Annotated in this window: 199 protein-coding genes and 3 tRNA genes (2 of these 202 cut by a window edge); 75 read left to right on the top strand and 127 right to left on the bottom strand. The window is 38.1% G+C overall.

What is annotated here, in order from left to right:
• Positions 1–785: the beginning of a gliding motility-associated C-terminal domain-containing protein gene (locus SJY23_RS06725; RefSeq protein ID WP_396597936.1), read on the bottom strand. The gene continues 12,931 nt to the left of window position 1, outside the view; the window shows 785 of its 13,716 coding nt (coding positions 1–785); the start codon lies at positions 783–785; its stop codon lies beyond the left edge, outside the window.
• 510 nt (positions 786–1,295) lie between these two features.
• Here SJY23_RS06725 and SJY23_RS06720 point away from each other — a divergent pair.
• Both SJY23_RS06720 and SJY23_RS06715 read left to right on the top strand, forming a co-directional pair.
• A tRNA-Gly gene (locus SJY23_RS06720) sits at positions 1,296–1,367 on the top strand.
• 76 nt (positions 1,368–1,443) lie between these two features.
• A tRNA-Leu gene (locus SJY23_RS06715) sits at positions 1,444–1,527 on the top strand.
• Between the two features lie 59 nt (positions 1,528–1,586).
• On the opposite strand, the gene mutS is transcribed toward SJY23_RS06715, so the two are convergent.
• A complete protein-coding gene (gene mutS, locus SJY23_RS06710; protein WP_396598109.1) occupies positions 1,587–4,178 on the bottom strand; it encodes a DNA mismatch repair protein MutS in 2,592 nt (863 codons plus the stop codon).
• Between the two features lie 560 nt (positions 4,179–4,738).
• Between mutS and SJY23_RS06705 the strand changes: the two genes are divergently transcribed.
• The gene (locus tag SJY23_RS06705; protein ID WP_396597935.1) at positions 4,739–7,717 is read left to right on the top strand and encodes a SusC/RagA family TonB-linked outer membrane protein; all 2,979 of its coding nucleotides are present in this window, start codon (positions 4,739–4,741) and stop codon (positions 7,715–7,717) included.
• A 9-nt stretch (positions 7,718–7,726) separates the two neighbouring features.
• Positions 7,727–9,049 carry a RagB/SusD family nutrient uptake outer membrane protein gene (locus SJY23_RS06700; RefSeq protein ID WP_396597934.1) on the top strand — a complete coding sequence of 441 codons (1,323 nt, stop codon included), beginning with the start codon at positions 7,727–7,729 and terminating at the stop codon, positions 9,047–9,049.
• Positions 9,050–9,188: 139 nt separating this feature from the next.
• Here the strand turns inward: SJY23_RS06700 and SJY23_RS06695 are convergent, their stop codons facing one another.
• From SJY23_RS06695 to SJY23_RS06680, 4 genes are read right to left on the bottom strand one after another with little or no spacing between them, the layout of a single operon-like run.
• Entirely contained in the window at positions 9,189–12,734 is a 3,546-nt protein-coding gene (locus SJY23_RS06695) for an efflux RND transporter permease subunit (protein ID WP_396597933.1), read from the bottom strand.
• 3 nt (positions 12,735–12,737) lie between these two features.
• The gene (locus SJY23_RS06690; RefSeq protein WP_396597932.1) at positions 12,738–13,904 is read right to left on the bottom strand and encodes an efflux RND transporter periplasmic adaptor subunit; all 1,167 of its coding nucleotides are present in this window, start codon (positions 13,902–13,904) and stop codon (positions 12,738–12,740) included.
• A gap of 47 nt (positions 13,905–13,951) precedes the next feature.
• Entirely contained in the window at positions 13,952–15,292 is a 1,341-nt protein-coding gene (locus tag SJY23_RS06685) for a TolC family protein (protein WP_396597931.1), read from the bottom strand.
• Positions 15,292–15,897, bottom strand: a complete 606-nt coding sequence (locus SJY23_RS06680; protein ID WP_396597930.1) for a TetR/AcrR family transcriptional regulator — start codon at positions 15,895–15,897, stop codon at positions 15,292–15,294. The genes SJY23_RS06685 and SJY23_RS06680 overlap by 1 nt, the downstream gene beginning before the upstream one ends.
• Before the next feature lie 161 nt (positions 15,898–16,058).
• Between SJY23_RS06680 and SJY23_RS06675 the strand changes: the two genes are divergently transcribed.
• Together SJY23_RS06675 and SJY23_RS06670 are read left to right on the top strand one after the other, a co-directional pair.
• Positions 16,059–17,033 carry a polyprenyl synthetase family protein gene (locus SJY23_RS06675; protein WP_035325748.1) on the top strand — a complete coding sequence of 325 codons (975 nt, stop codon included), beginning with the start codon at positions 16,059–16,061 and terminating at the stop codon, positions 17,031–17,033.
• 103 nt (positions 17,034–17,136) lie between these two features.
• Positions 17,137–18,555 (top strand): CotH kinase family protein, encoded by a 1,419-nt coding sequence (locus SJY23_RS06670; RefSeq protein WP_396597929.1) that lies wholly within the window; start codon positions 17,137–17,139, stop codon positions 18,553–18,555.
• Between the two features lie 15 nt (positions 18,556–18,570).
• On the opposite strand, the gene folK is transcribed toward SJY23_RS06670, so the two are convergent.
• On the bottom strand, positions 18,571–19,689 hold the full coding sequence (gene folK, locus SJY23_RS06665; RefSeq protein WP_396597928.1) for a 2-amino-4-hydroxy-6-hydroxymethyldihydropteridine diphosphokinase: 1,119 nt from the start codon (positions 19,687–19,689) through the stop codon (positions 18,571–18,573).
• Positions 19,690–19,785: 96 nt separating this feature from the next.
• Here folK and SJY23_RS06660 point away from each other — a divergent pair, with 96 nt between their 5' ends.
• Both SJY23_RS06660 and SJY23_RS06655 read left to right on the top strand, forming a co-directional pair.
• The gene (locus SJY23_RS06660) at positions 19,786–20,499 is read left to right on the top strand and encodes a queuosine precursor transporter (protein ID WP_396597927.1); all 714 of its coding nucleotides are present in this window, start codon (positions 19,786–19,788) and stop codon (positions 20,497–20,499) included.
• A 54-nt stretch (positions 20,500–20,553) separates the two neighbouring features.
• Positions 20,554–23,235, top strand: a complete 2,682-nt coding sequence (locus SJY23_RS06655; protein ID WP_396597926.1) for an AsmA-like C-terminal region-containing protein — start codon at positions 20,554–20,556, stop codon at positions 23,233–23,235.
• 62 nt (positions 23,236–23,297) lie between these two features.
• On the opposite strand, the gene SJY23_RS06650 is transcribed toward SJY23_RS06655, so the two are convergent.
• The 3 genes from SJY23_RS06650 to der form a co-directional block, all read right to left on the bottom strand.
• Positions 23,298–24,215 carry a patatin family protein gene (locus SJY23_RS06650; protein WP_035334700.1) on the bottom strand — a complete coding sequence of 306 codons (918 nt, stop codon included), beginning with the start codon at positions 24,213–24,215 and terminating at the stop codon, positions 23,298–23,300.
• 82 nt (positions 24,216–24,297) lie between these two features.
• Positions 24,298–27,078 carry an outer membrane beta-barrel protein gene (locus SJY23_RS06645; RefSeq protein ID WP_396597925.1) on the bottom strand — a complete coding sequence of 927 codons (2,781 nt, stop codon included), beginning with the start codon at positions 27,076–27,078 and terminating at the stop codon, positions 24,298–24,300.
• A 431-nt stretch (positions 27,079–27,509) separates the two neighbouring features.
• On the bottom strand, positions 27,510–28,817 hold the full coding sequence (gene der, locus SJY23_RS06640; RefSeq protein ID WP_035334702.1) for a ribosome biogenesis GTPase Der: 1,308 nt from the start codon (positions 28,815–28,817) through the stop codon (positions 27,510–27,512).
• Positions 28,818–28,981: 164 nt separating this feature from the next.
• Here der and SJY23_RS06635 point away from each other — a divergent pair, with 164 nt between their 5' ends.
• Positions 28,982–29,614 carry a LysE family translocator gene (locus SJY23_RS06635; protein ID WP_396597924.1) on the top strand — a complete coding sequence of 211 codons (633 nt, stop codon included), beginning with the start codon at positions 28,982–28,984 and terminating at the stop codon, positions 29,612–29,614.
• Positions 29,615–29,663: 49 nt separating this feature from the next.
• The gene (locus SJY23_RS06630; RefSeq protein ID WP_396597923.1) at positions 29,664–30,278 is read left to right on the top strand and encodes a LysE family translocator; all 615 of its coding nucleotides are present in this window, start codon (positions 29,664–29,666) and stop codon (positions 30,276–30,278) included.
• On the opposite strand, the gene SJY23_RS06625 is transcribed toward SJY23_RS06630, so the two are convergent.
• Positions 30,275–31,072 (bottom strand): DUF2797 domain-containing protein, encoded by a 798-nt coding sequence (locus SJY23_RS06625; RefSeq protein ID WP_035334707.1) that lies wholly within the window; start codon positions 31,070–31,072, stop codon positions 30,275–30,277. The genes SJY23_RS06630 and SJY23_RS06625 overlap by 4 nt on opposite strands.
• Positions 31,073–31,173: 101 nt before the next feature.
• Between SJY23_RS06625 and SJY23_RS06620 the strand changes: the two genes are divergently transcribed.
• Positions 31,174–32,685: a GH3 auxin-responsive promoter family protein gene (locus tag SJY23_RS06620; RefSeq protein ID WP_396597922.1), complete on the top strand. Its 1,512-nt coding sequence runs from the start codon at positions 31,174–31,176 to the stop codon at positions 32,683–32,685.
• A 198-nt stretch (positions 32,686–32,883) separates the two neighbouring features.
• Here the strand turns inward: SJY23_RS06620 and clpX are convergent, their stop codons facing one another.
• The 8 genes from clpX to SJY23_RS06580 all read right to left on the bottom strand — a co-directional run bounded on the left by clpX (position 32,884) and on the right by SJY23_RS06580 (position 41,258).
• On the bottom strand, positions 32,884–34,116 hold the full coding sequence (gene clpX / locus SJY23_RS06615) for an ATP-dependent Clp protease ATP-binding subunit ClpX (protein WP_396597921.1): 1,233 nt from the start codon (positions 34,114–34,116) through the stop codon (positions 32,884–32,886).
• A gap of 51 nt (positions 34,117–34,167) precedes the next feature.
• Positions 34,168–34,842, bottom strand: a complete 675-nt coding sequence (gene clpP, locus SJY23_RS06610; RefSeq protein ID WP_013750316.1) for an ATP-dependent Clp endopeptidase proteolytic subunit ClpP — start codon at positions 34,840–34,842, stop codon at positions 34,168–34,170.
• Between the two features lie 87 nt (positions 34,843–34,929).
• Positions 34,930–36,252, bottom strand: a complete 1,323-nt coding sequence (gene tig / locus SJY23_RS06605) for a trigger factor (RefSeq protein WP_396597920.1) — start codon at positions 36,250–36,252, stop codon at positions 34,930–34,932.
• A 71-nt stretch (positions 36,253–36,323) separates the two neighbouring features.
• Positions 36,324–36,674: a phage holin family protein gene (locus tag SJY23_RS06600; RefSeq protein WP_396597919.1), complete on the bottom strand. Its 351-nt coding sequence runs from the start codon at positions 36,672–36,674 to the stop codon at positions 36,324–36,326.
• Between the two features lie 104 nt (positions 36,675–36,778).
• Positions 36,779–38,365: a G-D-S-L family lipolytic protein gene (locus SJY23_RS06595; RefSeq protein WP_396597918.1), complete on the bottom strand. Its 1,587-nt coding sequence runs from the start codon at positions 38,363–38,365 to the stop codon at positions 36,779–36,781.
• Between the two features lie 11 nt (positions 38,366–38,376).
• Positions 38,377–39,648 carry an OmpP1/FadL family transporter gene (locus SJY23_RS06590; protein ID WP_396597917.1) on the bottom strand — a complete coding sequence of 424 codons (1,272 nt, stop codon included), beginning with the start codon at positions 39,646–39,648 and terminating at the stop codon, positions 38,377–38,379.
• A gap of 128 nt (positions 39,649–39,776) precedes the next feature.
• The gene (locus SJY23_RS06585) at positions 39,777–40,541 is read right to left on the bottom strand and encodes an alpha/beta fold hydrolase (protein ID WP_396597916.1); all 765 of its coding nucleotides are present in this window, start codon (positions 40,539–40,541) and stop codon (positions 39,777–39,779) included.
• 3 nt (positions 40,542–40,544) lie between these two features.
• On the bottom strand, positions 40,545–41,258 hold the full coding sequence (locus SJY23_RS06580) for a pyridoxine 5'-phosphate synthase (protein ID WP_396597915.1): 714 nt from the start codon (positions 41,256–41,258) through the stop codon (positions 40,545–40,547).
• A 78-nt stretch (positions 41,259–41,336) separates the two neighbouring features.
• Between SJY23_RS06580 and SJY23_RS06575 the strand changes: the two genes are divergently transcribed.
• The 8 genes from SJY23_RS06575 (at position 41,337) to murI (ending at position 49,554) form a co-directional block, all read left to right on the top strand.
• Positions 41,337–41,993: a CBS domain-containing protein gene (locus tag SJY23_RS06575; RefSeq protein WP_035334717.1), complete on the top strand. Its 657-nt coding sequence runs from the start codon at positions 41,337–41,339 to the stop codon at positions 41,991–41,993.
• Positions 41,994–41,999: 6 nt separating this feature from the next.
• Positions 42,000–42,884 (top strand): NAD kinase, encoded by an 885-nt coding sequence (locus SJY23_RS06570; protein ID WP_396597914.1) that lies wholly within the window; start codon positions 42,000–42,002, stop codon positions 42,882–42,884.
• A gap of 155 nt (positions 42,885–43,039) precedes the next feature.
• On the top strand, positions 43,040–43,714 hold the full coding sequence (locus tag SJY23_RS06565; protein WP_396597913.1) for a DUF6089 family protein: 675 nt from the start codon (positions 43,040–43,042) through the stop codon (positions 43,712–43,714).
• A 7-nt stretch (positions 43,715–43,721) separates the two neighbouring features.
• Positions 43,722–44,462 (top strand): isoprenyl transferase, encoded by a 741-nt coding sequence (locus SJY23_RS06560; protein ID WP_035334721.1) that lies wholly within the window; start codon positions 43,722–43,724, stop codon positions 44,460–44,462.
• A complete protein-coding gene (locus SJY23_RS06555; RefSeq protein WP_396597912.1) occupies positions 44,395–47,067 on the top strand; it encodes an outer membrane protein assembly factor in 2,673 nt (890 codons plus the stop codon). Before SJY23_RS06560 ends, SJY23_RS06555 begins: the two co-directional genes overlap by 68 nt.
• A 37-nt stretch (positions 47,068–47,104) precedes the next feature.
• Positions 47,105–48,115 (top strand): OmpH family outer membrane protein, encoded by a 1,011-nt coding sequence (locus SJY23_RS06550; protein ID WP_396597911.1) that lies wholly within the window; start codon positions 47,105–47,107, stop codon positions 48,113–48,115.
• A 39-nt stretch (positions 48,116–48,154) separates the two neighbouring features.
• The gene (locus SJY23_RS06545) at positions 48,155–48,667 is read left to right on the top strand and encodes an OmpH family outer membrane protein (protein WP_035334726.1); all 513 of its coding nucleotides are present in this window, start codon (positions 48,155–48,157) and stop codon (positions 48,665–48,667) included.
• 80 nt (positions 48,668–48,747) lie between these two features.
• A complete protein-coding gene (murI, locus tag SJY23_RS06540; RefSeq protein ID WP_396597910.1) occupies positions 48,748–49,554 on the top strand; it encodes a glutamate racemase in 807 nt (268 codons plus the stop codon).
• A gap of 9 nt (positions 49,555–49,563) precedes the next feature.
• On the opposite strand, the gene SJY23_RS06535 is transcribed toward murI, so the two are convergent.
• Positions 49,564–50,298 carry a LytR/AlgR family response regulator transcription factor gene (locus tag SJY23_RS06535; protein ID WP_396597909.1) on the bottom strand — a complete coding sequence of 245 codons (735 nt, stop codon included), beginning with the start codon at positions 50,296–50,298 and terminating at the stop codon, positions 49,564–49,566.
• 3 nt (positions 50,299–50,301) lie between these two features.
• On the bottom strand, positions 50,302–52,500 hold the full coding sequence (locus SJY23_RS06530) for a histidine kinase (RefSeq protein ID WP_396597908.1): 2,199 nt from the start codon (positions 52,498–52,500) through the stop codon (positions 50,302–50,304).
• 208 nt (positions 52,501–52,708) lie between these two features.
• On the opposite strand from SJY23_RS06530, the gene SJY23_RS06525 reads away from it, so the two are divergent.
• Together SJY23_RS06525 and SJY23_RS06520 are read left to right on the top strand one after the other, a co-directional pair.
• The gene (locus SJY23_RS06525) at positions 52,709–53,878 is read left to right on the top strand and encodes a VWA domain-containing protein (protein ID WP_396597907.1); all 1,170 of its coding nucleotides are present in this window, start codon (positions 52,709–52,711) and stop codon (positions 53,876–53,878) included.
• Between the two features lie 134 nt (positions 53,879–54,012).
• Positions 54,013–54,894 (top strand): flagellar motor protein MotB, encoded by an 882-nt coding sequence (locus tag SJY23_RS06520; protein ID WP_396597906.1) that lies wholly within the window; start codon positions 54,013–54,015, stop codon positions 54,892–54,894.
• A 93-nt stretch (positions 54,895–54,987) separates the two neighbouring features.
• Here the strand turns inward: SJY23_RS06520 and SJY23_RS06515 are convergent, their stop codons facing one another.
• Positions 54,988–55,989: a type IX secretion system membrane protein PorP/SprF gene (locus SJY23_RS06515; RefSeq protein WP_396597905.1), complete on the bottom strand. Its 1,002-nt coding sequence runs from the start codon at positions 55,987–55,989 to the stop codon at positions 54,988–54,990.
• A 305-nt stretch (positions 55,990–56,294) separates the two neighbouring features.
• Here SJY23_RS06515 and SJY23_RS06510 point away from each other — a divergent pair, with 305 nt between their 5' ends.
• Positions 56,295–57,197 carry a NifU family protein gene (locus tag SJY23_RS06510; protein WP_035334734.1) on the top strand — a complete coding sequence of 301 codons (903 nt, stop codon included), beginning with the start codon at positions 56,295–56,297 and terminating at the stop codon, positions 57,195–57,197.
• A gap of 77 nt (positions 57,198–57,274) precedes the next feature.
• Here the strand turns inward: SJY23_RS06510 and SJY23_RS06505 are convergent, their stop codons facing one another.
• From SJY23_RS06505 to SJY23_RS06490, 4 genes are all read right to left on the bottom strand, one after another.
• Complete coding sequence (locus tag SJY23_RS06505) at positions 57,275–58,453, bottom strand: acyl-CoA dehydrogenase family protein (protein ID WP_396597904.1); 1,179 nt, start codon at positions 58,451–58,453, stop codon at positions 57,275–57,277.
• Positions 58,454–58,511: 58 nt separating this feature from the next.
• The gene (locus tag SJY23_RS06500; protein ID WP_396597903.1) at positions 58,512–59,330 is read right to left on the bottom strand and encodes a tRNA1(Val) (adenine(37)-N6)-methyltransferase; all 819 of its coding nucleotides are present in this window, start codon (positions 59,328–59,330) and stop codon (positions 58,512–58,514) included.
• Positions 59,330–59,854: a ribosome maturation factor RimM gene (rimM, locus tag SJY23_RS06495; RefSeq protein WP_396597902.1), complete on the bottom strand. Its 525-nt coding sequence runs from the start codon at positions 59,852–59,854 to the stop codon at positions 59,330–59,332. The genes SJY23_RS06500 and rimM overlap by 1 nt, the downstream gene beginning before the upstream one ends.
• Before the next feature lie 179 nt (positions 59,855–60,033).
• Complete coding sequence (locus tag SJY23_RS06490; protein WP_396597901.1) at positions 60,034–60,549, bottom strand: 30S ribosomal protein S16; 516 nt, start codon at positions 60,547–60,549, stop codon at positions 60,034–60,036.
• A gap of 131 nt (positions 60,550–60,680) precedes the next feature.
• Between SJY23_RS06490 and SJY23_RS06485 the strand changes: the two genes are divergently transcribed.
• The 3 genes from SJY23_RS06485 to dnaE all read left to right on the top strand — a co-directional run bounded on the left by SJY23_RS06485 (position 60,681) and on the right by dnaE (position 66,856).
• The gene (locus tag SJY23_RS06485; protein ID WP_396597900.1) at positions 60,681–61,493 is read left to right on the top strand and encodes a DUF6252 family protein; all 813 of its coding nucleotides are present in this window, start codon (positions 60,681–60,683) and stop codon (positions 61,491–61,493) included.
• Between the two features lie 379 nt (positions 61,494–61,872).
• Positions 61,873–62,319 carry a PA2169 family four-helix-bundle protein gene (locus tag SJY23_RS06480; protein WP_035334740.1) on the top strand — a complete coding sequence of 149 codons (447 nt, stop codon included), beginning with the start codon at positions 61,873–61,875 and terminating at the stop codon, positions 62,317–62,319.
• A 145-nt stretch (positions 62,320–62,464) separates the two neighbouring features.
• Entirely contained in the window at positions 62,465–66,856 is a 4,392-nt protein-coding gene (dnaE, locus tag SJY23_RS06475; protein WP_396597899.1) for a DNA polymerase III subunit alpha, read from the top strand.
• On the opposite strand, the gene SJY23_RS06470 is transcribed toward dnaE, so the two are convergent.
• Positions 66,857–67,255: a hypothetical protein gene (locus SJY23_RS06470; protein ID WP_396597898.1), complete on the bottom strand. Its 399-nt coding sequence runs from the start codon at positions 67,253–67,255 to the stop codon at positions 66,857–66,859. It abuts the gene before it with no gap.
• A gap of 243 nt (positions 67,256–67,498) precedes the next feature.
• Here SJY23_RS06470 and SJY23_RS06465 point away from each other — a divergent pair, with 243 nt between their 5' ends.
• From SJY23_RS06465 to SJY23_RS06455, 3 genes are read left to right on the top strand one after another with little or no spacing between them, the layout of a single operon-like run.
• Positions 67,499–67,669, top strand: a complete 171-nt coding sequence (locus SJY23_RS06465) for a hypothetical protein (RefSeq protein ID WP_396597897.1) — start codon at positions 67,499–67,501, stop codon at positions 67,667–67,669.
• A 45-nt stretch (positions 67,670–67,714) separates the two neighbouring features.
• Positions 67,715–69,625 (top strand): tetratricopeptide repeat protein, encoded by a 1,911-nt coding sequence (locus SJY23_RS06460; protein WP_396597896.1) that lies wholly within the window; start codon positions 67,715–67,717, stop codon positions 69,623–69,625.
• 11 nt (positions 69,626–69,636) lie between these two features.
• On the top strand, positions 69,637–70,302 hold the full coding sequence (locus SJY23_RS06455; protein WP_035334744.1) for a response regulator transcription factor: 666 nt from the start codon (positions 69,637–69,639) through the stop codon (positions 70,300–70,302).
• A 274-nt stretch (positions 70,303–70,576) separates the two neighbouring features.
• Here SJY23_RS06455 and odhB read toward each other — a convergent pair whose 3' ends face one another.
• Positions 70,577–71,827 carry a 2-oxoglutarate dehydrogenase complex dihydrolipoyllysine-residue succinyltransferase gene (odhB, locus tag SJY23_RS06450; protein ID WP_396597895.1) on the bottom strand — a complete coding sequence of 417 codons (1,251 nt, stop codon included), beginning with the start codon at positions 71,825–71,827 and terminating at the stop codon, positions 70,577–70,579.
• A gap of 69 nt (positions 71,828–71,896) precedes the next feature.
• Positions 71,897–74,644 carry a 2-oxoglutarate dehydrogenase E1 component gene (locus tag SJY23_RS06445; RefSeq protein ID WP_396598108.1) on the bottom strand — a complete coding sequence of 916 codons (2,748 nt, stop codon included), beginning with the start codon at positions 74,642–74,644 and terminating at the stop codon, positions 71,897–71,899.
• Between the two features lie 111 nt (positions 74,645–74,755).
• On the opposite strand from SJY23_RS06445, the gene SJY23_RS06440 reads away from it, so the two are divergent.
• The gene (locus SJY23_RS06440) at positions 74,756–75,295 is read left to right on the top strand and encodes an alpha-ketoglutarate decarboxylase (RefSeq protein WP_396597894.1); all 540 of its coding nucleotides are present in this window, start codon (positions 74,756–74,758) and stop codon (positions 75,293–75,295) included.
• 59 nt (positions 75,296–75,354) lie between these two features.
• Entirely contained in the window at positions 75,355–76,206 is an 852-nt protein-coding gene (locus SJY23_RS06435; protein WP_396597893.1) for a hypothetical protein, read from the top strand.
• Between the two features lie 6 nt (positions 76,207–76,212).
• Here the strand turns inward: SJY23_RS06435 and SJY23_RS06430 are convergent, their stop codons facing one another.
• The 7 genes from SJY23_RS06430 to hflX all read right to left on the bottom strand — a co-directional run bounded on the left by SJY23_RS06430 (position 76,213) and on the right by hflX (position 82,800).
• On the bottom strand, positions 76,213–76,503 hold the full coding sequence (locus tag SJY23_RS06430) for a YciI-like protein (RefSeq protein WP_396597892.1): 291 nt from the start codon (positions 76,501–76,503) through the stop codon (positions 76,213–76,215).
• Complete coding sequence (gene scpA / locus SJY23_RS06425) at positions 76,504–78,630, bottom strand: methylmalonyl-CoA mutase (RefSeq protein ID WP_396597891.1); 2,127 nt, start codon at positions 78,628–78,630, stop codon at positions 76,504–76,506.
• Positions 78,623–79,207 carry a hypothetical protein gene (locus tag SJY23_RS06420; RefSeq protein ID WP_396597890.1) on the bottom strand — a complete coding sequence of 195 codons (585 nt, stop codon included), beginning with the start codon at positions 79,205–79,207 and terminating at the stop codon, positions 78,623–78,625. Before SJY23_RS06420 ends, scpA begins: the two co-directional genes overlap by 8 nt.
• Positions 79,208–79,211: 4 nt before the next feature.
• On the bottom strand, positions 79,212–80,570 hold the full coding sequence (locus SJY23_RS06415; RefSeq protein WP_396597889.1) for a methylmalonyl-CoA mutase subunit beta: 1,359 nt from the start codon (positions 80,568–80,570) through the stop codon (positions 79,212–79,214).
• Positions 80,560–80,850 (bottom strand): septum formation initiator family protein, encoded by a 291-nt coding sequence (locus SJY23_RS06410; protein ID WP_396597888.1) that lies wholly within the window; start codon positions 80,848–80,850, stop codon positions 80,560–80,562. Before SJY23_RS06410 ends, SJY23_RS06415 begins: the two co-directional genes overlap by 11 nt.
• A gap of 63 nt (positions 80,851–80,913) precedes the next feature.
• Positions 80,914–81,522, bottom strand: a complete 609-nt coding sequence (gene udk / locus SJY23_RS06405; RefSeq protein WP_013750357.1) for a uridine kinase — start codon at positions 81,520–81,522, stop codon at positions 80,914–80,916.
• Between the two features lie 48 nt (positions 81,523–81,570).
• Entirely contained in the window at positions 81,571–82,800 is a 1,230-nt protein-coding gene (gene hflX, locus SJY23_RS06400) for a GTPase HflX (protein ID WP_035337941.1), read from the bottom strand.
• A 69-nt stretch (positions 82,801–82,869) separates the two neighbouring features.
• On the opposite strand from hflX, the gene SJY23_RS06395 reads away from it, so the two are divergent.
• Entirely contained in the window at positions 82,870–83,853 is a 984-nt protein-coding gene (locus tag SJY23_RS06395) for an endonuclease (RefSeq protein ID WP_396597887.1), read from the top strand.
• 8 nt (positions 83,854–83,861) lie between these two features.
• Here SJY23_RS06395 and SJY23_RS06390 read toward each other — a convergent pair whose 3' ends face one another.
• Together SJY23_RS06390 and SJY23_RS06385 are read right to left on the bottom strand one after the other, a co-directional pair.
• Positions 83,862–85,361, bottom strand: coding sequence for a DUF5689 domain-containing protein (locus tag SJY23_RS06390; protein WP_396597886.1), 1,500 nt, complete (start codon positions 85,359–85,361; stop codon positions 83,862–83,864).
• 14 nt (positions 85,362–85,375) lie between these two features.
• The gene (locus SJY23_RS06385; RefSeq protein ID WP_396597885.1) at positions 85,376–88,150 is read right to left on the bottom strand and encodes a carboxypeptidase regulatory-like domain-containing protein; all 2,775 of its coding nucleotides are present in this window, start codon (positions 88,148–88,150) and stop codon (positions 85,376–85,378) included.
• 146 nt (positions 88,151–88,296) lie between these two features.
• On the opposite strand from SJY23_RS06385, the gene SJY23_RS06380 reads away from it, so the two are divergent.
• The gene (locus SJY23_RS06380; RefSeq protein WP_396597884.1) at positions 88,297–89,349 is read left to right on the top strand and encodes an endonuclease/exonuclease/phosphatase family protein; all 1,053 of its coding nucleotides are present in this window, start codon (positions 88,297–88,299) and stop codon (positions 89,347–89,349) included.
• Between the two features lie 114 nt (positions 89,350–89,463).
• Here SJY23_RS06380 and SJY23_RS06375 read toward each other — a convergent pair whose 3' ends face one another.
• The 15 genes from SJY23_RS06375 to SJY23_RS06305 all read right to left on the bottom strand — a co-directional run bounded on the left by SJY23_RS06375 (position 89,464) and on the right by SJY23_RS06305 (position 108,147).
• Complete coding sequence (locus SJY23_RS06375; protein WP_035334758.1) at positions 89,464–89,898, bottom strand: hypothetical protein; 435 nt, start codon at positions 89,896–89,898, stop codon at positions 89,464–89,466.
• Positions 89,899–90,010: 112 nt separating this feature from the next.
• Positions 90,011–93,253 carry a carboxypeptidase regulatory-like domain-containing protein gene (locus SJY23_RS06370; RefSeq protein ID WP_396597883.1) on the bottom strand — a complete coding sequence of 1,081 codons (3,243 nt, stop codon included), beginning with the start codon at positions 93,251–93,253 and terminating at the stop codon, positions 90,011–90,013.
• Positions 93,254–93,423: 170 nt separating this feature from the next.
• Positions 93,424–95,037 carry a glucose-6-phosphate isomerase gene (pgi, locus tag SJY23_RS06365; protein WP_396597882.1) on the bottom strand — a complete coding sequence of 538 codons (1,614 nt, stop codon included), beginning with the start codon at positions 95,035–95,037 and terminating at the stop codon, positions 93,424–93,426.
• 11 nt (positions 95,038–95,048) lie between these two features.
• Positions 95,049–96,362 carry a peptidoglycan DD-metalloendopeptidase family protein gene (locus SJY23_RS06360; RefSeq protein WP_396597881.1) on the bottom strand — a complete coding sequence of 438 codons (1,314 nt, stop codon included), beginning with the start codon at positions 96,360–96,362 and terminating at the stop codon, positions 95,049–95,051.
• A complete protein-coding gene (locus SJY23_RS06355; RefSeq protein WP_396597880.1) occupies positions 96,362–97,300 on the bottom strand; it encodes a tryptophan 2,3-dioxygenase family protein in 939 nt (312 codons plus the stop codon). The genes SJY23_RS06360 and SJY23_RS06355 overlap by 1 nt, the downstream gene beginning before the upstream one ends.
• 103 nt (positions 97,301–97,403) lie before the next feature.
• Positions 97,404–98,222: a DUF3108 domain-containing protein gene (locus SJY23_RS06350; RefSeq protein WP_396597879.1), complete on the bottom strand. Its 819-nt coding sequence runs from the start codon at positions 98,220–98,222 to the stop codon at positions 97,404–97,406.
• A 160-nt stretch (positions 98,223–98,382) separates the two neighbouring features.
• Positions 98,383–99,543, bottom strand: coding sequence for a 4-hydroxyphenylpyruvate dioxygenase (hppD, locus tag SJY23_RS06345; protein ID WP_035334766.1), 1,161 nt, complete (start codon positions 99,541–99,543; stop codon positions 98,383–98,385).
• Between the two features lie 119 nt (positions 99,544–99,662).
• Positions 99,663–100,136: a CCC motif membrane protein gene (locus tag SJY23_RS06340; protein WP_035334767.1), complete on the bottom strand. Its 474-nt coding sequence runs from the start codon at positions 100,134–100,136 to the stop codon at positions 99,663–99,665.
• 8 nt (positions 100,137–100,144) lie between these two features.
• A complete protein-coding gene (locus SJY23_RS06335) occupies positions 100,145–101,305 on the bottom strand; it encodes a homogentisate 1,2-dioxygenase (RefSeq protein WP_396597878.1) in 1,161 nt (386 codons plus the stop codon).
• Between the two features lie 163 nt (positions 101,306–101,468).
• Positions 101,469–102,716 carry an NAD(P)/FAD-dependent oxidoreductase gene (locus SJY23_RS06330; RefSeq protein WP_396597877.1) on the bottom strand — a complete coding sequence of 416 codons (1,248 nt, stop codon included), beginning with the start codon at positions 102,714–102,716 and terminating at the stop codon, positions 101,469–101,471.
• Between the two features lie 21 nt (positions 102,717–102,737).
• Positions 102,738–103,742, bottom strand: coding sequence for a 4-hydroxyproline epimerase (locus SJY23_RS06325; protein WP_396597876.1), 1,005 nt, complete (start codon positions 103,740–103,742; stop codon positions 102,738–102,740).
• A gap of 12 nt (positions 103,743–103,754) precedes the next feature.
• Complete coding sequence (locus tag SJY23_RS06320) at positions 103,755–105,467, bottom strand: DUF885 family protein (protein WP_035334773.1); 1,713 nt, start codon at positions 105,465–105,467, stop codon at positions 103,755–103,757.
• Positions 105,468–105,473: 6 nt separating this feature from the next.
• On the bottom strand, positions 105,474–106,970 hold the full coding sequence (locus SJY23_RS06315; protein ID WP_396597875.1) for an aldehyde dehydrogenase (NADP(+)): 1,497 nt from the start codon (positions 106,968–106,970) through the stop codon (positions 105,474–105,476).
• Complete coding sequence (locus SJY23_RS06310; RefSeq protein ID WP_396597874.1) at positions 106,967–107,233, bottom strand: DUF1272 domain-containing protein; 267 nt, start codon at positions 107,231–107,233, stop codon at positions 106,967–106,969. Before SJY23_RS06310 ends, SJY23_RS06315 begins: the two co-directional genes overlap by 4 nt.
• Positions 107,233–108,147, bottom strand: coding sequence for a dihydrodipicolinate synthase family protein (locus tag SJY23_RS06305; protein WP_396597873.1), 915 nt, complete (start codon positions 108,145–108,147; stop codon positions 107,233–107,235). Before SJY23_RS06305 ends, SJY23_RS06310 begins: the two co-directional genes overlap by 1 nt.
• A 133-nt stretch (positions 108,148–108,280) precedes the next feature.
• On the opposite strand from SJY23_RS06305, the gene SJY23_RS06300 reads away from it, so the two are divergent.
• The 4 genes from SJY23_RS06300 to SJY23_RS06285 all read left to right on the top strand — a co-directional run bounded on the left by SJY23_RS06300 (position 108,281) and on the right by SJY23_RS06285 (position 111,601).
• Positions 108,281–109,114 carry an AraC family transcriptional regulator gene (locus SJY23_RS06300; protein WP_396597872.1) on the top strand — a complete coding sequence of 278 codons (834 nt, stop codon included), beginning with the start codon at positions 108,281–108,283 and terminating at the stop codon, positions 109,112–109,114.
• A gap of 98 nt (positions 109,115–109,212) precedes the next feature.
• Positions 109,213–109,761: a response regulator gene (locus SJY23_RS06295; protein WP_013750379.1), complete on the top strand. Its 549-nt coding sequence runs from the start codon at positions 109,213–109,215 to the stop codon at positions 109,759–109,761.
• Positions 109,762–109,764: 3 nt separating this feature from the next.
• Positions 109,765–111,177, top strand: a complete 1,413-nt coding sequence (locus tag SJY23_RS06290; RefSeq protein ID WP_396597871.1) for an ATP-binding protein — start codon at positions 109,765–109,767, stop codon at positions 111,175–111,177.
• 4 nt (positions 111,178–111,181) lie between these two features.
• On the top strand, positions 111,182–111,601 hold the full coding sequence (locus SJY23_RS06285; RefSeq protein ID WP_396597870.1) for a response regulator: 420 nt from the start codon (positions 111,182–111,184) through the stop codon (positions 111,599–111,601).
• On the opposite strand, the gene SJY23_RS06280 is transcribed toward SJY23_RS06285, so the two are convergent.
• From SJY23_RS06280 to trxA, 9 genes are all read right to left on the bottom strand, one after another.
• Positions 111,598–112,599, bottom strand: coding sequence for a metal-dependent hydrolase (locus SJY23_RS06280; protein WP_396597869.1), 1,002 nt, complete (start codon positions 112,597–112,599; stop codon positions 111,598–111,600). The two genes, SJY23_RS06285 and SJY23_RS06280, sit on opposite strands and share 4 nt — an antisense overlap.
• Positions 112,600–112,618: 19 nt before the next feature.
• Entirely contained in the window at positions 112,619–114,391 is a 1,773-nt protein-coding gene (locus SJY23_RS06275; RefSeq protein ID WP_396597868.1) for a DNA mismatch repair protein MutS, read from the bottom strand.
• Positions 114,392–114,393: 2 nt separating this feature from the next.
• Positions 114,394–114,750, bottom strand: a complete 357-nt coding sequence (locus SJY23_RS06270; protein ID WP_396597867.1) for an MmcQ/YjbR family DNA-binding protein — start codon at positions 114,748–114,750, stop codon at positions 114,394–114,396.
• Complete coding sequence (locus SJY23_RS06265) at positions 114,747–115,235, bottom strand: AAA family ATPase (RefSeq protein ID WP_396597866.1); 489 nt, start codon at positions 115,233–115,235, stop codon at positions 114,747–114,749. The genes SJY23_RS06270 and SJY23_RS06265 overlap by 4 nt, the downstream gene beginning before the upstream one ends.
• Complete coding sequence (locus SJY23_RS06260) at positions 115,235–115,852, bottom strand: DUF4230 domain-containing protein (RefSeq protein WP_035334785.1); 618 nt, start codon at positions 115,850–115,852, stop codon at positions 115,235–115,237. Before SJY23_RS06260 ends, SJY23_RS06265 begins: the two co-directional genes overlap by 1 nt.
• 107 nt (positions 115,853–115,959) lie before the next feature.
• Positions 115,960–117,471 carry a carboxypeptidase-like regulatory domain-containing protein gene (locus SJY23_RS06255; protein WP_396597865.1) on the bottom strand — a complete coding sequence of 504 codons (1,512 nt, stop codon included), beginning with the start codon at positions 117,469–117,471 and terminating at the stop codon, positions 115,960–115,962.
• 126 nt (positions 117,472–117,597) lie between these two features.
• Complete coding sequence (locus SJY23_RS06250) at positions 117,598–117,762, bottom strand: hypothetical protein (RefSeq protein ID WP_013750388.1); 165 nt, start codon at positions 117,760–117,762, stop codon at positions 117,598–117,600.
• Between the two features lie 19 nt (positions 117,763–117,781).
• The gene (locus tag SJY23_RS06245; protein ID WP_396597864.1) at positions 117,782–118,384 is read right to left on the bottom strand and encodes a thiamine phosphate synthase; all 603 of its coding nucleotides are present in this window, start codon (positions 118,382–118,384) and stop codon (positions 117,782–117,784) included.
• Positions 118,385–118,681 carry a thioredoxin gene (gene trxA / locus SJY23_RS06240; protein WP_035334788.1) on the bottom strand — a complete coding sequence of 99 codons (297 nt, stop codon included), beginning with the start codon at positions 118,679–118,681 and terminating at the stop codon, positions 118,385–118,387.
• A 252-nt stretch (positions 118,682–118,933) separates the two neighbouring features.
• Between trxA and SJY23_RS06235 the strand changes: the two genes are divergently transcribed.
• Positions 118,934–119,077, top strand: a complete 144-nt coding sequence (locus SJY23_RS06235) for a hypothetical protein (protein WP_013750391.1) — start codon at positions 118,934–118,936, stop codon at positions 119,075–119,077.
• A 52-nt stretch (positions 119,078–119,129) separates the two neighbouring features.
• Here the strand turns inward: SJY23_RS06235 and acs are convergent, their stop codons facing one another.
• The gene (acs, locus tag SJY23_RS06230; RefSeq protein WP_396597863.1) at positions 119,130–121,040 is read right to left on the bottom strand and encodes an acetate--CoA ligase; all 1,911 of its coding nucleotides are present in this window, start codon (positions 121,038–121,040) and stop codon (positions 119,130–119,132) included.
• Between the two features lie 377 nt (positions 121,041–121,417).
• Between acs and SJY23_RS06225 the strand changes: the two genes are divergently transcribed.
• The 7 genes from SJY23_RS06225 (at position 121,418) to SJY23_RS06195 (ending at position 131,798) form a co-directional block, all read left to right on the top strand.
• Positions 121,418–123,649 carry an ATP-binding protein gene (locus SJY23_RS06225; protein ID WP_396597862.1) on the top strand — a complete coding sequence of 744 codons (2,232 nt, stop codon included), beginning with the start codon at positions 121,418–121,420 and terminating at the stop codon, positions 123,647–123,649.
• 556 nt (positions 123,650–124,205) lie between these two features.
• Complete coding sequence (locus tag SJY23_RS06220) at positions 124,206–124,544, top strand: single-stranded DNA-binding protein (protein WP_108877702.1); 339 nt, start codon at positions 124,206–124,208, stop codon at positions 124,542–124,544.
• 109 nt (positions 124,545–124,653) lie between these two features.
• Complete coding sequence (locus tag SJY23_RS06215) at positions 124,654–125,148, top strand: acetyl-CoA carboxylase biotin carboxyl carrier protein subunit (protein WP_396597861.1); 495 nt, start codon at positions 124,654–124,656, stop codon at positions 125,146–125,148.
• Positions 125,149–126,600, top strand: a complete 1,452-nt coding sequence (gene accC / locus SJY23_RS06210; RefSeq protein WP_396597860.1) for an acetyl-CoA carboxylase biotin carboxylase subunit — start codon at positions 125,149–125,151, stop codon at positions 126,598–126,600.
• A 3-nt stretch (positions 126,601–126,603) separates the two neighbouring features.
• On the top strand, positions 126,604–128,145 hold the full coding sequence (locus tag SJY23_RS06205) for an acyl-CoA carboxylase subunit beta (RefSeq protein ID WP_396597859.1): 1,542 nt from the start codon (positions 126,604–126,606) through the stop codon (positions 128,143–128,145).
• Between the two features lie 92 nt (positions 128,146–128,237).
• On the top strand, positions 128,238–130,328 hold the full coding sequence (gene recQ, locus SJY23_RS06200; protein ID WP_396597858.1) for a DNA helicase RecQ: 2,091 nt from the start codon (positions 128,238–128,240) through the stop codon (positions 130,326–130,328).
• A gap of 27 nt (positions 130,329–130,355) precedes the next feature.
• Complete coding sequence (locus SJY23_RS06195; RefSeq protein WP_396597857.1) at positions 130,356–131,798, top strand: SLC13 family permease; 1,443 nt, start codon at positions 130,356–130,358, stop codon at positions 131,796–131,798.
• A gap of 29 nt (positions 131,799–131,827) precedes the next feature.
• Here the strand turns inward: SJY23_RS06195 and SJY23_RS06190 are convergent, their stop codons facing one another.
• The 9 genes from SJY23_RS06190 to SJY23_RS06150 all read right to left on the bottom strand — a co-directional run bounded on the left by SJY23_RS06190 (position 131,828) and on the right by SJY23_RS06150 (position 141,957).
• On the bottom strand, positions 131,828–132,340 hold the full coding sequence (locus tag SJY23_RS06190; RefSeq protein WP_396597856.1) for a GTP cyclohydrolase: 513 nt from the start codon (positions 132,338–132,340) through the stop codon (positions 131,828–131,830).
• 21 nt (positions 132,341–132,361) lie between these two features.
• Complete coding sequence (locus tag SJY23_RS06185; RefSeq protein ID WP_396597855.1) at positions 132,362–132,943, bottom strand: methyltransferase; 582 nt, start codon at positions 132,941–132,943, stop codon at positions 132,362–132,364.
• Between the two features lie 124 nt (positions 132,944–133,067).
• On the bottom strand, positions 133,068–134,867 hold the full coding sequence (locus tag SJY23_RS06180; RefSeq protein WP_396597854.1) for a YfiR/HmsC family protein: 1,800 nt from the start codon (positions 134,865–134,867) through the stop codon (positions 133,068–133,070).
• Between the two features lie 16 nt (positions 134,868–134,883).
• Entirely contained in the window at positions 134,884–137,586 is a 2,703-nt protein-coding gene (locus SJY23_RS06175; protein ID WP_396597853.1) for a TonB-dependent receptor domain-containing protein, read from the bottom strand.
• A gap of 14 nt (positions 137,587–137,600) precedes the next feature.
• Positions 137,601–137,993, bottom strand: coding sequence for a response regulator transcription factor (locus tag SJY23_RS06170; protein ID WP_396597852.1), 393 nt, complete (start codon positions 137,991–137,993; stop codon positions 137,601–137,603).
• The gene (locus SJY23_RS06165) at positions 137,990–138,421 is read right to left on the bottom strand and encodes a response regulator (RefSeq protein ID WP_051583796.1); all 432 of its coding nucleotides are present in this window, start codon (positions 138,419–138,421) and stop codon (positions 137,990–137,992) included. The genes SJY23_RS06170 and SJY23_RS06165 overlap by 4 nt, the downstream gene beginning before the upstream one ends.
• A 193-nt stretch (positions 138,422–138,614) precedes the next feature.
• Positions 138,615–139,451 carry a cupin-like domain-containing protein gene (locus SJY23_RS06160; RefSeq protein ID WP_396597851.1) on the bottom strand — a complete coding sequence of 279 codons (837 nt, stop codon included), beginning with the start codon at positions 139,449–139,451 and terminating at the stop codon, positions 138,615–138,617.
• Between the two features lie 122 nt (positions 139,452–139,573).
• Positions 139,574–140,668 (bottom strand): biotin synthase BioB, encoded by a 1,095-nt coding sequence (gene bioB / locus SJY23_RS06155; RefSeq protein ID WP_396597850.1) that lies wholly within the window; start codon positions 140,666–140,668, stop codon positions 139,574–139,576.
• A 134-nt stretch (positions 140,669–140,802) separates the two neighbouring features.
• A complete protein-coding gene (locus tag SJY23_RS06150; RefSeq protein ID WP_396597849.1) occupies positions 140,803–141,957 on the bottom strand; it encodes a beta-ketoacyl synthase N-terminal-like domain-containing protein in 1,155 nt (384 codons plus the stop codon).
• 133 nt (positions 141,958–142,090) lie between these two features.
• On the opposite strand from SJY23_RS06150, the gene SJY23_RS06145 reads away from it, so the two are divergent.
• Positions 142,091–142,534 (top strand): cytochrome c oxidase assembly factor Coa1 family protein, encoded by a 444-nt coding sequence (locus SJY23_RS06145; protein ID WP_035334805.1) that lies wholly within the window; start codon positions 142,091–142,093, stop codon positions 142,532–142,534.
• On the opposite strand, the gene bioA is transcribed toward SJY23_RS06145, so the two are convergent.
• The 3 genes from bioA to SJY23_RS06130 form a co-directional block, all read right to left on the bottom strand.
• Positions 142,531–143,796: an adenosylmethionine--8-amino-7-oxononanoate transaminase gene (gene bioA / locus SJY23_RS06140; RefSeq protein ID WP_396597848.1), complete on the bottom strand. Its 1,266-nt coding sequence runs from the start codon at positions 143,794–143,796 to the stop codon at positions 142,531–142,533. The genes SJY23_RS06145 and bioA overlap by 4 nt on opposite strands.
• Positions 143,797–143,864: 68 nt before the next feature.
• Complete coding sequence (gene bioD, locus SJY23_RS06135) at positions 143,865–144,497, bottom strand: dethiobiotin synthase (RefSeq protein WP_396597847.1); 633 nt, start codon at positions 144,495–144,497, stop codon at positions 143,865–143,867.
• 54 nt (positions 144,498–144,551) lie between these two features.
• Entirely contained in the window at positions 144,552–145,736 is a 1,185-nt protein-coding gene (locus SJY23_RS06130; RefSeq protein ID WP_396597846.1) for an aminotransferase class I/II-fold pyridoxal phosphate-dependent enzyme, read from the bottom strand.
• An 85-nt stretch (positions 145,737–145,821) separates the two neighbouring features.
• Here SJY23_RS06130 and SJY23_RS06125 point away from each other — a divergent pair, with 85 nt between their 5' ends.
• The 4 genes from SJY23_RS06125 (at position 145,822) to SJY23_RS06110 (ending at position 148,973) form a co-directional block, all read left to right on the top strand.
• The gene (locus SJY23_RS06125) at positions 145,822–147,594 is read left to right on the top strand and encodes a M61 family metallopeptidase (RefSeq protein ID WP_396597845.1); all 1,773 of its coding nucleotides are present in this window, start codon (positions 145,822–145,824) and stop codon (positions 147,592–147,594) included.
• 153 nt (positions 147,595–147,747) lie between these two features.
• On the top strand, positions 147,748–148,221 hold the full coding sequence (locus tag SJY23_RS06120) for a DUF2975 domain-containing protein (protein ID WP_396597844.1): 474 nt from the start codon (positions 147,748–147,750) through the stop codon (positions 148,219–148,221).
• A 20-nt stretch (positions 148,222–148,241) separates the two neighbouring features.
• On the top strand, positions 148,242–148,766 hold the full coding sequence (locus tag SJY23_RS06115) for a DUF2975 domain-containing protein (RefSeq protein ID WP_396597843.1): 525 nt from the start codon (positions 148,242–148,244) through the stop codon (positions 148,764–148,766).
• A 3-nt stretch (positions 148,767–148,769) separates the two neighbouring features.
• Positions 148,770–148,973, top strand: coding sequence for a helix-turn-helix transcriptional regulator (locus SJY23_RS06110; protein ID WP_299151061.1), 204 nt, complete (start codon positions 148,770–148,772; stop codon positions 148,971–148,973).
• 86 nt (positions 148,974–149,059) lie between these two features.
• Here SJY23_RS06110 and SJY23_RS06105 read toward each other — a convergent pair whose 3' ends face one another.
• From SJY23_RS06105 to SJY23_RS06085, 5 genes are all read right to left on the bottom strand, one after another.
• A complete protein-coding gene (locus SJY23_RS06105) occupies positions 149,060–149,338 on the bottom strand; it encodes a F0F1 ATP synthase subunit epsilon (RefSeq protein WP_035325900.1) in 279 nt (92 codons plus the stop codon).
• A 48-nt stretch (positions 149,339–149,386) separates the two neighbouring features.
• Complete coding sequence (gene atpD, locus SJY23_RS06100; RefSeq protein ID WP_035334816.1) at positions 149,387–150,895, bottom strand: F0F1 ATP synthase subunit beta; 1,509 nt, start codon at positions 150,893–150,895, stop codon at positions 149,387–149,389.
• A gap of 295 nt (positions 150,896–151,190) precedes the next feature.
• On the bottom strand, positions 151,191–153,038 hold the full coding sequence (gene glmS / locus SJY23_RS06095; protein WP_035334817.1) for a glutamine--fructose-6-phosphate transaminase (isomerizing): 1,848 nt from the start codon (positions 153,036–153,038) through the stop codon (positions 151,191–151,193).
• Positions 153,039–153,053: 15 nt separating this feature from the next.
• Positions 153,054–154,811: a DUF4270 domain-containing protein gene (locus tag SJY23_RS06090; RefSeq protein ID WP_396597842.1), complete on the bottom strand. Its 1,758-nt coding sequence runs from the start codon at positions 154,809–154,811 to the stop codon at positions 153,054–153,056.
• A gap of 7 nt (positions 154,812–154,818) precedes the next feature.
• The gene (locus tag SJY23_RS06085; RefSeq protein WP_035334819.1) at positions 154,819–155,631 is read right to left on the bottom strand and encodes a glycogen/starch synthase; all 813 of its coding nucleotides are present in this window, start codon (positions 155,629–155,631) and stop codon (positions 154,819–154,821) included.
• Positions 155,632–155,741: 110 nt separating this feature from the next.
• On the opposite strand from SJY23_RS06085, the gene panC reads away from it, so the two are divergent.
• The 6 genes from panC to SJY23_RS06055 all read left to right on the top strand — a co-directional run bounded on the left by panC (position 155,742) and on the right by SJY23_RS06055 (position 161,873).
• Entirely contained in the window at positions 155,742–156,590 is an 849-nt protein-coding gene (gene panC, locus SJY23_RS06080) for a pantoate--beta-alanine ligase (protein ID WP_396597841.1), read from the top strand.
• A 21-nt stretch (positions 156,591–156,611) separates the two neighbouring features.
• Positions 156,612–156,962, top strand: a complete 351-nt coding sequence (panD, locus tag SJY23_RS06075) for an aspartate 1-decarboxylase (protein WP_396597840.1) — start codon at positions 156,612–156,614, stop codon at positions 156,960–156,962.
• 2 nt (positions 156,963–156,964) lie between these two features.
• Entirely contained in the window at positions 156,965–157,921 is a 957-nt protein-coding gene (locus SJY23_RS06070) for a lysylphosphatidylglycerol synthase transmembrane domain-containing protein (protein ID WP_396597839.1), read from the top strand.
• Between the two features lie 47 nt (positions 157,922–157,968).
• Positions 157,969–159,114: an alpha/beta hydrolase gene (locus SJY23_RS06065; protein WP_396597838.1), complete on the top strand. Its 1,146-nt coding sequence runs from the start codon at positions 157,969–157,971 to the stop codon at positions 159,112–159,114.
• Between the two features lie 121 nt (positions 159,115–159,235).
• Entirely contained in the window at positions 159,236–160,606 is a 1,371-nt protein-coding gene (gene radA, locus SJY23_RS06060) for a DNA repair protein RadA (protein ID WP_035334822.1), read from the top strand.
• 121 nt (positions 160,607–160,727) lie between these two features.
• A complete protein-coding gene (locus tag SJY23_RS06055; protein WP_396597837.1) occupies positions 160,728–161,873 on the top strand; it encodes a peptidoglycan DD-metalloendopeptidase family protein in 1,146 nt (381 codons plus the stop codon).
• A 92-nt stretch (positions 161,874–161,965) separates the two neighbouring features.
• Here SJY23_RS06055 and SJY23_RS06050 read toward each other — a convergent pair whose 3' ends face one another.
• From SJY23_RS06050 to SJY23_RS06040, 3 genes are read right to left on the bottom strand one after another with little or no spacing between them, the layout of a single operon-like run.
• Entirely contained in the window at positions 161,966–163,000 is a 1,035-nt protein-coding gene (locus tag SJY23_RS06050) for an aldo/keto reductase (RefSeq protein WP_396597836.1), read from the bottom strand.
• Between the two features lie 60 nt (positions 163,001–163,060).
• The gene (locus SJY23_RS06045; protein WP_396597835.1) at positions 163,061–164,044 is read right to left on the bottom strand and encodes an OmpA family protein; all 984 of its coding nucleotides are present in this window, start codon (positions 164,042–164,044) and stop codon (positions 163,061–163,063) included.
• 14 nt (positions 164,045–164,058) lie between these two features.
• Positions 164,059–164,823 carry an exodeoxyribonuclease III gene (locus tag SJY23_RS06040; RefSeq protein WP_035334829.1) on the bottom strand — a complete coding sequence of 255 codons (765 nt, stop codon included), beginning with the start codon at positions 164,821–164,823 and terminating at the stop codon, positions 164,059–164,061.
• Between the two features lie 118 nt (positions 164,824–164,941).
• Here SJY23_RS06040 and SJY23_RS06035 point away from each other — a divergent pair, with 118 nt between their 5' ends.
• Positions 164,942–168,367 (top strand): hypothetical protein, encoded by a 3,426-nt coding sequence (locus SJY23_RS06035; RefSeq protein ID WP_396597834.1) that lies wholly within the window; start codon positions 164,942–164,944, stop codon positions 168,365–168,367.
• A 38-nt stretch (positions 168,368–168,405) separates the two neighbouring features.
• Positions 168,406–168,747: a hypothetical protein gene (locus SJY23_RS06030; protein ID WP_396597833.1), complete on the top strand. Its 342-nt coding sequence runs from the start codon at positions 168,406–168,408 to the stop codon at positions 168,745–168,747.
• A 112-nt stretch (positions 168,748–168,859) separates the two neighbouring features.
• On the opposite strand, the gene SJY23_RS06025 is transcribed toward SJY23_RS06030, so the two are convergent.
• The 3 genes from SJY23_RS06025 to SJY23_RS06015 all read right to left on the bottom strand — a co-directional run bounded on the left by SJY23_RS06025 (position 168,860) and on the right by SJY23_RS06015 (position 174,246).
• A complete protein-coding gene (locus SJY23_RS06025; protein WP_396597832.1) occupies positions 168,860–171,526 on the bottom strand; it encodes a GEVED domain-containing protein in 2,667 nt (888 codons plus the stop codon).
• A 118-nt stretch (positions 171,527–171,644) separates the two neighbouring features.
• Positions 171,645–173,180 (bottom strand): glycine--tRNA ligase, encoded by a 1,536-nt coding sequence (locus SJY23_RS06020; RefSeq protein WP_396597831.1) that lies wholly within the window; start codon positions 173,178–173,180, stop codon positions 171,645–171,647.
• Between the two features lie 166 nt (positions 173,181–173,346).
• On the bottom strand, positions 173,347–174,246 hold the full coding sequence (locus SJY23_RS06015; protein WP_396597830.1) for a hypothetical protein: 900 nt from the start codon (positions 174,244–174,246) through the stop codon (positions 173,347–173,349).
• Between the two features lie 37 nt (positions 174,247–174,283).
• Here SJY23_RS06015 and SJY23_RS06010 point away from each other — a divergent pair, with 37 nt between their 5' ends.
• Positions 174,284–174,964: a ComF family protein gene (locus tag SJY23_RS06010; RefSeq protein ID WP_396597829.1), complete on the top strand. Its 681-nt coding sequence runs from the start codon at positions 174,284–174,286 to the stop codon at positions 174,962–174,964.
• A 110-nt stretch (positions 174,965–175,074) separates the two neighbouring features.
• A complete protein-coding gene (locus SJY23_RS06005) occupies positions 175,075–176,670 on the top strand; it encodes an Ig-like domain-containing protein (protein WP_396597828.1) in 1,596 nt (531 codons plus the stop codon).
• On the opposite strand, the gene SJY23_RS06000 is transcribed toward SJY23_RS06005, so the two are convergent.
• On the bottom strand, positions 176,657–177,436 hold the full coding sequence (locus SJY23_RS06000; protein WP_396597827.1) for an amidohydrolase: 780 nt from the start codon (positions 177,434–177,436) through the stop codon (positions 176,657–176,659). The two genes, SJY23_RS06005 and SJY23_RS06000, sit on opposite strands and share 14 nt — an antisense overlap.
• A gap of 67 nt (positions 177,437–177,503) precedes the next feature.
• Here SJY23_RS06000 and SJY23_RS05995 point away from each other — a divergent pair, with 67 nt between their 5' ends.
• Genes SJY23_RS05995 through SJY23_RS05985 form a run of 3 tightly spaced genes read left to right on the top strand, consistent with a single transcriptional unit; the run spans position 177,504 to position 180,776 of the window.
• Positions 177,504–179,414, top strand: coding sequence for a DUF294 nucleotidyltransferase-like domain-containing protein (locus tag SJY23_RS05995; RefSeq protein WP_396597826.1), 1,911 nt, complete (start codon positions 177,504–177,506; stop codon positions 179,412–179,414).
• A complete protein-coding gene (locus SJY23_RS05990; protein ID WP_396597825.1) occupies positions 179,415–180,113 on the top strand; it encodes a PolC-type DNA polymerase III in 699 nt (232 codons plus the stop codon).
• Entirely contained in the window at positions 180,114–180,776 is a 663-nt protein-coding gene (locus tag SJY23_RS05985) for an HAD family hydrolase (RefSeq protein WP_396597824.1), read from the top strand.
• 77 nt (positions 180,777–180,853) lie between these two features.
• On the opposite strand, the gene SJY23_RS05980 is transcribed toward SJY23_RS05985, so the two are convergent.
• Entirely contained in the window at positions 180,854–181,324 is a 471-nt protein-coding gene (locus tag SJY23_RS05980; protein WP_035334845.1) for an ankyrin repeat domain-containing protein, read from the bottom strand.
• A 236-nt stretch (positions 181,325–181,560) separates the two neighbouring features.
• Here SJY23_RS05980 and SJY23_RS05975 point away from each other — a divergent pair, with 236 nt between their 5' ends.
• Entirely contained in the window at positions 181,561–182,073 is a 513-nt protein-coding gene (locus SJY23_RS05975; protein WP_035334846.1) for a DUF1440 domain-containing protein, read from the top strand.
• Here the strand turns inward: SJY23_RS05975 and SJY23_RS05970 are convergent.
• From SJY23_RS05970 to SJY23_RS05960, 3 genes are all read right to left on the bottom strand, one after another.
• Complete coding sequence (locus SJY23_RS05970) at positions 182,070–183,212, bottom strand: methionine aminotransferase (protein WP_396597823.1); 1,143 nt, start codon at positions 183,210–183,212, stop codon at positions 182,070–182,072. The genes SJY23_RS05975 and SJY23_RS05970 overlap by 4 nt on opposite strands.
• Before the next feature lie 91 nt (positions 183,213–183,303).
• Positions 183,304–183,870, bottom strand: a complete 567-nt coding sequence (locus tag SJY23_RS05965; RefSeq protein WP_396597822.1) for a DUF3109 family protein — start codon at positions 183,868–183,870, stop codon at positions 183,304–183,306.
• Between the two features lie 107 nt (positions 183,871–183,977).
• Complete coding sequence (locus SJY23_RS05960) at positions 183,978–185,774, bottom strand: AMP-dependent synthetase/ligase (RefSeq protein ID WP_396597821.1); 1,797 nt, start codon at positions 185,772–185,774, stop codon at positions 183,978–183,980.
• A 209-nt stretch (positions 185,775–185,983) separates the two neighbouring features.
• Between SJY23_RS05960 and SJY23_RS05955 the strand changes: the two genes are divergently transcribed.
• Positions 185,984–187,483 (top strand): M20/M25/M40 family metallo-hydrolase, encoded by a 1,500-nt coding sequence (locus SJY23_RS05955; protein WP_396597820.1) that lies wholly within the window; start codon positions 185,984–185,986, stop codon positions 187,481–187,483.
• Between the two features lie 143 nt (positions 187,484–187,626).
• Here the strand turns inward: SJY23_RS05955 and katG are convergent, their stop codons facing one another.
• On the bottom strand, positions 187,627–189,843 hold the full coding sequence (katG, locus tag SJY23_RS05950) for a catalase/peroxidase HPI (RefSeq protein WP_396597819.1): 2,217 nt from the start codon (positions 189,841–189,843) through the stop codon (positions 187,627–187,629).
• A 266-nt stretch (positions 189,844–190,109) separates the two neighbouring features.
• On the opposite strand from katG, the gene SJY23_RS05945 reads away from it, so the two are divergent.
• Positions 190,110–190,694 (top strand): MarC family protein, encoded by a 585-nt coding sequence (locus SJY23_RS05945; RefSeq protein WP_035334853.1) that lies wholly within the window; start codon positions 190,110–190,112, stop codon positions 190,692–190,694.
• A gap of 4 nt (positions 190,695–190,698) precedes the next feature.
• Positions 190,699–190,893, top strand: a complete 195-nt coding sequence (locus tag SJY23_RS05940) for a hypothetical protein (protein WP_035334857.1) — start codon at positions 190,699–190,701, stop codon at positions 190,891–190,893.
• 6 nt (positions 190,894–190,899) lie between these two features.
• Here the strand turns inward: SJY23_RS05940 and SJY23_RS05935 are convergent, their stop codons facing one another.
• The 4 genes from SJY23_RS05935 to SJY23_RS05920 form a co-directional block, all read right to left on the bottom strand.
• Positions 190,900–191,187 carry a hypothetical protein gene (locus tag SJY23_RS05935; RefSeq protein WP_225969331.1) on the bottom strand — a complete coding sequence of 96 codons (288 nt, stop codon included), beginning with the start codon at positions 191,185–191,187 and terminating at the stop codon, positions 190,900–190,902.
• A 9-nt stretch (positions 191,188–191,196) separates the two neighbouring features.
• Positions 191,197–192,786 (bottom strand): S41 family peptidase, encoded by a 1,590-nt coding sequence (locus SJY23_RS05930; protein WP_396597818.1) that lies wholly within the window; start codon positions 192,784–192,786, stop codon positions 191,197–191,199.
• The gene (locus SJY23_RS05925; protein ID WP_035334863.1) at positions 192,787–193,215 is read right to left on the bottom strand and encodes a dCMP deaminase family protein; all 429 of its coding nucleotides are present in this window, start codon (positions 193,213–193,215) and stop codon (positions 192,787–192,789) included.
• Between the two features lie 99 nt (positions 193,216–193,314).
• Positions 193,315–193,908 (bottom strand): HupE/UreJ family protein, encoded by a 594-nt coding sequence (locus SJY23_RS05920; RefSeq protein WP_396597817.1) that lies wholly within the window; start codon positions 193,906–193,908, stop codon positions 193,315–193,317.
• Positions 193,909–193,995: 87 nt separating this feature from the next.
• Here SJY23_RS05920 and SJY23_RS05915 point away from each other — a divergent pair, with 87 nt between their 5' ends.
• Positions 193,996–194,424 (top strand): TerB family tellurite resistance protein, encoded by a 429-nt coding sequence (locus tag SJY23_RS05915; protein WP_396597816.1) that lies wholly within the window; start codon positions 193,996–193,998, stop codon positions 194,422–194,424.
• A gap of 84 nt (positions 194,425–194,508) precedes the next feature.
• Here SJY23_RS05915 and SJY23_RS05910 read toward each other — a convergent pair whose 3' ends face one another.
• The 5 genes from SJY23_RS05910 to fbp form a co-directional block, all read right to left on the bottom strand.
• Positions 194,509–196,086, bottom strand: a complete 1,578-nt coding sequence (locus tag SJY23_RS05910; protein ID WP_396597815.1) for an ATP-binding protein — start codon at positions 196,084–196,086, stop codon at positions 194,509–194,511.
• Positions 196,079–196,573 carry a Rab family GTPase gene (locus SJY23_RS05905; RefSeq protein ID WP_396597814.1) on the bottom strand — a complete coding sequence of 165 codons (495 nt, stop codon included), beginning with the start codon at positions 196,571–196,573 and terminating at the stop codon, positions 196,079–196,081. The genes SJY23_RS05910 and SJY23_RS05905 overlap by 8 nt, the downstream gene beginning before the upstream one ends.
• The gene (locus tag SJY23_RS05900) at positions 196,560–197,360 is read right to left on the bottom strand and encodes a hypothetical protein (protein ID WP_035334872.1); all 801 of its coding nucleotides are present in this window, start codon (positions 197,358–197,360) and stop codon (positions 196,560–196,562) included. The genes SJY23_RS05905 and SJY23_RS05900 overlap by 14 nt, the downstream gene beginning before the upstream one ends.
• Before the next feature lie 20 nt (positions 197,361–197,380).
• Positions 197,381–197,731, bottom strand: coding sequence for a fructose 1,6-bisphosphatase (locus tag SJY23_RS05895; RefSeq protein WP_396597813.1), 351 nt, complete (start codon positions 197,729–197,731; stop codon positions 197,381–197,383).
• An 84-nt stretch (positions 197,732–197,815) separates the two neighbouring features.
• Entirely contained in the window at positions 197,816–198,820 is a 1,005-nt protein-coding gene (gene fbp, locus SJY23_RS05890; RefSeq protein ID WP_035334876.1) for a class 1 fructose-bisphosphatase, read from the bottom strand.
• A gap of 124 nt (positions 198,821–198,944) precedes the next feature.
• Here fbp and SJY23_RS05885 point away from each other — a divergent pair, with 124 nt between their 5' ends.
• From SJY23_RS05885 to SJY23_RS05875, 3 genes are all read left to right on the top strand, one after another.
• Entirely contained in the window at positions 198,945–199,430 is a 486-nt protein-coding gene (locus SJY23_RS05885) for a GNAT family N-acetyltransferase (RefSeq protein WP_396597812.1), read from the top strand.
• A 132-nt stretch (positions 199,431–199,562) separates the two neighbouring features.
• Positions 199,563–200,813, top strand: a complete 1,251-nt coding sequence (locus SJY23_RS05880) for an aspartate kinase (RefSeq protein WP_396597811.1) — start codon at positions 199,563–199,565, stop codon at positions 200,811–200,813.
• Positions 200,814–200,898: 85 nt separating this feature from the next.
• Positions 200,899–202,713 (top strand): GNAT family N-acyltransferase, encoded by a 1,815-nt coding sequence (locus SJY23_RS05875; RefSeq protein ID WP_396597810.1) that lies wholly within the window; start codon positions 200,899–200,901, stop codon positions 202,711–202,713.
• A gap of 35 nt (positions 202,714–202,748) precedes the next feature.
• Here the strand turns inward: SJY23_RS05875 and SJY23_RS05870 are convergent, their stop codons facing one another.
• The 23 genes from SJY23_RS05870 to SJY23_RS05760 form a co-directional block, all read right to left on the bottom strand.
• Positions 202,749–203,462 carry a flavodoxin family protein gene (locus tag SJY23_RS05870; protein ID WP_035334885.1) on the bottom strand — a complete coding sequence of 238 codons (714 nt, stop codon included), beginning with the start codon at positions 203,460–203,462 and terminating at the stop codon, positions 202,749–202,751.
• 117 nt (positions 203,463–203,579) lie between these two features.
• A complete protein-coding gene (locus tag SJY23_RS05865; protein WP_035334888.1) occupies positions 203,580–203,984 on the bottom strand; it encodes a response regulator in 405 nt (134 codons plus the stop codon).
• Entirely contained in the window at positions 203,981–205,474 is a 1,494-nt protein-coding gene (locus tag SJY23_RS05860; RefSeq protein ID WP_396597809.1) for a PAS domain S-box protein, read from the bottom strand. Before SJY23_RS05860 ends, SJY23_RS05865 begins: the two co-directional genes overlap by 4 nt.
• A 185-nt stretch (positions 205,475–205,659) precedes the next feature.
• On the bottom strand, positions 205,660–207,081 hold the full coding sequence (locus tag SJY23_RS05855) for a pyridoxal phosphate-dependent decarboxylase family protein (RefSeq protein WP_396597808.1): 1,422 nt from the start codon (positions 207,079–207,081) through the stop codon (positions 205,660–205,662).
• Positions 207,081–207,410, bottom strand: coding sequence for a helix-turn-helix transcriptional regulator (locus tag SJY23_RS05850; RefSeq protein WP_013750470.1), 330 nt, complete (start codon positions 207,408–207,410; stop codon positions 207,081–207,083). Before SJY23_RS05850 ends, SJY23_RS05855 begins: the two co-directional genes overlap by 1 nt.
• Positions 207,411–207,515: 105 nt before the next feature.
• Complete coding sequence (locus tag SJY23_RS05845) at positions 207,516–207,950, bottom strand: NINE protein (protein ID WP_396597807.1); 435 nt, start codon at positions 207,948–207,950, stop codon at positions 207,516–207,518.
• A 59-nt stretch (positions 207,951–208,009) separates the two neighbouring features.
• A complete protein-coding gene (locus tag SJY23_RS05840; RefSeq protein ID WP_396597806.1) occupies positions 208,010–208,402 on the bottom strand; it encodes a VOC family protein in 393 nt (130 codons plus the stop codon).
• Between the two features lie 21 nt (positions 208,403–208,423).
• A complete protein-coding gene (locus tag SJY23_RS05835; RefSeq protein ID WP_035334897.1) occupies positions 208,424–208,936 on the bottom strand; it encodes a DUF4199 domain-containing protein in 513 nt (170 codons plus the stop codon).
• A 24-nt stretch (positions 208,937–208,960) separates the two neighbouring features.
• On the bottom strand, positions 208,961–209,908 hold the full coding sequence (locus SJY23_RS05830; RefSeq protein WP_396597805.1) for a 2-hydroxyacid dehydrogenase: 948 nt from the start codon (positions 209,906–209,908) through the stop codon (positions 208,961–208,963).
• Entirely contained in the window at positions 209,908–210,078 is a 171-nt protein-coding gene (locus SJY23_RS05825) for a hypothetical protein (RefSeq protein WP_396597804.1), read from the bottom strand. Before SJY23_RS05825 ends, SJY23_RS05830 begins: the two co-directional genes overlap by 1 nt.
• A 9-nt stretch (positions 210,079–210,087) precedes the next feature.
• The gene (locus tag SJY23_RS05820) at positions 210,088–210,474 is read right to left on the bottom strand and encodes a cupin domain-containing protein (protein WP_396597803.1); all 387 of its coding nucleotides are present in this window, start codon (positions 210,472–210,474) and stop codon (positions 210,088–210,090) included.
• A 45-nt stretch (positions 210,475–210,519) separates the two neighbouring features.
• Complete coding sequence (locus SJY23_RS05815) at positions 210,520–210,948, bottom strand: acyl-CoA thioesterase (RefSeq protein WP_396597802.1); 429 nt, start codon at positions 210,946–210,948, stop codon at positions 210,520–210,522.
• Positions 210,945–212,294: a magnesium transporter gene (gene mgtE, locus SJY23_RS05810; protein ID WP_396597801.1), complete on the bottom strand. Its 1,350-nt coding sequence runs from the start codon at positions 212,292–212,294 to the stop codon at positions 210,945–210,947. The genes SJY23_RS05815 and mgtE overlap by 4 nt, the downstream gene beginning before the upstream one ends.
• Positions 212,295–212,365: 71 nt before the next feature.
• Positions 212,366–213,232 carry a 16S rRNA (adenine(1518)-N(6)/adenine(1519)-N(6))-dimethyltransferase RsmA gene (rsmA, locus tag SJY23_RS05805; protein ID WP_396597800.1) on the bottom strand — a complete coding sequence of 289 codons (867 nt, stop codon included), beginning with the start codon at positions 213,230–213,232 and terminating at the stop codon, positions 212,366–212,368.
• Positions 213,233–213,281: 49 nt separating this feature from the next.
• The gene (locus SJY23_RS05800; protein ID WP_396597799.1) at positions 213,282–213,590 is read right to left on the bottom strand and encodes a DUF4286 family protein; all 309 of its coding nucleotides are present in this window, start codon (positions 213,588–213,590) and stop codon (positions 213,282–213,284) included.
• Positions 213,590–214,243: a hypothetical protein gene (locus tag SJY23_RS05795; RefSeq protein ID WP_298349335.1), complete on the bottom strand. Its 654-nt coding sequence runs from the start codon at positions 214,241–214,243 to the stop codon at positions 213,590–213,592. Before SJY23_RS05795 ends, SJY23_RS05800 begins: the two co-directional genes overlap by 1 nt.
• Before the next feature lies 1 nt (position 214,244).
• A complete protein-coding gene (locus SJY23_RS05790; protein WP_396597798.1) occupies positions 214,245–216,038 on the bottom strand; it encodes a tetratricopeptide repeat protein in 1,794 nt (597 codons plus the stop codon).
• Positions 216,039–216,108: 70 nt separating this feature from the next.
• On the bottom strand, positions 216,109–217,380 hold the full coding sequence (gene serS / locus SJY23_RS05785; RefSeq protein WP_396597797.1) for a serine--tRNA ligase: 1,272 nt from the start codon (positions 217,378–217,380) through the stop codon (positions 216,109–216,111).
• Positions 217,381–217,501: 121 nt separating this feature from the next.
• On the bottom strand, positions 217,502–218,947 hold the full coding sequence (locus SJY23_RS05780) for an HTTM domain-containing protein (RefSeq protein WP_396597796.1): 1,446 nt from the start codon (positions 218,945–218,947) through the stop codon (positions 217,502–217,504).
• Positions 218,948–218,956: 9 nt separating this feature from the next.
• The gene (locus SJY23_RS05775) at positions 218,957–219,886 is read right to left on the bottom strand and encodes a bifunctional riboflavin kinase/FAD synthetase (protein ID WP_396597795.1); all 930 of its coding nucleotides are present in this window, start codon (positions 219,884–219,886) and stop codon (positions 218,957–218,959) included.
• A gap of 2 nt (positions 219,887–219,888) precedes the next feature.
• Positions 219,889–220,518 carry an aminoacyl-tRNA hydrolase gene (pth, locus tag SJY23_RS05770; protein ID WP_396598107.1) on the bottom strand — a complete coding sequence of 210 codons (630 nt, stop codon included), beginning with the start codon at positions 220,516–220,518 and terminating at the stop codon, positions 219,889–219,891.
• Positions 220,519–220,656: 138 nt separating this feature from the next.
• Positions 220,657–221,292 (bottom strand): 50S ribosomal protein L25/general stress protein Ctc, encoded by a 636-nt coding sequence (locus tag SJY23_RS05765; RefSeq protein ID WP_035334918.1) that lies wholly within the window; start codon positions 221,290–221,292, stop codon positions 220,657–220,659.
• Positions 221,293–221,318: 26 nt separating this feature from the next.
• Positions 221,319–222,260, bottom strand: a complete 942-nt coding sequence (locus SJY23_RS05760) for a ribose-phosphate pyrophosphokinase (RefSeq protein WP_035334919.1) — start codon at positions 222,258–222,260, stop codon at positions 221,319–221,321.
• 147 nt (positions 222,261–222,407) lie between these two features.
• On the opposite strand from SJY23_RS05760, the gene SJY23_RS05755 reads away from it, so the two are divergent.
• Positions 222,408–222,488: transfer RNA gene (locus SJY23_RS05755), tRNA-Leu, on the top strand.
• A gap of 34 nt (positions 222,489–222,522) precedes the next feature.
• Here the strand turns inward: SJY23_RS05755 and SJY23_RS05750 are convergent.
• Positions 222,523–222,909 (bottom strand): DUF2721 domain-containing protein, encoded by a 387-nt coding sequence (locus SJY23_RS05750; RefSeq protein ID WP_396597794.1) that lies wholly within the window; start codon positions 222,907–222,909, stop codon positions 222,523–222,525.
• A 206-nt stretch (positions 222,910–223,115) separates the two neighbouring features.
• Between SJY23_RS05750 and SJY23_RS05745 the strand changes: the two genes are divergently transcribed.
• The 4 genes from SJY23_RS05745 (at position 223,116) to SJY23_RS05730 (ending at position 228,654) form a co-directional block, all read left to right on the top strand.
• Positions 223,116–223,427, top strand: coding sequence for a hypothetical protein (locus tag SJY23_RS05745; protein WP_396597793.1), 312 nt, complete (start codon positions 223,116–223,118; stop codon positions 223,425–223,427).
• A gap of 125 nt (positions 223,428–223,552) precedes the next feature.
• Positions 223,553–224,581, top strand: coding sequence for a ligase-associated DNA damage response exonuclease (locus SJY23_RS05740; RefSeq protein WP_396598106.1), 1,029 nt, complete (start codon positions 223,553–223,555; stop codon positions 224,579–224,581).
• A complete protein-coding gene (locus SJY23_RS05735; protein ID WP_396597792.1) occupies positions 224,578–226,173 on the top strand; it encodes an ATP-dependent DNA ligase in 1,596 nt (531 codons plus the stop codon). The genes SJY23_RS05740 and SJY23_RS05735 overlap by 4 nt, the downstream gene beginning before the upstream one ends.
• Before the next feature lie 9 nt (positions 226,174–226,182).
• The gene (locus SJY23_RS05730) at positions 226,183–228,654 is read left to right on the top strand and encodes a ligase-associated DNA damage response DEXH box helicase (RefSeq protein WP_396597791.1); all 2,472 of its coding nucleotides are present in this window, start codon (positions 226,183–226,185) and stop codon (positions 228,652–228,654) included.
• Positions 228,655–228,674: 20 nt separating this feature from the next.
• Here SJY23_RS05730 and SJY23_RS05725 read toward each other — a convergent pair whose 3' ends face one another.
• Complete coding sequence (locus SJY23_RS05725) at positions 228,675–229,577, bottom strand: histone deacetylase (RefSeq protein WP_396597790.1); 903 nt, start codon at positions 229,575–229,577, stop codon at positions 228,675–228,677.
• A gap of 488 nt (positions 229,578–230,065) precedes the next feature.
• Positions 230,066–230,686, bottom strand: the 3' portion of a protein-coding gene (locus SJY23_RS05720; RefSeq protein WP_396597789.1) for a Tex family protein. Its footprint extends 1,503 nt past the window's final position; 621 of the gene's 2,124 nt are visible here — the last part of the coding sequence; the start codon falls outside the window, past its right edge — the gene reads right to left on this strand; the stop codon is at positions 230,066–230,068.

The raw sequence follows: 230,686 nt of genomic DNA, 5'->3' as shown, positions 1-230,686 counted from the left end.
ACGTCACCCAAAGGAACTCCTTGATCACTAAAAACAGGAAAAAGACCGGTAATTCCTGAATTAATAGACAACTCAGGCCCCAATCGATAGACAATCACACCATCTACATAAACCTCCCAAGTATCAGTAAAAATCCCATCTCCATGATCATTAAAGTCAATCAAATCGAAGCCAAATGCATAAACTGGCGTTGTAAAGTTTATAACAGTCGAAAACACTAAATTTTGATCTGCCTCTAAATTCGCAGTACCTGGATTGACACCCAATGTTCGCGTATCACTACCTGACGCCCAAGCCCCATTATTAGTAGGAAAAACACTATAAGGATTTGCCACAGGATTAGCAGCATCGTTAAACCCACTAACAGTTCCGTTTGAAAATGTGGTACTCGTTAAATTAAGCTCACTCTGTATGCTCGCCCCAGTGCCGGTAACGGCTACATCCCAACCGGTTTCAGAAAAACCTAAGCCGTTGGTATTTCCACCAATAGTAAAAACCTGCTTGCCACCTAAAGTAGTATAGACAATTGCATCAGACTGCACTGCACCACCAGTAGGAACGACAAACGGACACTCTAAATCATCCAAGATTCCATCATTATCATCATCTTCATCCACAGTATTAGACACCAGGTCACCATCACAATCTGTAGCAGTACCCACACATTGACCATACAAGGAAGATGTAAAACAACCAAATACCGCAATTAGGACAAGTATCTTCTTTGAGATAATTGACAATTGCAAATTTTCAATCTGTCCGGAAGGAATAGTAATTTTTCCCATATATATAAATTATAACTTAATTCAACTTTTAATACAACCTGAGGCCTTAACAAACATCAGATATCATTTTCTTTCCTGCGTTATCTCAATGTGAAATTAAAGTCAAAAATAACACACTTACGTTTGCACAAACAAAATTAGAATTTTATACCAATAAAGTGTTAAAAATAAACACTTAATCGATTAAATTTAACCATTAGTAGATATTCTACATGTATTTTTCGATGAAATGCACGTTTGTGTCGACGAATGACGCAAAAAGCACATAAACACAACCGTCTTTATATCAGTCTTTTACGAAATGTAACGAATTAAAAACATCAAACTTACCGACCATTCTTACAACAGACACTCAATCAGACTATTATTTTTCTAAAAAACAAAGGTTAGATGTCACAGAGAATGACCTAAAAAAGATCAAAAAAAGATTAAAAAAACCTTTGCAAAAAGAAGAAAAAGATTAAATTTGCATCCGCTACGAGAAATAGCGTCGTTCTTACAGAATGCAATGCGAAAGTAGCTCAGGGGTAGAGCATCACCTTGCCAAGGTGGGGGTCGCGAGTTCAAATCTCGTCTTTCGCTCTAGTTTTAAATTATAACGCTTTCGCGAAAGCATATTATAAAAATAAATACCAATTTTTTTCACATTTGTGAAAATGCTCGAGTGGTGGAATTGGTAGACACGTTGGACTTAAAATCCAATGTCCATTAGGACGTACGGGTTCAAGTCCCGTCTCGAGTACAAAAGGCTTCCACTAGGAAGCCTTTTTTATTTTATAGCTATAGCGTTTAATTAACCTCCTAAGAAGTAGCGCCACCTTTCTTTTTAACAAGCATTCTCTTTATCTCATTGAGCTTCATAAGCGCCTCTACTGGTGTAAGTGTGTCAATATCTATATGCAAAATCTCCTCTTTAATATCTTCTAGCAATGGATCATCTAGATTAAAAAAGCTAAGCTGCATTTCTTCATCTCCAGCTTCTTTAAGCTTACCTGTAAGCTCTTCACTTCCATGAGATTTTTCTAGCTTCTCCATCATTTTAGTAGCCCTACGCACTACTTGCTGGGGCATTCCCGCCATTTTTGCTACATGAATACCAAAACTGTGGGCACTACCACCCGGAACTAGTTTCCTTAAAAACAATACATTGTTCTTAAGCTCTTTTACAGAGACATTGTAGTTCTTGATGCGTTCAAATGTCTCACACATCTCATTAAGTTCATGATAATGCGTTGCAAAAAGCGTTTTAGGCCTCCCCGGATGCTCATGTAAAAATTCACTTATGGCCCAGGCAATCGATATCCCATCATAGGTACTGGTACCACGTCCTATCTCATCTAGCAAGACTAAACTGCGATCACTTAAATTATTAAGTATACTCGCCGTCTCATTCATCTCTACCATAAAGGTACTTTCACCCATAGAGATATTATCACTCGCTCCTACTCTTGTAAAGATTTTATCTACAAGACCTATATGAGCCGCCTGAGCTGGCACAAAACTTCCCATTTGTGCTAGCAAGACTATCAATGCCGTTTGTCTCAAGATAGCACTCTTACCAGACATGTTAGGCCCAGTGATCATAATCATTTGCTGGTCATCACTATCTAAAAAGACATCATTAGTCACATAAGCCTCACCCAGCGGTAGCTGCTTTTCTATCACAGGGTGTCGCCCCTCTTTTATATCTATTACCTGCAACTCGTCTAGTGTAGGTCTTACATAATTATTTTCTCTGGCTAACTGTGTAAATCCTAACAAACAATCTAGCTGTGCAATTTGAGAAGCATTAGCCTGCACTTGAGGAATAAAACTACTCATCCAGCCTACTAGTGCAACAAAAAGTTGTTGCTCTATCGCTTGGATACGCTCTTCGGCTCCTAGAATTTTACCTTCGTACTCTTTAAGTTCCTCTGTTATGTATCGCTCTGCATTAACAAGCGTTTGCTTTCTTATCCACTCCTCTGGCACCTTGTCACGATGGGTATTGCGCACCTCTATATAGTATCCAAAAACGTTATTAGAAGCTATCTTAAGCGATGTGATTCCCGTACGCTTAGTCTCGCGCTCTAGCATCTGCTCTAGATAATCTTTACCTCCTTGTGATAACGCTCTTAACTCATCTAGTTCGTTATGAAAGCCCGCAGCGATTGCCCCACCCTTTACAATAGATACTGGAGCGTCTTCAGTCAATGTTTCTTTTATTTTATCACGCAGCACTGCACAATCTTGAAGCTGCTCTCCTATTATTTTGAGAGATTCATTATCCGTACTAAGCGCTAGTGATTTAATAGGAACAATAGCTTCGAGAGAATTTTTAAGCTGTATAACCTCTCGCGGACCTATCTTACCAGTAGCAACCTTACTTATGAGACGCTCTAAATCTCCTATTTTTTTAATATTAGACTGTATTTTATCAAATATTTCTCCATTTTCTGAGAGAAAAGTAACTACCTCATGACGACGTACAATCTCATCGAGGCGCTTGAGAGGCAATGCTAGCCATCGTTTAAGTAAACGACCTCCCATAGCCGAAGTGGTCTTGTCTATTATATCTATTAACGTAACAGATTTTACTCCAGAAGCTGAGTTATACAACTCTAGATTTCTTATGGTAAAACGATCCATCCACACGTAATCATCTGCAGCAATACGGCTTATTCTCGTTATATGCTGTAGCTTGTGATGCTGTGTTTCTCCTAAATAATGAAGCGCTGCACCAGCCGCAACCACTCCTTCTGAAAGATGCTCTACCCCAAACCCTTTTAAAGAATTTACATCAAAGTGTTTATGAAGAGATTCTGTAGCATAGTCTATATGAAATACCCAATCTTCCTGGTAAAAAGTATGATAATCTGGGCCATATGCTTCTAAAAATAATTTCTTCTGCTTTTTACAGACTAACAGCTCGCTAGGAGCAAAATTTTGCAATAATTTATCTACATAAGCTATATCTCCTTGTGCAGTAAGATACTCACCAGTAGATACGTCTAAAAAAGCGACACCTACCTTTTCTTTATTAAAAAAAACAGCCCCAAGGAAATTATTTGTCTTTGCCGAAAGAATATCATCATTCATAGCAACTCCTGGTGTCACAAGCTCTGTCACCCCTCGCTTTACTATTTTCTTAGTCTGCTTTGGATCTTCTAGTTGATCACAAATAGCTACTCTACAACCTGCTTTTACAAGCTTAGGCAAGTAAGTATTTAAAGAATGATGTGGGAAGCCCGCAAGCTCCGTTCGATCACCACCATTATTTCGACTCGTTAATGTTATGTTGAGAATGGCAGCTGCTTTTACAGCATCTTCTCCAAAGGTTTCATAAAAATCTCCTACTCTAAAAAGCAACAAAGCATCTGGGTATTTAGTTTTAATACCATTGTATTGCTGCATTAAGGGGGTCACTTTTTTCTTAGCCAAATCATTTATTTTAAGAAAATAAAAGTACGGTATTCTATTGGGTTGGCTTTCTCAAAAATGATTAGACTTTCCTAGTTTTTCCACATTTTATACACACGCTTTCGCGAAAGCGCAAAATAAAGCGTTTTAAGGGCATTTCTCAGCACACCCAAGACAAGTGATGCCAACTATAAAATTCTTTTTAAAATAAGCCGAAATGAATCGAAATTCAATAGATTTTAACTATGGATATTTAAATACCGATAAAAAATACTGAGAGTAGCTGTTTTTATTGTTAAATCATATAATTCAGCTCATTATTCTTTTTGAAAATTAAATGATACACCCTCAACAAACTTATTATCAAATAATTAATCAAATATGATTTGAAAAGTTCTCAAAAGAAAGCTGATTTATTTGAAGAATTAAGATGACTATTGGCAAATTCACTTATTTCGTGTAATTTTTAGAAAATTATTAGCATATATATAACTATTAGTTAAATAAGTTAAATATTATTCATAATTTGAATTATAAACTAAATCAAATATCAAATGAAACAAAAGTACCCATTACTCAAAATGGTCTATTTCTTGTTATTTTTAATTCCTTGTGCCCTAATGGGACAGTCTGTTGTTACGGGAGTTATAAAAGATGCTGGAAATAACCCAATTCCCTTTGTCAATGTTATTGAAAAAGGAACTTCAAACGGAACTACATCAGATTTTGATGGTAATTACTCGATAACACTAAACGGTAATTCTGGAACCTTAGAATTTTCATACCTAGGGTATGCAACACAAGAACAAATAATTTCAAGTTCACAGACACTAAATGTGACTCTTGAAGAATCATCAGAGTCGCTAGATGAAATAGTAATTTCTGGTCTAGCCTCTTCTGTAAAAAGATCAAACGCTGCAAATGCAGTAGCATCCGTATCAGCAGAGCAAATTACCGGCACGACACCACCTCCTACCTTAGATGGAGCTTTGTATGGTAAATTTGCTGGAGCACTCGTAAGCCAAAATTCTGGAGCACCAGGAGGGGGACTTTCTATTAAACTTCGTGGTGCGACTTCCATCCAAGGTAACACCCAACCGTTATATATTATAGATGGTGTTTATGTTGACAACTCATCTATTTCTGCAGGTCTTAATGCAGTTTCTGCAGCATCGGGAGGAGGAAGTGCTTCAGAACAAGATAACCCAACAAACAGAATAGCAGATATAAATCCAGATGATATTGAAAATATTGAAATACTGAAAGGAGCATCTGCTGCTGCAATATATGGTTCTAGAGCTGCTGCCGGGGTTGTTATTATCACAACTAAGAAAGGTAAAGCTGGAGAAACTCAGTTTAAATTTGGTCAATCATTTGGGTGGACCCAAGTAACAAGACTATTAGGGTTACGTAATTATAACGAACAACGCGTAGAGGACAGTTTTGGTGCAGAGGCAGTACCACTTTTTGTAGCTGCTAGGGATGAAGGAAGATTAGTAGATTATGAAGAAGAGATATACGGCGAAAAAGGTCTTATAAGCAAAACTAATTTTAGCATGAGCGGTGGAGATGAAAAAACACGCTTCTACGCTGGTGTGACTCATAGTAATGAAAATGGTATTGTAAAAAACACGGGCTACGAAAAGACTTCACTTCGTCTTAACTTAGATCATAGAGCTACAGACTTCTTAAAGGTATCCCTTAATACAAACTACATCAACTCAAAATCTGATCGTGGCTTCTTTAATAATGACAACTCAGGCACCACTATTGGTGTGACATTAACGGGTACAACTCCTTGGCTACAGTTATTTCCAGATGAAAATGGTGTATACCCAGATAATCCTTCAGGAGCATCAAACCCTTTACAAACTAGAGACAGAGTAACTAACAGAGAGATCGTAGATCGCTTTATTATTGGTGCTTCTGCAAATCTAGATATCTTCAAAAAGGAAAAATCAAGTCTTGAATTAATTCTACGTGGAGGTTTAGATACATATGGCCAAAAATCCAGAGCTATTTTCCCTAAAGATTTACAATTTCAAAAATTAGATATTCAAGGCAAAAATGGAGTTTCTGTTCAAGGTGACACTCAAAACAGAAACTACAATCTAGCAGCTTTCTTAGTACATAATTACAGAACAGATAATGATTTATCTTTTAGGACTCAAGCCGGCGTAACAAGAGAGTATTTTGACAGAAATACGCAACTTATAACAGCTAGTGGACTTGTAGCTTCAGAAACTAATGTTGATCAAGCGGCTAACACTGGAACTAACCAGTTTAGATTACTCCAAGAAGATGCAGGATTTTTTGTACAAGAAGAAATAAACTTTCAAGATAAGCTTATAGGAGCAATAGGATTAAGAGGAGACAAGTCTTCAAATAATGGAGATGCAAACGAGCTTAACTATTACCCAAAAGCATCACTTGCAGCAAACTTTAATGAGTTTGATTTCTGGAAAGAAGATAGCTTTGTAGATAAGTTTAAGCTTCGTGTAGCTTATGGAGAGGCAGGTAACTTTGCTCCTTATGGTGCATTGTTTACATCATACACATCATTCTCTACAGATGGTATATTAGGAATAAGTCTAGTAGGTGTGCGTGGAGATAGTGATTTAAACCCTGAGCGTCAAAAAGAATTAGAATTTGGTACAGACCTTAGTATTCTTGATGGTAAAGTAGATTTTTCTGCAACATACTATATTAAAACTGTTGACGATTTAATTCTTAGGTCAGCACTACCTCCATCTTCTGGGTTTACGAGCGAATTTGCAAATGCAGGTGAATTACAAAACAAAGGACTTGAATTATCATTAAATAGCAATATCATTGAGTCGGAGGATTTTGTGTGGAATGCTAGTGTAAACTGGTTTAAAAATACTTCTAAAATCACTCGTTTAGATGTTGATCCTTTTAACGTAGGTGCCTTTGGAGCGACACTTGGTACATTTAGAATTGAAGAAGGTTCTAGCGCTACACAGATAGTAGGAATTGGCCCTAATCCAGGTGCAAATAGATTCCAAAGGTTTGGAGATTCAGAGCCAGATTTTCAAATGGCGCTTAATAATAGCATTCAATACAAAGATTTCCAATTATCATTTTTATGGCAATGGAAAAAAGGTGGGGATAACATTAACTTAACCACACTTCTATCTGATCTTAATGGTACAAGTGCAGATTATGACGACTCTGGTTTAGATCCAACTGGTACGCTTGCAAATGGACCATACAGAATAAGTCAACTAGGATCATCTGCAGAGGTATTTGTAGAGGATGCATCTTACCTGAGATTACGTGAGGTAGGTTTATACTACACGCTTCCTTCTGCTACTCTAGAAAACTTTTTAGGTGGTAATATAGACAACATTAAAGTTGGCTTTTCTGGTACTAACCTAATTAACATATTTGACTATAACAGTTATGATCCAGAAGTATCAAACTTTGGTGGTGGCGGTATCTTTACTGGTGTAGAGGTTACACCTTTCCCATCTTCTAAGCGATTCTTATTTAACCTAGCTGTAAACTTTTAATATAAAAAGATGAAAAAATATTTTATAAAAAGCCTACTCGCATTAAGTATTTGCGCCGGGTTTTATTCTTGTGAAGTTCAAGAATATTCAGATTTAAATAACCCTGAGGTTGATGCTTTTGCAGAAAACCTAACAAGGGGGGACCTAATAGATCTCGTAGGAGGGGTTTTATACAGCTCAAGAGTTGGGCTTGGCACCTATTATGACGACTGTGGAGTTATAGGAAGAGAATACTATAGATTCTCAAGTTCTGACCCGCGTTTTACTAGTGATTTACTAGGTGGCGAGAACTCTGTGCTAGACAATAACACGTTTTATATTACAACACCTTGGTCAGCCCGCTATAGAACTGTAAAAAATGCAAATTTAATATTAGGTTTTCTCGATTCACAAGGTCTCTCTTCCATATTTACAGACGAAGAACTTAGGGCTACAAGAGGGTTTCTCAATACAATGATTGCACATGAGCTACTGCTCAACCTTAATCTTACAGATGAAGGAGGTATACGTATAGATGTAGCAGATGAGACTAATCTTGGACCTATTGTTTCAAAAAGTGAAGCGTTAAGCTTTATAAAATCAACACTAGATGCTGCTGCCTTAGACCTGAGTGCTGGTGGTGATACCTTTCCATTTGTACTTTCTTCTGGCTTTAGAAATTTTGGTACTCCGGCAAGCTTTAGCCAAGTAAGTAATGCACTTGCGGCACGTGTAGCTGCATATCAAGGCGATTTTGCTGGCGTACTATCATCTCTTGAAGATTCATTTTTAACACTAGATAATAATGAATTAGATTTAGGTGTTTATCACAACTTCACTCAAGACCAGACAGATATTCTTAACCCTATGTTTTTTGCTCTCAACTCATCTACTGCTGGCGCGCGTATCGCACAACCATCATTTATTACAGATGCTGAGACAGATGATCAACGTCTTGACAAAGTAGTGCTTAGAGAATCAGCTCTTACTCTAGATGGTCTTACTGGAGAGTATGATGTATTTAGATATACAAGTAACGTAGACCCTATTCCAATCATACGTAAAGAAGAACTACTCTTATTATACGCAGAGGCAAACATTACCATCAACCCTATGGAAGCAGTAACAGCTTTAGATATCATACGTGAAAGCGCTGGACTGGATCCTTATGCTGGAGCTATGGATGCTGTTTCTCTTACAGATGAAATGCTTACACAACGTAGGTACTCACTCTATGCAGAAGGACACAGATGGATTGATGTACGTCGTTATAATCGTCTTGACGAGCTTCCTATAGACAGAGCAAATGATGATGTATTCTCTCAATTTCCAATACCGCTTACAGAACTTTAATATAAAGTTATTGAGCAATTCTAAAACACCCTACGTATAGGGTGTTTTTTTATGCTTTCGCGAAAGCGTAATTACCCACAAAAAAAAGCGCATTCAGCTTATTGCCGAATGCGCTTTTCTACACTAACTAACTAATCAGTTATGCTGCTTCTGGCAGCTCTTTTTCTTCTTCTACGGTTTCTTTACCTCCTCGTATTTTGAACTTAATACGATATACTATGTAATATAGCAATGGTACGATAATAAGAGTAAGGAAGGTAGCTATGATTAATCCGTAGATTACTGTCCACGCAAGTGGCCCCCAGAAAATCACGTTATCACCTCCTACATAAATCCCTGCATCAAACTCTTGGAACAATCCAAAGAAGTCTATGTTAATACCTATTGCAAGCGGTATTAGACCAAGAACGGTTGTGATGGCAGTAAGCAATACTGGGCGTAAACGCGCTCTACCTCCTTCTATAATCAATTCTTGCATTGTCTTTTTATCAAGTAATTGTTTGTCTTCAAGACCTAGCGCCACCTCTTTTCTATCTACTAGCAACTGCGTGTAGTCCAGAAGTACCACCCCATTATTTACTACAATACCGGCAAGTGATATAATACCCATCATAGTCATTATGATAACGAAAGGCGCTCCACTTATAATAATACCTCCAAAAACTCCTATAAAGCTCAAGAAGATTGCAATCATAATAATGACTGGTTTTGATATAGAGCTAAACTGGAAAATAAGTAAGAAGAAAATCAACGCAAGACCTCCAAAAAAGGCACTTACTAAGAAGTTCATTTCTTTAGCTTGTTCTTCAATTTGCCCTGTGTAGTTTACCTTGATATCCTTAGGCACACCATCAAAGTTTTTCATCTCTTCTTGAATGGCTGCAACTACCACACCCGCATCTGTAAATCCAGCAGCAAGGTTAGAATATACCGTTACCACACGTTTTGAATCTCTGTGCTTAATCGCACTAAAAGATGATGTGTTTTTTGTAGTAGTAACAGCACTCACCGGCACTTCCTTTACTTGCCCAGTTGCTGGGTCTCTAAAAGTGATATTCTGATTAAATAAAGCAGATTTGTCATAACGTTGCTCTTCATTAAAGCGCACGTAGATGTCGTAATCTTCTCCGTCTTTCTTATATACTCCAGCCTTATCACCAAAGATAGAACGACGCAGCTGCATACCCACTTGACCTGTTGCTACACCTAGCTCTCCAGCCTTCTGGCGATCTACAATGACCTCTGTACCTGGTTTACCTCTATTTACATTAATCTTAAGCTCATCTACACCTGGCACGTTACGGCTGTTGATATAGTTACGCATTTGCTCTGCTGCGATAATGAGTTCTTGGTAATCTTTACCTTCTAGCTCGATGTTAATAGGGTATCCTTGTGGTGGTCCTGCAGCATCTTTTTCTACTGTAATTACCACTCCTGGGTATACGCCTCTCACGGCATCTTGCACTTTAAAGCGCAGCTCTTCACTATCTGCCTCGTTACGGTACTTATACTCACGCATTGTTGCCGTAATTTTTGCTTTATGCGGCATCTCGGCAGCACTACCGCCATCTGTTTGAGGATTACCTGCACCTTCACCTACTTGTGATACAGAAGTTTCTACAAGAGCGTTGTAATCTTCACCCTCTAGATATGCTTCGTCATTAAATACTTTAAAGACGCGCTGCTCTATTTCTTTAGTAATGGCATTTGTTTTCTCGATGGCTGTTCCTTCTGGATACTCGACATACACCGTAATCTGGTTAGGCTTATTATCTGGGAAGAACTCTATAGCGGTACGACCTGCTCCTATAGAACCTCCAAATGCCATAAAAGTTAAAATTAACAATAGAAAAATACCTCCTACAAATGCAATAGGTCTGTAGCCTCTAATAGACCACCCTAAGAAGTTTTTGTACACCCTCTCAAGCCACGTAAGGAAACGCTGCTGAAAAACATCGGCAGCACCTTTAAGCAGGTATTTGTAAATCCACATAAAGATAATAGTCGCTAGCACTAGACTTCCTAGACCGCGTATGCTTCCACCTAAAAATAATATCATTAACCCAATAGGCAACATAATGAGTGATGTGCGTATGAGAAATTTTCGCGAAAGCGCCTTCTCCTCTGTATTCATAAACTGTGATACGAGCATCGAGTTTATAAATATTGCGACAAATAATGACGAACCTAGTACCACAGATAATGTGATAGGGAAGTAAATCATAAACTGTCCCATAATACCTGGCCATAATCCTAACGGCACAAAGGCTGCTACGGTTGTAAGTGTAGAAATGATAATAGGGAAAGCAATCTCTCCGATACCTTTTTTGGCCGCTTCTATGCGTCCCATACCTTCTTCATCCATAAGGCGGTATACGTTTTCTACCACCACAATCCCGTTATCTACAAGCATACCTAGTCCCATAATGAGGGCAAAAAGTATCATTGTATTCATCGTATAACCCATTAAATTAAGGATCATAAAACTCATAAACATAGACATAGGGATCGCAAAACCTACAAAGAGTGCGTTTTTAAACCCTAAGAAAAACATAAGTACACCTACCACAAGTATAATCCCGAAGATGATATTGTTTACTAGGTCATTTACTTGGTTTTCTGTTTTGGCACTCTGGTCATTTGCCGTACGTACGACTACATCTGGAGGAAAGACCTCTGCCGTGGCGTTTTCGATAATCTCGTTGATTTGCTCAACAGCTTCAATCATATTTTCGCCAGAACGTTTCTTTACATCTAGCATTACCACTGTCTCGCTTATCTCCTCATCATCTACGGTGTCTCCATCATAAAGCGTAAGGTCACGCGCATAAGTAGTTTTATCTTCTTCTGTAAATGATACCGTTGCGATATCCTTTAGGTATATCGCTCCATTTTCTGATTTAATTACAAAGTCTTCAAGCTCTTCTGGGCTTTGAATCTCTCCTATAACGCGTATGTTACGACGCTGCCCACTGCTTATAAGGTTACCTGCAGAGAGGGTCATATTCTCATTGCCTATAGAAGCAAGTATGTCATTAAAACTTACTTGAGCAGCAATCATCTTATACACATCTACCGCTACTTCTACCTCGCGTTCTTGAGCACCGCGTATGGTAGCCTCCTTGATTTCTTTAAGGCTCTCAATCTCGTCTTGCAGGTACTCTGCATACTCCTTGAGCTTTATAGTAGGGTAGTTACCAGATACGTTTACATTAAGAATAGGTGTCTCTTCTGAGATACTTAGGTCAAAAACATTAGGCTCGACCTTTGCGTTGTTAAACGTAGGCCAGTCCTCATTTGCCGTTTCTGAGTCTACCTCATCCTTAACACGTTGCTTTGCAACTTGCACATCTACGCCTTCTTTAAACTCTACTGTGATGATTGCATAATCTTCTTGTGAGGTAGATAATACTTCTACCACGTCAGAAAGATTCTGCAGTTTATCTTCTAGAGGGTCTACTATGAGACGTTCTATATCTTCGGCAGTGTTACCTGGGTAAGGTGCAGAGATATAAATTTTAGTCTCATTAATTTCCGGAAAGTTCTCACGAGCCATCCCGAGGTAGGCTCCCATCCCTAAGGCAAGAAACAGCGCCATAAGAACGTAAATAATCGTAGGATTATCTATCGCCCAACTTGAAATCGCAAACTCCTTGTTTACATTTTTCTTTTTCTTATCTGTCATCGCTTAGTATGTTAAGATTTTTACTGGCTGGTTATCTTTTACAGATCTCGCACCTTCTACAATGATTTTATCTCCCACTTCTAGACCAGATAGTACTTCTATGTTAGGTCCTTGTGATTTACCTGTGGTGATGATTTTTTGCTGTGCTACCATTTCGTCCGCTTTCGCGAAAGCGGTATACACAAATTGCTCACCAACTGCATTTTCATTAATCACATTGAGAGGGATTAAAATTGCACTTTCTGCCGTGTAATCGTTGATAGAAAGTCTCGCTGTAAGATTAGGTTTTACCTTTCCATCTTTATTAGGAACATCTACTTCTATTGCAAAACTTCTGTTTGATGGCTTGATATAATTACCCGTCTGGCGTACGGTAGTCTCTACAGACTCTCCTAGTACTGGAAACTCTACTTTTACCTTTTTACCAGCAGTTACTGTAGGAAGGTAGCTTTCTGGAATCTCTGCCGCTACATACATATTATCAAGATTTACGATTCTGAATAATGCCATACCTGGAGCAACCACTGTACCTTGGTCTGTAATCACCTCATCTATTACTCCAGAAAATGGAGCTGTAACCGTTGTTTTACCCAGCTGACTTCTAATCTGGCTCACCATATTTTGTGATGACTCATATTGTGTTTTTGCCTGTAGGTATTGTATTTCTGACCCTATTTTTTGATCCCAAAGACGTTGCTGGCGCTCAAAAGTAGTTTTTGCAAGTGCTAGTTGAGATTCCATTTGTGCTACTTGACTGCTTAGACCACCGTCATCTATACGAGCCAGCGTTTGCCCTTTACGCACGCGCTGTCCTTCTTTTACAACTACACGAGATAAGGTACCTTGGTACTCTGGGTAGATAAGTACATTTTGCTTAGTCTCTACATTACCTTGCACCTCAATAAAGTGATTAAACAAGGTGTCTTTTACCGTCATTGTGGTAATAAGAACCTCTTTTTTCTCTCTAGGATTCTTTTCTTCTAGCACCTTTTCTATTTGTGCTAGTTGATCATTAGTAGCCGTGATCTCTTCCTTAAGTGCTTTTTGTTTTGCCTGTAACTCCTCTACAGATCCAGACTCTAGAAGGGCTTCTACAGATTTTCCGTTACTGTCTCCACCGCAAGAAGCTAGCGCGATACTTAAGATGGCAAGTGTGATATATTTTTTCATCATTGTAATATTACTGATTGGTACTATTTGGATTCTCTTTTTAAAAACTAGTTGTTTGTATAGTTAGGCACATTAAGAATAGTCTCAAGCTCTGCTTTTGTGGTTACAATTTGTAGCATTGCCTGTATTAATTCCTGCTGCACTTGGTAAAGCTGTGTTTGTGCTTGTCTTAAATCAAAACTCGTACTAAGCCCTTCTCTAAACTTTACTTGGTTTTTATTTTCAATGCGCTCTGCAAGTTTGATATTCTTCAGCGCAGTGTTGTAGTTATCTATCGCAAGCTCGTGATCACTTTTTGCAGATGCATAAGCAAGTTTTATCTGTTGCTCTGTCTCCTCTCTTTGTGTTGCTGCTTGATCTAGCGCAATCTCTGCCTGCGCTGTTCTTGCATTACGCATACCAGAACTAAAAATAGGGATGTTAAGCTGGAACCCAGTAATAGACTGTGCAAACCACTTCTCATCACTATCAAAAAAGTTAAACTCGTTACGCCCTGCAAAGGTTCCTACGTTTATAAATGCTCCTAGTGTAGGTAAGGCCTTGCTCTTTTCTAGCTTAAGCTCTAGTGCTCTTTGCTCATTAAGATTATTTACAATCTTATAGTCTACATTTTGCTCAATGTTTACCGTATCATTAAGTAATCCTAGTGCTGGCACAGCAAGTGACTCTAGGCTATCTTTAAGAATCGTCTCCTCATCTACCCCTACACCTATTGCGAGGTTAAACATTTGCTTTGCAATCACCACCATACGCTTTGCATTTGCACGCTGATTTTGAAGCGACAAATAAGTGATTTGTAACTGCTCTACATCTTCCTCTTCTGCAAAACCATTTTCAAAAATGAGTTTTGTTTCCTTAAGGTTATCTTCAAGGTTTGCAATGTTTCTATCTAAAATTGCTACACTTTCTTGTGCAAGTAGCACACCGCCATATGCGTTTATGACTCCTTTGCGCACTTCGAGTTGTGTTTTTTCATTTGCATTTTTAGAATAGTCTAGAAACGTCTTTGCAGCTTGTAGACCTACAAGGTATGAACCATCAAAAATGAGCTGACTCAATGTAGCGGTGGCAGTAGCATTTTGCTGTGTTCCAAAAACTACAGGTATAAAAGTACCAGGCTCTCCTCCAGTAAACTCGGCTGGTATAAGCTGTGTAGGCTGCTTGATTTGATAATTATAATCTAGACTAGCACTTACTTGTGGCAACCCACTCGCTGTGGTCTCCCACTTTTGCTTTATTGCCTTTGCGATATCACGACGGCTATTTATTGCTGTGTAGTTGCTATCTAGAGCAAAAGTCACAGCCTCTTCTACAGTAAAGCTTCTAGTCTGTGCGGTCACACCTACACTAGCAAGAAGCATTACAGCTATATATAATCTCTGTATCATTAGTTATGGTTAGATTTAATAAGTTTATTTAAAATTTTTCTACCCTTAGGGGTTACAATACCGCGTATGTGATACTCTAGATACATATCGTGTAAGTCTCCTACAGGAAAAGCAGATCTAGGGAAAATTGTCTCATCTTTAATACCTGTCATACCGGTGAAGTAAATGTTTACCACAAACGGCACACTTATTTCACTAATAAAAAGTCCTTGCTCTATACCTCTAAGTACATTTCTAGTCACACAGCTCTGCATATAGTCGTACTGACTCTTTCTAAGGGTCTGGTGTATCTTAGGGTAATATTTTTGAAGTTGATACATAGAAGAAGTACGCTCTCCGTTTATATGCTCAAGTACATATTTCTTTATGTCGTATAACTCTTCAATAGGATTTAATTCTTGATCAAGTATCCCATCTATACCTCCACAGACAGAATTAAACATATCAAGTGCGCAGGCAGAGACAATAGCCTCCTTATTAGCATAATAACTGTACACCGTCTTTTTAGACATTCCCATCTCACGGGCAATATCATCCATAGTAATGCTCTTAAATCCTTGATTTAAAAACAGTTCGGTGGCGGTTTTTAATAATTGTTCTTTCATAGTCAAGGCGCGAAGATACGCAGGAAACTTTTTAAGTTTTTAAAGTTTCCGTTAACTTTAGTTAAAATTTAACAACTGTAAGTTTTTACTGTGCGCTTTCGCGAAAGCGTAATAGGGCATAATCTCCTTTTATCACTTATTTTTACAAAAAATTGCCATTTATGCACAGCATACCAGAATACACATCTATATTTTTAGAATATCTCAACAAGCACGCGCTAGAGAAGGAACCTAAAAATCTTTATGAGCCTATTAATTACATCTTACAACTAGGTGGTAAAAGATTGCGTCCAGTACTTACACTTATGGCGTGTGAGCTTTTTGAAAAAGACTATAAAGATGCACTAGATGCAGCGCTGGCAGTAGAGATTTTTCATAACTTCTCTCTAGTGCACGATGATATTATGGATGATGCACCTTTGAGACGCGGGGAAGAAACGGTGCACGAGAAGTGGGATATTAATACGGGTATTCTTTCTGGTGATGCAATGCTTATACGTGCCTACCAGCTTTTTGAAAATTATGAGGGAGCCACCTTTAAGGAGCTGGCAAAACTGTTTTCAAAAACAGCAATAGAGGTTTGTGAGGGACAACAGTATGATGTAGATTTTGAGACGCGTGACGATGTAACCATCCCAGAATATATGAAGATGATTGAGTATAAAACCGCTGTTCTCGTAGGTGCTGCACTTAAAATGGGTGCTATTGTAGCTGGCGCATCAAAGAGTTGTCAAGAAGGTATTTATAACTACGGCCGTGATCTTGGACTGGCTTTTCAACTACAAGATGATTATTTAGACGCCTTTGGCGATCCAGAGAGTTTTGGAAAGCAAGTAGGTGGCGATATTATAGAAAACAAAAAAACATTTTTATATCTCACTGCCCTAGCAAATTCAAACAAGGATGATGCACAACAACTAGAGCACTTTTTCTCTATCTCACCGGCAGATCCTACAGATAAAATAGAGACGGTAAAGCAACAATTTCTAGACTCAGGAGCCGCAAAAGCAACCGAAGAAGAAATAGCTAAGTATACTCAAAAGGCGTTTACCGCACTTGATAATGTAGACATATCAGAAGATAAAAAGGAAACGCTCAGGCTTTTTGGGCAAGGGCTTATGAAGCGCACATACTAGCGAGCACACACCTTTTACAAGCAGTCCCTACGTAAACTTTTAACTAAGAGTTTATTATGGCACTCCGTTTGCTTAAATTTACGAGAACTAATTAATGTTACTCGTGAAGTACTTTCTATTTATTTTATTAGCCGTGATGAGCCTCTCTAGCTGCGCTCAAAACACCTGGCATAGTGAGCAACTTGCTATAGATGACTCGTTACAGATTGCCGTCATACAAATACCAGAAAATAGAAAGCTATCACAAACAGAGGTTTTCTCACTAGGTAATAATTCATACACGCTTACCCTACATAGCACAGACTCTATTTACAGCACAACTCATACCCTCAAGCTTAATAACAACACCTATAAAGCTTACATAACATCCCTACCGCTTATTACTATAAACGCCTCGCAAGAAATTGTAAATGAGCCTAAACGTATGAGTCGCATTGGGTATGCAGATGAGGAAATCACATTTACAAGTTATGCCGGTATTGAGCTACGAGGTAGCAGTTCGCTTGTTTTTAAGAAGAAAACCTATGACCTCAACTTTTACAAAGACAGTCTAGGTTTTGAAAACCAAGACTACAAGCTGGCTGGAATGCGCTCTGATGATGACTGGATTCTGGATGGACTTTATAACGAGCCCTTACGTATGCGCTCTTTTATCTCACTTAATCTCTGGAATAATATCTACACACCACATTATCTAGATGAAGAACCTAAGGCAAAGGCTGGTGCGACCGCGGCTTATAGTGAGGTATTTATAAATGGTCGCTACAAAGGTCTTTTCTTACTGCAGGAGCAGGTAGATCGCAAGTTAGTTAAGATAAAGAAAAACAAAGGCGATACCGTGCGTGGTGAGATCTTTCAAGGGGCACGCTACCTAGGTGCCAGTTCCTTTGACTCTATACCTCCTGCAAAGAATTTTTTAGCCAGCTGGGGTGGTTATGATATAAAATACCCATCGCCTAGTAACGCGCCTTGGGACAATGTATATCCTTTTACAGACTTTGTGGTTAATAGTGATGATGACGCTTTCGCGAAAGCGATCTCAAAACAATTTGTACTTGATAATGCTATAGATTACTTCTTATATATAAATGCCCTACGAGCACCAGATAATCTAGGAAAAAATCTCTACCTAATACGTTATGATGCCGGAGCGCCCTACTTTTATGCTCCTTGGGATCTGGACGGAACACTAGGAACCATCTACAGCGGAAAGCGTATTAATACCACAAACGACTTTTTAAGCAACGGACTATTAAGAAGGCTTATCGCCACAGATGCAGATGATTTTATTGCACGTTTTCAAGCGCGATGGCTCACCTTACGACAAGGGGTTTTAAGCGAAGAGCAGTTGCTCAAAAAACAAATGGACACTTATAACTCACTAAAAGAACAGAAGGTTTACGAGAGAGAAGCGCTCGTATGGGACACTTTCATTTATGAGGAAGAAGGTATTACGTATATGCAAGAATGGACAAAAAAGCGCCTTGCCTTTTTGGACAAATACATTAGTGATTTAAAATAACAAGCGACTGTAAAACTAAGCAGTAAAAGAGTTAATCACCTTCAAAAAGTCTTCGCGGTTTTTTACAAAATCAAGATCTGAGATGTCTATAATCTTTACATTAAGATTATGCTGTCCCTTTATAAAATCTAAATACCCTTGATTGATTTTTTCTAGATACTCTGGAGCAATACTTTTCTCATAACTACGGCCACGCTTCTTTATATTTTTAAGCAAACGCTCCGTGTTTTGATATAAATACACATACAAGTCTGGTTGTGGCATATCTTTATACATCATCTCGTGGAGACGCTTGTACAGCACATACTCTTCTTCTTGTAACGTAACTTGTGCAAAGATGAGCGATTTATATCGATCATAATCTGCACACATAAAGTCTTTAAACAAATCAAACTGGCCAATATCATCAAGCAATTGCTGATAGCGATCTGCCAGAAAAGACATTTCTAGAGGGAAGGCAAACCTATCTGGGTCTTTGTAAAATTTAGGTAAGAATGCATTGTCTTTGAATCGCTCTAAAATGAGTTTTGCATTAAACTCCTCAGAAATCATTGTAGCGAGACTTGTTTTACCAGCGCCTATATTGCCTTCTATCGCTATATAATTGTAACCACCTAGATCTATACTGTCTTGTGGCTTCTTGAGCCACTTTGCTTGCTTTGTTAATGAGCTATCATCTTCACAGGCTTCTAGCAACGCTGCAAAAGACTTATTAAAAACAGGAGCTACATCTTCTGCACTTATATCTACGAGCGGCTGCAATACAAAACGACGCTTGAGCATATGCTCGTGCGGTATGGTTAATCGCTCTGTTTGTTTAACAACATCGTCATATAGTAATATGTCTATATCGATATATCGTGATTGATATCCTTCTCCCTCTGTTTTATCTCTGCCTAGTAACTTTTCTATAGCTTGCGTTGCATCTAAGAGCTTACTTGCAGATAGTGATGTTTCCATCTTTACAGCACAGTTATGAAAATCTGCTCCCTCAAAACCCCAAGCTGGGCTTTGATACACTGGTGAGATTTTGCGCACACGACCTACACGCTCAAAAAGCAATTGAATTGCATTATTGAGTGCCTCGTACGTATTACCTTGATTACTGCCTAATGATAAGTATATAGTATGCAATGAGATAGCTGTTCTAAGTTGGGCTTAAGATTTCACAACAAATTAAGGAAATCAAAATCACAATGCCCTAATTTTGAAATTGAAGTTATTAAGAAAATGAATCAAATCTCTAGTCACTTAAATTCAAAGGACTTACAACTAGCCTATCGCATCTATTTTACACTAGGTGCTCTTTTTATATGTGCCCTGGTGGTATCTAACCTTATATTTCAAAAATTCTTTAGCTGGGACTTTTTTGGCATTTATACTTTTGAGATTTCTGTAGGGATACTTCCCTACCCTATCACCTTTCTTATTACAGATATTGTAAGCGAGATTTACGGAAGAAAAAAAGCAAACCAGATGGTCACTGCTGGCATTTTTGCCTCTCTATTTTCGTTACTCATCGTTTATGTGGCAAAAGTAGTTCCTGCTACTAGCTGGTCGCCTGTAAGTGATAGTCTCTTTACCACCGTATTTGGCGCTACGGCGCTGGCAGTTTTTGCAAGTATGATGGCATACTTACTTGCGCAATATGTAGATATACACATTTATCATTTTTGGAAACGAGTAACCAAGGGCAAACACCTCTGGCTCAGAAATAACTTCTCCACCTTTTTATCACAATTTATAGATACGGCAAGTGTGCTTTTGCTCTTGTGCGCTTTTGGGTTAATAGAATGGAATTTATTCGGCGGACTATTATTAGGTGGATTCTTATTTAAAATTCTCGTAGCGGCATTCGACACACCGTTCCTTTATCTAGGTGTATGGTTATTTAAGAAGCGTTTTAACCTTGAAGAAGGAGAAGAAATTAAGCTCCCTTTATAAACAAGTATATTCACACTAAGGCAGATTGTAAAAGACAACATTAGAAAACAACAAATGAAAAAGATATTTAAAATTATAGGCATTGTAGTTCTTGTACTTGTTATCGTGCTGGCTGCTTCTCCATTTTTGTTTAGAGGAAAACTAGAAGACCTCCTCAAGGAAACCATAAACAATAACCTCAACGCTCAAGTAGAATGGTCTTCTCTGGATTTAAGCCTCTTTAGGAGCTTTCCTGATGCTACGGTTATAGTAAATGACTTTACGGTAATAAACAACGCACCATTTGCTGGTGACACACTTGCGAGTGGTAAAGAAATACGCATTGAGATGGGCGTTACCCAACTCTTTAAGAATACTGCAGATGAGCCTATTGCTATAGATGCACTATCACTTCTAGAAGCAAACGTACACGTACAAGTAGACTCCTTAGGCAATGCAAATTATGATATTGTAAAAGAGACACCGACTACAGAGACTACTACTGAGGAGAGCTCAGAACCTTTTGTTTTTAACTTACAAGAGTACAGCCTCGTAGACTCAAAAATAATTTATGACGATCGCTCTACACAAACCCACTTAGAACTTACAGAGGTAAACCATACGGGTTCTGGAGATTTTTCGGCTATTGAGAGTGAACTTGATACGAAGACCCACGCTGTAGTATCTTTTGATTATGGTGGTACGCATTACTTAGATGGGCACGACCTAGACCTCGAGGCTGTAATCCAAATGGAGCTAGAAAAACAGAAATATACTTTTAAGGAAAACCTAGCCAAAATAAACGAACTCCCACTAGAGTTTAATGGTTTTATAGAGCTTCTAGAAGATGGCAATCTTATGGACTTATCGTTCAAAACGCCTTCATCAGATTTTAAGAACTTTCTAGCTCTAATCCCTAAGGAATATAGAGCAAATCTCGATGGGGTGGAAACGAGTGGCGATTTTCGCGTAAGCGGAATTATAACAGGGAAAACAACGGAGACTAACATCCCAAATCTTGATATTGAGATTGTGTCTAATAATGCTTCTTTTAAGTATCCTGATCTCCCTAAAAGGATGAACAACATCAATATAGATGTAAAGATTAAAAATGATACTGGCATTACAGAACTTACTTATATCGAGATAAACGACTTACGCTTTAAGATTGACCAAGACACCTTTACGGCAAAGGGAACACTTAAAAACTTGATGGGTAATATGCTTGTTAATCTTGACCTAGATGGTGCGCTAGACTTAGGAAACATTGACAAGGTGTATCCTCTTAACCTAGACCAGCCGCTGCAAGGTAGACTGGTTGCAGATGTGGTGACGAGTTTTGATATGAACGCTGTCGAGAAGCAACAGTATCAAAATATAAAAAGCTCTGGAAATGCTACACTTAGTGACTTTACTTATAGCACTCCAGAATTGCCTAATCCCATTGCTATACAAAATGCAGATGTGAGTTTTAAAACCGGCAATATTGCACTTAACTCATTTGCCGCAACAAGTGGAACTTCAGATATAAATGCAACGGGATCTATAGAAAACCTCATCCCTTTTGTGATGTCTAAGGAAGATTTAAAAGGACGTTTTGATGTGACCTCAAAGGTGTTTAATCTGGATGATTTTGCAACCAGCACTGCTACTACAACTGGTAACTCACCAGCTAGTACAGGCGAGAGTGATACCGCAGTACAAATTCCAGATTTTCTAGATGCCTCTGTAAACTTTAATGCCGCAAAGGTAATTTATGATGGGCTAGAACTTAGTAATACAAAAGGTAGCGTGACCATTGCAAATGAGCAGGCATCATTAAGCAATCTTAACTCTGGCATCTTTGGCGGTGCGGCAGGGCTCTCTGGATCTGTCACCACACGTGATGGCGCTCCTACTTTTAATATGACTGTAGACTTGAGCAGTATAGACATAGACCGCTCATTTAAGGAGCTAGAGATGCTGCAAGGACTTGCTCCTATTGCAAAGGCACTACAAGGCGCGCTCAATACCAAAATACAATTGCAGGGACAGCTGGATGACAACTTCAGCCCTATCCTTAGTACCATTTCTGGAGATGCCTTTGCAGAGATTTTGACCGCAGATGTAGATGCAGATAAAATGCCACTTCTTAATCTCCTATCGCAAAAACTTGATTTTATAAACCTTGACGACCTTAAACTAGACAAGCTCAAAACAAGCCTTACATTTAATGATGGTCAGGTGGCTGTAAAACCATTTGATTTCAATGTAAAAGGAATTAATGTACAGGTAAGCGGTGGACATAGCTTTACAAATGAGATGAACTACACCCTCAACCTTGATCTCCCTGCAAAATATCTAGGCGGTGACGTGAGCGGCTTACTCTCAAAACTTACAGATGCCGAAAAAGAGAACATCCATATAGACGTTCCTGTTTCCCTTTCGGGAAATTTTACTGCGCCCAAGGTAGATCTTAATCTAAAAGCAGCGACCACAGCGCTTACTAACCAGATTATAGAGATCCAGAAGCAACGCGCAAAAGACAAAGTAGAAGATAAACTTACTGATGTATTAGGAGGTCTTTTAGGAGGAAACAAAACAACACCAAACACTACTGCGACAGATAGCACAACTACTGACACACAGACTCCTCAAAACACCACCACAACCCCAAAAGCCGAAGACGCCATTAAAGATGTTGCCACGGGAATATTAGGTGGTCTCTTTGGAAAAAAGAAAACAACAAAAGAAACAGTGAAGGATACGGTTAATTAATGAAGTAGTAACTCAAGTTATGATGTGGTGTATATATATTCCGCTTTCGCGAAAGCGGGATACTACCCCTCATCATCTACCTTAATCTCGTTGAGCTCTTCGTTTTTATACTTGGCATAGTCAAAACCACTCTTCCACCAGATTTTCATTTTTTCTTTATTGAAAATGAGCGAATTTGTAGTGAGTACCGTAGGCGTATAATAGAAGTTTATTATCGCCTCTTTTTGATTGGCTGCATATTTACCTATGGTGATATTTTGCTTTTCTATACGGTCCATCATAAATCCGTGTAGATTGCTCAACAGGGAGAACACATTAGTAGAAGGGAGATTGTTATAATAAGTCACTTCTGTTTCTAATATGATTACATCTATCTCTGTTGCGCCACGTTCTACAGCTTCTTTAATAGGCACAAGCGCGCCAAAACCTCCATCTGCATACTCGCATCCATTTTTTGACGCTAGGCTCATAAAAGGGATATAATTACACGACATCCACACCCAGTCACAAAAATCTTCGTAGGTCTCTTCCTTACTGGATTTATATTCCGTTTTATGAAGTGAGAGATTAGAAACTGTGACTAGTACTTCTTTACCACTAGCCTGTAGCTGTTCATAATTTTCACGCGTAAAGGTTTTTTCTATAAGCTTGCGTAGCTTCTTACTTTCCCCAAAGGTTTTAGAGCCTTTCAAAAAATTGCGCAGTACGCTCCAGTGATCAATAGCAATAGTTTGCTCACCCCATTTGTCTTTTTTAATTACAAAAGGACAAACATTAAAAATGGCATTTTGATTTACAGAGGTGTATACCTCTTTTATCTTTTCGATATTTTGAAGAGCAAGATGAGGCACTAATAGACTTCCTGTAGAGGTGCCTACAAGCATATCATAATCCTTTCCCATTTCTTGCATAAGGTACTGAGCAACACCGCCGCCAAAAGCGCCTTTACTTCCTCCTCCTGAAATGACTAATGCTCGCATTGTGGGTTCTCTTTGAGCTTAGAAAAATAAGGTTTTTAATTAAGAAATGAGGGTTTTGTTGAGGTACGCTTTCGCGAAAGCGTTAAAAGAAAAACATCCCACCATCATTTGTTTCCCCTTTTTTACCTAGCGTATTGAACTTCCAACTAAGGCTAAGCATAAAGTATTGCTCTAAAACTGTGCTCTGTACATCTTGTACAAAGTTTGCATTTGCCGTACGCCTTGCATTTGTGTTTTGATCTAGCACATCATATACTTTTAAGGTTGCTGTGGCGCGATCTTTTGCAAATGAATAAGCAAGTGTCGAGTTCCAAAAAACTGCACTTCGCTGGAAATCTGATGCAATATTAGGGTTGTAATTATAATTAATATCGTTGCGCCACTCCCAGTTTTTGGGAACAAACAAAGCCGTTCCCAATGAAATATTATGAGAAACAAAGTCCTGATCTTCAAAAGCATCTAGACCAAACTGAGTTTTTGAAATAGAGATATTATAACTAGGTCTTACTTCAAACAGGTTTTTCCAAGTGTATGTAAAATTTACACGCGGTGTTAGAGATCTCGTTTTACTAGCGTATTGCACTTCATTATTAAAGTTTACATTACGCCCAAAGTTTGTGTAAATGCCTCCGCCATATTTTATACTATGTAAGGAGTCTATTTTTACTTTTTTATTATAACCTCCTCCTGCTCCTATGCTATAATTGCCATTTACATTTACATAGGTTGTACGACTTACTAGGTTGTCATCTATGGTAGTTTTACGTACAATAGCATCGTTTGTAAACCTTCCATTTCCATTAATATACCATCCACCTCCTTTTTGAAAGTCATAATTATTGAATCCTCCATAAAAGTTATAATCATTAGATGGTGCTAGGTTAGGATTACCCTCTACAATATTAAGTGGGTCTGAAACATCTACAAATGGATTAAGTTGCGTTACTTCTGGAGGTCTGTTACTCTTACCTAGACTTGCATACATAGACGCTTTTGGGCTAAACCTATAGTTAATATACGTGTCAAGTTCTAATGCTTCAAAATTTTGCTTGATATCTAATTCTGGGCGCAAGTTGTCATTATTTTCTAGGGTGCGAAATACGTATCCTACACTTACGTTAATATTGAGTTTCTCTCCATCTAAATTAAGCCCCAGTTTAGGCGTTGTGCGTGAATTTCGACCTTCAAAATCTGTACTTAGTTCTTGATTGAGGATACTATACTGCTGCGTTACTTCATCAAAGTCAAAGGTACTTCTCTTGCGTTTTCTACTATCGCTACGGTGACCAAAATCTACATCAAGAAATAACTTTTTGGCTACTAGAGGAACTCTATACGTAAGATTAAGGTTGTAACCATCAAGTTTAGTTTCTCCATCTGTAAACTGATTACGATTAATTTCTGATGGGTTATCGCCAAATATCTCTGTGTTTGACACTATAAAATCTTCGCTCTCTTGTCTATTGATTTCGTTTTGAACACGAGCTCTTACATAGGCTCCTTTATCACCCCATTTCTTAGTAACACTGAAGGTGTTTTCAAAATTCTTTCCTTGATCTGTTACGAAGTTATTAGTTGCCGATTCATTAATTCTCTCACCTTCTTCATTAAGTGATTCCTCTGTACGGTTGAAGCTTGTCTCACTGTTTGCAAAAGAAAATTTGGGCTTGATATTAATGAGTAGCATAGAATCCTTCTTTATATTTATAGTAGTATTAATACTATGATTATCTGAATTTGAATCATTGCGAGAATCGCTGTTTGTAAAAAACCTTCTGTCTGGAAGAATATTCTCTCGCTCTACACGAGTCTCATCAAAAGAGTTTGCTGCCGAGTAAAAATAATCCATATTTGCATCAAAGCCTTTTGCATACTCATCTGTATAATTTGCTCCCACACTACGGCTATTTACAATTCCTTGTCCGCCACCAAAGCTTCTGCCGTCAATACCGAAACTTCCGTTGCCGTTGAAGTAGACGCTTCTTCCTCCTCCAAACATTTTTCTTATCTCTCCAAAACTAAATCCAGCCGAATTAATATTATTTCCTCCTGCAAGTACACTGATGCGTCGCTCATTATCAAAGGCGTTTACAATACCCGCATATTCAAAACGATTATCTGTCCCACCACCAGCAGCAACTCTCCCGAAGACTCCCTTATTCTTCTCTTCTGAGATGGTAAGATTAATGGTCTTACTTTCTTGATCACCATCTTCACCAGCAAAGGCCTCATCATCTGTCTTAGTATCTACTACTTGTATTTTTTCTACTATTTCTTTAGTAAGGTTGCGCGTGGCAATTGTTGGGTCATCGCCAAAGAATGGCTTACCATTTACTAAGATTTTATTTACTTCTTTACCATTTACTAAGATCTTACCACTCTCGTCTACCTCAACACCTGGAAGTTCCTTGAGTAAGTCTTCTATATTTGCATCTTTCTTAGTCTTAAAAGAAGAAACATTAAATTCTAGCGTATCTTTTTTTACAGTTACTGGAGCTCTACTTTTTACAACGACTTCGCCCAAAGTATTTGTTGAAGGTGCTACCTCTATATCACCAAGCGTAATATCTCCAGCACTTAAATCTACATTCTTCGTGAAGTTCTCATAGCCCAGAAAGGAGATATTTACACGTGCATTTGTCTCTTGTGCGCGACCTTCTAGTTGAAATAATCCTTCTTGGTTTGTAATCGTATAGGTTATGAGTGTACTGTCTTTTACGGTCTCTAAGAATACCGTAGCTGCTTCCAGCGTTTGTTTTGAATCCTTGTCTTTAAGAGTTCCTGTAATTGAAAAATTTTGCGCCTGCAGAGCAATAGAGAAGAATAGACCTGTCGCGAGGAGTACTAGTTGATTGATTCGCATTATATACGGTTGATTGATTGATGTTTACCAAATAAACAATGATTCCTTCCAAATGATATACTGATAGTTAAATTTTAATAAATATTTAACAGGTCATTTTCTACTCAACCTGAACTCATAACAGATTATTAACTCATACTAGAATACGAGAAGTGTATGTTTGTACAACTAACCATTAAACCAAATATCATGAATAAAATCATTAAAGGACTTATTGCCGCTTATGGTGCAAAAAAACTAGGTGGTGGCTGCATAAGCACCATTATTATCTTCTTTATTATTTTTTGGCTTCTAGGGTTATTGGGATAATTTTCAAAAAAGCATTTTAATGGCTACAAATAGCCGTTTGCAGATTATAATAAACTAAAAAAGCTATCAGATGTCTGATAGCTTTTTTAGTTTGTTTCGTTTTCACGAAAGTGTACTTCTAATTATTTTTTTCTAAAATAGATAGAAATAGGCACTCCTGAGAAATCATAAGCTGCACGAAGTTTATTTTCTAAAAATCTCCTGTAGCCTTCTTTGAGATACTGTGGTAAATTACAGAACAACGCAAATTGTGGTTGCGGTGTAGGAAGTTGCATACAGTACTTAATCTTCACGTATTTACCTTTAATGGCTGGCGGTGGAAATGCCTCTACTAATGGCAAGAAGAACTCATTAAGTTCGCTTGTTTTAATACGCTTCGTTTTACTTTCATATACTTTTACAGCAGTTTCAATTGCTTTAAAAATACGTTGCTTTTCAAGCACAGAGATAAATACAATAGGTACATCTGTAAATGGCTCTATTTGCTGTCTTATGTGCTTTTCAAATTCTTTCATTGTATTAGTCTTCTTTTCTACAAGGTCCCACTTGTTTACTAAGATTACTATTCCTTTTCTGTTGCGTTCTGCAAGCCAGAATATGTTTTGCACCTGACCATCAAATCCTCTTGTTGCATCAACTACGAGCAAAATAACATCTGCGTGCTCGATAGCTCTTACGGATCTCATAACCGAGTAAAACTCAAGATCTTCTTTTACCTTAGCCTTACGACGTATACCAGCTGTATCTACAAGGTTAAACTCAAACCCAAAGCGATTGTACTTTGTGTCCATCGCATCACGAGTAGTCCCTGCGATATCTGTTACGATATAACGTTCCTCACCTATTAATGCATTTATAAAAGAAGATTTTCCTGCGTTAGGACGACCTACCACAGCAAAGCGTGGCAATTCATCTTTATCTTCCTCTTCTACTTGTTCTGGAAGAGCCTCTACAACAGCATCAAGTAAATCTCCTGTTCCGCTTCCATTTGTTGCAGCTATAGTGTAATAATCACCTAATCCAAGGTTATAAAACTCTACAGCATCTGCCGCACGTTTATTATTATCTACTTTATTTACAGCAAGGAAAATAGGTTTTTTTGATCTACGTAGTAGTGTTGCAACCTCTTCATCCATCCCAGTTATACCGTGCTCTACATCTACCATAAAGATGATAGCATCTGCCTCATCTATGGCAAGCTCTACTTGCTTGTCTATCTCTGCTTCAAAAACGTCATCACTTCCTACTACATATCCTCCTGTGTCGATAACGGTAAATTCGCGACCGTTCCAGTCTGTTTTTCCGTAATGACGATCACGCGTCACTCCACTTACGGCATCTACAATCGCCTCACGACGTTGCACTAGACGGTTAAAAAAGGTAGACTTCCCTACATTAGGGCGTCCTACGATAGCTACTATGGTACTCATTGTAAATTTTTTAGGTGTGCAAAGATAGCGTTAATCTACAGTCTTATGCATTTAAATGATTGTTCTCTTTATACCAACATTTTGGGATGTAAATTTCGTAAATCCTAAGGATATGATAAACTCTTGTCTATCCATATGATTATAACGTAGCTTTACCAACTACTATGATCATTATCGCATATATACTTACCCTTTCTATAGGACTTATAGGAGCCATAATCGCCACGCTACCACCTAGCGCGACGAATCTTGCTGTAGTAAAATACACTAGTGACAAAGGCCTCACTAAAGGACTTCACCTAGCTTATGGAGCTGCACTTGGAGAGGTCTTTATTGCAGGACTTGCCCTTGCTTTTGGGGTGCTTGCAAAACGGTTATTTGAAAAACATGAGTGGATACAGATCACTTTTATTGTTCTCATGATAGCTGCAGGGATCTATTTTCTCTCAAAAAAGACTAAAAAAAACGATAGTGAATCATCAAGCAGACCTAAGCGTTTCATTAATGGCCTCTTACTAGGAGGACTTAATATTCCAATGTTCATTTACTGGACTGCGATATTCTCTATAAGTTCTAGGTACGTTATTTTAGACAAGAACTCTCCGTGGCTTCTTATTATATTTTTCTTAATTGGAGTTTTTGCAGGTAAATTTGGACTTCTTTACCTCTATGGAAGAGCTAGCGAGTATATGACTTCAAACTTTGCAAAATTTAAAGGAAAGCTCAATAAAATTATAGGCTTTGTACTTATAGTTGCTGGTGTAATCCAAGCCATAAAACTTGTAATTGCTGAATAATTTATCAACGATTTAGTAAGCTTTTATAAAAGCACTCCACTAAGTCATTATGATTTTTACAGCATTACTTATAGGCATTATTACTACCATTCTCGGGGCACTTCCTCCGGGAGCATCAAATCTTGCTGTAATCAAAACCTCCCTAAATGAATCACAACACGAATCTTTAAAGATAAGTTATGGTGCTGGACTGGGAGAGGTACTACTTGCATTTATAGCATTTTCTTCTGGTATGGTTGTACATGATTTTTTTGAAATGAATCTCTGGGTACAATACTTAGTCGCTACGATTCTCGCTATGGCAGGGCTCTACTTTATTCTTAAAAAAAAGGATTACCCGAAACGTAAAAGACAAAAATCATCTAAATACCTTTTAGGATTCACACTAAGCATTATTAATCCGCCAGTACTTGTGTATTGGATTTTGGTTTTTTCTTTACTCGGAAAATGGTTGTCCAGTACCGCATCTGACTCTACGTTATGGCTGGCACTATTTCTTAGTGGTGTCTTTATAGGAAAGGTTGCAACACTCTATGGCTACAGTAGATTTGGTTCTCATATTCAAAAAAAGAAATCATCTTCAGAAAGTAATATTAATCGCTATATAGGCGTAACACTTATTATTTTGGCCTGCATGCAAGTTATCAAGCTGACTTTCATTTAAGAAAGTACTTCTAGGCGTACTACATACCCTTCCCAGCTACGCACGTTAAATACGGTATCATCTTCAAAAAGAAGATACTGTCCTTTAATCCCTTTTAAAACACCTTCATAAGCCGGAGTTTTGTCTAGATTAAGCGTTTTTAATTTTTCTGGATATTTATCTACTGGAAAATGAATATGAGTCTCCTCATTACTAGGAATGAAATACTGCTGTGCCTCTTCTGGTATATATTTTTTAAGTTCATCGCGATATTCCGCGAGGTTTACATCTTCAATGTCATTTTTGAGCATCTTGCGCCAGTTCGTTTTATCTGAAACATGTTCTTTAAGCGCTAGTTCTGTTATACCAGCTAGGTATCTATTAGGCACTTCAACAATCTCTACTGCTTCATGGGCACCTTGATCTATCCACCTTGTAGGCACCTGTGTCTTACGTGTCACTCCTACCTTTACATTACTTGAGTTTGCTAGATATACAATATGAGGTTGTAATTGCACCTTTTTCTCGTATTCTAGATCTCTCTCTTCTTCACCTAGATGCGCTTTAGAAAGCTCAGGTTTCATAATCCAATCGGCAGCTTGTGGTACTTTGTAAAAATCATCATAACAATATCCTTGACGGAAAATCTTTTTATTTTCGCCACACGCGAGACATTCGTACCTTACAAATTCTAGATGCAACCTTTTTCCTAAGAGTTGATTCATCTGTATGAAGTCACCATCCATTACTAAATAGTAATTTATAGGATCTGTGTGCTCCGTTTGCATTTTTCTAAGGACACCTTGGTATTGCATTTAAGAAAACTTTGATTACAAAATGTGGGGAAATAAGGTTAAATTAGCTTTCGCGAAAGCAATAACCTATTCCGTTATATACGTGTAAATATACCAACTTTATGGCTATCCCTTTAGTGCATTCTATTGCTTCTTGGTTCTTAAAAAAACGCATTCACCAGATGGAACTTTTTATAAAGTACCCCTCTGAAGTTCAAGAAGAATTGCGCATTAAGCTTATAGACAAAGCAAGAGATACCGAGATAGGTAGAGCTTATGACTTTAAATCTATCAAGTCATATCGTGAGTTTGCAGATCGCATTCCAGTCACGTCTTATGAGGAAAATCAAGAATACATAGAGCGTAGCCGTAAAGGAGAGTCAAATATTATGTGGCCTACACCTATAAAATGGTTTGCACAAAGTAGTGGTACTACAAATGCTCGTAGCAAGTACATCCCAGTAAGTCCAGAATCACTGGAAAACTGCCACTATGCCGCAAGTAAGGATTTACTCTGTATGTACCTTAATAATAATGAGGGGTCACAACTCTTTTCTGGCAAAGGTCTTAGACTGGGCGGCAGCAAGCAATTGTATCACGACAATGGAACCGTTTATGGTGATCTATCGGCTATATTAATTGACAATATGCCTTTTTGGGCAGAGCTTAGCAGTACACCTACTAATGGTGTTTCACTTCTAAGTGATTGGGAAACCAAGATGCAAGCCATTGTAGACGAGACTATCCAGCAAGATGTAACCAGCCTCTCTGGAGTACCTTCTTGGATGCTTGTTTTATTAAATAATGTTCTTGAAACTACTGGCGCTTCAAATTTACTTGAGGTGTGGCCTAACCTTGAAGTTTACTTCCATGGCGGCGTGAGTTTTGATCCTTATATGGAGCAATATCAAAAGCTGATCCCGTCTAATTCTTTTAAGTACTACGAGATTTACAATGCCTCAGAAGGCTTTTTTGCAATACAAGGTCAGAACGACTCTAAGGAGTTATTGCTCATGCTTGACTATGGTATTTTTTATGAATTTATACCCATGACGACCTATGGAACTTCTGGGCAAAACGTAATACCACTTACAGAGGTAGAAGTAGGAGTAAATTATGCGATTGTTATCACTACAAACGCTGGTTTATGGAGATATAAAATAGGTGACACCGTAAGATTTACAAGCACCAGCCCGTATAGAATTAAAGTTACGGGGAGAACAAAACATCACATCAACGTTTTTGGAGAAGAGCTTATCATTGAGAATGCAGAAGAAGCCCTTAAAAAAGCGACCAGAGAAACAGGCTCCGAAATAAAAGACTATACCGCCGCGCCTATATTCATGGAAGGAAAAGAAAAAGGTGCACATGAGTGGATTATAGAGTTTAAAAACCCACCTAAGGATATTGCACTTTTTAATCACAAACTGGATCTTGCGCTTCAAGAAGTAAACAGTGATTATCAAGCAAAGCGTTTCAATAACACTACGTTAAACGCGCCCACGGTACATAGCGCGAGAGAAAATCTATTTTATGACTGGCTCAGAGAGAATAATAAACTTGGCGGCCAGCACAAAGTCCCTAGATTATCAAATAAAAGAGATTTTGTAGAAGCACTGCTTGAGCTTGCATAGCATTGCAATCGGCATTTTTAAGTACGCTTTTATGTTGGAAAATACGACCGCTAAGCAAAATTAGTAGTTTTTTTACGCTTTCGCGAAAGCGTACTCACCACAATACATTCTACTTTTAAAACCTAAAACGCTCACTCAAAACCATAAAAAAAGGCACTCATAAGAGTACCTTATTAATCTATTTATGTAACCTCATTACTATGAAGCTGCTTTGAGCTTTTTAAGAGTAGATTTATTTAATTTACTCTCTGCATAAGTTTTAGTTACATTAAGCGATTTCTCGTCAGAACTAGGAAGATCAAACATAGCATCCGTAAGAATAGCTTCACATAAACTACGCAGTCCTCTTGCTCCAAGTTTATACTCGATAGCTTTACCTACCATATAATCCAAAGCTTCATCTGTAATGGTAAGCTCTATATCATCCATACTAAAAAGCTTCTTATATTGCTTTATAATAGCATTTTTAGGCTCTGTAAGGATAGCTCTCAACGTTCCTTCATCTAGCGGATTCATGTGCGTTAAAACTGGCAGACGACCTATAATTTCTGGAATAAGACCAAAATCCTTAAGGTCTTTAGGAATAATATATTTAAGCATATTATCCTTTTCTACTACATCTTCACTCTTACTCGCCACAAATCCCATGGCCTGCATGTTAAGACGCTTAGAAATATGGCGTTCTATACCGTCAAAAGCTCCTCCTGCAATAAATAAGATATTCTCTGTATTTACCTCAATAAACTTTTGATCTGGGTGCTTACGTCCTCCCTTAGGCGGCACATTTACAACCGTACCTTCTAATAGCTTTAATAACGCTTGTTGCACACCTTCTCCACTCACATCACGCGTAATAGATGGATTGTCACTCTTACGAGCAATCTTATCTATCTCATCTATAAAAACGATTCCTCTCTGTGCTTTTTCAAGATTATAGTCGGCTGCTTGTAGAAGACGTGTCAAAATACTTTCAACATCCTCACCTACATAACCTGCTTCTGTAAGTACTGTAGCATCTACAATTGCAAGAGGCACATTAAGCATACGAGCGATTGTCTTTGCGATAAGTGTTTTACCAGTTCCTGTTTGTCCCACCATCACGATGTTACTCTTCTGGATCTCTATATCGTCATCTGTAGCAGGCTGCAATAATCGTTTGTAGTGGTTATACACCGCTACAGACATTACTCTTTTTGTAAACTCTTGACCTATAACATACCCATCAAGAAACTCTTTAATTTCTTGTGGCTTTCTTAACTTAAGCTCTCCTTCAAGATCATTTGTAGCAACGTCCTTAGACTCTTCTATTACAATACCATGTGCTTGCTCAATACATCTATCACAGATGTGTGCATCAAGCCCAGCAATTAGTAAGCTAGTCTCTGGCTTTTTTCTACCACAAAATGAACATTCTAAATCTTCCTTTGCCATTTTATTTACTGTTGTGAGATATTATAAGCTTTTGCGAAAGCGTATATCTCATTAATCTCTCTTCAAAATTTCGTCAATCATACCGTACTCAAGCGCTTTATCTGCTTTCATCCAGTAATCACGATCACTATCGTTATATACTTTATCATAGTCTTGACCAGAATGCTTTGCGATAATATCGTAAAGTTCTTTTTTGAGTGTCAAGATTTCTTTTGCTGTAATCTCGATATCTGATGCTTGACCTTGTGCTCCACCCATAGGCTGGTGAATCATCACACGGCTATGTGGCAAACCACTACGTTTACCTTTTGCTCCTGCACAAAGCAATACTGCTCCCATAGAGGCAGCCATACCAGTACAGATAGTAGCTACGTCTGGCTTGATAAACTGCATCGTATCATAAATACCTAATCCCGCATATACACTTCCTCCAGGAGAGTTAATGTAGATCTGAATATCCTTATTTGCATCTGTACTTTCTAAAAATAGTAGCTGTGCTTGTACAATATTTGCAACTTGGTCATTAATCCCTGTTCCTAAGAAAATGATGCGATCCATCATTAAACGAGAGAATACATCAAAGATAGCTATGTTCATCTGGCGCTCTTCAATGATATTAGGAGTAAGGCCTTGTGGCAACATGCTCGTAATAATTTTATCGTAATAATTAGAGTTTACACCCTGATCTTTGATTGCAAAATCTTTAAATTCTTTTCCGTAATCCATATTTTTATAGCAATATATATTTTAAAAAAAAGCGTTTTACCTATACAAGTAAAACGCTTTAAAGATACTTATTATCTAGGAAGTATTCTAATTGTAAACTTCCTTAACAAATTCGTCAAAGGTTACTTCCTTCTCCTTAAGTTTTACATTTTCTTTAAAGAATGCAAGCATTTTTACATTCATAAGCTGCTCAGATAAACGCTTTACCTCTTCTTGATTACCAAGTATACGTGCTGCGATATCTTCTAGCTCTTTATCTTCTGGGTTCATCTGACCGTATTGCATCATCTGCGACTTGATCATATCTTTTGCGTAGTCTTTTAATTCTTCAAAAGTCACTTGAAGTTTATTATCTGTAACTACTTTCCCTTCTATAAGCTGCCATCTTAAGCCTTTCTCAGAGCGAGTAAACTCTTCTTTTGCCTCCTCATCTGTCATAGGCTTCTCACCACTAGATTGTATCCATCTAGCAAGAAAGTCTGAAGGAAGATCAAACTTAGTTTCATCTATAATACGCTCAGTAACGTCATTCATAAGTTGTTGATCGCTCTGTTGTACAAACTGGCGCTCTCCATCTTCTTTAATCTTCTCTTTAAGCTCTGTTGTGCTTTTTACAACATCCTTACCAAATAATTTATCAAATAGCTCTTGGTCAAGATCTGCTTGCTCACGCTTGTTTGTTTCGGTTAGTGTAAAGGTAAGTTCTGCGTTCATTTCTTTTGCTTGATCTTCAGAGATCTTTAACGCAGCTTGGTATGTTCCAGGCTCAGAAAACAAACTTTTTGTTTTTAATGTGATTACATCACCAGGCTTTGCACCTACTAATGCATCTACATTTTTCTTTCCTTTTACTTGCTCTATTTCAAAAGTCGCTTGGTTGTCTATACCTGCTTCTTCGTTTACAAAAGTACCAGTGATTTCACTATCCTTTGCTACTTCTGTTTGAGAAACCAGTGTACCGTATTGCTTTCTTATAGTAGTGACCTGGCTATCTACCATCTTGTCATCTACTTTGATTTTATAACTTGTGATAGCTTTCTTTGGTGTAAGGTTTACATCAAACTTAGGAGCCATCCCTAATTCAAATTCAAAATTATAATCATCTGTATCCCAATCAAACCCTTCTTGGTTTTTAGGTAGTGGATTACCTAAAACATCTAGCTTTTCTTCTTGTAAAAACTTACCTAAAGCCTCTTGAAGTAATTTATTAACCTCATCAACTCTTACAGCTGTTCCATACTGCTTTTTAATCATTCCCATAGGGACGTGACCTTTTCTAAAACCAGGAATATTTGCCGTTTTACGGTAGTTTTTAAGGATAGACTCTACTTTATCGTTATAATCTTCTTTAACGATTTCTACCTTTACTACTGCGTTCAGGTCGTCTATTTGCTCTTTTGTAATATTCATTATGATGTAATTTTGAGGGCGCAAAAATACAATATTTTTACGAGTACAACAATCTTTTAAGATGTGCTTAACTAGCTCTTGCTGTCGTCTTTAATAAGTGAAAACAATATACTTTGAAAAATACTAAGCAGGATACTAAACAGTAATGCTATCCAAATACCGCTCACCGAAAAGCCACTTATAAAATAATCTGCTATTAATATTATAAAAGCATTGATGATAAATAGGAATAAACCAAAGGTCAAAATCGTTACTGGCAATGTAAGTATGACAAGTACAGGTCTCACGATAAATTTAAGTAGCGCGAGTATGATAGCGACAATAATCGCTGTCACAAAACCGCTTACGGCCACGCCTGGAAGGAGCTTTGAAAGCACTACTACCGCAACAGCTGTTAGTAAAATTTTGATGATAGATTTCATAAAGTTGAATTTTAAGGGTTACGCTTTCGCGAAAGCGTAAATTTACACATAAAAAAAGCGCCCTTTAAAAAGGGCGCTTTTTACATATTACAAGTAAACGTATTCTAGTTTACATCATTACTAATAGTTACCGTAGCATAGTCTCCTATATCTACAACTGGAATCGTTGATCCATATGTGTTATTAATGGCATTAATAACAGCGTTTGCAGTAAAAGCATAACCTCTAGGTGATGGATGTACTCCATCTAGTGAGAATGCTCCTCCCGTCACAAATTGCGAAGAAAGAATACCACCGCTAAAAGCGACACCTCCGTTTGCTACATTTTGTAGGGCAGTTCTAGCATCTACATAAGCAAGTCCATTTGCGTCTGCTAGCGCCTGGATTGTTGCGTTGTATTCTGTTTGTGCTGCCGTTACGAGTGCTTGCTCTTGCGTAGTAAGAACAAACTGATCTTGTAATGGTCTAGACACACCGTTTATTGCTAATAATCCAGCTTGTTCTACAGGAAGACCTTGAGAAACTAAGAATCCTACGTAAGCCTCATCTACAGTTCCTAAAACTCCAGCAGTTGTAAGCGGAATTAAATCTTCATTTGTAGTTTGACGTAGTTGCGATAACAAAGCAGCTGTAATAGGATCTAAGTTAAAAGGCGCTCCTTGAACAATAGCTGAAATATCAGTCAAATCTTCGTCTTGAATAGTGATAAAGTTTGCTCCTGCACTAAAGTTAATTTGACGAGCAGCAGCTTCTTCTGCTGTAATCACTCCAAAAGAGGCAAGTCCTGGCAATACTTGTGTATTATAAGCTGCAAAACTTGCATTAAGTGTTGCTGCTGTTTCCTCATCTAGTGGTATTGCCTGAGAAGGAACTGTTGTAAAGAAAGGAATAGAAGTTACATCTGGAATGTTTACTAATGCTCCTTTTGCTCCTGTACTTGTAAGTGCCGCTACTTCTTGAGCATAAACACCTGCAAATAATGTAGGATCTGTAATATCATTAGGTCCGTAAGTAGTCGCATCTGGGTTTCCAGTTTGATCAACTCCAGCACCTCCAGATGTTGCAAAACCTAAAATATCATTATTACCTATCCATAATGAAAAGAATGTAGGGTTTGCCGCAAGTGCCTCTGCCATAACTGTCGTATTTGCTGTACTAGCAAAACGAGCAAAATAAGGATTTGCTTGACTTGTAGCTACACCAGCAACGTTACCGTAACCTGGAGCTACAAGATGAAAACTTTTTGCCCCTGGTACACCCACATTATTAAATGGTCCAGCAACAATATTTGAAACTTCTGTAGTAGGAGTTCCTGCAAGACGTGCAGGTCCTGGGTTACCATCTGCGTCTGTAGCGAGTACAAAACGGTTTTCTGTAATTTGCATACCTCCTAAAGTAAGTCCTCCAAGGTTATCACTTACTAGTGGTTGAGAAAAACTACCTCCTCCTGCAAGCGCAAATTGCTGCGCCATAATGTTAGGGTATGAGTTTTCTTGACCTGTGATATACAATGCTCCGTCTGCAAAACCTGCAGTAAGAGAGTTTCCTACAGAAACGTAGCTTGAGAAATCTGCACTACCACTAGTGTAAAAATCATCATTCTCTGCGATATCATTATCAAATTCTGGTTCACAAGCAACTAGTCCTAGTGCTAGTGCCGGAAGTGCTATATAATTGAAATATTTTTTCATCAATGCTATTTTTATAATTTATAACTAAGACCTAAACCTGGTGCAAATGCACTTGATTTGTAAGTTCCTCCAAAAGGAACGCGCTCTCCACCTTCTACATAAGAATCGTAAGAAGCATCAATTTCCTTAAATGTTAGGTAAAGGAAAGAAGCATCAATCGCTAACTTATCTGTTACGTTATAAGTAAATCCACCTGTAAATCCGTAAGAATCGTTACGTGGAGTTTCTGGAGCAAAGAAACCTTCTTGTACTGGAGACTCATCAAAGTAAGCACCTGCACGTAGTACAAATTTTGAACTTACATCAAACTGAGCACCTAGACGGTAACTTGAAGCATTTTTATAGTTACGAGGATTAATAGACTCTAATGCAAGAGAACCATCTGTATTAAGGAACATAATGTCTAATGCTTCGTAAGCATCCCACTCTGCATAATTCCAGTCAAAGTTAAGCGTCCACTTATCTGATGGCTTATAAGAAACTCCTACCGTCCACTCTGCAGGTAATGGTAGTGTTGCTGTAAAGTCATAAGTTCCATTTGCAATAGGTGCTAATGGAGAGTTAGGCACATTTGAGAATACTGCTTCACCATCTCCTTGCTCTACATCGATATCAATCTTAGACCTGTAGTTAACTCCAAAAGACCACTGATCATTAGGAGTAATCATAGCTCCTACAGAAAAACCAAAAGCAGTTAGTCCTTGTGAGTCAAGCTCTACATTAGAACGATTACCATCAATATCAGTAAGGTTACGAGATAGGTTACGATTAAAGTTAACCCCTCCAATAGCTAGGATAGGCCCCCCTCCAATACTTAAATCTTCAAGTAATTTTACAGAAACCATAGGTTGTACAAAAATAGCCGACAGATCGATACTATTAACAAGATGTGATCCAGACCAATCTGTTGGGTACTCTACAGTACTTCCGTAAGGAGTGTACACTGCTAGACCTACTGCTAGTTTTTCACTTACGTTATAGCTTGCATATAAATACAAAGGCGTTCCTGTAGGACTATCAGTTTGTGAAGTCTGCCCGAACTCAGCGTTTTGAAACTTCACATCAGAGAATACTCCAAAACCTCCTACGGCTATATTTAATTTTCCTTCTAGATGCACTAGACCTCCTGGGTTAAAAAATGCAATCTCTGCATTATTAACCATTGCCACACCAGTGTGACCCATCGCTAGACCGCGTTGTCCTTGTAAACTTACTCGGTATCCACCGGCATAGGTAACAGCACAAACGAGTAGTAGCACAACGACACTTAATACTTTTTTCATAATTTAATTTAGGTTAAGGGAAATGTGTTATTCTTAAAAATCTACCCTCAAAAATACAGTATTTACAAGGGATTTATAGATTTATTATCAATTTACTATGCATACATAGTAAATTTGCTGAAACAATGTTATAAAAAATTTATCACTTCTTTATAAAAATCTTTAGGATTTTCTGCATGAAGCCAATGTCCAGCATTTGAAATAGTGCTTAATTTTGCTTTCGCGAAAGCGTTATAAAGACCTTTTTCATCCTCATCAAGAATATAATTTGACCTGTCTCCTCTTAAAAAAAGTACATCCCCTCCATAGCTAGCTCCTTCCGGAAGTGCCTTCCCTATCTGTTCTATGTTTTCTATAAGTGCTTTGAGATTCATTCTAAAACCTAACACACCTTTTTCTTTCCAATAAAGATTTTTAAGCAAGAACATTCTCGTTCCTACATCTGTAATGTATGTGGAAAGAAAATCATCTGCTCCTGAACGACTCGTCATTGCTTGAGTATCGTTTGATAAGGCAGTTAAACCTTCAAGAATGACCTGGTGATGTTGTGGATACTCTTTTACACCTATATCTGCGATGATCAGCTTTCTAATCATATTTGGATAGGTAGTTGCATAAAGCATAGCGACCTTACCCCCCATGGAATGACCAAGTAAGTTGAAATTTTCCAGACTATTTTCTACACAGTAAAATTTGAGATCTTCTACCATTAACTCGTAGCTAAAAGCATCACTATGAAAACTACGCCCATGATTACGCTGATCTATAAGATGCACTTGAAAACCGTCTCCTGCAAATTGCTTTGCCAGCGTTTTCCAATTATCACCCATTCCTAGAAAACCGTGTAATATGATGAGCGGCTCACCTTCTCCTATGATATTAGAATGTAACATAAATTACTGCAGTTTTTTGAGGTAAGACGCCACCACCGTTTCAAAACCTAGATATAAAGACTCCGACATTAACGCATGACCTATAGATACCTCTAACAAATCTGGAATGCTATTATGAAAATATTCAATATTATCTAGTGATAAATCATGACCAGCATTAATTCCTAATCCTACATCACTCGCATGAAAAGCAGCGGCTATAAATGGTTTTATCGCTTCTTCCTTATTAAGCACATAACCATCTGCATACGACTCTGTATAAAGCTCGATGCGGTCTGCGCCAGTTTCTTTTGCTCCTTCTACCATTTCTAGCACTGGATCTACAAAAATTGAGGTGCGTATTCCCGCATTTTTAAACTCTTGAATTACTTCTTGCAAGAAACTTTTGTGTTTTATAGTATCCCAACCAGCATTACTTGTAATAGCATCTACAGCATCTGGAACAAGTGTAACTTGGGTAGGCTTAGTCTCGAGAACTAAGTCTATGAACTTCTGGATAGGATTTCCTTCTATGTTATACTCTGTAGTAACTACATCTACAAGATCTCTCGCATCTTGATACCTTATATGACGCTCATCTGGACGGGGGTAAATGGTTATTCCTTGAGCACCCATTTTCTCTAGGTCGCCCGCAACTTTTAATAAATCTGGAACATTACCTCCTCTTGCATTACGCAACGTGGCCACCTTATTTATGTTTACACTTAATTTTGTCATAGCAATATGGTATTATTTGATATCACAAAAATACGAAGAGACCACTGCTAGGCGGTTATTTTTTCATTATTTTGCAGTATGACGTTAACAGATTTCATTATAAATGACATTTCTCCAGTTTCTGAAAAGCAGAACATAGGAGAAGTACAGTCTATTTTTAGTCAAACTACTTATTCCCATGTCCCTATAGAACGAGACGGTGTTTACGTAGGTTCCTTACCAGAAAATGATACTCATTGCCTAGACGCAGATACTCCTATAAGTGAATACAGTCATGGATATGAGCAATTTTTTGTGCGTTATGACACTAACTGGCTAGATGTACTCGAGACTTTTGCACGACACGGCTGTAACATGATGCCTGTGCTTGATGAAAAAAACACCTATCTAGGATACTACGAGCTAGAAGATGTAATGAGTTTCTTTAATAATACTCCTTTTATAAGCGAGCCAGGAAGTGTGGTAATTATAGAAAAAGGGATTCAAGATTACTCCTTTAGTGAAGTAAGTCAGATTGTAGAATCAAATGATGGTAAAATCTGGGGTATATTTATTTCTAGAATAGAAAATGACGTTGCCGAAATCTCAATAAAGATAGGTAGATCAAATTTTAATGACATTCTCGCAGCCTTTAGAAGATATAGCTATAACGTAGTATCTAGTCATCACGAAGACACCTTTCTTTCAGATTTAAGAGAGCGCTCTCAGTACTTAGAGAAGTACCTTAATATCTAATAAATTATGAAAATTGGTATTTACGGTCAGTTTTATCACAAAGAAGCAGGGCAATACATCCAACAGCTTCTTGATATTCTTGACAAAAAACAGATAGAAGTAATTATAGAAAAGAATTTCCTTAAGCTCATACATGAGAATGACACTATTGAAAAGGACTATAATCACTTCTCGACCTTTAAAGAATTAGATAACAGTTACGACCTTTTTGTAAGTATAGGAGGTGATGGAACCATACTAAAGACAGTTACCTACGTTAGAGATCTCAACATACCCATAGTAGGTATAAATACTGGGCGACTAGGTTTTCTTGCTACCATCAAGAAAAATGACATTGAAGCGTCAATAGACAAAATCTTAACTGGAAAATATAGTATTTCCAAAAGGAGCTTGTTACAAATTACAACTAGTAAGCTCTCAGAAGAAATAGGAGAGCTTAACTTTGCTCTTAACGAGATCGCTGTGAGCAGAAAAAACACTACCTCCATGATTTCTGTAAAGACCAAGCTCGATGGTGAAGACTTAACAAATTATTGGGCAGATGGTTTAATTGTAGCTACTCCCACCGGCTCTACTGGATACTCACTCAGTTGTGGAGGCCCAGTTATCACGCCGCACACCTCAAGTTTAATACTCACTCCCATAGCTCCTCATAATTTAAATGCCCGACCATTAGTAATTCCTGATGAGACCATTATCGAGCTGAGCGTTTCAGGAAGAGAAGAGCAACATTTGATTTCGCTGGATTCCCGCATAGCTACCCTGGATAATGAGACCATTATCACTTTACAAAAGGCACCATTTCAAATAAGCCTCATACGTTTAGAGGGCGATAGTTTTTTAAAAACACTACGTCGAAAGTTACTTTGGGGGGAAGACAAAAGAAACTAGACAATATTTATGCGTTTATTGTGTTTTCTGTAAGGGTTATTATTATTAATGACAGTACGCTTTCGCGAAAGCGTAAACTTACCCACAGCATCTTAGCAATCCCTAATTGCTAGTACCAACACAGAATTGTTATATTTGCAAACTTTTAACGTTATATGAAGTACCTGACGATTTTATTGATCGCCATTTTTTGGAATATTGAAACACAAGCTCAGACTTATGAAATAGGAGGGTTTATTGGTGGATCTAATGTTGTAAGCGATATTGGCTCTACCAGCTACTTTTCTCCAAATAAGCCTGTTTTTGGTGCTATTTTGAAGTGGAATAGAAGTTCAAGACATTCCTTTAGATTTACAGCCCTATTTACAGAGCTAGAAGGAAATGACGAAGATAGTCATGAGGCAAGAAGACAAAGCAGAGGATTATCCTTTACTAATAGTCTTCAAGAGATTTCATTGGGTCTAGAGTATACGTTTTGGGAATTTGACATGTTTAAAGATCGCAATGCCAATGCACCATATTTATATACTGGTCTCACGGCTTTTAGTCATGAAAACATATCAAATATAGACGGAGTAACGGCAAGTGGAAATGCGATTGATGTAGCAATACCTATCGTACTTGGCTATAAAGTAGCTGTAAATAGTACAATGGTTATAGCCTTAGAAGGTGGTGCACGTTACACATTTACAGATAATATAGATGGCAGTGATCCTGCAGGAGAAGATGCTTTAAGTATAGGAAATAAAAATAATAATGATTGGTATGTATTTACGGGATTGACCGTGAGTTTTACCTTTGGCCGCAGACCTTGTTACTGCGGATTTTAAGAATATAATGGACGTACTAGCCCAGATTAATAAAGAAAAGTTACCCCAGCACATCGCCATTATTATGGATGGTAATGGACGATGGGCAAAAAGACAAGGCCTTCTTAGAGCTGTTGGTCACAAAAAGGGATCTAAGGCCGTAAGAGAGGCCGTGGAAGCCGCTGCCGAACTTGGTGTGCCTTATCTAACCTTATATGCTTTTTCTACAGAAAATTGGAATCGCCCTAAAGCAGAGGTAGACACACTCATGAACCTCCTTGTGTCTTCATTAAAAAAAGAAATTTCAACCTTACAAGACAATGATGTTTCCTTAAACACTATTGGAAATACGAGCTCTTTGCCCAAAAAAGCACAAAAAGAACTCAATGAGGTTATAGAAAAAACAAAGAACAACAAAAGGCTTAAACTCACTCTTGCATTGAGTTACGGAAGTAGAGAAGAACTAATAAAAACTGTAAAAGAAATAAGCGATAAAGTTAAAAATAACCTAATTTCGCCAGCTGAAATAGATGAATCTTGTATAAATGAGCATCTTTACACCCATGACATGCCGGATGTAGATTTGTTAATACGCACAAGTGGAGAGCAACGAATTAGTAATTTTTTGTTGTGGCAGATAGCCTATGCTGAGTTTTATTTTACAGAAATACTGTGGCCAGATTTTAGAAAGGAACATTTACATGACGCTATTTACAATTATCAGAAAAGAGAACGAAGATTTGGAAAGACAAGTGAACAAATTAAATAGTGCATCTACTTTTTCAAAAGTGACAAGCCAATGGATGATTTTTTTAGCCCTTTTGAGCTTCACTTTTGCTCAAGCGCAAAGACAATTACCGCTAGACCCAGAAGTTAAATATGAAATTGCAGATATCACAGTAAGTGGAGTTTCTACTTATAATGAGAATACCGTCATTGCATTTACAGGACTACGAGTAGGAGAAGAGATTTTTCTACCTGGACAGAAAATAACGGACGTCATTAAAAAGTTATGGTCACTCGAGCTTTTCTCAGACATTAACCTATATGTTACTGGTATAAACGGTAATAAAGTTGACTTACAACTTGACATAAAGGAAGTTCCAGAACTTAATGAAGTTAAATTCAAAGGAATCAAACAGAAAAAAGGAGCCAGCTTTATCAAAGACAATGGTCTTAACAAAGGTGCAAAGGTTACAGAAAACCTAGAGACAACAGCAAAGAATTACATAGAGAATACCTACAAGAAGAAAGGATTTCTTAACTCTAAGGTATTTATTAATACTGTTCCTACTGCAGATAGTATAGGTGCAAACAAGGTCAACATGACCGTAAATATTGATAAAGGTGAACGAGTAAAAATTGCCGACATCAATTTTACAGGACGTGAAAAACTTAAAAGAGCTACCCTTCTAGGTTCTATGAAAAACACAAAGGAGAAAAAAATCTGGCGTGTATGGAAGCGATCAAAATTTATTAAAGCAGACTATGAGGAAGATAAAATTGCACTTATAGATAAGTACAAAGAAAAAGGATACCGTGATGCACGTGTAATCTCTGATACTATTATTAAAAATAATGACAAGAGCATTACTTTAGAGATTAATGTAGAAGAGGGAAATAGATACTATATTGGTGATATCGATTTTATAGGAAACTCTGTATACACAGATGAGCAGTTAAGTCGCCAACTAGGGCTTGTTAAAGGTGACGTATATAATGGTGTCTTACTGAAAAAACGTATTCAAGATGATACAGACCCAGACTCAGACAACATTGCAAACCTTTACCAAAATACTGGTTACTTATTCTCAAATATAAATGCCGTAGAGACAAGTGTTCAAAACGACACTATTGATTTTGAGGTACGTATCTCTGAAGGAAAACTTGCTTATTTTAATAAAGTAACTGTAAAGGGTAACGACAAGACTAAGGATAAGGTTATTTATAGAGAACTACGCACTAAACCTGGACAACGATACAGTAAAGATGCAGTGGTTAGAACGATTAGGGAGCTTGGTCAATTAGGATTTTTTGATGCACAGCAACTTACGCCTAACTTTGATAATTTTGATGCTGTAGGAGGTACTGTAGACTTAGAATACAATGTTGTAGAACAAGGTGCCAGCCAGATAGAGCTTCAAGGAGGCTTTGGTGGTGGAGGTTTTGTAGGAACGCTAGGTCTTTCTTTCAATAACTTCTCTATCCAGAACATTTTTAATAAGGATGCATACCAACCTCTTCCTATGGGAGATGGTCAGAAATTCTCCTTAAGAGCGCAAGCTAGTCAGTTTTTCCAAACGTATAGTGCTTCACTTACAGACCCATGGTTTGGAGGAAAACAACCGGTACAATTTTCAACTTCTTTTTCACATACGATACAATATCTATTTACAGGTATAAATAGCGGGAATGCTAGTGATCGTGTAGACAGAGACAGAAAGTTTTTAATTACAGGTGGTTCTATTGGACTATCAAAACGTCTTTCATGGCCTGATGGAAACTTTAGCCTATCACACGCTTTAAGTTTCCAGCACTTTGACTTACAAAACTATAATACGGGTCTATTTACCTTTGGTAATGGATCATCAGAAAACTTAGCTTATACTGTTGGTTTAAGTAGAAGAGAAGTATTTGGCGGACTCATATTCCCTACCGGTGGATCAGACATAAGTGTAACGGCTAAACTTACACTTCCTTACTCTGCTTGGAATGGGACAGATTACAAACAGCTTGCTGCAGATCGTGAAATAGCTGTAGAGAATCAAGATAGTGATGAGATAGGCCGCATTGATCAAGAGCGTTTTAACTGGCTAGAATACTACAAGGTTAAATTTGATGGTAAATGGTATACGCCGATAGTTGGCAAATTTGTCCTACAAACGGGAATTGAATTTGGATGGCTTGGAGCTTATAATCAAGATAGAGGCGTACCTCCATTTGAGCGTTTCTTCTTAGGAGGAGATGGTCTAGGTGGTTTCTCACTAGATGGTAGAGAGATTGTACGACTTAGAGGTTATCCTAACCAAGCCGTAACTCCTATTGATCGAGGAGCAGCGCTTTCTAGCACAAATCAAGCAAATGATGGTGCAACTATTTACAACAAATTCAGTTTAGAACTACGCTACCCAATTTCGTTTAATCCTCAAGCGACTATTTATGCATTAACTTTTGCAGAGGCTGGATCATCTTATGACAATTTTAGAGACTATAACCCGTTTCAATTGAGTAGATCTGCTGGAGCAGGAATTCGTATATTTATGCCAGCCTTTGGTTTATTAGGATTGGATTTTGGATATGGATTCGACCCAATTCCTGGTACTGTAGGAGCAAATGGATGGGAAACACACTTCATTATTGGTCAGCAGTTCTAATTTTTGGCACGATTATTTCTAATGCAATTCTGAAATTATGAAGACACCAGTTTTTCTCTTACTAATCGCAACAATGTTGTTATCTACTTCTTCACTAGAGGCTCAAAGAGCTAGTGGTGTACGTATAGGATACATTGATATGGATTACATACTTGAAAATGTTCCTGAATATCAAGAAGCATCTGCACAGCTTGATGATAAGGTTAGTAGATGGAAAGGTGAGATTGAAACAAAACTGGAAGAAGTTGCTGCTATGAAAAAGCAACTAGATAATGAAAGAGCATTACTTACAAAAGAGCTTATAGAAGAACGTGATGAAGAAATCACTTTTGAAAGAGATTTAATATTAGAATACCAGCAAAAACGTTTTGGACCAGGTGGAGATTTAGCTATCCAGAGAAGACAACTTGTTGAGCCAGTACAAGACCAAGTATTCAATGCAGTACAAGAGATTTCTGCAGCAAAGAAGTTTGACCTTGTTTTTGATAAATCATCAGACTTAATGATGCTTTATACGGCAGACAGACTTAATATAAGTGACCAAGTATTAAGAAGCATCACTAGAGCTGCCAAACGTAATCAAATCAACAGCAAGAAAGACGAGAGAGATTTTGATATCGATGAGGCAAAGACGGTAGAGCAAGATAAAGCTAGTCAAGAAAGACAACGAGCAATAGACGCCAAGACTGCCGAACGTGAGGCTGCACTTGAAGCTCGCAATAAAGATAGAGAGACTCAAAAGGCAGAACGTCAAGCCGCTTTTCAAGAAAGAAGAAGATTATTACTTGAAGAACGCCAGCGCAAGAAAGATTCTATACAAGCCGCACGTGCAGCAAAAACCACAACATCTAGCGGAAGAGGCACACCATCATTAGGAACAGATCCTGCAAATGCAAAAGCCGCTAAAGAAGCTGCCATTGCAGAGAGAAAAAGAAAAAAAGATTCTATTATTGCTGTAAGAAAAGCAAGGAGAGATTCAATTTTAGAAGCAAGGAAAAAGAAAACTACGCCTCCAGCTCAAAATGGCAATAACGGAGACGGTAGATAACCCTTATTAATTATTACACTTAACTCAAATTAGATTAAAATGAAACAGTTTACAAAAGTATTAGCAGCAATTGCACTTATCGTAGGAATGAGTAGCGCTATGCAAGCACAAAGCAAAGTTGCACACATTAACTCACAGTCTCTTGTAGAAGCTATGCCAGCATATAAGAATGGGATGTCTGAGCTAGAAAAGCTACAGAAATCTTATGATACAGAAATATCTGCAATGGGTACAGAGCTTCAAAAAACATACGAGCGTTATACTCGTGAGGCAGAAACTCAAACTGAAGAAGAGAATGGAAGACGTATGCAAGAAGTTCAAGAAACAAGATCAAACATAGCGAAGTACCAACAAACTGCATTACAGACACTTCAGAAAAAAGAGCAAGAACTTCTTAAGCCTGTATACGAAAAAGCAAGAGTAACGATTCAAAAAGTAGCAAGAGAAAAAGGATTTGATTACGTACTTGATTCTACAACTGGAGCTGCAGGAGTTATCATGGCAGATGGTTATGACTTAATGCAAGACGTGAAAACTTCTTTAGGAATATAATTTTAAGATATTCTTTCGCTCAAGCGAAAACAAATATTAAAAACTGCCCTTTTTAAAGGGCAGTTTTTTATTTTAGATACATGCAAGATAAAGGTAACATTGGGCTTTTTGATAGTGGTATAGGAGGCACTTCCATTTGGAAAGAAGTAGTCACACACCTACCGTATGAAAACACCATATACCTTGCTGATAGTAAGCATGCACCTTACGGCGCAAAGTCAAAAGAGGAAATAATTGCGCTATCAGTAAAAAACACAGAAAAGCTTATACAACTAGGCGCAAAAATTATTGTTGTTGCTTGTAATACCGCGACTACAAATGCGATTGATTACCTCAGGAAAAATTATGACATCCCATTTATAGGCATTGAACCAGCTATCAAGCCTGCGGCACTCAATTCTAAAAATAAAACCATTGGTATTCTAGCGACCAAAGGAACGCTAAACAGCACCCTGTTTCAAGATACTTCAGAGAAGTGGACACAAGGGACTAAAGTTATAGAAGTCATAGGAGAAGGTCTCGTACCGCTTATAGAAAAGGGGAATCTTGAGAGTTCCGTTTTAAGAAAACTCCTTGAGTCATATGTTGCTCCTATGATTGCCCAAGAGATTGATTACCTCGTTTTAGGATGTAGTCACTATCCATACCTCATCCCACTTCTAACTGAGTTATTACCTCAAGAGGTAACTATCATAGATTCTGGACTAGCCGTTGCTCGCCAGACCAAATCTGTTCTTACTGAAATAAACGCCTGCAATACCGCTACCATTGGAAATCATCAATTATTTACAAATGGGGATCCCAGTATTTTAAAAAAAGTATTAGTACGCTTTCGCGAAAGCGTAACCCCTCCACTTGATATCACTATTAAGAAACTTGATTTTTAGCGCACCTAATTATTGAAAATAGGTGAGTAAGTTTGCTTTTTGACTAGCAGAAACCATTACCTCTTTCCCACTACTCAACACGACGCTTCCTCCTTTACCCTTTTTATAAGCGGTGATTTCGTTTACATTGACTAAATATGATTTGTGAACACGTGCAAATCCAAAATCTGTAAGCGCATCTTGAAAAAATTTAAGCGTTTTACTTACCAGTTTCTTCTCGTCATTTTTCAGGAAAATCTCTGTGTAGTTATCATCTGCCTTGCAATACAAGATATCTTGTGCAGATAGCACTTCAAAACCATCTTGTACTGGAATAGTGATTTTACCTTGCTTGTCAATTGTATGTGCAGTGAGAACTTTATTATCTAAAGCATTCTCTTTTGACTTGATCTCACTCACGTAATCTACCGCTTTAATTAGTTCATCTATAGAAACCGGCTTTAGTAGATAGTAAGATGCGTGTGTGTTGAGCGCATCCATGGCATACTGATTATATGCTGTCACAAAAACCGTCTCAAAACTACGGTCGCCTACTTGCTCTAGTAAATCAAAAGCGTTGCCCTTAGGCATTTCTACATCTAGAAAAACCAAGTCAAGCTCATGGTTTCTTATGAGTACCAACGCTTCATCAACATTTGCTGCCTCACCTACGATGTCAACTTTAGGACAGTACTTAGTGAGATAGTTGCGCAAGATCTCTCTACTAGTCTCTTCGTCTTCTACTATAATGGTTTTGAGCTTCATGAATTATACTTTTTTAAGAGTGAGCGTCACTTTTGTCCCTTCTCCTGAATCAAATACATCAGAGACGGTAACAGCGATACGATCACCGTACATCTCATTGAGAATGGCAATTCGCTTTTTGATATTCCCCATTCCCTTAGATTTTTGTTTCTTTTGATTCTCCGTCTTCAATGCTTTACTACGTGTACGTCCTACTCCATCATCTGAGACCGTTATAATTGCCGTATCCTCATCCTTTTGATCAAAACTAATGCGCAGCATACCTTTCTCTTCTTTATAACGCATTCCATGCCACACAGCGTTTTCTACATAAGGCTGCAATAACATAGGTGGAATCATAAAGGAGCTTACATCTAGCGCTTCATCTACCTCAATCTCATAATCAAAACGATCTTTAAATCTAAAATGCTCTAGCATCGTATATCTCTTGATAAGGTCTATCTCGCTTGATAGTGGTATAAAATCTTCCTCACTATTCTCTAGCACGGCTCTCATGAGGATAGAAAAATCTGAAAGATATTTATTGGCCGTACGTTCATCATTTGTGGCTATAAAACTATTTACCGAATTCAATGCATTAAAAATAAAATGTGGATTCATTTGTGATCGCAAACTTTTAAGAGCAAGGAGGTTATTTGCATATTGTTGCTTCTTACTACTTCTATACATAGAGAATGCCGTAAGTAACAATAATGCCGTGACCAATATTAGAGATCCAATGATTACTTTTTGCCTAGTATCTCTAGCCTCTACAAGCTCCTGTTCTTGAAAAGCAAGCTGATATCGACTCTCATTCAGTTGTCTGTCTTTTTCAAGACTAATAATTCTATTCTGCTTTTCGGTAATATCCTTTGCAAAGCGGGTGGCTTGGGAGATTTCTTGCTCTTTACGGCTATAACTAAGATCTACAATATTTTTATACGCCTCATAAGCTTCCTTAGCTTTGTCTATATCGCCCTTATCGCGATATACCTCAGAGAGTCTGCGCCTTGCATTTTTCTCCACTATTAGATCTTCCTTATCACGTGCTTCTTCTATACTCTTCTCTAAAAAAGTAATAGACTCTTCGTATTTATTTTGTGCGGCCAGTGCAAATCCTATCTTATAGTTTTGTTTTTGTACTGTTATCACATCATCATTAGCTATAGAATCTGGTGCAACTAGGCTTATATCCTCTATTGCAGATTTACGCAACTCAATCTCTGCATCATAAGATTTATTTCTACTATAATAATCTGCAACTTTAGTCTTTGCTCTTACGGCAGACTCCGTTTTTTCAATATTAGATAACTCGGCTGCCTTAGAGTAATTTAAAGCAGCGGCTTGCGGTGCTCCTTGTTGATCATAAGCATTACCGATTTTTGTATTTAGTCTTGCTGCGTCTGATGGTTTTTGAAGTTGGGTAACTTTTTTCTCCACCTCTTCATAATTTGTGATAGAGGTCACATAATCACCCGTTGCAACATAAGCATCACCTAGTCCTTCTTTTACTGTTATTTGTTGCGTTGCAGTAAGCTCCATCTCTGTAAGCTTGGTGTATAGTCTTATACTTTCTTGATAATTTTTATTGTTATAATATGCCTGAGCAAGTGCAATTTCAACAGGAACACTTGGTTTATTTTTGATGCTCAATTTATAATTAGTTACCGCAAGATCATACTGCTTCCAGTGGCTATAAATATCTCCTAGTAGCTCAAAACTCTTAGCTCTTTCGGTTATCGAAATGTCAGGAATAGAAAGGGCTTGTGCCACTTTATCAACCCCAGCAGCGGCATTTGATTTATAAACCTGCGTTGCCTCATTAAGTAACGAATTAAACGTTATAGGCGCTGCTTCAATATCTGAAACTTCATCGAATTGAGTTAACTTTTCTATAGGTCGCACTTCTAATTTAATACGCTGCTGGTCTTTTATTGTGTAAAAAACAGTCTCAAAATCTTCACTACGTATCACCAGCTCATCACCTACTTTGGCAGCTATTCTAAACTCTCCATCACTACCTGAAGTTGTATAAGCTCCACCTGTGACCTCTACATTTGCCTTAGCAACAGGTTTCATGTGTTCCGTATCAAGTATACTTCCTTTTAAAGTAAAAACTCGATTCGTACTTCTACTCACCGCCTCGCGTTCTTCTTGAGAAAAGACTGTGTACGACCCCAGCAAAAGAAGAAGTATAAATAATATGTGATTTCTTGTTTTCATTGTAGTCAAACTTACTCTAAAAAAATAGCATCGTAAAACCATAAAAGATGCAAACACGCCTATTTTCATGGTTTTACCCATAAAAACATTCCTTTCACTAATCATCCAGGGTCGTTTACTCATTCATCTGTCCTATTCACTCATTCTACCTAAAATTTGGCTTATTACACTAGTAATTTTGAATTCTATTCATCATAAAAATCAGCAAATGAAAACTCTTTTTATCCTAGCAATTACACTTGCTCTGCACAGCGGGCTCCTAGCCACAAATGTAAATGTGGATGGTCACGCTTTCGCGAAAGCGGAAAAAAATCACACCTCATCATTAAAAAAAGATCCCGTACAAAACACCATTAAGGTCGCATTACTCTTAGACACTTCTAATAGCATGGATGGCCTTATAGATCAAGCACGAGCACAATTGTGGGAGCTAGTAAATGAATTAGCCGAAGCCAAATGCGGAAATGAAAGCCGTCCGGATCTCAAAATTGCACTTTATGAATATGGAAATGACAGATTGAACGCAAGAGAAGGCTACATACGTATGGTAAATTCCTTTAGCACAGATCTTGATGAAATCTCTAAAAATCTCTTTTCTCTCACAACAAATGGAGGAAACGAATATTGCGGTAATGTGATTCAAAATTCGCTCAATCAATTAGAATGGGGTAAAAATAAAAACGACCTCAACCTTATTTTTATAGCTGGTAATGAACCTTTTGACCAAGGCCCAATACGTTATCAAGATGCAGCCAGCAATGCATGTGGAAAAGATGTGACAATAAACACAATTTTTTGCGGTAATTACAATGAAGGAATGCAAACCAAATGGAAGGATGGCGCATCCCTTACACAAGGAGATTATATCGCTATAAATAGCGACAAGGCAACAGTGCACATCCCATCGCCTTATGATGAGATGATACTACAAAAAAATGAAGAGCTTAATAAGACCTATGTAGGTTACGGAAGCCTAGCCTCTTCTAAAATGGCCTTACAAAATAGTCAAGACAGCAATGCACAATCTTATGGAAATGCAAATGCTGTAAAAAGAGCAGTAAGCAAGAGCTCTAGGCTGTATAAGAATACCAGCTGGGACCTTGTAGATGCCATGGAAGAAAATGAAGAAATAATAGTAGAACTTGAGGAAACTAGCTTACCTGAAGAACTCAAAGGAAAAAACGAAAAAGAGATTAAGAAATATGTTTCTGAGAAAAAGATACAGCGAACAAGAATACAAGAGGAAATCGCTAAGCTCAACATAAAGCGTAAAGAATTTCTTGAATCTAAAACCAATACTAAAGACAATGAATTGCGCAATGCACTACTAGATGCTATAAAAAAGCAAGGTCATGCAAAAAACTATAGCTGGGAATAATTACCGCAAAATACTCATTATAAACACCTTGCACAGCACATCGTCTGCAAGGTGTTTGACTTTGTGATAATCTTAACGTCTATATAAAAACCTCCCACCGTATAACTAAGAAGTAAACACTAAACTAAACACTTATGATTATTTCAAGAGTTACAAAGAATACCCTACTTATTGCGATGACTGCTGGAGCACTTACCTCTTGCGTCTCAAAAAAGAAATACACTCAGCTTCAGTCTGAGTACGACACTACAAAAGTTACTTTGACTAAAACTAAAGTAGAAAAAGAAGAAATAGAGGCAAAATATGCGGCTATAGAGCAACGTGTAGATGATTATAATACTAAAATCAATTCTTTACGTGACTCTAACGTTGATTTACAAGCATCTAATGACGCTAAATTTGAAATTACTGCTAACGGTACGGTAATGTCAGAAAACACAAAGCAAAAGCTACGTGCTGCGCTGGCAAATGTAGATCCAAGTGAGCTTGCTCAAGCTCAAACGCTAGAAGACTCAATGAATCTTGCCGTTTCTCATAAACTTAAACGTAACCTTGATAAAGATGTTTATGGAGCAAATGCACTAGATGACATTAATATAGATATAGATGATACTGTAGTACAGATTTCTATTTCAGACAAGATGTTATTTCGCTCTGGAAGCTATAGAGTAAGTAAGGAAGCAGATGCTCTTTTAAGACGTATTGCTGCCGTAGTAAATTCTGAACCCGCTGTAGAAGTTATGGTAGAAGGTCATACAGATAGTCGTACTGTAAAAAAAGGCTCGTACCTCAAAGACAACTGGGATCTAAGTGTTCAACGCGCAACAGCCATCGTACGTGAGCTACAGAATAAACATAATGTAGATCCATCTAAACTAATTGCCTCTGGACGTAGTAGTTATGTTCCTTTAGTAGAAAATGATACTAAAGAGAATATGTCAAGAAATAGAAGAACTAGAATTTTAATTCTACCTAATCTTGATAAATTTTTAGCCCTAATGGCATCAAATGAATAAGAGCTATAATCCCTTATATTTATAAAACTAAAAATCCCTCGCCATCACTGGCGAGGGATTTTTTATATTTTAAACTAGGTATCTAACCGAATGCTAGTTGATAGCAGGGCAGTTACAGTCATAAGGTTCTTTATTTTTACCTAGGTTGATACCAAGTGTAATCTGATGAAAACCTCCGTTAGTTAGCACCACTGAATTGCTTTGGTATGAATAGGTATATCCTATCATAAAACGATCATACATACCACCTACAAATGGTGTTACATACTGTAGCTTTTGAGACTCAATAGATTCTCCGTTTGTGGTAAACTCTGCTCCATCAAAAGTTCTCCTGTAAGAAAGTCCTCCCCATAGTCTTCCCCAATCTGTTTTGTAATATGCCTTACCGTTTACATCAAAAGTAGACTCGCCTGTCGTATCAGTTGCTTGAAATAACACAGATGGCTCAAAACTCCAATTAGAAAAATTAGGAGAGATTGTATAAGCCATAGATATTAAATAGCGTCGTTGATTGCTAGACTCAAAATCTTCACTAAAGATGTCTCGCTTTACTGGAATAGCATTTTTTACAGCAAAATGAGCAGAGAAGTCTAAAAAGTTATAAGACACTCCGAAGTCAATGTTTACATAAGAATCGCTTTGCTCAATGCCAGCTATAATAGGGTCAAAATCTGTAAGATCAAAGCTAGTTTCGTCAAGTTTTCCTTGAATTATACCTGCACTTATACCAAAGGACAATTGATTTAAATCTATGTAATTTCTACCTAATAATAAATGATATGCAAAAGTTGCATAAGCTCCTTGTTGAGAAAAGTAACCATTACTATCGTTAAATAATATCCCTCCTACTCCTATATTATCTCCTAAGCGACCATTAATACTTATAGTTTGTAATGCTGGCGCATCTTCTAGTCCGGCCCATTGTGAGCGAGCTGTTCCTCTCAATTTAGTAGTTTGTGAAGCACCTGCCATCGATGGATGTAATAAATACAAATTGTCTTGTAGATAATCAAGATATACCGGAATACCTTCTTGAGCTATGGCAAACTGCGTAAAAAACAACGCTATTAGAAAGTAGGATTTCTTTAGACTCATGGACTTTTCTTTTTCTATACGGCTACAAATCGAAGGATTATTGCCCCATACGACTGTATACTTTTAACTTGAGTAAGATCTATAAAAGACAATACTTCCATAGCTCTCAAATATAGGACTTTTTACAATACATCACGCCATATAACTACCCAACTACAATAGACATTCCTTTAATAGCAACGATTATTTGTTAGTGTTTTAGCTATATAATGAAGTACATTAACAATAAAAATCTATAAACCCATTACCCGCACTTTATATACCAAGTACGCTCTATCTTCCCTACCTTTGTAAAAAAATTATCAATGTCAACATATAGTATATCTGTAGAAGGAACTTCTAACCCTGCTATTAAAAAATTTCAGGCAGATCAATTTCTAGTTAATCATAACAGCTACGAATTTAAAAATATAGATGAAGCTGCAAATTCGCCGCTTGCTCAACAGTTGTTTTATCTTCCATTTGTAAAAACAGTATATATTACTCAGAACTTTGTTGCTATAGAAAAGTACAACATTGTAGAGTGGATTGATGTTCAACAAGAAGTTGCAAATCAAATAGAAGATTATCTTAACGATAATGGACTTGTTATCATAGAAGATGTTGCCGCAAAGAAAATACCGGTAACAGTTTATGCCGAGTCCACACCTAACCCATCAACACTTAAGTTTGTAGCAAATAAAAAGCTGGTTACTACAGCTTTTGAGTTTAAAAGTATAGATGACACGGCAAATGCTCCTATGGCAAAGGCTTTGTTTCACCTTCCTTATGTAAAGGAAGTTTTCTTTGATGAAAACTACATATCTGTTCAAAAGTATGATGTTGCAGAGTGGGATGAAGTTGTAACTGAAACTAGAGAGTTTATACGTGACTACATTCAAGATGGAAAAGAAATTGTAACAGCGGCTCAACTTAAAACGCCACAGCAAGCAGAAGCGATTGCCGAAGAAAAGTTTGAGAGCCTCGATGATATCTCTAAGGAAATAGTAAACATTATTGAAGAGTATGTAAAACCAGCAGTTGCAAGTGACGGTGGAAATATCATGTTTAAGGGATATGATCCAAAAACACAAAATGTTTCTGTAATTCTTCAAGGAGCTTGTAGTGGTTGTCCTTCTAGTACGTTTACACTTAAAAACGGAATAGAAAATATGCTTAAGCAAATGCTACCAGGTAAGATTAATATGGTAGAAGCTATTAACGGCTAGATTTATAATCTCACAAAATTAAAAAAGCCTCATTACATAAAAATGTAATGAGGCTTTTTCTGTTAGAATAACGTTTACTATTTAAAAGCATTCTCTCCTGTAATATCAAGCCCTGTTATAAGCAAGTGTATGTCGTGTGTACCTTCATAAGTAATTACACTCTCTAGGTTCATCATATGGCGCATAATACTATACTCTCCTGTAATACCCATACCACCTAGCATCTGGCGTGCCTCACGAGCAATTTTTATAGCCATCTCAACATTATTACGCTTTGCCATAGATATTTGTGCAGACGTAGCTCTATCTTCATTCTTGAGCTGTCCTAGTCTAAAAGCTAATAATTGTGCCTTTGTAATCTCTGTAATCATTTCTGCCAGCTTCTTTTGCTGCAATTGGAATGCGGCAATAGGCTTCCCAAACTGGATACGCTCTTTTGCATAACGCAATGCAGTATCATAACAGTCCATTGCGGCCCCTATCGCTCCCCAAGCAATACCATAACGTGCCGAATCAAGACAACCTAATGGTGCTCCTAATCCAGATTTGTTTGGCAATAAATTTTCTTTAGGCACTTTTACATCTTGAAAGATGAGCTCTCCTGTTGCACTTGCTCTAAGTGACCATTTATTGTGAGTCTCTGGAGTAGAAAATCCTTCCATTCCTCTTTCTACTATAAGACCGTGTATACGTCCCTCTTCATTTTTTGCCCATACAACAGCCACATCACAAAATGGGCTATTTGAGATCCAAAGTTTTGCCCCATTTAAAAGATAATGGTCCCCCATATCTTTAAAGTTTGTGACCATCCCACTAGGATTAGACCCGTGATCTGGTTCTGTAAGTCCAAAAGATCCCATAAACTCACCAGAGGCTAGTTTTGGTAAAAACTTGTTACGTTGCTCTTCAGAACCGTATTTCCATATAGGATACATCACTAGTGAAGATTGTACAGAGGCAGTAGATCGCACGCCAGAGTCACCACGCTCTATCTCTTGCATTATAAGTCCGTAAGAAATTTGATCTAAGCCAGCTCCGCCATATTGCTCAGGAATATATGGTCCAAAAGCACCTATTTCTGCTAGGCCTGGAATGATAGATTTTGGAAACTTTGCGTCTTGCGCTGCTTGCTCTATTATAGGTGATACGTCACGCTTTACCCAAGCACGGGCAGCATCACGTATTAATTTATGTTCTTCGGTAAGAAGGTCGTCTAGATTATAATAATCTGGAGCCTCAAAAAGATCTGGTTTCATAGCTTAGTTTTTTGCATCGTAAAAGTAGCGAAAACGTTTTCAATGCCCAAAACCCAGCTTACATTTTGATATAGAAGTCTTTAACCAGTGAGACATATGCATCCGTATAATCGTGACGTGACTTTTCGATAATAAGCGTTGTTATCTCTGCGGGACTTTGCGGGGTTACGCTTTCGCGAAAGCGGTCTTCTCCACCTACCACTTCTTCACCTTGAACAGCAAATGAGAAAGACATTAGACTGCGCTTTACGGGTGCGTCTGGGGTTCCTTTTACTCTGGTAATTCTTGTAGGCACAAGTTGTGCTCTAGAACATAGCAAAATAAAATCCGCTTCACGCTCATAAGGGATTATCACATTAAATATACCTTCTGGCGAAAGCAGCTTTGCCACCGCTCCCACAAGTAATTCAAAAGGCATCGCAGACTCAAACCTTGCTTGCTCTCTTGCATCTTGGGCAGCACCATCATTTTGCGACTTTTCTTTTAATGCGTCTTGTGAGGCTTGTGTGAGATCTTCTGTATAAAATGGCGGGTTACAAACTATAAGGTCATACTCATCATCTACCTCTGCCGCAAACTCATATAAATGTGCGTGGTAACAAAACAGACGATCGCCCCAGTCACTGTTTTCAAAATTTTCGGTAGCCTGCTCATAGGCATTATCATCTAGCTCTACGGCATCTATAGTTTGTGCATCGCAGCGTTGTGCAAGCATAAGTGCAATCACACCTGTGCCTGTCCCTATATCAAGTATACTATCTGGGTAAACCTCTGTAGACGTCCAAGCACCTAGCAAGACACCATCTGTGCCTATTTTCATCGCACAGCGATCTTGAGCGATGGTAAACTGTTTGAATTTAAAGGGTTTTGATGACATTATATGTATAAATCTATCAAGCCTTCAGGTAGTTCGAAATGCATTTGCTTGTTCTCGCGGTCTACCTTTTTGATAAAGTCATCTACCATAGGGATGAGTACTTGAGAGCCATCACGATCTATCTCAAAAATAGCCTGTGTGTTACTATCATTTACATAAGTGATGGCACCTATCTCACCAAAAGCTTTGTCTACCGCAGTAAAGCCTACTACCTCGTGGAAGTAAAATTGATCTCCCTTTAACTCAGGAAGCAAATCTAGAGGCAAATATAAACCTGCGCCTATCATATCATCTGCATCTTCTTCCGTATCTATATCTTCAAATTTCACACGAAGCAAACTGGATTTATGCAACTGTGAAGTCTCTACAAAATAAGGCACCAGACTAGGCCCAAAATCAATAAACACGGAGTCCATGTCTACATACATTTCTGGTTCGTCAGTATCAAGTTTAGCCAGAAGTTCGCCTTTAAAACTATACTTTCTAACTATTTTTCCGAGGTAGAAACAATCTTCTTTTTTCATAGGGTGTAAAAATACGGGATATCTTATAAAAAGTCTTAAAAGTTAATTGATAAGCAATATCAAGCATCGCGTTTGACCTCAATAGAGCAGCAATAAATTTAAGCCATAAAAAAAGCCCCAATAATTAAATCAGGGCATTTTCAAAATGTTGCGAAAGCATAACTGCTTCCACGAGTTTTTTACTCTTCAGAATCTGAAGCTACTGCTTCACCTTCTGCAGGTGCATCTTCAGCGTCTGCAACCACTTCTGGTTGAGCTGCTGCGATACGAGCCTCGTTTACAGCTTTTTCAGCTGCAAGAGCTTCTGCTTTTGCTTTTTCTTCTGCTTGAGAAAGACTTCCTTTCTTAGCTTCTACTTTACTAGCTTTCTCCGCTACCCAAGCATTAAATTTCTCTTCTGCTTGCTCTTCAGTAAGTGCACCTTTACGCACACCACCAGCTAGGTGATTTTTAAGCATTGCTCCTTTATAAGAAAGAAGACGCTTTGCAGTTTCTGTAGGCTGCGCTCCGTTTTGTAACCATGTTACAGCAAGATCAACATCAAGGTCGATGATTGCTGGGTTACTGTTAGGATTGTAAGTACCTATTTTTTCTAAGTATTTACCATCTCTCTTTGCGCGAGCATCTGCTGCTACAACCCAGTAAAAAGGTTTACCTTTCTTACCGTGTCTTTGTAATCTAATTTTAACTGACATAAAAGTTAATTTGTGGGGTACCCGACCCCGTTTTTTAAATAAGTGTGCAAATATACTATAATTTTTCTGGCACTCATCACGTTATATCTTTAATATAAAGTACTTTTGCCCTCTATTATTGATTTTTTATTATGCGTAATTTACTGTTTGCTCTCATCTCTATTGTTACATTTATTTCTTGTAGTACTATAGAAGATAATACAGCTACATTTCAAGGTGTTCGTGATACTGTATTACTTCGTATTCCAGATAGTCGAGCAATTTTTGGTGAAGACGGAGATTTATTGATACGCGGAGAACGTGGTGCAGAAGTTATAAGCTTTCAAATACAAAACCAAGCACAAACTCAAATTACATTTGGCGGTCAGAACAACCCTAGTGTTGCTACCTATATTAATAAAGATGGAAAGGTATTTACTACTGCATCATCCCAAGCTAGCGGTCTATTAGACTTTTCGTTTAACGGTAACAACGCAGTTTCTGGTGATTTTAAATTTATAGCTTTTACTCCGTCATTTGCAGATACTGTAGTATTTAGTAAAGGTGTTTTCTTCAAAGTACCTATCCTGACTCCGGTAGTAATTGAGCCAGAAATTGAAGATATAGATGATAATTTCCAAGCCCTCATTAACACAACAGTATTTAATTCTATAGTCATTAATCACATTATCTCTGGTAATGTTATCACGGTTCTAGGCCGTACATCTTCTACCAATATAGCTATAAGCTTCCCTATAAACAGCACACCTGGAACATACACTATTGGTTCAAATCCTGACTTCTCTGCCGCTTACACCACTCCTTCAGGAATCTCAAATGCCATATCTGGTGAGATTACGATAATTGCTAATGATCAAGAAAATAACATAGCCGTAGGTACATTTAACTTTATGACTGCGCAAGGTTTTTCAATTACTGATGGTGCGTTCACCATTAATTACTAGTGAACTTAACATTACACTTCCCATTTACTGCATCACTAAGTTTATAGGCATCAACATTGACCTCTTAACTTCTCGTTTAAAAAATTTGCAAACGACATTCTCAAATAGGTAGTTCTCACAATTACCTAGCAACTACCCTTGTCTTAGGTTAAGATACTTGATCTGTCCAGAAAAGTTGTTTATTGACTTTTAACCGCTCTGTTTTACCAGTACTATCTTCCATTGCCTCCCGTCTTATCATACTATTAAGACAATTAACATCCTTTTACGTTAAAAGAAGCCAATTATAATCACTTTGGGTTAAAGGTAGTTAAACCCTTTATGTATAGTGTTTTAAGCCCATATCTTTACACCAATACTAACAACAAAAACAGACATTATGAATTATACAGAAGAAGTAGCAGATAAATTAAACAACCTATTAACGAAGTCATATGATGCAGAGGCTGGCTACAAGAAAGCAGCAGAAAATGTAAAAAATACTGGCTTAAAAAACTTTTTTCAGAACCGTGCACAAGACAGATACAACTTTGGGCATGAAATTAAAGAAGAGGTAAGAAGTTTTGGACAAGAAGTAGATAAGGGAACAAGTTTCCAAGCAGATATGCACAGAGCATGGATGGACGTAAAAACAGCATTCTCTACAGATGATGATGAGTCAACACTAGAAGAAGCTATTCGTGGAGAGAAAGCATCAGTAGAAGCATATAATGAAGTACTCGCAGAGACATCACTTCCAAGTTCTACAAGGAATGTATTAGAAAAACAACGCAATAGCATCCAGAATGCATTGAATGAAGTAAAGACTTTAGAAGAGTGGGCATAAGCACATTAAGCACGCCAGATAAAATTAAAAATCCAGCCATAATGGCTGGATTTTTTTTGTGCATAAAAGTTGATAACTCATAGCTGTAATTTCATGTAAAAAGCACTAAAATGTAGTACTTTTCATATCCACTTTTTCTACGCCTATGTACCTTATTTTTGATACCGAAACCACCGGACTTCCTAAAAACTGGAATGCTCCACTTACAGACTCAGATAACTGGCCTAGAGCGATACAGATCGCCTGGCAGTTGCATGATGAAATGGGGAACGTCATAGAGCATCAGGATTATCTTATCAAGCCAGATGGATTTGACATTCCTTATGATGCAGAGCGCATACACGGTATCTCTACAGCACTTGCCGAAAGAGATGGGATTGAACTCTCTGAAGTACTCTCAAAATTTAATATTGCACTTTCAAAATCAAAGTATGTTGTAGGTCAGAATGTGGGCTTTGATACTAATATTATGGGTGCCGAGTTCCACAGACTCAATGTAGGTAATAACCTTCAAGAACTACCCGTACTAGATACCTGTACAGAAAAGACCGCCACTCTATGCCAGCTACCTGGAGGACGTGGTGGCAAGTTTAAACTACCTACGCTTACAGAGCTTCACAATCATCTTTTTGGCGAAGGTTTTGGCGAGGCGCACAATGCCACGGCAGATGTGGAGGCAACTACTCGTTGCTTTTTAGAACTTATACGCCAGCGTGTTTACACAAAAGAAGAACTTGATGTTGCACCAGATTATTTTGATAGATTCTCTCAATCTAATCCACAGCCTATTGAGTTCATTGGACTCAAACACATAAATCTCAAAAAGGCTTCGGCAAAAATTGCCCAAGCACTAGCTGCCCAAGATGATACCCCAGAGATTTCTAAGGCAGAAATAGAAGAAAATAAAGAACAACTTTCTGATGTAAAGTTTGCTCACCTTCATAACCACTCACAATTCTCCATATTACAATCTACCGCAAGCGTTCAAGATATTGTAAAAGCTGCCACACTACACAAAATGCCCGCTGTTGCTATGACAGATATGGGAAATATGATGGGTGCTTTTCACTTTACAAAAGCGGTAAAAAGTCATAACGCTTTCGCGAAAGCGGAAAACGCAAAACTCACAGCAGCAGGAGAAGCAGAAGAACATGTGCCGCTTAAAGCCATCATAGGCTGTGAATTTAATGTGTGTGTTGACCACAAAAACAAAAGTCAGAAAGACAACGGATATCAAATTGTCATTTTGGCCAAAAACAAAAACGGATATCAAAATCTTTGTAAAATGGCCTCTATAGCCTATACAGATGGGTTTTATTACGTTCCCAGAATAGACAAACAAGTAATTGAGCAATACAAAGAAGATCTCATTGTACTAACGGGAAATTTATATGGTGAAGTGCCCAGTAAGATTCTTAATGTAGGAGAAAAACAAGCCGAGGAAGCTCTTATTTGGTGGAAAGAACAATTTGGTGACGATCTCTATGTCGAATTGATGCGTCACGGGCAAGAAGATGAAGATCGCGTGATGCCTGTTTTAATTACGCTTTCGCGAAAGCATGACGTAAAACTTATCGCATCTAATAACACATTTTACATAGACAAGTCTGATGCAGATGCGCATGATGTTTTACTTTGTGTAAAAGATGGTGAGAAAGTAGCCACACCAAAAGGTCGAGGTAGAGGATATCGTTTTGGTTTACCAAACGACGAATACTACTTTAAGAGTGCAGATGAGATGAAAACGCTTTTTGCAGATGTGCCAGAAGCTATCTTAAATGTACAAGAGGTTGTTGATAAAATTGAACCTTACGAACTAGCAAGAGATGTATTACTTCCAGCATTTGACATACCACAAGAATTTGTATCTCCAGAAGATGCCATAGATGGTGGAAAACGCGGTGAAAATGCTTTCTTAAAACATCTTGTTTACGAAGGAGCAAAAAAACGATACGGACAGGATCTCTCTGAAGAAGTTATAGAACGCTTGGATTTTGAGCTAGATGTAATTGAAAAAACAGGCTACCCAGGATACTTCTTGATTGTAGAAGACTTTATAAGAGAAGCTCGTAACATGGACGTTTCGGTAGGTCCCGGACGTGGATCTGCAGCGGGATCTGTTGCAGCATACTGTTTATGGATTACAAACATAGACCCGATGAAGTATGATTTGCTTTTTGAGCGTTTCTTAAATCCGGATCGTGTAAGTATGCCCGATATTGATATTGACTTTGATGATGAAGGTCGCGGGCGTGTAATGCAATATGTAATTGATAAGTATGGTGCAAATCAAGTAGCACAAATCATCACTTACGGTACAATGGCTGCAAAGTCTTCTATACGTGACACCTCTAGAGCATTAGACCTATCACTAGGAGATGCAGACCGTATTGCAAAGCTCATACCTACTATGAGTAAGCTGCGCAAGATCTTTGGTAAGACAGATGCAGAGTTGCGTAGTTCTTTTAGATCTGATGATTTGCCTAAGGTACAAGAGCTTATAAATATAGAAACTCAAGACAACCTGGAAGGGCAAATGCTACGTCAAGCAAGACAGTTAGAAGGATCTGTACGTAATACAGGAATACATGCTTGTGGTGTGATTATCACACCTAGTGACATTACAAACTTTGTACCTGTCGCACTAGCCAAAGATTCTGATCTTTACGTAACCCAATTTGATAACTCTGTAGTAGAGGAAGCTGGGCTGCTTAAAATGGATTTCTTGGGTCTGAAGACCCTTACACTTATAAAAGATACTGTTAAGCTTGTTAAGTATCGTCATGATATAGATCTCGACCCAGAGAACTTCCCCCTTGATGACGAAAAAACGTATGAGTTATTCCAGCGCGGTGATACCGTAGGGATATTTCAGTATGAATCTCCAGGAATGCAAAAGCACATGCAATCGCTCAAACCTACCGTGTTTGAAGATCTTATTGCAATGAATGCCTTGTATCGCCCTGGACCGATGGAATACATACCGTCATTCGTAAGAAGAAAACACGGAGAAGAAGAGATAGAATATGACCTTCCAGCCATGGAAGAATACCTTAAGGAAACGTACGGTATTACTGTCTACCAAGAGCAAGTAATGCTTCTTTCTCAAAAGCTTGCAGATTTTACAAAAGGTGAGGCCGATGTACTTCGTAAGGCAATGGGTAAAAAGCAAATTGCCGTTCTTGATAAAATGAAGCCTAAGTTTATAGAGCAGGCTTCTGCCAAAGGACATGACCCAGAAAAACTAGAGAAAATCTGGAAAGACTGGGAAGCATTTGCCGCATATGCATTTAACAAGTCACACTCTACATGTTACGCATGGATTGCTTACCAAACAGCATATTTAAAAGCACACTACCCAGCAGAGTATCTTGCTGCTGTACTGTCTAACAACATGAATGACATAAAGCAAGTAACATTCTTTATGGAAGAGGCAAAACGTATGGGACTAGAAGTACTAGGGCCAGATGTAAATGAATCTTTTAGAAAATTTACGGTAAATGATAATGGCGCTGTACGTTTTGGTATGGGTGCGGTAAAAGGCGTAGGTACAGGAGCTGTTGCCACTATTGTAGAAAATAGAAAAGAGGGAAAATACAAATCTGTTTTTGACTTTGCTCGTCGTGTAGACCTACGTGCTGCAAATAAGAAAGCTTTTGAAAGCCTGGCTCTTGCTGGAGGTTTTGATGAACTAGATGGTGATACTCATCGCGCTCAATTTTTTAATCATGACGGAGATGGTATTACTTTCTTAGAAAAAGCCGTAAAATATGGTGCTCGTTATCAAGAAAATGAAAACAGCTCACAGGTAAGTCTCTTTGGAGAGTCTAGCGAAGTCCAAATACCAGAACCAGAAGTTCCACCATGTGAAGAATGGGGAACTATGGAAAAACTCAAACGCGAGAAGGAGGTTGTGGGAGTATATATCTCTGGCCATCCGCTAGATGATTTTAAGACAGAAATGGAAACATTTTGTAATGCAACGGTATCTAATTTCCACCAGATGGAGGCCTACGTGAATAGAGAGCTCACCTTTGGTGGCGTAATATCTGACGTACAACATCGCGTATCAAAAAATGGAAAAGGATGGGCAGCTTTTACTGTTGAAGATTTTACAGATTCCTTTGAGTTTAGAATGTTTGGAGAGGAGTATCTCAAGATGCGTCACTTTTTGATCCCTAATAGCTTTATACATGCAAAAGTGTTTATTAAGGATGGGTTTACAAACAGAGAAACAGGTAGAAAAGGTGATCCAAGAACGCAGTTTAATAGTATCCAGCAATTGCAGGATGTGATGGAAACAAACGCAAAGAAACTCACCATAAATATTGACATCAACGAGGTTGCGGAAGCCCGCATAGAAGAAATAAAGAATATTCTTGATATCCATGTAGGCGATGCAAAGCTCCACTTTCAAGTATTTGAACCACTTGAAAAACTCTTTGTAAAAATGCCTAGTAAACGCATGAAAGTAAGAATTTGTCAAGAACTTCTAGACACCTTAGAAGAGAACAGTGTTCACTATAAATTAAACTAGCTACGCCACATTACGAGGATTAAACAACTTCCTTCGCACTAAGATAGTTACTTCTTCCATGTAACTATCTGTCTCTAGTGTGTAGGTGAATTTTTGTGAATGCTCGTTACTTTTTACACTCTGTATACTAGCCTGATGCAAAATGAATGCTCCATAATTTGGGTAACCTAGGTATTTGCAAAGCTTTTCTATCATCCTCGCATTAGGCGATAATTCTTTAGCTTCTGCATCTTCTATATAATTATTATAGTAATTGAGAAGTGTTCTTCTTGAAATTTGGTAATTAAACTCACACCAGAGACTATTTGCTAGGTGATCTGCCCATTGTGTTTTTGTGTTTCCGGGGGTTTCTGTTTGCGCTTTCGCGAAAGCGGACAAAACAATTTTTCTAAACATCATAATGGTCGTTTTTGTTTCTAAATCATTCCTACATTTTTTCTATTAAGGACTGGAAAGTATTTTCCATCGGTTTTCCATCTAGCGCTCTTAATAAGCTAGATATTTACGTATCTAAAAGATAATCAGTACACAAAGAACGATAAATAGCACTTAGCTCCATAAAGGAAATCCGTAAAACGGGCTATTTTTATTTGTTGAGTATGATTTTTCTTACATGAAATTCAACCCTAAACCATTTAAATTATGAAAGCAACAACTTACATTTTAGCATTTTTATTTATTGGAGTTACATTTACTGCCTGTACCCCAGACACCGTTATCGAAGAAAGTGATCGCATAGAAAGCACTTGGGGAGAGGATGACAACAATGAGGAAGAAAAAAAAGGAGAAGATGAAGGAGACGAGAGTAATTAGACTATCTGCATCTTAATATTTTTTCCTTATTCGTATCTTAGAGGGATGAAACAGCTTGTTCTGTCATCCCTCTTTTTACTGTATAGCTTTACTGTTTACAGCGCCTTACCACCTCAAAAAAATAAAGCTGAGGATAGTTTACTGTACTACAAAAAGTTAAGTCGCCAAAAGAAAAATTCTTACGACGATAGACTGATTGCAAATGAAAAAGCCATTTACTGGGCAAAACAAGTATCAGACTCTGTATATCTTGGTCAGCTAGACTATAGATGTGATTTGTATTACTACGACGATCAATACGACCAAGCTATAACCCAAAGCAAAAAGCTATTATATGAAGCTAGACGGTTAAAAAACAAAAGATTTATTGGCAAAGCCTATTTTCAAACAGGAGACTTCTTTCAAAAAAAGAAAAACTCATCCGATGCTTTTTCTAACTATGTACGGGCAATAGAATCTTATAGTGAGATAAACGATAGCTTACAGGTTATACGTATTTCAAAAAAGGCAAGCTACATACAAGCCAGTCTGGGGGATATAGACGGAGCAGAATATACTATCGTAAATGCTCTTGATTACAGTGATGCATTAAAAGATCTTTCTCAAATTTCTTGGTTTTATGACATTTTAGGTAGAGTATATAGAGAGCGTGGCTTGTGGCAAGAAGCTATACGATATCATAGGAAGGCATTACAAATTGCAAATAACACAAGCAGCAAGGCTTCACTTATTAATAATTATGCCATTACCCTTCTAAAATCTGGTGATAATGATGGCGCTATACAGCAACTAGAAGTAGGTCTTGCTTATAAAGACAGCCTGTCACTTAAAACATTATATAGACTAAAAGATAATTATGGCTTTGCAAAATCTCGGGCTGGGCATAAAGACGCCATATTTTTACTAGAAGAAGCTTTATCATTGAGAAGTGATATAAATGACATACCTGGAGCATATGCAAGCCACATACATCTTGCTGAGGCTTACATGACATTAGAAAACACTAAAAAAACTGCATATCACGCCCAGCAAGCTTATAATATTTCTTCTAAAGCTAAAAATACAGAAGCTGTTATAAAGGCCTTGGACTATTTAATACCTGTAACTAGAGAATCCAATGTACTTTTTGAAGAATATACTTCTTTATCTGATTCGCTGACTAAAGCTCAAAATAATGCTAAGTTTGAGTTTGCAAAACTGCGTTACGATGTAGAAAAAGCTGAAGAACGAGAGAGTAGAGCCTTAGAACAAATTACAGCCTCACAACTGCGAGAAGATATAGCACGCAGAAAGATAAACTGGGCCCTTGCAGGCATAGGAACTCTTGTAGTAATTGCTGTCATATTTATATTGTACCAACGTGAGCGATCAAAAAAACAGCGACTACTAGACCGTTATGAAACAGAAAAGCGCATTGCAAAAAAACTTCATGATGAGCTAGCAAACGAAATATACTTAGTTATGAATGAGGTTGAAAATGAAGCCTATTCTCCAGCAGTAGCAGATAGGCTTGAAGATATTTACAAACTAAGTAGAGATCTTTCAAGAGACACAAAACCTATACAAACAGATGGGAACTTTCCAACAGAGCTTGCAATGAATTTACAAACATACACCTCATCAGAACGCAAACTCATATTGAGAGGCCTTGAATCTATAGACTGGAACGTTGTTAAACCAGAAGTAAAAATTGAGATTTACAGAGTACTACAAGAGTTAATGACAAATATGAGAAAGCACAGTAAAGCTTCACTTGTTGCACTTGTTTTTAAAACTGCAGATAAACTCTTGGAAATAAATTACAGTGATAACGGTAAAGGAGTATCACTATCCAAAGGTAATCGCGGCAGCGGTTTATTAAATACACAAAATCGAATCAAAAGCTTAGGAGGACACATACAATTTGAATCTGCAGTAGATGAAGGTTTTAGAGCAGAATTATCCATTCCAATTTAATTTACGGCAACATGTTTAAAAAAATACTAGCAGCGGAAGACATAGATAATATTAAACTAGGAGTCTCTTCTATTCTCAAACAACTCAAGATACCAGAAATCGTACACGTCGAATACTGTGATGAGGCTTTTTTAGAGTTCAAAATGGCAATTCAAGATAATGCTCCCTTTGATCTTTTAATAACAGATCTTTCTTTTAAAGAGTCATATCGAAAAGAGCGCCTTACCTCTGGAGAGCATCTTTTTAGAGCATTAAAAGAAGTAGACCCCACTATTAAAGTAATCGTTTACACCATGGAAGATCATCCTCAACGCTTTGATAGTATCTGGAAATCGGGTTTACTAGATGGTTATGTATGTAAAGATAGACGAGGTCTAGAAAATCTCAAAGAAGCAATAGAACAAGTCGCAAAAGGCGAGAAATACATCTCTCAACATCTTGCAGATAATGTTAAGCAAAAAAATCTAGTAGAACTTAACAACTACGATATCGAATTATTGAGTCTACTAGCAGATGGTGCAACACAAGATGAAATACAGCACTATTTCAAATCTAAAAATATCAAACCCTATAGTAGAAGTAGTATTGAGAAGCGACTGCGCGAATTACGTACAGAGTTTGGCGCAAAAACGACCATACATCTCATACGACTACTAGCTGATTTACGTCTAATTTGAAATAAATTTCAAATAAAAACACGTAAATAAAGGAAATACGTAAAATTTTACCTCAATCCACTCCTATCTTTATAATACTTTATTAAGTTCTTGTAAATTATTTTTTTGAAGAAACTTCATAGCATATTATACACAGTGTAATAATGCCATGATCAATATTCTACGGTCCCCCAACCTAAAAACACCTTATCGAAGTACCGATGGGTGTTTTTTTTGTAAAACAAAAAAGTCTGCTCGAGAGCAGACTTTTTTGAGAACTAAGATAAATATCAAATTACATTTCTAATGCTTTCTTGATATCTCCATCCATAAGAATGTTAATAGGATCTTCTAGTGCTTCTTTTACTGCCACTAAGAATCCTACTGACTCTTTACCATCGATAATTCTGTGATCATAAGATAATGCTACAAACATTATAGGTGCGATTACAATCTCACCATCTTTTACGATAGGGCGCTCTACGATATTGTGCATTCCTAAGATACCAGATTGAGGTGGGTTTATGATAGGTGTAGATAACATAGATCCAAATACACCTCCATTTGAGATTGTAAAGGTTCCTCCTGTCATCTCATCTACAGTAATTTTACCATCTCTAGCTCTTATTGCCAGGCGTTTTACCTCGCTCTCAACCCCTCTAAAAGAAAGGTTTTCTGCATTTCTAATAACTGGCACCATAAGGCCTTTAGGACCTGATACAGCAATTGAGATGTCTTTATAATCAAAAGTAAGCATCTCCTTACCATCTATCATACTGTTTACAGCAGGATACATCTCAAGAGCTCTTACTACAGCTAGTGTAAAGAAAGACATAAAACCTAGACCTACACCGTGCTTTGCCTTAAAGTCCTCTTTGTATTGCTTACGCAAGTCAAATATAGGCTGCATATTTACCTCATTAAAGGTAGTAAGCATTGCTGTTGTATTTTTTGCTTCTACTAGACGCTCTGCAACTTTACGACGTAGCATAGATAACTTAGTACGTGAGTCACCTCTAGAACCTGGTCCTGGAGTTCCCATAGAAGGTATTGCTTTTACAGCATCTTCTTTAGTCACACGACCAGCTCTACCTGTACCCGTAACCTGGCTAGCAGTCATTCCTTTTTCATCAAGAATTTTTCTTGCTGCTGGGCTTGGAGTTCCAGATGCGTATGTCTTTTCAGTTTCGGCAGGAGCTTTTTCTCCCGTGTTAGGAGTCGCTGCCTGCTCTTTTTTAAGGTTTTCTTCTACTTTACCATCTCCACCACCTTCATCTCCACCTTCATAGGTGTCTGTAGCTGGCGCCTCTGCAGCAGTATCAATAAGGCAGACAACTGCACCTACCTCAACAGCATCACCTTCTTCTGCTTTAAGTGTAATGATTCCACTCATCTCTGCTGGAAGCTCGAGCGTTGCTTTATCACTATCTACCTCGGCAATGGCCTGGTCTTTTTCTACATAATCGCCGTCTTCAACGAGCCATTGTGCGATTTCAACTTCTGTGATGGATTCTCCCGGTGAAGGGACTTTCATTTCTAAAACCATAATGTTTCTGGTTACGCCAGTGTTACTCAACTTACTTAGATGAAGGACGCTGGCGGCTATTAATTGTTACTATTTTACAGGCGCTTCAAAAACGCTATCTATTACTTTTTTGTGTCTTGCTTTTGATCTTGTACTACTTCCCGCAGCTGGAGATGCATACACACGTCGCGATGCTACTCTAAGTTTTACTTGATCAAAATTCATAAGCATATAACCCCAAGCTCCCATATTTCTAGGCTCTTCTTGTGCCCAGACATAATCTGTTACATTAGGATAACTTGCAATAATATCTTCTAACTGCTTCTGTGGCAGCGGGAATAATTGCTCTATACGTACAAGGGCTACATCATCACGGCCATTTTCCTTACGACGCTCTAAGAGGTCATAATAAAATTTACCTGTACAGAATACAAGTGATGTAACTTTCTTCTTATCTACCTCAGTGTCATCAAGAACTTCTTGAAAAGACCCTCTGGTAAGCTCCTCTTTAGTACTCACTACAAGAGGGTGCCTTAATAAGGATTTAGGTGTAAAAACTACAAGCGGCTTTCTAAAATTCCACTTCATCTGGCGACGTAGTAGGTGAAAGAAGTTTGCTGGCGTTGTTACATCTGCCATTATGAGGTTATCTGTAGCGCAAAGCTGTAGGTAACGTTCCATACGTGCACTAGAGTGCTCAGAACCTTGACCTTCATACCCGTGAGGTAATAACATTACGAGTCCATTTTGTGTTTTCCACTTAGACTCTGCAGCGCTTATGTATTGATCTAACATTATCTGTGCACCATTTGAAAAATCTCCAAATTGAGCCTCCCAGATAGTAAGTGTCTTAGGAGCAGCCATCGCATACCCGTAGTCAAAACCTACGACTCCATACTCAGAAAGTAGTGAGTTATAGATATCCATCTTACCAGCTACGTCTAAACGGTTGTGTAGATTGATCTCTTCTACATCATCTTCTGTTTTGATAATGGCGTGACGGTGAGAAAATGTTCCTCTCTCTACATCTTGTCCAGATATACGTACATTAAATCCTTCTTCCATAAGAGAACCGTAAGCAAGAAGCTGACCCATTCCCCAGTCTAATTGATTCTTTTCTGTATACTGCTTATTTCTATCTGCAACAATACGCTGTATCTTGCGTATGAACTTTTTATCTTCTGGCAACTTCGTAATACCATCTGCTATAACATCTAGCTTACTTATATCATAGGTAGTATCTACAGGAGTAAGAATATCTTCTCTACTTCCTATCTCATACCCTTCCCAGTCATCTGCAAGAATCTCGGTAATTACCGTTTTATCTCTCTTACGAGATTCTTCAAGATCTTCTTCAAGATCATCTTTATATTCTTTTTCAAGCTGCTTTACGTATCCCTTTTCTATAATTCCTTCCTTAAGAAGTCTTTCTGCATAGATATCACGTGGGTTTGCGTGTTTTGAGATTGCTTTATATAGTAAAGGCTGTGTAAACCTAGGCTCATCACCTTCATTATGTCCATACTTTCTATAACCTAGTATGTCTATAAATACATCACGACCAAATTGCATTCTAAAATCAAGTGCAAAAGCAAATGCGTGACATACAGACTCTACATCATCTGCATTTACGTGTAGTACTGGAGACAAGGTAACCTTACCCACATCTGTACTATAAGTAGATGATCTCGCGTCGAGATAGTTTGTAGTAAAACCTACTTGGTTATTTGCTACGATATGTATCGTACCACCCGTGCGATATCCTTCTAACTGTGCCATTTGCACAATTTCATATACAATACCTTGACCAGCTACGGCAGCATCTCCGTGTATAGCAATAGGAAGAATTTTCTTCTCATCTCCTCCTAACTGATTATCTATTTTTGCACGAGACATACCCTCTATCACTGCTCCTACAGTCTCGAGGTGAGATGGGTTAGGTGCTAGGTCCATACGTATTTTGTGTCCCTTATCGCTTTCGCGAAAGCTAGTCCACCCCATATGGTATTTTACATCTCCATCAAAAAGTTCATCCTCATCATACTCTTTTCCGTCAAACTCAGAAAAAATTGCCTCTGGTGATTTTCCGAAGATATTTGCCAGTACATTAAGACGACCACGGTGTGCCATCCCTACTACAAATTGCTCAACACCTTTATCAGACCCTCTCTCGATAAGCGTATCAAGTCCCGGAATCATAGCGTCAAGACCTTCTACAGAAAAACGTTTTTGCCCTACATACTTAGAGTGCAAGAAACCTTCAAAAGAAGCTGTTTGATTTAATTTTTTGAGAATATGCCTTTTTTCCTCTTTTGAAAAAGAAGGATGGTTATCATTTTTATTGAGCCAGTTCTGTATCCAAGCAATCTCTTCTGGATTACGAATGTACATATACTCAATACCTATGTGGTCACAATATATGGCCTCAAGGTGATTTACAATCTCTTGTAACGTCTTCTTTCCAATACCTAAAATTGAACCAGCTTCAAACTCTGTACTAAGATCAGACTTAGAGAGCCCAAAGTTTTCTATCTCTAGTGTAGGTGCATATTTACGACGTGCGCGTACAGGGTTAGTCTTTGTAAAGAGGTGACCTCTGTTACGGTATCCGTCTATTAATTTTACTATTTGAAATTCTTTTTGAATTCCTTCAGGAATAACCACAGTCTCTCCCCCTACATCACCAGTAACCTCTTCTGCACTTTCAAGTCCAAAGTCAAAACCTTGAAAAAAAGCGCGCCAGCTAGCTTCTACACTATCTGGGTTAAGTAAATATTGATCGTAAAGCTCAGCAAAGTAAGCGGTATGTGCGGCATTCAGAAATGAAAATCTATCCATTTGATATTTAAGTTCTGCGTCTTGCGACTTTAGAAAAGCAAAAATACGATAATTAACATTTTTGGACATATAATACCTATATTTATAACAGAGAATTAAGACACTACAGCTATGAAATGCAATTTTTTAGGGATTATACTACTTACAGGCCTCTTTTTTACAATGACAACAACAACTCAAGCGCAAGAGATTGCTACAAAACCTAAAAGTGAGTTTTGGAGCAAGGTGCGTTTTGGTGGTGGATTAGGCTTAAATTTTGGCCGAAACAATACTAACATTACGGTTGCACCAAGTGCATTGTATCAACCCAATCAATATGTCGCATTTGGCCCAGGGCTTAATTACACTTATCAAAAATTTGGAGATTTTAAAACAACTCTTGTAGGAGCAAGTGCTATCGTCATTTCAAATCCGCTTGATTTCTTACAGCTATCTGGAGAGTTTGAGCAACTTCGCGTTTTTCAATCGGTTTCTGGACTACCAGACATTCCAAACTCTTGGAATACTGCACTCTTTCTGGGCGCGGGATACCGTCTCAACGTAGGAGGAAATAGCCTAGGCGCAATCGGGATACGTTACAATGTACTCTTTGACGACAATGATCCTGTTTATGCAGATGCGTGGCAACCTTTTGTGAGGGTTTATTTTTAAGGAAACATTTATAACAAGTGGTTTTGTTAAATTTGCTAGACATCTCATCAAGCTCTACAATGACACAAAAACTTCGTTATCTACTTATATTAGTAGCATTATGCACTCTTAATTCTTGTGGTTTCTCATCAGAAACAAAAAGTCCAATTATAGAACTGAGTGACACAAATGAACCTTTTGTGGGAAAAATTGTTCTTGAAAATATTGAGGGCAATACTAAAACCGAAGTTACTTTTCATATAGATGTAAATAGTATACGTAGAGAGCAAACTCATCAAGGAGGTGAAGGCCTTCTAGGCGATAAAGCTGGTATAATTGTAAACTATGACAAGGACCAAGTTATCTTATACAACACATCTGGAGGAGCAAAATGGACAGAATATACCATAGAAGAGTATAAAAACACACTCGCCAAAGACACCTTTCCATACGCATCTATTGTAACGCCGTATGATTACACTTATAGTTTCTTAAACGATTATACTGCTATAGTGGCAAAAGAAAATTCTCTAGAGATTGAATCTCTCCAACTCGATTATAAACTCTATAGCAATCTTAGCTTACGTCAAGAAAATTTTGACACGGATGAGATTAAAGTAAAGCGAGAAATGATAGCACTCGTCTTTCCAAATATGCCAAAAGATGTACATTTTCCATTACTTTTTAAAATCTCAAAAAATACAAGAGATAACAACTTAAAAAACGAAACTAATCTATCAGAAAAGGGATGGAAAGACAAGATAACTCAAGTGCTTAATGAACTAACCACCACAGAAAACAAAGTAAAAAGTATCCAACGTGGTGAGGTACACCCTTCCTTATTTGAGTTTAAAGAGGAAGATTTTATCAAAACGCGTCCAGAGTACTTTTTCAACTCCTACAATAATGGAAGCTCTTGGGGTGATGATTAATAAAGATTACACCTCCAGCATACTTCCTAAAACCACATTCCACTCTTTGATTTCCCAAGAAGAAACAATACCGTTTTTCACATAAGGGTCTTGTGCCGCAAATGTCTCAACTTGCGATTTGTCTTTTACTTGAAAGATTAGCACACCTGTTTCACCAGGACCTTCTGTAGCACCACCTAGTAGAAGACTACCCGCAGCTACAGCTGCTTTTGCAACCTCAAAATGATCTTTGCGATAGGGCGTTCTTTTCTCTAAATAATTTTCTATAAAAGTATATGTAAGGATATAATATTTCATCTAGTCCATCATAATCTCTAGAAGACCTATCGCCGCCTCACTTATTTTTGTTCCAGGCCCAAAAACTGCTGCGGCTCCAGCCTCAAATAAAAATTCATAATCTTGCTGTGGAATCACTCCTCCTACAATCACCATAATATCTGGTCTTCCTAACGACTTTAGTTCTTCAATTACTTGAGGAACTAATGTTTTGTGACCAGCAGCAAGTGATGAGACTCCTAGTATGTGCACATCATTTTCTACTGCTTGTTTTGCTGCCTCTTTAGGTGTTTGAAATAGCGGCCCTATATCCACATCAAAACCTATATCTGCGTAGCCAGTTGCTACTACTTTGGCGCCACGGTCGTGACCGTCTTGCCCCATTTTGGCAATCATAATTCTAGGACGACGCCCGTCTTGCGTTGCAAATTGGTTTGCGAGTTGTTGCGCTTTCGCGAAAGCGGAATCTTCTTTCATCTCTTTGCTATATACACCACTAAAGGATTGTATCTGCGCTTTGTGACGCCCATAAACCTCCTCTAGTGCATCTGAAATTTCTCCTAGGGTTGCTCTTTCTCTAGCTGCTGTAACCGCAAGTGATAATAAATTACCATTACCCTCTCTAGCTGCGTTTGTAAGCGCCTCCAAAGCTTGAGAAACTTTAGCTGAGTCTCTGTCATTTTTGATTTGCTCCAGACGCTTAAGCTGGCCATCACGCACCTTTGTATTATCTACATCAAGTATATCTAGGTGCTCATCTTCTGTAGGTCTGTATTTATTAACTCCTACTATAATATCTTGACCACTATCTATGCGGGCTTGCTTTCTAGCAGCTGCCTCTTCAATACGCAATTTAGGAATACCAGCTTCTATAGCTTTAGTCATTCCGCCTAGCTCCTCTACTTCTTGAATGAGCTCCCAGGCTTTATGAGCAATATCATTTGTGAGAGACTCTACATAATAACTACCCGCCCACGGGTCTACAGTCTTTGTAATATGTGTTTCTTGCTGTAAGAAAATTTGTGTGTTACGAGCGATACGCGCAGAGAAATCTGTAGGCAAGGCAATGGCCTCATCTAGTGCGTTTGTGTGCAAACTCTGCGTCCCTCCAAAAGCTGCTGCTGCAGCCTCAATAGTTGTACGTGCAACGTTATTAAAAGGATCTTGCTCTGTAAGACTCCAGCCACTAGTCTGGCAGTGCGTCCTTAGTGCTAGAGACTTAGGGTTTTTAGGGTTAAATTGTTTTACAATTTTTGCCCAAAGCATACGTGCCGCACGCATTTTGGCAACTTCCATAAAATGATTCATCCCTATTGCCCAGAAAAACGAAAGCCTTGGTGCAAAGCTGTCTATATCCATCCCAGCAGCAAGCCCAGTTTTTATATACTCCAACCCATCTGCTAGGGTGTATGCGAGTTCTATATCACAAGTTGCTCCGGCTTCTTGCATATGATATCCAGAGATTGAGATACTATTAAATTTAGGCATCTCCTTTGCTGTATATTCAAAGATATCTGAGATAATTCTCATAGATGGTGCAGGAGGATATATGTACGTGTTACGCACCATAAATTCCTTAAGAATATCATTTTGGATTGTACCCGAAAGTAACGCCGTATCTACTCCTTGCTCTTGTGCTGCGACTATATAAAATGCCATAATAGGCAATACAGCACCATTCATAGTCATAGAGACAGACATCTTATCAAGCGGTATCTGGTCAAAAAGGATTTTCATATCCTCTACCGAGTCTATCGCCACACCTGCCTTACCTACATCCCCTACTACGCGCTCGTGATCACTATCATAACCACGGTGTGTTGCGAGATCAAAAGCTACCGAGAGTCCTTTTTGTCCTGCAGCAAGGTTTCTACGATAGAATGCGTTACTATCTTCTGCAGTAGAAAAACCTGCATACTGGCGTATCGTCCAAGGCCTTCTTACGTACATCGTACTGTAAGGTCCGCGTAAGTTAGGAGCTATACCTGCGATAAAATCAAGATGCTCCAGACCTTCTAGGTCATCCTTTGTATAATACGACTTTACGTCAATCTTTTCTGCAGTAGTAGTCACCTTAGCTTCTACCACTGACGATGTGTTTTCTTCTAGAGAGGAAAGTGTGATATGTTGAATATTTCTTCTACTCATTACTTTCTTGTATAGGAAGCTCAGTCATTGTAAGCTGTTGATAATATGTATCTAAAGCGACATACAAAGCTGTGTATCTATCTGATTGAGATTTGTATGCAAAATTTCTCATTCGAGAATTAAATAATTTTGGATCCATTGTATTTGAATCAACAAGCGCTTCTATCATAAGAGCAAGCTGCGGATCCTCTATATTTTTGAGAATACATGAAATATTACTGTATGCTAGATTACTTTTAAACCCGCCATCTTTAATAATTCCCGCTTTTACGAGTTCTTTTCTTATTGCTAAAGTATGAGGTGTAGCTAGTCGCTCATATTCCGCTTCTCCTGAAAAACCAACGTATAAAAAATTTGCATATGCCTTATTAACCAATTGAGATTCTGGATCATATGCATTTGTAATATCCTGCTCAAATTGATATAAAGCCTCATTAAGCAATGTATTATTTGCATTTACACAATTAATTACTTGTTCCTTATCTGCGTGTTTAAACTCAAGTGAAGCTTCATTTTCACATGAAACAACCCCAATTACAATAGATACAGCAACAATAAAATTATAGACTTTTTTCATAGGACTATTTTTCTGTTTTGATACGTTCTTGTTCTATGGCCTCAGCTAGGCGTTTTGATATTATAGGCTCCAGTAATGTTTTACGTGGATTAATTTTTACAAAAGGATAAATTTCTAACTCACCCTTCATCAAATCTTTCGGGTTAGGATGCTTATTTGTTCCTAACAGAACCAACTCACCCTCATCAAATTTGGCTTGCTCCTTTGCAGCGCTTTCTTTTATTTTACGCTGAATCGTGCCTTCTTTAAGTTGCTTTAAAAAACCTCCTTGTGCCTCTATATCTTTATAAAGTGTAAGCGCTTTTTCTGCAAGTTGAGAGGTAAGTTCCTCTACATAATAAGAACCATCTGCTGGATTTTGAACCACGTCAAAATAGCTTTCTTCTTTAAGTACAATAAGCTGGTTACGAGATATACGCTGTCCAAAATTATTGGTTTTGTGATATAACGCATCATATGGCATGTTTACCACCCAGTTTGCCCCACCTAATACGGCACTCATACACTCCGTAGTGGTACGTAGCATATTTGTATTATAATCGTAAATAGTTTTATTTCTGCGTGATGGATGAGCTATTATATTGATGACTGTTTCCTCAAAATCAAATGCAGAGAGCACTACAGCCGCAAGCTTTCTAAGGGCTCTTAACTTTGCTATTTCAAAAAAGTAGTTTGTTCCTACTGCGACTTCAAAAGTGACCTGATTAAGGCTAAGCTCTTCTTTCTCGCAATGATTTAAGTATTCTGTAAAATGAGCGATACCGTAAGCCAACTGCTGCACCATAGTAGCGCCAGCATTTTGATATAACGTGGTATCAACGGTAAGCTTATTCTCCTTTCCTTGCAGTAAGCCACTTACAATACTATGATCTTTTTGTAGGTTGTGATACCAGTTACCATCAAGTGCAAGATGATTAATGATATCGAGCTTTGTGGTGATATGATACGCTTTCGCGAAAGCGTGAAAACCTTTATAAAATTCTTCATCAAGAAAATTAAGCTCAAAATAAAGAGGAATATCTTTGCTCTTTAAACCTTGAAATAACAGCTCTATATCAAAAGAAGTGTTTGCCTGAAAGTAAATAGCTTCTACACCGCTTTCTATAGCTTTATTTGCTGTTTGTGCAGATTGCGCCGCATCTACAATAAAAATTTTCTCACCTATGAACCACTGTTCAGGAGCTTGAACAGCCACAGTTTCTTTTATTTCATCACTGTGATAAAAAGGCTTTACATGTATTCCTTCTAGACTTTGCCATACAAGCGTCTCATTGTAGTCTGCGCCCTTGAGGTCAAACTGTATTTTTTGCTTGAAAGCCTTTGCAGAAACTGCGTCAAATTCTGAAAATAAATTAGTCTTCATTCTCTGTAGGTAAACTATCTTGATATTCAATTATATAAATTTCCTCGTTGTCCTTTTTCATAAGGTATTCTTCACGAGCAAATCTTTCTAAACCTGCACTATCCTTAAGTTGTAAGATTTGTGCATTATCCTTTGCTATTTCTTTTTTAAAGTATGCTCTATTACCTTCCAACTTATCGTATTCCTGATTAAGCTCTCTATGTAATAGATAAGAACTTCCATCAAAAAACAACATCCATACTAGAAAAATGAAAAAAATGAGCAAGTATTTATTGCTCATTATTCTAAACCATTTTTTCTGTTTTAGTTCCTTGATGTTCATCATTGTAAATATAGCAAAACCTTAATGTAATCGTTCATTTATGATACTACGAACGATATCTACAGCCACTGTATTGTATCTGTTATTAGGTATAATAATATCTGCAAATTCCTTTGTAGGCTCTATAAACTGCTGGTGCATAGGCTTCAATGTAGTTTGATATCTATTCAACACTTCATCTAGATCGCGACCACGCTCTGCGATATCTCTCTTGAGACGACGTATTAAACGCTCATCACTATCTGCATGCACAAATACTTTAATATCAAAGAGATTGCGAATATTAGGATCTGTCAAGATAAGAATTCCCTCTACCACAAGCACATTTGTAGGACTCGTAAGCACAGTCTCATCAATACGGTTATGCGCAACAAATGAGTACATAGGTTGCAAAATATTTCTGCCCTCTTTAAGCTCAACAAGATGCTGGCATAGCAAAGGAAAATCTATTGCATTAGGGTGATCAAAGTTTACCTTCTTACGATCTTCCATCGATAATGCAGAGAGATCTTTATAATATGAATCTTGAGAAATTACTGTTACTTGTCCTTCTGGCAGATCTGACACAATCTGATCTACAACGGTTGTCTTACCACTTCCAGTACCACCACCTATTCCTATAATAAGCATAAATTAAAGCTATTAAATTTTACATCACTTATTCCAGTGATAATTAGATTATTCTTCTTCGCTATTTCCTACTTGCCCTTCGTATTCTGGGTACAAAAAAGCATTATAAGGAAATCTTGTGACGTGAATTTCTCTTACACGCTCGTACACTTTCTTTCTAAACTCTTCAAAATTATTCTTATTGAGAGCAGATATAAAGATAGCATCACCATTTGTACGTGACATCCAGGTTTCTTTCCACTCATCTAGAGAATAATGAACTCCTGTACGCTCCACCATAAGGTCATCATCATCGTAAGCTTCGGCTTTATAAGCATCAATCTTATTAAAAACCATAAGCGTAGGCTTATCCATACTTTTTATCTCATCGAGAATTTTATTTACAGCATTGATATGATCTTCAAATTGTGGATGAGAAATATCTACTACATGCAGTAACAAGTCTGCCTCGCGAACTTCATCTAGCGTACTTTTAAAAGAATCTACAAGTTGTGTAGGCAATTTACGTATAAACCCTACTGTGTCTGAGAGTAGAAAAGGAAGGTTACCTATAACAACTTTACGTACCGTAGTATCTAAGGTTGCAAAAAGTTTATTTTCGGCAAAAACTTTACTCTTACTTATCACATTCATGAGCGTACTTTTACCCACATTTGTATATCCTACAAGAGCAACTCTCACAAGAGCACCACGATTGCCACGCTGTGTAGCCATTTGCTTATCAATACTAAGCATCTTTTTCTTAAGCAAGGTAATACGGTCACGCACAATACGTCTATCTGTCTCAATCTCTGTCTCACCAGGACCGCGCATACCTATACCTCCACGCTGGCGCTCCAGGTGTGTCCATAAACCTGTAAGTCTAGGTAGTAAGTACTCATATTGAGCAAGCTCCACTTGCGTGCGCGCATAACTCGTTTGAGCTCTCTGAGCAAAAATATCGAGGATTAAATAAGTGCGATCTACAATCTTACATTTTAAGATTGCTTCAATATTACGTTGTTGTCCAGGAGTAAGCTCGTCATCAAAGATAACAGTACCTACCTCATGCTGCTCTACATATGCAGCCACATCTTCCATCTTCCCGGTCCCTATAAAAGTTTTAGGATTAGGACGTTCTAATTTTTGAGAGAAACGCTTTAACACTTCGCCTCCTGCCGTATAAGCAAGAAACTCAAGTTCGTCAAGGTACTCTGTCATTTTATCGTGCGTTTGCTTTTGGGTAACTAGCCCAATCAGTACACACTTTTCGTAATCTATTTTTTCTGTTTCGAGCATATTAACAAAGGTAGCAAATGGATTGCAGTCTTTTTGACTAAATTGTAACACTCATAGACACTATTCAATATGGAGGATGATTACGCTTTCGCGAAAGCGCAACAAGAAAAAATACAATGTGCAGTAGGCTTTTATAACCTAGAAAATCTTTTTGACACGACAAACAACCCAGAAACGCTAGATGACGACTTTACTCCGAACGGTTTTAAGGAGTGGAATAGCTATAAGTATAATAAGAAAATAGCCAAACTATCCAAAGTCATATCAAACATAGGGAAGGATGACACAAATACTTCGCCATCCCTACTAGGTGTTGCCGAGGTAGAAAATAGAGATGTACTAGAAGCTCTTATTGCCACAGACCATCTCAAAAATGAAGGTTATGATATTGTTCATTATGACTCTCCAGATGAGCGAGGTATTGATGTCGCTTTATTATACAAAAAAGCAGATTTCAAAGTTACTGCAAGTAAGCCCATCACGCTCTACCTAGAAGCCGACGAAGGTGGAAGAGACTATACACGTGACATTCTTTATGTACAAGGAGAACTTTTAGGAAATCCAGTGCACATCTTAGTGAATCACTGGCCTTCCCGAAGATCTGGTGAGAATGAAACTTCTCAAAAACGCATAGCAGCAGCTAGTCGCAACAGGGAGATTATAGACCAACTCACGAATGATGATCCTAAAGTGAAGATTATCATCATGGGTGACTTTAACGACGGCCCACACAGTGAAAGCGTAAAAAACAACCTCGTTAAAACTGAGTTTTACAACCCAATGCTCTACTTAGGAACAAGGTATGAAGGAAGCTTAAATTATAGATTTGAGTGGTTCATTTTTGACCAGATTATCTTTTCAAACAATTTTGTACAGCTACACGAAAACACACTTCTTTATGAGAAGTCAGATATTTACAATGACTTTTTCCTCACTGAGTATGATGGTAAATTTAAAGGCACACCCTTTCGCACCTATGCAGGAAAAAGATATTTAGGTGGCTATAGCGACCACTTTCCTGTATATAGCATTCTATCTACAAGACCTGAATAAAAAGATTTTTAATTTGCTTTGATTTCAATCTCATCGAGCTCATATGTCCCGTCAAAGTTGGAATTTCCAGAGCCATTGTATTTAAAACCTATATAACCCGTACCTGTAACACAAGAGAGATCTACAATACCAGAGTCAATCCAGTTTCCAAAGAAGTCATTATCTGCAACAACATCTGCTGCGGCTAGCACATCCCAAGTAGAAGCAGCAATTGTTGTGACATCGCCATCCCAGTCGTTAGAAAAAAGTATGGTTAACCTACTACCATCTGCAAAACTGTTTGAGGTTCTAAAACGTAAGGTTTCTCCCGTATTTGATGTAAAATCTATGGGAGGAGTGATTAACCAAGATACCGTTCTTGCATCTCCAGAAAAAGCAGAAGCAATTCTCGCAGATCTACCTAATGACGCATTCTGACCTATACTCCTGTATGCTTCCCAAGCTTGGGTGCCTTCCTGCTGGTAATTAGTCCAACCATTACCCACAATAGGATCATTATTGGTTTGCGTCTCAAAAAACTCTTCAAATAATATATTTTCTCCCATTACAGTAGCTGGACCACAATCTATTTCTACAGGATCACAACGGTCTGTCTCCTCGAAAATGACGGCTTCTGGATTATTAATAGCAAGATTATAGGTGTCTCCAAAAAAATTACGTGTGAGCACTCCCGATATACTGCCAACTCCATCTGGCAGCAATATAGATTTAAAATTTGCAAACGTACTTGTACTTACAAGGGTGGATTGCCCAGTGGTGCAATGTACTAGTTCACGTTCTCCATCAAATTCATCAAGAGGCTCTCCGGCATAGGTAACACTCCCATCAATGACATCCTCCTTTATAAACTGAACATCCGAGAGCTTGACGAATATATTTTCTAACTCATTACTAAAATCTTCTATTGTAACCTCAAGCGGTACTATTTCTTCAATAATGGATGACCTCTGCATAAAGCTAAACTGAGCTGGCGCTGGAATTTTATCTAGATTTTCTGTCATGCCTAGCGTTAATACTCCGTTGCTATCCCCTATCCACAAACCTCCTATAGCTTGATTATCTTGTGTTGCATTCCCCAACTTGACAAACACCTTGCGACCCACTTCATAATAGGTATACAGCGGACTTTCATCTATAAGTACACGTACACCTGCTGTAGGATTACTTGCTGCATCTTGTATGATGATCTCCTCAAACCAGTTTCCAGAGGCATCACTACTTATCACAAAACCTTCTACATAACGATTAGTGTCAGAAAGATCAAGTCTAAATGTGCTGCGCAGGGCTGTGACATCTGTTTGGCTAGTAGCATTGATGCCAAGATTATCTGCCTCGATTAGAACGGCCTGTTCATAGAGGTTTGCTAGCTGTGCGATGGTGATGATTTCTCCGTCTAGAGCTGGCTCAGTGATTTCAAGCAGTGGTGTTGTGAACTCATCATCATTCACACAGCTCATAGCTAATACAAGCATGGCAGCGATTGATAGTTTTTGGATTAATTTCATCATCTTAATATTAAAGTTTAAAATCGAACGTAAGCATTTGCGTAGTATGTAGTTCCTCTCCCAAAGAATAACTTATCTCCAAAAATGGGAGTCGCACGCTCAGATTCCTCAAGTTTAGATCTATAATTTACTCTACGAGAATCCTCAAAGCCTCCTGTAATATAATTTTCATTGAGTACATTATTTACTGTTGCAAAAAAGCCCACAAAGTACCTTCCTATTCTCCATGACTTTCCCCCTATAATATTTACGAGATGGTAATCATCTATTTGTGTTTGTCTTAGTAAACCCTTAGCTACATCTACATCAAAGTCGTAAAAGGGTTGGCCATCTATATCTTGATTGAAATTTGGTGTACGCGCTAGGTTACTAATATCTATGTAAGCATTAGAAAAGCGATTTACCGTAATTCCAAAATTCCAGAATTCTGGGTCTCTATATTCAAGGCCTAGTTGATAGGCTCTTTCTGGCCCGCCAGCAACATGCAAATTATTGAGTACAACTTTACCATCTCCAAAAGTCTCAGGACCATCAAAATCATCTGAGGTATAGTAGATATCTGGATTATTTGCATACGTATATTGACCTACAGATGCAGCCGCTTTTAACTTAAGCGTAGGTAATACCTGCGCATCTATTCCTACTTCTACGCCTATATTTTGTCGCGCAATATTAGTAAGTACTTCTTGTACAAAAGATGCCTCTGTTTGCGCTATCGAGTTTTGAGTAAAGAAGAATCCCAAATCAGTCCCGTTTTGAAACCCAGTATAAAATCCTGTGAGACGTCCTTTTACAATAGGAGATCTATAAATATAGCTAGCATCCACACTTTGTATTTGTTCTGAAGTTAAGTTATTAACTACATCATTATTTTGTCGAGCACTACTAAAACTATTTCTAATAGAAGGAGCATTGGTATAGTAAGCTCCGTTTACTGTAACTATATGTCTACCGGTAAATTTATATGTCGCGCCCGCTTTTAGACCTACATCTGTAAATGAAAGTTTCTCACTAAGCCCAAAGGAATTTTCACCTACAAAATTTCCGTTTTCAAATAATCCCTCACGCTGATAACTTGTAGTACTTGCCGTGCCAGAAATAAAAAACTCTGAATTCTTAAAAATAAATTGTGCTTGAGCAAATCCGCTTATTGTACTTGAATTGATATTATAGTTATACTTATATCGATCTCCTCCTTGAACAATTCGGTTAGGGTTACGCACATCGCTTTGTGCAAGATCGCCTTCTTGACCATCTTGACTCTCGCTTACGGAGAAGTTATCTATATCAAGAAATCCCTCTCCTCCTAGCAAATCCCTTACTTGCGCATAGTTTTCACTTCTCAAACCTCTGTAAGATAAATTTCCATTTATAGTAATTGCATCAGTAAGCTGTGAGTTCAAAATAATATTTGCAGTTAATTGTGTATCTGCCACCACATCATCTTGAAGAATTACTTTTGAGTTCCCTCCATCTGCATTCGCCTGATAGATAGACTCCCAATCTAGTTGGCCATCATTAATAAAGTCTTGTTGCAATAGGTAAGCTCTTTGAAAATCTCCCGCAGTTGGACTTGGGTCTTGAAGTGCAAAACTGGGCAAGAGTTGATAATAGTTTGGCGCTGGATTCCTAAGGCTACCGTTATCTATTCTACCACTTTTTATGGCACCCATTTGATATCCCAAGTTTATATTAACACTAGTATTATCACTTATATCCCAATAATGATTTATCATGAATATTGGCTCTTGAATCTCGCGTAATCTAGCATTGCGCTGTTCTCCGTTTTGAAAACCCCAATATGGATTATAGGTACGTCCTTTGAGATCAACCTGTTCTTGAGTTAAAGCAGAAGCACGACCGCGACGATTAGGCGTATAAAAAGCAGAAAAATTAAGACTGCTGTTACTATTTATATTCTTTTCTATAGATAGATATATCGAGTTAGCATCGTATAAGGTGCCATCTTGAAAACCCTCTTTACCAAAACGGCGAGACAACAACACACTGTAAGCCCACCCTTTCTGAGATAATCCAGAATTATAGCTACCCATTATTCTACCTTGGTAAGAAGCACTAGCTGCGGCATATGAAACCCTACCGCCTTTTCGCTCCTGGGATGCTCGCATGACAATATTTGTTACACCAGCTAGTCCTCCAAAGCTATATTCACTCGCTTTTAATCCTTGTGTAAACTCACGATTGCGCTGTGCATCATTAAGACCTCCCCAACTTCCCCATTGCGGCCGACCGTTAAACTGCTTATTCATTTCTATCCCGTTGATGAGAAGCTTGCCATTTGCATTATCTAGCCCTCTTGGTCTAAAAAAAGTAGCGCTCCAATCAAATGCTGCTGCACTCAAAAAAGCATCTCGTCCTGCAGACAATAACCCAGAGGTATTAAAACTTTCTTGAGTATCGCCGCTATTCAAATCATTTTCTGATAATGAGATTAACCCCATCTGTCGTTGTTCTTCTGAGATATCAACGTCAATGGTTATGATTGGAAGTTCTAATATTTCATTGACTGTTATAATGACAGGCAGCCTCTTGGTAATGAAGCCATTTTTTTCTACAATTAGAATTTGATCTCCATACGACTCGATACTAGTCAACACAAATACACCAAGTGCATCTGTTTTTACAGTGTCATTATCACCTTGAATTTTAATACTCACATCTGGAATCGGCTGTGAAGTGACGGCATCTATAACCGTTCCTTTAAGTTGCGATTGAGACCACAATACACCGCCAAATAATAAGAAAGCGTAACGTAATAAATTTTTGTTCATAGCTCCTAGTTCATGTGATATCTCAGTTTTAAATATTAATACACGAAAGTTTTAAAATCGTAAAGCGCTGAAATTCATTACATTTGACTTGCATATTACGAAAAATCTTACATAAAACACACATACATTCTATAAATCACAAAACCATGAGATCTACAATACTTGCGATATTGTTATTTTTTTACGCTTTCGCGAAAGCGCAACAAACCGATAAATATAGAGCTCACACTATAGCATTTTATAACGTAGAAAATCTATTTGACACCATCAATGACCCCATCACTTATGATGATGATCGCACACCTGAGGGAAAGGATCATTGGACCGAGACGATATATCAAGACAAGGTGAGCAACATCGCCAGAGTAATTGCCGATATAGGAAAGGACTTCACAAAAAACAGCCCAGCAATTGTAGGCCTCGCCGAAATCGAAAACCGAAAAACTGTAGAAGCACTAGCAAATGACCCCCTATTATTGTCTAATGATTATGGCATTGTCCATTACGATTCTCCAGACAGGAGAGGTATAGACGTAGCGCTGTTGTATCAAAAGAGGTTATTTAAGCCAGTATCTACTAGCAAGCATGAGTTGCTCATTTATGAGATTGACAATCCATCTAAACGCAAGTTTACAAGAGATCAGCTTCTTGTATCTGGCTTACTCGATGGCGATATGGTTCACATCATTGTAAACCACTGGCCATCTAGATCTGGAGGAGAAGCAAAGAGCAGAAAAAAGCGTATGGACGCAGCTTCACTGACGAAGAAAATTACAGACAGCTTACAAAGTAATGACCCTTACGCCAAGATTATTATCATGGGAGACCTCAATGATGACCCTACAAATGCGAGTGTAAGGAAGGTATTACAAACGCAGCGCAAGATTAAAAAGGTACAAGATAAAGAGCTTTACAACCCAATGGAATCTATGTTTAAAAAAGGCATAGGCACGCTAGCATATCGCGATGGATGGAACCTCTTTGACCAGATCATTATAAGTGCACCACTACTATATAATGACTACACCTCTTTCAGATATTATAAAGCCGGTATTTACAACAAAAGCTACTTGAGTAACCCTAAGGGTCGTTATAAAGGATATCCTTACAGAAGCTTTGCAAATGGTATATATACAGGTGGCTATAGCGACCACTTTCCGGTTTATATTTATGTGATTAAGAAAGAACAGGTAGATTAATAATACAAAATCAATAAAAAGCCCAAAATCAAAACTGATTCTGGGCTTTATGTTTTCTAGTACGCTTTCGCGAAAGCATACTAATAAGCTTTACAAATATTTAATCAATGGATATTAAAACCATTGATTCCATGGTATAATGGCGAGCACTGCGATAAGTGCAAGCGTATAAAAGATGGCTATCTTCTTAAATTTAGGCGTAGATAGGCGTTGTTTTTTATGTTTAGAATAACCAATAGTTACAAGTACTACTGCGATAATCATTAAAAATGGGTGCTCTACCGCAAGTTGTCTTGCTTGGCTAGAGAGTCCTCCCATTCCATTTGCTTTTATAGCTTGCAAACCATTAGGTGATACAACCCACAGTACAAGACCTATAAGCAGTTGTATGTGCATCGTTATAAGGGTGAATAAAGCTAAGCTCATATCCTTCCCGCCATATTCTTTTTTTCCAAAGAATTTTACAAGTGCATTAAATGTGGCTACCACAAGAACAATAACTACAAGGTAAGCCCAGTACGAATGGACAAATTGAACAACTGAGTACATAAATAAATGGTTTAATAAGTTTGAGTTTCAAAGATAATCCATAAAAACAAAAGCCGCTACTGTTTCCAGTAGCGGCTTTATTATTGCGATTGCAATTATGTGATAATAGTTCTTAGTTAAAGATATAACGAAGACCTACTTGCATTTGCCATCTTGAAGAGTTAAATCCTGCATCATCAATCTGATCAAGACCTCTTTCTACACCATCGTTAAATGTGAATTCTGGAGTAGTACCATCATCAGCAAATCCTTCAAAGTTAACAAGAGTAGCAGTATCAAATCCACTTGTAAAGTATCTTCTTCCCCAATCCTTGTTGATTAAGTTTGTGAAGTTAAATACATCTGCAGATAATTGAAAAGCATGTTTCTTCTCACCGAATTGAAGTGCAAAATCTTGAGTAAACTTTAAATCTACTACGTGACTCCATCTTGCTCTGTTTCTGTTACGTTGAGCAAATTCTCCTCTACGTGTGCTTAAGTAATCATCTCCTTCGATAAAAGCGTTAAGTGCAACCCACTGCTCCTCTGCTGTTGAAATTAATTCTCCAGTATCTCTATCTATGTCATCAATTAAGTTTGCATCTGCAAAATTAGCTGGTACAAATGGTAATGGAGTAAATCCTTCACCTGTATCGTTAATTAAGCGGTTACTGTTACCTCCACCTACAACATAGCTATATGGAGTTCCTTCTGCTCCTTCATAGAAAAGACCAATAGATGTTTTTACGTTTTCTGACCATTTAATATCAACAACTGCGTTTGCAAGCGTTCTATGTCCTTGGCTAAAGTCAGAAACTGAAGTTCCAAGTTGGTTAGATCCATTTACACTTTCATTAAACGCCCAGTTAGATATATTCTGAGAAGACGTACCTTCAAATACAGTAGTAGAACGACCATAAGAATAAGTTGCACTAGCTCTTACGTCTACCATTGTAGAATAAAAATTCTTAGATAACGTAGCAGAAGTATTAAATGCTTCTCCATCATTAGTATTAGATATCAAGAAGATTCCTCCATAAGTACCATCAACATCTTGTCCTCCATAGTTAGCACGACTTCCAGCGCCTGTTGTCATAAACTGTGGCCCTTCTAGGTTTAAGTTTTCAAGTTGAAGACCTGTAATTACACTACTGTGAGAAACCTCAGCAGATACAGTAAATCCATTTCCTAATTTCTGATCAACCGCTAAACTCTTTTTAAACACCTGTGGTAATTTAAGATCTTCGGCAAGTAAATCTATATTTCCCTGGAATTCTCCATCTTGTCTGAATTGACTATTTACATCAGGGTTGAAATCTGGAACTAAATTAGTGTCACCAGCATCTCTAGGTCTAAAGATTCTAGTATTTGCAACTACAGTTCCTGTATTGTTATACGCCCCACCTGGCCAAACTAAAGGTATTCTAGAAGTAAATAATCCTAAACCTCCACGTATTTGTGTAGTCTTGTCTCCTTTCACATCCCAGTTGAAACCTAAACGTGGAGAGATATGTGCTGTAGTTTTAGGTCCTTGACCTACACGTGCACCTTGTAAATCTTTTCCAGCAGCTTCTAATAAACCAACAGTTCTTGTATTGAAATCAGAGTTTCCTCTTCCATCATCCCAAACTGGTAAATCTACTCTTAAACCAGCAGTCATTTTAAAAGTCTCAGACATTTGTACTTCGTCTTGAGCATAAAATCCTAATTGGAATAAATCAAACTCAGCAGCTCCAATAGAATCGTCACCCACTCCACCTAGAAGTGAGTAACTACTGCGGTATTCGTTAGCATCATCATTATAAAAATCTTCTAGAGAATTATAAGTATACTCTCCAAAGTTACGACCAAAGAATACGTTCTTAACTTTACTGTACTCATTGTGAGTACCTAAAGTAACTGTGTGACGTCCAGAGAAAATCTGGAAGTTGTTTGTAAGTGTGAAGATATCTTGTTCAAGTAAGTTAGCTGTTGAGAAAGGCTCTGAACCAGCAAATATTCTTGCATCCCCATCGTTGATTTCAATTCTTGGGAAAGGATCTCCATTAACACCTCTATCATCACGTACTCTTGTGTAACCAAGGATAAATCTGTTTGCATACTTATTACCAAACGTAGAGTTAAGTTCTAAAGATGCTGTGTTTGTATTAGACTCAAAGTTCTGAGCACCTCCAGTAAAGTTAATTGTTCTTGAACTAGAACGACCTATTCCAAAGAAATCTGCCTTTACTAAGTTGTTACGGAAAGATAACTTGTGATTCTCGTTAATATTCCAATCTAATTTGAAAAGGATTTTATTACTTTCTAAAGTTCTAGTATTGTTATCAAAAGTTCCTGGATTGTAACCATACTCATCAATCAAGAACTGTCTGAATGTAGACACACCGTCTAAACCTGAATCTCCAGCATAGTTACCATCAAATGGCTGAGGAGTTTCATCGTTTTGACCTTCATAATTTACAAAGAAGAATAATTTATCCTTGATAATAGGACCTCCTACACGTACACCAAAAGTCTTTGCAGAGAAATCAGCAAGCTTTTCTCTATCACTATCATCTTCGAAATCACCAGGAGTTTTTCCTGCTAGCGACTCGTTTCTGAATAGGTAATAAGCAGAACCTTCAAACTCGTTAGTTCCAGATTTTGTTACGGCACTAATCGCACCACCAGCAAAACCTCCAATAGTTACATCATAAGGAGCAACATTAACTTGGAAAGATTCAATTGCATCAATAGAGATTGGGTTTACACCTGTCTGACCTCCATTTGTTCCTGATCCAGAAAGACCAAAAGCATCATTATTTACAGCTCCATCAACATAAAGAGCGTTATAGCGATTGTTTTGACCACCAATAGATAATTGATTATCACCTCTCACCTGTGCTTCAGGAGTAAGACGTGCAAAATCTGAAATAGATCTAGAAATATTAGGCAACGCTTCTACTTGACGTTGACTAATAGCCGTTTCAGATCCCGTTTTGTTTGCATCAAAAACACTGTTAGGTTGAGCAGTAATTACAATCTCGTCAAGCGCATTTGCGTTCTCAGCCATTGTTGTACTAACTCTCTTAGTCTCTCCAAGAGTAAGAGAAAAACCATTAAGTGCATAATCCTCAAATCCTACGTAAGTAATCGTAACATTGTAAGGTCCACCTGGTCTTAAGTTTGTTAGACGGTAAAAACCATCAAAATCTGTTACTGCTCCATACACAGAACCTGTAGGTACGTGTGTTGCAACAATGTTTGCTCCAGGCAATGGACCTTCTGTGTTGTCTAACACACGTCCAGAGATAGAACTTGTCGTTACCCCTTGTGCTAATGACGATACCGTCACTAGAAACATGGCGATCAATGATAAAAATGTAATTTTCTTCATGATATTTGTTAATAATTAGCGCTGCAAAATTACTCTAAATTTGTGGAGTGCCAATATTAACTTAACGTTAACTTATCCAAGCAAGTTCATTCACTAGCGGACGCACAAAAAAACCTTTCAAACATTAGCCTGAAAGGTTTCTTAATAAAATACTAATAATCAACTAATTGTTATATTTCCTTATAGTAGTTCATCAAGTTTTTAGTAGAACCATCATGATTTTCACTTGTACCTGAACTAAACTCATTAAGCACTTTTTTTGCAAGTTGCTTCCCTAACTCAACTCCCCATTGATCATAAGAGTATATATTCCATACCACTCCTTGTACAAAAATTTTATGTTCATACATTGCCACCAGTGACCCTAAGCTCTCTGGAGTGAGTTTTTCACCTAGAATTGTTGTAGTAGGCTTATTTCCTTCAAAAACTTTAAAAGGTATGAGTTCTTCTATACGCTTTCGCGAAAGCGTACTTCCCTCAAAATCTTGCTCCACTTGAGATACAGTCTTACCATTCATGAGTGCTTCTGTTTGCGCAAAGAAATTTGCCATAAGCTTATCATGGTGATCTTGATTACCGTGAAGTGACTTTTTGAAACCAATAAAATCTGAAGGAATTAATTTTGTTCCTTGATGAATCAATTGGAAAAATGCGTGTTGTGAGTTGGTTCCTGGTTCGCCCCAAATAATATTTCCAGTTTCATACGAAACGCGGTCACCGTTACGATCTACGCTTTTTCCGTTACTTTCCATAATTGCTTGTTGCAAATATGCTGGAAGTCTATGTAAATATTGAGAATAAGGAATTACAGCTTCTGTCTCTGCTCCATAAAAATTATTATACCACACACTTAAAAGTGCAGTAATCACTGGAATGTTTTGATCAAACGACGTGTTTTTAAAATGTTCATCCATCTTAAAAGCTCCGTGAAGTAAGCCCTCAAAGTTTTTATAACCCACAGCTAGCGCTATAGATAAACCTACTGAGCTCCAAAGAGAAAAGCGTCCTCCCACCCAGTTCCACATAGGAAATACATTATCTGAAGAAATACCAAAGTTAGCTATAGCCTCCTCGTTAGTAGAAACTGCAACAAAATGGTTACCCACCGCTTCTTCTCCTAGTTGATTTACAAACCACTTTCTTACTGTTGTGGCGTTACTCAATGTCTCTTGAGTTGTAAATGTCTTTGATACTATTACAAAAAGCGTTGTTTCTGGATTAAGATCTTTAATGGTCTCCATTACATGGTCACCATCTACATTTGATATAAAATGAGTAGTCAGGTGGTTTTTGTAATACTGTAATGCCTCAACAACCATCACTGGCCCAAGATCTGATCCACCTATACCTATATTTACAACATCTGTAATCTCTTTACCGGTAGCGCCTTTATGCTTACCAGAAATAACTTTTTCAGCAAAAATTTCGATTGACTTTTTTACATCATCTACTTCTTCCTTTGCAAAAGCGTCACTCTTTTCGTCACGCAATGCGGTATGCATCACTGCTCTATCTTCCGTAGCGTTTATTGCTTCCCCACCAAAATAACTGTCAATTGCCTCCTTTAATCCAACCTCTTCTGCTAGTTGTATAAGAAGATCACGAGTTTCGGTTGTGATTCTATTTTTACTATAATCTACATATAATGAATCCCAAATAATTGTAAAATCGCTTGCACGAGTGCTATCCTTAAAAAGATCTACCAGCAAGGTATCTTTAGTTTCCTTGTAATGCGTTTCTAATGCTTTCCAAGCGGCCGTTGTGGTTGGGTTAATATTTTTCATTAGGTAGGTTCTTAAGATTGTTGTTGTTTTTCTTCTGCTTGCTGTTGTGCAAACTCCATTTCTGCTTCAGACATAAACGGAATGTTATCTAATTGAAGTCTTAGAGGTTTGCGTATACTATCATAAATGGGTCTTAATCGCTCATCTAATGGTTTTGATGCTGGCAGGTCCTCTTTAAAAGGGTCAACTTGTTTTCCATTTTTCCAAAAACGATAACACACATGAGGTCCACCAGAATTTCCAGTCATACCTATAGTTCCTATTACATCTCCTTGACGTACAGACTGACCCACTTTTACAGCTCGTCTTTGCATGTGTAGGTATTGCGTATCATAAGTAGCATTGTGGCGTATTTTTACATAATTACCGTTACCTCCACGACGCTCTGACTTTGTAACTACTCCATCTGCCGTAGCAAGGATAGGTGTGCCTATAGCTCCTGCAAAATCAGTTCCTTTATGTGGACGCAACTTGTAACCATAGTACTTTATACGTCTTTTAAGGTTATACCTTGACGATATTCTATTAAACTTGAGTGGTCCTTTTAAAAAAGCACGACGTAAGTTATCTCCATTTTCATCAAAGTAATCAAAACCTCCAGCTAGAGAGTCATTTGCAAATCTAAATGCATATATCTCACGCCCGGCATGTTCAAAAAGAACTGCCTTAATTTTACCTATACCAGCAGGGATTGTATCATTTACAAAGCGCTCTTCATAAATTGCCTTGAAGCGATCACCTTTTTGAAGTTTAAAAAAATCAATAGTCCATGCGTAAATATCTGCCATTTTATAAGCGACATTTACACTCACTCCAAGGTCGTCAAAAGTAGAGGATAGGTTACTATTTATTACTCCAGAGATCTCGCGTTCATAAGTGGTTGTAGGATGCTTTTTTGCTGCAGCTTTTACATTTTCTTCAAAATCAACTACAACATAATCTTCTCTGTTTTGCTCATAAATAAATACTTGAGCAGCTTCTAAAGAGTCTTTAGACTTAAGTAAGACATAAGGTTTTCCTTTTCTTATACGGCGCGTATCAAAAACTGATTTTACAGAATCAGAAATTTCTTCTATCGTTGCATAATCTACATTTGCATCAAAAAGAATCTTTCCAAAGCTATCCCCAGATTGCACGGTATCTCGTTCTACAATATAATCATCAAGCACGTAGCCGTACTCTTTGACTACCTCAGGTGGCGCAGTATAGATTTCTTCGGCATCTGTCTCGTCTGAGCTGGTGTTTCCGCAGGCATAAATAAAAAGGCTTAAAAAAACTAAAAGATATAGGTGGTTATATTTCACAAAAAGTAAGTTGTCATTCATTATACATCATGCCCCCAGTTTGCTAGCTCTTCTGCCGTCCAGACATCTGGAAAGAAAATACGTCGCTGGTATTTAGGGTGCATATATTTTGTCCATTCGCTTCCGCCTGTTGCCTCAACTACTTTCTCACCATTATTTAAATAGTGATTTGCAGCATGATAATGAGACATAACCCAAGTGACATTTACTGTGTAATCGTAGTGACGCATGGCATCACGTAACTTTTGATTCTCACGGACTTCTTGAGGTAAACTTTTAAAGCGGGCGTACAAATTTATAGTATTATATTCTTTTGTAAACGCTACAAAGTCGTTTTTATACTTCTCTTCAAAGGCTGAGAGCAAATAAGATTTTTTACCAGTATGATAATCCTTGCCGGCGGCTTGCCAATATAGATGTTCTAACGCATGTTCGTACGGAGTATTGCGGTCTATGCTTGCGCGAAAGCGATTATCTATAAGATTTATTAAATCTGTACTTGCAAACTCGATTTTTCTGTACTGCGCACTTTGAAAACCACTAGCTGGAGTCAGCGTTTTTCTAAATTTCATATACTGCTCAACATCCATTCCTTCCTGCATAATCGAGAAAGAACTTGTGAGCATATCAAAATACCGACTTATACGTCCTAAGCGAGAGCTAAAAAAGTCTACGGTAAGCTCAGGGTGGTGTGCTACTTGCTCAATCTCCCATAATACCATTTTAAAAAGCAGCTCATTAACCTGATGATACATGATAAACACATTTTCATCTGGCATGCTCGTGCGTGGCAACTGCAAACTTAATAATGCATCTGTATGGATATAGTCCCAATAAGTAATAGGCTTACTTTGCAGTAATCCTTCAAGATGATCATCAAGATCTTGATCTATCTTCTCATACTTATCATCAAGCTGATTGATGATTTTTTCTATGTCTGGTTGAATGGGCTTTTTCATGAGTAGTTATTGGACCGTCGATAATGCGTTTATCAAACACTTCGTATTTCATAAACATCAACGCTGTGTTGCCTAATTTATTAAGTGGCAATTTACAAAATCCTTAATCAAACACGATCTCAAAAGGATGCTTAAGTCCTTTATATGCATCTAGATCTGCTTTAAGCGAACCTACTGACAAATCAGCCTTAATACGTAACGGTATTTTATTATCATCGTCACTCACCCATATGGTAAGACTTTCTTTTTCTTGAAAAACACGACCAGACTGTACAAGTGGTCTAAAAACTAATGTCTTTACCTTTCCAAACTTAGTGCGAATGGTTTCTCTTTCCAGAAAACGCATTTTAAATGGATAGTTTTCTCCATCAAAAAACATGGTAAGCTTAATTTCGTCTCCAGCCTTTAACTCGTCTGTAGTAAGATTATTACGCAAGTAATACATCGCAGAGACCATGTCTTGAATACCTGGCTCTGTATCAATGGTGGTTTTCTTATTACGCTTTATATCATTTATATGCGCTTTATTTGACACTTGATCAAATTCTATCACCTTGTTTTTAGTGTGACCACCTTCGTCTATCTTTCGAAGAAATTTATAAGGTAAATCGGTCTTTTTATCCACCCAACTCTCATAATAATCCTCTACCCCAAAGGCCAGACCCACAATACCTGTAGTCTCTCCAAAACCTTTAATGTGATGCACTGGTTTTCCTTTATAAGTAGCATCTTTAATATCTATAGTAGCATAACCACCAGTAAGCAGCCCGTAATGCACTCTAAATTTAAGCCACTCTCCAGCCTGATAAGTATCCCTATGTTTCATCACACCATTACCTACGGGCGCCTGCATGAAGGCAGTACTTACAAGAAGCACTATCATTATTAATAAGGCAGGTATGTATTTGTTGTGTGACTTCATCTTAGCTCGTTATTTGGTTGTATAAAGCATATAATACAATTGTTATTCCAAAAATATAATAACAAAAAACTCCGTCCTATTTCTAAGACGAAGTTTTAGTTAAATAATTGTAATTGTGCAAATAACGGAGTTACGCTTTCGCGAAAGCGCACTTGGAACCCTATAGAGTTCCTCTCTGTGCTTGCTCTCTTTCTATAGACTCAAAAAGTGCCTTAAAGTTTCCTGCTCCAAATCCTTTTGCCCCCATACGTTGTATGATTTCAAAAAATAGGGTTGGTCTGTCTTCTAGTGGCTTAGTAAATATCTGAAGTAAATATCCATCTTCATCTGCATCTACAAGGATAGAAAGCTCTTGCAAACGCTCTATGTCTTCCTTCATCACTTTCATGTGCTCACCCAGTCTTTGTGGGATATCGTCATAATACGTTTGTGGCGGTGGTGGTAAAAACTCGATACCACGAGCCTTAAGCTGTGCTACCGTCTTAATAATATCATCTGTTGCAAGGGCGAGGTGCTGCACCCCAGCTCCTTCATAAAAATCTAAATATTCTTCTATTTGAGATTTCTTTGCTGCCTCTGCTGGTTCATTTATCGGGAATTTAATGCGACCGTTCCCGTTACTCATCACCTTACTCATAAGTGCCGAGTATTCTGTGTGAATTTGTTTATCATCAAAAGACAAGAAGTTTACAAACCCCATTACCTCTTCATAAAACTTCACCCATGTATTCATCTGGTTCCAGCCCACATTACCTACCATGTGATCTACATATTTTAAACCTGTAGGTTCTGGATTATAATCAGACTCCCATTTTCTAAAACCTGGCAAGAACACTCCTTTATAGTTTTTACGCTCTACAAACATGTGTACTGTCTCTCCATAGGTGTAAATCCCTGCGCGCACAGTCTCTCCATGCTCATCTGTTTCTACAAAAGGCTCGCAATATGATTTTGCACCACGTTTTGTAGTTTCCTCATAAGCACTTCTTGCATCTTCTACCCATAATGCAACCACCTTTACACCATCACCATGCTTTACAATGTGATCGTTTATAGGTGACTTACTGTTAAGCGGTGTAGTAAGTACAATGCGTATTTTATCTTGCTTAAGCACATAGCTTACCTCATCTCGAGATCCAGTCTCAAGACCTTTATAAGCATATGATTGAAAACCAAAAGCAGTTTTATAAAAGTGTGCTGCTTGTTTTGCATTACCCACATAAAACTCCACATAATCTGTCCCTAGAAGCGGAAGAAAATCCTGCGCTCCTTCAAATATTTTTTCTAATCCGTAGTCTACAGATTTTAAGTCCTTGCTCATAGTTGTTACTTTTCAGCGAAGTTAGTTTAAGCTATTACTTCACTATTAATACTAATTTATAAGTCTTCTGCCTGCGCAGATTGTTATGTTGTTTTTGTTACGCTTTCGCGAAAGCGTAATTAATCAATACTATCTCTTTCTGGAAACACCTCGTTTAAGAAAATAGAATCTGTACTTATAGAGTCTACTTCCTCCTCCATAAAAACATCATCATTAAAATCATCTTCGTACTCCCAGTTGTTATCTGTGCTATACGCATCATTTGTAAGATCATCAAATGCTCCAGTCATACCAGCAACTCCTAAAAACGCAAGCGCTCCTATCACGATAAGTAAGAATAATCCATTTAAAATGATGGAAATAATATTAAGAGTTCGTGCTATGGAAACGTTGCTCCTGCTTGACTCAGAAAACTCATCTGGGTTTAAGCGATAGAGTTTCATGCTCTTATTTGCCATCACAAGTCCTGCGATACTCAATCCTAGTGGAATGATTGCTGTAAATCCATAACAGCAGCAACCAGCAACACCTATCACGAGGCCAACGATTCCTAATATTAATGCAGACGGATCTGCGGGTAATTTATTTTGCATATTGATGTTTAGTGGTCTAGCCAGCTTTGATAATAACTCTCGTCTGCAATAGCCATGGCGTCTTTACAAACCATAAGTGGTTTAAAAGTATCTACCATCACTGCAAGCTCTTCTGTTCCCTCTTTCCCTATACTTTTCTCTGCAGTTCCTGGGTGCGGACCGTGAGGAATACCTGCTGGGTGTAAAGAAATATGCCCAGCCTCTACATCTGTACGGCTCATAAAATCACCGTCTACATAGTACAACACCTCATCACTATCTATATTACTATGATTGTATGGCGCTGGAATACTAAGTGGGTGGTAATCATACTTTCTAGGCACAAAACTACAGATTACAAAAGCATCTGTTTCAAATGTTTGGTGCACTGGTGGCGGCTGGTGGATGCGCCCAGTAATAGGTTCAAAATCATGAATTGAAAACGCATACGGATAGTTATAGCCGTCATATCCTACCACATCAAAAGGATGAGAAGCATATACCATCTCAAAAATATCGTCTTGCTTTTTAACCTTGATTAGAAACTCTCCTTTCTCATCGTTAGTTTCTAGCTCATACGGCTGTCTTAAGTCACGCTCACAAAATGGAGAGTGCTCCAGCAGTTGACCAAAATAATTTCGATAACGCTTAGGAGTATAAATAGGTCTGCGCGACTCGACTATAAAAAGTCTACTATCATCCGTATCAAAATCCATCTTGTAGATAACTCCTCTAGGAATGAGTAAGTAATCTCCATATTTAAAATCAAGATTTCCTAAGTGTGTACGAAGTTTTCCAGTGCCTTTATGAACAAATATAAGTTCATCTGCATCTGTGTTTTTGTAAAAATAATCTTGTGTGCGTTCTTGAGGAGCTGCAAGTATGATGGTACAATCACTGTTAGTAAGTACAGCTTTCCTACTTTCTAAATAATCTTTTTCTGGCTTTATTTGAAAACCACGAAAACGATACGATTGCATGTTATTTTCCTTTGCAATTTCTGGTTTTACAGAGTATTGCTTGCGTATTTCCTTTACTTGCGTAGGTCTGTGTACGTGATAGCTATTTGTACTCATCCCGTCAAAACCTATGGTACCAAACAATTGTTCGGAATATAAGGAACCATCTGGTTTACGAAACTGAGTGTGACGCTTATGAGGGATATCTCCCAACTTATGATAAAAAGGCATTGTTGTGTTTTTAGATTGTCTTAAAGTTACTCAAAATCAAGTAAAGCAATCTATTCTGGGTTCCTCTTTATGAGGAAATTAAGAAGTATAGGTAAGTTTATCCAGCCTTGTGCGTTCATGAGCGTAAATATAGGGGATTTTTACCGTGTTGTAAAAATGGAATTTAGAAAGTTCTATCTGGATGAAACATAGCCATATCCATACTAGGTGTTACCTCATCTACAATTTCTTGCACTAGTTTACCTGTACTAGGTCCTAACGTCCACCCCATCATTGCGTGACCCGTAGCGATAGTGAGGTTTTTACATTTTGAGCTTTTACCTATATATGGCATCCCATCTGCAGATACTGGTCGCAAGCCACAGGCAGCACCAGCTTTTTCTTCTGCTGTAATATGTACTTCTGAAAAATACTTATTGACACCATCTGCAATAGCGTCTACTCGAGCCTTACTAATTGTGTGATTGATTCCAGCAATTTCCATCGTTCCTGCAAAACGTGTAAATCCATTCATTGGAGTTATCGCCACTTTTGCTTCTGCAAGTATAGATGGGTAGGTAATTCCTGTCTCTTTTGTGGTCTGGATGCGATATCCTTTTCCAGCCTGAAGGAGTAGGTTTATGTTTAGCTTTCGCGAAAGCGTACTTGTCCAACTTCCAGCTGCCATCACAACCTCATCTGTTTTAAGAACTTCTTTATCTGTCTTTACACTGGTGATTTTACCATTATTAACCTCTAAATCAATCACTTTCTCCTCTTGTCGAATGACAACACCTTTTGATAAAAGATGCGCTTTCATTTCTGCCATGAATTCGCCAGGAGTGCTGTGATGATCACACTCAAAATACGAGGCGCCCACGATATCAAGCGTAGCATCTGGCATCATCTTCTTAACATCTTGCGCAGTAATGACTCTTGCACTTAGCCCTTCTTTTATTGCAATTTGCACAAGTTCGTCCTCGTGATGAAGTGTTTCTTCTGTTTGGCAAAGCATAAGCAAACCCTTTTTTTCTAAGTGAAAAGAAAATCCTTCTTCTTGCTTGATCTGATGATATAAATCTCGGCCCAGCACCGCAATTTCTTTCATTACGGGAACAGCTCTATTTACGTGTTTCTGAGTACACGACTTATTAAAAGCTAGCGACCATTTTAAGAAATCTGCTTCAAGACGTGGCTTAATATACAGCGGACTCTTTTTATTAAACATCCACTTTATCCCTTGCCTCATGACTCCGGGAGCTGCCAGTGGTACGAGATGACTAGGAGACATATACCCAGCATTTACATAACTCGCGCCGCCATCCATTTTAGATTGATCTATAACCGTGACTTGATGTCCAGACTTTTGTAGAAAGTATGCACAACTTAACCCTATAATCCCTCCACCTATGATGATAACATTTTTTGCCATAAATACTTCTTTTATCCAATGCTATATTACAGAAAACCCTAAAGCATAGGGATCTTCCTCGTCTATGGTAATGGTATTATGTCCATATATTCTTGCCCATCCTTGTATGCTAGGTACAATGGCTTTTTGATCACCTATCATTGTTTCTTTTGTTACACGACCTATAAATTTTGAACCTATAAAACTTTCGTGTACAAAAGGTTCTCCTACTTTCAATTTCCCTTTTACATATAATTGTGCAAGCCGAGCCGAAGTTCCCGTACCACAAGGGCTGCGATCAATTGCTTTATCTCCATAAAAAACAGCATTGCGCCCATCTGATGATGCGTCTATAGGATTACCTGTCCATAACATATGGGTTACATCCCTTATGGTATCATTTTCTGGATGGATAAACTGATTAGGATATTTCTCATTAATACGCTCACGCACTACTTGACTCAATTGTATAATCTGACCAGCCGTAAACTCGTGTACGCCAGCAAAATTCTTTTGTGAATCTACAATTGCGTAGTAATTCCCTCCATAAGCAACGTCAAACGAAATTTCGCCGAGATCTGGGCAATGGACGGTTAGATTTTCGGCAGCTAGAAAAGAGGCTACATTAGTGAGACGTACCCAATCTACTTTATCACCAGTTTGTTGGTATTCAATTTCAACTAATCCTGCTGGGGCTTCCATTTTAATAATACCAGGCACTCTAGGTGTGATGATTCCTTCTTCTATTGCGATTGTTATCGTCCCGATAGTTCCGTGACCACACATAGGCAGACATCCTGAAGTCTCTATAAAAAGAATAGAAAAATCATTTTCAGGATCATGCGGAGGAAACAAGATGCTCCCGCTCATCATATCATGACCGCGTGGTTCAAACATCAATCCTTTGCGTATCCAGTCATACTCTTTAAGAAAATGCTGTCGCTTCTCGCTCATAGTTGCTCCCTTTAGATCTGGCCCTCCATGAGCGACGAGTCTTACGGGATTTCCGCAGGTGTGTGCGTCTATACAAGTAAAAGTGTGCTTCATATTAAACAGGTGCTAACTATTTTTCTCAATCCAGTGTTTCACTCGTCTATCAAGTATAGCGAGTGTCACCGTTCCTTGCTCTAAGATGATCTCATGGAATTCTCTAATATCAAACTTAGCACCTAGCTCTTTTTCTGCTAGCGTTCTCAATTCTCTTATTTTGAGTTCGCCCATTTTATAAGCAAGCGCTTGTCCCGGCCATGAGATATATCTATCGGTCTCCGTATTAATTTCATGTATTGAAAGCGCTGTGTTTTCAGACATATAATCTACCACTTGCTCCCTTGTCCAGCCTTTTGCGTGTAATCCAGTATCTACTACAAGTCTGCAAGCACGCCACATTTCATAGGTCAATTGTCCAAAACGTTCGTACGGTGTTGTATACATCCCCATTTCGGCAGCGAGGTATTCGCAGTATAATCCCCAGCCCTCACCGTATGCATTTACATACATATTTTTTCTAAATGTTGGAATACTATCTCCCAACTCTTGATTAAGCGATCCTTGTAAGTGATGCCCAGGAACGGCCTCATGAACTGTAAGTGATGGCAGCACATACACCGGACGACTAGGTAAATCATAGGTGTTTACCCAGTAGTATCCAGGATTTGTACTTCCCTTTGCACTACCTACATATCGCCCTGTCGTGTATTTAGGAGCAATAGCATCTGGTACTGGAGCCACTCCGTATGGTTTGCGAGGTAAAGTCTTAAAAAATCGAGGTAACTGAGCATCTGCTCTTTTTGCCATGTCGCGAGCAATCATAAGTAATTGCTCTGGAGAAGTGGCGTAAAACTGTTTATCTGTGCGCAAAAATTGTAAAAAGTCTGCAAAAGAGCCTTCAAAGTTTATTTCCTTAATAATTTTCTGCATTTCGGCTTTGATGCGGGCAACTTCAGCGAGTCCTTTATTATGCACCTCGTCTGCGGTGATATCTAGGGTAGTGTAATAGTTTATTCTGTTTTGATAATATGCTTTTCCATTTGGTGTTTCTGAAACTCCAAGGGTAGTGCGAGTTTTCGGGAGATATTCTGTTTCAAAGAATGTTTTTACACGCTCAAAAGACGGAACAACCTGTTGTTCTATTGCGCTTCTAGCAGCTACCAATAGTGAATCTCTTTGCGCTCCCGATATTGAACTTGGTAAGTTTAAGAATGGCTCATAATAGAAGCTGTCTTTATAATCGCCTACAATTTGTGAATCATACGTACTCTCATATCCATTAAAAATCACATGCGGCTGCGAGACACCTTTTTTTACTCCTTCTCTCAATAATGGTAAATATTGATCTACTACGTCTGGTAACGCTTTCAGCTTATTGAGGTATGAAACAGCTTGCTTATACGTACTTATGGGACGCACCATATAATTCCAACTACTGTGGAAACCCGAGTCTGACAACAGCGGATTTAGATAGCGTTCGTATTCATAATAATCTACCGTTTCTTGATGCTTAAACATGAGTAACTCTAGAGATATGAGCTCCGTTTCAGACAACGTTGATGGTGTTATAGCCTGTAGTTTTTTAAGTTGCGCTTTCGCGAAAGCGGACTCCTTTTCAAACCGTTCTTTTGAAAACACACCCATAGGATGCTCATCTGCCAAATCATCTTGCCACTTGAACTCCTGACTATCTTCTATAATTTTTGCAAGCTGCGCCGAAGAATTCTGAGCGCAAACATTCATTGAAATACAGAAAACGAGCAGTATAATTATATGCTTCATAAGGTTCTATTTTAGATAATCTGGCAACAGCGCCGAAGGAAAGTCTTGGAAACTAAAAGGCCTTACCCAACGCAAAATACTATGATTTCCTACCGCCGTAAAGCGACTATCTGTACTTGCTGGATATGGTCCTCCGTGTGTCATACCATCTTCTACCGCAACTCCTGTGGGAACTCCGTTATAAATGATGCGACCTACCTTGTCTTGTAAAGCTAGTGTAATATCTTGTAATGTGGCAACCTCTTCATCTTGAGCGATAAGAGTTGCCGTAAGCTGCCCTTCTAGATTTTTTATAATCGCTAACTGTTCTGCTTCATCTTTTGCAAGCACAACCATAGAAAAGGGACCAAAAACTTCTTTGTGCAACTGAGAATTATTGATAAAATCTACACCTTTTACAACTGCTAGTGTGGGAGCTGCATGGTTTTCTTTACTGCTATCTGTACTCATCACAAAAGTAACTTCAGGTACTTTTGCCATTTCTTTCTCTCCGCTAGTAAATCCAGATTGTATACGTGGATGTAACATACACCCTTCATCTACCTTACTCAGGTTATTTGCTAGATCATTTACAAAAGCCTGAGATTCATCACTCGCGATTGTAATAATAAGTCCTGGATTTGTACAAAACTGGCCTACACCTTGCGTAATAGAACCTGCATATGTTTCGGCTATTTGAGAGCCTCTATTAATTAAAGCCTCCTGCGTTATAATCACAGGATTTATACTTCCCATCTCTGCAAAAACTGGAATGGGAGTATCTCTTTGTGCAGCGAGATTATACAGTGCACGACCACCAGTATGACTACCCGTAAATCCAACGGCTTTTATTACCGTGTGTTTTACGAGTTGCTCTCCTACATCAATACCTGCACTATTAAGATTAGAAAAAACACCCTCTGGCATTCCTGTTTTTTGTGCAGCTTTTATAATTGCTGTTGCCACCATCTCTCCCGTACCTGAATGCATAGGATGTGACTTTACAATAACAGGACAACCGGCTGCAAGCGCACTAGCGGTATCACCACCAGCCGTAGAAAAAGCCAGCGGAAAATTACTTGCCCCAAAAACAACTACAGGCCCTATAGCAATCAATGCTTTTTTAAGTCCGCTGGTGTTACCAACTCCTATAGGATTACGCCACTTGTCTTGTGACACTAACTCTGCAAACATTCTAAGCTGCCCTAAGGTTCTGCCTAGCTCTCCTTGTGCCCTACCTTCTGGCAGACTGCTTTCTTGCGTATACATATCTGTAAGATCTGAGCCAAGAGCCTCTATCTCGTCTGCAATAGTATTTAAAAAGCTTGCGCGTTTACTTCCTTTTATTTGACTGTAGGGATGAAAAGCGTTGTGAGCGAGCGCGCAAGCTGTGTCTATTTCTTGTTGAGTAGCCTCGTAAAATGCGGTTGGATTTTCCTTATTTAATTGAGGATTTATAGTTTTATAGGTAACGGCGCCCTTAGCACTCTGTGTAAAACCTATTTGATTCTTTCCTGTAATCATAATGCTTTAATTTTTTGCTGATGCAATGCTACGTTTATTGGTTTATGCACTGTAATTGTAGATGCCGGATACTTTTGTAATAGATGTTCTGGTCGTATTGGTCTCTTCTCAAAACCACCTCCGCAGTTAGGACATACTTTTAATAATATATCATCTACACATTCTTTGCAAAAAGTACATTCAAAAGTGCATATCATTGCATCACTAGCATTATACGGCAATTGCTTATTGCAATGTTCACATGATGGTCTTATCTGTAACATTATAAGTTTTTATAGGCAGGTAAACTAGGTCTGCTAGCCAATCCACTTTTAATTATTTGTAAGACTTGTTCTCTCTCATCTCCAGAAAGTGGCAGTCTAGGTTTACGCACATCTTCTGTCCCTATACCAGTATGTACTTCTGCAAGTTTTATGTTTTGTACCAGTTTAGGATTTATATCTAATTCTAGTAGTGGTAAGAACCAGCGATAAATCTCAATTGCTTCTTTAATTCTACCAGCCTTTTGTAGCTCGTATATTGCTACAGTCTCTGCTGGAAAAGCACATACTAAACCTGCGACCCAGCCATCTGCTCCCATCAACAATGACTCTAGCGCTAGAGTATCAACACCAGTCATTATTTTAAGTCTATCTCCAAAGTTATTTTTAATGCGTGTCACATTAGAAATGTCACGAGTACTTTCTTTTACAGCTTCAATATTATCCTGTTTTAACAAGGTCTCAAACATGTTGAGCGTGACCTCTATTTTATAATCTATAGGGTTATTATAAATCATAATAGGTAAGCTAGTACTACTGGCTACGTCTTGAAAATAAGTAACCACCTCTGCGTCTCCTGCATTATATCGCATAGGAGGAAGCATCATAAGGCCACTTGCTCCGTCTTCCTCAGCTTTGTGTGCAGCAGCGATGGCTCCTTTAGTAGATTGCTCTGCAATATTTATCATGACGGGCACACTACCTTTAACTAGCTTCACCGTCTCCGTAGTAAGTGTGCGCTTTTCATGATCTTCCAGAGTGCTCGCCTCCCCTAGCGTTCCACCTAGTACAATACCATGAACTCCCGCGTCAAGTTGGGCTTTGATGTTTACAGCAAACATGTCAAGATCTAGCTCATCTTTTTTTGTGAATTTTGTCGTTACCGCAGGCATGACACCTTTCCATTCTATGCTCATAATGATGTTATTTTGGTCAAAGATAATGGCGCCATAAGCTTAAGATTAAATACTGTTTTATCCATAACTAATAGTATATTATCCAAATTAACGTGAGTTGCTATTTATTTAAAACAAAAAAGTACCTTAATGTATGCGTGTACTTCCTTTTAAAATTCCGAAGCCTAGCAATGCTGCTATTCTATTTCAAGTAGATCAAGGTGTATTATACAATGCACTCCATCATCATGAGGAAATCCAAATAAGCTACATTAAGAAAGGAACGGGAACTCTAGTGGCAGGAGATACTGTTCATTCATTTTCGGCTGGAGAGGTAATTGTTTTAGGTAGCTTTCAGCCCCATGTATTTAATAGTGACACCGCAGATTGCTTGATGTATTCTGTGTTCTTTAGTGCAGCATCTTTTGGCGATATATTTTTACAACTAGAAGAAGGGAAAGGTATTGCAGATTTTAACGCTTTCGCGAAAGCGGGATTTAAAACATCCGTAACTCCTGAAATTGACTCTTTGTTCCAACATATAAACACGGCTCAAGGAATGCATAGACTAGGGCATTTTATAGACCTAATTACTGTCTTGAAAATCAAGAAAAGCATCTCGCTCTCGACGTTTATCTATAAACGTCATATTTCTGAAAAAGATGGAAAACGCATGAGTGCAATCTTTGACTTTACACTAGCAAACTACAAGCAAGAGGTGCATTTAAATGATCTCGCATCACTCACATCTATGACGCCTCATAGCTTTTGCAAATACTTTAAACAACGCACAAACAAGTCATATTTTAGTTTTCTTACTGAAGTTCGCATTGCACATGCCTGCTCCTTACTAGAAGCCCAACAAGAAATTTCTATAGCAGATGTTGCAGATCGCTGCGGTTATAAGACTTTATCGCATTTTAATAAAAACTTTAAGAAATTGATGAAAATCACTCCAAGCGCCTTTAGAGACAAGGATAGGACGTAATTATTTAAGTTTTTCTTTTCTTAGATTTTTATAAAAATGTTAAGAAAGCTACGATATAATATCTCATATCTTTACATAAACAACCTAGACTATCCAAAATGATTGATACTCCACTACGCATACTTATTGTAGAAGACCTAGTATCTGATGCTTTTCTCGTACAAAAACAGATTAAACGTTTTTGTAATAATGTTGAGATCAGCATTTCAGACAAAGAGCTTTCACTTGCTGTGGCTCTCAAACAGTTTTTACCAGATATCGTGGTCAGTGACTTCAACCTTGAAGGATTTACTGGATTTGACGTAATTAAACAAGTCAAGGAATTTAATAGTGAGATCCCGGTGATTATTATTACAGGAAACCTCAACAATGAAGAGAAAGCAGCAGAGCTTATCTTACAAGGAGCCTCTGGATTTTTCTTGAAAGAAAACCTTCAAAATTTACAACAAAAACTACAACCTCTTTTTGAAAAATTTATTTCAGAAAAGCAGGAACTTATCACACGTTTAGAAAGACAACGTGAAAAAGATGCTAGAGAGCGAGAGCTTACAGATTACTTGCGTCATCATGACTTTGAAGCTTACGAGCACAAAGAAGCGATTGAATCTCTTAAGGACAAAGTGCTCAAATTTTTATCCATAAAATAACCCATGGATACTACCGAATCTAAAAATATAGTCAGGTCACTTTACTTAAGTTTTTTTTCAACGCTTACTGTAATAGTTTTAGTTACACTCTTATATTTAGCATCACAATACTCTCAAAAGTGGATTGTTCATACTAATGAAACAACTACTCAAATTCATAATGTATCTGAGACTCTATTAAAAGCTGAGAGCATGCTACGGGGTTACTTAATAAGTAAAGACCCTGAATATCGCATTGATTATAAAGTCCAAATAGCAAAATTGAGGGGTGAGATCGATCAGCTTAAAACAAAAACTCAAGATAACCCCTCACAACAAGAAAACTTAAGAAAGTTTGAAGCGCTAGTAAATGAGCGTATACAGGGCATGGATAATAACATGGAGAACTATGTTTTACGCACTCCAGAAGAAAATAGAAAACGTACCGGAAGAGTAGAAACCTTGCGCCTCATAGATGCTATTGATAATATGCGAGACATCATGCTTATTGAGGAAAACGCATTACTACTAGAACGTAAATCTACCTACGACACGATTTATGTTTTAAGTCTTATTGCATTATCAATAGCCTTATTATTGATGCTTTTTAATGTGTATGCCGTTAGAAAAAGACTTATTCCGCTCTTTACAAAACTTGCAGAAAATAATGATGCTCTTATTGAGCTAGTACACTCTCGAGATCAAGAAATTGCTCTCAAAGAAGCGCAAATGGAAATGAATGAAGATCTCATTCACCAGATGGAAGATAAGAACAAACAGCTTAACCAGTTTGCTTACATAGCTTCTCACGATTTGCAAGAACCTTTGCGCACGGTAGATAACTTTATTGCACTCTTTGAAGAAGATTATGGAGAAAAATTAGACGGTGAGGCTGGCACTTACTTTGACTTTATAAAAGGAGCTACGGCACGTATGAAAAGTCTGATTACCGGCTTACTCAATTACAGTAGATTGGGCCGCTCTGGAACGCGTTCAAAAATTGATCTCAATAAACTTTTAAACGATATAAATGTAGACTTAGGCACTCGCATAGAAGAGAGCGGAACAGTTATCACTAAGGACACACTTCCTACTGTATCTGGTTATCCAGTAGAATTACGACAGCTTTTTGTAAACTTAATTACAAATGCCATCAAGTTTACTCCACCGGAACGAGCTCCAAAGATTCATATAAGTGTAAGCGACTCGAGACTTTACTACACGTTTAAAGTTTCTGATAATGGATTAGGAATTAAAAAAGAACACCTAGACAAAGTCTTTAATATGTTTACACGCCTTCACAGTGCGAAGGAATATGAAGGTACAGGTATAGGTCTTGCCTTCTGTCAAAAAATAGTTGAATTACATAAGGGGAAAATAAGTGTTGCATCTACCGTAGGTGAAGGCAGCACATTCACATTTACTTTAAAAAAATAAGAGCATGCAACCACTAAGAGAGATATTACTTATAGATGATTCTGAGTCTGATAACTTTGTACATTCACGTGTGATTAAAAAGGCACAGGTAACTGCAAAAGTAACCATCAAGTATTCTGGCGAGGAAGGGCTTACCTATCTCAAAACTCTCATTGACGAAGATTATCCACGCCCTGACCTAATTTTCTTAGACATCAACATGCCTGGAATGGATGGATTTGAGTTTTTAGAGCATTATGAAGAATTAGAAGATGTGCAAAAAGCAGGAGTGGTGATTGCGATGCTTACGACCTCTACATCTCCTGTAGACAAAAAGAAGGCCGAAAAGTATGACCTATTGCAGCATTTTGATAACAAACCGCTTACTCAAGAAAATCTTTTTAAAATTCTAAAAGAGCAATTTCCAGGACGTTTTGATGATTAATTGCCTTTAATCCTTGTCCATAGATTACCCAAGACGGCATTCATATTTGAAGGGTCAGGGCGATCTTCTGTGGCGGTGATGGTACCGTTATTTTCCTCTAGCTTGTATCTAAAAACAAACTGAGGGTAATCTGGATCAATAGCGATAAGTCCAAAGCGGAGATCATTATAAATCCACTCATCTTGAATTTTCTCAAGAATATACCAACCTTCAGAAATGGTTATAAGCCGTTGTACTTCTGACGTATTGATAAGCGCTTCACTTTCTGAGCGCTTTTTGGGATATGCCTTGAAAGAAATAGGCTTGGAATCAAACAGAGAGTAATCCCCTATAAGATAATTTTCACCTGCATCTACATTTATATTCCACAAAACAGTATTCATAGGGGCTGGACGCGTTGAGATTTGGGTATATGTTATGCCCTGCTGCTCAAGATTCTCAACCACCTTTTGATGGGCTACATATTTTATCACAACTGTGAGTAATAAATATGAGCTACTTATGTAAAGGCCAAGGTTGTTAGTACGCTTTCGCGAAAGCGAACCACGTTTTTTAGTAGCTGCTATAAGGACACATATTAAGAAAGGAACAGTGTATAATGGATCTATAACAAAGATGCTATTAAAAGCAACTCTCCAATTAAATGGCCAAAATATTTGCGTTCCCCATGTAGTAAATGCATCTAGCAATGGATGTGTAAAAAGACCCCAGAAAAATAGCTTTGACCATCCTTGCCACCCTACATCTGGTCGTTTGTTAAGCTGATGGACAAGCCATCCAAGCAATGGAGCTGCGAGTATAGAAAACACGATACTGTGGCTAAAACCACGGTGCATCTCGGTCGCTGTGATAGTATCTGTGAGATATCTCCACACAATATCAAGATCTGGTATGGTACCCGCTACCGCTCCCCAAAGCATTGCTCTATTACCTATCTTTTTGCCAAGTACTGCCTCGCCTACTGCGGCGCCAAGAACTATCTGAGTTAAACTATCCATACTATTTTATTAAATAATGCTATGATACAATCCCCATTTTCTTTAACAAGAAACTAGCATTCATATTCTGGCAAATACCTTCTTTAAAAGTGTAATCAAAAAAGAGCTCATCGTTTATTATTTGGGCGTCAAAGTAATAGTTCTTCACCTCCTTAAGATCATTTGCAGCCTCACATAAACTTAAATCGTGTGTAGCTATAATACCTGTCGCTCCTGCACCTACAAGCTTATCTATAAACTTACGAGAACCCTCTGCTTTATCCGTGCTGTTAGTTCCTTTTAAAATTTCATCTAGGATGATAAAGTAACGATCTGTTTCTATCTGATCTACTATAAACTTAAGACGTTTGAGTTCACTAAAGAAGTAACTCTCATCATCTGTAAGACTATCTGTGGTGCGCATACTAGTAATTAACTTTATAGGCGTATATGAAGCGCTCGTTGCAAATATGGGTAAGCCTACGTTACCCATCACGATCTGTAAAGCCACCGTTCTTAAGAAGGTACTTTTACCAGCCATATTTGCTCCTGTGATGATAAAGAACTCATCGTTTTTTATAGTGATATCATTGCGCACAGCAGTTGTAGGATCAAGAAGAGGATGCGCTGCTCCTGTAGTAACTAGCGTAGTTCCTGTTTCTGTAATCTTAGGAAATACATGAGCTTGATGATTAAAAGCATAATTACCCAAACTGTTATAAGCATCAAAAAAGGCGATTACTTCAAACCAATCTTCTACTGCATCGCGATGTGTTGCAATCCATCCTTCAATGTCGTGTACAATACTTAAATCTCTAAGAAAAAACCCATTAGATATGAGTCCAATTATAAAATTGTTACGCTGATCAAGTGCGTCTAGATGTTTTGAAAAAGCTCTTAAAATGGACGAACTTGATTGCTCTGATGTAATGACCATTTTACGCTTATTTACTAGCAAATCACTTGCAAATTCTTGCTCTTCTATTCTAGATAACAAGCTCGCATATTGTGTAAATGTGGTTTGAATTTTCCCCGTATGTGCAGAGAGCATATTTATTCTCCCAAAGAATCTGCCGCTTATTAACAAACCTATCCCAAATACTACAAACACCCACCATCCAGCAATGAAACCTATAAAATAAGATCCAAGCGTAAGCAATGAGATTACAGAAAATATACGTGAGATAAGTTTCATTTGTTTAGGTACAAATGAGGAGTAATCTTTTAACCAAAGCAGTACACTATCTGCAGATAAATCTGTGCTAACTAATGATGCAATCGCACTAAATAACTGCCTCCACTCTGGCAGCTCGCCTAACTCTTTTACAGCTTCTTGCTTTTGTGATATTCCTTCAATATTATTTGAAAGAAGCATGGAAACTAGTTTTAAAGAACCACTATCAAGAGCTGTTCTATTAAAGTACTGAAAGAAAGAGCCACGCCCAAAAAGATCTATATCTTGACTAAAAACATGCTCCGGATTATGAAATTCACTCCCATCTGGCAGATCATAAAAATCCCTATTAAGAACTTTTAATTCTGTCTCATTGCGCTCCAGAAGTGCCTTAGTAAGATCACGCTTGTGCTGCAACTGGCTGTGGCGACTCACTAGTAATAAAAAAGCAATAACACCTGCGATTATACACCCCATAAGCAATTGCGTATTACCTAGAGTGAAATACACACTCGCTGCTGTAGCTAAGAAAACAACAAGCCTAATAGTACTTGAGATATTGAGTTTCCTTTTAATCTCAGATACTTCTTTCTGATATGTTTTGATTTGTCCTTCGTAAAAGGCAGTTGGTTCTGTCATAATTATAGAGCCGCAAGTTCGGCTTGTTGTTTTTTTGTCATTTTTGATACGACCAGATTGTAAGAATGGTCAATAAGCTCTGCTAGTAATTGTGGTGGCAACTCTTCCAGAACACAGGTATTCCAGTGAGTTTTACTCATATGCCATCCAGGAATAATAGCTCCATCGTGAGTTTCTCTCAAAATGACAGCTCGATCTGGATCACATTTTAAATTTGCCGAAAGTGGAATTCGTTTTAAAGAGCAAAGCGCAAACATTTTACCCATCACCTTAAAAACTAGGGTGTCTGCATCAAAAGGAAACTCCTCCGTCACTCCTTTTTTATCAAGGCAATATGTTCTAAATGCTTCTATATTCACTTGGTAATTATTGTTGCTTCTATGAGTTCATCTTCTACAGGCGGCTCAAACCATGTTTCCATAAATTCAAAATCCTCCTCCGAAACGTCAAATTCGTAGGTGGCTCCTTGCTCTTTATTGCGCTGTTGTACTCTTTCTTTTCTCACTTCCTTATCAATATCTAGAAAGTGTAGCTCGTAAGGTATTTGGTGCGCTTTCGCGAAAGCGTAAAAACGTTCTCTTCTATCTCGCTTTGCAAATCCTAGATCTAAAATTGCGGGAGTATCCGCCTCTTCCAGCTGTAACACTAGTGATTGAATCATCTGGTCGCTACGCGCGATGCGTTCTAAAAACCAGTCAACTCCGTCTGTATCTTGTTTATCATCTAGAAATAATGTTTTATTCCAATGATCAATAGAAAATAAGATACCATTAACACTTTTTTTAAGATCTAATGAATATGTAGTTTTTCCTGCTCCTGTATTTCCAGTAATGAGATATATCACTAAGATTCAATTTTCTTAGGCTCCTTACTCGCAGGTATTTCTAGTGATGAGTAGTCTAGTTTCCAGCCTATAGTTTCTACAAGTTTTTGCATTAACTGTACGGTTTCTAGCGCCTGTGACTTTGCTTCCTCATAAAGTCCGCTCTGCGGAATTTTATCGCGTATGTGCTGCTTTGCCTCTCTGTTTATCTCTGTAAGATCTGTGCTAGTAAATGGATTTGCCCAACCTTCTTTTTTGTCATAATACTTAAAATCTGTTTCTACAGACAGTAGCTCTGGTTCTGGAAAATTAAACAGCTTGATGGTTCTATTCTTATCATCTGCCTCCATTTTAATCTTAGTAAGATCAAAACCTATATGCGCTTTTGCATCGATAAGTACAATAGCTTTTTTTGAACCTAAGAGTAGGTTCATCCATTTATTTTTTAAGCCTTCGTAGTGATATATCTCTGCAAAGTCGCCCTCTACGGTGATAAATTTACACACTGTTCTTATGCGCTCCATAAGCACCACAGATTGTGCTTGAGCATCTGGCGCCTTAGATTTTCCCGAGATCCAGTTAAATATAAAATAAGAGAGTATCGCTCCTATGGCGAGCCCTATAAATACTAATTCCATAAAGTAAAGATACTAAAAGCCCTTAAAGACTTCACCATATAAAATGCCCGTAACCACAATAGGATATGGGTATCATAATCTCATCGCACAATCTATATGCGGGTCTATTATTTACTCTCAGACTTAAAACTTTGTATAGCCGCATTAGGCTCCATAATAGTATACCCTTTCCAGAAATTAGGATCATACTCAGATAAGTATGTTGCCTCCATCTCTTTAATTTCTTCTACTGCATCATACGTACTTTGGTCAATGCTAGTCGTGCTAAAAACAACGAGCTCCTTTTTTGAATAACTAGTGTTTGCTATTTCAATCTCCATCGCTACTTCATTTTGCTTTCGGCGACCTCCTACATTTTTGTTTTTCTCAATGATTTTTAAAGGCCTATCTATACCAACGCGTTCTCCGTTTTCTAGCTCCATAAATCGCAAGGAATAGCCACCATTATCATCTTTTGCATAGATACTTTTACCCTTATACAAGTACTTCTTGTAGCTTATACCAAACATCCCAAAACTTGACAACTTACGTACATTTTCATATTCTAGTCGCATTACTGCAAAGTCTTCAGTATTTATATATAAGGTTCCTTTAAAATCTTTTCTTCCTTTAGGCTCAAAGTCTATTACGTAAACTATATCATCACCTATTGCAGTAAATTCTCTCTTAGTAAATCGATAACGATTGGATTTTGTTAAGAAGTCAAGCTTTGTATCCTCTTTATAAAACATAGCCTCAAACAGATCAGAAAGGTCAGATTTGATACTTTCTATAATGGCTTTCTCCTTGTCATTTTCTTCTTGCTCTGTATCTACCTCTATTTTAAGTCCGCCATTTGAGCTGCCCATTTTTGTAGAGTCATCTACTTCAATAGTGGTACCTACGATTCCAGATTTTATTTTAAAGTAAGAATCTGCTTTTACGTTTTTCTCAATAATTTCTTCAAGCCTTTTTCCAAAACTCTCCACCCCTACATCTTTTTTAGTTTTGTCATAGAGCTTTGCTGCTTTGTCTATAACGAGCTTTTGATTGTCATAATTTCCAGAAAGTGTCCCGACAGACTCACTGTAGTAATCACTCTTCTTTGCTACAGATCCCACTAGACTATCCATAAAGACCTGGTTAAATTCTGGAATAGTCGTTTTTTCTACTTCGATATCCATTTTATCAATACGATCAGACTCAGACTGTCTGAAGAATATTTTTTTCTCAGTAAGCGCATTAGGATAGTTAACAGCTATGTTTTCTTTAACGCGCTCTATGATTTCCTCTGCATCCAGCGGATTATTTGTAAGAAATACATTATCTAATTCGTTTGTTTTTATACGCAGTGATATAATGGTATCCTTCACTTTCTTAGGAAAAATAGCAACCTCTTCATATCCCATAGACGAGATATACACAGAGTCCCTAAGTGCAGATAGCTTATGCTCTCCTAGGGTAAAGATGCCTTCTTCATTTGTGATTGTACCTGTATTTTCAGATAACTTTACAGTTGCAAAAGGAATGGGTTCTTTAGTCCTTTCGTCAATTACGGTTACACTATAAGATTGTGCTACCGCCGTAGCAGCGCAGGTTATTGTAAGTAACGTGAGAATGAATTTTATAAGTGTCGTCATAAGATGGTTATTTACTATATAGACGCTAGAAAATTTAAAATAGTTGCCTAAACTATTAAAATGACGTCTTTATAGTCAACATGTTACGCTCTAAAACAAAAAAAAGCGTCCATCGGGACGCTTTTGTTATTCTTCTTCTTTCTCTTTAAGAGCTTTCATCTTTTCTTTTGCTTCGAGTAATCGCGCTTCACTAGCGTCTCTCTTCTCGCGCTCTTTCTTTTTCTTACGATCCATAAGCTTAGAATGCTTTGCTTTATTTTTCGTGTTCTTAGGAGTTCCTCTCTTTGCCATGGTGCAAATATAGTAAAGGTTAGGTATTCGCTTTCGCGAAAGCGTTTTTCATCTCAATAAATGCTGCTACGGGATCATTTGCATTCCATATGCCGCCTAGCGCTCCTACTCCTTTAAAACCAAGTTTTAGTGCTTCTGGAGTTGTGGTTGCATTTATTCCTCCCATACCTACAATATCTTTTTTGATGTGACGCACATCAAAACCTCTTCCTTGCATATCACTCTTAGAAATTGCCGAAAAAACAGGACTTAATAACGTATACTCAAAACGTACTGCTTGCGATGCAAGATCTTCTGGCTCATGATAAGAGGAAGACACGATATTATCTTTACTGGTAAATGAATTTACGTAGGTTTCTAAACGATCACCTTGCGCTCTCCACATCGCTTCTTCTAGATGCACGCCCTTAATATTAAACTGACTACACAACTCTTTATGAAAGTTATGCGTCATTATACGATTATGATATGCAATACCAACCTTTTTCAGGTATGCTATGTGATCATCAAGACTCGCATTTGGTTTTCTAAGATGAAAATGAGATAGCCCAGCTTCAAATAGTTGATGCAGCGTGGCAATCTCGTTTTCACTGGTTTCCTCAGGAGAAATTAATATGATCATCTATGCAGTTTTTACCACTTCAACAATCGCACTTTTCTCTAGCACTCCAGATTGTCTCCACACTTGCTTACCTCCTTTGTAAAGGATCATAGTAGGTACTCCGCGCACATTATACTGTGCAGCAAGCGGCTGATTTTTATCTACGTCTATTTTTACAATTTTTACTTGGTCACCTAGCTCGTCTTTTACTTGTTCTAGAATAGGCCCGAGTGTTTTACAAGGTCCACACCATGTTGCATAAAAGTCTACTAAGACAGGAGTTTCAGATTGAATTATATCAAAAAAAGATGATTTCATCGTTGTGTATATTTTAGATTTATTGAAATATAATAAAATACCTCTGTACCACTAATGGCTTTAAGAGATTTATAACCTTAGTCGTTTTTGATGTGTGTTCCTTAAAATATAAACTAGCACATTTTTGAACCAGTAAACATCCTCAAACATCTCTCTTCACATTTTTTAACAACGAGTGGTTAAGGTTTATTAATTGCTTTGAAAAAAATGAGGTTTCAAATTATCTTTAAGTGAACATTAAAAATTAAAATCATGAGTAATACAACACCTAATCCAGAGAAAACTAGCAAGAAAGAACAGGCTATTAATCTAGAGGCAACTCACGGCAAAGAGATTAATAATCAGGTAAAAGATAAAAAAGAGTTTACCCAGCCACGAGATAATCTAAAGAGTTAATCACTCACTTATATAAGAAACCCCGAAGAAATAATCTTCGGGGTTTTTTATGTTATAATAGTGCGTTGTCCTTTACACTCTGTACAACTTCAGGATTAAGAAGTGTACTTATATCGCCTAGATTATCTCCTTCCCCAGAGGCAATCTTACGCAGTATTCGTCGCATAATTTTACCAGATCGTGTTTTAGGTAATCCATTTGTAAATTGAATTTTATCCAGCTTTGCTATCGGACCTATTTTTTCTGTGATAAGCTGATTAATTTCTTTGCGTAAATTATCATGATCACGTCCTTCTCCAGTCTCCTTTAAAGTTACATAACCATACAAAGCATTTCCTTTAATAGTATGAGGAAAACCTACAATCGCACTTTCGGCAACAGCTGGATGTTCATTAATAGCATCTTCTATAGGTGCTGTACCTAGGTTGTGACCAGAAACGATAATGACATCATCTACACGTCCCGTGATCCTATAATAACCCGTTGCATCTCTTAAAGCGCCATCTCCAGTAAAATACATATTATCAAATGCCGAAAAATACGTGTCTTTATACCTTTTGTGATCACCCCATATCGTTCTAGCTATACTAGGCCATGGAAATTTAATGCACAACCTTCCTTCTACTTGGTTTCCTTTTATTTCTTTCCCTTGTTCATCCATTAAACAAGGTTGTATACCTGGTAAAGGCAAAGTCGCAAATGTGGGAATTGTAGGCGTTGCAAAAGGGATAGGACTAATCATAATCCCACCGTTTTCCGTTTGAAACCAGCTATCAACAATTGGACATTTTTTCTTCCCTATATTATCATTATACCAGTGCCAAGCTTCCTCATTTATGGGTTCGCCTACGGTTCCTAAAACCTTGAGAGATGATAAATCATACTTCTCTACATAACTCAAGTTCTCCTTTGCAAGTGCTCTTATCGCCGTGGGTGCTGTATAAAATTGGTTTACTTGATGTTTATCTATTATTTCCCAAAAGCGTCCCCAGTCTGGAAAACTTGGCACTCCCTCATAAAGTACCGAGGTGGCACCATTTGCAAGTGGCCCGTAGACAATATAACTGTGCCCAGTAATCCATCCTATATCTGCACTACACCAGTACACATCATCTTCTCTATATTGAAATACATTTTTAAATGTATATGCACTATACACCATATATCCCGCGGTAGTGTGCAACATTCCCTTAGGTTGCCCTGTAGAACCAGAAGTGTATAATATAAAAAGAGAATCCTCTGCTTCCATGGTTTCGGCAGGGCATTCTGTTGATGCTTCCTTTAACAGTGGTGCTACCCACTCATCACGCCCCTCTTTCATTACTACATCACCACCAGTGCGCTTAACAACAAGCACGCTCTCCACAGATGGAGTGCTTTCTAGCGCTTCATCTACAATGCCTTTAAGATCAATTGTTTTATTACCACGATATGAGCCATCACTTGTAATCACCATCTTACAGCTTGCATCATTGATACGCGTGCTCAATGCAGTACTAGAAAAGCCAGCAAATACTACCGAATGTACTGCTCCTATACGCGCACAGGCAAGCATAGATACCGCAAGTTCTGGTATCATGGGTACATAAATACACACACGATCACCGCGCGTCACACCTTTAGCCTTAAGTACATTTGCAAACTTGCACACGCGTTCATGCAGATCTTTATAAGTAATATGTTCGGCAGGATCATCAGGATTATTGGGCTCAAAGAGAAATGCGGTTTTATCACCACGAGTGTAGAGATGTCTATCAAGACAATTTTCTGTAATATTTAATTGGGCTCCGTCAAACCACTTTACTTCTGGCTTTTTAAAATCCCAATCTAATACGGTATCCCAGCGCTTACGCCAGACAAAGTTTTCTTCGGCAATTTCTTCCCAGAACTGCTCAGGCTTATCTACAGACTTTTGGTAGACTTGAAAATACTCTTGTAGACCTTTTATGTGGTAATTACTCATTATGTATCCTATTTGATTGATAAAAGATATAGAGTATGATGGTAATAATGAAAACATTTAACGCTTTCGCGAAAGCGTACTAAAGACAAACCACCTTAATATTATCATAAATGCAAAATCTCAACTAGTTAAGGCTCAAATATGCAACAGAACACCTTTTTATAACATCAAAATTATTCATTACTGATAATTAGCGGCTTACAAAAAATTTAAAATCAATCTTAATAAATAAAAAAACTCATCAAACATCTCAAACAATCGATGAAAAGCAGTATTTTTTAGATTAAAAGAATATTATTAGTTAATTAAATACATTTTCTGATGTAACAACTGCTCTAGGGGCAATTGCTTAAATTTTAATTCCCAAATCAATATTTATGACTAGACTAACCATACTACTGCTAGTTGTTTTAAGTACTGTATACTCTTTTAAATCCTACAGTCAAGAGACAATCTCTCAAGAAGAAATTCTTTTAATTAAAGAAAAGCAATTTACCGTAACAGAGATAGACTCTTTGATGCCCGCCATACTTACTTTATTTAATGAGTCTAGTTATGAAAAAGTTATTGAGGTTGTACCACACCTTCTAGATAACGCTAAGAGACTCAAAGCTCCTCTTACTACATCTCGTTTAAGAAGCATTCTAGGTAATGCATTTATACAAGTAGATGATATCCAGGGCGCCGAAGATCTTTTTAATAATGCCATAGAGGAAAATAAAAAGGCTAATGACACCTTCAATCTTGCTAGAAATCTTACCAATCTCGGGAATACTTTTTTTGAAGAAGATCCAGACAAAGCCATCACTTATTTTGAAGAGGCACTTGCTATAAGCCCAGAAATTGAAAATAGTATACTAGTTGACTTTATATCAAATAACAACCTAGCTGAGTTATATGTCATAAAAAAACAGCCCAATGAAGCGCAATACTACCTAGATCAAGCAAAGGAATTACTAATGAAAGGTGATTTTAATGGAAGGAAAAACAACTTTGAAGGGACCGTCTATCACGTTCAAAGTTCCATCTATCTATTACAAAACAGACCTATAGAGGCGATTGAAGCAATTAATTACTCTATGGAGGTAGCTGGTGATGAACAAGATGACAACTACAAGATAGATAATTATAAAAACCTAATGAAGGCCTATGAAAGCTTAGGCAACTACGAGCAAGTAAATAGCATACGTAAAACCTATGATGTACTTGTCGAAAAGAGATACGAAGCAAACAAGATAAAACAGCAAAAAAATGCTACCTCTCGCTTTAACCTCAATAAATTCAAACAAGAACTACGAGCCTCAAAATTAGAAAATGAGCTCGCACTTCAAAAAGCTGGTGAGAACAAATTATTTCTAAAAACTTCACTCGCAATAGCCGCCATACTGCTCTTATTTATCGGGACTTTATTACATGGTAGAAAAAAACGAAAAAGACTCCTTGATAATTTAAAATCAAAGAACAAACAATATCTTCAAGCCAAAAAGAAATCTCAAAAGCTAGCTAGGAGTAATACTAAATTTCTTTCTACAGTAAGCCATGAGTTAAGAACACCGCTTTATGGGATTATAGGGCTTTCTTCTGTGTTTCTTGAAGACCCAGCGCTCAAAAACCATACGGAAGATTTAAAATCTTTAAAATTCTCTGCAGATTATCTACTGGCGCTTGTAAATGATATATTAAGCTTAAATAAATTTGACTCAAAAGAAGGCGAGCGTATACAGAAGACTAACTTTAGACTACATAAATTACTACCTCACATTGTACAAACTCTTGAGTTTATAAACAAGAAAAACAATAACACAACAAATGTGATTATTGATCCTAATATTCCAGACACCTTACTGGGCGATAAGACTAAAATCTCTCAAGTCCTCATGAACTTATCGAGCAATGCCAGCAAGTTTACCGAGGATGGCACAATCACCATAAAGGCCACACTCCAAGAAAAGAATAAAGATGTAAACACCATACTCTTTAGTATAGCAGACACAGGACAAGGCATTGCCAAAGAAGAACAAGCAAAAATCTTTACTGAATTTGCTCAAGTAGGAGCTATGTCAAACCATCAAGGTACAGGCTTAGGTCTTCCCATTGTCAAGAAGATTTTGCACATTCTTGGTAGTAAACTATCTCTAGTAAGCAGGCCAAATAAAGGTTCTACTTTTTCATTTACAATTGATCTAGAAACTGGATCCGACTCCTACCTAGAAGTCCAATCAGATATTTCAAGCTATGAACGACTCAAAGGTAAAAAAGTACTTATTGTGGACGACAATAGCATTAACCAACTAGTAACTAAAAAGGTACTTGAACAATACGGTATAAAAAACGAAAGTGCCAGTAATGGACAACAAGCTGTGAGCGCAGTAAAGAATAATGCCTATGATTTCATATTGATGGATATTAACATGCCTATTATGAATGGTATTGACGCAAGTATTGTTATAAGAAAGTTTGACAGTATAACTCCTATCATTGCTCTTACAGCCACAAGCTATAAAGAGGGAGATAAAGAACTAACAAAACACGGCATTAACAATAGCATACTCAAACCCTATAAGACAGAGATTCTTTTAGACATGCTTTTAATGTATAGCTCGACCTAAATGGTCACATATACATTTTACTTGACTTTCTTATTTACTTCTTATCGAAACTGACCTATTTGTGATGAGGGTTATCTTATTCTTTACGCTTTCGCGAAAATGGCTCTTTCAGTTAAATTTTCTTCTAGCCTGAATGTTGTTAGAAAGAGAGTGTTTTTTAATATCTAATCCTCTGAAAGACTCTAAAAATCTTCAAGTTTTTAAGGATATCCAAGTCTCTTCTTCACTCCACACCAAGTAATTAACCTCTATTCTTCTAAAAATTCTCTAAAACAAGGAGTGCTAACTCAATAAACGCTAAAAACCACAACACACTCTAATTCAGTAAATTAAAACGTTTTTAAACGTTTACAAATACTTAGAAACGACTATAAACGTAAGTAAACGTTTAAAAGTCGGCTACGGATTGTGAGCTGTCGCATATTTGCAGTGTTCTTATTTACAGGTGGTTATTATAATTCACTTATTAGGAACAAACGATTTTCTCGAGAACGGCTCGAGAAAGAAATATAACTCAATTTGGTAGGCTTAACCTACTCAAGAAAAACACATTATTATGAACGCATTACGCAACAAGGTACAGTTAATTGGAAGATTAGGTCAAGAACCAGAAATCACAACATTTCCAGATGGAAATAAAATTGCCAAATTCTCCATGGCAACAGATGATTCTTATAAAGATAAGAATGGACAGAAAGTAGAACGTGCATACTGGCACAACATCGTAGTACGCGGTGGTCTTGTCAAAGTGGTAGAAAGCTACATCCAGAAGGGACAAGAAATCGCGATAGAAGGAAAATTGACCAACCGCTCTTGGGAAGATAAGGATGGCATAAAAAGATATATGACAGAGATTGTTTGTAACGAGTTATTGATGCTTAGCAAAAACAATTAATATTACATTTTTGACAATAAAGGCGCTCTCACGAGCGCCTTTTCTTATTTTATTTGCTCTAGGATAACAATATCGTAATTACGTATATTTATATCTTAAAATACAAGCGATGAGCAACACCTATAAAACCACCGTAAACGAGGAGCATGAGTTCGAAGTTTCTCGTGACCAACTATCTCAACTAGATGCGGTACACACCTCTCAGAATTCTTACCATATTCTGGAGAATAATTCTTCTTTTAAAGCAACTGTAGTCTCCTCAGATTTCAGCAAAAAGACATACAACATTCAGGTAAATAGTAACAATTATGAAGTTGTTATCAAAGACGAAATTGACATTCTTATTAAAGAGATGGGCTTCACGGTAGGAGGTTCAAAGCAGTTCAACAATCTCATTTCTCCTATGCCAGGTCTTATTATTGATGTGCAGGTCTCTGCTGGTCAAGAAGTAAAAGAAGGTGACACGCTAGTGATTCTAAGCGCCATGAAAATGGAAAACAGCTTTGTATCCCATACAGACGGAGTTATCAAGGCCGTGCATGTTGTAAAAGATGACGCGGTAGATAAAGGGCAATTACTTGTAGAATTTGAAGAAGAAAAATAGATGAAAACTATAAAGAAAATATTAATTGCAAACCGTGGTGAGATAGCCATTAGGGTAATTCGTACGGCTAAGAAAATGGGTATTAAAACAGTAGCCATTTATTCTACTGTAGACCGTAATGCACCACACGTGCGCTATGCAGACGAAGCCGTTTGCGTGGGTAATGCGCCTTCATCAGAGTCCTATTTACTAGGTGATAAAATCATAAAAGTTGCTCAAGAACTTAACGTAGATGCAATCCACCCTGGCTACGGATTTTTAAGTGAGAATTCCGCTTTCGCGAAAGCGGTAACAGAAGCACAAATGATCTTCATAGGCCCAGAGGCACACGCAATAGAAATCATGGGAAGTAAGCTCGCAGCCAAAGAAGCTGTAAAAGCATATGATATCCCGATGGTACCAGGTATTGATGAAGCTATCACAGATGTAGAGAAAGCAAAAGCAATCGCTGCCGAAATAGGATACCCTATTCTCATAAAAGCCTCTGCCGGAGGTGGCGGAAAAGGGATGCGCGTGGTAGAAAAAGACAGCGAACTAGCATCACAAATGAGTACGGCTATTAGTGAAGCGACTGCAGCCTTTGGCGATGGATCTGTTTTCATAGAAAAATATGTTGCATCACCTAGACACATCGAGATACAAGTGATGGCAGATAATCATGGTAATGTGATTCACTTGTTTGAACGTGAATGTAGCATCCAGCGTCGTCACCAGAAAGTAGTAGAGGAAGCTCCATCTGTAGTCCTTACTCCGCAACTACGAGAAGAAATGGGGCAAGCTGCAATAAAGGTGGCAAAAGCATGTAACTATCGCGGCGCAGGTACCGTAGAGTTCTTGCTAGACGATCAACACAATTTCTATTTCTTAGAAATGAATACTCGTTTACAAGTAGAACACCCAGTTACCGAACTTATCTCAGGTACAGATCTTGTAGAATTACAGATACGCGTTGCTCGTGGTGAGAAGTTATCTATCGCTCAAGAAGACCTCAGCATAAAAGGACATGCCCTAGAATTGCGTGTGTATGCAGAGGATCCTCTTAATGACTTCTTACCTAGTGTAGGAAATCTATCTACTTACATACTACCAGAAGGAGAAGGTATACGTGTAGATAATGGTTTTGAGCAAGGCATGGATATTCCTATCTATTATGACCCGATGCTTTCTAAGCTTATTGTCTACGCTCCCACACGTGAGGAGGCTATAGAGTTACTCTCTAAAGCCATAGATGATTATAAAATTGAGGGTGCACAAACCACCTTACCTTTTGGAAAATTTGTTTGTGAGCACGAAGCTTTCCGTTCTGGGAATTTTGACACGCATTTTGTAAAAAAATACTATTCACCAGAAGCCTTAAAAGAAGGGTTTAAAGAAGAAGCACGTATTGCTGCTCTTATTGCGCTCAAACAACATATAAAAGAACAAAATATCTTACGCCTACCAACTGTATAACCTATGGACGCTAATATAAAAACGCTCAACGAAAAAATTGAACTCGCACACCTAGGTGGCGGTCAGAAACGTATAGACAAGCAGCATGAAAAAAAGAAACTTACTGCTAGAGAACGCATACACTACTTACTAGACGATGGCTCTTTTGAAGAAATAGGTATTCTTGTTACACACCGTACTACAGATTTTGGTATGGAAAAAGAAATCTATTATGGAGATGGTGTGGTTACTGGTTATGGTACAGTAAACGGTCGTTTAATTTATTTATTTGCACAAGACTTTACGGTTTTTGGAGGTGCACTCTCTGAGACACACGCCGAGAAAATTTGTAAAATCATGGATCTCGCTATGAAAACTGGAGCTCCATTAATAGGGCTTAATGATTCTGGTGGGGCACGTATACAAGAAGGTGTACGCTCACTAGGAGGTTATGCAGATATCTTTTACCGCAATGTGCAAGCATCTGGTGTAATCCCACAAATCTCGGCTATTATGGGACCTTGTGCCGGTGGAGCAGTATACTCTCCAGCAATGACAGACTTTACCATGATGGTAGAGAACACCAGCTACATGTTTGTAACGGGACCTAACGTTGTAAAAACAGTGACTAATGAAGAAGTAACCTCAGAAGAACTAGGTGGCGCAAGCACACACAGTTCAAAATCTGGTGTGGCACATATCACCTCTTCAAATGACGCACAATGTCTTGAAGATCTTAAATCTTTATTAAGCTACTTGCCGCAAAATAATACGGAAACACCTGAGAATTTACCGTTTACACTTAAGGATGAAGTGCGTGACCAACTGGCAACCATTATCCCAGATAGTGCAAACAAGCCTTATGATATGCACGAGGTAATAACGGGTATCATAGATGAGGATTCTTTTTATGAAATCCATAAAGATTATGCTGAGAATATCATCGTAGGTTTTGCTCGTTTAGGAGGTCGTAGTGTGGGTATCGTTGCAAACCAGCCCATGTTCCTTGCCGGAGTGCTAGATGTAGATAGCTCGAAGAAAGCTGCTCGTTTTACAAGATTCTGTGACTGTTTCAATATTCCTTTGCTCGTTCTTGTAGATGTTCCAGGTTTCCTTCCAGGTACAGATCAAGAGTGGAATGGTATTATCACAAACGGAGCCAAGTTATTATACGCACTTAGTGAAGCTACCGTACCAAGAGTAACGGTAATTACAAGAAAAGCATACGGAGGTGCTTATGATGTGATGAACTCTAAGCACATAGGTGCAGATCTCAACTATGCATGGCCTAGTGCTGAGATTGCTGTAATGGGAGCAAAAGGAGCCAGCGAGATCATCTTTAGAAAAGAAATAAGCGCAGCAGATAATCCTGAAGAAAAACTACTTGAAAAAGAAAGTGAATATGCAGAGAAGTTTGCAAATCCGTATCGCGCGGCACAACGTGGCTTTATAGACGAAGTGATTATGCCGCAAGACACGAGACGTAAGCTCATAAAAGCATTTAGCATGCTAGAAAACAAGAAGGTAGAGCTTCCTAAAAAGAAGCATGGAAATATTCCTTTATAGCTCCTTGTTTTAAGAAAAATAAATACATCATTGCTGTATAAAGAGGCGCTCATAAGAGCGCCTCTTTTAATTGGTATTAATAACTTTGTAAGATGGTTGCGACACAAGAACTACACTCCCTTTTAAAAACTCACTTTGGTTATGATGGCTTTAGACCTAACCAGCAAGAGATTATTGAGTCCATTTGTAATGGGCAAGATGCACTAGTCATAATGCCTACGGGGGGTGGTAAGTCTATATGTTTTCAACTACCAGCCCTGGCGCTTGACGGGGTTGCCCTCGTGATCTCACCGCTTATTGCTTTAATGAAAGATCAGGTAGATGCTTTGCGAGCAAATGGCATTAAGGCAGCCTATTATAACAGTACACAACCACCAGAGGAGACACAAAAGGTACTATCAGACCTACAGCACAATGCGCTAGATCTTATTTATGTGGCTCCAGAAAGTTTGCAACTATTAGACCCCGTACTTTCTACAATAAAGATATCACTCATTGCCATAGATGAGGCGCACTGTATCTCATCTTGGGGACACGATTTTAGACCCGCTTACACACAACTAGGCTACTTAAAAAGACGTTACCCAGAAACCCCACTTGTAGCACTCACGGCAACTGCAGATAGATCTACGCAAGATGACATTGCACAACAACTTAGTATCCCACAAGCAAAAAAATACATCTCCTCTTTTGACAGACCTAACCTCTATCTGGACGTGCGACCAGGTCAAAAAAGAAACGAGCAAATTCTTGACTTTCTAGAAGATCACCCTTTTGAGAGTGGTATCATTTACTGTCTATCAAGAAAAAGCACAGAAAATCTCGCGGCCAAACTTAAGAGCAACGGGCACAACGCTGCCGCCTACCACGCAGGTATGAGTGCAGAGCAACGCTCAAAAGTGCAAGAAGATTTTATAAACGACACTACACCTATAATTTGCGCCACTATTGCCTTTGGGATGGGTATTGACAAGAGTAACGTGCGCTGGGTGATACACTATAATATGCCTAAAAATCTTGAAGGATATTATCAAGAAATAGGTAGAGCAGGCCGTGATGGCTTACCCTCACATACCGTGCTTTTTTACAGCTATGCAGACACGATGCAGCTACGCCAGTTTATAGATGGAGCAAAAAATGCCGACTACCAGATGGCTAAGCTTGACCGTATGCAGCAATATGCAGAGGCACTAAGCTGTAGGCGTAAGGTTCTTATAAATTACTTTGGCGAGTTTTTATCGCAAGACTGTGGCAACTGTGACATTTGTAAAAATGCACCCGCATATTTTGACGGCACCGTACTTACTCAAAAAGTACTTTCCGGGGTGGCACGTATGCAACAAAAGGAAGCAATGGGTACCGTGATAGACGTTTTACGAGGTTCTCAAAACGCCCAAGTGTATGACAAAGGGTATCAGAATATAAAAACGTACGGCGCTGCAAAAGATGTCTCTTGGCGAGATCTTCAGCAGTATGTGATACAAATGATTAATCAAGGGTTGTTAGAAATACGCTTTCGCGAAAGCGGAAGACTTCTCCTCACACCGCTTTCTAAAGAAGTTTTATACGACGGTAAAAAGATACAACTCGCAAAACCTAGTAAGGAAAAAGCCAAACCGATTACTAAAGAACGTAAGCCTAAAAAACCAAAGGGCTCTCTTTTTGAAAAACTACGAGAACTAAGAGCCGAACTAGCTAGAGAGGCAAATGTTGCGGCTTATATTGTATTCTCAGATGCGTCTCTTAAAGATATGGAAGACCAGGAGCCTGTGACTCAAAAACAGTTTTTAGACATACAAGGTGTAGGCCAGGCTAAAATGGAAAAATATGGCGCCGACTTTTTAAAACTCATCAAAGAGCACCTCAAAAAACCAAAACCTAAAAGCGGTAGCAAAACGTATCTTGAGACTAAAAACCTCATCCAGCAAGGCCTCTCACTTGAAGAAATTGCAGAGGCTCGCAAGCTCACCATAGGCTCTGTGTACAATCACCTCATAAAGCTGCACGAAGAGGGTATGGAGATAGACTTTTACCAGTTTATACAGCCCGTAGAGGTCAAGCAAGTACACGACGCTATCTTAAAAGTAGCAGATCCAGATAAGCTCAAATCTTTTTATGAATACTTCAAGGAGGAGATGCCATACTGGAAAATAAGGCTTGCGCTATTTTTAAAAGGCAGGTAGTTTTCTTTTTTACCTATTTTTAGGGCTATGAAAGAATTTACGCTTTCGCGAAAAATAGGTTTTATCACAGGCCCGTTACTTTGCGTTCTCATACTGGTATTACCTTTTGATATTATCAACCCAGCGATAGATAGAGTGGTTGCCATTGCCGTATGGATGATTATCTGGTGGATTACAGAAGCTGTTTCTATTTCTGTGACGGCGTTAATCCCGTTAGCACTATTTCCTCTACTTGGTATAGGTACTATAAAAGATGTTGCAAGCAACTATGCAAACCCTATTGTGTATCTATTTTTTGGTGGATTTGTCATCGCACTAGCACTAGAAAAAGTACAACTGCACAAGCGTATTGCGTTATCTATTCTCAAAATTACAGGCACTAAGGCAAATGGTATCATCTTAGGTTTTATGATTGCCACTGGCCTTATGAGTATGTGGATTTCAAACACAGCAAGTACGGTCGTAATGCTCCCCATAGCTGTATCTGTCATTCAACTTCTCATAGATGACGAAGATGGATTTACAAAAAACGACCGCAACTTTGCGCTTAGTATTATGCTAGGTATCGCCTTTGGAGCAAATATAGGTGGGATGGCAACATTGATAGGAACACCACCTAACTCTGTTATGCTTGCCTTTTTAAATGAAAGTTATAATGTAGATATAGGCTTTTTTCAATGGATGAAAATGGGTGTTCCCTTTTCTATCTTATTGATGACTATCACCTACTTTATGATTACCCGCGTCTTTTATCGCAACGGTTTAGGCACGATAGGGAAGTCTGCAAATATTATACAAACCGAACTGGATAAACTAGGTCCTATCTCAAAGGGTGAGAAAGTAGTGTTAGCCATATTCCTCATTACAGCAATCTCGTGGATGCTGCGCTCGTATTTAAACAACCTGCTACCAGATATTACCCTTACAGACACAACCATTTCTGTCATTGCCGCACTACTTATGTTTATAGTACCTATTGATTACAAGAGAGGTTCTTTTCCGCTCAAGTGGGAAGATACTTCGCGATTACCTTGGGGGATCCTCATTCTCTTTGGTGGTGGTCTTGCACTCGCTTCTGGACTAGCGCAATCTGGTTTTATAGATATGATAGGAGATTACATCTCACAGCAAGAAGACTGGAGTATGTGGGTGGTGACTGCCGTTCTTATTTTCTTAATGCTCTTTATGACCGAGTTGATGAGTAATGTTGCACTTGTCACCATTTTAGTTCCGCTAGTCGTAGGTATTGCGATAGGGATGGATGTGCCCATTTTACAAATGGTAATTCCAGTGACCCTTGCTTCTAGTTGTGCATTTATGCTACCTATGGCAACACCACCTAACGCCATTGTTTTTGCAAGTGGTCACGTACGCGTAGACCAGATGGCGCGTGTGGGTGTGGTTTTAAATTTAATCTCTGTAGGGTTGCTGTTTGCACTGGCGTATTATGTGATACCGGTATTGTTTTAAAGTTACGCTTTCGCGAAAGCGTACTCGTATCATAGCTCTGTAGGTTGAATACCACTTACACGTATGCCGAGGTCTGTGAGTGTTTTGGTTTTCTTTTCATTATCCGTAATCATCGTGATGGAATTTACCTCTAGATGCTTCAAAATCTTCGCTGCTGCCGAAAAGTCTCTATTGTCTTTATGAAAACCTACGGCCTCGTACGCATCTGCCTGCGGCATACCTTGTTTTTTGAGCGGTAAGGTATTGAGGAGTGCATAATGACCATTTCCTTTTCCTTCTTGCTCTAGCCAGATTACAATGCCCTTTCCTGCTCGTTCTATAAGTTGCTGTGATATTTCCATTTGCTCACGGCAATCACACTCTATACTATTAAAATGGTGGGCAAAAATACACGATGAATGCACCCTACAGAGCACATCTTCTTCTCCCGAAATATCTCCCATCACTAGCGCGTGAGACTCCTTGATACCGTCATAAAAGAGTATCTCTTTATAGGTACCGTATTTGGTTTTAATAGTTCCTTCGGCGAGTTGTACAATCATTGTGTTGTGGTATTAACTAGTTTACTTTTTTACCATTTTGATAAATAACTCCTTACCTGCACGAGCAGCTACTGAGTTATAGGCAGTCTCCATTTTTTGAATGTCAAAGTGTTCTGAAAACAAGCTTTCATATGCTGTAGTGCTTCCTCCGTATGGCGGACCTTTTTCAGTAAGAGGGAAATTAAAAAGTAAACCTACAAGCTTTCCTTTAGCCTTAAGCAATGTATGCATATGTGCAACATAAGCAGGCCTCAAATCTGGCTGCAATGCGCAGAAAAACGTTTGCTCTAGGATTACATCAAACTGACCGTCATATGTAAAGAAATCTTCTTGTATGAGTTGCGAACTAGGAAAATCTGGCACTCGCTGTTTCAAATTTTCTAATGCAAGTTGAGAAAAGTCTACTACATGCACATTTTTAAACCCCTGCTCCCAGCAGTACTGAGCCTCATAGCTATAACCGCCACCAGGAATTAAAATTTTAAGGTCCTTATTTTCTAATTGATCGAGGTAGGCTTTGATAGGTGGAGAGACCTCTTTTAAGTCCCAACCTGTACTTCCCTCAGCATAGCGATTATTCCAATAGGTTGACGTGAGTTCCATCATTTAGGCTTTAGTTTGAATACAACATCTAGTGCATAGCAATTTAAGTAAATTACTGGTAGCAAGTTTTAAATGTAGTTTGTGTTGCTTGTTGTTACGCTTTCGCGAAAGCGTAAATAATCCATTACAAAAGCTCTGGAGTCATAGGAATTGTAAAATAAAAAGTACTTCCTTTGTTAATTTTCGAATTCACCCATATGGTACCTTTGTGTATCCCGACGATCTTCTTACAATGCGCTAGGCCTATTCCCGTTCCTTTATATTGATCTTTAGTGTGTAGTCGCTGGAAGATAGAGAAAATACGTTCTTGATGATCTTTCTGTATACCTATACCATTGTCTGAAAAGGCAAATTGCCACATTTTTTCATTAGGATTTTCTGAGCTTACAGTCTCACTCACTTCGATAGCTAGAGTGGGCGAAATATCTTCTGCACAAAACTTTAAAGCGTTTGTAATTAGATTTTGAAACAATAAGCGTAGCTCAATCTCTGACCCCATCACTGTAGGGAGATTTTTATATGTAATGGATGCTTTTTTTCTATGTATAAGAGCATAAATATCCTTCTCTAAGTCATGCACGATTTTATTACAATCTACCTGTGTAAAATTTCTAGTCTTGCCTATACGTGAGTATTCTAACAACACATTTATAAGCTTATTCATCCTCTCACTTGCCTCTTCTATAAATTCAAGACTCTGATTACCTAAATCATCAAATTGGGCACTATAATCATTTTTTATAAGCCCAATGAAACTAGATATGGTATTAAGAGGTTCTTGCAAATCATGACTCGCGATATATGCAAATTGCTCTAAGTCTTCATTTTTCTGACTGAGTTCTTCTGCTTGAGCTAGTATTTTTGCATTTTGCAATGCAAGTTGTTTTGCTAGTTTGCTTTTACTTTGATAATTCTTATAAATTATAAATCCTGCAACTAGAAATAAGAAGGCAATTATCCCTAAAAGCCAGTTGATGTTTTTCCTAAGAGATAACGCTACAGATTGCTCATCAAGCACTTTTTTTTGGGCACTTAAGCTTAATTTTTGACGATCAATACTATCCTGATTACGTTCTATTTCTTTTGCATTTTCTACTAGAATACGCTGCCTTCTTTCAAGTTCTTCTAGTTGAGATTCATTTTCTACTTCAAGCTCTTTTGCAATTTCTTGTTTTTCTTCTATAGTTTGCTTTTGTAACTCATCCTCATCAAGTAAACTCTGAATAGAGTTATTCTTTAGTTTTACAATTTCTTGAATCGTGTCTATGATTTCGTTTTTACTATTAATCTCTCTTTGATGGGCTATAATTAAAGAATCTTTTCTCTTTGCATTTTGCTTAACTAAATCAAGAGAATCTTGTGCTTCTATAAAAAGTGATTGCCATTTTTGCGAAGTTTTAATAGCATAAAATTTTAAGGAAGGAGCTATAACAAAGCTATTATTGCGCAGTAGTTCGTCATTAATTTGATGCCTAAATGTATTTCCAACTCTAATAATATTTATCATAGAGTCATTAAAGGCATAACCTTCAGATATTACTAATATGCCCTTTCCCTCGACAGACTGCAGGATATAAGATATTTGAAAATTGTACTTTTTATTGACATATAGTATATCTACATCTGCTATATCTTTTACTGTAAGGAAGTTAATAATCTCAACCCGTTTTGATTGTATTTGTCTTTTTTGAGCTATAGACTTAAAATCAATAATGGTTCTATCAGGACCCAGAACTCCTATTTTAAAAGTGTCTCCAGATTGAGGCGACCAGTTTACTTGTTGGGCAGTATTAAAAACATAGATAGCTCGCTGAACCCTAGAAACTTGTTCAACATTGGCTTGTGCTTGAACTTGAATAGAAGACCCAAAGATTATTAAGGCAACTACAATCCTAAGCGCCGTTAATAGTTTGAAATCTTTCATGAACAAAATATCCTTATTATAAGCTTAAAGATAAACTCACAAAATAGTTTCTACCTTGTACACCAAACTGCCCTACTCGTCTACTATATGTAAAATTACCGTTACTAGTATTAGACGAATGTGTATGCTTATCTGGATATACATTAAAAATATTATTCCCCCCAATAGCCGCACTCACTCGTGAGTGAAGCTGATAATGAAGTGAGAAATCTGTGAGAACTTTAGCCGAAAACTTTTGATCTCGAGACTCTACATTTCCTGTAAAGTCATTTAAAACCCAATTATCGCTATTTCCATCATCTGGATGGAAATATTCTACAGGTCCAAACAAGGTATTATTCAAGTGAATTTTAAATTTTTCAATATCATAAAAGCTTCTCCAACTCAGTTTATACTTAGGCTGTCCTTTCTCCAGCCTACCAATTTCTTCTCTACTAAAAATGACTTCTTCCGTCCCCTCAAAAGCGATGGGTACTCTTATATCTTTACCTACGGTCGTGCTATTGATATTGAAACCTAAAGAACTTTCTAGATTACCATTGCCTATATTGTTCTTATAAACTAATGCAACGTCTACACCTTGAGTGTCTGTATCAATTGCATTTGTAAAAAACTGAGCCGCCCCAACTCCAAAAGGTTCAAGAATTTCTTCATATCCATCAGATATAAGTCCTGAGAGTACTATTCTATCCTTAATGGCTATATAATAATAGTCCAGCGCAAGCGAAAAATTTGAACTAATCTTACTACTTAAACCTATGCTGTAGTGATTTGATAATTCTGGACTTAGCCTATCTACATTAAAAGCTTGAGCGGTAAGAGCACTTTCATTATTAAAGGTACCTACCTGCAAAATGTTGCCGTCAATAAACTGCGTACTTATATTTTGAAAAAACACTTGATGTAACGATGGGGCTCTAAATCCTGTAGCAATACCACCTCGCAAACTTGTATTATCATTTAACTTATAGCGAGAAGCCACTTTCCAAATCACTTGACTCCCAAAATCATTGTAGAGCTCATTTCTGGCTGCAAGTTGTATAAGCCACTTATCATTAACGTTTGCCTCAATATCTACGTAAAATGAGCTGTTAGTCCTAAATTTATTGAGCTCATTTTCTGGTTGAATTCCAGGAAACACTTGTGCCCCTGCAATTCTAGGTTCCTCAAGCCCATCACTACTCGTAAAGACACTACCTCCATTAACGTATGACGCCTCTTCACCTGCGCCTATCTGATAATTCTCTACTCTTAACTCGGCTCCGAAAGAGAAATTAAGACCTGACCTCCAATCAAAAGATTTTGAAAGATCTAAATTTGATGTATTCTGACTATACAAAAAGCCTCCTGCATAAAAAGTGGTAGGTGATGCAATTCCTAAAGACGCATTATTCGAGTTATTAATAGTATAATCAAGAGCATTCATCCCGATGGTGTGGCTAAAATCTATACCCCAATTATGCTTGCTTCCTTTAAGACCAAGTGTGACTGCGTCATCTTGAATATCTGTTAAGATCTCTGGAGAAAATCCATTAGGAAATAAATCTGTAATTACGCGGTCTTTATCTTTAGGAAATCTATAAAAACCAGCTGATTTTCCTTCTCGATAATTTCTTCCACCATGAAGATACACCTGAGCACTATCTGAAACCTTAATTTCCCCATTAAAATGGATAGCTAGATTCTGAGTTTCGGCATTACCTATCTGCATTACTTGCCTATCTGAATAGCCTGTTTGATCAAAAAAATTATTCTGAGCTATAAGTGCATTATCCTCTTCTTCGTTATCCACATATACACGTCCCGTATAATTACCTGCTCTATTGGTAGCTTCTCGTTTTCTGTATTCGCCCGTAATATTTAAAAATCCCTCCTTACCTAGCTTCATGCCAAAATTTGCACCTGCAAATTGAGTTAGCCCATCACCCTCCTCATTAATTTTTAATAAATTATTTAAGGTGACAGCATTAGTTTGGTTTTTAAGGATGATGTTAATAACTCCTGCAATCGCATCAGATCCGTATTGAGAAGTCGCTCCATCTCTTAGTATCTCAATACGTTCTATAGCACTTATGGGAATAGCATTAAAATCTGTACCTACGGCACCTCGACCTATGGTACCATTTACATTTAATAACGAGCTATTGTGTCTTCTTTTTCCATTGATAAGCACAAGAACTTGATCTGTACCTAATCCTCGTAAAGTAGCTGGATCAATGTGGTCTGTACCATCTGAAATTGTTTGTCTAGTCGAATAAAATGATGGTGAGAAGTAGTGTAAAATTTGACTTAACTCTATTTGAGAAGAGTTTGTAATTTGCTGTGGTAATATAATATCAACAGAAGCCGTGTTCTGAAATGAAGAAACAGGATCAGATCTTGTACCTAATGATATAGGCTCATCTACAGAGAAACCGGTTTCAAGTTTAAAATTTACTTTTTGTGTTTCACCAGCTTTTACCACGACTGTTTTATAAAGTACATTGTACATTACAAAACTCGCCGATAAGACGTATTCTCCTTCATCTACTTGAAATGAGAATGCTCCATTAATATCTGTTTGTGTAGACTTATTATAACCCTCTATACTTATGGTTGTACCTGGCAATACCCCAAAATTATCCGTAACCACTCCTTCTATAGTTGCTCTAGATTGAGCAACACAAAAAGATGATATTATAAGCGCAACAAACAAGGTAATCTTTGATAAGAAAGACATTAACTGGGGGTAATTTACGGTTTTAGCTCAACTGCTAATGTGTTATTTATTATTTCTTCTAGGGTAGTATTAGAAAGCATCTTTGCTCTTATTCCTTTAACGCAATCATAAGTACTTAATCTATCCTGATCTTCATGTGATAACGTAGTTCCTAAAAGCATTATAATTTGACTAGCTCTGTTATTAACTTGATGGTACTTATCTAAAAATTCCCAACCATTCATAATAGGCATATTAAGATCTAAAAAAATAATATCGGGATTAAATCCAGTTTCTAATATCTCTATTGCCTCTTGACCATTTACAGCTACTAAAATTTCAGAAAAACGTAAAGACCTCTCTAAAATTATTTTATTGAAGAAGGTTATTGGTTTGCTGTCATCTATTATTAAAGCTTTATAAGTCAAATGAGTGGATTATTCTGGACACAGCTAGATAGTAGATTGTTATAGACTTTCAATACATTATCTAGTATGTCGAAGGATAATGGTTTATTAATAAAATCAATAACCTTATAATTTTGAATTGTTTTATTTACGTGCTCTGGGTTTGAGGAACTGGAGAGAATAATTACTTTAATATCTTTTCGAAAATCTGAGCACATCTTCTCGTATTCGTCTAAGAATTCCCAGCCGTTCATTGCCGGCATGTTTATGTCTAAGAAAATGAGATCTGGCTTAGGTGCTTCGCCTAGTTTAACTTTAGATAGAAATGCGAGCCCTTCTTGACCGCTTTGTACAGTTTTGATGTGCTCAAAGGAGTTATGCTTAATAACGACGTGCTGATTAAAGAAATTAACGGCTTTATCGTCGTCTATAAGGAGGACTTTCATCATGTTATTGCTAGGGGGTATTTGAATTGCTCACAAATAACAAAAAGTTGAGCATTATTTTAAATCTGAATCGTAAAATTTTAATTTATTCGATAAAAAATGAATTTTAAACGACAAAGAACCTGCACTGTTGACTATTCATATGAGAATTAAGAATAAAAGTTAATAATTGTCACACCATCATGGCTTTTAATGATTATAACATTGCCCGCTCATTTTTTTCATCTATCCACGCCTGTCCTTTTCGGCGTCTCATAAAGTTATCATAGTGACGCATATAGAACACATTGTATAATGCTTTCCTGAGGTTAGACATTTTTCGCGGAAGCGCACGTAAACTCATACTAAATCCAGGAGTTTCATATTTCATATAATGCCAGTATCCTTCTGGCATATACAGTGTCTCGCCGTGATTAAGATGGCAAATAAAACCTTTTGCTTTTTTGAGATTTGGAAACTTATCATAATCTGGATCATCAAAGTTGATATCCTCGCGGGTGATGAGAGAGTAAGGTACTTTGTAAAGATGTGGCGTCTCACTAGGAGGAAATAACACACATTGCTTTTTACCCTCAAAGTGAAAGTGTAAAATATTTGCCCAGTCTATATCGTGATGCATAAAGACTTTGCTCCCCTCTCCTCCAAAAAACAGCATAGGTATTTGCTTGAGTAACCTTAAACCTATTTTTGGAAACTTAAAATCTTCTTTTAATGAAGGAACTTCTTTCATTAAGTTATATAGAAAAATGCGATAGTTAGTAGGCTGCTTTTTGAGTAAGTCTACATATGCACTCATACTCATTGTAGCGTGCGCCTGGTTAAAACCCTCGTCGTGTTTTACGGGTCTATCATCATAGAGCGGCACTTCCTTATCTCCAGCTATATCTTTTATATAGGCGAGGTTCCATTTATCATAAGCCTTCCAGTCATCTATAAGGTGCTCTATAACCACGGGTTTTTGCGGCTTTACGTAATCACGTAAAAATTCCTTTTTGGTTATAGTATGTACTCTTGTAATTTCTTGTAACTGCATATAAGATGACCTTAAATTATGTAAAGCTATAGTACCACAAAACACTAACTCCCAGAAGGGAGTTAGTGTTTTGTGATATACTCTCGCGTATATCTACGATATTACTTCAAATATGGTTCTGCCTACTTAAGCGCTTTTCCGGCAAGTTTTGCCTCTTCGTTGCGCTCTATTTTGTGTCCTGGGCGTGACCATTTTGGTTTTTCTCCAAGTGATTCAAACTTAGAATCTACTGCTTCTACAGATTGTGGCTGTGCTTTTTTAACAAAAGGCTTTTGAGGAGTAAGACCTAATAGATCAAACATTTTCATATCCTCATTTACATCTGGATTAGGTGTAGTAAGTAGTTTATCCCCAGCAAAGATGGAGTTTGCTCCTGCAAAGAAGCACATAGCCTGTCCTTCTCTACTCATCTCTGTTCTTCCTGCAGATAGTCTCACCTGCGTTTGTGGTAATACTATTCTTGTAGTTGCAACCATACGTATCATCTCCCAGATAGATATAGGATCTATATCTTCCATAGGTGTACCTGGCACTGCTACTAGTGCATTAATAGGTGTAGACTCTGGCTGTGGGTCAAGCTTTGCAAGTGCTGCAAGCATTCCTGCTCTATCTTCTACAGCTTCTCCCATACCTATGATTCCTCCAGAACATACGGTCACATTAGTTTTACGCACGTTAGAAATCGTATCTAGACGATCTTCAAAAGCTCTCGTAGAAATGACATCTTTATAATAATCTTCTGAGGTATCAAGGTTGTGATTGTATGCATATAATCCAGCCTCTGCAAGACGCTCTGCTTGATTTTCTGTCACCATACCTAAGGTACAGCACACTTCCATATCTAGCTTGTTTATGGTACGTACCATCTCTAGTACGTTATCAAATTCTGGTCCGTCTTTTACATTACGCCAGGCTGCTCCCATACATACGCGTGAGCTTCCAGACGCCTTTGCACGTAATGCCTGTGCTTTTACTTGTTGTACAGACATAAGGTCATTACCTTCTATATCTGTATGGTATCTTGCCGCTTGCGGGCAGTACCCACAGTCTTCTGGACATCCACCAGTTTTTATAGATAAAAGGGTAGAAACTTGTACCGTATTTGGATCGTGATGCTCGCGATGGGTAGTTGCCGCTTCATATAAAAGCGTCATCATAGGTTTATTATAAATAGCGAGTATTTCCTCTTTGGTCCAGTTGTGTCTTATTTCTGTCATAACGTAAAAATATGAAATAGTCTTAAGCAAGTAAATGGCTATTACTAAGTTTTTAAAAAAATGTAGCCAGTACTGGTATAATTTTATGTGTTAAAAGGTCTTTTGGTACGCTTTCGCGAAAGCGTAATACAACCCTAAGCTTTCTCTACGATAATACTCACGGCATTACCTCCAAAACCTACAGCGTTTACAAGAATCTTGTTAAGAGCTTGATCTTTTGTTTTATCCTTGAGGTATGGAACACCTATAAAACGTTGCTCTTGCAACATATTTATAGCGAGCTCTAAACTTAACAAACCACTTGCGCCAAAGGTGTGGCCTATTTTCCACTTGTTTGTAGTAAGCATAGGTAGCTCTTCACCAAAAACGGCTTTTACTGCGCCCATCTCAGAGGTATCGCCCTTAAGTGTACCTGGTGCGTGCATAACAATAGCATCTATCTCAGAAAGGTCTGTTTTGCCCAGTGCCATTTTCATAGATTTCTGGAAGCAAAGACCCTCGTCAGATATAGACACTGCGTGGTCTAGCATCTCTGTAGCATACCCTACTGCAGTTACATATGCAAGTGCATTTTTCTTTTTTCCTAACTCAAGACAAGCTACTGCTGCAGCTTCTCCTAGCACCATTGTGTTTTTCTTTTTAAAGAGGTTAAGTGCCATATTAGGATATGCGCTTGTACCCTCTTCTGTAGGTGTGAGTTTCATTGCTCTTATTTGTGCAATGGTAAACGGTGTAAGTGCCGCCTCAGAACCTCCTACTAAGAATTTTTTTGCCATTCCAGATTGTAACCAAGCCACGCCATTTAATAAAGCGTGCAAAGCAGTACTGCACGTTATAGAGTGCGATATGTCTGGTCCAGTAGATTTTAAATCATTTGCTAGCCAAGATGAAATATTACCTAGCGTAGTAGATGGTGATGCCTGTGTAGGAACGATGTTGCGCTCCTTATAAGTTTCAAAAAACTTTTCAAAAAGTTGTGTTGCACCTCTTGAAGAACCTACGTTTATACCAAAATCTCCATCTTTCCATCCTGCTTGCTCAACAGCTATTCTACCTGCATAAAGAGCATATAGTACAGATGGATCAATTCTTAAATAGTTTTTATCTTCTCGACGTATAGCCTGAATAGCTTTTTGGCCCTCTGGTGTTAACCTTGCAGTAAATGCTTCTAGCTCTTCTTCCCAAGCAATTTTTGTAGTTGTTTCTTGGTATGCGTTCCACTGCTCTTCAGCATTTGAACCTAATGGAGAGATAGAACCTAGACCGGTTATAGCTATAGGAGTTTTCAAAGTATAAGTTTGTTTAAAATTGGATTTACAAAAGTACAATTTCGCGAAAGCGTACCCCATCTATTTTTGAGTTTTCTTAAAAAGAAGTGTAACTTTTACCTCATAACTGTTACCTATCTAAAAATCAATCACAATGGATAATCAAAATGAACTTATAGAGAAGCCTAGCTGGTGGAAACGCAACTGGAAATGGGCTGTACCCGTAGGAGGATGCCTCTCTATAGTCGTAATAGGAGTCATATTAATAGTAGGTGGCGTATTTGCTTTTGCAAATAAAATCAAAACAGCTTCTGGAAGTGATGAGGCGCTAGCTCAAGTACAATCTAACCAAGAAGTGATTGCTGTACTAGGAGAACCTATAGAAAGTGACGGTTTTGGGAGTTTTAATATCTCTTTTAACAATGGAGAAAAAAGAACTAATGCGACAACTCCCATAAAAGGCCCTAACGGAACTGGCGTCATACATATCATCACTAGTGGTGAGGATGATGAGAAAGTGTATGAGGTTTATAATGTCACTATAGATGACAGTGACCAAGTGATTGACCTAGCGCCACTACTGCTAGAAGACAACTAGAAATGATCTAGCGCTTCTTGTATTGCGCTATATACTTTGGCCAGCTCTTCATCTGTAATTACATAAGGTGGTAGCACATAAATGGTATTACCTAGCGGCCTAAGTGCTACGCCTCGTTGCATAAAAAACTGGTAGAGCTCGTCACGCAGGTTACCATAGCGTGCCATCTCTATAGTAAGATCTATGGCGATTACAACACCTTTTACTCGCACATTATTCACTTTATGATGTGCTTTTACCGTTTGTGCAAATGCCGTATGTGCAGCGTTAATACGCTCTCTACTTTTTGTGATTTCTTCGGTTTGCAGCACTTCAATTCCTGCAATAGCGGCAGCGCAACCTACGGGATGCGCACTAAAGGTATGTGCGTGAAAAAATCCTTTATGTACTTCCTCACTTAAAAAGCCTTCAAAGATTTCTTGAGTACAACTTGTGATACTAAGCGGAAACATTCCCGCAGTAAGTGCCTTACTGAGGCACATTATATCTGGCTTATTATCTAACTGGTCACAAGCAAAGACGGTTCCCGTTTTTCCAAAACCGGTCATAATCTCATCTGCAATGGTGAGTACATTTGCCTCACGGCATTTTTTTACAAGCGCATCAAGACCCGCAACCGAGTGGAACTTCATCCCAGCAGCACCTTGCACTAAGGGCTCAAAAATAAAAGCCGCACATTTATTTGATGCAAGTATCCGCTCTAGCATAGCCATTACTTCGTCCAGATTATCTTCTTGTGGGGTTGGGATACGTTCTACTTTAAGTAAAAAATCTTCAAAAGGACCGTTATACGAACTCAGACCCGAGGCGCTCATCGCCCCAAAGGTATCGCCGTGAAAACCGTCTTCAAAAGCGATAAGCGTGTCTCTCTTATCTCCTTTGTTGTGATAATACTGTAGTGACATTTTGATAGCCGCCTCTACTGCTGTGGAGCCGTTATCATTAAAAAACACCTTCTTTTGGTTACCTGGTAAAATTTCTACCAACTTTTCGGCAAGGGTAACTGCTGGAGGATGCGTAAACCCGCTGAACATTACAAAATCCAACTGCTGCATTTGTTTATGCATCGCGCTAGTGATGTACTCATTACCGTGACCATACATTGCGGTATACCAAGATGCTATACCATCTATATACTCATTACCAGCATCATCATACATCACGGCTCCTTTTGCGCGGGTAATCACAATAGGATTTCTCGCCGTTTGATGCTGCGTGAGTGGGTGCCAGAGGTGCTTGCTGTCTTTTTCTAGTATAGTCACAATTATAAGTTTAGTGCAAAGTTAGTTAAGGTAATAGCCTTCTTAGTTAGAATGGGTTTAAAAATAGTCTAGAGACTTATTACGCTTTCGCGAAAGCGCTCTGCATACTCTGCAATAACATTTTCATCAAAGTAAGGCTCTTCATCAATACGACCTATTACGCTTGCGCCACTCATTTTTTTAATAATAGCCTCTGTGGTAGGATGCTCATCTCCAGAAAATATAATGCCACCTATCTCAAGATTACGTGCCTTGAGCAACTCAATAGTCATCAGTGTGTGATTGATACTTCCTAGGTAATGACGTGATACTACAATCACTTTATCCGTTGGCCTTATGACATCTGCAATAGTTTCAGTTTCATTTATAGGGACTAGTAAGCCGCCTGCACCCTCAATTACAAGTGAATTTGTGGTTTCTGGTCTTTTAATTTTATCTACGGTAACGGTTACATTATCTATAGCAGCAGCCGCGTGTGGACTCATAGGTGTCTGTAAAGCAAAACTATTATCGTGATATTGCGATATTTCATTTTTAACTAATCGCTTGACTTTGTGAGTATCACTATTATCAAGATCTCCAGCCTGTACTGGCTTCCAGTAATCTGCCTGCAAGGCCTCTGTAACAATGGCTGCAGCAACTGTCTTTCCTACATCTGTAGAAATCCCCGTAATGAAATATGTAGCTTGTTTATCTTTCATCCTATATTCTTTTGTAGTTCAACAAAGCTCTTTAATGACTGAGCTTGTTTTGTGCTATAATTGGCTTTTTATTAATTCTAGAAGTTCAGTAACTTCATCTTTACTGTTATATGCGTGCAAACAAATACGCAGGCGCTCTTGACCTTGAGGCACTGTGGGCGATAAAATAGGCTTGACGTTAAAGTTGTTTTCTTTTAGCTTTCGCGAAAGCGTCTTTACCGCATCATTACCACGTATCACACCACAATGTATGGCAGATTCACTCTCTATAAAGAGCTTATCTAGAGCTAGTCTTTGTACTTCGGCCTTAAAATGATTTATAAGTTTGCGCAAGTTCACAACCTCTCGCGCATCCTCATTTGTAGGTTCTAACAATTGGTTATAAGCACTTAATATAATCGCAAGTGAATGTGGAGGCAGCCCAGTGGTATAAATAAAAGAGCGTGCAAAATTTACCAGATAGCTCCTCAAAGCCTCACTACCTAAAATCGCGGCTCCGTGTGCGCCCATCCCTTTACCAAAGGTGACAATGCGTGCAAAAACTCTATCTTCTAGATGTAGTTCTTGTACGAGTCCTGCGCCTTGAGGTCCCAGCACAGCGGTTGCGTGCGCTTCATCTATAATGAGGTGTATGCCATTTTTTATACAGATTTCTGCAATAGCAAGAAGGTCTGGCGTATCACCATCCATAGAAAAAACAGACTCGGTCACAAGGTATAGTTCGATGGCACCTTCTTGATCATCTAGGTGATGCATCTCTCGCAACCTAGAGACCAGCTTTTTTATACTGGCGATATCGTTATGCTTAAACTTATAGCCTCTAGCTGGACTCATCTGTATACCATCTCGTATACTAGCGTGTATATACTCATCGTAGAGTATAAGATCTCCGCGCTGTGGCACACTCTGAAAGAAGCCCACGTTTGCATCATACCCACTATTAAAAACAAGTGCGGTCTCAGCTTTGTGAAAATCTGCTAGCATCTCCTCCGTGCGAGCATATAGCTTGTGATTACCAGACAGCAATCTGCTCCCTGTGGCTCCATTTGCACTAAGCTGCTCTTCTTGCAATATAGCCTGAGTGCGTGCTGTAATTTTCTGGGCGATGCTACTATTACTAGAAAACCCTAAATAATCGTTTGACGAGAAGTCAACGAGATTTGCTGGAGGCGTGAGCACTCGTAGTGCTTGCGTAGCTTTTCGAGCATCTAGTTTTTTCTGTAATTTTTTTGGTAACATATGGTAAAGATACTTCACCAATGTGACATTTTGTAGGGATAGAAGTGCCGTTAGTTTCTTACTTTTAAAATCTAAACTTTCCTTTATGAGATTACTTCTTATTGCATTGCTCTTAAGCTCCTTTTGTATCGCTCAAACTAATGAGTATAGCATCTCCTTTGAGAATGCTGTACATCACGAAGCCAGCATTGCTATCACCTTTCCAGAACTTAAACAGAAGACCGTTACCGTACGTATGAGTAGATCATCACCGGGACGTTATGCTATACACGAGTTTGCAAAAAATGTATTTGACTTTAAAGCAACAAATAGTAAAGGAGAAATACTACAGGCTACCAGACCAGATCCATACTCTTGGGAAATTAAAAATCACGATGGAGAAATAAACGTATCCTACACACTCTTTGCAAATAGGGCAGATGGTACGTACTCACAAATAGATGAGTCACACGCACACCTCAATATGCCTGCTACATTTATGTTTATGGAGGGAGAAGAGCATCGCCCTATCAAGATAGACTTTAATGTAAGAAGAGACTTAAACTGGAAAGTTGCTAGCCAACTCAAAAAAGTCTCACAAACAACATTTACAGCACCAGATTTACAATACTTTTTTGACAGCCCTACAGAGGTAAGTGATTACCAGTTGCGAGAGTTTATGGTAGATGGTAAAAACATACGCTTTGCATTGCATAGTGATGACAGTGCAGAAGATTTTGACGCCTATTGGAAAAAGGTAAAAGCCATTGTTCTTGCACAAAAAGAAGTGTTTGGAGAGTTGCCTGCCTATGATTTTGGCGAGTACACCTTTCTTGCCTGTTACGCCCCTCACGTATCTGGTGATGGAATGGAACACCGCAACAGTACGATACTTACCGATAAAGAATCACTAGCAGCTGGTGGTATGGAAGGCAATATAGGAACGGTTTCTCACGAGTTTTTTCACTCGTGGAATGTGGAGCGCATACGCCCAGCAGATCTCGAGCCCTTTGACTTTACCGCAGCAAATATGAGTGGATCCCTATGGTTTGCCGAAGGTTTTACAAGCTACTACACTAATTTAATTCTTGCTCGCGCAGGCGTTATCACCAGTGAAGATTATGTAAAAGGACTCAACCGAACGTTCAACTATGTATGGAACTCGCCTGCCCGCGATTATTTTAACCCGATTGAGATGAGCTACCAGGCACCTTTTGTAGATGCTGCAACCTCTGTAGATCCTGTAAATAGAAACAACACCTTTATCTCATACTACTCTTATGGAAGTGTGCTGGGTCTAGCGCTTGACCTCTCACTCCGCCAGCAAGGGCTTAATCTAGATGACTATTTTAAAGCGGTGTGGAATCAGTTTGGAAAAAAGGAGGTTTCATACAGTATTCAAGATCTTGAAAATGTACTCTCTGGGTATGCGGGTGACGCTTTCGCGAAAGCGTTCTTCTCTCAATACATTTATGATAGTCAGATGCCAGATTATCAAAACCTACTATCAAATGCGGGACTTACAATAACACAAGACAAAAACAAGCCTTATCTAGGACTACGTGTAAACGCCTCTGAAAGCGGATTACGTATTGCTAGCCCAACTTCAAAAGGCTCGCCTGCATATGCTGCAAAGCTTAATAAAGGAGATCTTATAACTGCAGTAGATGGAGAAGCGATAACGACTGTAGATGTCTACAATGCGCTAGTTAAAAAGCTCACTGTAGGTCAAACGATTGCAGTGACTTATAAACGTTTTGGTAGCGAGGCAACCACAAACCTAACAGTAAGCGCAGATCCTACCTACACCATCGCTACCGATGAAAACGCAGGTAAAAAAGCTCGTAAGCTCAAAAAACACTGGCTACAAGAAAAGTAAAGGCCCATCCTTGAATGTAAAATCCCTAGCACTAAAAGTAGTGCTGGGGATTTTTTATGTGTGATTTTTAAACAAAATTATTGTTTTTCAATAATTTTTATATATTTGTTATTGTAAAACGATAATAAAATGAAAACTATTTAAATAAATCTGATGAATAAACTTAAAATATTATTTGGCATAATTGCACTACTACTTTTTGGCTACACCTTAGGAATTATACAGAGTATTATTCTATTAGATAGTTATCAATTAATAGTAGATGCTAGAAAAAGTGAAATGATCTTTGGCGAATTTGATTACTTCATAGATAAGTTATTGATTATATCCATTTGTGCCGGCCTCATCATTTGCCTTAAGTGTATTTATGAAATTTTGAAGAAGGGATTTTTTACAACTATTTCTAAAAAGCATATGAAATATGCGGGTTATATCTTTTTAATTGTTGGAACTATTTCTGCCATTCTTGACAGCATACGGTTCTTTGCTGGTAACCTAAGAGGAATACTACTAAACAATATTTTAATAGGATTGCTAGTAGGACTACTTGGCTTCATAGTCCTTATCATAGCAGATATGGCTCGAACGGGCTACCAACTCAAATCTGAAAATGATTTAACCATATAATAATACTTATGACAAAAACTTTGAAATATCATCTCCGTAGTCTATCTATAATTGTTATTATAGCAATGATCTACACAACTCTAAAAACTGTCGCAATTTTAGTGATATCCTTGACGCTTCCTTCAAGCCAACTCGTCAAATTTACTGACGTGATTAAAAGTGAATTCTTTAAAAAAGGTTTTAATGATCCAGGTAATTGGACAGCAATAATTTTTATTATTTTATTTACTATTCTGAATTTATATCTTTTAAAGCTACTCCTGATATCCTATAAACTTATAAAGGAATATAAAAATGGAGAACTATTAACCGATCAAATCACTAAAAAATTGACACTTATAGGCGAAGGTTTTTTAAACTATGGCTTATCTTATGCTGCCCTCTTTATGATTATTGGTGTATTTTTTTACAATAATGTATCTTCAATTACAGATGTACTTCCTCTACTTATTGTTTGCTTCATTTTTGGAAAAATGATACTGTTGCTTGCTGCCATCTCTAAAAAAGGTGTGTTATTGAAACAAGAAAACGACCTAACCATATAATCTATGCCTATAACGATAAACTTAGACAAGGTGCTTGCAGAACGTGAGATGAAGAGCAAAGAACTCGCAGAAATCATAGGCATCACCACAGCAAACCTTTCTATACTCAAATCTGGTAAGGCAAAGGCAGTGCGCTTCTCTACGCTTGAGGCTATCTGTAAGGCCTTAGATTGTCAACCTGGCGATATACTGGAGTATTCTACATAAAAAGCTCTTATAGCTATTTCCAAAACAATAAAAAAGCCCAAATTCTCATAAGAATTTGGGCTTTTAATAATGTATGTTAATGCGCTTTAATCTGCTAGCACAATCACTTTATTGTTGTTCATCTCTACAGTACCACTAGCAATTACAAGTGACCACTTACCGTCTGGTGTTTTGGTAAATTTACCTTCTTGACCATCGGCTATAGTAGGATTTCCTTCAAATTTTACAGTACCTGCTACTAGTAAAGAAACAGTTGCTGCGTGATTATCTAACATTTGGTATTCACCATTAACACCTGGTACGGTAACCGATGATACTTCACCGCTTACTAAAGATGCCTCTGGAGTTACAATTTCTAAATGCATAGTTTATAATTTATAGTACGCTTTCGCGAAAGCGTAATTAAAAATCTCTTAAGCCTCTTGAAGCATTTTTTCTCCTGCTTCGATTGCCTCTTCGATAGTTCCTTTAAGGTTAAATGCTGCTTCTGGAAGGTGATCTAACTCTCCGTCCATAATCATATTAAATCCTTTGATAGTTTCTTTAATATCTACCAGTACTCCTGGGATACCTGTAAACTGCTCTGCTACGTGGAATGGCTGAGAAAGGAAACGTTGTACACGACGTGCACGTCCTACTGCCATTTTATCTTCTTCAGATAATTCTTCCATACCTAAGATGGCAATAATATCTTGAAGTTCTTTATAACGCTGTAAAAGCTCTTTTACGTTTTGTGCACACTCATAGTGCTCATTACCTAAGATATCTGCAGTAAGGATACGTGATGTAGAGTCTAGTGGATCTACCGCTGGGTAAATACCAAGCTCTGCAATCTTACGTGAAAGTACTGTAGTTGCATCAAGGTGAGCAAAGGTTGTTGCTGGTGCTGGATCGGTAAGGTCATCTGCAGGTACGTAAACCGCTTGTACAGATGTAATAGATCCTCTCTTTGTAGAAGTAATACGCTCTTGCATCGCACCCATCTCTGTTGCTAGTGTAGGCTGGTAACCTACGGCAGATGGCATACGTCCAAGAAGTGCAGATACTTCTGATCCTGCTTGAGTAAAACGGAAGATGTTATCTACGAAGAAAAGTACATCTTTTCCTTGTCCTTCTCCTGCTCCATCACGGAAATACTCAGCTATAGTAAGTCCAGAAAGTGCCACACGTGCACGTGCTCCTGGTGGTTCATTCATTTGTCCGAATACGAAAGTTGCTTTTGAGTCTCTCATCGCAGTTTTATCTACTTTAGAAAGATCCCATCCACCTTCTTCCATAGAGTGCATAAAGTCATCTCCGTATTTGATAATACCAGACTCAAGCATCTCTCTTAAAAGGTCATTTCCTTCACGTGTACGCTCTCCTACTCCTGCAAATACAGAAAGACCACCGTGACCTTTTGCAATATTATTAATCAACTCCTGGATAAGTACTGTTTTACCTACTCCTGCTCCTCCAAATAATCCAATCTTACCTCCTTTTGCATAAGGCTCAATAAGGTCAATTACTTTAATACCTGTAAAAAGTACTTCTGTAGATGTTGACAGGTCTTCAAATTTTGGTGCGCTACGGTGTATAGGTAAACCTGCATCTCCAGTTTTAGGAAGATCATCCATACCATCAATAGCATCACCTATTACATTAAATAGACGACCATAAATATCTGCCCCAATAGGCATTTGTATAGCAGATCCTGTTGCAACAGCATCCACCCCACGGCTTAATCCGTCTGTAGAGTCCATTGAGATTGTACGTACTGTATTCTCTCCAATGTGTGACTGTACTTCAAGAACTAATTTTGTTCCGTTTGAGTTTGTAACTTCTAGTGAATCGTAAATTTTAGGTAACTCAGTTCCGCTCTCAAAAGCGACATCTACTACTGGGCCTATAATTTGTGCAACTTTACCTGTAACTTGTGACATTAGTCTCTATATTAATGTTTAGCAAAATAATAGCGAAAAACTTGTCGTTTTTCGTCGTGCAAAGATACTGTTTAATTTTTTATGCAAAAGTGTAAAGTGTAAGTTTTTGAAGTGCTTTTTTTAGTGATGATTACGCTTTCGCGAAAGCGTACTAAAAACTAGGGGTTACGGTTATTACCCGTGATAATTTCTATGACAAAAACTTTTGAGCCCGGCCAAAAAGTAACGCATAAAAAAAGGATATTTTAAACTTGAGTTTAAAATATCCTTCTAAAAAATTCTAATTGTTTACTACCTACTCTACCGTAACAGACTTTGCAAGGTTACGTGGCTGGTCTACGTTTTTATCAAGCATCAAAGCGATGTGATAAGACAGTAATTGCAGCGGTATGGTTGCAAGTATAGGTGTGAGTGGCTCAAGTGTTTCTGGTATTTCGATAATGTGATCTGCAAGGCGTTTTACCTCTGTATCACCTTCTGTAACAATACCTATTATTTTACCACTACGTGCTTTAATCTCTTCAATATTACTTACCACTTTCTCATAATGGCCTTTTCTCATAGCGATTACAAAAACTGGCATCATTTCATCAATAAGAGCGATAGGCCCGTGCTTCATCTCTGCTGCTGGGTATCCCTCTGCGTGTATGTATGAGATTTCTTTAAGCTTTAATGCTCCTTCTAGCGCTACTGGGAAGTTGTATCCACGACCTAGGTAAAGTGCATTAGGTGCATCTTTATATTGTGCTGCTACAAGCTCTGCTTGATCATTACACTTAAGAGCTTTCTCTACCTTTCCAGGTATTCTCTCTAGTTCTTGAAGGTAACTTCTAAACTCTGACTCTGCCATCTTACCTGTAGCTTGCGCTAGCCTAAGTGCGATAAGCGTAAGTATGGTAATCTGTGTTGTAAATGCCTTTGTAGATGCAACCCCAATTTCTGGACCTGCGTGTGTATAAGCCCCAGCATCTGTAATTCTAGATATAGATGAACCTACTACGTTACAAATTCCAAATACAAATGCTCCTTGTTTTTTGGCAAGTTTAATAGCCGCCATTGTATCTGCTGTTTCACCACTTTGTGAGATAGCAATTACCACATCATCTTTAAAGACAACCGGGTTACGATATCTAAACTCTGAAGCATACTCAACCTCTACAGGAACGCGAGCAAATTCTTCAAAAATATACTCCGCCACAAGACCTGCGTGCCAAGAAGTACCACAGGCAATAATGATAATACGACGAGCGTTTTTAAACTTCTCGATATTATCATCAATACCTGCCATTTTAATTATACCTTCTTTTACAAGCATACGCCCACGGAAGGTATCTTTAATAGCTTGAGGCTGCTCATAAATTTCCTTAAGCATAAAGTGATCATAACCACCTTTTTCTATTTGCTCAAGATTAAGCTGAAGCTCCTCTATATACGGATCAACTAAAGAGTCATCTTTAATCTTACGTACTTTTAATTTTTTATGATTGCGTATTACCGCCATCTCACCATCTTTAAGATAGATGGTTTTCTTTGTATACTCAATAAAAGGAGTCGCATCTGATGCAATAAAAAACTCATCTTCTCCCACACCAATCGCAAGCGGACTTCCTAATCTTGCCACAACAATCTCGTCTGGCTTCGTCTTATCAAAAACTGCAATTGCATAGGCACCTATAGTTTGATTAAGTGCTATTTGCACAGCCTTACCAAGCTTTACACCTTCGTTTTTCTTGACATCCTCTATTAAGTTAACAAGAACTTCTGTATCAGTATCAGACTCAAAAGTATAGCCACGCTTAATAAGCTCTTGACGTAGTGGGTCGTAATTTTCAATAATACCATTATGGATTATTACTAAATCTCCAGAATTTGAAAAGTGAGGGTGGGAGTTAACATCGTTAGGCACTCCGTGAGTGGCCCATCTTGTATGACCTATTCCTATACCACCAGTTGTAGTAATATCTGCTTCGAGCTTAGCTCGTAAGTCTGCGACTTTCCCTTTTGTTTTAGAAAACTTCACATCCGTTCCGTCATATAATGCTATACCTGCACTATCATAACCCCTGTACTCAAGCCTTTCTAAACCTTGAACAACTACAGGATAAGCTTCTCTATGACCTATGTAACCTACAATTCCGCACATATGTGATTTTATTTTTTAAAGTCCTAATGCTATACCACAAGGGCTAGTAGGATCAATTTCTTCTGTTATTGTGTAATACAATCTCAATTTTAATTTCTTTTCTTCATCAGAACTTGCACTTCCATGTAATATAGTCCCCTCCGGTGAAATCACTCCAGAGAATGGAACTCGCTGTCCATCTTGGACACCTCCCGTACCACCGATAAGCGCAGTGTTATCAATTGTTACATTTTGTGAGACAGATAAAGCTAATCTTACATTTGTGGAGTCATTCTTAATAATATTGTTGATGTGCTGTGTAAGTCGTATTCTATAACTAACACCGTTACTTGAAAGATCACCATCAACCTCTCTAGAAAGCCTACCTAAGTGGTTTGTTCTCGTATTTACAGCCCCACCCTCTCCTGTTGAGTTATCTATAAGAGCATCTAGCAACGTAGCATTATTATCATAGTCATAAATAAATAATCGCTCAGGCTCTAGCTCACCACTACTCCCAGCATTTAATTCATCTTGCTGAACGTAAAATTGCAAATTGGCTTCATTTACAATAATATTACACGCTCTTAAAGCCTCTAACTGATCTGCAACACCGTTATCGTCCTCATCTGCACCAAATAAATCAATTAAGGCAATACTACCATCCCCACCTTTTACATATAAATTTTCTTCACCGTCAACAATGTTTTGAGACTCATTAAAACTCGTAGACCCTATAGGGCTCTGACTAAAATCATTTTCATATGCGATTGCACGTACACCAGAAGATCTTAAGGATATATTTCCCGTTCCGGTTGATACTACTTCTCCAGAATCATCTATAGTAGAGTCCTCATTAGTAAAAGAATAATATATAGTTACATTTAAGTTTGCCACATCAAATAGGATAGCACTTCCCTTATCATCAATAGCTTCTGCTTTTAAATATAAACCTCTAAAATAATCGTTAACCGTATTTTGATTTAACAAAGTACCTTGACCTTCTTGGTCTATGATTGCTTGTTTCCAATAATCTAAGACAGCCGCATCGTCAGCATTTCCGCTTGTGTATGAAAGTCTAATTCTTGGACTCAATCTATCAATCTCATTAGTTCCATCTGGATCACCAGCATCGTCAAGATTTGGCGTAGTTAATACGATTTCGCTATCATCTAGAACAAAACCTTCTGCTTGCGTTCCATCAGGCAGCGAATCACGCACTTCAAATAGCAAATCTCCTTCTACTCCTTGAAATTCAGAAATCTCATTAGAATAATAAATTGCTGAGCTTTCAAAATCTTCGGCTGGATCTAAACTATTTAAAAAGAAATTTGATCTGTAAACAGACAATTTCATTTGACCTGGAGTGTTCCCAAAAATAGAGTCTAATGAATACGTAGAATTTCCATCTGTATCAGTTTCTTCTAATGTAGAATAATATGGAAGTGAAAAAACAACAGAATCAATTTCAGTATCATCACCAAAATCTGGATCATTACTAGACAGAGAAACCTGTGTTAGTAATGAACTCGTTGTCGATCCATAAGTAGGGTCTTTATAAAAACCAATAACTCCCACTGATGTACCACTAGTTTGCACCCCATTAAAACCTGAAGCATCAGCATAATTACGACTGTAAGCTGCAATTTTTAAATCTTGAGCAAGCTCTGTATCAAAATTAACCTCTCCTACAATACTTGTTCCAATAGAACCAAAATCGTCCTCACAGGAAATAATCAACAGCGCAAGCCCCATAACCATGGCTGCTTGCTTAAGCATTTTATTCAATCTCATAATTAGTCTATTCTTCTAAAACTTGAGTAGTGTAAAAATCTTCGTAAGCCTGAGGGAATTCCTCTTTCTTCTTATACGGCAAAACAGGAATTTTGGTCGTATTAAGAATTTTCATCAAGTCCTCATTTAATTCTTGAGAACCTACTATTGCAGCATCACTATTCTTGATAGTAACTTTCATAAGGTTTTCGTAAGTAGGATTTTCTAACTCTTGTATAGACTCTGGATCAATACCATCAAAAGCTACTTTATTAAGAAGCTCTTCATTTAAAGCCCCTTCAAAACCTTGGTTGTAAATAGAAGTTACAATTTTACTTTGCGCAAATAAAGGCTCACTCGCATAGTAATGCTTTAAGTATAGAGGCAATAGAGATGCTAGCCACCCTTGAACGTGTATAATATCTGGAGCCCAGTTTAATTTCTTTACCGTCTCCACAACTCCTTTTGCAAAGAAAATGGCGCGCTCATCATTATCAGGGAAAAGATTTCCCTCTTCATCTGTAAAAGTCGCTTTACGCTTAAAATACTCTTCGTTATCTATAAAGTACACTTGAATACGCTCCTTCGGTATAGAGGCGACCTTAATTATAAGAGGCATATCAAAATCATTGATAACCAAGTTCATTCCAGATAATCTAATTACTTCGTGTAGTTGATGTCTACGCTCATTAATATTACCATAACGTGGCATAAAAATGCGTATTTGCCCACCCTTGGAATTAACCATTTGAGGGGCTTCAAACGACATAGAGGCAATCTCGGTCTCTGGGAGGTATGGAATCACTTCAGATGACACGTACAATATCCTCTTATCTTTCATATATGTAAAAATTAGGTTGTTAATCTATTCAAAAAACACGCAAAAGTACAAATTTTTACGCACTTAGTCTTAATATTAGTAAGTTTGCATCCCGTTAAAATTTTAATAAAGTGCAAGCAATAACAGCTCATAAACAGATTTCTAAGATCGTCCATCAAGCAAAAAGCAATGGCAAATCCGTAGGTTTTGTCCCTACAATGGGCGCCCTACATCATGGACATGCATCACTTATTGATTATGCACTCAAAGATTGTGCCCTAATTGTAGTAAGCATTTTTGTTAATCCTACACAATTCAATAACGCCTCAGATTTAGACAAGTATCCTCGCACTCTCGATAAAGATCTAGACTTTCTAGCCCATTATGGAGATAAAGTGGTGGTCTATGCACCAACAGCTACAGAGGTTTATGGTAATAAAGTCTCCTCTACCCCTTATAATTTTGGAGCCATAGAAAAGGTTATGGAGGGAGAGCACAGGCCAGGACATTTTGATGGTGTAGGCACTGTTTTAAATCTGCTTTTTAGACAAATAAATCCGGACAAAGCATATTTTGGAGAGAAAGATTATCAACAACTTGCTATTGTACGCAAGCTAGTAGAAAAAGAAAAACTACCTCTAGAAATTATAGGCTGCCCTATTCACAGACAAGAAGACGGCCTTGCCATGAGCAGTCGTAATGCACGACTTACTGAGAACCAACTTGCTATTGCACCTTTTATTTATGAGGTACTCCAGTATGTGAAGAATAATTTTGACACACACTCTGCGCTACAATTGAGAAAGTATGTTTCAGCGGCTTTTGAGAAAAAAGAAGGCCTCGACCTTGAATACTTTGAGATTGCAAATATTAAAAATTTAAGTACGCTTTCGCGAAAGCGTAAAAATGAACAATACCGAGCTTTTCTTGCCGTTTATGCTGGTGAGATTAGACTCATAGATAATATAGCCCTAAATTAAACTTATTATTACCTTTGTACTATGCTAGTAAATGTTGTAAAATCAAAAATACACCGCGTTAAAGTAACGGGTGCCGAGTTACATTATATTGGAAGTATTACCATTGATGAAGACTTGATGGACGCTTCAAATATAATTGAAGGAGAACGTGTACAAATTGTAAACGTAACAAACGGAGAGCGTCTTGAGACGTATGCAATCCCTGGACCAAGAAATAGTGGAGAAATTACCTTAAACGGTGCTGCTGCTCGTAAAGTTGCAAAAGGAGATACGCTTATCTTAATTGTATATGCTTTTATGGAAGTAGAAGAAGCAAAAAAGTTTAAGCCTACTTTATGCTTCCCTAATGAAGAAACAAACTTGCTCAACTAACGTTGATAAATAACAAACATAAAAGTCTCGCACTTAAAATTATACTCCCACTTGTGGGAGTTTTTTTGGTTTGGTACCAACTTAGTAAAATGACTGCGGTAGAGCGCAGCGATATGTGGGAAGCGATAAAAATGGTAAATCCTCTATGGATTGTTATCTCGCTGCTATTTGGTTTATTTAGTCATTTTTCTCGAGCTTACCGCTGGAAATACTTACTAGAACCTTTAGGGTACAAGCCTAAGTTCATCACAAGCTTTATGGCTATTATGATTGGCTATTTTGCAAATACATTTATTATTAGATCAGGCGAGGTTTTAAGAGGAATGAGTCTTTCAAAAACAGATAATATTCCTTTTGAAAAAGCCTTTGGAACTATTGTAGCAGAGCGCATTGCAGATCTCATTGTACTGCTACTCATCATGACTACAGCTGTAATATTACAATCTACAGCGCTCGTAGCTTATTTTCAAGAGAATGCAAATCCCACTGGTTTTATCATACTCCTTGCTGTAGGCCTTACTGCAGGAGTTTTTGGTTTGCGATTACTTAAAAAGTCTTCACATCCTTTTATTCAGAAAATTAGAAACTTTGGACTCGGACTTCTTGATGGGGTAAAAAGTATTCTAAATATGCAGCATAACACTGCATTTATACTACACACCTTATTTATATGGGGTATGTATATAGGTATGTTTTGGATCATGAAATATACGGTACCTGGCACTGCAGAGGCTCCACTAGGGGTTATTCTAGCTTCCTTTGTAATAGGTGCATTTGCAATGAGTGCTACAAATGCAGGAATGGGATTATATCCCATAGCTATGGCTGCAATATTTACTTTTTTTGGATACGAAGATGGCGCAACCTTTGGCTGGCTCCTTTGGGGAACCCAAACTATTTTTAATGTAATCATAGGCGGCATTTGCGCACTTATCTTACTGCTTATTAAAAGACGGTAATTTTTCATATTTTAGGACTATCCAAATAACTAAAAAGTTATTCCCACATGAAAATAAACCTACTTACTCTAATACTCTGTGTTTACAGTGCACTAGCTTCTTCTCAAATTGACTACAAAGAGATTCAATCAGAAATTCTAGGCACATCCAGACAGCTTAAAATACAGTTACCTCGCAATTATGATGAGAATATAGAAAAATCATATCCTGTAATTGTAGTTATGGATGGCGACTACTTATTTGAGCCCGTAGCTGGTAATGTAGATTATTATAGCTATTGGGAAGAAATGCCACAAGTTATTGTAGTAGGTATTAATCAAGTAGACAGTAGAGATGATGATACATTTTATGATGATGTAAGCAACCTCCCATCTGATACTGGGGCTTCATTCTTTGAATTTTTAGGCTTAGAAGTAATGCCTTATCTCGATCAAAATTACAGGACTAGTACTTTTAGAATTGCAGTAGGTCACGACATGACCGCAAATTTTATGAATTACTATTTAATGAAAGATCCTGCCCTTTTTCAAGGATACATTTCTTTAAGTCCAGATCTCGCACCACAAATGGAAGAACGCCTTGTTGCTAGATTAGGACAAGCAAAGCAAAAAATATTCTATTACCTCACAACAGCAAGTGACGATATAAGTGTACTACGCGATCCCATTATTCAACTAGACGCTCAGATGAAACAGGTTCAAAATGAGAATGTTCAATATAATTTTGACAATTTTGACGGAGCAACGCACTACTCACTTGTGGGTCGCGCTATACCAAAGGCATTAGAAAACATGTTTTCTATATATCGCCCTATTAGCAAAAAGGAGTATAAGGAGAAGATACTACCTAGCGAGTCTCCTTATAACTACCTTATAGATAAGTATGCAACGGTAAAAACACTTTTTGGCTTAGATGATGCTATACGCATTAATGATTTTATAGCAACATCTACAGCGCTGGAGAAAAAAGGAGATTGGGAAGGTCTTGAAGAGCTTGGAAAACTTGCTCGCAAGCAATACCCACAAACTATGCTAGGGAACTACTACCTCGCACTATCACTAGAGAAGTCTGGAGAACCTAAGAAGGCAATGCGCGCATATCAAAATGCTTTTTTACTAGAAGAAGTATCATTTCTTACTAAAGATTTAATGCTAGAAAGAGCAGACCAAATCAAACAAGACTTTGGCTATTAACCACCTACAACACTTGTTTTTTTATAGCGTTTGCTTATACTTTAGTTTAGACATTATTTAAATCAAAATAATTTTAAAAGGAGGTTTGATTCTCTAATTTTGCAAGTACATTACTCATTTTATGGCCAAAATAAAAACTACCTTTTTCTGTCAAAACTGTGGCACACAGCATGCCAAATGGCAAGGCCAGTGTAATGCTTGTAAACAATGGAATACCATTGTTGAGGAGGTTGTACAAAAAGCAGACAAAAAGGATTGGAAGTCTGAAACCGCAAAGGTTTCTGGACTTACTCGCACAAGCAAACCACTTAAGATTGCCGATATTTCTACAGCTTCTGAGGCTAGAATGAATACTAAAAATGGCGAACTTAACCGTGTTCTAGGTGGTGGACTAGTACCTGGGTCTCTTACTCTTCTAGGTGGAGAACCTGGAATAGGAAAAAGTACTTTACTACTACAGATATCACTAGCGCTACCTTACAAAACACTCTACGTCTCTGGAGAGGAAAGTCAGCAGCAAATAAAAATGCGTGCTGAGCGCATTAATCCAGAAAGCGACCAGTGTTATATTCTTACAGAGACAAAGACTCAAAATATCTTTAGGCACATAGAAGAGATGCAGCCAGATATTGTAATTATAGACTCTATACAAACGCTACATTCTGATCATATAGAAAGTACCGCTGGGAGTATCTCACAAATACGTGAAACCACTTCAGAGCTGATACGATTTGCTAAGGAAACAGCAACACCTGTGATCCTTATAGGTCATATTACAAAAGATGGGAATATTGCTGGTCCAAAAATTCTTGAACACATGGTAGATACCGTTCTCCAGTTTGAAGGAGATCGCAACCACGTTTATAGAATTTTAAGAGCTCATAAAAACCGTTTTGGGAGCACTAGCGAACTAGGCATCTATGAGATGCAAGGCTCAGGATTGAGAGAAGTGAGTAATCCAAGTGAGATTCTCATTTCAAAGAATGATGAAGACTTGAGCGGGACAGCAATCGCAACCACAATGGAAGGGATGCGACCGCTTATGATAGAGATTCAAGCGCTTGTGAGTACCGCCGTCTATGGAACACCACAACGTAGCTCAACAGGATACAATGTAAAGCGACTCAATATGCTTCTCGCTGTATTAGAAAAACGAGCAGGTTTCAAACTAGGCGCAAAAGATGTTTTTCTCAACGTGACTGGAGGAATCACTGTAGATGATCCTGCTATAGATCTGGCAGTGGTAGCGGCAGTGCTATCGAGCAACGTAGATATCCCCGTAGATAAGTCCATGTGTTTTGCAGCAGAGATAGGTCTCGCAGGAGAAGTACGCCCCGTAAACCGTATTGAACAACGTATTGTAGAGGCAGAAAAACTAGGCTTTACAAGTATTGTGATTTCAAAATATTGCAAGATACCTGATACTAATTATCACATCAATGTGATTAAAGTAGCCAAAGTTCATGATGTCGTGAGACATCTTTTTGGATAAGCCACTAGATAAACGAGCATCATTTTACAGAAGTATTTAAAAACGTTCACATATCATCAATTGCGTCAATATCTGACTAATTCTTGTATGCACATGGCACCTTTTCTGCATATTGGCTGCTATGCTTAAAAAGATTCTATACGCCTTATTACTTCTTGCCATCGTAAGTTGTAATCAAATTCAAAAAGTCACAGACGCCATCACGCAACCTACGGCTCGCGAAGTTTACGCTCGTGGTTTTGAGAAAGATGATAGTATTTACAACTCTTGGAATTCCGCTTTCGCGAAAGCGTATCAAAAAAAAGTACTACCTAAAGACCACAACGCACTCTCTGGTCTTCCTTACACCACTGTAGGCACTTATTCTTCTACAAATTTGATTCCTTACCGCTATACATTCACACTCGCTGCAGGTGAGATTTTTCATGCGGAAGTTGAAAACAATGTAGACTCAACCGCCATATTCCTTGATCTTTTTACATGGAAGAATGACTCTATAATGAATTCAACGCCTAGGTTATCCAATGCTCCTAATGAGAGAAAAATCACTACCGAAATTACTGCATCCGGATTATACACACTCCTCGTACAACCTCAAATAGGCACAAGCTCATCCTTTGCGTTAAAAATATATACAATACCACAATACAACTTTCCAGTAAGTGGAGAAAGCAACAAGGCCGTTCAAAGCTTCTGGGGAGCTTCAAGAAGTGGTGGCAAGCGTAGTCATGAGGGTGTAGATATTTTCGCATCCCGAGGAACCCCCGTCGTAGCGATTACCGATGGTATTGTCTCCTCCATAGGTAATCGTGGTCTAGGAGGTAAGCAGGTGTGGTTACGTGATGGTATTTTTGGACAGTCCCTTTATTATGCGCACCTAGATAGCATTATCGCTACGACAGGACAGCGTGTGAAAATGGGAGACACTTTAGGCTTAGTAGGCAATACTGGTAATGCCAGAACGACTCCCCCACATTTACATTTTGGTATTTATAACCGCACGGGTGCTATAAACCCATATCCATATATTAAACAAACAAATTCACCTCTTATTACAGAGTCGTTATCTAGCAATCTAGGAGTTCTTAAGAGCAATGGTACGATGCGCGTATCACCTACTTCAACTTCAGAAAAAATTGGCACATTAAAGAGAAAGGACACTGTCTTGTTGCTAGAAAAAACAGGCAATTGGTTTCATGTACGTGCTCATGATAGTTTACAAGGATATCTATATAAAACGGCTATAAAGTCCATTCCATCTACATGATTTTATGTAGATAATTACGCTTTCGCGAAAGCGTGAAAAGAAAAAGGCACGCTTTACAGCGCACCTTTTTTACATACTACAATTCTATTTTATTATGGCGCAGGATTTGGTATTGCTGCGTGCACTTCGTCTATTGCTTTTAAAACCTCTTCAGATAGTGTGATATTTGCACTACCGATGTTTTCTTTAAGTTGCTCCATACTTGTAGCCCCTATAATATTACCAGTCACAAAAGGTCTATCTGTCACAAACGCAAGTGCCATTTGTGTAAGACTCAATCCATGCTCATCTGCAATCTTTTTATAACGACGTGTTGCTTCAAATGCATTGTCGCTATGGTAACGATTATAATTAGGAAATAAAGTCACACGCGCATCTTCTGGATATCCGTCTAGATATTTTCCTGTAAGCTGTCCAAAACCAAGAGGAGAATATGGTAGCAAACCTACATTCTCGCGATGTAATCCTTCTGTAAGTCCTATCTCATCTTTTCTATTGAGAAGGTTATAAGGATTTTGAACAGTGACAACCTTTGGAGCGCCTTTTCTAGCTTCCTCTACAAAACGCATCAAGCCAAAAGGAGACTCGTTAGACAGTCCTATATTTCTAATTTTTCCTTGCTTGACATAGGTGTTTAGTGATTCAAGAATCTCTGCAATGTTATCATTCCACTGCTCATCTGGATTGTGAGTGTACCCTCGTTTTCCAAAGAAATTTGTGTTACGCTCTGGCCAGTGTAATTGGTATAAATCAAGATAATCCGTCTGGAGACGTTTTAAGCTCTTATGCAATGCATCATCTATAGCTTCTTTAGAAAAACCGAGGTTATCTCTTACAGAAGCAAATGTTGGGCTAGGGCCAGTAATCTTTGAGGCAAGAACAATCTGATCTCGATTCTTATTTTTGGCTAGCCAATTTCCTATCACTTTTTCTGTTGCGCCGTACGTTTTCTCTTGAAAAGGCACGCTATACATCTCTGCAGTATCAATAAAGTTGACACCCTGAGTAAGTGCATAATCCATTTGCTCATGACCTTCGGCCTCCGTATTCTGGCGCCCCCATGTCATTGATCCCAAACAAATTTTTGAGACTTTTATATCTGTATTTGGTATTGTTGTGTATTTCATAAGTATTGGATTTGACGCAAATCATGGCGTCCGTGTACAACTATACAACTATCGTTTTATCTAATCAATATCATTAAGTAAAGCAGTCACCTCATCAAGTTTAGGCGTTAGGATTACTTCTATACGCCTATTTTTTGCTTTGTTCTCTGCAGTGTCATTTTCGGCTACGGGAGCATATTCTCCACGGCCCGCTGCTGTTAGATTCTTGGGGTCTATATCTCTGTTTGTGCGTAAAATTTCAACAATAGCTGTTGCTCTTTTTGCAGAGAGGTCCCAGTTTCCAGCTAGATTTCCGCTACCTCCGTAAGGCACATTATCTGTATGTCCCTCGATAAGCACGGCAATGTCTGGATTATCTGCTAGCACGCTACCCAGTTGCTTTACAGCCTTTGTTCCGTTTGCGCCTACGGTCCAGCTACCAGAATCAAATAAAAGTTTATTCTCAAGTGATACATATACTTTACCATCACGCTGCTCTACGGTAAGCCCTTTTCCTTCAAAGTCTGTAAGTGCCTTTGAGATAGATTCTTTAAGCGCTCTCATTGTAGCATCTTTTGCTGCAATTACACCTTCTAGCTCATCTACTCTCGCAGATCGATCTGCAAGATCTTTTTCTAACTTCTCAAGACGCGTACGTTCTGCTTCAAGAGCAGCAGTTTTTTCGGCAAGATCGTTTTGTTTTGTCTCTAGTTCGGCTAGAAGTTGTCTGTTTTTCTGAGAATTTTCGGCTATAGTCGCACTACTATTGGATTCTAGTGCGTTATAACTTGCTTGTAGTTGTTCTAGATTAGCTTTCGCGGAGGCGTACTCACCTTCTAACTCCTCTACTCTAATCATACTTGAGGCTAGATCTTTTGACACCTTATCATAAATCTCATTCCTTTTCTTGAGCTCGGCTTTTAAGTCCTTTACATTATCCTCAAGGCTACGGTTATCCTTGCGCAGCCTACTATAGCTTGCTTCAAGATCTTTAAATTTTTTTGCAGGAACACAAGAAGCAAGTGTACTTACTGCAAGCAGTATGAGAAGAGATTTTTTAAACATTGTATTCATATATTTTAAGATAATTTTAGTTCTACCATATGAGGGCAGTGGTCACTGTGCACAGCATCAGAGAGAATCACAGCTCGTTCAATATTATTTCTTAGAGGCTCGCTTACCATATTATAATCTATGCGCCATCCTTTGTTATTTGCTCGCGCATTTGCTCGATAACTCCACCAAGTATAATTGTCTGGCTCCTTGTTAAGATGACGAAAAGAGTCTATAAAACCACTGTCCATAAAATTACTTATCCACTCACGCTCTACGGGTAAAAAGCCACTCACGTTTTTATTACGCACGGGATCATGAATATCGATAGCTTCATGACAAATATTATAATCGCCACCTATCACAAGATTAGGCACATCCAGCTTGATCTCGTTTACATAATCTTGTAATAACGACATGTATTCAAGTTTATGCTCTAAACGAGCACTATTTGTACCTGAAGGTAAATACATGCTCATCACAGAAACATCATCAAAGTCTACTCTTATGTTTCTACCTTCAAAATCCATGGATTCGATTCCCGTTCCATAAACTACATTTTTAGGCGTTTTCTTCGTGAGAATAGCCACACCACTGTATCCTTTTTTTTGTGCGCTAAACCAGTAATGCTCATAACCTAGGCTTTCAAAAACTGCTGTGTCTACTTGGTCTGGCGTTGCTTTTGTCTCTTGCAATAGCACCACATCTGGATCTGTGTGTTGTAACCAGGTGGCAAAATCTTTGCGCAAAGCTGCACGGATACCGTTTACGTTATAAGAGATAATTTTCATAGTATGCTGTATTGGACTGCTAAGTTATAAATTAGGTTTTTCCACTCCTCGTAAAAAACTTATAAAGTTTACCTTTGAGTCATTGTAATATTTACCTCAGCCTAGAGTTTTACTATTGATGCGCGTATTTTACACAGTTCTTTTATTATTATGCACAAGTGCTGTTCTAGCACAACAAACGCGTACCAAAAGAATTGCAGTAAGAGACTCTGTACTTTTAGACTCTGTAAGTATAAATCCATCCTTATTTAAAATTACCACGCTACAAGGCACAACAATAGACAGTACAGCTTATAGTGTTGATTATGGAAAAAGTATCCTTACGCTTAGCGCGAAAAATGAAGCTCTTCCAGATTCTCTCATTGTAACTTACAACGTTTATCCAGATTTTCTCACGCGTGCTTACTCACAGTATGACTCTAGCCAAATTGTGACGAGTACTGGGAGCCTTAATAAGGTAATAAGCCTAGGTGAGGACAGGAGAACAAATACTGTCACTCCATTTTCTGGCCTTAACGTGAGCGGAAGTATACTGAGAGGAGTCGCTGTAGGTAATAGCCAGAACAGCACTTTAAACTCAGAGCTAGACTTACAAATAAGCGGGAAGCTAAGTGAGCGCGTTACCTTACGCGCTTCTATACAAGATGCAAATATACCCAGCCAGCAAGGCGGATACTCTCAAAACCTGGATGAGTTTGACCAGGTGTTTATCGAGCTATTTTCTGACAATTGGAATATAAGAGCTGGTGATATCAATCTAGAAAACAAGGACACCTACTTCGGCAGATTTACAAAGAAAATCCAAGGCTTATCCCTAGGTGGCACCTTGAATCACTCAGATGATAAACAAACAGACTTACATGCTTCTGGAGCTTTAGTGCGAGGTGTTTTTACACAAAGTACATTTATAGGGCAAGAAGGAAATCAAGGCCCTTATAAACTTACGGGACCTAATGGTGAGCTATTTGTACTCGTAGTCTCAGGAAGTGAGACCGTTTATGTAAATGGCATCCCGCTTACACGTGGAGAAAATGAAGATTACATTATCGATTATAATGCTGGGGAGATTCGATTTAATGCGACTTACCCCATTACTAGTGAGATGCGTATTAATGTTGCTTATCAATTTTCTGAGCGCCGTTACACGCGCTTTCTGGCGTATGGAGGAGGAAGCTTTCGCGAAAGCGATAAACTCAAAATATCTGCTCACGTATACTCAGAAAGTGATGCTAAGAACCAACCACTACAACAAAATCTCACCTCCGAACAAGTTGCTATTTTACAAGAAGCTGGAGATGATATGCAAGAAATGATTGCCCCTAGCGCAATCACAGACACCTTTGATGAAAATAAGATTCTCTACAGACAGATTATTGTAAATGGAGTCGAGGTTTTTGAATTTAGCGCTAATCCTGAAGAAGAACTATTTCAAGTACGTTTTACAAATGTAGGAGAAAACCAAGGAGACTACATTTTAAGCACAACAAATACTTTACAGCGTACTTTTGAATATGTCGCCCCTATAAACGGTATTTCGCAAGGTTCTTTTGCTCCTCAAGTACAACTTTTTGCTCCTACGGTCTTACAATTAGGCGTAGTAAATGGAAGCTACACACCTTCAGAAAAAACTACAATAAACTTTGAAGCTGCAGGAAGTAATAATGACACAAATACATTCTCTACGCTAGATGATGACGACAATAATGGTTATGCTGCACATGTAGACGTAAATCAGCTGCTTTATAAAAAGGATAGTTTATCTAGCTTTCGTGCTTTTGGAAGTTGGGATTTTATACAAGAAGATTTTAGAAGTATTGAAGGGCTTTACAATATAGAATTTAACCGAGATTGGAATGTAGAGAACTCACTAGCACAAGCTGGAGGAACCTTATTAGGAACTCAACATTTTACTACGGTAGGACTCAATTATGCTCATGCAAAACAGGGTGCAATTACCTATCAATTTCAACATCTAAATTTTCAAGATGCTTATAATGGTTACAGACACAGCTTAAATGCCTACTGGGAACTTGGCAATTTAAGAACTGCGATTAATGCAAGTACGCTTAGTACAGATGATGTACAACTCAATACAGACTTTACACGAGCAGACGTAAATGCAATTTATGGTTTCAAAAAATCATGGATAGGCGCTTCATTTAATATGGAAGACAATGTTAGAATTACAAAGAGGAATGACTCTATAACGGCAAATAGTCAGCGATTTAGTTCTTACAAAGCTTTTGCCGGTGTGGGAGACAGCACAAACATCTATATAGAAGCTGGATATAAATATCGTATAAATGATAGTGTGCGACTCAATCGTATAGCACGAGTAAATACTTCCAATACGTATTACTTAAAATCCCAATTGATAAAGAATGAGAAAACGAACATCTCGCTCTTTCTAAATTATCGTAATCTTAGCTATGAAGATCAACAAGAAGATGAAAATTCGCTCAACTCAAGACTACTTTATAATCAGCGATTTGCAAATGATATCATCCGACTTAATACTGTTTTTGAAACTAATAGCGGCACCCAACCTCAGCAAGAATTTACTTTTATTCAAGTAGACGAAGGTCAAGGAACCCATACATGGAATGATTACAACGGAGATGGCATACAAGAGCTAGATGAATTTGAGATAGCTCAGTTTCAAGATGAAGCAGATTATGTGAGAATACTTCTCCCAAACCAAGTATTTGTAAGAACTCACCAAAACAGATTAAGCCAGCAACTCACACTACAGCCTGGGCAGTGGTCAGGACTCAAGGGAATAAAAAAGTTTCTTTCCCACTTTTACAATCAGTCTAGCTATATCTTAGATAAAAGAGTATTGCGCACTGATAACAATTTTAGCCTGAACCCATTTAATGAGGATGACGATGAAATAGGCGCTACGGTCAACTTTAGAAATACATTATTTTTTAATAGAGGAAAGCAGCGTTATACTACCTCCTATTCATTTCTGTCAAATACATCTAAAATTCTTCTTTCTACAGGATTACAGGAAAGTGTAGTACAAAGTCATCAACTCAACTTTCTACACAAAGTAAAAGAGAGCTGGCTCTTTAATGCCAGAGGAGAACTAGGCTCTACCGAAAGTAGCGCAGAGAATTTTAGCTCTCGTAATTTTAGTATAGATAACTTTGGTGTTAATCCTAAGCTCTCACATCTCTTTGGCAAACAATCGAGGGTCTCACTGTTTTATGAATATCAAAATAAAAACAACACGACTGGAGAGCAAGAACAACTTGACCAACAGAATCTTGGTATCTCATTTGCACTAGCAGATTTAGAAAAAGTATCATTAACTGGGGAGTTTAAGTATATCAATAACGATTTTCGCGGAAGCGCATTTAGTCCAGTTGCATATCAGATTCTAGAAGGGCTACAACCAGGAACAAACTTTACTTGGAATGCAATTGCACAGAAGAGGATAACTAAATTTTTAGATTTGAACGTCTCTTATTTTGGTCGTAAAAGTGAAGAAACACGAACTATCCATACAGGTAACATTCAGATTAAGGCTTTCTTCTAAATTTTAACGACCTTTAAGGAAACAAAAACTACCTAAATATGAAAACAAGATTATACATTACAGGTATGTCTCTAGTGGGAATCATGGCTTTTTCTTGCTGTGGGCAAAAGCCGGTTGCTATAGAAGACACTAAAACAGCACTTATGGATTTTGACACTAAAGGATACACTTCGGGAACTATTGTACAGTCTAAAGCAGAAGGCGATTGCGAGTGGACAATTAAGCTTGAAGATGGCCGTCATCTAGACCCTATGACTATCGATAAAGACTTTATGCAGAATGGCGCCACTGTTTGGTTTAAGTACACTCCACAACGTCGCATGAGTAGATGCGATAAAGCTAGCCCTGTAGGGATTACAGAAATGAAGATGAACATGTAGATTGAGAATGTACTTACCTTTTCTACAAAAAGAAAGCTCAACAAGAAATTCCCTGTTGAGCTTTTTTTATTTAATGGATACTTACAGCTTATGTCTTAGCCGTATTGATTATTTATCTAACGACTATCTTCTCTACTAATTTAGACCCACCGTCTATATCTGTAAACTGAACGATATAAACGCCAGCTGCAACATATGACATGTCTAAATCATATGTATAACCATTACCTTTTTTATCAAGATTATTGTGGGCAAGTCTTTGTCCAAGAGTATTAAAAACAGAAATGGCAGCTCTTCCCTCAAATGGTGTATTCACATTTATAGCAAAGTATTTATTATCTGTGCTAGTTATATTTAAAGAAGTTTCTAAAAACACGTTATTCTCTACCGCGAGTACTTCTGGGGTAAATGTTGCCGTATAATCATTAGTTCTTCCATATTGAAGATCCTCACAAGGATTATTAACATCACCAGCACCACTTTCATCTTCTCCTCTCACACGCATAGTCAATGGCCCTGCAGTAAGCTGTGCCATATCAAAACTTGTAACGTCAATTGAAAATGCAAAATCAGTATCTGCCGTTGGAACTTGTCCAGAAGAAACAAGCTCGTCTTCGCTAAAGGTTGCATCATCATTTATATCAATCCAAATTGCAAATGCAGAGTCCGTAAAGCCAACTTGCAGAATTCCAGATAATGACTCTGGACTGTCAAATGCAAATTCAATCCCTGAATCATCACTATATCCTGTAGACGTACAATTTGTTACTAATGCATTTTGATTTGCTAATGTAATGGTAGTCACTCCGTCACCAAAGCCTTCACAATCTCCATCGGGTTGACATGCTAGTCCCACAGTATTTGTTGCTACACACACCAATGAATCATTATCAACATTGCTATCATTACTCAACAAAGTAGATACATCAAGTGTATAGTTACCTGGCTCAGAAAGGTCTGCACCTTGAGCAAACGTAAATTCGGCACTTAGCCCTGGCTCTATAGTTCCTGTAAAAGTTTCTACTACTGCTGCTCCACCATTTACGGTGTATTGCACAGTTGGATTTGTGATTGCATTTGATCCGTAATTTCTTATAGTTACAATAATATCCTCATCACCTGTGTATTCTCCTTCTCCTACAGGAGTTACAATACTAAAAACACTAAGGTCATCTGGCTGGGCTGCGTCTAGTGTAAAATTAGCAACCACATCTCTACGCGTTGGATCGAACTGCTCTGTAATAAACCAAAACGACTCGTTCTCTGGATCAAGAGTTAAGTGCACATAATCCGCAAATCTATCACTAGGAGACGCTGCTGTACTTCTAAAAAGTTCTTGTTCATATACTGTCATTACTCCTAATGGATCCCCATCAAAACGACCAGTATAATTCATTGCTATACGATCTTCATCTGATGATGAAATGTAGCCTAAAGCAATATTTCCTTGAGAATCCATCGCCATACTTCCTTGATATGCGTTACGCTTTCCTGGAGTGACATAAGTACCTTCTTGATATATAGACCATGGTTGCCCATCTCCATCTTGTCTTAGCTCATACCATCTTATTCCTGCCTTTTCTCCTGGGTCTAACACATCAACTACAAAATTCATTACAACTGTATTGTAGGTAGGAAAACGTCTATATTGTACTTGGTTCATCATCGTAGCTTGCAATGCATCTACATCTGGACCTCCACCTCCTTGTGGAATATTTGAGAATGATCCTCCATCAAAAACACTTACAAAATCTGCTGTTGTGATTTCTTGAGCCAGTTCTATACTTGCATTTGCAGCATCTGCCCAATCTATAGTAGCTTCCCATACTTTAAGATGGTCATCATCGACTCCTCCCCATGCGTCATCTTGAAGATAAACTACAGGAACTGGAGTACCTGCTGGAGCGCTCTCATCTCCCGTAGTATGAAATCCTTGTGGGCTATAAAAACCATTTCTTTCAATTCCAGGAAGTCCAAAAGCTACAAACTGAGCCGCTTCATCGTTTAACATTTTATTACGCTCGAGTAGGAAAACTTGCTCTGTAGTTGAGTTTATATTTGCCGTAACTACGTAAGATTCACCAAATACAGAAAATTTTGTGTAATCAGGGAAAGCTCCTGCATTAAATTGTGCTTCATAAATATACCATGGGTCATTCACAGGATCGGGACCCGCAGATATTGCTACATCAAATCCATTACCTCCAGGCGCTCCTCCATTACGGAATTCTGTAATAACGTACCTTCCTCTAGGTATGCCTGCACCATTATCTACGTTTGCATCAAAGAAAACAATTGGATCTCCCGTTGAATTTCCAGGAAACAAAGTGCTTAAATCCATTTCTGGAGTAGCATCTGTTCCGTCCTTATTGAATATTTTGAAACCTACATTCCATGCAGCTATATAGTGGTTAGGTCCCGCCGCACCTGTAGGGTCAGAAGGTGTAAAAGAAGATACATCTGCTACAAATGTAGTGAGAGGTGATCTTGTTTGTGTCATGCTAACCTCTTGACTACGTTGTGCGTTTACGAGAGGATCATTACCTACAGAACCCTTACCTGGAACAACATTTGGAGATCCTATGCCCTTGGCACGACCTAATTTTGGTGTATCATCTGCATATATAAGTGTCCCTGCTTTAATTTGATCTGCAATACTAGGTATTACAACAGGAGCAGAAAGTAGCCCACTTTTACTGGCTCTATTAGTTTGCTGAGCAGACACCCCGAAGCTAAAGGCTAAGAAAGCTGCGACCAGCAGTGAGTAGATTTGTTTCATAATGTAGTTTTTTAGTGGTTTGCTTGTTAAAAAGATATTAAAAATACAAAAATCTCAACCTAAAGCATAAAAAAACACCCATGAAATGGGTGTTTATAACAATTATCGACAATTAGCTTTAAGCTATCCAATGTCTAAAATTCACTTTCTTATTGAGAATATCAGGTAAATCTGTGATTAAAACACGTTGTTGCTCCATTGTATCTCTATCTCTTACTGTAACCATATTGTCTTCTAGTGTATCATGATCAACGGTGATACAAAGTGGAGTTCCAGCCGCATCTTGACGTCTATAACGACGACCTACTGCATCCTTCTCATCATATGCTACACGATAATCGTATTTTAAATCATCGATGATCTTTTGTGCTACTTCTGGGAGCCCATCTTTTTTAACTAGTGGTAAAATAGCTGCTTTTACAGGAGCTAAAATTGCTGGTAATTTCAATACTACTCTTGAAGTTCCGTTTTCTAATTCTTCATCTTGAAGTGAAGCAGAAAATACTGCTAGAAACATTCTATCTAGCCCTATTGATGTTTCTACCACATAAGGCACATAACTCTCATTAAGCTCTGGGTCAAAAAATTGCAATTTCTTTCCAGAATGCTCTTCATGTGCTTTAAGATCGAAGTCTGTTCTAGAATGTATACCCTCAAGCTCCTTAAAGCCAAATGGAAAGTTGAATTCTATATCTGTTGCTGCGTTTGCATAGTGCGCAAGCTTCTCATGGTCGTGAAAACGGTAATTCTCTTCTCCAAGTCCTAACGATTTATGCCATTTTAAACGAGTTTCTTTCCAGTGCTCGTACCACTTCATTTCTTCTCCTGGACGCACAAAAAATTGCATTTCCATTTGTTCAAATTCTCGCATACGAAATATAAACTGACGTGCAACAATCTCGTTTCTAAATGCTTTACCTGTTTGTGCAATTCCAAAAGGAATTTTCATACGCCCTGTTTTCTGGACGTTTAAATAGTTTACAAAAATACCTTGCGCAGTTTCTGGACGTAAGTACAAATCTGTTGCCGTCTCTGCAGAGGCTCCTAGCTTTGTTCCAAACATCAAGTTAAACTGGCGCACATCTGTCCAGTTTTTTGATCCAGACTCAGGACATCCTATTCCCAGCTCTTCTATAAGTGCTTTTACTGCTGGCAAATCTTCTTCGGTTAGATATTGTGCAAGTCTTGCGGTAGCGCTTTTTTGCTTCTCACGATATCCCATAACTCTAGGATTTGTCGCTTCATATTGCGCTCTATCAAAGCTTTCTCCAAAACGTTTTGCAGCCTTAGCTATTTCCTTTTCGGCTTTTTGATTGAGCTTTTCTGCATAGTCTTCAACGAGTACATCTGCACGGTAACGCTTTTTTGAATCTTTATTATCTATAAGCGGATCAGAAAATGCATCCACGTGACCAGACGCTTTCCATGTAGTAGGATGCATAAATATTGCAGCATCTAGACCTACAATATTTTGGTTCATCTGCACCATGCTTTTCCACCAATAGTCGCGTATATTTTTCTTAAGCTCAACGCCGTTTTGACCGTAGTCATAGACAGCACTTAGGCCATCATAAATCTCACTACTACCAAAGATGTAGCCGTATTCCTTTGCGTGAGATATTACTTTTTTAAAATGATCGTCTTGTTGAGCCATAAGTTGTAGATTAATTATTCAATTTATTAAAATTGATGAGGTATAAAGTTACGCTTTCGCGAAAGCGTGAAAACCTCTCAAACCAATAAAATAAAATTATTTGTTTTCGTTTGTAACAAGCTGTAAAAATAGCAATCCATTAGAAATAACGGAAATTGCAATTACCCTATTTTAAAGAAAGAATGGTAGAGAGTAGCATGGAGCCTTCGTGGTAGACGTTTATTGTATAATCACCACCTTCCATCTGTTGTACAGGTAACACAAGCTCGCAAATGGTATAGGCAGTTTTATTAAATGCAATCGTAGTCTTTGTATTGTATCGCACGACAGAGCCGTCTTCAAACTTCTCGTTGCGTTCTACACCAATCATACGGCCTTGACTATTGACCACTTGCACGTAAAAAGATTTATTTTCTGCCTCTGCAAGTTGGTTATCATTTACGGTAAAACACACCTGCATCATCTCAACACGACTGGCTCTAGAAGTCATAAAAAACTTGCCACTATTGCGCTGGATCACTCCTCTTGCTGCGAGATTACTTACTGTAAGGCGTGCTCCTTGTGTAAGTCTCTCCGCTAGATCTCTATTAGATTTTTGTATACTGTCTTGAGATTTTGTTGCTAGGTCTAGCGCTTTTTGCGTCTCTTGTTGTAATGCCGCGAGACGTTTTGTTTCTAATTGTAAACTATCATTTGCAGTTATAAAAAACTCTCGCTCTCTGCGCAACCTTTGTATTTCCATTTGAAACTGCTGCATTTTTGACCTACTTAAGTCGTCGTCTTGTAGTGTTTCTTTAAGTTGCAGAAGTCGTGACTGAGCTTGTTTAAGAGCTCCTTTTAATGCATCCCTCTCTTTTAAAAGACTACTGTATTTTGACAACTCCTCGTCAAGTTGTGCTGTGACTCTTTCTTTGTCATTTACTAACTGTGCCTCACGTTGCTGCACTTCATTTTGAAAATTGTAGGTGTGAAATCCTAGCCCTGCAACAACTAGACAGAGCAAGATCACAAGAAATAATAAGGTGTTATTTGTACTTTTAGTACGCATAGATGTTCTTTTATTCACATAAAGGGGTTAATTTAGAAAAAAAAAGTATAAGCCATTGCTACAATCGCTCCGTTCTCTATTTTTTCCAGAAACCTGTAAATCTTGTGACAGCGAACTCATAGCTGCCGAAAATATGGTATGTACACATTGTAGGCATACGTTACCTGTTACAGATTTTCATAGGTACAACGACCCTGCAATTAAAAAAGTATTTTATGGACGCCTCAATATAGAAAATGCGACTGCATTGTTTTACTTTGAAAAAAAAGGTCCGGTCCAGGAACTCATGCACAACCTCAAATACAGAGGGCAGCATGAAATAAGCGGCTTTCTAGGAACATGGCTAGGAGAAGATCTCAAATCTCTTGACAAATACAAGTGCATAGACGCAGTAGTACCAGTGCCCATTCACCCAAAGAAGAAAAGAAAGAGAGGATACAACCAAGTGGAAGGCTTTGGACAATCGCTCGCTATAGCACTAGAAGCTCATTATGTTGATGATGTGCTTATCAAAGCAAAAAACACAAAAACTCAAGTGTTTAAAGGTCGGTTTACACGTAGTGATGAAGTACTAGATGCTTTTTCTATCGCGACTAATAGCAATCTTGAAGGCAAGCATATATTGTTGTGTGATGACATTCTAACTACTGGAGCAACTTTAGAATCTTGCGCCTTACAACTTCTTAAAATACCTAATATCAAATTAAGTATTGCTGTGATGGCAATAGCACAATAGGTATTTCGTTTTGGTTAAAATAATTGTTTCTTTGTAGTCGCATGACAGATAATCCTTGGTATCATTTTAATAGAAGACGCATAGCTATATTTATAATAGTTATGGTGAGTATGGCACTTACGCTAGTAAACTGTGCAAAACGTGGTTCTCCTACCGGAGGACCTATGGATAGCCTACCTCCAGTTTTTGTGAAGTCTACACCTCCTAACTTTACAACAAACTTTGATAGAGATGAAATTCGTATTTATTTTGATGAGTATATAAAACTCAAAGATCTTAGAAAACAGCTTATCATTTCTCCTCCTATTATCAATAGAGTAATCTCTCCACAGGGATCTGCATCAAAATATATAGAAATAAAAATCCAAGATACACTTGCTCCCAATACGACCTACGTGTTCAACTTTGGGCTTAGTATTGTAGATAATAATGAAGGAAATCCTTTTCCTTCGTTTAAGTATGTAATGTCTACTGGAGATTACATAGATAGTCTTACTGTGGCAGGAACAATTGTAGATGCAATCTTAGATAAGCCTGACAATTTTGTAACCGTAATGCTTTATGAAGCAGATAGTATATATACGGATTCTACTATCTATAATAAGCCTCCTTTATACGTTACAAATACCTTAGATAGTCTTAACACCTTTGAGCTAGACTATCTAAAACCTGGAACATATGCACTCGTAGCTTTAAAAGATGAAGATGCAAATTATACATTTCAACCTAAAAAGGATAAAGTTGCTTTTGTAGAAGATTTTATAACTGTCCCAACTGACTCGTCGTATACACTAAAATTATTTTCAGAAACACCAGCTTATAAAGCCTCCCGCCCTAAGCATACTGCCCAGGGTAAAATTGCCTTTGGCATTAGTGGGTATATAGATAGTATTTCTATAAACCTCTTGACTGATGTAGGAAACAATCACCAAAGTATTATAACAAAGAAAGGAGAAGACACATTAAACTATTGGTACAAACCACAAGTTGCACTTGACTCGCTTGTCTTTAATGTTACTGCTCCAGGTTATGATGACACCTTACAAGCTAGAATACGAAAACCCAAACTAGATTCTCTAGCCTTTTCTTCAAAATATCGTAACGCTGTGCTATTTGATAAGCCATATCGCATACTCAGCAATATTCCTATAGACACGATTAATAAATCTTTGATAACCGTTTTAAAAGACTCTGTAGAGATTCCTTTTACTTATTCTTTACAAGATAACCGAACCTCATTAGACATTGACTTTAAAAAAGAAGAGAAGACTCGATATAGTATTAAGGCGCTACCTAATGCGATTACAGACTTTTTTGGACAGCAAAATGATACTCTTTTCTATAAAGCTAACACTAAAGAATTTTCAGATTATGGAGATATAGAGCTTACGCTTAAAAACGCGGCTAATTTTCCATATATCGTACAGTTAATGAACAAAAGTGACGAGATCGTAGAAACTAAATACTCCCTTCAAGAAACTGTTTTTAACTTTAAACTTCTCAAACCAGGCCTTTATAAAATACGCCTTATTGAAGATGCCAATAATAACCGTGTTTTTGACTCAGGTAATTATTTAGAACGAACACAACCAGAAGTAATTATCAACTTCCCCGGAGAGATTGATGTGCGACCAAGTTGGTTTGCAAAGGAAACTTTTGAATTACTCTCTAGAAAAACAAAGCTTAAGGATACTATTCAAGAGTAAATCTGTCTTTATCTTCCAGAAAAGGCAATTTACTTCTTGTGTTATTAATATGCCTTTTAGTTAACGTAGTGGTCACTACGTCTTCTTGAGTATGCGCTGTGACCACCTCTTCTCCTAGCACATCATAGACTGCAGAGTGCCCTATGTATTCAAGATTATTACCATCTACTCCCACGCGATTTACTCCTAGACAATAAGACATGTTTTCTATAGCTCTAGCTTTAAGGAGTGTATCCCAGGCTGCTATTCTAGTTTTTGGCCAGTTTGCAACGTAGATAATAAGATCATAATCAAATGTATTACGCGCATACACTGGAAAACGCAAGTCATAACAAATCTGCGGAAATATCTTCCAGCCTTTATAGTTAATAAGCACCTGTTTATCACCCGCTTTATACTGCTCTCCCTCACCAGCCATATTAAATGTATGGCGTTTATTATAGCTCGTTATTTCTCCTTCTGGAGTGACAAATAAAAAACGATTGTAATAGAGACCTTCTTCAATTATAATCAAACTTCCACAGATGGCTGCTTGTGACTTAAGAGCCTGTTGCTTCATCCACTGCACAGTTTCACCATCCATGCTTTCCGCTAGAGATTGCGGACTCATAGAAAACCCCGTGGTAAACATTTCTGGCAGTACGATAAGATCGCTATCTCTGGCAACTTTTGCTATCCATGTTTCTTGATGTGCTCTATTGCGATTTGCGTCTTCCCAAAAAAGCGAAGTTTGTATAAGGCTTACTTTTAAAGTTTCTGTTTTCATAGTATAAAGATACATTTATGGTAGAACTTTCCATCTGTACTATCTTTACAATGAATACGTACCCGCTATGCAAAACACAATTGCTCAAAGAATCTATGATTTTTTAAAACAGTTTCCGCCATTTCAATTTATGGCAGAGAGTGATTTGCTAGATATTTGCAGCCAGGCTTCTGTACTTTACATAGATAAGGAGGAGGTTATTTTTAAACGTGATCAAGCCTATGGTGATCGTTTTTATATCGTTCAGCAAGGGGCTATAAAGCTTACAAGACCCTCCAAGGATGTAATTAAGGTGGTAGACATTTGTGATGAAGGCGATCTTTTTGGCCTCAAAGTTACCTCGACAGACTCTTACAGAACGACTGCTACGGCAAAGGAAGAGACAATACTCTATACGTTACCCATGGAGGAATTTTCCGCTTTCGCGAAAGCGAACAAAGCAATCTCAAACTACCTCATCGCTAGTTTTGCATCAAACATCAAAGATCCTTATACCTTACAGCAAAGCGGCTCATTACTGAATACCTATGAGCCGGAACGAAGTGCCCATTTATTAGGCCTAGAACAAGCACGATATAGCACCTCCATCATCACTTGCTCTCCAGAAACTTCCATACAAGAAGCAGCAAGATTAATGCAACAACATCGCATAGGATGTTTAGTTATTACGACAGATTCAATACCAGTAGGTGTTCTCACAAATCGAGAATTGCGTAATGCTATTGCAAATAATATCATCTCTAGTGATCACGTAGTAGGTGATGCAATGATTACTCAGGTTGTCTGCGCCGTTCCAAAAATAACCGTAGCTCAGGCGCAACTTATCCTGCTTAAGAATGGAATAAGCCACCTCATAATTACCGAAGATGGTACAGCTAGCACAAAGGTAGTAGGCGTGCTAAGCAAGCATGACATCGTGGTCGCTTACGGTAACAGCCCCGCCGAACTCGTTAAAGAAATAAAAAGAGCAAAAAAGACTAAAATGCTGCGTTTTACTTGGGAAAAAGCAACCCTTCTTCTTGAGCGCTATCTAGATCAAAACTTACCGATATCACATATACTTAATATTTTTTCTGAGCTTAAAGACGCTCTCATGCAACGTACCATGGAGCTCTCATTAAGCAAGATGTCACATAATCCTCCAGTACCATTTACCTGGCTTGCATTAGGTAGTCAAGGACGAGAGGAGCAATTACTGTATACAGATCAAGATAACGCTCTTATTTATGAGGATGTGTCTCCAGAAAACAATGAGGCGACTAAAAATTACTTTTTGCATCTTGCAAATAGGATGAACAAACGCCTACATAAAATAGGTTATGATTACTGCACGGCAGATATGATGGGAAGTAATCCGCTGTACTGCTTATCACTTTCTGAGTGGAAAGTACAGTTTTCTACGTGGATTAAAGATCCGTCTCCAGAAAGCATGTTGATGTCAGGTATATTTTTTGACTACAGACTCGTATATGGGACCCAGGAACTAGTAGCGCAACTCACTACTTCTATCTATGACCAACTATCAACCTCTTCTGTGTTTTTTAGATTTATGGCAAAGGATGCCCTTAAGAATCCGCCGCCGGTGAGTTTCTTTCGAAACTTTCTTGTGGAGTCAGATGGTGCGCATAAAGATGAATTTGACATAAAAAATCGTGCTATGGCTCCTTTAATAAGCGGCGCCAGAGTGCTTTCACTTTACCATAATTTACGTAACATAAATCACACCTCAGAACGTTTTGAAAAACTTGCAGAACTCGAACCTCAGAACAAAGAACTCTTTGAGAGTTGCGCTTACGCATTTAAAGCGCTTCTTAAATTTAGAGTCAGGCAAGGGCTACGCAATGATGATAGCGGCCGCTTCATTAAACTAGCGGATTTATCAAAAGAGGAACGCCTAAAACTAAAACGATGCTTTAAACCACTACGCGATTTACAAGAAGTGCTACGTGTACGTTTTCAAACTCAAAATTTGAGCTAGATGGGATTATTTACCACATCACCTCAAAAAGATTTTCCAAAATTTTGGACACAATATCTCGCTGCTTTTGCCCTAGAGAAGAGCAAAGCAGGTTTTTTAGGTAGTACCCTAGATGGAAAAAAGCTTCACACCACTCGTTTTGTAGTATTTGACACCGAAACAACGGGTTTACACTATAAAGAGGATCGTATTCTATCTATAGGAGCGGTAACCGTTATCAACAATGAGATTTCTATAGCACAGAGCCTAGAGTTATATCTCAAGCAAGATATATACAAGCCTGAAAGTGCAAAAATACACGGCATCTTGCGCAATGGAAGCTATGAGCAAGTAAATGAACAAGAAGCAATAGAAAGATGTCTTGAATTTATAGGTACAGGCATTCTTATAGGGCACCACATAGGTTTTGACGTTGCAGTAATTAATGCAGCACTAAAACGCGCTCAGCTGGGAAAATTAAAAAATAGAGTACTAGATACAGAAACATTGTACAAAAGACTTGTGCACCCTATAAACAGACCTTTACAAGAAAAAAGATATACGCTAGATGAACTTGCCGAAGCGCTCAAAATTCCTCTACACGATAGGCACACCTCTGCGGGAGATGCGCTTATTACAGCCATTGCTTTTATAAAAATTGTAAAGAGGTTAAACAGCGATGGAACTCTTACAGTAAAACAATTATTCAGAAAAAACTAGATGATTACAAAAGACACACTTTTCGTTTTTGATATAGATGGAACACTCACAGATAGTATTCCTACCTATCTCCCTGTTATCACCAAAGTTCTAGCAGACATAGGACTTCAAGATATTGATGCCGATTACGACAATTATCTACACCATACAGATCTGTATGCGCTAGAGTATAATTACGAGCGTACTTTTAATAAGAAAGCTCCAGCCAACTTAAGATATGAGCTAGACCACTTACTAGGTGAAGAATTATCTAAATGTAGTCCTGTGAGTGAAATCCCAGGTGCGCGTTCGTTATTATTAAAATTGAAAAAAATGCAGATTCCATTTGCTTATGGAACAGGTGCTTTTCCGAAAGCTACTGCTATAAAAATGGAGGGTTCTCAAGTCCCTTTTATTCCAGAGGTACTTGCAACTTCGTTACATAACATTTCTCGAGTGGGATTTGTAAAAGAAGCTATACAAAAGTCTAAAGCATATTACAATAGAACATCTTTTGATAATATTATTGCTGTAGGTGACGGACTATGGGATTTAAAAGCGGCTCAAGAGCTCGATATTTCATTCTTAGGCATAGGCACAAAAAACCGTAAAGCAATGCTCGATAACGGCTGTAAAAATTGGGTAGAAGATTATAAAAGTTTTGACTTGAACTCACTCAAATAAAAGAGGCACATGCCGGTCAAGCAACAACCTATTTTTGATGGGTCACATTTTCGCGAAAGCGAAATCATTCAACAGGTTTATTTCTCTTCTAAGATTTCCATCAAGTTAGAAGCTCCTTGCATTTTTGCGTGATCAAAAGCAGTGTTACCTTTTTCATCTTTATGAGATAAGTCGGCACCATTTTCAATAAGCATTTGTGCAATTTCTGACTGCGCAAAAGTGGCAGCATAGATAAGAGCTGTTGCCTGATTAAGATTTACGGCATTTACATCTGCTCCGCTTTCTATAAGTAGTTTTGCAATTACTGGATACCCTTTAAAACACACCCCCATCAGCGCTGTATTTCCAGAGCTATCCTTAGCATTCAGGTCTGGCTTATGCTTTAAGATAGCCTCGCTTATATCTTGATTCCCATAATAAGTGGCAAGTAATAAAGGTGTAGAACCACGTTGATCTTTAATATTTACAAGTTCTGGATGAGCAGTAATAATTGCTTGCACCATCTCTAGATCTCCGTTGCGTATTGCGTCAAATAATTTGTCATTCATAACTTACATTCTGTGCTACACGGAGTTGCTTATTGTGATTACTCCGAAAACATAAAGATAAAAACAAAAATGATATACGCCATTTAAATTAACGTCTCTTAGTATAATTCTTGATTCTATTCTTACAGTAGCTAATTACTCCTGCCAAAGTGATTTAATTAATTGTTAATTATAATTATCTTAAGACCTGTAGTACGTCTTAAAAAGTACTTTAGAGTTATAATAATAAACTAACTATGAGTAATACTGCGCTTTCTAACTGGCTTGAAAAAGATAATCTAGCATCTACCGCTACACGAGGAGTGATTTCTGGAGTATTAGGAGGTCTAGCAGGCACCATTGTTAAAAGTGCCATAGAACGCGTATTACCAGTAAGACAGCCAAACACCGACAGTGCACAACTTAAGCTCGTAGATAATATTTCTGAGAAACTTACTGGCGAACCGGTGAGCACATCAAATCGAGATCTCGCAGAGCAATTAGTGAATATTCCCATTGGAGTAACATTAGGAGCTAGTTTAGGCTATGCAAAACGTGATAGACCAGAGACTAACCTTGTAGAGGGAGCGCTCTTTGGTACGACAGCATACCTCGCAACGCATGAAACCTCGCTTCCATTAATGGGCCTAGAAGATGAGCCTAAAGATATCCCTGTAAAATTACAAGCAAACGAATTTCTAGCTCATGTTGCCTTTGGAGTAACAGCAGAGCTCATACGAGGTTGGGTGGCACGTAAACTAGACGACTAGATGCTTGTTAAAATTTCGGCAGCTTTTTTGAGTGTCTCGTCATCTTTGGCGACACAAAATCTCAGCATTTTATAATCTTCTTGATTCACATTAAATACCGACGTTGGTATAGACGCTAGTTTATGGGTTGTGGTTAACGCTTTCGCGAAAGCGGTGTCACTCTCACTAGTAATTGCAGAATAATCCAGCATTTGAAAGTAGGTGCCTGCGGCAGGCTTTGCTGTAAAACGTGAGCCTTGAATCAGGTTTAGAAACAAATCTCTTTTCTGCTGATAAAAATCGTTCAATTCTAAATAATGACTAGGGTCCTTGAGGTACTGGGCAAAGGCTTTTTGAGAAGGATGATGCACTGAAAACACATTAAATTGATGTACTTTTTGAAACTCTTCCATCAACTCTTTTGGAGCAACTGTATATCCCATTTTCCACCCTGTATTATGAAAAGTCTTCCCAAAGGATGCCGTAATAAAACTGCGTGCTCTTAATGCTGGGTAACGAGCCACACTCTCATGACGCTTGCCATCAAAGACGATGTGCTCATACACCTCATCACTTAGTAATATGATATCTGTACCTTCAAGAATACGCTCTAGCTCCAGCATATCTTCTTTATGAAGAATAGTTCCCGTAGGATTGTGCGGGGTATTAATAAATAGCATTTTAGTCTTAGACGTTATCGCATCTTCTACCGCTTTCCAGTTCACTTTATAATCTGGCGCTTTGAGTTGAATAGGGACTACTTTACCGCCATTTACAGTCACCGCAGGCTCATAGCAGTCATAAGCAGGTTTTAATATAATCACCTCATCATCTGGACGTATAAAAGCAGATACAATTGTGTAGATAGCTTGGGTAGCTCCAGCAGTTACCGTAACCTCAGTTTCTGGATGATAATCACTTCCATATAGGGTGTTGAGTTTTTGAGTAATTTCTTCTCGCAAGCTGTAAATACCTTGCATAGGAGCGTACTGATTGTACCCATCACTCATTGCCTCTGTAACAAGCTGTTGCAGTTTTGGATCACTATCAAAGCCTGGAAATCCTTGCGCGAGATTAATGGCTTGATGTTCATGTGCCATCTTACTCATCACCGTAAAAATGGTAGTACTAACGTCAGGAAGTTTTGAATGAAAATGCATGTATCGTCTTTGTGATTAAAGATAAGGCATCTCTTAAGATAACATACAAACTTTGTTGCATAGGACTTTTAGGTCCATACAAAGTACTACATTATTTACCCATTTCTTGAGCGGTCTTCTCTAGTTCTGTATACCACTCTTCACCAAACTTACGTATCAACGCATCCTTAGTAAATTTATAAACAGGCACAGATAGTTCTTTCCCTAGAGAACAAGCATCGCTACAGATAGGCCAGCGATGATAATTTACTGCCGAAAATGAGCTATATTTTTGTACACGAATAGGATACAAATGGCAAGAAATAGGTTTGCGCCACGACACTTTACCTGCATTGTAAGCATCCTCAATACCACAGCTTGCCCATCCTTTATCATTAAAAGTAACGTAAGCACACTCAGCTCCATTTACTAGTGGTGTCTCAAGCTCACCGTCACGCACGATACTCGTTCCCTGCTCCTCAATTGCAGCAATTCCTTCTGGGCGCAAAAAAGGTTTTACCTTATCATAAATATCTGCCATGATGGTAACCTCTTCTTCTTCAAGTGGTGCGCCGGCTTCACCTGCGATGCAGCACTCCCCTTTACAAGCATTAAGATTACAGACAAAATCTTTTTCGATAATGTCTTCAGAAACGATGGTTTTTTTGAGTTGGAACATAGTTGCGCAAAGATACTGGGAAAGTATCAAGTAAAAATGTGTGAGTAGCGAGATTATTTATGGTTATGATTTTTACGCTTTCGCGAAAGCGTACCACTTCAAACTAACTACGCTGCATACATTTTATCAATAAGTGCTTTGTATTTTTTTTGAACTACTTTACGTTTAATTTTTAGTGTAGGCGTTATTTCTCCTGCTTCTATGCTGAACTCACGAGGAAGCAGTGTAAACTTCTTTATCTTCTCAAACGCTGAAAACTCCTGCTGAAGCTCGTCAAAACGTTTCTCAAAAAGTGTTACAACCTCCTTATTCTCAATGAGCTCTTCCATACTATCAAAAGAGATATTGTGCTCGAGGGCATACTTTTTTAAGTTCTCAAAATTAGGAACGGCAAGTGCCGTCACATATTTCTGCTGATCTCCTATTACTGCAAGTTGCTCAATGAGAGCATCACTTACGAGCGCTGTTTCTAACTTTTGAGGTGCAATATACTTACCCCCAGAGGTTTTCATCAAATCCTTAATTCTATCTGTGATAAATAGATTTCCGTCTTGATCTAATCTTCCTGCATCTCCTGTACAAAACCACCCATCCTTAAAAACCTGAGCCGTAGCTTCTGGCTTTTTATAATATCCTTGCATCACACCAGGGCCTTTTACAAGGATTTCATCATTATCTCCTATCTTAATCTGAGTACCTTCGATGCTTTTTCCAGCAGAGTTAAATTCAAAATTTGTGTATCCAAATAAAGAAACTGTTGCAGTTGTTTCTGTAAGTCCGTATCCACATTTTACGTCAAGACCAAAGGAATGAAAAAACGCAACCATTTCTGCGGCAAGAGGCGCTCCACCACAGGGCATAAATTTAATACGCCCTCCAAAGAGTGCACGCAGCTTGCTTAACACAAGTTTATTTGCAATTTTATTTTTGAGTTGTAATGATAATGGCACTTTTTTCTCAAGCCTTTTGTGCTGATTATAGTAATTATCACCTACACTTAGTGCCCAGCTTGCAAGTTTCTGCTTTGTAGGGGAAGCTTCTTTTGTTTTTGCTTGTATAGCTGCATAGATTTTTTCAAAAATACGAGGCACTGTACACATTACCGTTGGTCGCACTTCTTTGAGCACTTCTGCAATTTTCTTTGGGTCTTGATTAAAATACACTTCAATCCCCATATGTAAACAGAAAAACACCCAACTACGTTCAAAGATATGACTGAGTGGTAAAAAACTTAACGACACATCTTGATCAGATATATCAAGTTCATATTTATGTGCTGCTAGAGAAGCTCCTATATTAGTATGGCCTATCATCACACCCTTAGGTTCTCCTGTTGTTCCTGAAGTATAGATAATACTTGCTAGATCTTTTACATCAAGGTCTTGCTGTCTTTTTAAATAGATATTCTCAATTTCTTGAGTAGGGCTAGCGGCAACAAAATCTTCTAAATACATAGAAGAAACAGAAGACTTAAGTTCGATGGTGTCTGTAAGAGCCACTATAAGCTTTAAGTATGAAGAGCTTTCTAGAAGCCCATAAGCCTGATCGTATTCATGCTGATTACCCACAAAAAGTAAACTTACCTCAGCATCATTTATCACATACTCTACTTCCTTAGTAGAACTCGTTGCATAGATAGGTACTGTTACTGCTCTTATGCTCATTATCGCAAGATCTGCAATAATCCAGTTTGGCATATTTTCGGCAAAGATGGCTACGTTATGCTGTGTTTCAACACCAAACTGCAGTAAACCTTTGGCAAGATTTTCAACACGGTGATACATATTTTTCCAGCTTATGCCTTCCCAAGTATTTAGTGTCTCATTCTTAACATAGAGCGCATTCTTGTTTTCAAAGCGTAGCGCATTTTCCTTGACATTTACTACTAGGTGTTTGTAATCCATAAACTGTAATTAATTACGATATTTAATCATTGAGGTTTTCCAAAATTAAACATTAATAGCCCGTTTCTTCTTTTATTAACCATACTAGGGCGTAATAACGACCTTTTATTAACCTCTGTTAATAGAAATGAAGCATCCTAGTAGAAAACCTTATATTTATCTACCATACGGTTGCACTTAAACAGCAATAATTCTTAAAATTTTCTTCTATGAAACTCTGGTCTCTCTGTCTTTTACTTACTGCTTTTATAGCTACTGCTCAAACTCCTACAGATGTGCTCATAGATCAACATCTCAAGAAAACTCTTATTGAACATAAAGCCTTTGTGAGCATTCCTAACTTGCCTTCAAACCCAGCTTTGATGCTAGAAAATATAGCTTTTGTAGAAAAGCGCTACAAAGGATTAGATTTTGAAACTAGCTTACTAGAAACTAGTACACTTCCCATTCTTCTTGTAGAAAAAGAGTATAACCCCAATTATAAAACGGTGCTCTTCTATGTCCACATAGATGGACAGGCAGTAAACCCCGCAACCTGGGATCAAGAAGATCCTTTTAAACCTGTACTCAAGGAGGAAAGTAGCTCTGGTGAATACAAAGCGATTTCTTGGGATCAACTAGATAGTAAAATTGATGATGACTGGCGCATTTATGGCCGTGCCGCTGCAGATGATAAGGCACCTATTATGATGTTTATTACTGCGCTACAACTTTTGCAAGAACAACAAAAAGAGCCTGCTTTTAATATCAAGGTAATTTTTGACCCAGAGGAGGAGTACAGCTCGACAGCTTTGCTTTCTACCTTAGACAAATATAAAAGTAGATATGCCGCAGATTATTTTGTGGTAATGGATGGTCCTGCTCATGATTCTAATCAACCTACGCTCACCTTTGGATGTAGAGGGATTGCTACTGCAGCAATCACTACTTACGGTGCCCGCCTACCTCAACATAGCGGTCATTATGGCAACTATGCACCTAACCCGGTTTTTAGACTTGCAAACCTACTGACTACAATGAAAGACGAAGATGGAAAAGTCTTAATAGAAAATTATTATGATGGAATTACCATCACTCCAGAAACGGCTCAAGTACTCTCTTCTGTACCTTTTGAGCAAACAAAGTTTAATAAAAAACTTGGTGTTCACACCGCCGAAAAAGTAGGAACTTCATACCAAGAAGCACTACAATTTCCTTCTCTTAACATTAGACAGATAGGCACCTCTTGGACTGGCGAAGGTTTAAAAACCGTAGTTCCAGAGTATGCAATTGCACATCTAGATATACGCCTCGTTCCAGAGACAGATGGCGATGCACAACTAGCAAAGATTAAAAATCATATCACAAAACAAGGTTATCATTTATTAAATCGAACTCCCACTGATGAGGAAAGGCTTACCTACCCTAAAATAGCAACTTTTACAGGGAAGACCTCCGTAAACGCGTTTAGAACAAATCCAGATGATGCTTTTGGCAAAAAAATAAGAGGAGCACTATCACAATCTTTTGGCAAAGACCCAATTACTATTAGAATGATGGGTGGTACCGTGCCTATTGTCCCTGTGATTAAGGCGCTAGATGTTCCTACAGTCATACTTCCGCTGGTTAATATGGATAACAATCAGCATAATCCTAATGAGAATATACGCATAGGAAATATTAAACAAGGCATCAAGGTATGTCTAGCCTTACTTGAGACAGCTTTTTAAGGAGATTTTTATGCTGTTACGCTTTCGCGAAAGCGAACTAACACGCACTGGTGAGAAGCATTGCATAAAAAGCAAAACGTCCAACTTATAACAAGTTGGACGTTTTTATTGTGTACTTACGCTTTCGCGAAAGCGTTATTTATTTACTTAATATCAAAACGATCTGCGTTCATCACCTTAGTAAACGCCTTGATAAAATCGGCTATAAAGCGCTCCTCGCCATCATTTGCTCCATAAACCTCAGCAATTGCTCTAAGCTCTGTATTTGAACCAAAAATCAAATCTGCGCGCGATCCTGTAAACTTCATTTCACCGGTACGACGATCACTTCCTGAGAATAATGTCTCATCAGATGAAAGTTCTTTCCATGTGTAAGAGAAGTCTAATAAGTTTGTGAAAAAGTCATTAGTTAACTGTCCTGGTCTATCTGTAAAAACTCCTACTTTAGTACCATTATAGTTTGTGCCTAATACACGTAAACCTCCTACAAGTACTGTCATTTCTGGAATAGAAAGCCCTAGTAATTGTGCACGATCTATAAGCATAGCCTCGGCAGCCGTTGCTTTTTGAGTATGACTCACATAGTTTCTAAAACCATCTGCTTTAGGCTCAAGGTAACCAAAGCTATCTACGTCTGTTTGTTCCTGTGTTGCATCTGTTCGTCCAGGCGTAAATGGCACTGTGACATCATGTCCAGCATCTTTTGCCGCCTTTTCTACTCCTACAGATCCTGCAAGAACGATAAGGTCTGCCATAGACACATCACCGTCAAAATCACTTTGTATAGAATCTAAAACATTAAGAACCTTATATAATTGCTCAGGGTTGTTTACTTCCCATCTATTTTGTGGTGCCAAGCGAATGCGTGCTCCATTTGCCCCACCACGCTTATCAGAATTTCTGAACGTAGAAGCAGATGCCCACGCTGTAGAGACCATTTCTGACACCGTAAGTCCTGACGCTGCTATTTTCACCTTTAAAGTAGCAACCTGATCATCACTTAATGTATACCCATCATTACTTGGCACTGGATCTTGCCATAATAACTCTTCACTAGGTACTTCTGGTCCTAAATATCTTTCTATAGGTCCCATGTCACGGTGAGTTAACTTATACCATGCACGTGCAAAAGCATCTTCAAAAGCTTTGTGGTCTTTATGAAATCTCTCTGAAATCTTACGGTATTCTGGATCTACTTTTAAAGCAATATCTGCTGTGGTCATCATAAGACGCTGCTTTTTTGACGCATCACCTGCCGTAGGTGCCATCTTTGCATTTGATGCTTCTGTAGGTGTCCATTGGTGTGCACCAGCTGGGCTCTTTGTTAGCTCCCATTCGTAATTTAGGAGTACATCAAAATAGTCTGCATCCCATTGTGTTGGGTTAGGTGTCCATGCGCCCTCGATACCAGAAGTAATAGCATCATCTAGCACGCCTGTACCGTAGCTATTTTTCCACCCAGTGCTCATTTCTTCTATATTAGCTCCATGAGGCTCTGCTCCTACATACTTGTCTGGATCTGCGGCACCGTGTGCTTTACCGAAGGTATGACCTCCAGCAACTAGCGCTACCGTCTCCTCATCATTCATTGCCATACGTCCAAAAGTCTCTCTTACATTTGCTGCAGAACCCATAGGGTCTGGAACTCCATTAGGTCCTTCGGGATTTACATATATCCAACCCATCATTACTGCTCCTAGTGGCGCCTCTAACTCTCCATCTTCATAACGCTCATCATTTGCTCCCCACTCTGTCTCGCTTCCCCAGTAGATATCTTGTTCTGGCTCCCATACATCTTCACGTCCTCCTGCAAAGCCAAAAGTTGGGAATCCCATAGATTCTAGTGCACAGTTTCCTGCAAGCACCATTAAATCTGCCCATGAAATTTTATTTCCATATTTTTTCTTGATAGGCCATAATAATAAACGAGCCTTATCAAGGTTTCCGTTATCTGGCCAGCTATTAAGTGGTGCAAAACGTTGTGTTCCAGAGCTCGCTCCTCCACGTCCATCACCTATACGGTAAGTTCCCGCACTGTGCCATGCAAGACGGATCATAAACCCTCCATAGTGACCATAATCTGCAGGCCACCAGTCTTGTGAATCTGTCATTAAATCAAGTACGTCTTGCTTAAGAGCATTAAAATCAAGACTGTTAAATGCCGCAGCATAATCAAAGTCTCCTCCTAATGGATCAGATTTTGTAGCATTTTGTCTAAGTATATTAAGACGAAGCTCGTTAGGCCACCAATCGCGGTTTGTTGTGCCACCACCTGATGTTTGTTTATGTGCTCCTCCCATAAAAGGGCACTTTGCTGCTTGAGATTCGTCGTTAAGATCAAATGTTTCTGTATTTTTCATTCCAATAGGTTTTACAAGGTTGATGTGGTAAAAATATTTATTATCTCTCCAGCTAACTATAGTTTATCATTAGAATAAATTAAAGTTTAATAGCCAAAAACTATGACGGTATTTTATTACGAACATTACAATGCGTTTTAAAAAAAATGTTACCAACTTATTAAGAGTGCATTAAGTTAAGAATTGTTTTTATAATTCTCCTTAATGATGCGTTAAGTATCTTTTAAATAAAGTTACCTTTGGGCGCATTTTAAAATGAATATGCAATGAATATAGATCTTAAAGAAATACTTACTGCCGCGATGGTGCTATTTGCTGTAATTGATATTATAGGGAGTATTCCTATAATATTAAAACTGCGAAAAAAAGCAGGACATATACAGAGTGAGAAGGCCGCCTTAGTAGCACTTATTGTAATGATTCTATTTGTATTTGTAGGGGAGAGCATACTAGGCGTCATAGGTGTTAATGTATATGAATTTGCAGTAGCAGGTTCTTTTATTCTATTCTTTATAGCCTTAGAGATGATTCTAGGTGTTAGTATTTTTAAAGATGATGATGGCATTAGTGCAAAGACCGTATCTGTGTTTCCGCTCGCTTTTCCATTGGTAGCAGGACCAGGTACTCTTACTTCGCTTCTTGCATTACGTGCAGAATATGATCTAAGCAACATTATAATAGCTGTTATACTTAACATAGCACTAGTATACGTAGTCTTAAAAACATCTAAGCATATAGAACGCTTCTTAGGAAAGAACGGTATTGCTGTTATACATAAAGTTTTTGGTGTAATTTTGTTAGCAATAGCTGTAAAGCTATTTACTGCAAACATTCAAGAACTCTTTAAGTAATACTATGAAGTTTATAATCCCTATTGGAATCTTACTGGCGCTAGGTCTTCTTATTTATAATGTAACATTGCTAGACTTTTCTAATCTACTAGAAGGTGAAAGCAGTATTGCTTTAATAGGAGTAATTGCATGTTCATGCGCAATTTTGCTGTTACTTATATTACGTACATCTCGCAAGATTGCAGAGAAACACAAATAATATATATTACATTAAGTATATAATGTACGGGTTATAGATCTCGTAAATAATTCCAACAATTAATGTAAGTATTGCTAGTACGGTAAAAGCAATATGCAACTTTTGATACCATAGATTACGACGCAACTTCCAGATGAGTTTCTCATCTTTAAGGTTTTCTATTTGAGCTAGAATAATTGGTGGCTTCAAATAAAAAGGACTTACCGATATGCCATGGCGTATAAGTAGTGCAGCACTATTATCTAGCAATCTAAAGATGATTGCGATAATATATACATATATAGCTACTACCATTAACATAGGTTATTCTTTTTCAAGGGTAAGTTCTATTACTTTTTGAATTACGGCATCTTCTTTATTAACCATCATCTCAAAAGCATTGTTATCAAAAAGTTGTCTCGCCATTGTGGCTTTAAGATATTTCTTATACAAATCTTTGTACTTACTAGCTTTCAAATTGATCTGCCTAAACTGTGCGAAAGATATAAAATCTTCTACTACTTGATCTGAAATAACAACCTCTTCTTGAAATTGCTCCATACTCAAGCTATTGTAGTATGTTCTATCCTTTTCTAATTGCTCAAAAATAAATAAGCGCATATAACCAGAACGCAATACATAATTGAGATGCTCAACCTCATAATCTGTGTTTTTAGGAACAAAAATATCTGGTATAATCCCTCCACCGCCGTATACAATTTTACCTTTAGGGGTTCTAAATTTAAGAGAGTCTGCAACCTTGATACTATCTACACTGCGCAGCTCGCCGTTTTCATATCTATTGAGATAATCTTCAAAATAATCTTTATCACCTAGCTCATAAGGCTTCTGTATGGAACGTCCAGTAGGTGTATAGTAACGAGCAATTGTTAACCGTACAGCACTACCATCACCTAAATCCATTTCTCTCTGCACAAGTCCTTTACCAAAAGACCTACGACCTACTATAACTCCTTTATCATTGTCTTGCAAAGCTCCTGCAACAATCTCACTAGCACTTGCAGAGTTTTCATTAATAAGGATAAACACTTCTCCTTCTTCAAAAATCCCACCGTCATCTGTATAGCTTTTTGATATATTTCCCGTTTTATTTTTTGTAAAAAGTATGAGCTTATCTTCTTTTAAAAACTCATCTACCACGCCCTCTGCGCTTGAGATATAACCCCCTGGATTATCTCTTAGGTCTAGTGCAATTTTAGTAGCACCCTGATTTTTAAGATCTACAAGTGCTTTCTTAAATTCTTCATGAGTAGACTCTGCAAAGCGGTTAATTTTAATATACCCCAAGTTATTAGTAAGCATATAACTACCTACCACACTAAAAATAGGCACATGATCCCGATCAAAATTAAAAGACATAAGGTCTTTAATTCCAGGTCTTTTTACTTTAATCTCAATAGGTGTGCTCGCCTTTCCTTTTAAGATGCTAGATAGAGAGTCATCTGTAATTTCCTTGGTAGATAAATTGATACCATCTGCATAAACAATACGGTCTCCGCCTTTAATTCCTGCGCGAGCACTAGGCCCTCCTTTTATAGCTTGTATTACCGCAAGAGAGTCATTATAAGGGTAAAAACTCACCCCTATTCCCACAAAATCACCTTTCATGTTCTCCTCCATAGCGCTATACTCATCTGGTGGAATATAAGTAGAATGTGGGTCTAGATTATCTAAAATACCATTTACAGTAACATCTACTATACTATCTGTATTAATAGCATCTACATACTCATAATCTATGTAATCTATAAGCTTATTAAGCTTATCCTTTTTTGCATTTGAAGTGAACAACGCGGTATCGTTATACCCAAAATCTAATAGGCTTCCTAGCAATATGCCTAAAGCTATACCTAACCCAAAAAGTAAGGGAATATATTTGCGCTGTATTTTCATTTATGAATCGATATCTTGAAGATGTACTATCTCAACGCCTGCTTTCTCTAAAAATTTTACACCCGTTAGATCTTTATAAGCATTATGGTAAACCACACGCTTAATACCTGCTTGGTGTACTAATTTACTACAATCCTTGCATGGACTTAATGTGATATATAAAGTTGCTCCATGGCATGACTGTGTTGAACTTGCAACCTTTAAAATTGCATTTGCTTCAGCGTGCAATACATACCATTTCGTATTATTTTCGTCATCCTCACAAATATTCTCAAAACCAGTAGGTGTTCCGTTATATCCGTCAGATATAATCATCTTGTCTTTTACAATAATTGCTCCCACCTGCTTGCGGTTGCAGTATGACAACTTGCCCCACTCTCGAGCCATTCTCAAGTATGCGATGTCATATTTATGTTGTTTTGAAGCCATTAATTAAGGTGATGTATGTATTTACGCTTTCGCGAAAGCGTGAAAAAAATTATAATATATAACTTATTTACGCACTTCTAAAAGCATGTAAAATAATTATTAAAAATTAATGCTAGAAAGTGCTGTTTGAAATACAGGTATGGCGACTCCAATCACTATGGATGAAATAACCATTACCCAATCCCTAAGTGAAAATCTAAAAATTGCCTGGCCCACAAAACTTATGATAAGCACTACAAATACAATGATTAATTGTGCTGCTTCAATACCTAAAGTATATTCTATTAATGGTAGCAGCTTACTTTCTGAGCTTGCTGTCATCATTTTAAAATATGTAGAAAACCCTAGCCCGTGAATTAATCCGAAAAATAGCGCTGCAAAAAGGTGAATACCTATCTTCTGATTGCGATTCTTTTTACCAGCTGTAAAAATATTATATAGAGCAGTAATTAAAATTGTTATAGGTATAAGAACCTCTACTAATGATGAATTAAGTCTAACAACTCCGTAAGCCGATAGTGCCAGCGATAAGGTATGACCCAGTGTGAAAATGGTTACTAATGTCAATAGTTTTTTCCAGTTAGAAAACAAGTACGGCACTGTGAGTACTACTAAAAAAAGTATGTGATCATAGGCGTTCCAATCTAGTACGTGGAAGAGGCCTTCTTTAAAATAAAATAAGAATGAATCCATCTAAAAAAATTAGGGGTTTTATCAAATGTACAAATTAAAAATCTTGATTAAATAGCTATCTTTGATGCTTACTTTAAATTAAGAAATATGTCTTTTTCAGATTTATATGATAGCGGGTTCCGCAAGAGAAACGAAGATCACTTTGCATCTATTGTGAGAGTGGCAATGGACGATGGTGTAATTTCAGACAAAGAAAAAGCTTTTTTAGACAGGCTTGCTCGTAACCTTTCTATATCTGCAGAGGATTATGAAATTATTTTAGGAGACTACATGTCTCACCCTATTAACCCTCCTACTACTTATGACAGAAGGTTAGAGCGTTTATACGATCTTACACGTATGATTCACATTGATCATGATTTTGAGGAAGAAGAACCTCTTTTGATTAGACTTTCTATAGGTTTAGGTTTTGCTACAAGTAATGCACCTTATGTTGCACATAAAGCACTTACTCTTGTAAGAGAAGGTGCAGATATTGACACTTTTCAAGATGAAATCAAAAATATGAGCCGCTAGATTGCAGCACTATTATAAAAGTAAAAAGGGGAAAATCTTTATAAGATCTTCCCCTTTTTTGTTGTTCTCTAAGAAGAGAAGATTCTACTCTTCCTCCTCTTCTGAAGAAGCGACTACGACTTCTTTGCTTTTTCTTTTGTAACGCGTTAAGAGTCTTTCTATAGTTTCAAAAAGAAGTTCTGCATCTATGGGTTTTGTTAAGTAAGCATTCATACCTGCTTCCTTTGCCGCATCTTGCTCTTCTTGAGCCGTTCTAGCAGTAAGCGCTATAATAGGTAGTTTACTTATTTTATTATTAGAATGACTTCGTATTTGTACTGCGGTATCAAGACCATCCATTACGGGCATAGTAAGATCTAGTATTACGAGATCATAGGTGTGTCTATCTAGAAACTCTAGCACACGCTCACCGTCTTTTGCAATATCTATACTATAAGCACCATGATCTACAAAAAGACGTAACATTAAAAGTTGATTTACCTCTACATCTTCTCCTAATAAAATGCGGGGCTTTTTACCGGCAGTTTTTTTATTCTTTGCCTTTTTAGCCTTTTCTTTCTTTTCTCTTTTCTGATTATGGGAAACTCCCATATAAACCGTAAAACTAAAGGTAGAACCTTCACCCTCCACACTACTCACTTCAAGATCACTATCTAATAAGTGTGTAAGTTGTTTTACAATACTTAGCCCTAATCCAGAACCTCCAAAGAGCCCTCTTTTTTCAAGCTGAGTAAAGCTATCAAAAATACTATCTATCTTTTCCTTAGGTATACCTATACCCGTGTCTGTCACCTCAAAGGTAACGGGTATTCTTCTGGCGTTTTGAGAATCTGTTTTTACACAGAATTTTATATTACCTTGATGCGTATATTTTAATGCATTTTCTAATAAGTTTACAAGAATCTGATTGATTCTAAGATGATCTCCCACTAAAAAACGCGGAATCTTTGAACTCATTTCAAACTCAAAAGAAAGTCTCTTCTCATCTGCTCTAAGTTGATACGTTTTACCTAAGACTTCTATAAATTCCTTAAAATCAAAGCGTCTCTTTTTAATTTCTAATTTACCTGCTTCAATCTTAGATATATCCATCAGGTCATCTAAAATAGTTACTAGATTCTTAGATGAATCTTTTACTATATTGAGTATATCAAGTTGCTCCCTCGTGATATCCGTATTTTCTAATACAGAAAGAAAACCTACAATACTATTGAGAGGAGTTCGGATTTCATGACTTACGTTTGCAAGAAACTTATTTTTAAAACTACGCTGTATTTCTAACTCTTGATTGAGCTCTTGCGTGATATTAAAACCTATAATAGACTCATTACGCACCTGTTTAATCTGGTGCACTGTTTTATAGTGATCTGTAAGGTCGTTTAGAATTACGACTAGCGTATCATCATCTCTTAAAATTGTCTTTATGTCTAAAAAATAAAGTCTGCCTAGCACTTCTACTTGAACACAAAAGAAAGTATGTTCCTTCTTTGTATCCTCAAACACGGTCATGAGTGAGTAGAAGAATGGATGAAACTCTGTTATATCAGAGTTTTTACTTATAGAAAACAAGTTTTGATCAGAGTCTACTACCTTCAGTGCTCTATTTACAATAAGTAATTGTGTGGTTTTATTAAAAAAATCCTGTCTAAGGTTATCAAGCATTTTTAAGCAATTGTGCTGCTACATCACTAAACAGCTGTTCAACATTTTCTCCGGTCTTTGCACTGGAAAGATAGCTATGTTGAACATCTTGAGTCTTTAGAGCCTCGATGATTTCATCCTTATCGACTAAGTCTACTTTATTTCCGATAATGTGCACAGGCACTTGGGGGTACTTTTCTTTTAAATGACTTAAATTATACTTTAAATCACCATATGTTACTGCTCTTGAAGCATCAAATACATAAATAAAGCTTGAAGCTCCCATTAAGTATGATGGCCTGTATTTTGTAAAATCGTCTGTTCCTTCAACGTCCCATATAATCAATGTGACTTTGTCAGAGTTGATAGTTACTTCCTTCTTCATTATATGCACACCAATAGTCACTACATAGTTATCTGAGAAATTATTCTCAACAAACCTGCGAAGTAGTGAAGACTTACCAACACCGAAATGTCCTAGTAATACTATTTTTTTAGATACGCTCATCTGTAAAATACTCTTTTAATTTTTTTGTAAATTTTTGATTGTCACTTAAATCATCTTTGTTAATCACAAACTGAGCAAAGTCAAGTAACACATCATCAAGTTTATTTTTATATTCATCATCATAAATACCGCTCAAAATTACGGCAATATAATATTCTGAGAAATTTTGAAGATGAATTGTGTAGAGTTGATAGTCTATCCTCTCTAATTCCATTTCTCCTCTCTCAAAAGCGTCCTCTGCAAAGCTTTTTATGGCCGTAAGCATACCTGCCATCATATCCTTGTCCATCGTTTCGGTTTTCGAAAAGCTTGCTTTAAGAATTCCAGAACCTTTTTCGACCACGAGTATTTGTTCAATATACGCCTTATATTCTTCTTTAAGCAACGCCGCAGCAGTAGGTCTTTCCTTACCCTTAGACTTAAACATACTTCTAAAAGAAAATGCATTATCTATTTTCTCACTTATTGAGTCGTTAAGCTTTTTTATCTCTGCTTGGACATATCTTTTTATCATTTTACCCATAATAGGGTACAATGCTTCAACCACCGCATCCTGAGAATTTTTGATTTCAGATTTTAAAGTTTGGGTAATTGTGGGCCCTAGAGTTTCGGGCATCTCTTTTACAAAGCTTAACAAGCGTTCATCTAGAATAGGACCTACTCTATCTGACAAATGCTGTTGCCTCTCTTCTAGGTCCTTAAGTTTTCTGTATATATCATTCTCAGGCTTTTTCTCATCTCTGAGTAAAAGCTCTTTTAAAATTTCAAGACGTTCATCAGTTGTCATTAAAAATTTTCAGAGTTGATCTAAGCCTTTATATTCTCACCTAAGCGTATAATCATATCACCCAGACTATCGCGATTTACCTTTCTATTATCGAGATCTTGAGTTTTATCATCAAGCGCTTGTTCAAGATCAGAAATACGAATATTTACATCTGTACTTAGATTATCTATAGCCATCATGATCTCCTTACGAGCATCATCTACATAAGATAGCATCTCTTCACGCTTTTGCGTAATATCAGCCTTTAAGGTCTCAAACTCGTGATTATATTCTTGAATATTTTCACCAAAAATGAGGTTCTTAATAGCCTCAATTTTAGAATTTGCAACATCAGGAAGTTGTTCGTTCTGTGTAGGGTCTTTTTTAGCCATAATTAGGAGAAGCCTTAATTTTGTTTAATCAAATATAAAAAAAATCCTCCGCCTTATGAGTTTTAATCTTTCATAACTCAATAATTAAGACCCCTTCATGAAACTTTCGGCTTTTTCGACCATTAATTTGCTTCCACAAAAGAAAGGAACGCGTTCATGCAGCTCTGTAGGTTGAAGGTCTAATATAGCTGTAAAACCATCACTGGCCTTACCACCTGCTTGCTCTGCTATAAACGCCATTGGATTGCATTCATATAACAAGCGTAATTTACCATTGGCAGCTTTTGAGCTTTTAGGGTACATATATATACCACCTTTAATCATATTTCTATGAATATCAGAAACTAACGACCCTATGTATCTAGACGTATAAGGACGGTCATCTTTCTCTTCTTGACAGTATTTTATATATCTCTTCACTCCCTCTGGAAAATGAACATAATTCCCTTCATTTACAGAGTAAATATTTCCTGTTTCAGGAAACTGCATGTTAGGGTGAGAAAGATAAAAAGTTCCAATTGCAGGGTTAAGCGTAAATCCATTTACACCATGACCCGTAGTATAAACTATCATGGTAGAAGTTCCATAAATAATATATCCTGCTGCTACCTGCTCTCTACCTTTTTGTAAAAAGTCTTCCATAGTCACAGGGGTTCCTGCGGGAGTCACACGTCTATAGATTGAAAAAATTGTCCCTACAGAAACGTTCACATCAATATTAGAAGAGCCATCTAGAGGATCCATAAGCAACACGTACTTATTATTATTATCCTCGTTTTGACCATGTATTGAAATAAAATCGTCATTTTCTTCACTCGCAATACCACAAAGAATATTACGGTTAGTGAGTGTACGTATAAAGGTGTCATTTGCCATAACATCCAGCTTTTGCTGGTCTTCACCTTGGATGTTTGTCTCCCCAGCGGCACCCACAATATCTACAAGGCCTGCCTTGTTTACTTCGTGGTTTACAACTTTGGCCGCAAGGCGAATAGAGTTAATCAATCTAGAAAGTTCTCCAGAAGAATACTGGAACTCAGCTTGATTTTCAATAATAAACTCTCCTAATGTTTGGTTTTTTCTTGACACAATACGTGTTTTTTGATTTTGTGCAAAAGTAACTTTTAATCTTAAATTACTACAACGTTTTCGTTTAAGAATAGTTAATGTAATTAATTACCTTAGCGCTGCTTAGACAAAAACAACCCTATTTATGAACATCTCGATTCAAAAAGCAACCCCAGAAGATATGCCCGCTGTATTAGGCCTCATAAATGAACTAGCAGTTTATGAAAAAGAGCCAGAAGCGGTAAAAATCACAGAAAAAACACTTCTGGAAAATGGTTTTGGTGAGCATCCTCTTTTTACTTGCTTTGTAGCAAAAACAGAAACAGAAGTCGTAGGTATGGCCTTATGTTACTTCCGCTTTTCTACTTGGGATGGAAAATCATTACACTTAGAAGATCTAGTAGTTAAGGAATCTTTACGCGGCAAAGGAGTAGGACAAAAACTCTATGACAAAGTAATGATATATGGTGCTGAGAGCGGTGTAAAACGTGTAGAGTGGGTGGTTTTAGACTGGAACACTAGCGCCATTGAATTCTACAAAAAGAGTAATGCAAAATTTTTAAAAGATTGGCATCTTGTTCAAATGGACGAACAACGTCTTCAGGATTATATTAAAAAAATTAATGCTTAATAATTCTTGATACTGTTGTGAGGTACACGCTTTCGCGAAAGCGTAACTAAGTCCACACAACAACACATTATCATTTTTATTAAAATTTTCTCTTAAAAAGAGCTACTTACTTACAACAGCAAGATTACCGATATGCAGGTTTTTAAATTTGGAGGAGCATCTGTAAAAGATGCAGATGGCGTAAAGAATGTTGCAACCGTGCTACAAACTATGGGTGCTGGAGAAAAGCTTATCATAGTCTCTGCTATGGGTAAAACGACTAACGCAATGGAAGCTATTGTTACCGCTTACTTTGAGGACAAAAGTAGTCTCCCTGAACATATTGAGCACACGGTAGCTTATCATATGAAGATTACAAATAATCTTTTTGAAAAAGGTGATGTTGTCTTTGAGAAAATAAAAGAACTTTTTTCAGAACTAAAAGGCTTTCTTGCATGGAACAAATCGCCAAAATATGATTTTGTTTATGATCAAATAGTGTGTTACGGCGAGCTTATATCTACAACTATAATAAGTGCTTACCTTAACAAACAAGGACTCACAAACACCTGGCTGGATGCGCGACGCCTAATAAAAACTGACAGTAGCTATCGCGATGGACGTGTAGACTGGAAAGCAACACAAGTTGCTATAAAGAACAATGTGAATTTAAAGGGCCTCTCTGTCACGCAAGGCTTTATAGCATCAGATAGTAACAACTTTACAACCACATTAGGCAGAGAAGGATCTGATTACACAGGTGGCATATTTGCATACTGTCTTAATGCAGAAAATCTAACTATCTGGAAAGATGTACCTGGGGTTTTAAATGGCGATCCTCGAGTTTTTAATAACACTGTCTTACTTCATGAAATTCCATATGAAGAAGCGATAGAACTTGCATTTTATGGAGCTTCTGTTATTCATCCTAAAACTTTACAACCACTACAACGCAAGGAAATACCTCTCTATGTAAAGTCCTTTTTAAACCCAAAAGACTCAGGCACAAAAGTAAGCGCAGTAACAGCACTAGTACCTGAAGTGCCCTGTTATATTGTAAAGAAAAATCAAGTACTTATATCACTATCTTCTCTCGACTTCTCATTTATGGTAGAAGATAATATTGCGGAGGTATTCCAGTTATTATCTACATATAAACTTAAAGTAGACCTCATACAAAACTCTGCAATAAGCTTTTCTGTATGTGTGGATAACAAATTTAACGGCCTAGAGGGACTCACAAAACAGCTTAAAGGTAAATTTAAACTAAGCATTACCAAAGCCGTTTCATTATATACCATAAAACACTTCACACAAGATACACTTAAGAAATTTGAAAAGGATAAAACAGTGCTTCTCAAGCAAGTTACTCAAAACACTGTGCAACTTGTGACACAAAACTAGAAGTATACGGTCTCTAGGTTAACAAAATGTAATTATAGCAAACCCTATTTGTTATATTTGCCTACTTAAATAACCACTATAATATATGGGTCTAGTTACCGCAAAAGAAGTTGCACGCGCTATAAATGTCGATAAATTTGGCTTTATAGGCACTTTTGCTGGGTGGTCATTAATGAAGATTCTTAAAATATCTTCTCTCAATAAAATTTACGACCGCAATAAACACCTAGGAGATCTTGAATTTCTTAATGCCTTGCTTGATGAATTTAATATCAAGTTTGAAATACCAGAAGAAGATCTAAAAAGACTACCTAAAGATGGTGCTTATGTAACGATATCAAATCACCCACTAGGAGGTATAGATGGAATATTATTGCTCAAATTAATGCTTGAGCAACGTCCAGATTTTAAAATTATAGCAAACTTTTTACTACACCGCATAGAGCCACTCAAGCCCTATGTAATGCCAGTAAATCCTTTTGAAAATAAGAAAGATGTAAAGTCAAGTATTGCTGGCTTTAAAAGTGCAATATCACACCTTAGAGAGGGCCACCCACTCGGAATTTTTCCTGCTGGAGAAGTCTCTACATACAAGGACGATAAACTCATTATAGACAAACCGTGGGAGGAAGCAGCTATGAAACTGGTTAAAAAGGCAGAAGTGCCTGTTGTACCTATTTATTTTCACGCAAAAAACAGTAGACTCTTTTATCAATTATCAAAGCTAAGTGATACACTTAGAACGGCTAAGCTCCCTAGCGAACTACTCACACAAAAAAATAGGGTGATAAAGGTGCGTATAGGAAATCCTATAAAAGTCACAGCACAAAAAGAACACGAATCCCTTGCAGACTTTACAGAGTTTTTACGCAAGAAAACCTATATGCTGGCAAATTCTTTTGAGAAAAAGAATATTTTAAAAGATATCCCTCAAAAACTAAAAACACCAAAAGAGCCTAAAAAGATTGTTACAGAAATGAGTAGCGATCTTATAGAAGATGAAATTTTACGCTTGCGCAAAAATGACCGTCGCCTGCTCACTAGTAAAAACTATGAAGTATATCTAGCTCCTGCTCAAGAGATGCCTAGCATTTTAAGAGAAATAGGAAGACTTAGAGAAATCACCTTTAGAGCCATAGGAGAGGGAACAAATGAAGCTATAGATCTAGATAAATTTGACAGATATTATTACCATATGTTTTTATGGGATAATGAAGCAAATGCACTTGCTGGAGCTTACAGAATGGGACTGGGGTCAAAGATTTATGAAGAACATGGTATAGATGGGTTTTATCTTCAAGATCTTTTTCGTTTTGAACCAGAGTTACACAAGATGATGAGTGAAAGCATTGAAATGGGGCGCGCATTTATCATAAAGGAGTATCAACAAAAACCTATGCCACTTTTTCTTTTATGGAAAGGTATCGTCCATACCACATTGCGTTTTCCAGAGCATAAATACCTTATAGGTGGAGTGAGTATTTCAAATCAATTTTCAAACTTCTCAAAGTCGATGATGATTGAATTTATGAAATCTCATTACTACGACCCTTATATTGCACAATACATACGTCCTAAAAAGGAATGGAAAGTAAAGCTCAAAGATGCCGATAAGGAGTTTGTTTTTGATGAAAGTAAAGCCGATCTAAATAAGTTTGACAAGCTCATTGAAGAAATAGAACCAGGATCACTACGTCTTCCTGTTCTCATAAAAAAGTACATTAAGCAAAATGCAAAAGTTATTGCTTTTAATGTAGACCCTTTATTTAATAATGCCATTGATGGCCTTATGTATATCCGCATTGCAGATCTACCAGAGAGCACCGTAAAACCTGTGATGGAAGAGTTTCAAGCAGAGCTCGAAAAAAAGTATAATCAGCGTAATACAGAAGAGGAGTAAAAAACATTTACTCCTCTTTCTTTATAAATCTTATACTATCTGTATTCTGGATTTTCAAAGTTCCAGCGAGTACCATCATCCCAGTCCCCACGTGAGTTTCCATAAGCTGGATATCCTCCCTGTGCTTTAAGCATACTTGCAAGATGCAATAAGTTGTATGTCATAAAGGTGGTATTACGATTTGTAAAGTCGTTGTTTTTTGCTCCACTCTCCTCATCATTATAACTAGCACCAGGACCAGCCTCCCCTATCCATCCACAATCTGCTTGTGGCGGGATACTATAGCCTATATGTTGTAATGAATACAGTGTACTCATGGCTACATGCTTGATACCGTCCTCATTACCAGTGATGATGCAACCACCTGCTTTTCCATAAAAATAGTATTGCCCTTTTTCATTACGGTTACCACTTTCTCCGTACAAGCGTTCTATAAGCTTTGTCGCAACAGAAGACTTCTCACCAAGCCAGATAGGGGTTCCTATAACAAGAATGTCTGCCTCTTCTATCTTTTTAAAGATTGCTGGCCACTCATCTGTTTCTTCTCCGTGTTCTGTCATGTCATGATATACGCCATAAGCTACGTCATGATTTACAAATCTTAAATATTCTACAGTAACACCCTCTGACCTCATAATGTCTATAGAGACATCCATGAGAGCCTTAGTATGGCTCATGTGGGGTGTTTTTTTGAGCGTGCAATTTATATACAGCGCTTTTAGGTTTGAGAAATCAGGTTTTTCTTTCATATTATAAGTCTGACGTTTAAATAATTAAAAACTTACATCTTAATATATAAATTACACTCAAGCCCAATACCTAATCGGTATTTTATGAAGATATAACGCTTTCGCGAAAGCGTAAAACTACAGTTCCATCTGCTTTTTTAAATCGTCAAGTTTATCTTGAGTAATAGGTTTTACTACAAAGTTCTTGACATTCTTGTATGAGGCAGCCTTTTCCTTATCTCGGGGATCAATGGAACTAGTAACAACAAAGATTGTGATTTTCTTAATCACGTTAATACTTATAATGGCATCAAGAAATTGCCATCCATCAAGTATAGGCATATTAATGTCTAATAGAATAACATCTGGGATAGCAGACTCTACTGTTCCTCTTAATACTGGCCCTAAATGATTAAGCGCTTGCTGCCCGTCATGAAAAATGAGAAATCCTTTACAAAAGTTACTCATATTCATCAATCGTTGCGCTCCAAAAACAAAAATTGGATCATCATCTATAATACATGCTATATCTATTTGTTTCATCGTTTTAAATAAATTTTAAAAGTAGATCCTTCACCTACTGTACTCACTACTTTTACACAGCCTCCTAACGCTTCAATCTGATTCTTTACAATATATAAGCCTAAGCCTCTAGAGCTTTCATTTCTATGAAATGTTTTATAAAGACCAAAGATTTTATTACCATGCAAATCCAAGTCTATTCCAAGACCATTATCTGTAAAATGAATGATTGTATAATCATCATCTTGTGTACTACTTATAGTAACCTTTAAAGACTCATTCTCTCGTCTATATGTAATAGTATTTGATAAAATATTTAAGAAAATACTTCTCAAATATTCCGGTATAGCCATAACGTTGAGCTCTGCAGATATATCTACTGTCACGGTGCCACCCACCTTGTGAAATAATGTATTAAGACTTGTAAGTGTTTTATCTATAATTTCGATTACATTAATCTCAACAAAATCTTCTGCAGTTACATTATCAAAAGAAGACACTTCGCTCAAATTCTTAATAGTTTCTTCTAAATTTCCAAATGCGCTCATTAACATTTGAAACACAGAGGATTCTTCTACTCTCGGAATATCCTGCTTTAAAAATGTCAATAACATATCCAAGTTACTGGTATGTGACCTCAAATTATGTGAGACAATGTGTTTAAAATTTAATAATTTCTCATTTTGTCCTTCTGTCTTACTTAACAGATTTTCTATACGGTGGTTTGCATCTTTGAGAGATGTTATATCTGTAACCTGGCATATGTAATAACCTGGCTCTGACATCTCAGGTTTTACTAATGACACTGATAGTACTGTCCATACAGTTTTACCTGTTTTGTGTACAAAACGTCTCTCTGCTTGATAGTTTTCTATATCTCCCGACAGTAATTTCTCTTTGAGAATAACATTAATATCGATATCTCCAGGGTAATTTAATTCACTGATCCTTAATCTATTAATTTCATCTACTGTGTATCCAAATATTTTAGAAATCTGTGGGTTAATCTGGATCCACTCTCCCTCCATAGAAATTAAGGCAACACCGTTAGGAGCATTAATAAAAGTTTTTCTAAACTTTTGTTCTTTTTGCTTGAGCGCTAACTGTGCTTTTTTTTGGAAATCAATATCCTGGAAAACACCATATAACTTAATACACTTTCCTTTTTCAAAAACAGGAACCCCTACAGACCTAACCCACTTTTCTTCACTAGATGCGGTAATAATTATATAATGCCCATCAAATTTTTTTCCATGAATAATTGCATTATTAAAGTCCCGTTGTAATTTTTCTCGATGATTTCCCTCTTTGTAAAAGCAAACACCTTCTGCCACGGTAGGCTCATATTCTAAGGGTACCCCGTGTATGTTTTTAGTTCCTACGCTCCAGTATAACTTACTCTCGCATACGTTATATTCCCACATACCAATAGATGCAGCCTCTTGTAATAATAATGACGGACTCTCATCAAATGATGAAAGTAATGAAGTAGGGGAGCTAGAGATTTTCATTCAAAAAATTGTCATAACGCCCTGATTTACAATTGTATTTTATAGGCGTTAGTCAACTAAAGTAGGTAATTTTATTTTAAATCATCGATTTAAAAGCAAACCTTAACTGTTTTATAAGATTACATAGAAATAAATATGACTATAAACCTCTAAACAAATTGGAATCAAAATGATACAATAATAATTTAAGCAATACTATGTGCAATTTCTCTTATAACGGCAAATAATCGTTCTGTATTTTTCGTAGTAGTAAACGGATTCATAAATGTGGTTCTTAAATAGAATTCTCCACGCAAAGAGGTTCCCACAATATAAAACTCTCCATCTTCTAGTAGTGCTTTACGTATACTCTGGTTGACAAGATTAATATCACCAGTGCTCGCTTTATATCTAAAACACACAATATTTGAGACAGGATCTAGGGCTACTTCAAAATCTTCTTGCTGCTTCACTAAGTCACCAAACTCCTTTCCCGCATCATAAAGCGTGGTAACAAAATCATCAAAAAACTGAACTCCATATGCATTTATAATAGCATAAAAGCGCAAGCTCATCATACTTTTCGTGCACTCAAAAGTCCTTTTGGCTAGGTTAAACCAGTCTGCATCTTCGTTCTTTTCCCAGAGATATTGTGCTTTTTGCTCAAACGTAGCATAGCTCGCCGTACTTTCCTTAAATACGACCGCAGTTGCCAGCGCACTTGTACCCATCATTTTGTGACCGTCTATAATTATAGAATCAGCTTTTTCTGCTCCATTTAAGAGATGCTTATACTTGGGAGAAAAAATAGCTGCTCCACCATGCGCTGCGTCTATGTGAAACCATATTTTTCTTGCTTTCGCGAAAGCGTAAATCTCTTCAAGATTATCATACACCCCAGTACTTGTACTAGGTGCGCTACCCACAATAGCAATCACTTCATAACCCTTTTCCACAACCGAATCATAATACGAATCTAGCAGCTCTGTGCGCATTTTGTAAGTATCATCTACAGGTACCTTAATAATACCGTCACTCCCAAGACCCATAATTCTAGCGGCTCGATCTACGCAATAATGCGCCTCCTCAGATACCATAATAGCTAATTTACTGCTGTGTCCTTCATTCCAAACATCACCTTCAGCCATCACTCTACGAGCAGCGAGTAATGCCGTAAGGTTTGCAAGCGTTCCCCCAGAAGTTAGAAATCCGTCGCCATTTTCAAAGCCAATTACTTTTGCAAACTGCTCGATTATTAATCGCTCCAGTGCCGTAGATGCTGCGCCCATCTCATATACCGCCATCCCATTATTAAGCTGTGCGCTTAGTAGTGTGGCTAGCGCAGATACAGGCACCGTGGGTGCCACTTGGTGACCTATATATTTAGGATGATGCGTGTGTATCGATCTTGCGATAACTGTTTTAAAAAAATCTGAGGTTGTATGAGTATCTGAAATGTACTCTTTCCAAAAATGATACTCATCTTCTGGCGTTGTCCATGTGATGACTTTCTCAGACTTTCCAGAGGTAGTGTCAGACAGATATTGAGATATCTGATTAACTAGATCTGTTCCTTCTTTTTTAAAGAGTGAACTATCGTAGGCTTTTTTTAATAGGGATGTACTCATTACTTCTCAGACATTTTTGATTTGGTATGCTCAAAGAAATCGTAAAACAATCCTTGCAATTGCTCCCATTTACGGGCATCTATGCTGTAGTACTGAGCTTTACCTTTAAACTGACTTTTTAAAACTCCTGCCCTTTTAATTACTTGTAGGTGTTGTGAAGTAGTGGGTTGCGATAGCCTTATTTTTTCAGAAATATCTTGACACAGGCAGCCATCACAATCACCTATATATTCAATGATAGCCACACGTGCTGGGTTAGAGAGAATCTTTGCCAGATCTGCAATCTGATTTGCCCTCATAGAATGTATATGCCTTTTTGTAACTCCCATAATATTGCGTTATTTATACCTTAAAGATATATATAAAATGTAATATCGCTATATTACGATACAATATTTAACAAAAAAGCCCAGACTAACCGGGCTTTTAATATTCTAGAACCAAGGTTTTCTTCCTACTTGGTATGTATTATAAAATTCTTCGTCAGATTTTGTAAGGTAAATAATCCCCTCTATAAGTCCTACTAGACCTACAGCCCAGAATAAAAGAACACCTATGCCAACACAAGAAAGTACTATCCCCACAACACTTAGCACAAGCATTATGATACCCTCTTTCTGGTATCCTAAGATAAATTTATGTACTCCAAATGCTCCAAGAAAGATGCCTAGAAGCCCAGCGAGCATTTTTTTGTTATCAGTACCGTTAGTCACTTTATTCCATTCTTCTTTTGCACTATTGCCAAATTCATTGGCAGCATCTTTTGCGTCGTTTGCAAAATCACTTGCAGCTTTCTTTGCGTCGTCTGCCATGTTTTTTGCATCATTACCTGGTTTATCACCTGGGATCTTTTCGTCTTCTAAACTCATCTGGTTGGTTGTTGGTTAATTAGTTCTAAAACTACAAAAAAGAATGAAACACCACTACGCTATTCCTCCTTTAAAAACTCGCTATCAATAGGTTCCCATAATTCTATTTTATTTCCTTCGGGATCTAGTATCCAGCCAAATTTACCATAGCTATATTCCTCTACTTCTCCTACTATAGTGACACCTTCTTCCTTAAGTACTTTAAGCAACGCTACGAGATTATCTACCCTAAAATTAAACATAAACTGTTTCTTGCTGGGAGAAAAGTATTCTGTATCCGCATTCATAGGGCTCCATTGAGTAGAGCACTTCTTTCCGTTCTCATCTCGCCACCAAAATGTCCAGCCATATTGATCTGTGGGAATCCCTAAGTGGTTTTTATACCACTCCTTTTGTGCATCTGGATCTTCACTTTTAAAGAACATTCCTCCTATTCCAGTAACTCTTTTCATAACGCTATATATTTAAGTGACTTACTCTTTCTTGAGAATAAATGCTGCGATAAGACTAACGACAAAACCAAGTATAAACGTCATTACAAACATCATAAGTCCAGCAATAAACGACATCTCTGTGCCGCTATATTGACTATACATCTCTCTTTGAGCCTCAAGCTGAGAGATAGCTACCGGGTTTTTGGACTCCACGGCAAGCTCCATTGCATAATCATTGTATTCAAGAAAAAAAGATGGATTTACAAATAAGGTATACACTATATCTGCAAGCGCAATACCAAGACCGCCTAAAGCAGCAATAATAATTCCCGTTTTTAAAGCGCTACCAAAAGAGATTTTACCCGCATTAACCGTGTCACGCTGGTAAGCCACTCCAAAGTACACCATCGCTGCCGTCATACCCATAACTCCCCAACCTACGAGTTCTTGCGTACCGTAATCTAAGCTCTTACCTAAATACAGTGCGAGCGTAAATCCTAGGAGACCTAAAAAAAATGCAATCGCACCAAATTTCTTTATCACTAAACTCATATACTTATCTTTTAAAACATCAATTTAAGAAAAACGCTGCAGTATCTTATCTACTATGGTTTGCGCTAGCTTTATTTTACTCTCAACCGTCCACCCTGCAATGTGTGGCGTGAGGAGTACATTATCTTGCTCAATAAGATATTGTAAGGGTTCTGGCAGGTTTGAATTTCCGTCTGTGGTAAATAAATTCTCAAAAGATAATTTTTCATACTCAAGTACATCTAGTCCAGCTCCTAGTACTTTTTTTGCTTTCATAGCTGCTACAAGATCCTTTGTCACAACAGACTTCCCTCTTGCGGTATTTATGAGATAAAATGGTTTTGTAAAAGCATTTATAAAAGCAGCATCTACCATTTTATCTGTTTGTGGAGTCCAAGGCGTGTGTAAACTCACAACATCTACCTCTTCTTGAAATTGGCTTAATGACACCTGCGTAGCATAGCTATCACCTACCTCATTTTTTATATCATAACAAAGCACTTTACAGTCAAAACCCTGTAATTTTCTAGCAAAGGCTTTCCCCATATTACCATAGCCTATGATCCCCACGGTTTTTCCTTCTAGCTCAACACCCCGATTAGGCTCACGGTTCCAGTGACCGGCTTTTACCTGGGCATCTGCTCTATTTAAATTATTAAAAAGACTGAGCAGCATCCCTAGTGATTGCTCCCCTACGGCATTGCGGTTACCCTCTGGCGCACTGATAAGATAAATGCCCTTACTCTCAGCATAAGGGATATCTATACTCTCTAGGCCTGCGCCTACGCGAGCAATAAACTTAAGGTGAGGAGCAGCATCTATAAACTGCTTATCTATTTTAAAACGACTGCGTATTACAATACCCTCATAATCTGCGATAATCGCCTCTGTCCCTTCTTTTGAGATAGTAACATTTTCAACATTAGTATGTCCTGTTTCTTCAAGTTGCTTTACCAGTAGCGGGTGGTTATTATCTAGGTGGAGTATTTTCATTACTTAGTTTTATTTTTTCTCACGGGAATCACACCTAAAAAGAGACCTAATCCTATTGCCATCATTGCACCAGTTACAAAGCCTATGCCTCCAGATGTGTCATCAAATGCGTATAATAATATCCCCGCGATGGCCATAACAATAATTCCTGCTATCTTGTTCTTATTCATATTTCTCTTTTAAATTTTAGGATAATCTGTTTGAGTTTTGGCGTCTGTTACTTCTCCCGTGTGAGCCGTACTTAATTTTTCAAAAAGCAGTAGGTGTACCTCTTCTCCATCTTTGGTAGTTGGGCAATGTTCTACGCCTTTAGGTACAACTATGATTTCACCTTGATGTACCGTTTCAGACCACTCTTTTTCTGGGTTTCCGCTTTCGCGAAAGCGCATTTCTAACACCCCTTTTTGCACAAAAAACAACTCGTCTTCATCCTTATGACTGTGCCATACAAACTCACCCGAAACCTTTGCTAGAAGTACTTGCATATCATCTACCGTAGCAATCTGGTGTGGATGCCATTGCTTATCAAATTTGCCTAATTTCTCGTGAATATTAATGGGTTTCATATGCGTTTCTTATGATATAAAGATACACATAAGGACCTCTTTATACTACGCAAATAATTGGGATACCTCCACCGGTACTCGCATAGGTCGTCCTTGGGGCATTTTGAGCAAGCACCAGTTTGTAACTGCACTCACCAGTACTTTTTCTTCTCCCTTGCGTTTTATGGTGGTGTTTCTCTGCGAGGTTGCACCAGAGATTTGAACCACCGTAGTTGTTACGACAATCTCATCATCTTTAAATGCCTGGCCGTGATACTTTATATGGTGATCCATCACCACCCACGCCATTTTATTGATGCCTAGTCGCTCTTCGGCTGGGTCTTCGTCTTTAAAATAGTCTCTCGTTACGTGGTTCCAATGTTTTGATGCAGCAATTTGCACCCAGTCTAAGTACACGACATTGTTTACGTGATTGAGCACATCTATAGCAGATGCTGGTACGGTGAGGTGATATTCATAGCTTTTCTGGCTCAAATACCTAGTATAATTTTTGCGATATAGAGGTAAATAAGTATCCCAAATATATCATTACTTGTAGTAATAAACGGCCCAGTTGCAATCGCAGGATCAATGCCTCTTTTATGTAAAAACAACGGAATAAACGTACCTATAATCCCGGCAACAATGATTACAACAAATAGCGAAATTGATATAGACGTCGCATAGTCTACCGCACTTTCTGATATCCATACGTAAAAGAACAATACAATGGCCAGCGCAGCACCGTTAAGCATTGCGAGCAGCATTTCCTTAATTAATCTGTTACCTATGCTTCCTTTTACATCATCATTTGCAAGACCTTGTACAATAATCGCACTAGATTGTACCCCTACATTTCCAGCCATTGCAGCAATAAGCGGTGTAAATAGTAAAAGAATAACGTGATCATTTAACACCTCTTCAAAACCGCCCATAATAGCCGCAGCTCCTACACCACCTAGTAATCCTAAAAATAGCCAAGGTAATCTCGCACGAGTAAGCTGTAGTATGCTATCATCTGCCTCTACATCTTGAGAGATACCCGCTGCCATCTGGTAATCTTTTTCGGCCTCTTCTTTTATAAAATCTACAATATCATCTATTGTAATGCGTCCTTGCAGCACACGCTTATCATCTACAACGGGTATAGCCTCTAAGTCATACTTTTGCATCACCTTTGCAACATCTTCTGCTGGGTCATTTACATTTACAGAGTCTACTTTAGGTATATAGATTTCAGATATTTTTGTTCTCGTATCTGAGGTAAGAAGGTCTTTGAGCGATAGTCTCCCTATGAGTTCATTCTCTTTTGTAACCACGTAGATAGAGTGCACTCGAGTCACCTCTTCTGCCTGGCGACGCATCTCACGCACACACCCTGCCACTGTCCAGGTTTCTTTTACCTTAATAAGCTCTTTTGCCATAAGACCACCAGCACTATTCTCGTCATATTGCAGCATCTCACGTATGTCTGCCTTATGCTCTTCGTCTTCTATCTGGTTTATAACTGCTAGCTGTATATCATCATCTAGCTCACCTATCATATCTACCGCATCATCGGTATCCATTTCTTCTACCTCATCTGCAATTTCGGCAGGAGTTAGGTTTTCTAGAAGTTTTTCTCGCACATCTTCATCTAGCTCCATAAGAGCCTCAGAAGTTTGCTCACTATCTAAGAGAAGTACTAGGTAGGCAGCCTCATCTGCATCTACCTCATCAAGGATCTCTGCAATATCTGCGTGGTGAAGATCTGTAAGCAATTCTTTGAGGGCTACCTCATCTTGAACAGCTACGTGTGCTTGTATCTGGTCTATGAGATTGCTTGTGAGTTGAAATTGCATAGGTTTGTTTTTACTAGTAGTACAAATATAGGAAAACCCCTTGCGCAGAGTAATTACAATGCCTAGAGATTTTACTGCTCTTGTATATCTTTTGTGATTGCTGCTGTAAGTTCTATAAAGCCTTGTACAGAGATTTGCTCTGGGCGTTTATTGAGAATTTCGCTTTCGCGAAAGCGGTCACTTAACCCCATACCCTTAAGACTGTTTCTCAACGTCTTTCGGCGCTGCTGAAATGCCATTTTCACGACCTTAAATAACATCTCTTCTGTGCAACCTATGTCTTTAAAGTTTTCTTTTCGCTTTAAGCGTAAAACTCCACTATCTACTTTAGGTGGCGGAATAAAAACAGTGGGAGGCACCGTAAATAAGTATTCTGCATCATAAAATGCTTGTGCCAGTACAGATAAAATACCGTAGGTCTTGCTCCCGTGATCTGCACAAATACGAGCGGCAACTTCTTTTTGAAACATTCCCGTAAACTCTGGGATGCGCTCTTTATGCTCAATAGTTTTAAAAACTATTTGGGTACTAATATTATATGGAAAGTTTCCCGTAATTGCTAGTGGCTCTCCAGGGTAAATAGTGTCTAGATCGTACTTTAAAAAATCGGCTTCTAGTACGGTAAACTTCTCATCATTGAGCTTATGCTCTAGCGTAAACGAACTTCTTAAATACTCAATAGACTCGGTATCTAGATCCATCACCGTGAGTTGCGCTGGTTTTGCTAGAATATACTTAGTAAGTACTCCAGTACCAGGCCCTATCTCTAAGATGTGATTATACCCTTCTAATGTGAGCGTGTCCCCAATATCTCTTGCCACAGACTCATCACCTAAGAAGTGTTGCCCCAAGTGCTTTTTTGCCTTCACCCCTTGATCGCGATGACCCCGGTTTGCGTGCGGCTTTTCAAATTTTCTCTTCTTTTGTTGTTTTGACATCGTAGTGGGGCTAGTGAGTAAGTGTTACTTGTATTTCCTTGCCTGAAAACTAGTGCTGCGAGATTACCTCGAGCTCTGTTCTAAAAGCGACAAATTTACCCGCAAATTTATTACTCGCGAGCCTTAATCTATCTGCGTCTTGCTCGTAGTAGGCATCAAGGTGCTGCTGGCTCGGGCACCCATATTGTACAGAGTATGTGACTCCGCCCATTTCTTCTTCTGTACGCACTCTAGTCATAAGTGCTTTTACAAATTTACCCGTAGCAATCACTTCTGGTATGTGTACTTCTTGCATCCAGGTAAGCCATTCTTTTTCTACAGATTCTTCTATGTTTATGGTAACGTTATATATAAGCATTAGTTCTTTTTATATTTTTCTAAAAATTCTTGAATTACATTATCAAGATCCTCTTGTTTTTTAATTCGTTCTCTTAAAGCGTATCCATATGAAGCTAGAATATTCTTAAATTTCTGAGTCTCATAGGGAGCTGGATTTTCCAGTGTATCCGAAGTCATATTTGAATAATCTATCAGATAAGGATAATAATACTCTGTCATTGTACTCCGGCTCTGTTCATCTACTCCCTCTGCCCAGCCATAATATTCATAAATACCTACAATATCATTTTGAAGTACTGGATTTTCTATAAATCTAACGTCGCCAGTAGCCATAAGTGTATTGTAAGCATTCTTTTTAATATAAAGATAATCTGCCGCAAGTAACTTAAAACTTAGCCAGTACTCACCTTTAAGGCGTTGTTTATCATTTACAACTACAGCTAGAGTATCTACTAGCGCTAGCATAGCATTAGAAGACTTTAAACTCCTCTTTACGTTATTCTGATTGTAAACAGTTTCATCAATTATACTCTCAATGTGTCTATCAACAAGCTCCCCCTCTTTCTTTGCTTGAGAACACGTATTGAGCTGAAAAGCAAGCAAAATACCAATGACAACCACAATAAATTCCAAAAAATGGTTGAGCCAGTCTATTTTTTTCTTCTTTGCCATGTCAATTTATTGCATCTCCTCTCAAATTCCTAAATCGCTTCTGTGCCTCTACATAATAGATACTGTCTGCAAGGTCAAAAATGATGCGCTCGTAATTATTTTTTGCCTTTTCTGGCTGATTGAGCGGTCCTTCGTATAATCTTGCTAGGCGATAATATGCATCATCTGCTAGTACGCCATCGCTGTAATACTCAATGATTGTGAGGTAGTTTTTTTCTGCTTTCGCGAAAGCTTCTTTATTTTCATACAATTTAGCTTGAGAAAGCAATGCCTCGTCCTCTATCTTTTCTCCCTTGTGCTTCTCCAAAATATCATCGTATAATGCGATAGCCTCTTCAGACTTATTTTGAAAGGCTAGCAAATCTGCCGTAGCATATTTTTTAAGTGCCGTCTGTAAGCTATCATCCATTGAGTTATCTCTAATAACAAGTAATAGCTCTAGTGCATCATTTGCAATAAGTTGTGTTGCACCAGCCTTCAAGACATTGAGCTGCGACTCTGCCCAGTCAAAATCTGCTTTATAATAACTGGTCTTTGCCACCTTAAATCTAGCTTCCTGGGAGATTACATTATTCTGGATCTCGTTCTGAATTTGAGAATAGTAAATGAGCGCCTGATTAAACTTTTCTGTACGCACCAAAATATCTGCTAGCTCCATCTTAAGCCGAGCGTGGTCAAATCTATCACGAGGGATTTTTATCCCCTTTTTAAGATAAGCAATAGCCTCATCTGGCTGCTCCATGTTAAATGCAAGAAAATGTGCATAGTCTATTTGCAAAGGCACGGTATATTCCTTCTTAATATATTGATCTAGCAAGGCTTCAAAGCGTGTTTTAACAAGTGCTTTCTCTTCTACAGTTTGAGCTTTTTTTACCGCTAGTTGTAATAATTGTTGTTCTGCATAGAGTTTAACACTACTTGCAACTACGTTATCTCTTAAAAACTCTAGTATCTCTGTCGCATCTTCAATAGCATTTTCTTCTATTGCAATTTCAGCTAGATTTACAATTCCTTCATGTCTTCCTTCTGTACGACGATAAATCGCTTTTTCTTGTGCAAATGCCTTTCTATAATCCTTTTGCTGTATAAAGAGCCAACTAAGCAACTCATTATAAAGCACGTTTTGTTCTGTTTGTAATCTCTTTAATAAGGTCTTTCTAAAAATAATATTAGCCTCATTAAGCGGATCATCGTTCACATAAAGGGCAAAATTACGTTGAGCGGCTTGTAGATAGTTTTCACTCTTATTAATTAGGTCTAAGTAGGCATTAAACATTTTCTCCACCTCTCCTAGTTCCCCATAAAGTCTGGCTAGTTGGACATTATAATTTGCTCTCGGATTATTAGCCATCGCGATCTCATAGGCCTGAACAGCTTCTGTAAGCAAGTTATGCTCTTGAAATGCACGAGCAGCACGATATGCATTCATGGTCTTGCTCTCTATACCTGCAAGTACCTGATTATAATAATCCTGAGCGATAGAATCTCGTTGTTGTAGCTGATGGTTGTATCCTATCTCTACATAACAAAAACCTTTATCGCGAGTAGCAGCAAGGTTTTCGTTAAGCGCAATTTCGGCTTCTTTGTATTTTTCTAACTGTTGATAGCTTTTTACAAGACCAGTAATTAGTACGTGATTGCCTTGTTTTTTAAGAAGTGCCTTTTTATAAGATATGATGGCCTTTTCAAACTCACCTTGGTCTGCATAGTTGCGAGCAAGTTGTTCTGTTTGCGCTTTCGCGAAAGCAAAAAAACCAAACACACAGATGAGTATTAAAAACCAATTTTTCTTCATATCCTAAAGATAACGAAAAACGTGCCATAGCGATTGCTCTGACACGTTTCTTATCACTGTTAATGTGTTATTAGTTAATCATATCAAACCCGCAATAAGGGATTAACGCCTTAGGAATTTTGATTCCTTCTGGCGTCTGGCAGTTTTCAAGAATTCCTGCAAGTACACGTGGCAGCGCTAGTGAGCTACCATTAAGTGTATGTGCAAGCTTGTTCTGACCATCTTCATCCTTAAAACGAAGCTTTAAACGATTTGCTTGAAAAGTCAAGAAGTTAGACACAGAACTAATTTCTAACCAACGATCTTGCGCTGTAGAAAATAATTCAAAATCATAAGTAAGGTGTGCTGTAAATCCAAGGTCACCACCACAAAGACGTAAGATTCTGTATGGTAATTCTAACTCATCAAGTATTGTTTTTACGTGATCTACCATCCCGTCTAGTGCCGCAGCACTATCTTCTGGACGTTCTATACGTACAATCTCAACTTTATCAAACTGGTGCAAGCGGTTTAACCCGCGTACGTGTGCCCCATAAGATCCAGCCTCACGACGGAAACATGGCGTATACCCAGTACATGTAATAGGCAACTCATTATGATTACGTAAATCACCGCGGAACATATTTGTCACTGGCACCTCTGCCGTAGGGATTAAATATAAATCGTCTTCGGTCACATGATACATTTGCCCTTCCTTATCTGGAAGTTGGCCAGTACCAAAACCTGACGCCTCATTTACAAGGTGCGGCACTTGGTATTCTGTATATCCAGCCTCGGTATTTTTGTCTAAAAAGTAAGCGATAAGTGCACGTTGTAAACGTGCTCCCTTGCCTTTATACACTGGAAAACCAGCCCCAGCAATCTTAGTTCCTAGTTCAAAATCAATAATATCGTATTTCTTTGCAAGCTCCCAGTGTGGCTGTGCTGCTTCATGCAACTCAGGAATATCTCCCTTGCGAAAGATTTCTTCATTATCCTCATCACTGTTACCCTCAGGAACACTGTCATGTGGGATGTTTGGGATTTGGTAAAGCAAGTTTTGTAAATCCTCAGAAGCAGTGTTTAATTGCTCTTGAAGGGTTTTAGATTGCTCTTTTAAACCTGCAGTTTTCTCTTTAAGAATATTTGCTTTTTGAGCTTCTCCACTCTTAAAAAGCATTCCTATTTCCTTGGAAAACTTATTACTATCTGCAAGTACTTCATCAAGTTGCGCTTGCGAACTACGACGAAGATCATCTGCCGCCACTACTTGATCAAGTAAGGTTGCGGCGTCTATATTTCTTTTAGATAACGCTTTCGCGAAAGCTTCTTTGTTTTCTCTAATGTGTGCTACTTCTAGCATAGTGGAATGGTTTTTAAAGTAAAAGGTAAATTTAAGGAAATGTACTAAAGAAAATGAATGTTTTGCTAATTGATAAACACTGTTTCTACAATCAACTTAAGTCAAGATTATGTTTTTTAAACTATCTGGAATCTTTACCTTCAGAAACACTCTCAAAACTAGGAAACAACCCCTTATCATCCAGATAACCATCACTATCTAGCACCCAAGGATTATGAGAAAACCAGTTCCAGTCTACACTTGCGAGATCTACTCCTGGATCTATAAGCTCTTGTGACTTACGGCCGTTTATGCGAATTCTACATTTTACGTAGACCGCTACGTCTTGCCCTTCTGTCTTTTTGAGCTGTTTTATGTATTGTGCAAATTGCCATATCACATCTGGTTTTGATCTGATGTTGCGTTGTTGGTTTTTTGTGAGGTACTCTTTATGGTCTAGTGTAGTTCGCTTACCAGTTGCCTTATCTTCTACCGTAAACGTTACCGTTCCACCTTTAGAGCGGAGCATCATACGCCAACTCAAACGATGCCCTTCCTCAGACCACAGCACATTGTCTCGTATAAAATGCTGTCGCAGTGGCAAGCCTATTTGAACTATAAAATATACTGCAAACACAGCGAGCATTGCTGTTTTATATTTAGGAATAATTAAAGTTTGAGGTGAGTCACTAAATGAATCAGTTGTAAGTTCCTCATTATAAAGATTCACTTCGCTGCGCTCGTAAAACGGTTTCCAGCGTTTAAGAAATAAATTATGAATGGTTTTCGGCTCAAAAAAGAATACCGTGAAAGCCAGTGACATGTATGGAAAAATCCCAATCTGAAACACAAAAGAGTTAAAAAGATGAAAGAATATAGATATAAAAAATGCCCACGTGCGTGTTCGTTTCCACAGTAATAATGGGATAATTAATCCGTCAAAAAGAATTCCTACGTAAGAAATTATCCAGTGTGTCCAGTCCTTCTGGAGCACACCACCCACGAGCCAATAATCTTTCTTACCACGCATTAATATTTCTGGTACCGTCGCATCTAGCCAGTCTGGATATATTTTGGCAATAGACGCGTAGGTGTAAACAATCCACAGTTGTAGAATGATAAACAAAGTCACCCAGCGTGGCATACTTATATTTCTTACGCTTTCGCGAAAGCGTGCATCAAGAGAAAACGCAGCGTTTGCAGGGAGTATTGCCATAATCCATAACAGCAGCATTAATAGGTAATAGTGGTTATTATAAGCGGTTTTTTGCATGAAATACACGGTACTCCACATAATTGCATAGCCAATTATCGCTACACGATATTTAAAACCAAGCATTACCATCACTCCAAAAACTCCCATCAATCCAAACCAAGCATACATTTGTGGTCCAGGTCCTGGAAATGTTTGTAAAAAGTCAAACCCTATAAAGTTAAAGGTAAATTCTGGTGTTACTAGTATACGTCGCACCCATCCAGTAGCAAGCGCTCCCCAAGCCTCACATGTAATAAGAAAACCAAAAAAAACACGAAACACAATGAGCGTGCTGTTATCTATTCTAGTAAAGAGGAGCTTATTAAGTGACATCTTATTTGATTAGAGCTTATTTATATAATCCCGTGCATACTTCTCATCCTCTTTCATCGCTTTTACAAGCTCATCTACACTCCCAAAGGTTTTCTCATCACGTATACGGTCTAGCAATTGTATCTCTAGCTCTTGTCCATATAAGTCCTTACTGAAGTCAAAGAAATAGGTTTCAACAGTTTGCGCACTTCCTCCTACTGTTGGGTTTGTGCCTATATTCATCATCCCGTAAACAACATTTCCGTTTATACGAGACTGCACTACATAAACGCCTTGTGCGGGTATTAGTTTATAATCTTGAGCTATATCAAGATTTGCGGTAGGATACCCTATGGTTCTACCTAGGCTCCTGCCTTTTACAACGGTTCCCGTAAGCATAAATGCTTGATCTAGATAGTTATTTGCTAGCGCCACATCTCCTGCCTCTAGTGATTTACGCACTTTTGTAGAGCTTACAGCGACGTCTTCTAGTTCTTGCTTTGATATCTCTTCCACCTCAAAACCTAGTTGCTCTCCAAAACGCTTGAGGTCCTCAATATTAGCATTACGATTGCGTCCAAAACGGTGATCGTAACCTATAATTACTTTCTTTGCGTTAAGAGAATTTACAAGAATCTCTTCAACAAATGTCTCCGCGTGATACCTTGAAAAATCTAAGGTAAAAGGATGAATCACGAGGTGATCTAGACCTAGACCTTCCAATAGTTGCGCTCGCTCATCTATGGTATTTATGAGCTTGAGCGAAGTATCCTTCTGTAACACCATCCTAGGGTGCGGAAAAAAGGTAAGTACACATGACTCCCAGCCATTTGCTCGCGCACTTTCGTTAAGCCTATTAATAATCTGGCGATGTCCTAAGTGTACTCCGTCAAAGGTACCTATCGTAACGACAGTTCCTTTTTCTGAGCTAAATGTATGTGCGCTATTGTGAGTTTTCAAGATTATTTGCCGTTGTACGCGTTCATTGTATTATTAATTCCTCCACTCACAAAAGAAGTGATTACCTCACAACTCTTATCTAAGCGCTCAGGAAGACTAGCTTGCTCCTCTGGCGTCCATTCTCCTAATACATAATCTACTTGACGTCCCGTAGAAAAAGCATCACTTATACCAAAACGAAATCTATTATATACAGATGTGTTCAATTGAGCTTGCGTGTCTTTTAGTCCATTATGCCCTCCAGCAGAACCTTTTGTTTTCACTCTTATGGTTCCAAAATCTAGATTCAAATCATCTGTTATAACCAGAAGATTTTCGACTAATATCTTCTCTTGTTGCATCCAGTATCGTATGGCCTTACCGCTTAAATTCATAAAGGTATTGGGCTTCAATAAGATTACGGTTTTACCTTTTACTTTGGTGCGCGCGATGTCACCTAGTTTTTCAGTTTCAAAAGAGGTTTCTTGCGCTTTCGCGAAAGCGTCTACCACCTTAAATCCTATATTATGCCTAGTTTCTGTGTACTTAGGACCTATGTTTCCTAAACCAACGATGAGAAATTTTTTCATGGGGTCTATTACTTCCTCTTCTGTCGTTACTTTTCTAAATAGTCTACCGAAAAAAGAGCGCATCATATGCTATTTTGTTAGAATGTAATTTATGGTCATCCTTCATTAATTAAGTTAAAGACACCGCTTATTACTATCGTATAAAAATAAAAAAAGCATCTCGAAGAACGAGATGCTTTTGTATTAAATATAACGGATTGATTACTCTGCTGCTGCAGCGGCATCATCTGTTTGTGTAGAAGGAACATCTCCTGCTTCAGTTTCTTCTTCATCATCATCGTCATCAAGGATAGCTGTACGAGAAGTTCTAACTTGACACACTACTGTGTTATCAGGGTGCATAAGTGTTAGGTTTTCTTGTGGTAAAGCTCCTATGTATAACTTGTTACCTATTTTCAGGTTTGTGATATCTGCAACTAAGTAATCTGGAAGATCTTTAGGAAGTGCTTTCACACGTAATACACGGTTTGTTTTACGTAAAACACCACCATTCATTACTCCACGAGAGTTACCTGTAAAGTGTACTGGGATATTCATTGTTACTTCTTTACCATCAAAAATCTGGTAGAAGTCTATGTGTAAAATACGATCAGTTACCGGGTGGAACTGGATATCTTGAAGAATCGCCTTTACGGTTACACCGTCTAATTCGATTTCTACTGTGTGCGCGTCTGGAGTGTATACCAATTCTTTGAACGCAAGTTCTGGTGCGCTAAAATGCAATGGCGTGTCCCCTCCGTATACAACGCAAGGTACCAGTCCAGCATTACGTAAGGCCTTTGTAGCTTTCTTGCCTACGCTTTCTCTTTTAGATCCGTGGATCGAAACTGATTTCATATTAAATAATTATAGTTAAAAAAATATTACATAATAAACTTCGATGAAATACTCGTGTTACTATTTACACGGTGCATAACATCTGCAAAAAGTGGTGCGCAGGTCAATACCCTTACTTTATCACTTTTGTGTTCTTTAGGAATTGAATCTGTTACAATCAATTCCGAAAGTTTACTGTTTTCTATCTTATCGTAAGCGTTACCACTTAAAATTGCGTGGGTACAGATCGCTCGTACACTAAGCGCACCCTTTTCTATCATCAAATCTGCAGCCTTGGTTAAAGTTCCTGCAGTATCTACCATATCATCTACAAGTACTACGTGTTGTCCTTCAACACTACCTATAAGTTCCATGTGTGAGATTACATTTGCTTTTGCTCGTTGCTTAAAACATATAACAACATCACTCTCCATCGCCTTACTATACGCATAGGCTCTTTTACTACCTCCCATATCTGGAGAAGCAATCGTAAGATTTTCTAATCCTAGTTCCTTTAAATAAGGTAAGAATATAGTAGACGCAAATAAATGATCTACTGGCTTCTCAAAAAATCCTTGTATTTGATCTGCGTGTAAGTCCATAGTGATAATACGCGTAGCACCTGCTGTTTCTAGTAGGCTTGCCATAAGCTTTGCAGCAATAGGCACTCTAGGTTTATCCTTACGGTCTTGTCGCGCCCATCCAAAATAAGGTATCACTGCCGTTATGTGTCTTGCACTAGCACGCTTTGCAGCATCTAGCATCAATAACATTTCCATCATATTATCTGATGATGGCATGGTGCTTCCTATAATAAATACACGTGATCCACGTACAGATTCTTCAAAAGAAGGTTGAAATTCTCCATCACTATATGTCGATGTTATGACGTTACCCAGCGGCTGCCCAAAGGCTTTTGCGATTTTTTCGGCCAGTGGTTTGCTGTTTTGACAAGCAAATATCTTCGGTTGCGGTACGGTAGCGGTCATCTGTTGTGACAGTTATATGGTTTAATTACAATTCTTTTCCCTCTAAGGAGGTGCAAAAATAGGAATTAAAAATGAGTAGAGCAGTACAATAAATGATGTTTTATACGCTGTAAATTAAATTATTCTTTAATTTTGCACTTCCAAAAAGCCTAGGTGGCGGAATTGGTAGACGCGCTCGACTCAAACTCGAGTTTCTTTGAAGTGTGGGTTCGATTCCCATCCTAGGTACAAAAGCCTCAATCTGTAACGATTGAGGCTTTTTTTATTCCATATCTCGCAGCTGTATAGAAAGTGCCTTTGTAGAAAGCTGTACTTCTATTAAGGAAAGTACAAGCGAGAGCATTAATGCAAATAGACTAACCCCAAAAACGATTTTTGCATAAAATGCCTCTTCTATATAAATTAAGAACATCGTAATGACCGCTAGTAGAAAACTTACAATCGCTACTGCTTGCATGTTTTTAATAATAGTGAGTCGCTTTCTCAGTTTCTTAACCTGCAGTCCTACTCCTTCGGCATGCGTTTCTTGATAAGAAGCATGCAAATTACGTATCAAACCTGCAATTGCAAGATAACGGGCATTATAGGCTAACATCGTAAGCGATATTGCCGGAAACAGTAATGCAGGAATACTTAAGGATAGGTTCATCTTTTTCTTTTTTCAAAATTACAGCTTAGAACTTTAAACATATACCCTATAATTAGTTGACAAGAGGATTATTACAATTTTTAAAACCCTTAACATTCTCTCACAAACAATGGTTAATTAAAAACCGATAGGCTAAGACTAGCGCTATATTTATACTCAGTAAGCAACTATGTTAGCTTACCGAAGCTAACTAAACCATCGATATTATGAAGACCATACTTATATTATTCAGCACTGTTTTATTAGGAATGAGCCCTTTTACGACAACAGAGAATTCTAAAGAAGCATTTACAGAGCATCTTACATTTGACGCTTACGAGGGAGGATATTTCTTCTTTACAGATGGCGACAATGAACCTAAAATTTTAGAAATTGATGCTACTACAAGTATCAATGGTAAGCTACTTACAAAGAATGATAATGTAGGTCTAGAATATTTAGTTCACTATAAAACCATTGATAAATCTGAAGATAGCTCAAGTGATGGAATTATCCTTCATTTAGAAGTAATCAAATAAGAACTGCCCTTACAACACCTAAAAGCCTCTTGCAAAAAGAGGCTTTTTTATGCCCTAAAGTTTTCCTAAAACCCTAATGTAAAGGTATGTCGACCCGTATCTTTAAGATGAAAAAGAAAAACAGCTTGAAAAAACCACTTCTAGAATTTACAGATAAGGGCATCTATTGCCCGCCCGCAAAGGTCTATCTAGACCCGTGGAAACCTGTAGATAAAGCCCTCATCACGCACGGTCACGCAGACCATAGTCGATGGGGACATAAACAGTACATCACACACGAGAGCAATGTGCCTATCATCTCACATCGTCTGGGTGATATTAATGTTTCTGGGGTACGCTTTCGCGAAAGCGTAAACATCAACAATGTAAAATTCACCTTTCACCCAGCTGGTCACATCCCTGGGTCTAGTCAGATACGTGTAGAACACAAGGGCGAAGTGTGGGTATTTACAGGAGATTATAAGACTGAAGTAGATGGTATCTCCCAACCCTACGAACCCGTAAAATGCGACACTTTTATTACCGAATGTACCTTTGGACTCCCAGCCTTCAAGTGGACTCCACAAGCAGAAGTAATGCACGACATAAATACTTGGTGGGCGCAAAACAAAGCCGAAGGAAAATGCTCTGTGCTTTTTGCTTACAGTTTAGGTAAAGCACAACGATTATTAAAGCACCTTGACCCGAGTATTGGAAAGATTCTTACACACGGCGCAATCGAAAAAATGACCGAAGTACTGCGCCCTATGATCGATATGCCAGCAACAGAATTAATCACTAGAGATACTAAAAAGGAAGATTTTAAAGGAAGTATCGTTCTAGCACCACCAGCCACTCACGGCAGTAAGTGGATACGCAAAATGGTGCCATATGTAACTGCAAGCGCAAGCGGCTGGATGGCTTTTAGAGGAGCACGAAGACGCAGAGCTATTGACAAAGGCTTTGTGCTAAGTGATCACTGTGACTGGCCTAGCTTACTACAAAGTATAGAAGCTACAGGTGCAGAAAAAATTATCTGCACACACGGATATACAGATATTTTCTCGCGCTATTTACGTGGTCTGGGTTATGATGCTCGTACAGAAGAAACGCAATATGAAGGCGAACTAGCAGAAGGAGATGCAAAAAAAGAGGAGGAGGAAACTAGCGTATGAAACTATTTGCAGCACTCATAAAGACACTCGATTCCACAAATAAGACTAACGAGAAGGTCAAGGCACTTGCGCATTACTTCAGAGAAGCGCCAGATAAAGACAAAGTCTGGACGATTGCCATCTTATCGCACCGCCGTCCTCCAAGACCTGTAAACACAACCTTACTTAGGGAATGGGCGAGCGAACTATCAAACATCCCGTTATGGCTTTTTGAAGAAAGCTATCACATCGTGGGTGACCTTGCAGAAACGATTGCACTCGTTGTTCCCGAAGCAACAGCATCTTCAGAGAAGTCGCTTACTCAGTTTCTGGAAGAGATGATTTCGCTTAAGCGAAAAACGGATGAAGAGAAAAAGGAATACCTCTTTGATAACTGGGCAAATCTCAACTATTATGAACGTTTTGTATTTACAAAGCTTATTACCGGAGGCTTTAGAATAGGCGTGAGTCAAAAGTTAATGACACGTGCATTATCACAAGCTACAGATATAGAAGAAGACGTACTAGCTTATAAACTTATGGGAGACTGGAAACCGCAGACGGTCACCTTTCACGACTTGGTTATCGAGGAAGATGCAAGTCAAGAGTTTTCAAGGCCGTATCCGTTTTACCTTGCCTATGCAGTTGAAGATGAACCTTCGGCGCTGGGTGATGTGACAGACTTTCTTGCCGAACATAAGTGGGATGGTATTCGCTCACAAACCATCTTTCGTAATGGCGAGATTTTTATCTGGAGTCGCGGTGAAGAGCTAGTGACAGATAAGTACCCAGAACTAGAGATTCTTAAAGAACACATACCAGACGGAACGGTCATAGATGGTGAGTTACTGCCTTTTTATGATGGGCAGATTGGTACTTTTAACGACTTACAAACGCGTATAGGACGTAAAACGGTGAGCAAGAAAATGCTCAAAGAAGTGCCTGTGATTATCAAGGCTTATGACATTTTAGAATGGAAAGGGAAAGACTTGCGTGAGACCGCCTTCGCGAAAAGGAGAACAATTCTCGAATCGTTATATCGCAATATCACAGATAAAGAACTGCCTATAGGGATTTCTGAAACTATGGAGTTTGATAGTTGGGAAGAGATGGCACAAGAAAGAGACCGCAGTAGAGAGATGCGCTCTGAAGGATTAATGATTAAGCGTAAAGACAGCCCCTATCGCGTAGGTAGAAAAAAGGGCGACTGGTGGAAATGGAAAGTAGATCCGCTCACCATTGATGCGGTGCTCACTTATGCAATGCGTGGTCACGGTAGACGAAGTAATTTATTTACAGATTACACCTTTGGTTTATGGAATGAAGATAAAACCGAGCTCGTTACTTTTGCAAAAGCCTATTCAGGTCTCACAGATGCTGAGTTTAGAAAAGTAGATAACTGGATTAAAAAAAACACATTAGAACGTTTTGGCCCAGTGAGATCTGTAACTCCGCATCACGTGTTTGAAATTGCCTTTGAAGGTATAGCATTATCAAAAAGACATAAAAGTGGTGTCGCCACGCGTTTTCCAAGAATGCTACGCTGGCGACACGACAAGAAAATAGAGGATGCAAATACGCTGGAGGATTTGAAAGGGATGATTCCTAAATAATATATTTATTTGAATAATAAAGAACTACTCGATATCGCAAATAACTGGTTCCAGTTGCAAGACTGGAAACCTTTTCCATTTCAAAAACAAACGTGGAAGGCGTTTCTGGCGGGTAAAAATGGATTGCTTAATGCGCCTACGGGAAGTGGTAAGACGTATGCGCTTTGGTTTCCGGTGGTTCTTAATTACATCAAGAAAAATCCAGATTACAAGACCAAACATAAAAAAGGACTTAAGGCTATTTGGATCACTCCGCTGCGCTCGCTTTCTAATGAGATTGAGCTTTCGGCTTCTCGTATCACACAAGATCTCGGCACACAGATGACGGTAGGAATACGCAATGGCGATACTTCTCAGTCTGAACGTGCAAAGCAAAAACGTTCTATGCCAGACTTGCTCATCACCACACCCGAGAGCTTGATGCTTTTGATTGCTTCCAAAGGATATGAAAAGGTTTTTAAAAATTGTTCGGCTATAATTATTGACGAGTGGCACGAATTACTAGGTACAAAAAGAGGTGTACAGATGGAACTCGCGTTGAGCCGATTGAAAACTGTCGCTTCAGATATGCGTATCTGGGGGATTTCGGCAACGATTGGGAATCTAGAGCAAGCTCGAGAAGTATTGCTGGGTTATGAGAGTGACGCTTTTCGCGAAAGCGTAATTATCAAAGCAAACATCAACAAAAAAATCACTGTCAAGTCTATCATTCCAGACGAAATGGAAACCTTTCCTTGGCGTGGTCATTTGGGATTGCACTTGCTTGAGTACGTAGTGCCAATTATCAACAACAGCAAAACGACCTTACTATTTACAAACACGCGAAGCCAGTGTGAGATTTGGTTTCAGCGCATTCTTGCGGCACATCCTGAGTATGCTGGTGAGATTGCAATGCATCACGGGAGTATTAATAAAGAGACGCGTACGTGGGTTGAGGGCGCCATTCGGAATGGCTCTCTCAAGGCGGTAGTTTGTACTTCTAGCCTTGATCTCGGAGTAGACTTTGCGCCTGTTGAAACCATTATCCAAATAGGCGGCCCAAAGGGTGTCGCTCGCTTTTTACAACGTGCTGGGCGATCTGGTCACAGCCCTGGCAAGGAGAGTGTGATTTACTTTTTGCCTACGCACGCCATAGAGCTAGTAGAAGCCTCTGCTTTGCAGCGCGCCGTTAAGGAAAACACGGTAGAAGATAGAATTCCGTATCTCAATAGTTTTGATGTACTGATTCAATATCTCGTGACGCTAGCCGTGTCTGACGGATTTTTACCCGAAGATATCTGGCCAGAGATACAGACTACGTTTTGCTTTCAAGCAATGACAAAAGAGCAATGGGAATGGTGCCTTAATTTTATGACAATGGGTGCACAATCCCTGCAAGCTTATGATGAGTATAAGAAGGTGGAGATTCTTGAGGACGGCAGATTTAAAGTGAATTCTCGTATGGTGGCAATGCGTCATCGTTTACAAATAGGGACGATTGTGAGCGATGCAAATCTTGTAGTCAAATATCAAAAAGGTGGTTACATTGGTACCATAGAGGAGTTTTTCATTAGTAAGTTAACGCGTGGTGATGTGTTTACTTTTGCAGGTCGCAACCTCGAGTTTATCCGTATTAAAAATATGGAAGTACACGTGCGTAACAGCTCAAAGAAAACCAATAAAGTCCCCTCGTGGATGGGCGGTAGACTCACTTTAAGCAGCCAGATGTCGCAGCTGCTACGAGAGGAACTGTATACGGGGAATTCGCTTTCGCGAAAGCGGTCTTTAGAGATTAATGCGCTAGAGCACATTTTTAGACAGCAAAAGGTAGAGAGTATCATCCCAAGTGATGAGCAACTGCTCATTGAGACTTTTAAAACACGCGATGGCTACCATCACGTTTTTTACCCTTTTGAAGGTCGTTTTGTGCACGAGGCTATGGGAAGTTTACTTGGGTATCGTCTTAGTTTGCTAGACCCTATCACCTTCTCCCTCGCCTTTAATGACTACGGTTTTGAGCTACTTTCAGACCAACCTATAGACATACAGCAGCTACTAGATAACGACCTATTTACGACGGCATATATGCACGACGACTTGCAGAATAGTCTCAATGCTACGGAAATGGCCAGACGAAAATTTAGAGACATTGCGGTAATTTCTGGGCTTGTTTTTACTGGCTTCCCAAACAAGCAAATCAAACAAAAACACCTGCAAAGTAGTAGTCAGCTGTTTTTTGACGTGTTCCGTGATTATGAGGCAGATAATTTATTATTTCAGCAAGCATTTACAGAGACTTTTGAGCATCAACTAGAAGAAGGTCGATTGCAGCAAGCGCTTGAGCGCATAGAGACGCAAGAAATTGTCTGGATGGATTGCGACCAACCTACGCCTTTATCTTTTCCAATAATTACAGACCGCTTACGCGAAAAATTGAGCAGCGAAAAACTAGCCGATAGGATCAAGAAAATGACCGCAAAGTTGATGAAGAAAAAGAAATAATTGTCTTACGAAAGATTGCACTAGAAGTAAATATCTTGTGCCGTTCTAAAAGTATTTGCGTGCGCGTCAATGATCACTTTTATATCTGGAGAATAGCCGCCGCCCATACTACATTGTACAGGAATTTTTAAATCGTGACAGGTTTGTAACACAAACCGATCGCGTTCTTTACAACCTTCTATGCTACACCCCAATTTACCCAATTTGTCACTCGCTAAAATATCGACTCCGCACAGATAGAAGATGAAATCTGGTTGTTGTTCTTTAATGAGATTAGGCAATGTTTTTTTGAGAATATCGAGATACTCCGCATCGCCTGTATCGGTCTCTAATGCAATATCAAGATCTGAGATTTCTTTTCTAAAAGGATAGTTTGCCTTACCGTGCATAGAAAACGTAAACACCGAATCGTCACCCGTAAAAATCTCTGCCGTTCCGTTACCTTGATGAACATCGAGGTCTACAATGAGAATCTTCTTTGCAAGCTTAGTTGCTTGTAAATACCGCGCAGCAATCGCTTGGTCGTTGAGAAGACAAAATGCCTCTCCGTGATCTGTATAAGCGTGGTGTGTACCACCAGCAATATTCATTGCAATACCATTTTCTAGCGCGTAGTGACACCCATCAATGGTGCCTTGAGTGATGATTAATTCGCGATCTACAAGTTCTTGTGAGAGCGGAAAACCGGTTTTTCGCTGTGCTCTAGGATCGATAGCTAGCTCTTTGAGATTCTCTACATATTCTGTAGTATGACATCGTAAAATATGCTCGTGAGCTACCTGTACAGGCTCGAAGAAATTATTTGCATCACACGTACCTTCATATACTAACTGCTTAGGAAGCAAATCATATTTCTCCATAGGGAAGCGATGCCCCTCCGGCAGTGGATGTTTGTAAATGGGGTGGAATGCGATTTTGAGCATTAAGTATATTATGGTGAGTATACAAATATACAATCACTCGTCATTTCGAGCTTGTCGAGAAATCGCATTGGAGTGAGCACATAAAAAAATGAGGAGCTACTCGTGTGACCTCTCGACAAGCTCGAGGTGACTAGGACTATGTCGCGAATAATCAAGTTTTCCGCAGCCTGTATTCTTGAGCTACTCGTGTGATCTCTCCTATCGTCGAGATGACAATCACTCGTCATTTCGAGCTTGCCGAGAAATCGCATTGGAGTGAGCACATAAAAAGCAACTCGTGCGACCTCTCGACAAGCTCGAGGTGACTGCGGCTACAACACAAACAATCAAGTTTTCTGGAAGTTGTGCTCTTGAGCTACTTTCTTGATCTCCCCTTACGTGGAGATAACAACCACTCGTCATTTCGAGCCTGTCGAGAAATCGCATATGAATAAGTTCACAAAAAGCTACTTGTGTGACCTCTCTACACGCTCAAGGTGACAAAACTTTTACTTCTCCAACTTCAATTGTATCCTCTTTCTTGCGATATCTACTTCCAGTACTTTTACAATAACTTGCTGTTGTAAACTTACGTGTGCACTCACATCGCTCACAAAACCATCTGCAAGGTTTGAAATATGTATGAGTCCGCTTTCTTTAATACCAATGTCTACAAAGGCTCCAAAAGCTGTTACATTATTTACAATCCCTGGTAGCAATTGGCCTGGCTGTACATCTTCTATCGTGCGTATGTTTTGATTAAATGTAAACACCTTCGCCTTTTCTCTAATGTCTAGCCCAGGCTTTTCTAGTTCGCTTACAATATCGGTGAGCGTAGGAAGTCCAACCTCATCGGTTACATATTTTTGAAGGTCTATCGATTTAAGAAGGCTTGTGTTTCCAATCATTTCGGCGACAGACACTTTTTGATCTTTGGCGATACTTGCAACCAATTTATATCTTTCTGGATGTACAGACGAGTTATCTAATGGATTCTCGGCACCAGTGATTCTCAAGAAACCTGCGGCTTGTACGAATACTTTTCCTCCCAAACGTGGTACCTTTTTAATCTCTTGACGTGTTTTGAAGGGTCCTTCGCTTTCGCGAAAGCGTACTACACCCTCAGCAAG

Origin of the sequence: Dokdonia sp. R86516 (assembly GCF_044596715.1) — a bacterium.
Taxonomy (GTDB): Bacteria; Bacteroidota; Bacteroidia; order Flavobacteriales; family Flavobacteriaceae; genus Dokdonia.
This window is presented reverse-complemented; position numbering and strand designations above follow the sequence as displayed.

Bases quoted from the DNA above. Each gene is read 5' to 3' on its own strand.
- SJY23_RS06245 (WP_396597864.1), bottom strand. From the start codon at position 118,384: ATGATCATATTAATTTCTCCTGAGGAAACCAGTGAAAACGAGATTGCC.
- SJY23_RS05975 (WP_035334846.1), top strand. From the start codon at position 181,561: ATGAGTAATACTGCGCTTTCTAACTGGCTTGAAAAAGATAATCTAGCA.
- panD (WP_396597840.1), top strand. From the start codon at position 156,612: ATGCTAGTAAATGTTGTAAAATCAAAAATACACCGCGTTAAAGTAACG.
- SJY23_RS06030 (WP_396597833.1), top strand. From the start codon at position 168,406: ATGAAAACAAGATTATACATTACAGGTATGTCTCTAGTGGGAATCATG.
- katG (WP_396597819.1), bottom strand. From the start codon at position 189,843: ATGAAAAATACAGAAACATTTGATCTTAACGACGAATCTCAAGCAGCA.
- SJY23_RS05900 (WP_035334872.1), bottom strand. From the start codon at position 197,360: ATGACAACTGATGAACGTCTTGAAATTTTAAAAGAGCTTTTACTCAGA.
- SJY23_RS06575 (WP_035334717.1), top strand. From the start codon at position 41,337: ATGACGTTAACAGATTTCATTATAAATGACATTTCTCCAGTTTCTGAA.
- SJY23_RS06055 (WP_396597837.1), top strand. From the start codon at position 160,728: ATGCTTAAAAAGATTCTATACGCCTTATTACTTCTTGCCATCGTAAGT.
- SJY23_RS06505 (WP_396597904.1), bottom strand. From the start codon at position 58,453: ATGAAACCAGATCTTTTTGAGGCTCCAGATTATTATAATCTAGACGAC.
- SJY23_RS06470 (WP_396597898.1), bottom strand. From the start codon at position 67,255: ATGATGTTTAGAAAAATTGTTTTGTCCGCTTTCGCGAAAGCGCAAACA.
- SJY23_RS06595 (WP_396597918.1), bottom strand. From the start codon at position 38,365: ATGAAAAAATATTTCAATTATATAGCACTTCCGGCACTAGCACTAGGA.
- SJY23_RS05895 (WP_396597813.1), bottom strand. From the start codon at position 197,731: ATGGCTAAAAAAGACCCTACACAGAACGAACAACTTCCTGATGTTGCA.
- SJY23_RS06315 (WP_396597875.1), bottom strand. From the start codon at position 106,970: ATGATTACAGGAAAGAATCAAATAGGTTTTACACAGAGTGCTAAGGGC.
- SJY23_RS06285 (WP_396597870.1), top strand. From the start codon at position 111,182: ATGCAACCACTAAGAGAGATATTACTTATAGATGATTCTGAGTCTGAT.
- SJY23_RS06305 (WP_396597873.1), bottom strand. From the start codon at position 108,147: ATGAGCATAGAATGGAAAGGTGTCATGCCTGCGGTAACGACAAAATTC.
- SJY23_RS06530 (WP_396597908.1), bottom strand. From the start codon at position 52,500: ATGAAAACAAGAAATCACATATTATTTATACTTCTTCTTTTGCTGGGG.
- SJY23_RS06490 (WP_396597901.1), bottom strand. From the start codon at position 60,549: ATGTCAGTTAAAATTAGATTACAAAGACACGGTAAGAAAGGTAAACCT.
- acs (WP_396597863.1), bottom strand. From the start codon at position 121,040: ATGAGTAATTACCACATAAAAGGTCTACAAGAGTATTTTCAAGTCTAC.
- SJY23_RS06040 (WP_035334829.1), bottom strand. From the start codon at position 164,823: ATGAAAATTATCTCTTATAACGTAAACGGTATCCGTGCAGCTTTGCGC.
- SJY23_RS06190 (WP_396597856.1), bottom strand. From the start codon at position 132,340: ATGATTGTACAACTCGCCGAAGGAACTATTAAAACCAAATACGGTACC.
- bioB (WP_396597850.1), bottom strand. From the start codon at position 140,668: ATGACAGAAATAAGACACAACTGGACCAAAGAGGAAATACTCGCTATT.
- SJY23_RS06185 (WP_396597855.1), bottom strand. From the start codon at position 132,943: ATGGAACTCACGTCAACCTATTGGAATAATCGCTATGCTGAGGGAAGT.
- SJY23_RS05945 (WP_035334853.1), top strand. From the start codon at position 190,110: ATGAATATAGATCTTAAAGAAATACTTACTGCCGCGATGGTGCTATTT.
- SJY23_RS06220 (WP_108877702.1), top strand. From the start codon at position 124,206: ATGAACGCATTACGCAACAAGGTACAGTTAATTGGAAGATTAGGTCAA.
- SJY23_RS05970 (WP_396597823.1), bottom strand. From the start codon at position 183,212: ATGCATTTTCATTCAAAACTTCCTGACGTTAGTACTACCATTTTTACG.
- SJY23_RS06310 (WP_396597874.1), bottom strand. From the start codon at position 107,233: ATGTTACAGATAAGACCATCATGTGAACATTGCAATAAGCAATTGCCG.
- SJY23_RS06020 (WP_396597831.1), bottom strand. From the start codon at position 173,180: ATGGCTCAACAAGACGATCATTTTAAAAAAGTAATATCTCACGCAAAG.
- SJY23_RS06275 (WP_396597868.1), bottom strand. From the start codon at position 114,391: ATGACAGAACCAACTGCCTTTTACGAAGGACAAATCAAAACATATCAG.
- SJY23_RS05825 (WP_396597804.1), bottom strand. From the start codon at position 210,078: ATGAATAAGAACAAGATAGCAGGAATTATTGTTATGGCCATCGCGGGG.
- SJY23_RS06585 (WP_396597916.1), bottom strand. From the start codon at position 40,541: ATGTTACATTCTAATATCATAGGAGAAGGTGAGCCGCTCATCATATTA.
- SJY23_RS05780 (WP_396597796.1), bottom strand. From the start codon at position 218,947: ATGTCACTTAATAAGCTCCTCTTTACTAGAATAGATAACAGCACGCTC.
- clpP (WP_013750316.1), bottom strand. From the start codon at position 34,842: ATGGATTACGGAAAAGAATTTAAAGATTTTGCAATCAAAGATCAGGGT.
- rsmA (WP_396597800.1), bottom strand. From the start codon at position 213,232: ATGTCAAAACAACAAAAGAAGAGAAAATTTGAAAAGCCGCACGCAAAC.
- SJY23_RS06260 (WP_035334785.1), bottom strand. From the start codon at position 115,852: ATGGAATTAGTATTTATAGGGCTCGCCATAGGAGCGATACTCTCTTAT.
- SJY23_RS05750 (WP_396597794.1), bottom strand. From the start codon at position 222,909: ATGAACCTATCCTTAAGTATTCCTGCATTACTGTTTCCGGCAATATCG.
- SJY23_RS06500 (WP_396597903.1), bottom strand. From the start codon at position 59,330: ATGTCATCAAAACCCTTTAAATTCAAACAGTTTACCATCGCTCAAGAT.
- SJY23_RS05855 (WP_396597808.1), bottom strand. From the start codon at position 207,081: ATGAGTACATCCCTATTAAAAAAAGCCTACGATAGTTCACTCTTTAAA.
- SJY23_RS06390 (WP_396597886.1), bottom strand. From the start codon at position 85,361: ATGATGAAATTAATCCAAAAACTATCAATCGCTGCCATGCTTGTATTA.
- SJY23_RS06065 (WP_396597838.1), top strand. From the start codon at position 157,969: ATGAAAATAAACCTACTTACTCTAATACTCTGTGTTTACAGTGCACTA.
- SJY23_RS06680 (WP_396597930.1), bottom strand. From the start codon at position 15,897: ATGAAAGAACAATTATTAAAAACCGCCACCGAACTGTTTTTAAATCAA.
- serS (WP_396597797.1), bottom strand. From the start codon at position 217,380: ATGCTAGAAGTAGCACACATTAGAGAAAACAAAGAAGCTTTCGCGAAA.
- SJY23_RS06550 (WP_396597911.1), top strand. From the start codon at position 47,105: ATGAAGACACCAGTTTTTCTCTTACTAATCGCAACAATGTTGTTATCT.
- SJY23_RS05880 (WP_396597811.1), top strand. From the start codon at position 199,563: ATGCAGGTTTTTAAATTTGGAGGAGCATCTGTAAAAGATGCAGATGGC.
- SJY23_RS06300 (WP_396597872.1), top strand. From the start codon at position 108,281: ATGCGTGTACTTCCTTTTAAAATTCCGAAGCCTAGCAATGCTGCTATT.
- SJY23_RS05885 (WP_396597812.1), top strand. From the start codon at position 198,945: ATGAACATCTCGATTCAAAAAGCAACCCCAGAAGATATGCCCGCTGTA.
- SJY23_RS06120 (WP_396597844.1), top strand. From the start codon at position 147,748: ATGAATAAACTTAAAATATTATTTGGCATAATTGCACTACTACTTTTT.
- SJY23_RS05930 (WP_396597818.1), bottom strand. From the start codon at position 192,786: ATGAAAATACAGCGCAAATATATTCCCTTACTTTTTGGGTTAGGTATA.
- SJY23_RS06695 (WP_396597933.1), bottom strand. From the start codon at position 12,734: ATGACAGATAAGAAAAAGAAAAATGTAAACAAGGAGTTTGCGATTTCA.
- SJY23_RS05980 (WP_035334845.1), bottom strand. From the start codon at position 181,324: ATGAATGACAAATTATTTGACGCAATACGCAACGGAGATCTAGAGATG.
- SJY23_RS06175 (WP_396597853.1), bottom strand. From the start codon at position 137,586: ATGTCTTTCTTATCAAAGATTACCTTGTTTGTTGCGCTTATAATATCA.
- SJY23_RS06335 (WP_396597878.1), bottom strand. From the start codon at position 101,305: ATGCCTTTTTATCATAAGTTGGGAGATATCCCTCATAAGCGTCACACT.
- SJY23_RS05725 (WP_396597790.1), bottom strand. From the start codon at position 229,577: ATGCTCAAAATCGCATTCCACCCCATTTACAAACATCCACTGCCGGAG.
- der (WP_035334702.1), bottom strand. From the start codon at position 28,817: ATGAGTACCATAGTAGCTATCGTAGGACGCCCTAATGTAGGGAAGTCT.
- SJY23_RS06045 (WP_396597835.1), bottom strand. From the start codon at position 164,044: ATGTTTAAAAAATCTCTTCTCATACTGCTTGCAGTAAGTACACTTGCT.
- SJY23_RS05940 (WP_035334857.1), top strand. From the start codon at position 190,699: ATGAAGTTTATAATCCCTATTGGAATCTTACTGGCGCTAGGTCTTCTT.
- SJY23_RS05935 (WP_225969331.1), bottom strand. From the start codon at position 191,187: ATGGTAGTAGCTATATATGTATATATTATCGCAATCATCTTTAGATTG.
- SJY23_RS06435 (WP_396597893.1), top strand. From the start codon at position 75,355: ATGACACAAAAACTTCGTTATCTACTTATATTAGTAGCATTATGCACT.
- SJY23_RS06250 (WP_013750388.1), bottom strand. From the start codon at position 117,762: ATGGCAAAGAGAGGAACTCCTAAGAACACGAAAAATAAAGCAAAGCAT.
- SJY23_RS05790 (WP_396597798.1), bottom strand. From the start codon at position 216,038: ATGAAGAAAAATTGGTTTTTAATACTCATCTGTGTGTTTGGTTTTTTT.
- SJY23_RS06690 (WP_396597932.1), bottom strand. From the start codon at position 13,904: ATGAAAAAATATATCACACTTGCCATCTTAAGTATCGCGCTAGCTTCT.
- SJY23_RS06130 (WP_396597846.1), bottom strand. From the start codon at position 145,736: ATGTTACCAAAAAAATTACAGAAAAAACTAGATGCTCGAAAAGCTACG.
- SJY23_RS05955 (WP_396597820.1), top strand. From the start codon at position 185,984: ATGAAACTCTGGTCTCTCTGTCTTTTACTTACTGCTTTTATAGCTACT.
- SJY23_RS05915 (WP_396597816.1), top strand. From the start codon at position 193,996: ATGTCTTTTTCAGATTTATATGATAGCGGGTTCCGCAAGAGAAACGAA.
- SJY23_RS06480 (WP_035334740.1), top strand. From the start codon at position 61,873: ATGAATTATACAGAAGAAGTAGCAGATAAATTAAACAACCTATTAACG.
- SJY23_RS06650 (WP_035334700.1), bottom strand. From the start codon at position 24,215: ATGCGAGCATTAGTCATTTCAGGAGGAGGAAGTAAAGGCGCTTTTGGC.
- SJY23_RS06645 (WP_396597925.1), bottom strand. From the start codon at position 27,078: ATGCGAATCAATCAACTAGTACTCCTCGCGACAGGTCTATTCTTCTCT.
- atpD (WP_035334816.1), bottom strand. From the start codon at position 150,895: ATGTCACAAGTTACAGGTAAAGTTGCACAAATTATAGGCCCAGTAGTA.
- SJY23_RS06460 (WP_396597896.1), top strand. From the start codon at position 67,715: ATGAAACAGCTTGTTCTGTCATCCCTCTTTTTACTGTATAGCTTTACT.
- SJY23_RS05840 (WP_396597806.1), bottom strand. From the start codon at position 208,402: ATGAAAAGAGTTACTGGAATAGGAGGAATGTTCTTTAAAAGTGAAGAT.
- SJY23_RS06035 (WP_396597834.1), top strand. From the start codon at position 164,942: ATGCGCGTATTTTACACAGTTCTTTTATTATTATGCACAAGTGCTGTT.
- SJY23_RS06600 (WP_396597919.1), bottom strand. From the start codon at position 36,674: ATGAAATCTATCATCAAAATTTTACTAACAGCTGTTGCGGTAGTAGTG.
- SJY23_RS06660 (WP_396597927.1), top strand. From the start codon at position 19,786: ATGAATCAAATCTCTAGTCACTTAAATTCAAAGGACTTACAACTAGCC.
- SJY23_RS05920 (WP_396597817.1), bottom strand. From the start codon at position 193,908: ATGGATTCATTCTTATTTTATTTTAAAGAAGGCCTCTTCCACGTACTA.
- SJY23_RS06560 (WP_035334721.1), top strand. From the start codon at position 43,722: ATGGACGTACTAGCCCAGATTAATAAAGAAAAGTTACCCCAGCACATC.
- SJY23_RS05905 (WP_396597814.1), bottom strand. From the start codon at position 196,573: ATGAGCGTATCTAAAAAAATAGTATTACTAGGACATTTCGGTGTTGGT.
- SJY23_RS06255 (WP_396597865.1), bottom strand. From the start codon at position 117,471: ATGACGACACTTATAAAATTCATTCTCACGTTACTTACAATAACCTGC.
- SJY23_RS06510 (WP_035334734.1), top strand. From the start codon at position 56,295: ATGTCAACATATAGTATATCTGTAGAAGGAACTTCTAACCCTGCTATT.
- SJY23_RS06675 (WP_035325748.1), top strand. From the start codon at position 16,059: ATGCACAGCATACCAGAATACACATCTATATTTTTAGAATATCTCAAC.
- SJY23_RS06465 (WP_396597897.1), top strand. From the start codon at position 67,499: ATGAAAGCAACAACTTACATTTTAGCATTTTTATTTATTGGAGTTACA.
- SJY23_RS06195 (WP_396597857.1), top strand. From the start codon at position 130,356: ATGAAAGAATTTACGCTTTCGCGAAAAATAGGTTTTATCACAGGCCCG.
- SJY23_RS06570 (WP_396597914.1), top strand. From the start codon at position 42,000: ATGAAAATTGGTATTTACGGTCAGTTTTATCACAAAGAAGCAGGGCAA.
- SJY23_RS05735 (WP_396597792.1), top strand. From the start codon at position 224,578: ATGAAACTATTTGCAGCACTCATAAAGACACTCGATTCCACAAATAAG.
- SJY23_RS06005 (WP_396597828.1), top strand. From the start codon at position 175,075: ATGGCACTTACGCTAGTAAACTGTGCAAAACGTGGTTCTCCTACCGGA.
- SJY23_RS06375 (WP_035334758.1), bottom strand. From the start codon at position 89,898: ATGTACTCAGTTGTTCAATTTGTCCATTCGTACTGGGCTTACCTTGTA.
- pgi (WP_396597882.1), bottom strand. From the start codon at position 95,037: ATGAAAAATATTAACCCAACCACAACGGCCGCTTGGAAAGCATTAGAA.
- SJY23_RS05830 (WP_396597805.1), bottom strand. From the start codon at position 209,908: ATGAAAATACTCCACCTAGATAATAACCACCCGCTACTGGTAAAGCAA.
- SJY23_RS06360 (WP_396597881.1), bottom strand. From the start codon at position 96,362: ATGAATGACAACTTACTTTTTGTGAAATATAACCACCTATATCTTTTA.
- SJY23_RS06525 (WP_396597907.1), top strand. From the start codon at position 52,709: ATGAAAACTCTTTTTATCCTAGCAATTACACTTGCTCTGCACAGCGGG.
- hppD (WP_035334766.1), bottom strand. From the start codon at position 99,543: ATGAGCAAGGACTTAAAATCTGTAGACTACGGATTAGAAAAAATATTT.
- SJY23_RS06445 (WP_396598108.1), bottom strand. From the start codon at position 74,644: ATGGATAGATTTTCATTTCTGAATGCCGCACATACCGCTTACTTTGCT.
- SJY23_RS06430 (WP_396597892.1), bottom strand. From the start codon at position 76,503: ATGAAATATTATATCCTTACATATACTTTTATAGAAAATTATTTAGAG.
- SJY23_RS06110 (WP_299151061.1), top strand. From the start codon at position 148,770: ATGCCTATAACGATAAACTTAGACAAGGTGCTTGCAGAACGTGAGATG.
- SJY23_RS06700 (WP_396597934.1), top strand. From the start codon at position 7,727: ATGAAAAAATATTTTATAAAAAGCCTACTCGCATTAAGTATTTGCGCC.
- SJY23_RS06085 (WP_035334819.1), bottom strand. From the start codon at position 155,631: ATGAAAGATAAGAGGATATTGTACGTGTCATCTGAAGTGATTCCATAC.
- SJY23_RS05820 (WP_396597803.1), bottom strand. From the start codon at position 210,474: ATGAAACCCATTAATATTCACGAGAAATTAGGCAAATTTGATAAGCAA.
- SJY23_RS06455 (WP_035334744.1), top strand. From the start codon at position 69,637: ATGTTTAAAAAAATACTAGCAGCGGAAGACATAGATAATATTAAACTA.
- odhB (WP_396597895.1), bottom strand. From the start codon at position 71,827: ATGGTTTTAGAAATGAAAGTCCCTTCACCGGGAGAATCCATCACAGAA.
- SJY23_RS06485 (WP_396597900.1), top strand. From the start codon at position 60,681: ATGCGTAATTTACTGTTTGCTCTCATCTCTATTGTTACATTTATTTCT.
- pth (WP_396598107.1), bottom strand. From the start codon at position 220,518: ATGCGCTCTTTTTTCGGTAGACTATTTAGAAAAGTAACGACAGAAGAG.
- SJY23_RS06520 (WP_396597906.1), top strand. From the start codon at position 54,013: ATGATTATTTCAAGAGTTACAAAGAATACCCTACTTATTGCGATGACT.
- SJY23_RS06160 (WP_396597851.1), bottom strand. From the start codon at position 139,451: ATGCAGTTACAAGAAATTACAAGAGTACATACTATAACCAAAAAGGAA.
- hflX (WP_035337941.1), bottom strand. From the start codon at position 82,800: ATGCTCGAAACAGAAAAAATAGATTACGAAAAGTGTGTACTGATTGGG.
- SJY23_RS06370 (WP_396597883.1), bottom strand. From the start codon at position 93,253: ATGAAGAAAATTACATTTTTATCATTGATCGCCATGTTTCTAGTGACG.
- SJY23_RS06350 (WP_396597879.1), bottom strand. From the start codon at position 98,222: ATGAAGTCACACAACAAATACATACCTGCCTTATTAATAATGATAGTG.
- SJY23_RS06025 (WP_396597832.1), bottom strand. From the start codon at position 171,526: ATGAAACAAATCTACTCACTGCTGGTCGCAGCTTTCTTAGCCTTTAGC.
- rimM (WP_396597902.1), bottom strand. From the start codon at position 59,854: ATGAAAAAAGAAGATTGTTTCTACCTCGGAAAAATAGTTAGAAAGTAT.
- SJY23_RS05800 (WP_396597799.1), bottom strand. From the start codon at position 213,590: ATGCTTATATATAACGTTACCATAAACATAGAAGAATCTGTAGAAAAA.
- trxA (WP_035334788.1), bottom strand. From the start codon at position 118,681: ATGAAATCATCTTTTTTTGATATAATTCAATCTGAAACTCCTGTCTTA.
- recQ (WP_396597858.1), top strand. From the start codon at position 128,238: ATGGTTGCGACACAAGAACTACACTCCCTTTTAAAAACTCACTTTGGT.
- SJY23_RS06625 (WP_035334707.1), bottom strand. From the start codon at position 31,072: ATGCAATACCAAGGTGTCCTTAGAAAAATGCAAACGGAGCACACAGAT.
- SJY23_RS06340 (WP_035334767.1), bottom strand. From the start codon at position 100,136: ATGCAAAATAAATTACCCGCAGATCCGTCTGCATTAATATTAGGAATC.
- mgtE (WP_396597801.1), bottom strand. From the start codon at position 212,294: ATGCAATTTCAACTCACAAGCAATCTCATAGACCAGATACAAGCACAC.
- SJY23_RS06685 (WP_396597931.1), bottom strand. From the start codon at position 15,292: ATGATACAGAGATTATATATAGCTGTAATGCTTCTTGCTAGTGTAGGT.
- SJY23_RS06385 (WP_396597885.1), bottom strand. From the start codon at position 88,150: ATGAACAAAAATTTATTACGTTACGCTTTCTTATTATTTGGCGGTGTA.
- SJY23_RS05990 (WP_396597825.1), top strand. From the start codon at position 179,415: ATGGGATTATTTACCACATCACCTCAAAAAGATTTTCCAAAATTTTGG.
- SJY23_RS06000 (WP_396597827.1), bottom strand. From the start codon at position 177,436: ATGAAAACAGAAACTTTAAAAGTAAGCCTTATACAAACTTCGCTTTTT.
- SJY23_RS06165 (WP_051583796.1), bottom strand. From the start codon at position 138,421: ATGATGAAAGTCCTCCTTATAGACGACGATAAAGCCGTTAATTTCTTT.
- SJY23_RS05860 (WP_396597809.1), bottom strand. From the start codon at position 205,474: ATGAAAATCTCTAGCTCCCCTACTTCATTACTTTCATCATTTGATGAG.
- SJY23_RS05875 (WP_396597810.1), top strand. From the start codon at position 200,899: ATGGGTCTAGTTACCGCAAAAGAAGTTGCACGCGCTATAAATGTCGAT.
- SJY23_RS06590 (WP_396597917.1), bottom strand. From the start codon at position 39,648: ATGAAAAAAGTATTAAGTGTCGTTGTGCTACTACTCGTTTGTGCTGTT.
- accC (WP_396597860.1), top strand. From the start codon at position 125,149: ATGAAAACTATAAAGAAAATATTAATTGCAAACCGTGGTGAGATAGCC.
- SJY23_RS06295 (WP_013750379.1), top strand. From the start codon at position 109,213: ATGATTGATACTCCACTACGCATACTTATTGTAGAAGACCTAGTATCT.
- bioD (WP_396597847.1), bottom strand. From the start codon at position 144,497: ATGAAAGATAAACAAGCTACATATTTCATTACGGGGATTTCTACAGAT.
- SJY23_RS06705 (WP_396597935.1), top strand. From the start codon at position 4,739: ATGAAACAAAAGTACCCATTACTCAAAATGGTCTATTTCTTGTTATTT.
- SJY23_RS05870 (WP_035334885.1), bottom strand. From the start codon at position 203,462: ATGAAAGAAAAACCTGATTTCTCAAACCTAAAAGCGCTGTATATAAAT.
- SJY23_RS06090 (WP_396597842.1), bottom strand. From the start codon at position 154,811: ATGAGATTGAATAAAATGCTTAAGCAAGCAGCCATGGTTATGGGGCTT.
- SJY23_RS06655 (WP_396597926.1), top strand. From the start codon at position 20,554: ATGAAAAAGATATTTAAAATTATAGGCATTGTAGTTCTTGTACTTGTT.
- SJY23_RS06290 (WP_396597871.1), top strand. From the start codon at position 109,765: ATGGATACTACCGAATCTAAAAATATAGTCAGGTCACTTTACTTAAGT.
- SJY23_RS05985 (WP_396597824.1), top strand. From the start codon at position 180,114: ATGATTACAAAAGACACACTTTTCGTTTTTGATATAGATGGAACACTC.
- SJY23_RS06415 (WP_396597889.1), bottom strand. From the start codon at position 80,570: ATGAAGACTAATTTATTTTCAGAATTTGACGCAGTTTCTGCAAAGGCT.
- tig (WP_396597920.1), bottom strand. From the start codon at position 36,252: ATGAATATTACAAAAGAGCAAATAGACGACCTGAACGCAGTAGTAAAG.
- SJY23_RS06050 (WP_396597836.1), bottom strand. From the start codon at position 163,000: ATGAAATACACAACAATACCAAATACAGATATAAAAGTCTCAAAAATT.
- SJY23_RS06320 (WP_035334773.1), bottom strand. From the start codon at position 105,467: ATGAAGCATATAATTATACTGCTCGTTTTCTGTATTTCAATGAATGTT.
- udk (WP_013750357.1), bottom strand. From the start codon at position 81,522: ATGCTTATTATAGGAATAGGTGGTGGTACTGGAAGTGGTAAGACAACC.
- SJY23_RS06380 (WP_396597884.1), top strand. From the start codon at position 88,297: ATGAGATCTACAATACTTGCGATATTGTTATTTTTTTACGCTTTCGCG.
- SJY23_RS06235 (WP_013750391.1), top strand. From the start codon at position 118,934: ATGAGTAATACAACACCTAATCCAGAGAAAACTAGCAAGAAAGAACAG.
- SJY23_RS06105 (WP_035325900.1), bottom strand. From the start codon at position 149,338: ATGCATTTAGAAATTGTAACTCCAGAGGCATCTTTAGTAAGCGGTGAA.
- SJY23_RS05910 (WP_396597815.1), bottom strand. From the start codon at position 196,086: ATGCTTGATAACCTTAGACAGGATTTTTTTAATAAAACCACACAATTA.
- SJY23_RS06395 (WP_396597887.1), top strand. From the start codon at position 82,870: ATGGAGGATGATTACGCTTTCGCGAAAGCGCAACAAGAAAAAATACAA.
- SJY23_RS05760 (WP_035334919.1), bottom strand. From the start codon at position 222,260: ATGACCGCTACCGTACCGCAACCGAAGATATTTGCTTGTCAAAACAGC.
- SJY23_RS05835 (WP_035334897.1), bottom strand. From the start codon at position 208,936: ATGAGTTTAGTGATAAAGAAATTTGGTGCGATTGCATTTTTTTTAGGT.
- SJY23_RS05850 (WP_013750470.1), bottom strand. From the start codon at position 207,410: ATGGGAGTTACAAAAAGGCATATACATTCTATGAGGGCAAATCAGATT.
- SJY23_RS06620 (WP_396597922.1), top strand. From the start codon at position 31,174: ATGGCTATCCCTTTAGTGCATTCTATTGCTTCTTGGTTCTTAAAAAAA.
- SJY23_RS06535 (WP_396597909.1), bottom strand. From the start codon at position 50,298: ATGAAGCTCAAAACCATTATAGTAGAAGACGAAGAGACTAGTAGAGAG.
- dnaE (WP_396597899.1), top strand. From the start codon at position 62,465: ATGTACCTTATTTTTGATACCGAAACCACCGGACTTCCTAAAAACTGG.
- SJY23_RS06125 (WP_396597845.1), top strand. From the start codon at position 145,822: ATGAGATTACTTCTTATTGCATTGCTCTTAAGCTCCTTTTGTATCGCT.
- SJY23_RS06630 (WP_396597923.1), top strand. From the start codon at position 29,664: ATGATTTTTACAGCATTACTTATAGGCATTATTACTACCATTCTCGGG.
- SJY23_RS05745 (WP_396597793.1), top strand. From the start codon at position 223,116: ATGAAGACCATACTTATATTATTCAGCACTGTTTTATTAGGAATGAGC.
- SJY23_RS06635 (WP_396597924.1), top strand. From the start codon at position 28,982: ATGATCATTATCGCATATATACTTACCCTTTCTATAGGACTTATAGGA.
- SJY23_RS05925 (WP_035334863.1), bottom strand. From the start codon at position 193,215: ATGGCTTCAAAACAACATAAATATGACATCGCATACTTGAGAATGGCT.
- clpX (WP_396597921.1), bottom strand. From the start codon at position 34,116: ATGGCAAAGGAAGATTTAGAATGTTCATTTTGTGGTAGAAAAAAGCCA.
- SJY23_RS06555 (WP_396597912.1), top strand. From the start codon at position 44,395: ATGACGCTATTTACAATTATCAGAAAAGAGAACGAAGATTTGGAAAGA.
- SJY23_RS05960 (WP_396597821.1), bottom strand. From the start codon at position 185,774: ATGGATTACAAACACCTAGTAGTAAATGTCAAGGAAAATGCGCTACGC.
- SJY23_RS05795 (WP_298349335.1), bottom strand. From the start codon at position 214,243: ATGGCAAAGAAGAAAAAAATAGACTGGCTCAACCATTTTTTGGAATTT.
- SJY23_RS06180 (WP_396597854.1), bottom strand. From the start codon at position 134,867: ATGAAAGATTTCAAACTATTAACGGCGCTTAGGATTGTAGTTGCCTTA.
- SJY23_RS06420 (WP_396597890.1), bottom strand. From the start codon at position 79,207: ATGAAAAAAGTCTATAATTTTATTGTTGCTGTATCTATTGTAATTGGG.
- SJY23_RS06215 (WP_396597861.1), top strand. From the start codon at position 124,654: ATGAGCAACACCTATAAAACCACCGTAAACGAGGAGCATGAGTTCGAA.
- SJY23_RS05765 (WP_035334918.1), bottom strand. From the start codon at position 221,292: ATGAAATCAGTTTCGATCCACGGATCTAAAAGAGAAAGCGTAGGCAAG.
- SJY23_RS06565 (WP_396597913.1), top strand. From the start codon at position 43,040: ATGAAGTACCTGACGATTTTATTGATCGCCATTTTTTGGAATATTGAA.
- SJY23_RS05845 (WP_396597807.1), bottom strand. From the start codon at position 207,950: ATGAGTTTAGAAGACGAAAAGATCCCAGGTGATAAACCAGGTAATGAT.
- SJY23_RS06440 (WP_396597894.1), top strand. From the start codon at position 74,756: ATGAAATGCAATTTTTTAGGGATTATACTACTTACAGGCCTCTTTTTT.
- SJY23_RS06580 (WP_396597915.1), bottom strand. From the start codon at position 41,258: ATGACAAAATTAAGTGTAAACATAAATAAGGTGGCCACGTTGCGTAAT.
- murI (WP_396597910.1), top strand. From the start codon at position 48,748: ATGCAAGATAAAGGTAACATTGGGCTTTTTGATAGTGGTATAGGAGGC.
- SJY23_RS06330 (WP_396597877.1), bottom strand. From the start codon at position 102,716: ATGGCAAAAAATGTTATCATCATAGGTGGAGGGATTATAGGGTTAAGT.
- SJY23_RS06145 (WP_035334805.1), top strand. From the start codon at position 142,091: ATGGATAATCAAAATGAACTTATAGAGAAGCCTAGCTGGTGGAAACGC.
- SJY23_RS06205 (WP_396597859.1), top strand. From the start codon at position 126,604: ATGGACGCTAATATAAAAACGCTCAACGAAAAAATTGAACTCGCACAC.
- SJY23_RS06225 (WP_396597862.1), top strand. From the start codon at position 121,418: ATGACTAGACTAACCATACTACTGCTAGTTGTTTTAAGTACTGTATAC.
- scpA (WP_396597891.1), bottom strand. From the start codon at position 78,630: ATGAGTAGAAGAAATATTCAACATATCACACTTTCCTCTCTAGAAGAA.
- mutS (WP_396598109.1), bottom strand. From the start codon at position 4,178: ATGCAGCAATACAATGGTATTAAAACTAAATACCCAGATGCTTTGTTG.
- SJY23_RS06280 (WP_396597869.1), bottom strand. From the start codon at position 112,599: ATGGATAGTTTAACTCAGATAGTTCTTGGCGCCGCAGTAGGCGAGGCA.
- glmS (WP_035334817.1), bottom strand. From the start codon at position 153,038: ATGTGCGGAATTGTAGGTTACATAGGTCATAGAGAAGCTTATCCTGTA.
- radA (WP_035334822.1), top strand. From the start codon at position 159,236: ATGGCCAAAATAAAAACTACCTTTTTCTGTCAAAACTGTGGCACACAG.
- SJY23_RS06410 (WP_396597888.1), bottom strand. From the start codon at position 80,850: ATGAGCAATAAATACTTGCTCATTTTTTTCATTTTTCTAGTATGGATG.
- SJY23_RS05865 (WP_035334888.1), bottom strand. From the start codon at position 203,984: ATGAAACAAATAGATATAGCATGTATTATAGATGATGATCCAATTTTT.
- SJY23_RS06355 (WP_396597880.1), bottom strand. From the start codon at position 97,300: ATGAAAAAGCCCATTCAACCAGACATAGAAAAAATCATCAATCAGCTT.
- SJY23_RS06515 (WP_396597905.1), bottom strand. From the start codon at position 55,989: ATGAGTCTAAAGAAATCCTACTTTCTAATAGCGTTGTTTTTTACGCAG.
- SJY23_RS05995 (WP_396597826.1), top strand. From the start codon at position 177,504: ATGCAAAACACAATTGCTCAAAGAATCTATGATTTTTTAAAACAGTTT.
- SJY23_RS06545 (WP_035334726.1), top strand. From the start codon at position 48,155: ATGAAACAGTTTACAAAAGTATTAGCAGCAATTGCACTTATCGTAGGA.
- SJY23_RS06325 (WP_396597876.1), bottom strand. From the start codon at position 103,742: ATGAAGCACACTTTTACTTGTATAGACGCACACACCTGCGGAAATCCC.
- SJY23_RS05965 (WP_396597822.1), bottom strand. From the start codon at position 183,870: ATGTTCCAACTCAAAAAAACCATCGTTTCTGAAGACATTATCGAAAAA.